The organism is Pseudomonas sp. GW821-FHT09E12, assembly GCF_059416085.1.
In genome coordinates, this window is the sequence record NZ_JBWKOM010000001.1 from 115,344 (window position 1) to 332,122 (window position 216,779).

Annotated in this window: 239 protein-coding genes, 3 tRNA genes and 5 pseudogenes (2 of these 247 cut by a window edge); 126 read left to right on the forward strand and 121 right to left on the reverse strand. The window is 62.5% G+C overall.

What is annotated here, in order from left to right; genetic code table 11:
* The 4 genes in view from argE to AC07PQ_RS00460 are tightly spaced (at most 10 nt apart) and all read right to left on the reverse strand, a layout consistent with a single transcriptional unit that may run on beyond the window.
* Nucleotides 1-763, reverse strand: partial view of an acetylornithine deacetylase gene (gene argE, locus AC07PQ_RS00445; protein ID WP_493184795.1) — the 5' portion only. Its footprint begins 398 nt before the window's first position; only the first 763 of its 1,161 coding nucleotides appear in the window; its start codon is at nt 761-763; the stop codon falls past the left edge of the window.
* Nucleotides 756-1,430, reverse strand: a complete 675-nt coding sequence (locus AC07PQ_RS00450) for a DUF1028 domain-containing protein (RefSeq protein WP_493184794.1) — start codon at nt 1,428-1,430, stop codon at nt 756-758. Before AC07PQ_RS00450 ends, argE begins: the two co-directional genes overlap by 8 nt.
* A gap of 10 nt (nt 1,431-1,440) precedes the next feature.
* A complete protein-coding gene (locus AC07PQ_RS00455) occupies nt 1,441-1,851 on the reverse strand; it encodes a RidA family protein (protein ID WP_007924833.1) in 411 nt (136 codons plus the stop codon).
* Complete coding sequence (locus AC07PQ_RS00460; RefSeq protein WP_007924835.1) at nt 1,851-3,167, reverse strand: flavin-containing monooxygenase; 1,317 nt, start codon at nt 3,165-3,167, stop codon at nt 1,851-1,853. The genes AC07PQ_RS00455 and AC07PQ_RS00460 overlap by 1 nt, the downstream gene beginning before the upstream one ends.
* A gap of 356 nt (nt 3,168-3,523) precedes the next feature.
* On the opposite strand from AC07PQ_RS00460, the pseudogene AC07PQ_RS00465 reads away from it, so the two are divergent.
* The 4 genes and pseudogenes from AC07PQ_RS00465 to AC07PQ_RS00480 all read left to right on the forward strand — a co-directional run.
* Nucleotides 3,524-3,703, forward strand: a pseudogene (locus tag AC07PQ_RS00465) (DUF2931 family protein); the annotation flags it as partial.
* Nucleotides 3,704-3,976: 273 nt separating this feature from the next.
* Nucleotides 3,977-5,233, forward strand: coding sequence for a multidrug efflux RND transporter periplasmic adaptor subunit MexE (gene mexE / locus AC07PQ_RS00470; protein ID WP_007924837.1), 1,257 nt, complete (start codon nt 3,977-3,979; stop codon nt 5,231-5,233).
* 15 nt (nt 5,234-5,248) lie between these two features.
* Entirely contained in the window at nt 5,249-8,428 is a 3,180-nt protein-coding gene (locus AC07PQ_RS00475; RefSeq protein WP_087090685.1) for an efflux RND transporter permease subunit, read from the forward strand.
* Nucleotides 8,425-9,846, forward strand: coding sequence for an efflux transporter outer membrane subunit (locus AC07PQ_RS00480; protein ID WP_493184793.1), 1,422 nt, complete (start codon nt 8,425-8,427; stop codon nt 9,844-9,846). The genes AC07PQ_RS00475 and AC07PQ_RS00480 overlap by 4 nt, the downstream gene beginning before the upstream one ends.
* A 148-nt stretch (nt 9,847-9,994) precedes the next feature.
* Here AC07PQ_RS00480 and AC07PQ_RS00485 read toward each other — a convergent pair whose 3' ends face one another.
* Genes AC07PQ_RS00485 through AC07PQ_RS00495 form a run of 3 tightly spaced genes read right to left on the reverse strand, consistent with a single transcriptional unit; the run spans nt 9,995 to nt 13,279 of the window.
* Nucleotides 9,995-10,942: an HlyD family secretion protein gene (locus AC07PQ_RS00485; RefSeq protein WP_493184792.1), complete on the reverse strand. Its 948-nt coding sequence runs from the start codon at nt 10,940-10,942 to the stop codon at nt 9,995-9,997.
* Nucleotides 10,939-11,142, reverse strand: coding sequence for a DUF1656 domain-containing protein (locus AC07PQ_RS00490; protein ID WP_007924845.1), 204 nt, complete (start codon nt 11,140-11,142; stop codon nt 10,939-10,941). The genes AC07PQ_RS00485 and AC07PQ_RS00490 overlap by 4 nt, the downstream gene beginning before the upstream one ends.
* Complete coding sequence (locus AC07PQ_RS00495) at nt 11,132-13,279, reverse strand: FUSC family protein (RefSeq protein ID WP_493184791.1); 2,148 nt, start codon at nt 13,277-13,279, stop codon at nt 11,132-11,134. Before AC07PQ_RS00495 ends, AC07PQ_RS00490 begins: the two co-directional genes overlap by 11 nt.
* 289 nt (nt 13,280-13,568) lie before the next feature.
* On the opposite strand from AC07PQ_RS00495, the gene AC07PQ_RS00500 reads away from it, so the two are divergent.
* The gene (locus AC07PQ_RS00500; protein WP_007924848.1) at nt 13,569-14,624 is read left to right on the forward strand and encodes a tetratricopeptide repeat protein; all 1,056 of its coding nucleotides are present in this window, start codon (nt 13,569-13,571) and stop codon (nt 14,622-14,624) included.
* Nucleotides 14,625-14,912: 288 nt separating this feature from the next.
* Here AC07PQ_RS00500 and AC07PQ_RS00505 read toward each other — a convergent pair whose 3' ends face one another.
* From AC07PQ_RS00505 to AC07PQ_RS00525, 5 genes are all read right to left on the reverse strand, one after another.
* Nucleotides 14,913-15,290, reverse strand: a complete 378-nt coding sequence (locus AC07PQ_RS00505) for a response regulator (RefSeq protein ID WP_007924849.1) — start codon at nt 15,288-15,290, stop codon at nt 14,913-14,915.
* A gap of 78 nt (nt 15,291-15,368) precedes the next feature.
* The gene (locus tag AC07PQ_RS00510) at nt 15,369-16,550 is read right to left on the reverse strand and encodes a hybrid sensor histidine kinase/response regulator (protein ID WP_274303351.1); all 1,182 of its coding nucleotides are present in this window, start codon (nt 16,548-16,550) and stop codon (nt 15,369-15,371) included.
* Complete coding sequence (locus tag AC07PQ_RS00515) at nt 16,544-17,149, reverse strand: chemotaxis protein CheB (RefSeq protein ID WP_053261430.1); 606 nt, start codon at nt 17,147-17,149, stop codon at nt 16,544-16,546. Before AC07PQ_RS00515 ends, AC07PQ_RS00510 begins: the two co-directional genes overlap by 7 nt.
* Nucleotides 17,146-17,961 carry a CheR family methyltransferase gene (locus tag AC07PQ_RS00520; protein WP_007924856.1) on the reverse strand — a complete coding sequence of 272 codons (816 nt, stop codon included), beginning with the start codon at nt 17,959-17,961 and terminating at the stop codon, nt 17,146-17,148. Before AC07PQ_RS00520 ends, AC07PQ_RS00515 begins: the two co-directional genes overlap by 4 nt.
* Nucleotides 17,961-21,428: a response regulator gene (locus tag AC07PQ_RS00525; RefSeq protein ID WP_493184790.1), complete on the reverse strand. Its 3,468-nt coding sequence runs from the start codon at nt 21,426-21,428 to the stop codon at nt 17,961-17,963. Before AC07PQ_RS00525 ends, AC07PQ_RS00520 begins: the two co-directional genes overlap by 1 nt.
* 264 nt (nt 21,429-21,692) lie before the next feature.
* Between AC07PQ_RS00525 and AC07PQ_RS00530 the strand changes: the two genes are divergently transcribed.
* The 8 genes from AC07PQ_RS00530 (at nt 21,693) to AC07PQ_RS00565 (ending at nt 30,563) form a co-directional block, all read left to right on the forward strand.
* A complete protein-coding gene (locus AC07PQ_RS00530) occupies nt 21,693-22,052 on the forward strand; it encodes a response regulator (protein ID WP_493184789.1) in 360 nt (119 codons plus the stop codon).
* A 129-nt stretch (nt 22,053-22,181) separates the two neighbouring features.
* Nucleotides 22,182-23,474, forward strand: coding sequence for a glycosyltransferase (locus AC07PQ_RS00535; protein ID WP_493184788.1), 1,293 nt, complete (start codon nt 22,182-22,184; stop codon nt 23,472-23,474).
* Nucleotides 23,475-23,685: 211 nt separating this feature from the next.
* Nucleotides 23,686-24,591 carry an AraC family transcriptional regulator gene (locus tag AC07PQ_RS00540; protein WP_037036290.1) on the forward strand — a complete coding sequence of 302 codons (906 nt, stop codon included), beginning with the start codon at nt 23,686-23,688 and terminating at the stop codon, nt 24,589-24,591.
* A gap of 257 nt (nt 24,592-24,848) precedes the next feature.
* Complete coding sequence (efeU, locus tag AC07PQ_RS00545) at nt 24,849-25,691, forward strand: iron uptake transporter permease EfeU (RefSeq protein ID WP_493184787.1); 843 nt, start codon at nt 24,849-24,851, stop codon at nt 25,689-25,691.
* A 9-nt stretch (nt 25,692-25,700) separates the two neighbouring features.
* Nucleotides 25,701-26,900 (forward strand): iron uptake system protein EfeO, encoded by a 1,200-nt coding sequence (gene efeO, locus AC07PQ_RS00550; RefSeq protein ID WP_493184786.1) that lies wholly within the window; start codon nt 25,701-25,703, stop codon nt 26,898-26,900.
* Between the two features lie 18 nt (nt 26,901-26,918).
* Complete coding sequence (gene efeB, locus AC07PQ_RS00555) at nt 26,919-28,241, forward strand: iron uptake transporter deferrochelatase/peroxidase subunit (RefSeq protein WP_493184785.1); 1,323 nt, start codon at nt 26,919-26,921, stop codon at nt 28,239-28,241.
* 30 nt (nt 28,242-28,271) lie between these two features.
* On the forward strand, nt 28,272-29,096 hold the full coding sequence (gene efeO, locus AC07PQ_RS00560) for an iron uptake system protein EfeO (protein WP_493184784.1): 825 nt from the start codon (nt 28,272-28,274) through the stop codon (nt 29,094-29,096).
* A 267-nt stretch (nt 29,097-29,363) separates the two neighbouring features.
* Entirely contained in the window at nt 29,364-30,563 is a 1,200-nt protein-coding gene (locus tag AC07PQ_RS00565; RefSeq protein ID WP_053261438.1) for an MFS transporter, read from the forward strand.
* A 234-nt stretch (nt 30,564-30,797) separates the two neighbouring features.
* Here the strand turns inward: AC07PQ_RS00565 and pssA are convergent, their stop codons facing one another.
* The gene (pssA, locus tag AC07PQ_RS00570) at nt 30,798-32,141 is read right to left on the reverse strand and encodes a CDP-diacylglycerol--serine O-phosphatidyltransferase (protein ID WP_493184783.1); all 1,344 of its coding nucleotides are present in this window, start codon (nt 32,139-32,141) and stop codon (nt 30,798-30,800) included.
* 206 nt (nt 32,142-32,347) lie between these two features.
* On the opposite strand from pssA, the gene AC07PQ_RS00575 reads away from it, so the two are divergent.
* Both AC07PQ_RS00575 and AC07PQ_RS00580 read left to right on the forward strand, forming a co-directional pair.
* Complete coding sequence (locus AC07PQ_RS00575) at nt 32,348-32,926, forward strand: TetR/AcrR family transcriptional regulator (RefSeq protein ID WP_007932924.1); 579 nt, start codon at nt 32,348-32,350, stop codon at nt 32,924-32,926.
* Nucleotides 32,927-32,980: 54 nt separating this feature from the next.
* Nucleotides 32,981-33,460 (forward strand): nuclear transport factor 2 family protein, encoded by a 480-nt coding sequence (locus AC07PQ_RS00580; protein ID WP_053261441.1) that lies wholly within the window; start codon nt 32,981-32,983, stop codon nt 33,458-33,460.
* 110 nt (nt 33,461-33,570) lie between these two features.
* Here the strand turns inward: AC07PQ_RS00580 and sfnG are convergent, their stop codons facing one another.
* On the reverse strand, nt 33,571-34,665 hold the full coding sequence (gene sfnG / locus AC07PQ_RS00585) for a dimethylsulfone monooxygenase SfnG (RefSeq protein ID WP_493184782.1): 1,095 nt from the start codon (nt 34,663-34,665) through the stop codon (nt 33,571-33,573).
* Nucleotides 34,666-35,030: 365 nt separating this feature from the next.
* On the opposite strand from sfnG, the gene AC07PQ_RS00590 reads away from it, so the two are divergent.
* Both AC07PQ_RS00590 and AC07PQ_RS00595 read left to right on the forward strand, forming a co-directional pair.
* Entirely contained in the window at nt 35,031-36,269 is a 1,239-nt protein-coding gene (locus AC07PQ_RS00590; RefSeq protein ID WP_493184781.1) for an acyl-CoA dehydrogenase family protein, read from the forward strand.
* A 138-nt stretch (nt 36,270-36,407) separates the two neighbouring features.
* Nucleotides 36,408-37,187: a TSUP family transporter gene (locus AC07PQ_RS00595; RefSeq protein ID WP_493184780.1), complete on the forward strand. Its 780-nt coding sequence runs from the start codon at nt 36,408-36,410 to the stop codon at nt 37,185-37,187.
* Between the two features lie 85 nt (nt 37,188-37,272).
* Here AC07PQ_RS00595 and nudC read toward each other — a convergent pair whose 3' ends face one another.
* The 3 genes from nudC to AC07PQ_RS00610 all read right to left on the reverse strand — a co-directional run bounded on the left by nudC (nt 37,273) and on the right by AC07PQ_RS00610 (nt 39,854).
* Nucleotides 37,273-38,103 (reverse strand): NAD(+) diphosphatase, encoded by an 831-nt coding sequence (nudC, locus tag AC07PQ_RS00600; RefSeq protein ID WP_009049279.1) that lies wholly within the window; start codon nt 38,101-38,103, stop codon nt 37,273-37,275.
* Between the two features lie 6 nt (nt 38,104-38,109).
* A complete protein-coding gene (locus tag AC07PQ_RS00605; RefSeq protein WP_007926535.1) occupies nt 38,110-38,922 on the reverse strand; it encodes a crotonase/enoyl-CoA hydratase family protein in 813 nt (270 codons plus the stop codon).
* A gap of 149 nt (nt 38,923-39,071) precedes the next feature.
* A complete protein-coding gene (locus tag AC07PQ_RS00610) occupies nt 39,072-39,854 on the reverse strand; it encodes a class I SAM-dependent methyltransferase (RefSeq protein WP_007926533.1) in 783 nt (260 codons plus the stop codon).
* Nucleotides 39,855-39,999: 145 nt separating this feature from the next.
* On the opposite strand from AC07PQ_RS00610, the gene AC07PQ_RS00615 reads away from it, so the two are divergent.
* Both AC07PQ_RS00615 and pncA read left to right on the forward strand, forming a co-directional pair.
* On the forward strand, nt 40,000-40,260 hold the full coding sequence (locus AC07PQ_RS00615; RefSeq protein WP_493184779.1) for a hypothetical protein: 261 nt from the start codon (nt 40,000-40,002) through the stop codon (nt 40,258-40,260).
* 78 nt (nt 40,261-40,338) lie between these two features.
* Nucleotides 40,339-41,001: a bifunctional nicotinamidase/pyrazinamidase gene (gene pncA, locus AC07PQ_RS00620; RefSeq protein WP_053261447.1), complete on the forward strand. Its 663-nt coding sequence runs from the start codon at nt 40,339-40,341 to the stop codon at nt 40,999-41,001.
* Nucleotides 41,002-41,066: 65 nt separating this feature from the next.
* Here the strand turns inward: pncA and AC07PQ_RS00625 are convergent, their stop codons facing one another.
* On the reverse strand, nt 41,067-42,368 hold the full coding sequence (locus AC07PQ_RS00625) for an ATP-binding protein (RefSeq protein WP_007926529.1): 1,302 nt from the start codon (nt 42,366-42,368) through the stop codon (nt 41,067-41,069).
* A 4-nt stretch (nt 42,369-42,372) separates the two neighbouring features.
* Complete coding sequence (locus tag AC07PQ_RS00630) at nt 42,373-43,074, reverse strand: response regulator (RefSeq protein WP_007926528.1); 702 nt, start codon at nt 43,072-43,074, stop codon at nt 42,373-42,375.
* A gap of 216 nt (nt 43,075-43,290) precedes the next feature.
* Between AC07PQ_RS00630 and AC07PQ_RS00635 the strand changes: the two genes are divergently transcribed.
* The 13 genes from AC07PQ_RS00635 (at nt 43,291) to AC07PQ_RS00695 (ending at nt 57,909) form a co-directional block, all read left to right on the forward strand.
* Nucleotides 43,291-44,448: an efflux RND transporter periplasmic adaptor subunit gene (locus AC07PQ_RS00635; RefSeq protein WP_037034818.1), complete on the forward strand. Its 1,158-nt coding sequence runs from the start codon at nt 43,291-43,293 to the stop codon at nt 44,446-44,448.
* A 12-nt stretch (nt 44,449-44,460) separates the two neighbouring features.
* The gene (locus tag AC07PQ_RS00640) at nt 44,461-47,589 is read left to right on the forward strand and encodes a multidrug efflux RND transporter permease subunit (protein ID WP_493184778.1); all 3,129 of its coding nucleotides are present in this window, start codon (nt 44,461-44,463) and stop codon (nt 47,587-47,589) included.
* A 243-nt stretch (nt 47,590-47,832) separates the two neighbouring features.
* Complete coding sequence (locus AC07PQ_RS00645) at nt 47,833-48,474, forward strand: DUF1345 domain-containing protein (protein ID WP_007923170.1); 642 nt, start codon at nt 47,833-47,835, stop codon at nt 48,472-48,474.
* 75 nt (nt 48,475-48,549) lie between these two features.
* Complete coding sequence (locus AC07PQ_RS00650) at nt 48,550-49,389, forward strand: AraC family ligand binding domain-containing protein (RefSeq protein ID WP_493184777.1); 840 nt, start codon at nt 48,550-48,552, stop codon at nt 49,387-49,389.
* A 52-nt stretch (nt 49,390-49,441) separates the two neighbouring features.
* Nucleotides 49,442-50,065: a LysE family translocator gene (locus AC07PQ_RS00655; protein WP_493184776.1), complete on the forward strand. Its 624-nt coding sequence runs from the start codon at nt 49,442-49,444 to the stop codon at nt 50,063-50,065.
* A 142-nt stretch (nt 50,066-50,207) separates the two neighbouring features.
* A complete protein-coding gene (locus AC07PQ_RS00660; RefSeq protein WP_493184775.1) occupies nt 50,208-51,152 on the forward strand; it encodes a choline ABC transporter substrate-binding protein in 945 nt (314 codons plus the stop codon).
* A gap of 70 nt (nt 51,153-51,222) precedes the next feature.
* Nucleotides 51,223-52,149 carry an alpha/beta hydrolase gene (locus AC07PQ_RS00665; RefSeq protein ID WP_493184774.1) on the forward strand — a complete coding sequence of 309 codons (927 nt, stop codon included), beginning with the start codon at nt 51,223-51,225 and terminating at the stop codon, nt 52,147-52,149.
* Nucleotides 52,150-52,245: 96 nt separating this feature from the next.
* The gene (locus tag AC07PQ_RS00670; protein ID WP_157173163.1) at nt 52,246-52,440 is read left to right on the forward strand and encodes a hypothetical protein; all 195 of its coding nucleotides are present in this window, start codon (nt 52,246-52,248) and stop codon (nt 52,438-52,440) included.
* 28 nt (nt 52,441-52,468) lie between these two features.
* Nucleotides 52,469-53,515: a LacI family DNA-binding transcriptional regulator gene (locus AC07PQ_RS00675; protein ID WP_493184773.1), complete on the forward strand. Its 1,047-nt coding sequence runs from the start codon at nt 52,469-52,471 to the stop codon at nt 53,513-53,515.
* Between the two features lie 225 nt (nt 53,516-53,740).
* Entirely contained in the window at nt 53,741-54,523 is a 783-nt protein-coding gene (locus AC07PQ_RS00680) for a sugar phosphate isomerase/epimerase family protein (protein WP_493184772.1), read from the forward strand.
* Nucleotides 54,516-55,502 (forward strand): sugar kinase, encoded by a 987-nt coding sequence (locus AC07PQ_RS00685; RefSeq protein WP_493184771.1) that lies wholly within the window; start codon nt 54,516-54,518, stop codon nt 55,500-55,502. The genes AC07PQ_RS00680 and AC07PQ_RS00685 overlap by 8 nt, the downstream gene beginning before the upstream one ends.
* 99 nt (nt 55,503-55,601) lie before the next feature.
* Nucleotides 55,602-56,897 (forward strand): MFS transporter, encoded by a 1,296-nt coding sequence (locus AC07PQ_RS00690; protein WP_493184770.1) that lies wholly within the window; start codon nt 55,602-55,604, stop codon nt 56,895-56,897.
* A 19-nt stretch (nt 56,898-56,916) separates the two neighbouring features.
* The gene (locus tag AC07PQ_RS00695) at nt 56,917-57,909 is read left to right on the forward strand and encodes a 2-hydroxyacid dehydrogenase (protein WP_007927457.1); all 993 of its coding nucleotides are present in this window, start codon (nt 56,917-56,919) and stop codon (nt 57,907-57,909) included.
* A 204-nt stretch (nt 57,910-58,113) separates the two neighbouring features.
* Here the strand turns inward: AC07PQ_RS00695 and AC07PQ_RS00700 are convergent, their stop codons facing one another.
* The 3 genes and pseudogenes from AC07PQ_RS00700 to AC07PQ_RS00710 all read right to left on the reverse strand — a co-directional run.
* Complete coding sequence (locus AC07PQ_RS00700; RefSeq protein ID WP_493184769.1) at nt 58,114-59,310, reverse strand: pyridoxal phosphate-dependent aminotransferase; 1,197 nt, start codon at nt 59,308-59,310, stop codon at nt 58,114-58,116.
* A gap of 37 nt (nt 59,311-59,347) precedes the next feature.
* Nucleotides 59,348-60,211, reverse strand: a complete 864-nt coding sequence (locus AC07PQ_RS00705) for a methyl-accepting chemotaxis protein (RefSeq protein ID WP_493184872.1) — start codon at nt 60,209-60,211, stop codon at nt 59,348-59,350.
* Nucleotides 60,206-61,012: pseudogene (locus tag AC07PQ_RS00710) on the reverse strand (MCP four helix bundle domain-containing protein); the annotation flags it as partial. The gene AC07PQ_RS00705 and the pseudogene AC07PQ_RS00710, both read right to left, overlap by 6 nt.
* 327 nt (nt 61,013-61,339) lie before the next feature.
* Here AC07PQ_RS00710 and hpaB point away from each other — a divergent pair.
* The 6 genes from hpaB to AC07PQ_RS00740 all read left to right on the forward strand — a co-directional run bounded on the left by hpaB (nt 61,340) and on the right by AC07PQ_RS00740 (nt 68,240).
* Complete coding sequence (gene hpaB / locus AC07PQ_RS00715; RefSeq protein WP_493184768.1) at nt 61,340-62,902, forward strand: 4-hydroxyphenylacetate 3-monooxygenase, oxygenase component; 1,563 nt, start codon at nt 61,340-61,342, stop codon at nt 62,900-62,902.
* Nucleotides 62,903-62,977: 75 nt separating this feature from the next.
* Nucleotides 62,978-63,490, forward strand: a complete 513-nt coding sequence (hpaC, locus tag AC07PQ_RS00720; protein WP_007930913.1) for a 4-hydroxyphenylacetate 3-monooxygenase, reductase component — start codon at nt 62,978-62,980, stop codon at nt 63,488-63,490.
* 301 nt (nt 63,491-63,791) lie between these two features.
* Nucleotides 63,792-64,769, forward strand: a complete 978-nt coding sequence (locus AC07PQ_RS00725; RefSeq protein ID WP_493184767.1) for a helix-turn-helix transcriptional regulator — start codon at nt 63,792-63,794, stop codon at nt 64,767-64,769.
* A 136-nt stretch (nt 64,770-64,905) separates the two neighbouring features.
* Nucleotides 64,906-65,781, forward strand: coding sequence for a transporter (locus AC07PQ_RS00730; protein ID WP_493184766.1), 876 nt, complete (start codon nt 64,906-64,908; stop codon nt 65,779-65,781).
* A gap of 36 nt (nt 65,782-65,817) precedes the next feature.
* Nucleotides 65,818-66,981, forward strand: a complete 1,164-nt coding sequence (locus AC07PQ_RS00735) for an MFS transporter (protein ID WP_493184871.1) — start codon at nt 65,818-65,820, stop codon at nt 66,979-66,981.
* Nucleotides 66,982-67,121: 140 nt separating this feature from the next.
* The gene (locus AC07PQ_RS00740; RefSeq protein WP_493184765.1) at nt 67,122-68,240 is read left to right on the forward strand and encodes a class II histone deacetylase; all 1,119 of its coding nucleotides are present in this window, start codon (nt 67,122-67,124) and stop codon (nt 68,238-68,240) included.
* 98 nt (nt 68,241-68,338) lie between these two features.
* Here AC07PQ_RS00740 and AC07PQ_RS00745 read toward each other — a convergent pair whose 3' ends face one another.
* A complete protein-coding gene (locus AC07PQ_RS00745) occupies nt 68,339-69,301 on the reverse strand; it encodes a helix-turn-helix domain-containing protein (protein WP_493184764.1) in 963 nt (320 codons plus the stop codon).
* Nucleotides 69,302-69,587: 286 nt separating this feature from the next.
* On the opposite strand from AC07PQ_RS00745, the gene AC07PQ_RS00750 reads away from it, so the two are divergent.
* The 6 genes from AC07PQ_RS00750 to AC07PQ_RS00775 all read left to right on the forward strand — a co-directional run bounded on the left by AC07PQ_RS00750 (nt 69,588) and on the right by AC07PQ_RS00775 (nt 76,900).
* Nucleotides 69,588-70,121 carry a 2,4'-dihydroxyacetophenone dioxygenase family protein gene (locus AC07PQ_RS00750; RefSeq protein WP_087090604.1) on the forward strand — a complete coding sequence of 178 codons (534 nt, stop codon included), beginning with the start codon at nt 69,588-69,590 and terminating at the stop codon, nt 70,119-70,121.
* 38 nt (nt 70,122-70,159) lie between these two features.
* Nucleotides 70,160-71,425, forward strand: a complete 1,266-nt coding sequence (locus AC07PQ_RS00755) for an MFS transporter (protein WP_274303419.1) — start codon at nt 70,160-70,162, stop codon at nt 71,423-71,425.
* The gene (locus AC07PQ_RS00760) at nt 71,422-72,486 is read left to right on the forward strand and encodes a 2,3-butanediol dehydrogenase (protein WP_007927287.1); all 1,065 of its coding nucleotides are present in this window, start codon (nt 71,422-71,424) and stop codon (nt 72,484-72,486) included. Before AC07PQ_RS00755 ends, AC07PQ_RS00760 begins: the two co-directional genes overlap by 4 nt.
* A 151-nt stretch (nt 72,487-72,637) precedes the next feature.
* Nucleotides 72,638-73,939, forward strand: a complete 1,302-nt coding sequence (locus AC07PQ_RS00765; protein WP_493184763.1) for a carbohydrate porin — start codon at nt 72,638-72,640, stop codon at nt 73,937-73,939.
* 32 nt (nt 73,940-73,971) lie between these two features.
* Entirely contained in the window at nt 73,972-75,651 is a 1,680-nt protein-coding gene (locus tag AC07PQ_RS00770; protein WP_493184762.1) for a GMC family oxidoreductase, read from the forward strand.
* A gap of 274 nt (nt 75,652-75,925) precedes the next feature.
* Nucleotides 75,926-76,900: a bifunctional helix-turn-helix transcriptional regulator/GNAT family N-acetyltransferase gene (locus AC07PQ_RS00775; RefSeq protein ID WP_493184761.1), complete on the forward strand. Its 975-nt coding sequence runs from the start codon at nt 75,926-75,928 to the stop codon at nt 76,898-76,900.
* Between the two features lie 6 nt (nt 76,901-76,906).
* On the opposite strand, the gene AC07PQ_RS00780 is transcribed toward AC07PQ_RS00775, so the two are convergent.
* On the reverse strand, nt 76,907-78,001 hold the full coding sequence (locus tag AC07PQ_RS00780; RefSeq protein ID WP_493184760.1) for a DUF1176 domain-containing protein: 1,095 nt from the start codon (nt 77,999-78,001) through the stop codon (nt 76,907-76,909).
* A gap of 70 nt (nt 78,002-78,071) precedes the next feature.
* Entirely contained in the window at nt 78,072-78,983 is a 912-nt protein-coding gene (gene hpaA / locus AC07PQ_RS00785; RefSeq protein ID WP_150051694.1) for a 4-hydroxyphenylacetate catabolism regulatory protein HpaA, read from the reverse strand.
* A 236-nt stretch (nt 78,984-79,219) separates the two neighbouring features.
* Here hpaA and AC07PQ_RS00790 point away from each other — a divergent pair, with 236 nt between their 5' ends.
* From AC07PQ_RS00790 to hpaI, 8 genes are all read left to right on the forward strand, one after another.
* Nucleotides 79,220-79,906, forward strand: coding sequence for a fumarylacetoacetate hydrolase family protein (locus tag AC07PQ_RS00790; protein ID WP_007923539.1), 687 nt, complete (start codon nt 79,220-79,222; stop codon nt 79,904-79,906).
* Between the two features lie 9 nt (nt 79,907-79,915).
* The gene (locus tag AC07PQ_RS00795; RefSeq protein ID WP_007923540.1) at nt 79,916-80,716 is read left to right on the forward strand and encodes a fumarylacetoacetate hydrolase family protein; all 801 of its coding nucleotides are present in this window, start codon (nt 79,916-79,918) and stop codon (nt 80,714-80,716) included.
* The gene (hpaE, locus tag AC07PQ_RS00800) at nt 80,717-82,177 is read left to right on the forward strand and encodes a 5-carboxymethyl-2-hydroxymuconate semialdehyde dehydrogenase (RefSeq protein WP_493184759.1); all 1,461 of its coding nucleotides are present in this window, start codon (nt 80,717-80,719) and stop codon (nt 82,175-82,177) included.
* Nucleotides 82,178-82,317: 140 nt separating this feature from the next.
* Nucleotides 82,318-83,175, forward strand: coding sequence for a 3,4-dihydroxyphenylacetate 2,3-dioxygenase (hpaD, locus tag AC07PQ_RS00805; RefSeq protein ID WP_007923544.1), 858 nt, complete (start codon nt 82,318-82,320; stop codon nt 83,173-83,175).
* Nucleotides 83,176-83,251: 76 nt separating this feature from the next.
* Entirely contained in the window at nt 83,252-83,641 is a 390-nt protein-coding gene (locus AC07PQ_RS00810; RefSeq protein ID WP_087090587.1) for a 5-carboxymethyl-2-hydroxymuconate Delta-isomerase, read from the forward strand.
* 145 nt (nt 83,642-83,786) lie between these two features.
* Entirely contained in the window at nt 83,787-85,094 is a 1,308-nt protein-coding gene (locus AC07PQ_RS00815) for an MFS transporter (protein WP_493184758.1), read from the forward strand.
* Between the two features lie 2 nt (nt 85,095-85,096).
* Nucleotides 85,097-85,900 carry a 2-oxo-hept-4-ene-1,7-dioate hydratase gene (hpaH, locus tag AC07PQ_RS00820; RefSeq protein ID WP_007930762.1) on the forward strand — a complete coding sequence of 268 codons (804 nt, stop codon included), beginning with the start codon at nt 85,097-85,099 and terminating at the stop codon, nt 85,898-85,900.
* Nucleotides 85,901-85,911: 11 nt separating this feature from the next.
* Nucleotides 85,912-86,712, forward strand: a complete 801-nt coding sequence (gene hpaI, locus AC07PQ_RS00825) for a 4-hydroxy-2-oxoheptanedioate aldolase (protein WP_493184757.1) — start codon at nt 85,912-85,914, stop codon at nt 86,710-86,712.
* Nucleotides 86,713-86,902: 190 nt separating this feature from the next.
* Here hpaI and AC07PQ_RS00830 read toward each other — a convergent pair whose 3' ends face one another.
* The gene (locus AC07PQ_RS00830) at nt 86,903-88,045 is read right to left on the reverse strand and encodes a glycerate kinase (protein ID WP_493184756.1); all 1,143 of its coding nucleotides are present in this window, start codon (nt 88,043-88,045) and stop codon (nt 86,903-86,905) included.
* 271 nt (nt 88,046-88,316) lie between these two features.
* On the reverse strand, nt 88,317-89,444 hold the full coding sequence (locus AC07PQ_RS00835; protein ID WP_493184755.1) for a sugar diacid recognition domain-containing protein: 1,128 nt from the start codon (nt 89,442-89,444) through the stop codon (nt 88,317-88,319).
* 181 nt (nt 89,445-89,625) lie between these two features.
* On the opposite strand from AC07PQ_RS00835, the gene AC07PQ_RS00840 reads away from it, so the two are divergent.
* Nucleotides 89,626-90,936, forward strand: coding sequence for an MFS transporter (locus AC07PQ_RS00840; RefSeq protein WP_493184754.1), 1,311 nt, complete (start codon nt 89,626-89,628; stop codon nt 90,934-90,936).
* Nucleotides 90,937-91,151: 215 nt separating this feature from the next.
* The gene (locus AC07PQ_RS00845; protein WP_493184753.1) at nt 91,152-93,053 is read left to right on the forward strand and encodes an acyl-CoA synthetase; all 1,902 of its coding nucleotides are present in this window, start codon (nt 91,152-91,154) and stop codon (nt 93,051-93,053) included.
* Between the two features lie 253 nt (nt 93,054-93,306).
* Here AC07PQ_RS00845 and AC07PQ_RS00850 read toward each other — a convergent pair whose 3' ends face one another.
* Entirely contained in the window at nt 93,307-93,717 is a 411-nt protein-coding gene (locus AC07PQ_RS00850; protein WP_493184752.1) for a VOC family protein, read from the reverse strand.
* 161 nt (nt 93,718-93,878) lie between these two features.
* Between AC07PQ_RS00850 and AC07PQ_RS00855 the strand changes: the two genes are divergently transcribed.
* From AC07PQ_RS00855 to rarD, 3 genes are all read left to right on the forward strand, one after another.
* A complete protein-coding gene (locus AC07PQ_RS00855; protein WP_493184751.1) occupies nt 93,879-94,778 on the forward strand; it encodes a LysR family transcriptional regulator in 900 nt (299 codons plus the stop codon).
* A 103-nt stretch (nt 94,779-94,881) separates the two neighbouring features.
* Complete coding sequence (locus AC07PQ_RS00860) at nt 94,882-95,889, forward strand: aldo/keto reductase (protein WP_493184750.1); 1,008 nt, start codon at nt 94,882-94,884, stop codon at nt 95,887-95,889.
* Nucleotides 95,890-96,075: 186 nt separating this feature from the next.
* Entirely contained in the window at nt 96,076-96,957 is an 882-nt protein-coding gene (gene rarD, locus AC07PQ_RS00865) for an EamA family transporter RarD (RefSeq protein WP_009044210.1), read from the forward strand.
* Between the two features lie 113 nt (nt 96,958-97,070).
* Here the strand turns inward: rarD and hpaR are convergent, their stop codons facing one another.
* From hpaR to AC07PQ_RS00880, 3 genes are all read right to left on the reverse strand, one after another.
* On the reverse strand, nt 97,071-97,493 hold the full coding sequence (gene hpaR / locus AC07PQ_RS00870; protein ID WP_007921772.1) for a homoprotocatechuate degradation operon regulator HpaR: 423 nt from the start codon (nt 97,491-97,493) through the stop codon (nt 97,071-97,073).
* Nucleotides 97,494-97,637: 144 nt separating this feature from the next.
* Complete coding sequence (gene hppD / locus AC07PQ_RS00875) at nt 97,638-98,714, reverse strand: 4-hydroxyphenylpyruvate dioxygenase (RefSeq protein ID WP_007921770.1); 1,077 nt, start codon at nt 98,712-98,714, stop codon at nt 97,638-97,640.
* A 266-nt stretch (nt 98,715-98,980) separates the two neighbouring features.
* A complete protein-coding gene (locus AC07PQ_RS00880) occupies nt 98,981-99,928 on the reverse strand; it encodes a DMT family transporter (RefSeq protein ID WP_007921768.1) in 948 nt (315 codons plus the stop codon).
* Nucleotides 99,929-100,007: 79 nt separating this feature from the next.
* Between AC07PQ_RS00880 and AC07PQ_RS00885 the strand changes: the two genes are divergently transcribed.
* From AC07PQ_RS00885 to AC07PQ_RS00895, 3 genes are all read left to right on the forward strand, one after another.
* Nucleotides 100,008-100,883: a LysR family transcriptional regulator gene (locus AC07PQ_RS00885; protein WP_007921766.1), complete on the forward strand. Its 876-nt coding sequence runs from the start codon at nt 100,008-100,010 to the stop codon at nt 100,881-100,883.
* Between the two features lie 120 nt (nt 100,884-101,003).
* Entirely contained in the window at nt 101,004-102,542 is a 1,539-nt protein-coding gene (locus tag AC07PQ_RS00890) for an EAL domain-containing protein (RefSeq protein ID WP_007921763.1), read from the forward strand.
* 245 nt (nt 102,543-102,787) lie between these two features.
* Entirely contained in the window at nt 102,788-103,153 is a 366-nt protein-coding gene (locus AC07PQ_RS00895; protein ID WP_007921761.1) for a histone-like nucleoid-structuring protein, MvaT/MvaU family, read from the forward strand.
* A 227-nt stretch (nt 103,154-103,380) separates the two neighbouring features.
* On the opposite strand, the gene AC07PQ_RS00900 is transcribed toward AC07PQ_RS00895, so the two are convergent.
* Complete coding sequence (locus AC07PQ_RS00900) at nt 103,381-103,908, reverse strand: DUF4946 domain-containing protein (protein WP_087091159.1); 528 nt, start codon at nt 103,906-103,908, stop codon at nt 103,381-103,383.
* Nucleotides 103,909-104,103: 195 nt separating this feature from the next.
* Here AC07PQ_RS00900 and gloA point away from each other — a divergent pair, with 195 nt between their 5' ends.
* Entirely contained in the window at nt 104,104-104,625 is a 522-nt protein-coding gene (gene gloA, locus AC07PQ_RS00905) for a lactoylglutathione lyase (protein ID WP_007921757.1), read from the forward strand.
* 161 nt (nt 104,626-104,786) lie between these two features.
* On the opposite strand, the gene ahpF is transcribed toward gloA, so the two are convergent.
* The 3 genes from ahpF to AC07PQ_RS00920 form a co-directional block, all read right to left on the reverse strand.
* The gene (gene ahpF / locus AC07PQ_RS00910) at nt 104,787-106,352 is read right to left on the reverse strand and encodes an alkyl hydroperoxide reductase subunit F (protein ID WP_007921755.1); all 1,566 of its coding nucleotides are present in this window, start codon (nt 106,350-106,352) and stop codon (nt 104,787-104,789) included.
* A 123-nt stretch (nt 106,353-106,475) separates the two neighbouring features.
* Nucleotides 106,476-107,039, reverse strand: coding sequence for an alkyl hydroperoxide reductase subunit C (ahpC, locus tag AC07PQ_RS00915; RefSeq protein ID WP_007921754.1), 564 nt, complete (start codon nt 107,037-107,039; stop codon nt 106,476-106,478).
* A 151-nt stretch (nt 107,040-107,190) separates the two neighbouring features.
* Nucleotides 107,191-108,129 carry a site-specific integrase gene (locus AC07PQ_RS00920; RefSeq protein WP_493184749.1) on the reverse strand — a complete coding sequence of 313 codons (939 nt, stop codon included), beginning with the start codon at nt 108,127-108,129 and terminating at the stop codon, nt 107,191-107,193.
* Between the two features lie 178 nt (nt 108,130-108,307).
* On the opposite strand from AC07PQ_RS00920, the gene AC07PQ_RS00925 reads away from it, so the two are divergent.
* Complete coding sequence (locus AC07PQ_RS00925; protein WP_101338209.1) at nt 108,308-109,342, forward strand: DNA-binding protein; 1,035 nt, start codon at nt 108,308-108,310, stop codon at nt 109,340-109,342.
* Here the strand turns inward: AC07PQ_RS00925 and gorA are convergent.
* Nucleotides 109,339-110,697, reverse strand: a complete 1,359-nt coding sequence (gene gorA, locus AC07PQ_RS00930) for a glutathione-disulfide reductase (RefSeq protein WP_007921744.1) — start codon at nt 110,695-110,697, stop codon at nt 109,339-109,341. The genes AC07PQ_RS00925 and gorA overlap by 4 nt on opposite strands.
* Nucleotides 110,698-110,828: 131 nt before the next feature.
* Complete coding sequence (gene galU, locus AC07PQ_RS00935) at nt 110,829-111,668, reverse strand: UTP--glucose-1-phosphate uridylyltransferase GalU (protein WP_007921743.1); 840 nt, start codon at nt 111,666-111,668, stop codon at nt 110,829-110,831.
* A gap of 348 nt (nt 111,669-112,016) precedes the next feature.
* Here galU and AC07PQ_RS00940 point away from each other — a divergent pair, with 348 nt between their 5' ends.
* Together AC07PQ_RS00940 and AC07PQ_RS00945 are read left to right on the forward strand one after the other, a co-directional pair.
* On the forward strand, nt 112,017-112,205 hold the full coding sequence (locus AC07PQ_RS00940; protein ID WP_007921742.1) for a hypothetical protein: 189 nt from the start codon (nt 112,017-112,019) through the stop codon (nt 112,203-112,205).
* Nucleotides 112,206-112,360: 155 nt separating this feature from the next.
* The gene (locus AC07PQ_RS00945; protein WP_007921741.1) at nt 112,361-112,642 is read left to right on the forward strand and encodes a hypothetical protein; all 282 of its coding nucleotides are present in this window, start codon (nt 112,361-112,363) and stop codon (nt 112,640-112,642) included.
* A 12-nt stretch (nt 112,643-112,654) separates the two neighbouring features.
* Here the strand turns inward: AC07PQ_RS00945 and AC07PQ_RS00950 are convergent, their stop codons facing one another.
* The 4 genes from AC07PQ_RS00950 to AC07PQ_RS00965 all read right to left on the reverse strand — a co-directional run bounded on the left by AC07PQ_RS00950 (nt 112,655) and on the right by AC07PQ_RS00965 (nt 115,080).
* A complete protein-coding gene (locus tag AC07PQ_RS00950) occupies nt 112,655-112,885 on the reverse strand; it encodes a hypothetical protein (protein WP_007921740.1) in 231 nt (76 codons plus the stop codon).
* 68 nt (nt 112,886-112,953) lie between these two features.
* Entirely contained in the window at nt 112,954-113,877 is a 924-nt protein-coding gene (locus AC07PQ_RS00955) for a c-type cytochrome (protein ID WP_007921738.1), read from the reverse strand.
* The gene (locus AC07PQ_RS00960; RefSeq protein WP_007921737.1) at nt 113,874-114,545 is read right to left on the reverse strand and encodes a c-type cytochrome; all 672 of its coding nucleotides are present in this window, start codon (nt 114,543-114,545) and stop codon (nt 113,874-113,876) included. The genes AC07PQ_RS00955 and AC07PQ_RS00960 overlap by 4 nt, the downstream gene beginning before the upstream one ends.
* A gap of 184 nt (nt 114,546-114,729) precedes the next feature.
* A complete protein-coding gene (locus tag AC07PQ_RS00965) occupies nt 114,730-115,080 on the reverse strand; it encodes a hypothetical protein (protein ID WP_007921736.1) in 351 nt (116 codons plus the stop codon).
* A 176-nt stretch (nt 115,081-115,256) separates the two neighbouring features.
* On the opposite strand from AC07PQ_RS00965, the gene AC07PQ_RS00970 reads away from it, so the two are divergent.
* The 5 genes from AC07PQ_RS00970 (at nt 115,257) to ada (ending at nt 118,410) form a co-directional block, all read left to right on the forward strand.
* A complete protein-coding gene (locus tag AC07PQ_RS00970) occupies nt 115,257-115,559 on the forward strand; it encodes a DUF1883 domain-containing protein (protein WP_007921735.1) in 303 nt (100 codons plus the stop codon).
* 34 nt (nt 115,560-115,593) lie between these two features.
* Nucleotides 115,594-115,764: a hypothetical protein gene (locus AC07PQ_RS00975; protein WP_007921734.1), complete on the forward strand. Its 171-nt coding sequence runs from the start codon at nt 115,594-115,596 to the stop codon at nt 115,762-115,764.
* Nucleotides 115,765-115,874: 110 nt separating this feature from the next.
* Nucleotides 115,875-116,591: a 2OG-Fe(II) oxygenase gene (locus AC07PQ_RS00980; RefSeq protein WP_493184748.1), complete on the forward strand. Its 717-nt coding sequence runs from the start codon at nt 115,875-115,877 to the stop codon at nt 116,589-116,591.
* On the forward strand, nt 116,581-117,249 hold the full coding sequence (alkB, locus tag AC07PQ_RS00985) for a DNA oxidative demethylase AlkB (RefSeq protein WP_493184747.1): 669 nt from the start codon (nt 116,581-116,583) through the stop codon (nt 117,247-117,249). The genes AC07PQ_RS00980 and alkB overlap by 11 nt, the downstream gene beginning before the upstream one ends.
* A gap of 87 nt (nt 117,250-117,336) precedes the next feature.
* Nucleotides 117,337-118,410, forward strand: coding sequence for a bifunctional DNA-binding transcriptional regulator/O6-methylguanine-DNA methyltransferase Ada (ada, locus tag AC07PQ_RS00990; protein WP_493184746.1), 1,074 nt, complete (start codon nt 117,337-117,339; stop codon nt 118,408-118,410).
* On the opposite strand, the gene AC07PQ_RS00995 is transcribed toward ada, so the two are convergent.
* Together AC07PQ_RS00995 and acuI are read right to left on the reverse strand one after the other, a co-directional pair.
* Nucleotides 118,374-118,862: a GyrI-like domain-containing protein gene (locus AC07PQ_RS00995; RefSeq protein ID WP_493184745.1), complete on the reverse strand. Its 489-nt coding sequence runs from the start codon at nt 118,860-118,862 to the stop codon at nt 118,374-118,376. The two genes, ada and AC07PQ_RS00995, sit on opposite strands and share 37 nt — an antisense overlap.
* A 49-nt stretch (nt 118,863-118,911) precedes the next feature.
* The gene (gene acuI / locus AC07PQ_RS01000) at nt 118,912-119,883 is read right to left on the reverse strand and encodes an acrylyl-CoA reductase (NADPH) (protein WP_493184744.1); all 972 of its coding nucleotides are present in this window, start codon (nt 119,881-119,883) and stop codon (nt 118,912-118,914) included.
* 272 nt (nt 119,884-120,155) lie between these two features.
* Here acuI and AC07PQ_RS01005 point away from each other — a divergent pair, with 272 nt between their 5' ends.
* The 7 genes from AC07PQ_RS01005 (at nt 120,156) to AC07PQ_RS01035 (ending at nt 127,178) form a co-directional block, all read left to right on the forward strand.
* Nucleotides 120,156-121,220 (forward strand): NAD(P)H-dependent flavin oxidoreductase, encoded by a 1,065-nt coding sequence (locus tag AC07PQ_RS01005; RefSeq protein WP_493184743.1) that lies wholly within the window; start codon nt 120,156-120,158, stop codon nt 121,218-121,220.
* Nucleotides 121,221-121,414: 194 nt separating this feature from the next.
* Nucleotides 121,415-122,182, forward strand: a complete 768-nt coding sequence (gene modA, locus AC07PQ_RS01010) for a molybdate ABC transporter substrate-binding protein (RefSeq protein WP_009044231.1) — start codon at nt 121,415-121,417, stop codon at nt 122,180-122,182.
* Entirely contained in the window at nt 122,183-122,863 is a 681-nt protein-coding gene (gene modB / locus AC07PQ_RS01015) for a molybdate ABC transporter permease subunit (RefSeq protein ID WP_493184742.1), read from the forward strand. It abuts the gene before it with no gap.
* Between the two features lie 3 nt (nt 122,864-122,866).
* Nucleotides 122,867-123,955, forward strand: a complete 1,089-nt coding sequence (gene modC, locus AC07PQ_RS01020; RefSeq protein ID WP_101338219.1) for a molybdenum ABC transporter ATP-binding protein — start codon at nt 122,867-122,869, stop codon at nt 123,953-123,955.
* Between the two features lie 87 nt (nt 123,956-124,042).
* A complete protein-coding gene (locus AC07PQ_RS01025; protein ID WP_101338220.1) occupies nt 124,043-125,071 on the forward strand; it encodes a DNA topoisomerase IB in 1,029 nt (342 codons plus the stop codon).
* A gap of 186 nt (nt 125,072-125,257) precedes the next feature.
* A complete protein-coding gene (locus AC07PQ_RS01030; RefSeq protein WP_493184741.1) occupies nt 125,258-126,898 on the forward strand; it encodes an ABC-F family ATP-binding cassette domain-containing protein in 1,641 nt (546 codons plus the stop codon).
* 70 nt (nt 126,899-126,968) lie between these two features.
* Nucleotides 126,969-127,178 carry a hypothetical protein gene (locus tag AC07PQ_RS01035; RefSeq protein WP_007921709.1) on the forward strand — a complete coding sequence of 70 codons (210 nt, stop codon included), beginning with the start codon at nt 126,969-126,971 and terminating at the stop codon, nt 127,176-127,178.
* Between the two features lie 242 nt (nt 127,179-127,420).
* Here AC07PQ_RS01035 and AC07PQ_RS01040 read toward each other — a convergent pair whose 3' ends face one another.
* On the reverse strand, nt 127,421-127,741 hold the full coding sequence (locus AC07PQ_RS01040; RefSeq protein WP_007921708.1) for a YbjQ family protein: 321 nt from the start codon (nt 127,739-127,741) through the stop codon (nt 127,421-127,423).
* A gap of 210 nt (nt 127,742-127,951) precedes the next feature.
* Between AC07PQ_RS01040 and AC07PQ_RS01045 the strand changes: the two genes are divergently transcribed.
* On the forward strand, nt 127,952-128,278 hold the full coding sequence (locus tag AC07PQ_RS01045) for an isochorismate lyase (RefSeq protein ID WP_007921706.1): 327 nt from the start codon (nt 127,952-127,954) through the stop codon (nt 128,276-128,278).
* 63 nt (nt 128,279-128,341) lie between these two features.
* On the opposite strand, the gene AC07PQ_RS01050 is transcribed toward AC07PQ_RS01045, so the two are convergent.
* Both AC07PQ_RS01050 and AC07PQ_RS01055 read right to left on the reverse strand, forming a co-directional pair.
* Entirely contained in the window at nt 128,342-128,542 is a 201-nt protein-coding gene (locus AC07PQ_RS01050; RefSeq protein WP_007921704.1) for a hypothetical protein, read from the reverse strand.
* Nucleotides 128,543-128,656: 114 nt separating this feature from the next.
* Entirely contained in the window at nt 128,657-128,860 is a 204-nt protein-coding gene (locus AC07PQ_RS01055; protein WP_007921703.1) for a DUF6021 family protein, read from the reverse strand.
* 405 nt (nt 128,861-129,265) lie between these two features.
* Here AC07PQ_RS01055 and osmE point away from each other — a divergent pair, with 405 nt between their 5' ends.
* Nucleotides 129,266-129,625: an osmotically-inducible lipoprotein OsmE gene (osmE, locus tag AC07PQ_RS01060; RefSeq protein WP_493184740.1), complete on the forward strand. Its 360-nt coding sequence runs from the start codon at nt 129,266-129,268 to the stop codon at nt 129,623-129,625.
* A gap of 480 nt (nt 129,626-130,105) precedes the next feature.
* Here osmE and AC07PQ_RS01065 read toward each other — a convergent pair whose 3' ends face one another.
* Together AC07PQ_RS01065 and AC07PQ_RS01070 are read right to left on the reverse strand one after the other, a co-directional pair.
* Nucleotides 130,106-130,618: a fimbrial protein gene (locus AC07PQ_RS01065; RefSeq protein WP_493184739.1), complete on the reverse strand. Its 513-nt coding sequence runs from the start codon at nt 130,616-130,618 to the stop codon at nt 130,106-130,108.
* Nucleotides 130,619-131,033: 415 nt separating this feature from the next.
* Nucleotides 131,034-131,477 (reverse strand): anti-virulence regulator CigR family protein, encoded by a 444-nt coding sequence (locus AC07PQ_RS01070; RefSeq protein ID WP_007921700.1) that lies wholly within the window; start codon nt 131,475-131,477, stop codon nt 131,034-131,036.
* Nucleotides 131,478-131,592: 115 nt separating this feature from the next.
* Here AC07PQ_RS01070 and AC07PQ_RS01075 point away from each other — a divergent pair, with 115 nt between their 5' ends.
* A complete protein-coding gene (locus tag AC07PQ_RS01075; protein WP_007921699.1) occupies nt 131,593-132,054 on the forward strand; it encodes a hypothetical protein in 462 nt (153 codons plus the stop codon).
* Between the two features lie 487 nt (nt 132,055-132,541).
* Here AC07PQ_RS01075 and AC07PQ_RS01080 read toward each other — a convergent pair whose 3' ends face one another.
* Nucleotides 132,542-132,949, reverse strand: a complete 408-nt coding sequence (locus AC07PQ_RS01080) for a hypothetical protein (RefSeq protein WP_007921697.1) — start codon at nt 132,947-132,949, stop codon at nt 132,542-132,544.
* A 338-nt stretch (nt 132,950-133,287) separates the two neighbouring features.
* Here AC07PQ_RS01080 and AC07PQ_RS01085 point away from each other — a divergent pair, with 338 nt between their 5' ends.
* On the forward strand, nt 133,288-133,617 hold the full coding sequence (locus tag AC07PQ_RS01085; protein ID WP_007921696.1) for a hypothetical protein: 330 nt from the start codon (nt 133,288-133,290) through the stop codon (nt 133,615-133,617).
* A gap of 170 nt (nt 133,618-133,787) precedes the next feature.
* Nucleotides 133,788-134,216, forward strand: coding sequence for an N-acetyltransferase (locus tag AC07PQ_RS01090; RefSeq protein ID WP_037033824.1), 429 nt, complete (start codon nt 133,788-133,790; stop codon nt 134,214-134,216).
* 104 nt (nt 134,217-134,320) lie between these two features.
* On the opposite strand, the gene AC07PQ_RS01095 is transcribed toward AC07PQ_RS01090, so the two are convergent.
* On the reverse strand, nt 134,321-134,707 hold the full coding sequence (locus AC07PQ_RS01095; protein WP_007921694.1) for a YfeK family protein: 387 nt from the start codon (nt 134,705-134,707) through the stop codon (nt 134,321-134,323).
* 69 nt (nt 134,708-134,776) lie between these two features.
* Entirely contained in the window at nt 134,777-134,974 is a 198-nt protein-coding gene (locus AC07PQ_RS01100; RefSeq protein WP_177323776.1) for a hypothetical protein, read from the reverse strand.
* A gap of 324 nt (nt 134,975-135,298) precedes the next feature.
* On the opposite strand from AC07PQ_RS01100, the gene AC07PQ_RS01105 reads away from it, so the two are divergent.
* Complete coding sequence (locus AC07PQ_RS01105) at nt 135,299-135,691, forward strand: hypothetical protein (RefSeq protein ID WP_037033833.1); 393 nt, start codon at nt 135,299-135,301, stop codon at nt 135,689-135,691.
* Between the two features lie 51 nt (nt 135,692-135,742).
* Here the strand turns inward: AC07PQ_RS01105 and AC07PQ_RS01110 are convergent.
* The 4 genes and pseudogenes from AC07PQ_RS01110 to AC07PQ_RS01125 form a co-directional block, all read right to left on the reverse strand.
* Nucleotides 135,743-135,904 (reverse strand): annotated as a pseudogene (locus tag AC07PQ_RS01110) (DUF1993 family protein); the annotation flags it as partial.
* Nucleotides 135,905-136,083: 179 nt separating this feature from the next.
* Nucleotides 136,084-136,233, reverse strand: coding sequence for a hypothetical protein (locus AC07PQ_RS01115; RefSeq protein ID WP_007921689.1), 150 nt, complete (start codon nt 136,231-136,233; stop codon nt 136,084-136,086).
* A 187-nt stretch (nt 136,234-136,420) separates the two neighbouring features.
* Nucleotides 136,421-136,657, reverse strand: a complete 237-nt coding sequence (locus AC07PQ_RS01120) for a YceK/YidQ family lipoprotein (RefSeq protein ID WP_007921679.1) — start codon at nt 136,655-136,657, stop codon at nt 136,421-136,423.
* A 437-nt stretch (nt 136,658-137,094) separates the two neighbouring features.
* Nucleotides 137,095-137,388, reverse strand: coding sequence for a hypothetical protein (locus tag AC07PQ_RS01125; RefSeq protein WP_493184738.1), 294 nt, complete (start codon nt 137,386-137,388; stop codon nt 137,095-137,097).
* Nucleotides 137,389-137,516: 128 nt separating this feature from the next.
* Between AC07PQ_RS01125 and AC07PQ_RS01130 the strand changes: the two genes are divergently transcribed.
* Together AC07PQ_RS01130 and AC07PQ_RS01135 are read left to right on the forward strand one after the other, a co-directional pair.
* A complete protein-coding gene (locus AC07PQ_RS01130; protein ID WP_493184870.1) occupies nt 137,517-138,224 on the forward strand; it encodes an SOS response-associated peptidase in 708 nt (235 codons plus the stop codon).
* 189 nt (nt 138,225-138,413) lie between these two features.
* On the forward strand, nt 138,414-139,058 hold the full coding sequence (locus AC07PQ_RS01135; protein WP_493184737.1) for an EndoU domain-containing protein: 645 nt from the start codon (nt 138,414-138,416) through the stop codon (nt 139,056-139,058).
* Nucleotides 139,059-139,146: 88 nt separating this feature from the next.
* Here the strand turns inward: AC07PQ_RS01135 and AC07PQ_RS01140 are convergent, their stop codons facing one another.
* From AC07PQ_RS01140 to AC07PQ_RS01185, 10 genes are all read right to left on the reverse strand, one after another.
* A complete protein-coding gene (locus tag AC07PQ_RS01140; protein ID WP_493184736.1) occupies nt 139,147-139,668 on the reverse strand; it encodes a lysis system i-spanin subunit Rz in 522 nt (173 codons plus the stop codon).
* Nucleotides 139,665-140,198, reverse strand: a complete 534-nt coding sequence (locus AC07PQ_RS01145) for a glycoside hydrolase family 19 protein (RefSeq protein ID WP_493184735.1) — start codon at nt 140,196-140,198, stop codon at nt 139,665-139,667. The genes AC07PQ_RS01140 and AC07PQ_RS01145 overlap by 4 nt, the downstream gene beginning before the upstream one ends.
* Nucleotides 140,199-140,240: 42 nt before the next feature.
* On the reverse strand, nt 140,241-141,248 hold the full coding sequence (locus tag AC07PQ_RS01150; RefSeq protein ID WP_493184734.1) for a phage tail fiber protein: 1,008 nt from the start codon (nt 141,246-141,248) through the stop codon (nt 140,241-140,243).
* Between the two features lie 49 nt (nt 141,249-141,297).
* Complete coding sequence (locus tag AC07PQ_RS01155) at nt 141,298-142,023, reverse strand: hypothetical protein (RefSeq protein ID WP_493184733.1); 726 nt, start codon at nt 142,021-142,023, stop codon at nt 141,298-141,300.
* Between the two features lie 9 nt (nt 142,024-142,032).
* Nucleotides 142,033-142,290 carry a hypothetical protein gene (locus tag AC07PQ_RS01160; protein ID WP_493184732.1) on the reverse strand — a complete coding sequence of 86 codons (258 nt, stop codon included), beginning with the start codon at nt 142,288-142,290 and terminating at the stop codon, nt 142,033-142,035.
* A 38-nt stretch (nt 142,291-142,328) separates the two neighbouring features.
* Nucleotides 142,329-145,607 (reverse strand): TipJ family phage tail tip protein, encoded by a 3,279-nt coding sequence (locus AC07PQ_RS01165; RefSeq protein WP_493184731.1) that lies wholly within the window; start codon nt 145,605-145,607, stop codon nt 142,329-142,331.
* A gap of 57 nt (nt 145,608-145,664) precedes the next feature.
* A complete protein-coding gene (locus tag AC07PQ_RS01170; protein WP_493184730.1) occupies nt 145,665-146,255 on the reverse strand; it encodes a tail assembly protein in 591 nt (196 codons plus the stop codon).
* A 54-nt stretch (nt 146,256-146,309) separates the two neighbouring features.
* Entirely contained in the window at nt 146,310-146,654 is a 345-nt protein-coding gene (locus AC07PQ_RS01175) for a hypothetical protein (RefSeq protein ID WP_493184729.1), read from the reverse strand.
* 100 nt (nt 146,655-146,754) lie between these two features.
* Nucleotides 146,755-147,369: an AbiU2 domain-containing protein gene (locus AC07PQ_RS01180; protein ID WP_493184728.1), complete on the reverse strand. Its 615-nt coding sequence runs from the start codon at nt 147,367-147,369 to the stop codon at nt 146,755-146,757.
* Between the two features lie 190 nt (nt 147,370-147,559).
* Nucleotides 147,560-147,814 carry a hypothetical protein gene (locus tag AC07PQ_RS01185; RefSeq protein ID WP_493184727.1) on the reverse strand — a complete coding sequence of 85 codons (255 nt, stop codon included), beginning with the start codon at nt 147,812-147,814 and terminating at the stop codon, nt 147,560-147,562.
* Nucleotides 147,815-148,052: 238 nt separating this feature from the next.
* Between AC07PQ_RS01185 and AC07PQ_RS01190 the strand changes: the two genes are divergently transcribed.
* Nucleotides 148,053-148,298, forward strand: coding sequence for a hypothetical protein (locus AC07PQ_RS01190; protein WP_493184726.1), 246 nt, complete (start codon nt 148,053-148,055; stop codon nt 148,296-148,298).
* A 110-nt stretch (nt 148,299-148,408) separates the two neighbouring features.
* Here AC07PQ_RS01190 and AC07PQ_RS01195 read toward each other — a convergent pair whose 3' ends face one another.
* From AC07PQ_RS01195 to AC07PQ_RS01265, 15 genes are all read right to left on the reverse strand, one after another.
* A complete protein-coding gene (locus AC07PQ_RS01195; RefSeq protein ID WP_493184725.1) occupies nt 148,409-149,173 on the reverse strand; it encodes a C40 family peptidase in 765 nt (254 codons plus the stop codon).
* A gap of 2 nt (nt 149,174-149,175) precedes the next feature.
* On the reverse strand, nt 149,176-149,925 hold the full coding sequence (locus AC07PQ_RS01200) for a phage minor tail protein L (protein ID WP_493184724.1): 750 nt from the start codon (nt 149,923-149,925) through the stop codon (nt 149,176-149,178).
* A gap of 9 nt (nt 149,926-149,934) precedes the next feature.
* Nucleotides 149,935-150,273: a phage tail protein gene (locus tag AC07PQ_RS01205; protein WP_493184723.1), complete on the reverse strand. Its 339-nt coding sequence runs from the start codon at nt 150,271-150,273 to the stop codon at nt 149,935-149,937.
* Entirely contained in the window at nt 150,273-153,278 is a 3,006-nt protein-coding gene (locus tag AC07PQ_RS01210) for a phage tail tape measure protein (RefSeq protein ID WP_493184722.1), read from the reverse strand. The genes AC07PQ_RS01205 and AC07PQ_RS01210 overlap by 1 nt, the downstream gene beginning before the upstream one ends.
* Nucleotides 153,279-153,305: 27 nt before the next feature.
* Nucleotides 153,306-153,578: a DUF1799 domain-containing protein gene (locus AC07PQ_RS01215; RefSeq protein ID WP_493184721.1), complete on the reverse strand. Its 273-nt coding sequence runs from the start codon at nt 153,576-153,578 to the stop codon at nt 153,306-153,308.
* Nucleotides 153,579-153,625: 47 nt separating this feature from the next.
* The gene (locus AC07PQ_RS01220; protein ID WP_493184720.1) at nt 153,626-154,009 is read right to left on the reverse strand and encodes a phage tail assembly chaperone; all 384 of its coding nucleotides are present in this window, start codon (nt 154,007-154,009) and stop codon (nt 153,626-153,628) included.
* A gap of 9 nt (nt 154,010-154,018) precedes the next feature.
* On the reverse strand, nt 154,019-154,666 hold the full coding sequence (locus AC07PQ_RS01225; RefSeq protein ID WP_493184719.1) for a phage tail protein: 648 nt from the start codon (nt 154,664-154,666) through the stop codon (nt 154,019-154,021).
* Nucleotides 154,667-154,735: 69 nt separating this feature from the next.
* On the reverse strand, nt 154,736-155,152 hold the full coding sequence (locus AC07PQ_RS01230) for a phage tail terminator-like protein (protein WP_493184718.1): 417 nt from the start codon (nt 155,150-155,152) through the stop codon (nt 154,736-154,738).
* Complete coding sequence (locus tag AC07PQ_RS01235) at nt 155,149-155,745, reverse strand: hypothetical protein (RefSeq protein WP_274306247.1); 597 nt, start codon at nt 155,743-155,745, stop codon at nt 155,149-155,151. Before AC07PQ_RS01235 ends, AC07PQ_RS01230 begins: the two co-directional genes overlap by 4 nt.
* Nucleotides 155,742-156,110 (reverse strand): hypothetical protein, encoded by a 369-nt coding sequence (locus tag AC07PQ_RS01240; RefSeq protein WP_053260405.1) that lies wholly within the window; start codon nt 156,108-156,110, stop codon nt 155,742-155,744. The genes AC07PQ_RS01235 and AC07PQ_RS01240 overlap by 4 nt, the downstream gene beginning before the upstream one ends.
* Nucleotides 156,111-156,161: 51 nt before the next feature.
* On the reverse strand, nt 156,162-156,410 hold the full coding sequence (locus AC07PQ_RS01245; RefSeq protein ID WP_493184717.1) for a hypothetical protein: 249 nt from the start codon (nt 156,408-156,410) through the stop codon (nt 156,162-156,164).
* A 37-nt stretch (nt 156,411-156,447) separates the two neighbouring features.
* Nucleotides 156,448-156,951, reverse strand: a complete 504-nt coding sequence (locus AC07PQ_RS01250) for a DnaT-like ssDNA-binding protein (RefSeq protein WP_493184716.1) — start codon at nt 156,949-156,951, stop codon at nt 156,448-156,450.
* Between the two features lie 3 nt (nt 156,952-156,954).
* Complete coding sequence (locus AC07PQ_RS01255) at nt 156,955-157,263, reverse strand: hypothetical protein (RefSeq protein ID WP_493184715.1); 309 nt, start codon at nt 157,261-157,263, stop codon at nt 156,955-156,957.
* A gap of 51 nt (nt 157,264-157,314) precedes the next feature.
* Nucleotides 157,315-158,262 carry a major capsid protein gene (locus tag AC07PQ_RS01260; protein WP_493184714.1) on the reverse strand — a complete coding sequence of 316 codons (948 nt, stop codon included), beginning with the start codon at nt 158,260-158,262 and terminating at the stop codon, nt 157,315-157,317.
* Nucleotides 158,263-158,273: 11 nt separating this feature from the next.
* Nucleotides 158,274-159,002, reverse strand: a complete 729-nt coding sequence (locus tag AC07PQ_RS01265) for a hypothetical protein (protein WP_493184713.1) — start codon at nt 159,000-159,002, stop codon at nt 158,274-158,276.
* Between the two features lie 91 nt (nt 159,003-159,093).
* On the opposite strand from AC07PQ_RS01265, the gene AC07PQ_RS01270 reads away from it, so the two are divergent.
* Nucleotides 159,094-159,549, forward strand: coding sequence for a hypothetical protein (locus tag AC07PQ_RS01270; RefSeq protein ID WP_495072378.1), 456 nt, complete (start codon nt 159,094-159,096; stop codon nt 159,547-159,549).
* Here AC07PQ_RS01270 and AC07PQ_RS01275 read toward each other — a convergent pair.
* The 22 genes from AC07PQ_RS01275 to AC07PQ_RS01380 form a co-directional block, all read right to left on the reverse strand.
* Nucleotides 159,514-160,608, reverse strand: coding sequence for a minor capsid protein (locus AC07PQ_RS01275; RefSeq protein WP_493184711.1), 1,095 nt, complete (start codon nt 160,606-160,608; stop codon nt 159,514-159,516). The two genes, AC07PQ_RS01270 and AC07PQ_RS01275, sit on opposite strands and share 36 nt — an antisense overlap.
* Nucleotides 160,583-161,998 carry a DUF4055 domain-containing protein gene (locus tag AC07PQ_RS01280; RefSeq protein ID WP_493184710.1) on the reverse strand — a complete coding sequence of 472 codons (1,416 nt, stop codon included), beginning with the start codon at nt 161,996-161,998 and terminating at the stop codon, nt 160,583-160,585. Before AC07PQ_RS01280 ends, AC07PQ_RS01275 begins: the two co-directional genes overlap by 26 nt.
* Nucleotides 161,995-163,296, reverse strand: coding sequence for a terminase large subunit domain-containing protein (locus AC07PQ_RS01285; protein WP_493184709.1), 1,302 nt, complete (start codon nt 163,294-163,296; stop codon nt 161,995-161,997). The genes AC07PQ_RS01280 and AC07PQ_RS01285 overlap by 4 nt, the downstream gene beginning before the upstream one ends.
* On the reverse strand, nt 163,283-163,744 hold the full coding sequence (locus AC07PQ_RS01290) for a DUF2280 domain-containing protein (protein ID WP_053260398.1): 462 nt from the start codon (nt 163,742-163,744) through the stop codon (nt 163,283-163,285). The genes AC07PQ_RS01285 and AC07PQ_RS01290 overlap by 14 nt, the downstream gene beginning before the upstream one ends.
* 31 nt (nt 163,745-163,775) lie before the next feature.
* The gene (locus tag AC07PQ_RS01295; RefSeq protein WP_493184708.1) at nt 163,776-164,399 is read right to left on the reverse strand and encodes a putative metallopeptidase; all 624 of its coding nucleotides are present in this window, start codon (nt 164,397-164,399) and stop codon (nt 163,776-163,778) included.
* A 345-nt stretch (nt 164,400-164,744) separates the two neighbouring features.
* The gene (locus AC07PQ_RS01300; protein WP_493184707.1) at nt 164,745-164,978 is read right to left on the reverse strand and encodes a hypothetical protein; all 234 of its coding nucleotides are present in this window, start codon (nt 164,976-164,978) and stop codon (nt 164,745-164,747) included.
* 68 nt (nt 164,979-165,046) lie between these two features.
* Nucleotides 165,047-165,235: a hypothetical protein gene (locus tag AC07PQ_RS01305; protein ID WP_493184706.1), complete on the reverse strand. Its 189-nt coding sequence runs from the start codon at nt 165,233-165,235 to the stop codon at nt 165,047-165,049.
* Nucleotides 165,235-165,465 (reverse strand): Acb2/Tad1 domain-containing protein, encoded by a 231-nt coding sequence (locus tag AC07PQ_RS01310; RefSeq protein ID WP_004573849.1) that lies wholly within the window; start codon nt 165,463-165,465, stop codon nt 165,235-165,237. The genes AC07PQ_RS01305 and AC07PQ_RS01310 overlap by 1 nt, the downstream gene beginning before the upstream one ends.
* Before the next feature lie 59 nt (nt 165,466-165,524).
* Nucleotides 165,525-165,821: a hypothetical protein gene (locus tag AC07PQ_RS01315; RefSeq protein WP_493184705.1), complete on the reverse strand. Its 297-nt coding sequence runs from the start codon at nt 165,819-165,821 to the stop codon at nt 165,525-165,527.
* A 4-nt stretch (nt 165,822-165,825) separates the two neighbouring features.
* Nucleotides 165,826-166,158, reverse strand: coding sequence for a phage holin, lambda family (locus tag AC07PQ_RS01320; RefSeq protein ID WP_041983323.1), 333 nt, complete (start codon nt 166,156-166,158; stop codon nt 165,826-165,828).
* 106 nt (nt 166,159-166,264) lie between these two features.
* A tRNA-Ser gene (locus tag AC07PQ_RS01325) sits at nt 166,265-166,390 on the reverse strand.
* A 254-nt stretch (nt 166,391-166,644) separates the two neighbouring features.
* Nucleotides 166,645-167,187 carry a hypothetical protein gene (locus AC07PQ_RS01330; RefSeq protein WP_493184704.1) on the reverse strand — a complete coding sequence of 181 codons (543 nt, stop codon included), beginning with the start codon at nt 167,185-167,187 and terminating at the stop codon, nt 166,645-166,647.
* Nucleotides 167,188-167,330: 143 nt separating this feature from the next.
* Nucleotides 167,331-168,008, reverse strand: coding sequence for a bacteriophage antitermination protein Q (locus tag AC07PQ_RS01335; protein ID WP_493184703.1), 678 nt, complete (start codon nt 168,006-168,008; stop codon nt 167,331-167,333).
* A complete protein-coding gene (locus AC07PQ_RS01340) occupies nt 168,005-168,586 on the reverse strand; it encodes a recombination protein NinG (RefSeq protein ID WP_493184702.1) in 582 nt (193 codons plus the stop codon). The genes AC07PQ_RS01335 and AC07PQ_RS01340 overlap by 4 nt, the downstream gene beginning before the upstream one ends.
* Nucleotides 168,583-169,053, reverse strand: a complete 471-nt coding sequence (locus tag AC07PQ_RS01345) for a hypothetical protein (RefSeq protein WP_493184701.1) — start codon at nt 169,051-169,053, stop codon at nt 168,583-168,585. The genes AC07PQ_RS01340 and AC07PQ_RS01345 overlap by 4 nt, the downstream gene beginning before the upstream one ends.
* Nucleotides 169,046-169,225 carry a hypothetical protein gene (locus tag AC07PQ_RS01350; RefSeq protein ID WP_493184700.1) on the reverse strand — a complete coding sequence of 60 codons (180 nt, stop codon included), beginning with the start codon at nt 169,223-169,225 and terminating at the stop codon, nt 169,046-169,048. The genes AC07PQ_RS01345 and AC07PQ_RS01350 overlap by 8 nt, the downstream gene beginning before the upstream one ends.
* Entirely contained in the window at nt 169,222-169,815 is a 594-nt protein-coding gene (locus AC07PQ_RS01355) for a hypothetical protein (RefSeq protein ID WP_493184699.1), read from the reverse strand. The genes AC07PQ_RS01350 and AC07PQ_RS01355 overlap by 4 nt, the downstream gene beginning before the upstream one ends.
* Nucleotides 169,812-170,318, reverse strand: coding sequence for a hypothetical protein (locus tag AC07PQ_RS01360; RefSeq protein ID WP_493184698.1), 507 nt, complete (start codon nt 170,316-170,318; stop codon nt 169,812-169,814). The genes AC07PQ_RS01355 and AC07PQ_RS01360 overlap by 4 nt, the downstream gene beginning before the upstream one ends.
* A complete protein-coding gene (locus AC07PQ_RS01365) occupies nt 170,318-171,112 on the reverse strand; it encodes a hypothetical protein (protein WP_493184697.1) in 795 nt (264 codons plus the stop codon). Before AC07PQ_RS01365 ends, AC07PQ_RS01360 begins: the two co-directional genes overlap by 1 nt.
* Nucleotides 171,099-172,073, reverse strand: coding sequence for a phage replication protein (locus tag AC07PQ_RS01370; protein ID WP_493184696.1), 975 nt, complete (start codon nt 172,071-172,073; stop codon nt 171,099-171,101). Before AC07PQ_RS01370 ends, AC07PQ_RS01365 begins: the two co-directional genes overlap by 14 nt.
* 1 nt (nt 172,074) lies before the next feature.
* Nucleotides 172,075-172,497 (reverse strand): phage regulatory CII family protein, encoded by a 423-nt coding sequence (locus AC07PQ_RS01375; protein WP_493184695.1) that lies wholly within the window; start codon nt 172,495-172,497, stop codon nt 172,075-172,077.
* Between the two features lie 82 nt (nt 172,498-172,579).
* Entirely contained in the window at nt 172,580-172,795 is a 216-nt protein-coding gene (locus tag AC07PQ_RS01380) for a hypothetical protein (RefSeq protein ID WP_493184694.1), read from the reverse strand.
* Nucleotides 172,796-172,882: 87 nt separating this feature from the next.
* On the opposite strand from AC07PQ_RS01380, the gene AC07PQ_RS01385 reads away from it, so the two are divergent.
* The 9 genes from AC07PQ_RS01385 (at nt 172,883) to AC07PQ_RS01425 (ending at nt 178,580) form a co-directional block, all read left to right on the forward strand.
* Nucleotides 172,883-173,548, forward strand: a complete 666-nt coding sequence (locus tag AC07PQ_RS01385; RefSeq protein ID WP_493184693.1) for a LexA family protein — start codon at nt 172,883-172,885, stop codon at nt 173,546-173,548.
* Entirely contained in the window at nt 173,549-173,752 is a 204-nt protein-coding gene (locus tag AC07PQ_RS01390; RefSeq protein WP_493184692.1) for a hypothetical protein, read from the forward strand. It begins immediately after the preceding gene.
* Between the two features lie 336 nt (nt 173,753-174,088).
* Complete coding sequence (locus AC07PQ_RS01395) at nt 174,089-175,234, forward strand: ImmA/IrrE family metallo-endopeptidase (protein ID WP_493184691.1); 1,146 nt, start codon at nt 174,089-174,091, stop codon at nt 175,232-175,234.
* A complete protein-coding gene (locus tag AC07PQ_RS01400) occupies nt 175,221-175,697 on the forward strand; it encodes a DUF4411 family protein (protein WP_493184690.1) in 477 nt (158 codons plus the stop codon). Before AC07PQ_RS01395 ends, AC07PQ_RS01400 begins: the two co-directional genes overlap by 14 nt.
* 110 nt (nt 175,698-175,807) lie before the next feature.
* Entirely contained in the window at nt 175,808-176,410 is a 603-nt protein-coding gene (locus tag AC07PQ_RS01405; RefSeq protein WP_493184689.1) for a hypothetical protein, read from the forward strand.
* A gap of 167 nt (nt 176,411-176,577) precedes the next feature.
* Nucleotides 176,578-176,829, forward strand: coding sequence for a DUF1654 domain-containing protein (locus AC07PQ_RS01410; RefSeq protein WP_493184688.1), 252 nt, complete (start codon nt 176,578-176,580; stop codon nt 176,827-176,829).
* Nucleotides 176,830-177,245: 416 nt separating this feature from the next.
* Nucleotides 177,246-177,446, forward strand: a complete 201-nt coding sequence (locus tag AC07PQ_RS01415) for a hypothetical protein (RefSeq protein ID WP_493184687.1) — start codon at nt 177,246-177,248, stop codon at nt 177,444-177,446.
* A 61-nt stretch (nt 177,447-177,507) separates the two neighbouring features.
* Nucleotides 177,508-177,729 (forward strand): hypothetical protein, encoded by a 222-nt coding sequence (locus AC07PQ_RS01420; RefSeq protein ID WP_493184686.1) that lies wholly within the window; start codon nt 177,508-177,510, stop codon nt 177,727-177,729.
* Between the two features lie 68 nt (nt 177,730-177,797).
* Entirely contained in the window at nt 177,798-178,580 is a 783-nt protein-coding gene (locus AC07PQ_RS01425) for a hypothetical protein (protein ID WP_493184685.1), read from the forward strand.
* A gap of 286 nt (nt 178,581-178,866) precedes the next feature.
* Here AC07PQ_RS01425 and AC07PQ_RS01430 read toward each other — a convergent pair whose 3' ends face one another.
* Nucleotides 178,867-179,274, reverse strand: a complete 408-nt coding sequence (locus tag AC07PQ_RS01430; protein WP_493184684.1) for a hypothetical protein — start codon at nt 179,272-179,274, stop codon at nt 178,867-178,869.
* A gap of 382 nt (nt 179,275-179,656) precedes the next feature.
* Between AC07PQ_RS01430 and AC07PQ_RS01435 the strand changes: the two genes are divergently transcribed.
* The 9 genes from AC07PQ_RS01435 (at nt 179,657) to AC07PQ_RS01475 (ending at nt 184,522) form a co-directional block, all read left to right on the forward strand.
* Nucleotides 179,657-179,950 carry a hypothetical protein gene (locus AC07PQ_RS01435; RefSeq protein ID WP_493184683.1) on the forward strand — a complete coding sequence of 98 codons (294 nt, stop codon included), beginning with the start codon at nt 179,657-179,659 and terminating at the stop codon, nt 179,948-179,950.
* Nucleotides 179,951-179,971: 21 nt separating this feature from the next.
* Entirely contained in the window at nt 179,972-180,412 is a 441-nt protein-coding gene (locus tag AC07PQ_RS01440) for a hypothetical protein (protein WP_493184682.1), read from the forward strand.
* Nucleotides 180,409-180,600 (forward strand): hypothetical protein, encoded by a 192-nt coding sequence (locus tag AC07PQ_RS01445; protein WP_493184681.1) that lies wholly within the window; start codon nt 180,409-180,411, stop codon nt 180,598-180,600. Before AC07PQ_RS01440 ends, AC07PQ_RS01445 begins: the two co-directional genes overlap by 4 nt.
* Nucleotides 180,597-180,791, forward strand: coding sequence for a hypothetical protein (locus tag AC07PQ_RS01450; RefSeq protein ID WP_493184680.1), 195 nt, complete (start codon nt 180,597-180,599; stop codon nt 180,789-180,791). Before AC07PQ_RS01445 ends, AC07PQ_RS01450 begins: the two co-directional genes overlap by 4 nt.
* Before the next feature lie 156 nt (nt 180,792-180,947).
* On the forward strand, nt 180,948-182,018 hold the full coding sequence (locus AC07PQ_RS01455) for a hypothetical protein (protein WP_493184679.1): 1,071 nt from the start codon (nt 180,948-180,950) through the stop codon (nt 182,016-182,018).
* Nucleotides 182,019-182,028: 10 nt separating this feature from the next.
* On the forward strand, nt 182,029-182,790 hold the full coding sequence (locus tag AC07PQ_RS01460) for an ERF family protein (protein ID WP_493184678.1): 762 nt from the start codon (nt 182,029-182,031) through the stop codon (nt 182,788-182,790).
* On the forward strand, nt 182,787-183,554 hold the full coding sequence (locus AC07PQ_RS01465) for a lambda exonuclease family protein (RefSeq protein WP_493184677.1): 768 nt from the start codon (nt 182,787-182,789) through the stop codon (nt 183,552-183,554). Before AC07PQ_RS01460 ends, AC07PQ_RS01465 begins: the two co-directional genes overlap by 4 nt.
* Entirely contained in the window at nt 183,551-184,144 is a 594-nt protein-coding gene (locus tag AC07PQ_RS01470; protein ID WP_493184676.1) for a hypothetical protein, read from the forward strand. Before AC07PQ_RS01465 ends, AC07PQ_RS01470 begins: the two co-directional genes overlap by 4 nt.
* A 69-nt stretch (nt 184,145-184,213) precedes the next feature.
* Nucleotides 184,214-184,522 carry a hypothetical protein gene (locus AC07PQ_RS01475; RefSeq protein WP_493184675.1) on the forward strand — a complete coding sequence of 103 codons (309 nt, stop codon included), beginning with the start codon at nt 184,214-184,216 and terminating at the stop codon, nt 184,520-184,522.
* Between the two features lie 7 nt (nt 184,523-184,529).
* Here the strand turns inward: AC07PQ_RS01475 and AC07PQ_RS01480 are convergent, their stop codons facing one another.
* Nucleotides 184,530-184,766 carry a hypothetical protein gene (locus tag AC07PQ_RS01480; protein WP_493184674.1) on the reverse strand — a complete coding sequence of 79 codons (237 nt, stop codon included), beginning with the start codon at nt 184,764-184,766 and terminating at the stop codon, nt 184,530-184,532.
* Between the two features lie 85 nt (nt 184,767-184,851).
* Entirely contained in the window at nt 184,852-185,421 is a 570-nt protein-coding gene (locus AC07PQ_RS01485; RefSeq protein ID WP_493184673.1) for a hypothetical protein, read from the reverse strand.
* Nucleotides 185,422-185,524: 103 nt separating this feature from the next.
* On the opposite strand from AC07PQ_RS01485, the gene yejK reads away from it, so the two are divergent.
* Nucleotides 185,525-186,541, forward strand: a complete 1,017-nt coding sequence (yejK, locus tag AC07PQ_RS01490; RefSeq protein WP_493184672.1) for a nucleoid-associated protein YejK — start codon at nt 185,525-185,527, stop codon at nt 186,539-186,541.
* Here the strand turns inward: yejK and AC07PQ_RS01495 are convergent, their stop codons facing one another.
* Nucleotides 186,542-186,757, reverse strand: coding sequence for a hypothetical protein (locus tag AC07PQ_RS01495; RefSeq protein WP_493184671.1), 216 nt, complete (start codon nt 186,755-186,757; stop codon nt 186,542-186,544).
* Between the two features lie 83 nt (nt 186,758-186,840).
* Between AC07PQ_RS01495 and AC07PQ_RS01500 the strand changes: the two genes are divergently transcribed.
* On the forward strand, nt 186,841-188,250 hold the full coding sequence (locus tag AC07PQ_RS01500) for a DNA cytosine methyltransferase (protein WP_493184670.1): 1,410 nt from the start codon (nt 186,841-186,843) through the stop codon (nt 188,248-188,250).
* A 274-nt stretch (nt 188,251-188,524) separates the two neighbouring features.
* On the opposite strand, the gene AC07PQ_RS01505 is transcribed toward AC07PQ_RS01500, so the two are convergent.
* Together AC07PQ_RS01505 and AC07PQ_RS01510 are read right to left on the reverse strand one after the other, a co-directional pair.
* Nucleotides 188,525-188,758, reverse strand: a complete 234-nt coding sequence (locus AC07PQ_RS01505; protein WP_493184669.1) for a hypothetical protein — start codon at nt 188,756-188,758, stop codon at nt 188,525-188,527.
* A gap of 46 nt (nt 188,759-188,804) precedes the next feature.
* The gene (locus AC07PQ_RS01510) at nt 188,805-189,053 is read right to left on the reverse strand and encodes a hypothetical protein (RefSeq protein ID WP_493184668.1); all 249 of its coding nucleotides are present in this window, start codon (nt 189,051-189,053) and stop codon (nt 188,805-188,807) included.
* On the opposite strand from AC07PQ_RS01510, the gene AC07PQ_RS01515 reads away from it, so the two are divergent.
* The 7 genes from AC07PQ_RS01515 (at nt 189,052) to AC07PQ_RS01545 (ending at nt 193,586) form a co-directional block, all read left to right on the forward strand.
* Nucleotides 189,052-189,789: a hypothetical protein gene (locus AC07PQ_RS01515; protein WP_493184667.1), complete on the forward strand. Its 738-nt coding sequence runs from the start codon at nt 189,052-189,054 to the stop codon at nt 189,787-189,789. The genes AC07PQ_RS01510 and AC07PQ_RS01515 overlap by 2 nt on opposite strands.
* Nucleotides 189,790-189,840: 51 nt before the next feature.
* Nucleotides 189,841-190,269 (forward strand): hypothetical protein, encoded by a 429-nt coding sequence (locus AC07PQ_RS01520; RefSeq protein WP_493184666.1) that lies wholly within the window; start codon nt 189,841-189,843, stop codon nt 190,267-190,269.
* A gap of 61 nt (nt 190,270-190,330) precedes the next feature.
* Complete coding sequence (locus tag AC07PQ_RS01525; RefSeq protein ID WP_493184665.1) at nt 190,331-191,542, forward strand: DNA-methyltransferase; 1,212 nt, start codon at nt 190,331-190,333, stop codon at nt 191,540-191,542.
* Nucleotides 191,543-191,785: 243 nt separating this feature from the next.
* Complete coding sequence (locus AC07PQ_RS01530) at nt 191,786-192,037, forward strand: hypothetical protein (RefSeq protein ID WP_493184664.1); 252 nt, start codon at nt 191,786-191,788, stop codon at nt 192,035-192,037.
* 74 nt (nt 192,038-192,111) lie between these two features.
* The gene (locus tag AC07PQ_RS01535; RefSeq protein ID WP_493184663.1) at nt 192,112-192,315 is read left to right on the forward strand and encodes a hypothetical protein; all 204 of its coding nucleotides are present in this window, start codon (nt 192,112-192,114) and stop codon (nt 192,313-192,315) included.
* A gap of 38 nt (nt 192,316-192,353) precedes the next feature.
* Nucleotides 192,354-192,560: a DUF4224 domain-containing protein gene (locus AC07PQ_RS01540; protein ID WP_080768734.1), complete on the forward strand. Its 207-nt coding sequence runs from the start codon at nt 192,354-192,356 to the stop codon at nt 192,558-192,560.
* Entirely contained in the window at nt 192,561-193,586 is a 1,026-nt protein-coding gene (locus AC07PQ_RS01545) for a tyrosine-type recombinase/integrase (protein WP_493184662.1), read from the forward strand. It abuts the gene before it with no gap.
* Between the two features lie 80 nt (nt 193,587-193,666).
* On the opposite strand, the gene AC07PQ_RS01550 is transcribed toward AC07PQ_RS01545, so the two are convergent.
* Nucleotides 193,667-193,753: transfer RNA gene (locus tag AC07PQ_RS01550), tRNA-Leu, on the reverse strand.
* 1,130 nt (nt 193,754-194,883) lie between these two features.
* On the opposite strand from AC07PQ_RS01550, the gene AC07PQ_RS01555 reads away from it, so the two are divergent.
* The 4 genes from AC07PQ_RS01555 to AC07PQ_RS01570 all read left to right on the forward strand — a co-directional run bounded on the left by AC07PQ_RS01555 (nt 194,884) and on the right by AC07PQ_RS01570 (nt 200,250).
* Entirely contained in the window at nt 194,884-195,606 is a 723-nt protein-coding gene (locus AC07PQ_RS01555) for a fimbrial biogenesis chaperone (protein ID WP_493184661.1), read from the forward strand.
* Between the two features lie 203 nt (nt 195,607-195,809).
* Nucleotides 195,810-196,742 (forward strand): fimbrial protein, encoded by a 933-nt coding sequence (locus AC07PQ_RS01560; protein ID WP_493184868.1) that lies wholly within the window; start codon nt 195,810-195,812, stop codon nt 196,740-196,742.
* Between the two features lie 1,808 nt (nt 196,743-198,550).
* Nucleotides 198,551-199,204, forward strand: coding sequence for a hypothetical protein (locus AC07PQ_RS01565; RefSeq protein WP_493184660.1), 654 nt, complete (start codon nt 198,551-198,553; stop codon nt 199,202-199,204).
* A 494-nt stretch (nt 199,205-199,698) separates the two neighbouring features.
* A complete protein-coding gene (locus AC07PQ_RS01570) occupies nt 199,699-200,250 on the forward strand; it encodes a hypothetical protein (protein WP_493184659.1) in 552 nt (183 codons plus the stop codon).
* 364 nt (nt 200,251-200,614) lie between these two features.
* On the opposite strand, the gene AC07PQ_RS01575 is transcribed toward AC07PQ_RS01570, so the two are convergent.
* The 7 genes and pseudogenes from AC07PQ_RS01575 to AC07PQ_RS01605 all read right to left on the reverse strand — a co-directional run.
* The gene (locus AC07PQ_RS01575; RefSeq protein WP_493184867.1) at nt 200,615-201,409 is read right to left on the reverse strand and encodes a DNA adenine methylase; all 795 of its coding nucleotides are present in this window, start codon (nt 201,407-201,409) and stop codon (nt 200,615-200,617) included.
* 150 nt (nt 201,410-201,559) lie between these two features.
* Nucleotides 201,560-202,045, reverse strand: a complete 486-nt coding sequence (locus AC07PQ_RS01580; protein ID WP_493184866.1) for a lysis system spanin subunit — start codon at nt 202,043-202,045, stop codon at nt 201,560-201,562.
* A gap of 29 nt (nt 202,046-202,074) precedes the next feature.
* Complete coding sequence (locus tag AC07PQ_RS01585; RefSeq protein WP_493184658.1) at nt 202,075-202,626, reverse strand: glycoside hydrolase family 19 protein; 552 nt, start codon at nt 202,624-202,626, stop codon at nt 202,075-202,077.
* 23 nt (nt 202,627-202,649) lie between these two features.
* Nucleotides 202,650-203,702, reverse strand: a complete 1,053-nt coding sequence (locus AC07PQ_RS01590; RefSeq protein WP_493184657.1) for a phage late control D family protein — start codon at nt 203,700-203,702, stop codon at nt 202,650-202,652.
* 92 nt (nt 203,703-203,794) lie between these two features.
* On the reverse strand, nt 203,795-204,907 hold the full coding sequence (locus AC07PQ_RS01595; RefSeq protein ID WP_493184656.1) for a hypothetical protein: 1,113 nt from the start codon (nt 204,905-204,907) through the stop codon (nt 203,795-203,797).
* A gap of 131 nt (nt 204,908-205,038) precedes the next feature.
* Nucleotides 205,039-205,245: a tail protein X gene (locus tag AC07PQ_RS01600; RefSeq protein WP_493184655.1), complete on the reverse strand. Its 207-nt coding sequence runs from the start codon at nt 205,243-205,245 to the stop codon at nt 205,039-205,041.
* Nucleotides 205,220-205,642: pseudogene (locus AC07PQ_RS01605) on the reverse strand (phage tail protein); the annotation flags it as partial. The gene AC07PQ_RS01600 and the pseudogene AC07PQ_RS01605, both read right to left, overlap by 26 nt.
* A gap of 20 nt (nt 205,643-205,662) precedes the next feature.
* Between AC07PQ_RS01605 and AC07PQ_RS01610 the strand changes: the two are divergent.
* Nucleotides 205,663-206,103, forward strand: a pseudogene (locus tag AC07PQ_RS01610) (tyrosine-type recombinase/integrase); the annotation flags it as partial.
* Nucleotides 206,104-206,202: 99 nt separating this feature from the next.
* Here the strand turns inward: AC07PQ_RS01610 and AC07PQ_RS01615 are convergent.
* Nucleotides 206,203-206,276, reverse strand: a tRNA-Cys gene (locus AC07PQ_RS01615).
* Between the two features lie 496 nt (nt 206,277-206,772).
* On the opposite strand from AC07PQ_RS01615, the gene AC07PQ_RS01620 reads away from it, so the two are divergent.
* The gene (locus AC07PQ_RS01620) at nt 206,773-207,747 is read left to right on the forward strand and encodes a quinone oxidoreductase family protein (protein WP_493184654.1); all 975 of its coding nucleotides are present in this window, start codon (nt 206,773-206,775) and stop codon (nt 207,745-207,747) included.
* Nucleotides 207,748-207,805: 58 nt separating this feature from the next.
* A complete protein-coding gene (locus AC07PQ_RS01625) occupies nt 207,806-208,744 on the forward strand; it encodes a LysR family transcriptional regulator (protein ID WP_493184653.1) in 939 nt (312 codons plus the stop codon).
* Between the two features lie 6 nt (nt 208,745-208,750).
* Here the strand turns inward: AC07PQ_RS01625 and AC07PQ_RS01630 are convergent, their stop codons facing one another.
* Nucleotides 208,751-209,644 (reverse strand): LysR family transcriptional regulator, encoded by an 894-nt coding sequence (locus AC07PQ_RS01630; protein ID WP_277589017.1) that lies wholly within the window; start codon nt 209,642-209,644, stop codon nt 208,751-208,753.
* 85 nt (nt 209,645-209,729) lie between these two features.
* Here AC07PQ_RS01630 and AC07PQ_RS01635 point away from each other — a divergent pair, with 85 nt between their 5' ends.
* Nucleotides 209,730-210,506, forward strand: coding sequence for an NAD(P)H-dependent oxidoreductase (locus AC07PQ_RS01635; RefSeq protein WP_493184652.1), 777 nt, complete (start codon nt 209,730-209,732; stop codon nt 210,504-210,506).
* A 67-nt stretch (nt 210,507-210,573) separates the two neighbouring features.
* Here the strand turns inward: AC07PQ_RS01635 and AC07PQ_RS01640 are convergent, their stop codons facing one another.
* Both AC07PQ_RS01640 and AC07PQ_RS01645 read right to left on the reverse strand, forming a co-directional pair.
* A complete protein-coding gene (locus tag AC07PQ_RS01640) occupies nt 210,574-211,353 on the reverse strand; it encodes an SDR family oxidoreductase (RefSeq protein WP_493184651.1) in 780 nt (259 codons plus the stop codon).
* Between the two features lie 35 nt (nt 211,354-211,388).
* The gene (locus AC07PQ_RS01645) at nt 211,389-211,784 is read right to left on the reverse strand and encodes a GlcG/HbpS family heme-binding protein (protein ID WP_007923611.1); all 396 of its coding nucleotides are present in this window, start codon (nt 211,782-211,784) and stop codon (nt 211,389-211,391) included.
* A 94-nt stretch (nt 211,785-211,878) separates the two neighbouring features.
* Here AC07PQ_RS01645 and AC07PQ_RS01650 point away from each other — a divergent pair, with 94 nt between their 5' ends.
* Nucleotides 211,879-212,802, forward strand: a complete 924-nt coding sequence (locus tag AC07PQ_RS01650; protein ID WP_493184650.1) for a LysR family transcriptional regulator — start codon at nt 211,879-211,881, stop codon at nt 212,800-212,802.
* Between the two features lie 14 nt (nt 212,803-212,816).
* Here the strand turns inward: AC07PQ_RS01650 and AC07PQ_RS01655 are convergent, their stop codons facing one another.
* A complete protein-coding gene (locus AC07PQ_RS01655) occupies nt 212,817-213,377 on the reverse strand; it encodes a TetR/AcrR family transcriptional regulator (RefSeq protein ID WP_493184865.1) in 561 nt (186 codons plus the stop codon).
* A gap of 276 nt (nt 213,378-213,653) precedes the next feature.
* On the opposite strand from AC07PQ_RS01655, the gene AC07PQ_RS01660 reads away from it, so the two are divergent.
* The 4 genes in view from AC07PQ_RS01660 to AC07PQ_RS01675 are tightly spaced (at most 30 nt apart) and all read left to right on the forward strand, a layout consistent with a single transcriptional unit that may run on beyond the window.
* Nucleotides 213,654-214,682: a cupin domain-containing protein gene (locus tag AC07PQ_RS01660; RefSeq protein ID WP_062822967.1), complete on the forward strand. Its 1,029-nt coding sequence runs from the start codon at nt 213,654-213,656 to the stop codon at nt 214,680-214,682.
* A gap of 30 nt (nt 214,683-214,712) precedes the next feature.
* Entirely contained in the window at nt 214,713-215,663 is a 951-nt protein-coding gene (locus AC07PQ_RS01665) for a DMT family transporter (protein ID WP_493184649.1), read from the forward strand.
* Nucleotides 215,660-216,448 (forward strand): glutathione S-transferase family protein, encoded by a 789-nt coding sequence (locus AC07PQ_RS01670; protein ID WP_493184648.1) that lies wholly within the window; start codon nt 215,660-215,662, stop codon nt 216,446-216,448. The genes AC07PQ_RS01665 and AC07PQ_RS01670 overlap by 4 nt, the downstream gene beginning before the upstream one ends.
* On the forward strand, nt 216,438-216,779 hold the 5' portion of the coding sequence (locus AC07PQ_RS01675; protein WP_493184647.1) for an acyl-CoA thioesterase. The gene runs 102 nt beyond the window's last position; the window shows 342 of its 444 coding nt (coding positions 1-342); the start codon lies at nt 216,438-216,440; its stop codon lies off the right edge, out of view. Before AC07PQ_RS01670 ends, AC07PQ_RS01675 begins: the two co-directional genes overlap by 11 nt.

Genomic DNA, 216,779 nt, shown 5'->3' on the forward strand with positions numbered 1-216,779 from the left:
AGCGGCAGTCGGCCGGGACGATATTCAGCGCCGTGCCGCCCTGGATCACCCCGACCTGCACGGTGGAGAACGCCGGGTCGAAGCGAGCGTCGTGATGCTCCGGGGCCGCCAGGCGCCGGCCGATCTCCCCCAGCCGGCCGATCAGCCGCGCCGCCTGCTCGATGGCGTTGACCCCATAAGGCGCATAGGCCGAGTGGCACGGTGCGCCGTGCACATGGCAACGCATGGCCAGCTTGCCCTTGTGGCCGAGCACCGGTTTAAGCTCGGTGGGCTCGCCGATCAGGCACAGCGCCGGTTGCGGGATGCGCTGTGGCAGCACTTCCAGCAGGCTGCGCACGCCGAGGCAGCCGACTTCCTCGTCATAGGAGAACACCAGGTGCACCGGCCGGCGCAGCGGGCTTTCGAGAAACAGCGGCACCGCGGCCAGCACCGAGGCCAGGTAGCCTTTCATGTCGGCAGTGCCGCGCCCGTAGAGCTTGCCGTCACGCTCGGTCAGGCTGAAGGGTTCGAACGTCCAGGGCTGGCCGTCCACCGGCACCACGTCGGTGTGTCCGGACAGCACGATGCCGCCTTCCACCGCCGGACCGATGCTGGCCAGCAGGTTGGCCTTGGTCCGCTCGGCGTTGTAGATCAGCTCGCAGCTCACGCCCAGGCCGTGCAGGTAGTCGCGTACGAACTCGATCAAGGCCAGGTTCGAATCGCGGCTGACCGTGGCAAAGCCCACCAGCCTGGCCAGCAAGGCGCGGCTGCGCAGCTCATTCATCGCCCGGCACTCCGTAGCTCGGCGCCAGGGTCGGATTGAGGGCGCGGGTCAGGTAATCCTGCAACTGTGGCTCGTAGGCGCTCCAGAGCCTGTGCAGCTCGCCGATGGGGTTGGCCTCGGCCCAGTCCACCCGCAGGTCGACGATCGGCCAGACCAGCTCGCCGACCACCGACAGCGCCGCCGAATGCACCGCGCCCGCCTCGCCCCCGGCGTCCTGCCCGGCCTGCAACGCGCTGAGCAGCCGCGCCGCCAGGCAGCCTTCGCTGCTTTCGAAGGCCTCGACCATGCGCTCGATCACTGCGCTGTTGGCCAGCAGGTTGCCGGCCGCCACGCATTGCTCACCGACCACGGCATTGTTAATGCCCAGTGCGTGGTTGCCACTGAATACCGCCGTGCGCCCCCGGGCATCCACCACCGCCACCTGGCGGTACTGGCTGTAGCCGTTGCGGGTCAGCGCCTGGTCCAGGGCCTGCGCCGGCTCCAGGCCTTCGCCCAGGCCGTCGAGCACCTGGGGGCCGAGGGCCGGCAAGGTAATGTTCTGGCTCGACACCGCGCCCACGCCGCTGCGCAGCCAGGGGCAACGGGCGCCGACGGCGATGCTCGACGAGCTGATGGCAATGCCCAGCTGGCCGGTTTCGGCGCAGCGGCCGACGATGGAGAAAGTCATGGCGAACTCCTTATTCGGGGATGACCGCGATCACGTCGATTTCCATCAGCCACTGCGGCTGGCCCAGGGCGCTGACCACCAGTCCGGTGGAGATCGGGAACACGCCCTTGAGCCATTTGCCGACCTCCTGGTAGACCGGTTCGCGGTAACGCGGGTCGATCAGGTAGGTGGTGGTCTTGACGATATGACTGAGGTCGCTGCCAGCCTCTTCCAGCAGTTGCTTGACGTTGCGCATGGCCTGCTCGGCCTGGGCCCGCGGGTCGCCGAGGCCGACCAGCTGGCCATTGAAGTCGGTGCCGACCTGGCCGCGCACATACACGGTGTTGCCGGCGCGCACCGCCTGGCACAGGTCGTTGTCCAGGCTCTGGTTCGGGTAGGTGTCTTTGGTGTTGAACATCCGGATGCGGGTATGAGTAGGCATCAGCGGGCTCCCATGCGGCTGGCGGGTTGAGTGGCGGATTCGCGCTCGGCTTGGCGCTGCGCGGCATCGCGATAATCGAAGTAGATGCGCTGTTTGACGATGTGCTCGGCGATGTGCCGGGCGTCGTGCCACACGCCCCAGATAAACGCCGAGCCGCGCCGCGACAGCCACGGCAGGCCGACGAAATAGACCCCGGGCTCGCTGGACACGCCGCGCTGGTGGCGAGGCTTGCCGTTGTCCTTGAAGGCATCGACCTGCAGCCAGCTGTAGTCCACCGAATAACCGGTGGCCCAGATGATGGTGGCGACGTTGGCCTTGACCAGGTCGAGCTCGAGGATCGGCTGGGTCAGGCACGGCGGGTCCGGCAGCATCACCCGGGCTTCGGGCTCTTGCGGCAGGTCCAGGCCGTTGCGGGCGATGTAGGCATCGGCGGCGTCGAGCAGCGCCAGGTAGTTTTCGTCGCCGCGGGCAATGTTCTCGGCCAGGTTGGCCTCGAAGCTGACCACGCCGTTATCGAATGCCTTGGTCAGGCCGACCAGGGTCATGCCCTGGTGGGCCAGCCGGCGGAAGTCCACGGTATGCCCGCCACGGGCGCCGCTGACGGCGATGGTCACGTGCTCCTTGCCCGGCTGCATGGTCTCGGCATCCCACTCGCCGAGCACCCCCAGCCACCAGCAGAAATCACGGTTGCGGTAGGCCCGCGGCGGACGGTCATGGGCCCCGACCGAGAGATAGACCTGCTTGCCGGCGCGTTGCAGTTCATCGGCGATCTGCACCCCTGACGAACCGGCGCCCACTACCAGCACTGCGCCTTCGGGCAGCTGTTGCGGATTGCGGTAGGCCGCCGAGTGCATCTGCAGCACACGCTGATCCTGCGGGGCGATCGGCGGGATCACCGGGCACTGGAACGGACCGGTGGCCACCACCACTTGCCGGGCTTCGATCACCCCGTCGCCGGTGTCCACGGTGAAGCCCGGGCGGGCGGTGTTGCGCACCACCTTCCTGACTTCGACGCCAGTGCGGATCGGTGCGTTGAATTTACGGGCGTAGGTTTCGAAGTAGTCGGCGACCTGGTCCTTGCCGGCGAAGGCATCGGGGTCCAGGCCTTCGAATTCCAGGCCCGGAAAGCGGTCGTGCCAGGCCGGGCCGTTGGCCACCAGCGAATCCCAGCGCCCGCTGCGCCAGGCTTCGGCGATGCGGTTGCGCTCCAGCACCAGGTGCGGTACGCCCAGGCGGCTCAGGTGTTCGCTCATGGCCACGCCGGCTTGGCCGGCGCCCACTACAAGCGTGTCGATTATTGTTTTATGGGTTGTCATGTCTGCGCCCTGTTGAGTGATCCCACGTAGGCAGCCGTGGGCGGTGTAGGACGCATTCTGGGAGAAGGCGGGAAATGCCGAAATTATGATTTTTGTGGTTGCTAGAGAGTAAAAAACTGTCTGGCGATCTGGGGGGCTCTGCATCAGCCCTACAACCGAATCAGCCACTGCCCAGCCTCTTGCAGAATCCTCCTAAATCCCTGCCCCAGCATTCCCGGTACGGTTTCCAGCGACCCTTTCGCTTGAACCAGGACCCGTCATGGCCAGCAACGGACCCGGGCCGATGCCCAATCTTCTACGGCCCGCCAATCCCAACCAGAGCCCCGCCGAAGGCGCCGCCGAAACCGACCAACCGCATTGTCCAGGTCTGGGTAAGAGATGAATGTCATCACCCGATCAAAGTCACTCGCATCCAAGCCGAAGTTGAGCCTTTAGGGCCGAGCCAAGGCAAAACCAATGGCCGTTACGCCTACCCGATCAGTGAAGAGTCCAAACGCTATATAGAGAAGTACGGCATCCCCTATGGCAGTTGGTAATGAAAGCACTCACCTCCCTGCCGGGCAGACCGCAACAATCCTTGCGATAACGCCTTATGCCGTCACCGCCCTCGCCGCCCGACCCTTGCAATCGCGGAAACAATGAAATTCCATTTAAGCAATTGATAGCACCCTAACGAAAGGTGCATGCTAGAGGGCTTTCATCGCGCTTATATCATTCCGAATGATAGTTACCTTCGGCTCATTCGATTCGTGCGATACAACCCCTGCCGAGCATCATCCGCCCATCTCAAATACATTGGCGGATGATCCATGGAACAGTCACTCAAACACTTACGCTTCCCTCTCGCATTATTGGCTGTGCTGGTGATGAGCGCCTGTGGCAAGGCGCCGCAAACGGCCGCCAACATGCCCGCCGCCAAAGTCAGTGTGGCCAAGGTGCTGGAGCAACCGGTCAACGAATGGGACGAGTTCACCGGGCGCCTCGAGGCGCCGGAAACCGTAGAGATCCGCCCACGGGTTTCCGGCCAGATCGACCAGGTGGCCTTCACCGAAGGCGCCCTGGTGAAAAAAGGCGACCTGCTGTTCCAGATCGACCCACGGCCGTTCCAGGCCGAAGTGCGCCGCCTGGAAGCCCAGCTGCAACAAGCCCGGGCCACCGCCACCCGCAGTGCCAATGAAGCCCAGCGCGGCCAGCGCCTGCTGACCAGCAACGCGATCTCCGCCGAGCTGGCCGACACCCGCACCAGCGCCGCCCAGGAAGCCCGCGCCGGGGTCGACGCAATCCAGGCGCAACTGGACGTGGCCAAGCTCAACCTGAGTTTCACCCGGGTCAGCGCGCCCATCAGCGGTCGCGTCAGCCGCGCGCAAATCACCGCCGGCAACCTGGTGACCGCCGATGTCACCCCGCTGACCAGCGTGGTCTCCACCGACAAGGTCTACGCCTACTTCGACGCCGACGAGCGTGTGTACCTCAAGTACACCCAGCTCGCTCGCCAGGGCCAGCGTGGCCAGACCACCCCGGTCTACCTCGGCCTGTCCAATGAAGAAGGCCACCCGCACCTGGGCCAGATGAACTTCGTCGACAACCAGGTCAACCCGCAGACCGGCACCATCCGCGGTCGCGCGGTGTTCGACAACGCCGACGGCAGCTACACCCCGGGTCTCTATGCGCGCCTGAAACTGGTGGGCAGCGGCACCTACTCCGCCGTGCTGATCAACGACGAAGCGGTGGGGACCGACCTGGGCAAGAAGTTCGTGCTGGTGATGGACGCCGACAACAAGCCGGCGTACCGCGCCGTCGAGCTGGGGCCGAAGATCGAAGGCCTGCGCATCGTGCGCAACGGCCTGAACAAGGACGACACCATCATCGTCAAGGGTCTGCAGCGCGCCCGTCCGGGCGCACCGGTCAGCCCTGAAGTGGTGCCGATGGCCAGCAAGGAAACCCTCGCCGCCCTGGCGCAACAAAGAAAGGCCCTGGAAGCCAGCAACCTGCCTCAAGTCGCCCCCGCCAAGGGCGCGTCTGAAGCAGCTGCGAAACTGGCCAGCGCTGCGACTCCACGCGGTTAAGGGAAAAGACTCAAGATGAATTTCTCCCAATTCTTCATTTCACGGCCGATCTTCGCAGCGGTGCTGTCGCTGCTGATCCTGATCGCCGGCTCCATCTCGCTGTTCCAGCTGCCCATCAGCGAGTACCCGGAAGTGGTACCGCCGACCGTGGTGGTGCGCGCCAACTTCCCGGGCGCCAACCCGAAAGTCATCGGTGAAACCGTGGCCGCGCCCCTGGAGCAGGCCATCACCGGGGTCGAGAACATGCTCTACATGTCCTCGCAGTCCACCGCCGACGGCAAGATCACCCTGACCATCACCTTCGCCCTGGGCACCGACCTGGACAACGCCCAGGTGCAGGTGCAGAACCGCGTGACCCGCACCGAGCCCAAGCTGCCTGAAGAGGTGACGCGCATCGGCATCACCGTGGACAAGGCCTCGCCCGACCTGACCATGGTCGTGCACTTGACCTCGCCGGACAAACGCTACGACATGCTCTACCTGTCCAACTACGCCATCCTCAATATCAAGGATGAGCTGGCGCGCCTGGGCGGCGTCGGCGATGTGCAGCTGTTCGGCATGGGCGACTACTCGCTGCGGGTCTGGCTCGATCCGAACAAGACCGCTTCGCGCAACCTGACCGCCACCGACGTGGTCACCGCCATTCGCGAGCAGAACCGCCAGGTCGCCGCCGGTACCCTGGGCGCCCCGCCCGCGCCGAGCGCCACCAGCTTCCAGCTGTCGGTCAACACCCAGGGCCGCCTGGTGACCGAGGAAGAGTTCGAGAACATCATCATCCGCTCCGGCGACAACGGCGAGATCACCCGCCTGAAAGACATCGCCCGGGTCGAGCTGGGTTCCAACCAGTACGCCCTGCGTTCGCTGCTGAACAACCAGCCGGCGGTGGCGATCCCGATCTTCCAGCGCCCTGGCTCCAACGCCATCGAGATTTCCAACGAAGTGCGGGCCAAGATGGCCGAGCTGAAACAGAGCTTCCCGCAAGGCATGGACTTCAGCATCGTCTACGACCCGACCATCTTCGTGCGTGGCTCCATCGAGGCAGTGGTGCATACCCTGTTCGAAGCGCTGATCCTGGTGGTGCTGGTGGTGATCCTGTTCCTGCAGACCTGGCGCGCCTCGATCATCCCGCTGGTGGCGGTGCCGGTCTCGCTGATCGGTACCTTTGCCGTGATGCACCTGTTCGGCTTCTCGCTCAACGCCCTGTCTCTGTTCGGGCTGGTGCTGGCGATCGGTATCGTGGTGGACGACGCCATCGTGGTGGTGGAAAACGTCGAGCGTAATATCGGCCTCGGCCTGAATCCGGTGGAAGCCACCAAGCGCGCCATGCGCGAAGTGACCGGGCCGATCATCGCCACCGCCCTGGTGCTCTGCGCGGTGTTCGTGCCGGCAGCCTTCATCAGCGGCCTGACCGGACAGTTCTACAAGCAGTTCGCCCTGACCATCGCGATCTCCACGGTGATCTCGGCCTTCAACTCCCTGACCCTGTCGCCGGCCCTGGCCGCGGTATTGCTCAAGGATCACCACGCACCGAAGGACGGCTTCTCCAAGTTCCTCGACAGGTTGCTGGGTGGCTGGCTGTTCAAACCCTTCAACCGCTTCTTCGACCGCGCAAGTGGTGGCTACGTCGGCACCGTGCGCCGGGTGATCCGTGGCAGCGGCATCGCCCTGTTCCTCTACGCGGGCCTGATGGTGCTGACCTGGTTCGGCTTCGCCCATACGCCGATGGGCTTCGTCCCGGCCCAGGACAAGCAATACCTGGTGGCCTTCGCCCAACTGCCGGACGCCGCGAGCCTGGACCGCACCGAGGACGTGATCAAGCGCATGTCCGACATCGCCCTGAAGCAACCGGGCGTGGAAAGCGCGGTGGCCTTCCCCGGCCTGTCGATCAACGGTTTCACCAACAGCCCGAACAACGGCATCGTGTTCGTGACCCTCAAGCCCTTCGACGAGCGCAAGGACCCGAGCATGTCCGCCGGGGCCATCGCCGGCGCCCTGAACGGCAAGTATGCCGATATCCAGGAAGCCTACATGGCGATCTTCCCACCGCCGCCGGTACAGGGCCTGGGGACCATCGGCGGGTTCCGCCTGCAGGTCGAGGACCGCAGCGGCATGGGTTACGAAGAGCTGTATAAAGAAGTGCAGAACGTCATCGCCAAGAGTCGCAGCGTGCCGGAACTGGCCGGGCTGTTCACCAGCTATCAGGTCAACGTGCCCCAGGTCGATGCCGCTATCGACCGGGAAAAGGCCAAGACCCACGGCGTGGCCATCAGCGATATCTTCGACACCCTGCAGGTCTACCTGGGCTCGCTGTACGCCAACGACTTCAACCGTTTTGGCCGTACCTACCAGGTCAACGTCCAGGCTGAACAGCAGTTCCGTCTCGAAGCCGAGCAGATCGGCCAGTTGAAAGTACGCAACAACAAGGGCGAGATGATCCCGCTGGCGACCTTCATCAAGGTCAGCGATACCTCGGGGCCGGACCGCGTGATGCACTACAACGGCTTCGTCACCGCGGAAATCAACGGCGCGGCCGCACCGGGCTACAGCTCCGGCCAGGCGGAAGCGGCGATCGAGAAACTGCTCAAGGAAGAACTGCCCAACGGCATGACCTACGAATGGACCGAGCTGACCTACCAGCAGATCCTGGCCGGTAACACCGCGCTGTTCGTCTTCCCGCTCTGCGTGCTGCTGGCCTTCCTGGTACTGGCCGCGCAATACGAGAGCTGGAGCCTGCCGCTGGCGGTGATCCTGATCGTGCCCATGACCCTGCTGTCGGCCATCGCCGGGGTGATCCTGTCCGGTGGCGACAACAACATCTTCACCCAGATCGGTCTGATCGTACTGGTGGGCCTGGCGTGCAAGAACGCGATCCTGATCGTCGAATTCGCCAAGGACAAGCAGGAAGAAGGCCTCGACCCGCTGGCCGCGGTCCTGGAAGCCTGCCGCCTGCGTCTGCGGCCGATCCTGATGACCTCGTTCGCCTTCATCATGGGTGTGGTGCCCCTGGTGTTCTCCAGCGGCGCCGGTGCGGAAATGCGTCATGCCATGGGTGTCGCGGTGTTCTCCGGGATGCTCGGGGTGACCTTCTTCGGCCTGCTGCTGACCCCGGTGTTCTACGTCCTGATCCGCAACTATGTGGAGCGCAGCGAAGCCCGCAAAGCGACCCGAGCCCTGAAACTGGAGGCGCAACAATGAGCCTGAAAGTCTTCCTGCCGAGCTTGCTGGCACTGGCCCTGAGTGCCTGTGCCGTGGGCCCGGACTACCAGACCCCGACCACCGAGGCGGCCCACATCACGGCCGCCGCCGATGGCGCCGCGGGCCAGAAGAATTTCGACCGCGCGCGCTTCGAAGGCATCTGGTGGCAGCAGTTCGACGACCCGGTGCTCAACCAGTTGGTGACAAAGTCCCTGCAGGGCAACCGTGAATTGCGCGTGGCCTTCGCCCGTCTGCGGGCCGCCCGGGCGATCCGCGACGACGCCAGCAACGATGCGATGCCGACCATCACCAGCCGTGCCAGCAGCGACCTGGCCAAGGGTCAGATCCCCGGCCAGACCACCCGCCGGGTCAACAGCGAACGCTACGACCTGGGCCTGGACATGGCCTGGGAGCTGGACCTGTTCGGCCGCATCCAGCGCAACCTGGAAGCCAGCGAAGCCGACCAGCAGGCCGCCGAGGCCGACCTCTACCAGCTGCAAGTCACCATGATCGCCGAGCTGGTGGACGCCTACGGCCAGCTGCGCGGCGCCCAACTGCGGGAAAAGATCGCCCTGGCCAACCTGGACAACCAGCAGGAGTCGCGCAAGATCACCGAAAGCCTGCGTGACGCCGGCGTCGGCGACCAGCTCGACGTGGTTCGCGCCGACGCGCGCCTGGCCGCGGTAGAGGCCAGCGTGCCGCAACTGCAGGCCGAACAGGTGCGCCAGCGCAACCGTATCACCACCCTGCTGGGCGAGCGTCCGGACAAGCTCAGTGTCGATCTCAAGCCCGCGCAGTTGCCGGCGATTGCCAAGGCCCTGCCGATCGGCGACCCGGGCGAACTGCTGCAGCGGCGTCCCGACATCCTCAGCGCCGAACGCCAGCTGGCCGCCGCCACCGCGCGGATCGGCGTGGCCAAGGCCGACCTGTTCCCGCGGGTCAGCCTCAGCGGCTTCCTCGGCTTCACCGCCGGCCGTGGTTCGCAAATCGGCTCCTCGGCCGCCAATGCCTGGGCCCTGGGCCCGAGCATTACCTGGGCGGCCTTCGACCTGGGCAGCGTGCGCGCCCGCCTGCGGGGCGCCAATGCCGACGCCGACGGCGCCCTGGCGACCTACGAACAGCAAGTGCTGCTGGCCCTGGAAGAGTCGGAAAACGCTTTCAGCGACTACGGCAAGCGCCAGCAACGCCTGATCTCGCTGATTCGCCAGAGCGAGTCGAGCCGCGCCGCGGCCGACCTGGCAGAGATCCGCTACCGCGAAGGCACCGTCGACTTCCTGGTGCTGCTGGACGCCCAGCGCGAACGCCTGGCCGCCGAAGACTCCCAGGCCCAGGCCGAGGTCGACCTGTACCGTGGCATCGTCGCCATCTACAAGGCCCTGGGTGGCGGCTGGCAGCCTGAGACGGTGGCCAGCAAGTAAGGCTTCAACCGAGCTCCTTTGGTTGGCCGCAACCAACCAAATTTTTGCCCCGTGTTCTCATTCGGTCACGGGGCTTTTTTTCGCCCATAGAACAGCATCGCGAGCAAGCTCGCGATAGGCGCCCTCGCCGGCACCGCCATTTCCCGACCTACTCCAACACCGTCACCGTCGCCGTGGTGCCAGCGCGCAACCTGTCCTTGTCCGGGTAATCGGGGTCGATGGCGATCCGCACCGGCACCCGCTGCGCCAGCTTGACCCAGGTGTAGCTGGGGTTGATGTTGGCCAGCAGGCGGCTGCCCTGGGAGTTCTCGCGGTCGGTAATGGCGAAGGCGATGCTCTGCACCTTGCCGCCGAAGCTCTCGCCGCTCATCAGCTGGATGCGCACCGCGCTGCCCTCCTCGATCCGCGGCAGCTTGGTCTCCTCGAAGTAGCCGCTGACATAGAAGGAAGCGCTGTCCACCAGCGCCAGCAAGGCCGCGCCGGCAGCGGCATGGTCGCCCTGGCGGGTCTGCAGGTTGGTCACGTAGCCGCTGACGGGGGCTTCGACCCGGGTGCGCTGCAGGTCCAGTTCGGCCTGCTTCAGCGCGGCCTGGGCCAGGTGCACGTTGGCCTGGGCCAGGCCGAGGTTGGCCTGGTCGCGCAACAGGTCGGCCTGGGCCACCGCCACATCGGTATTGGACTTTTCCCACTCCTCGCCGGAAATCGCAAAGCCCTGCTTCAGGGTCCGCCGCCGGCGCTCTTCGCTTTGCCGCTGCTTGAGCTGCGCCGCGCTGGCGGCAATCGCCGCCTCGGACTGGCCGAGGGTGGCGACCGCCACTTCCACCGAGCGCTTGGCATGTTCCACGGCCAGGGCATATTGCGCCGGATCGATCTCCAGCAACAGCTGGCCTTTGTCCACGTGCTGGTTGTCCTGCACCCGCAGGCTGACAATGCGCCCGGCGACGTCCGCCGACAGGGTCACCACATCGGCCCGCACCCGCGCATCGCGGGTCCAGGGCGCGCGGGTGTAATGCTCCCAGGCGAACCAGCCCAGCACCAGCGCCAGCACTACCGCCACCAGGGTGATCGAACGGGCCAGGGTGTTTTTCAGATTCATAGGCTTCCCATCAACAGAATGACCGTGGCGCAGACGCAGGCATACAGCGCCCCTTCGAACAACGCTTCGTGCCAGACGAAACGCAATACACCGAGGCGCCGCAGCCCCCAGTCGAGCAGCAGGAAAATCGGCAAGGCCAGCAACAGGGCCTGGGCAATGGGCGGCAGGTAGACGCCGCCGAATTCGAAATCAATGGGCAAGGGCCGGCTCTCCTGTTTCCGTGGGTTGCAGCATGGGGCGGTAGCGCTCCAGGAAGGCGCCGACGATCAGCAGCGAAACGCGCATGCGGAACACCGACCACAGCTGTTCGCGGGCCTGGGGCCGGTCGTCGCCGTGCAGTTGGTCCAGGTGGTCGCCCAACTCCCGCAGCCGCGCCAGCAGTGGGTCCACATCCAGCCCCGGGCGCCCCGCCACATACCGCCCGACCCACCGCAGCAACTGCTGCAGGTCGGCGTTGGCCGCGCCGCTCAGCCAGGGGTTGTCCAGGCTCTGCTGCTTGAGCTGGTTCATCGCCACGCCCAGGGTCATGCAGGCCAGGCTGGTCTCGAAACGCTCGGCGCAAACCCGGTCGCCGGCGGCGGGCAACAGCCCGAGCATCTGGGTAAGGCGGTCGACCATGCGGCTCTCGAAGACAAACTGCTCCTCATCGCTGGCCGTGGTTTTCTGCAAGGCGTACACCTGCTCGCGGGTGTCGCGGAACAAGCGGCGAATGCGCAGCACCGGGTTGAACGGGAAAATGAACGCATAGACCAGCAACGACAGCACCCCGCCGCTGACATAGGCCCCGGCGAACTCGAACCACTGAGCGGCGTTGTTCTGCCAGGCGCCGATGTTCTGCGGGCCGATCATCAGCAGGCTCGACAGCCCCAGGCCCATGCCGATCCCGGCGGTCATCGGGCTGGCCAGGCCCACCGCGACCGTATACAGCAGCGGCACCAGCAACAGCGCCAGCCATTCGAAATCGCCGATCAAGGGCACCAGGGCGAAGACGTAGACCGCCGAGACCAGCAGCGCCAGGGCCTGGCCGCGCATATAGCTTTGCGCCGCCGCCAAGGGCCGTGGGAAGGTCGCCATCAGCGAACAGAGAATGCCCACCAGGACCATGCTCGAACGCGCACCGTCCCAGGCGGTTTCGATCCAGATCAGCCCGGCGACCAGCAGCGCGGTGAAGGCCCGCAGCGCATTCATCGCCGCCAGCGGCCAGTCCAGGTGCAGTGGGTTTGAGCGGCCCTGGCGGTACAGGCAACTGGCTTGGCGACCGTCCTGGATGGCATCGCTGAATTCGAGAATGTCTTCGAGCTGCTTGAGCATCCGCGCCTGTTCCCAGCGCAGGGCCCAGGCCAGGGAGCGCAGGGTGGCGGGCAAGGCATCGGCCTCGCGCTCGGCACGCCGCGCTTGTTCGTCGAAACGCTGCTGCAAGTGCGCGAACTGCTGCCGCGAGGCGGCGGGCAAGGCACGCCCGTGCTGCGCCAGTTCATCGAGAAACGCCAGCTCGTCGGCGCGCAGTTGCTGGATCGCCTCCGGCAGCTCGCCGACCCAGCGCGCCCGCAGCAGTTCGCGCTGGTGGCGCAGTACGGTGAGGCGCGAGGTCAGCAGCACCAGCTGGTTGCCCAGCAGTTGCACCAGGCCATCGGCGCTGCGCAAGCGCGGCGCGTCGAAATACAGGTGGCGGCGCAACCCTTCCAGGGCGCTGATCTCGCCCAGCAACTGCATCTGCCGCTTGTGGAAGTCGGCCTCGCTTTCGTCGGTGCGAATCGCCGCCGCGGCGTGGGTCGCCAGCAACTTGAGCACCTGGTCGATCTTGGCGAAGTAACCATGGGCCACGGCCTCGGGCCGCGCCGTCAGCAGGCTGACCACGCAGACGCAGGCCACCGCCAGCAGGGTTTCGGTGACCCGGGTAATGGCCAGCATCAGGGTGTTGCCTTGGTCGGGGATCGCCAGCATCGCCACCACCACCGCGGTGTAGCCACTGAGCACGAACGCCTGGGAGCTGGTGTAGCGCAGCAAGGTGCCGCCGGCGGTGCACAACGCCAGCCACAGGCCCAGGGTGACCAGGAACGGCAGCGGCGCCTGGGGGAAGATCGCCATGATCAGCACCGCCACCGCGGCCCCCAGGGTGGTGCCGACCACCTGGCCGAAACTGCGGGCCAGGGCCATGCCGGCCAGGGGCTGGCTGACAATGATCACCGCCATCAGCGACCACTTGGGCTGGTCGAGGTCGAAGATAAACGCCAAGTACAGGGTCAGCAGGCCGGCGGCGATGGTACGCAGGGCGAAGCGCAGCACCGCGCCCCCCGGCTGGATCACGACCTTGAAGTAATTGATCAGTGGCTGCATGAGTGGGTTCTGGACAAAGGGGCACCTGCGGCTAGCGTAGTCAGTCTGCGGCCGGGAAAGCTTATCGTCCCGGCCTTCCCGGCAGGAAGGCAATTTTTTCCGAACTGTCGATCCTTCGCGCCAATCGCTTGGTCAAGCAGAATGATTGGACCAACCGGCGCCGCTCTTCCAGCCTTGCCCGCCGCAAAAACCCGAGTCGTGCCCGCCGCCCCGCAAGCGGGTTTGACTCCGAGGGGAACCTGACCGAAGCTTGCGCCTTCGTAAAGCCGCCCCCGCCATGGATGCCTGCATGACCAAGCCCCGCCGCACCCTGTTGATCAGCCTCCTCGTCGTATTGGCCCTGGGCCTGGCGTGGCTGTTCCTGCGTACCACGCCACCGGCGGTGCCGGATGCGATCAGGCACGGTTACGGCAAGGCGCTGGAGCAGGCGCGCAACGGCCAGCCCGGCGCGGCGCGGGTGCTGTATCAGCAGCTGGGGCGTCCGGACCTGTCGGACAGCCGCCGCATCCGCCTGCTCGCCGAGCTGCACAACTACCCCAGCCCACAGGCGCTGAAACTGGCCGACGCCGGCCTGCACCACACCGAGCCCGAGGTCCGCGAGGCGGCCATTCAGGCGGTGCTCGGCCTGGTTCCGGCGCGCCAGCGCAGCCTGCTGATCGGCCCGCTGCTGGACGACGAAGTGCAAAGCGTGCGCTTCGCCGCCGTCACCGCCCTGCTCGGCCTGTCGCCGGATGAACAGGGCCTGTATTTCGGGCCGCTGCAGCAAGTGATCGATGAGTACACCCAGGTGCTCAAGGCCCAGCCGGAGAACGTCGAGGCACAATACCAGCTGGCGCGCCTGTACCTGCACAACGCCAACCTGGACCAGGCCCAGCAGACGCTGGAGCACGCCTTGAGCCTGCAACCGGACAACCTGCAAGCGGTGATCCTGCAACTGGAGGTGCTCGACCGCCAGGGCCGCAGCGAAGCCGCCCGCCAGTTGCTGGCCAAACAGCTGCAGGCGCAACAGGATTCCGCCTACCTGCAACACGCCCTGGGCATGTGGCTGCTGCACCACGACCAGAGCGAGTTCGCCCTGCTCGGCCTGTCCCGCGCCGTGGAACTGGAGCCGAACAACGCCGACTACCGCTATGACCTGGCCACCACCCTGCACAGCGAAGAAGAGCTGGAAGCGGCGCAGAAACAGCTCGAGGAAATCGTCCAGCGCCAACCCGCCAACCGCAAGGCGCGGGTGCTGCTGATCAAGTACTGGAAGGAAAGCGGCCAGTTGCAGAACGTGCAGATCCTCCTGGCCCAGCTGGAGCAACAGAACCCTGACGATCCGGCCTTGCAGCAAGGCCTGTAAAGGCTATTCCCCTGTAGCCGCTGCCGAGCCTGCAAGGCTGCGATCGACAACGCAGTTGTCGCAAAACCTGATTCTGCGGTGGACCAGGTGGAGTGCGCGGCCTGGATTTACGCCTGCTTTGCAGGCGAGCGCAGCCTCGCGGGCTCGGCAGCGGCTACAGGAGCGCGGCAGACTTCGCGTAGCCGCTGCCGCAGGCGCAAGTCCTGAACATGCATGTTGTCTGATACGCCGCGAGGCTCGATTGACGATCTTGCTGGCGGCTACATGCCCGCTGCCGGCCGCGGGAGGTTACGCCAGCAGGCGCTGGATCTGCTCTTGCAGGCTGTCGAGGTCGAAGGGCTTGGCCAGGATCGGCGCGCTTCTCGCGATGGGGCTGCCGGATTCGAGAATCTCGGTGGGATAGCCGCTGATGAAAATCACCTTGAGGTCGGGGCGCAGTTTCACCGCGGGCTCGGCGATCATCACCCCGGTAATCCCGCCCGGCAGCCGGTAGTCGGTGATCATCACATCCAGGTGCGGTTTGCTGGCGAGGATCTCGAATGCCTGCTCGCCGTTTTCCGCCTGCAACACCCGGTAGCCCAGGCCCGACAGATAGTCGGCGAGCAACATCAGAATCACCGGTTCATCTTCGACGATCAGTACGACGTCTTGTGCATCTTCACTCATGAGAAGCCTTTGTTCGGTCAATAGCTGCTGATACGACCATCCGGTCATCCAGAAGGTTGCGTGGGAGCCGGTGTTTTCCTACAGCGGCAGACAAACGCGAAACAGGGCACCTTCGCCGATCCTGCTGTCGACTTCGATGGTGCCGCCATGGGCGGTGACGATCTGCTCGGAAATGAACAACCCCAGCCCGAGCCCGGCCACCGCATGATTGACAGAGACGCGCTCGAACTGCTGGAAGATACGCGCCTGGTTTTCCTCGCTGATGCCAATCCCGTGATCGCGCACTTCGACCCGCGCCTGCCCGTCCGCGCTGTACACCCGTACTTCGATCGGGCTCTTGGCGCCATAACGCAAGGCATTGGTCAGCAGGTTGGAGATCACCTGTTCAATGCGGAACTCGTCCCACTGGCCGAGTACCGAGTCTTCGGCGCTCAGGGCAATCGACGACTCAGCGGCCTCGACCTGGGGCGCGAAATTCTCCAGCAGGCCGCGTACCAGCTGCACCAGGTCGACCCGGCTCGGGCGGATCGACAGCTTGCCGGTACGGATCCGCGAGATGTCCAGCATGTCCTCGATCAGGCGGATCAGGCTTTTGATCTGGCGCTCGTCGCGGTCGACCATGGCGTGCATCTTGTCCAGGGTGAAGGCGGCGGCGTTGTCGCGGGCCAGGTGCATCTTGCGCAGTTGGGTTTCCAGGATCAGGCCGTTCAGCGGCGTGCGCACCTCGTGGGCGACGATCGACATGAAATCGTCACGCATGCGCACCGCCTGCTCCAGCTCGTTCTGGGTCGCCTGCAACTGCTTGAGCAATGCCTCCTGCTCGCGCCGGCTCTGCTCCAGGGCTTCGACCTGCTGCTTCATGGCCTTGCTCTGCCGGTACAGGTCGACGAACACATTGACCTTGCTCTTCACCGCATGGGTATCCAGCGGCTTGTGTAAAAAGTCCACCGCGCCGCTTTCGTAGCCCTTGAAGGCATAGTCGAGCTCGCGCCCGGCGGCGCTGACGAACACGATGGGGATGTTCTTGGTCTTCTCGGTGCCGCGCATCAACTCGGCCAGCTCGAAACCGTTCATGCCGGGCATCTGCACATCGAGGATGGCCATGGCGAACTCATGCTGGAGCAACAGCGACAATGCCTCGTCTGCTGACAGCGCCTTGTACACCTGGCGGTCCTCGCGCTTGATCAGCGCCTCGAGGGCCAACAGGTTCTCTGGCAGATCGTCGACGATCAGCAGCTTGGCTTGGATATTACTTAACATGCGATTCGTTCCAGCTCGACAAGCAGACGGCTGATGCCGTGCAAAGGGAGAATGTAATCCGGTCGGTGCAGCGCGATGGCCGCCTCGGGCATGGTCGCCACCTGGGCCTCGGCCGGGTCCTGGACAATGCTCAGGCCGCCGCGCCGCTTGACCTGGGCCAGGCCATGGGCGCCGTCCTGGTTGGCCCCGGTCAGCAGCACCGCGGCCAGGCGCGGGCCATAGGCATCGGCGGCGGAGTCGAACAGGTAATCGATGGCGGGACGCGAATGATGCACGCGCTCCTCCTGGCTCAGGGACAGGCTGCGGTCCTGTTCCACCGACAAGTGATAACCGGGCACGGCGAAATACAGGGTGCCGCGCTCGATGGTCTGCTTGTCGCGGGCCTCTTTCACGGGCAGCGCCAGGCGCTGGGCGAACAGCTCGGCCAACTGGCTGCGATGCTCTTCGGGCAGGTGCAGCACCACCACTATCGGCAGGCTGAAGCCCTCGGGAAACGCCGTGAAGATTTTCAGCAACGCCTCGACGCCGCCGGCCGACGCGCCTATCACTATGGCCTCGACCCGCGGCAAGGCGGATTGCCCGTTGGCGTCATCGTTCATGATTTGCGGTAGACCCGTTCTTGTTTGACCAGCGGCTCGAAATGCTCGCCGTAGGTCGAGAAGTCCAGGGTTTCCTTGCTGCCCAGCACCAGGAACCCACGGTGGCAGAGCGACTCGTGGAACAGGCCGAAGGCCCGGTCCTGCAACTTCTTGTTGAAATAGATCAGCACGTTGCGACAGGAAATCAGCTGGGTTTCGGAAAACACGCTGTCGGTCGCCAGGCTGTGATCGGCGAAGGTCACGTTCTCACGCAAGGTCTTGTCGAAGATCGCGTAGTCGTAGGCCGCCGTGTAGTAGTCGGCAAAGGAGCGCAAACCGCCGGCCTGCTGGTAGTTCTGGGTATAGGCGCGGATGTTCTCCAGGGAAAAGATGCCCTGCTTGGCCTTCTCCAGGGAGCTGGGATTGATATCGGTGGCGTAGATGATGGTGCGCTCCAGCAACCCTTCCTCGCGCAACAGGATGGCCATGGAATAGACCTCTTCGCCGGTGCTGCAGCCGGCGATCCAGATCTTGATCGAGGGATAGGTCTTGAGCAGCGGCACCACTTCCTGGCGAATCGCCAGGAAGTGCGACGGGTCGCGAAACATCTCGCTGACCGGGATCGTCAGGAACTGCAGCAGCTGCATGAACGCGCCCGGATCGTGCAGCACCCGCTCCTGCAGGGCGGAAATGGTCTTGCATTCGAACTGGCGCAGCGCATGGTTGATCCGGCGCTTGATCGAGGCGCCGGAGTAATCGCGGAAGTCGTAGCTGTACTTGAGGTAGATAGCTTCGATCAACAGGCGCAGTTCAATCTCGGTATTGCGCTCCACTAGATTCTTTCCATCTTGGGTAACCAGACTCGAATGAGGGAAAACAGCCGGTCGAGGTCGATCGGCTTGGCCAGGTAATCGTTGGCCCCGGCCTGCAGGCAGCGCTCCTGATCGTCCTTCATGGCCTTGGCGGTCACCGCGATGATCGGCAGCTTGCGCCAGCGCGGCTGCTTGCGGATTTCCTGGGTGGCTTCGTAGCCGTCCATCTCGGGCATCATCACGTCCATCAGCACCAGGTCGATGTCCTCGACTTCGTTGAGCTTGGCGATCGCCTCATGGCCATTGCGGCCGATGACCACGATCGCGCCCTTCTGCTCCAGGGCGCTGGTGAGGGCGAAGATATTGCGCACGTCGTCGTCCACCAGCAGGACCTTGCGCCCCTCGAAGACCTTGTCGCGGCTGCGGGCGGCCTTGAGCATCTTCTGCCGCTCGTGGGACAGCTGCGACTCGACCTTGTGCAGGAACAGGGTCACTTCGTCCAGCAGGCGCTCGGGCGAGCGCGCGCCCTTGATGATGATCGAGCGCGAATACTTGCGCAGCTCCGCCTCTTCGTCGCGGGTCAGGTTGCGCCCGGTGTAGACGATCACCGGCGGGAACGAGCAGATGTCCTCGGTGGACATGCGCTTGAGCAGGTCGTTGCCGAGCATGTCCGGCAGCTTCAGGTCGATGACCATGCAGTCGTAGAGGTTGTCGCGCAGCAGCTCCAGGGCCTCCTGGGCCAGGCCGACAGCGGTGATCTCGATGTCGTCGTCGCCGATCAGCCGGGCGATGCTGTCGCGCTGCAGGTCGTCGTCCTCCACCAGCAGCACACGCTTGACCTTCTGGGTGAGCTTGGCTTCCAGGCGGGCGAACACGTCCTTGAGCTCTTGCCGGGTGGTGGGCTTGACCGCGTAGCCGATGGCGCCCATGTGCATGGCGGCCTCGACCCGGTCTTCCACGGAGATCACATGCACCGGGATATGCCGGGTGGCGGCATGCGCCTTGAGGCGCTGCAACACCGTCAGCCCGGAATGATCCGGCAGGCGCATGTCCAGCAGGATCGCGTCCGGCACGAACTGCTCGGCCAGGCTGTAGCCCTCGTCGGCGCCGTGGGCTACCAGGCACTGGTAACCCAGCTCGTGGGCCAGGTCATACAGAATGTGGGCAAAGTTCGGTTCGTCCTCCACCACCAGGATGCAGCGGGTGGCGAACGGTACCTTGTCGCGATCGTCGGCGAAACGCGCAATCTCCACCTCAGGCACCGGCGGTGCAGCCGGTTTGCTCGGCGCCGGCGCCACCCGCACGGCGGCGGGCCTGGTCGCCTCTTGCGGCTCTGGTGCGTGCTCGACGTATTGTTCCGGCAGCACCAGGGTGAAGACACTGCCCTGCCCCGGCTCGCTGGCGACCGTGATCGAACCGCCGAGCAATGCCGCCAGGTCGCGGGAAATCGACAACCCCAGGCCCGTGCCGCCATAACGGCGATTGGTGGTGCCATCGGCCTGGCGGAAGGCTTCGAAAATGCTTTCCTGCTGTTCCGGGGCGATGCCAATGCCCGAGTCGCGCACAGCAAAGGCAATGCCCGCCTCGGGCTCGCGCGACACGGTCAGGCTGACCTGGCCCTTCTCGGTGAACTTCACCGCGTTGGACAGCAGGTTCTTGAGAATCTGCTCGACCCGCTGGCAGTCGGTGAACAGCATCGAAGGCGCGCCAGGCTGCAACTCGACACGAAATTCCAGGCCCTTGTCCGCGGTCAGCGGCTGGAACAGCCCGCGCAGGCCTTCCACCAGGCGCGCGACGCTGGCGTTTTCCGGACGCACTTCGAGCTTGCCGGCTTCGACCTTGGAAATATCGAGAATGTCGTTGATCAGGTTGAGCAGATCGTTACCCGCCGAATAAATCGACTCGGCGAACTGCACCTGTTCGGCACTGAGGTTTTCCTCGGCGTTTTCCGCCAGCAGCTTGGCCAGGATCAGCGAGCTGTTCAGCGGCGTGCGCAGCTCGTGGGACATATTGGCGAGGAATTCGGACTTGTACTTGCTCGAACGCTGCAGCTCCTCGGCACGCTCCTGCAGCTGCACCTGGGCCTGGTTCAGCTCGCCGTTCTTGCGGTCCATGGCGTCGCGCTGCTCCGCCAGCTGCTCGTTGGTCTGCTCCAGTTCCACCTGCTGGGCCTCCAGGTGCACCTGGGACTCCTTGAGCACCCGCGACTGTTCCTCGAGCTCCTCGTTGGCGGTCTTCAGTTCTTCCTGTTGCACTTGCAGCTCTTCGTTGAGCTGCTGGGTTTCGGCCAGCACTTCCTGCAGGCGCTGGCGATAACGCGCGCCCTCGATGGCGGTGCCGATATTGCCGGCGATCAGTTCCAGCAGCTCGACATCACGCTCGCTGAGGGCGCGCAGGAAGCCCAGCTCGATCACCCCGTTGACCCGGTCGTCGTCGCTGGTCGGCACCACCAGCACGCTGCGAGGCACGCCTTCGCCCAGGCCGGAGCTGACCTTGAAGTAATCGGCGGGCACCTCGTCCAGGCGGATCAGCCGGTCCTGCTGGGCCGCCTGGCCGACCATGCCTTCACCGAGGAAAATCGACTGTTCGCGCTCTTCCTGCTCGCGGGAGAAGCCGTAGGCGGCCACGCGCTTGAGGCCGCCGTGCTCTTCACGCACGTACAGCGCCGCCACCACGCTGCCCAGGTATTGCGCGCAGAACTGCAGGAGGTTGCGCCCCAGCAGGTTCAGCGTCAGTTGCCCCAGCAACTGCTCGGCCAGTTCGGTCTGGCCACTGCGCAGCCAGGCCTGTTGCGCCAGGCTCCGGGCACTTTGCTGCTGGGCCTCGAGGTTGGCGCTGTAGCTCTTCGACAGGTTGAGCAGGTCGCGGCGCCCGATATAGGCCAGCAGGCCGCTGATCACCACCACGAACAGCAGGTACAGGACCACGCTGAGGATCGTGGTACGCGTGACATTCTCGTTGCGATCGACCCGCAGTTGCTGCTCCATCGCCACCGCTTCGTCGTACTCCTTGCGCATCTGGTCGGTCAGGCGCTTGCCCCGGCCGGACTGCACCGAGCGGCGATAATCGCCCTCCTGGCGGCGCATCTCGATCATGTTTTTCGCGTGCAGGCCCCACTCTTCCTGCAAGGCCTCCAGGCGCTTGAAGCGGTCCACCTGCTGTGGGTTATCCGCCACCAGCCCGCGCAGCTCGCGCAATTCGCTGAAGATCTGCGGCTTGGCCACTTCATACGGGTCGAGAAAATGCTCGTCGCCGGTGATCAGGAAGCCGCGCATGCCGGTTTCCAGGTCGACCGTCAGCTTGGCGGCCTGGTTGATGCCGTTGATCACCCGATCGCTGTGCTGGACCCACTGGATCGCCGAGAGCAGATAGCTGATCAGGGACACGAAGACCACCGCGCTGAGCACGCCCACGCCCAGGGGAAGCGCGATGTTGCGGCTTAGCAGCTTGCGAAAACTCTGTTCATCGACCGAAGACGAAGAGATCATTGAAAGGCCTTGGTAAAGGGTCAAAAACCATGGAGTTTGCCCCAAAGGAGGGCAGCGTATCTATGCTTGCGACAAGCTCGGTGGCAATTTTTCATCCTGCACTGCCCACCCTCGATCAGACAGGTTATTCTGGCACAACTTGTACAGGATTACTTTTTTGTACAGCCTTGGGAACTTGTCATTGCGCGTTATTTACTGATGCAAGAGACAAGCACTTTTTTCCGCTGCCGTCCTTTTTTTCCATTTATTTTCGAGAGCCTTGCCATGTCCCCCACCGATTCCACCATCCTGGTCGTCGAAGACGATGCCATCGTGCGCATGCTGATTGTCGATGTGCTGGAGGAGCTGGAATTCAAGGTGCTGGAAGCCGCGGGCAGCGAAGAGGCCCTGGCCCGGTTGCAGGACCGCGCGCTGCGGATCGACCTGATGATGACCGACGTCGGCCTGCCCGGCATGGACGGCAAGGAACTGGCGGCCAGCGCCCGCGCCTTGCGCCCGGAGTTGCCGGTACTGTTCGCCAGTGGCTACGCGGAAAACATCGAGGTGCCTGCCGGCATGGAGGTGATCGGCAAGCCCTTCTCCATCGACCAGTTGCGCGACAAGGTCCGCGCCATCCTCGGCTGAACCCTCGGTAACCCGCGCCGACCCGACGAGCACCTCGGCCATGGGCGCCAGGGCGGCCGCGCCAGCGCCCTGCTGTGGTTTAATGGCGCCCCCCACAGACACCCCCGCGCTTTTCAGGAATACCCACTCATGAGTCCGACCGCCGCCACCAAAGTCCTGGTCATTGGTTATGTCTGGCCCGAACCCCGCTCATCGGCGGCCAGCGGGCACCTGATGCAGATCCTCCAGGTCCTCCTCCGGCAAGGCTGGGACATCACCTTCAGCAGCCCGGCCAACCCCGGCGAGCACAAGGAAGACCTGAGCGCCCTGGGCATCCGCGAGTGCCCGATCGAACTGAATAACAGCAGTTTCGACCGCTTCATCGCCGAACTGGCGCCGGATATCGTGCTGTTCGACCAGTTCATGATGGAGGAACAGTTCGGCTGGCGCGTCGAACAACAGTGCCCCGGCGCGCTGCGCGTGCTCGAGACCTCCGACCTGCAGAGCCTGCGCCACGCCCGCCATCAGCGCCTCAAGGAGCGCCTCAAGGCCAGCGACGACAACGATGACTTCAGCGCCCTGTTCGCCCCCGCCGCCGCGCAGGAGTTCGCCGCCATGGCCGACACCGACCAGGCCCGGCGCGAGATCGCCGCGCTGTACCGCTGCGACCTGAGCCTGATGATCTCCGAGTTCGAGATCGAGTTGCTGGTCGGGCAATTCGGTTTGCCGCCGGCCTTGCTGCACTGGTGCCCGCTGATGCCCGAGCACATGCCGCACAGCTATGTGCCCTTCGCCGAACGGGCGCACTTCCTGAGCATCGGCAACTTCCGCCACGCGCCGAACTGGGACGCGGTGCTGTGGATGAAGAACGCCGTGTGGCCGCTGATCCGCCAGCAGCTGCCGGGCGCGCAGTTGCATCTCTATGGCGCCTACACCCCGCCCAAGGCCGCGGCCCTGCACAACCCGGCCCAGGGTTTCCAGGTGATGAACTGGGCCGAGGATGCCTTGCAAGTCATGTCCGCCGCGCGGATCTGCCTGGCGCCGCTGCGCTTCGGCGCGGGCATCAAGGGCAAGCTGCTGGACGCCATGCTTTGTGGCACGCCGAGCGTCACCACCCCGGTCGGCGCCGAAGCCATGCACGGTGACGCGCCCTGGCCGGGAGCGATTGCCGAGTCGGCCAGCGCCATCGCCGCGGCGGCGGTGCGCCTGTACCAGGACCAGGCGCTGTGGAGCGCGGCCCAGGAACAGGGGCGCCAACTGTTGCTTGCGCGCTATCGGCAACAGGTCCACGGCCCGGCCCTGATCGAGCGCCTGCAGTACTGCCGGGCGAACCTGGCGCAACTGCGCCGCGATAACTTCACCGGCGGCATGCTGCGTCACCATCACCACAAGAGCACCCAGTACATGGCGCAGTGGATCGAAGCGAAAAACCGCCTGGCCTGAGGCACGCCCGCCGATCCCCCGGACACCCGACCCTGTAGCCGCTGCCGCAGTCTGCGATCGACCCCGAAGGGGGCGCCGCTCTTGCGGGCCCTGAAGGTCCTGCGGACCTTGTCGCAGGCTGCGCCAGCGGCTACAGGTGTTACGGCCGGCACTGGTGCTGAGGGTTTGAAGGAGGCATGATCGGGCGCAACAACGATAAAAGCGCAGCGCCATGAGCCGATCAGCGAGAGTCACCGACCCTTCCTACGAATTGATGGACGACCATAACGGCCTGTCGATCATCTATCGCCAGCACGGCTTCCCCTGCCCCCTGGTGCGCTGGCACTTCCACAAGGAGTACGAGCTGCACCTGATCGTCGCCAGCTCCGGCAAGGTGTTCATCGGCGACTACATCGGCAACTTCTACCCCGAATCGCTGTTCCTCACCGGCCCCAACCTGCCCCACAACTGGATCAGCCAGGTGGCCGAGGACGAAGTGGTGGCCAAGCGCGACATGCTGGTGAACTTCACCGACGAGCTGTTCGAAAGCGGCTATCAGGTGTTCGCCGAACTCAAGAGCCTGACGCCGCTGCTGGAGCGCGCGCAGTACGGCATCGAGTTTCGTTGCAAACGCACCATCGCCCAGGCCATGGAGCTGATGCAGCGCATCGCCGACTCCAGCGGCATCACCCGCCTCGGGCACTTTTTCATCCTGCTGGAACTGCTGGCCGCCTGTGACGATTACCAGTTGCTGTCCGGCGCCACCAACGTGCAACTGGCCGACGAGCACAACGTCGACCGCACCAACCGCGCGGTGGACTACATCTTCGCCCACTACGCCCGCGAACTGCCGCTGGAGGAAGTCGCCGACTACCTGGGCATGAAACCCACCTACTTCTCCCGGGTGTTCAAGCAGGCCACCGGCCGCTGCTTCGTCGAGTTCGTCAACCGCCTGCGCATCAGCAAATCCTGCGAATTGCTGGCCGACGGCGACAAGCCAGTGACCGACGTGTGCTTCGAGTCCGGCTTCAACAACATCTCCAATTTCAACCGGCGCTTCCAGCAACTCAAGGGCATGACCCCTTCCCACTACCGACGCCTGGCCGTGCAGCGCCTGACCGAACAGAACCTGGCCTGACCCCACAAACACCGCCGCCCCCTTCGTAGGAGCGAGGCTTGCCCGCGATGCAGGCACTGTGGTGTGTCAGGCATTGTGCGGCGTGGCTATCGCGGGCAAGTCGGATCGCCGCCCGCTCGCTCCTACAGACACAAACACGCGCCCCGCGAAACGCGCTCCGTTCAGCTGACGTTCAGCAAATAGCAACCATAGTCATTTGCGAATACGTATCAACATGTTACAACTTAGCTCCCTATCTATCTCCCCGCCGGTGCTGAATGCTCGTTCCATTTCTGATCATGCTGCGCGAAGGGATCGAAGCCGCGCTCATCGTTGGCATCATCGCCAGTTACCTGCAACAGACCGGGCGCGGCCAGTGGATGCCGGCCGTGTGGATCGGCGTGTTTCTCGCCGCGGCCCTGGCGCTGCTGGTGGGGGGCGGCCTGGAGCTGATGAGCGCCGAGTTTCCGCAAAAGCAGCAGGAACTCTTCGAAGGCATCGTCGGCCTGGTGGCTGTGGGCATCCTCAGCTCCATGGTGTTCTGGATGCGCAAGGTCGCGCATTCGCTCAAGCATTCCCTGCAAGCCTCGCTGGACCAGGCGCTGACCGGCTCCCGGCACCAGGTCACGGCGCTGATCGCCATGGTGTTCTTCGCCGTGGCCCGCGAAGGCCTGGAAACCGTGTTCTTCCTCCTCGCGGTGTTCCAGCAGAGCCAAGGCCCCGCCGCGCCCATCGGCGCCCTGCTCGGCCTGGTACTGGCAATCATTGTCGGCTGGCTGATCTACAGCGGCAGCATGCGCCTGAACCTCAGCGCGTTCTTCCGCTGGACCGGCCTGTTCATCCTGGTGGTGGCCGCCGGCATCCTCGCCAACTCGGTGCAGGCCCTGCATGAAGCCGGGGTCTGGAACCACCTGCAGACGGTGCTGTTCGACTTCAGCGCCAGCCTGCCGATGGACGGCCCGCTGGGCTCGGTGCTGGCCGGCATGTTCGGTTACCAGGACGCGCCGACCGTCAGCACCCTGGGCGCCTATCTGATCTACGTGCTGGTGACCCTGGTGCTGTTCTTCATGCCTGGCGCGGCACCCGCCGCCAGCCCATCGTCTTCCGTTTCCAGCCAGTAAGGCCTTTCCATGACCCAGCAAGCCTCCCCACAGCCCCCGACACCGAGCGTCCTGCGCTGGGCACTCGCCGGCTCCGTGATGGTGATGATCGCCGCCGGCGGGCTGTTCTATTACGCCTCGCAGCTGGCCGCCAGCAAGCGCCAGGCGCACCAGGACGAAATCACCGTGACCATCCACCCCCGCAGCTGCGAGCCGAACGCCCTGAGCGTGCCGGCCGGGCCAGCGAGCTTTCGTATCGTCAACCGCTCGGACCGCGCCGTGGAATGGGAAATCCTCGACGGCGTGCTGGTGGTCGAAGAACGGGAAAACATTGCGCCGGGCCTGAGCCAGGTGATCAACGCCAGGCTGCAGCCCGGCGACTACGCCATCACCTGCGGCCTGCTGAGCAACCCGCGCGGCACCCTGCATGTGACCCCGACGGCCGAGTCCGACGCCCAGGCCAAGGCCCGACCGTCGATGGTCGCTTTTATCGGTCCGCTGTCGGAGTTCCGGGTCTACCTGAGCCACCAGAGCAGCGCCCTGATCAAGGCCGTGAGCGAGCTGGAGCACGCCATCCAGGCCGGCGACCTGGCCCAGGCCCGGGCCTTGTACCTGCCGGCGCGCGCGGCCTACCAGCGTCTTGCTCCGGCCGCCCAGCGCCTGGGCGAGCTGGACAACAGCATCAACGCCCGCGCCGACTATTTCGAAAAACGCGAGCAGGACCCCGCCTTCGTCGGCTTCCACCGCCTCGAATACGCGCTGTTCCAGCAACGCGACCTGAGCGGCCTGGCGCCGATCGCCCAGCGCCTGCTCAGCGATGTCACCACGCTCAAGCAACAACTGCTGGCCCAGTCGCTGCCACCGGAGCAACTGGTCAGCCTGGTCGCGCGCACCCAGCGCAGCATCGCCGAGGTGCGCGCCGGCAGCGGCGAGGAAGAACGCTACAGCCACAGCGACCTCAACGGCTTTGCCGCCAACCTGGAGACCACGCGCAAGGTCGTCGACCTGCTGCGACCCTTGCTGGCCAAGCCCGCCACCCCGCTGCTGGCGCAGATCGACAGCGCCCTCGGCGCCCTCGACAGCCAGTACGGCGCCTTGCGCAGCGCCGAGGGCTATGCCTCCTACGACAGTGTCGGCGCCGATCAGCGCAAGCGGATCGCCGACCAGGCCAAGGCTCTGGCCGATGCACTCGATGGAATCGATCCCGTCCTTGGCCTCTCCGGCCTGTAAGCAGAAGACCTCCGCCCGATGAACGATTCAGACGCTTCCAATCCAGATTTCTCCGCCCAACGCCGTCGCGTGCTGCTGGGCATGGGCGCCGCCGGTGTGGCTCTGGCCGGCAGCAGCCTGAGCTGCCCGGCGCTAGCAGCCCAGACCGGGAAAGCCGCCGCCCAGGTCACGCAAGCACCGAGCAGCGACCAGACCCAGGACCGCCATGACTTCCATGGCCAGCACCAAAGCGGCATCGTCACCCCGCGCCCGGCGGCCGGCATGCTGGTGGCGTTCGACGTGCTGGCCAGCGACCGCGAAGACCTGGAGCGACTGCTGCGCACCCTCGACCAGCGCATCAAGTTCCTGATGACCGGCGGCCCGGTGCCCCAGGTCGATCCGAAACTGCCGCCGCTGGACTCGGGCATCCTCGGCCCGGTGGTGACCCCGGACAACCTGACCATCACCGTCTCGGTGGGCGCCTCGCTGTTCGACGAGCGCTTCGGCCTGGCCGCGGCCAAACCCAAGCGCCTGATACGCATGGTCGGCTTCCCCAACGATGCGCTGGAACCCGACTGCTGCCACGGCGACCTGAGCCTGCAGTTCTGCGCCAACACCACCGACACCAATATCCACGCCCTGCGCGACATCGTAAAAAACCTGCCGGACCTGCTGCTGGTGCGCTGGAAGCAGGAAGGCAGCGTGCCGCCCCAGGCCCCGGCGCGTCCTGGCGAGCCGGCGCAGAGCGCACGCAACTTCCTGGGTTTTCGCGACGGCTCGGCCAACCCCGACTCCAACGACCGCAAGGCCATGGAACGGATCGTCTGGGTCCAGCCCGGCAGCGACGAACCGGCCTGGGCCGCCCATGGCAGCTATCAGGCGGTACGCATCATCCGCAACTTCGTCGAACGCTGGGACCGCACGCCCTTGCAGGAACAGCAAAGCATCATCGGCCGGGTCAAGGCCTCGGGCGCGCCCATGGACGGCCAGCAGGAACATCAGGTGCCGGACTACCGCAAGGACCCGCACGGCCAGCTGACCAAGCTCGACGCCCACATCCGCCTGGCCAACCCGCGCACCGCCGAGACCCAGCGCAACCTGATCCTGCGCCGGCCGTTCAACTACTCCAATGGGGTGAACAAGAACGGCCAACTGGACATGGGCCTGCTGTTCATCTGCTACCAGGCCGACCTGGAGCAAGGCTTCATCGCGGTGCAGACCCGCCTCAACGGCGAGCCCCTGGAGGAATACCTCAAGCCGGTGGGCGGCGGTTATTTCTTCAGCCTGCCCGGTGTCAGCGGCGAGCAGGACTTCCTCGGCCGCACGCTGCTCGAGGCCACCCAAGCGAAAACCCGTGCCTGACCACCCTCCATCCCCCCACGGAAACGTCCCATGAAAAAGTCGCCCCTCGCTGTGTTGCTGACCCTTGGCCTGCTGCATGTTCCGCTGTCGGCGGTTGCCGCCACCTCGCCGCTGGAGCTGGTGGGGCCGATTTCCGACTACAAGATCTACGTCACCGAGCAGCTCGACGAGCTGGCCAGCCACACCCAGGCCTTCACCGACGCGGTGAAGAAAGGTGATTTGGCTACGGCTAAAAAACTCTACGCACCGACCCGGGTGTACTACGAGTCGATCGAGCCGATCGCCGAACTGTTCAGCGACCTCGACGCGGCCATCGACTCGCGGGTCGACGACCACGAACAAGGCGTCGAGGCCGAGGACTTCACCGGCTTCCACCGCATCGAGTATTCGCTGTTCGCCCAGCACTCCACCCAGGGCCTGGATGCCCTGGCCGACCGCCTGAGCAAGGACGTCAAGGACCTGCAGGCCCGCGTCGCCGGCCTGACCTTCCCACCGGAAAAAGTCGTCGGCGGCGCCGCCGCCCTGCTGGAGGAAGTGGCCGCGACCAAGGTCTCCGGCGAGGAAGACCGCTACAGCCACACCGACCTCTACGACTTCCAGGGCAACATCGACGGGGCGAAGAAAATCGTCGACCTGTTCCGTGCGCAGATCGAGCAGCAGGACCCGGCCTTCGTCGCCAAGGTCGACAAGAACTTCGCCACGGTGAACAAGATCCTGGCCAAGTACAAAACCACCGACGGCGGCTTCGAGACCTACGACAAGGTCAAGGACAACGACCGCAAGGCGCTGGTGGGCCCGGTCAATACCCTGGCCGAAGACCTCTCGACCCTGCGCGGCAAGCTGGGGCTGGACTGATCTCCGGGTACCCGGCCCGATCTTGCGTAGGAGCGAAGCTTGCTCGCGATAAGTTCGCCAGGACAACACGGTGAAATTTGACGACCGCCGCTGCGCGGCTATCGCGAGCAAGCTTCGCTCCTACAGGCAAGCGTCCGGCCGGCGTGCCGATGACTCGCCCCGTCACCCGCCCTGCTGGGCTACCATCACCTGCGCCAATAACCCTGGGCGCGGGCGCGTTTTGTCTATAACGTCCCGCGCACTCCCGACTTTCATGGAAGACCCTGCATGTCCACTGCCACGGCCCAACCGCCGCAGACCGCCGCGCCGTTCAAACTGCTGCCGCTGATGCTCGCCTACATGGCCTGCACCATGTCGATGATGGCCTTCGTCTCGCTGATCGGTCCGATCGTGCGCGTGCTCGGCCTGGCCACCTGGCAGGCCGGCGCGGCGGTGACCGTCTCCGGGGTGATCTGGATGCTCCTGGCACGCCCCTGGGGCCAGGCCAGCGACCGCTTCGGGCGCCGTCGGGTGCTGCTGCTCGGCACGGCCGGCTTCACCCTCGCCTATTGGGCGCTGTGCCTGTTCATCGATGTCTCGCTGCACCTGCTGCCGGGCATGTGGCTGGCCTTTATCGGCCTGATGCTCGGGCGCGGCCTGATCGGGGTGTTCTACGCGGCCATTCCGGTGGGCGGCTTTGCCCTGATCGCCGACAACGTCGAACCCGAACATCGGGCCCGCGCCATGGCCACCCTGGGCGCCGCCAACGCCGTCGGCCTGGTGCTGGGGCCGGCCGTGGCCGCGCTGCTCGCCCGGGTCAGCCTGAGCCTGCCGCTGTATGCCATGGCCGTGCTGCCGCTGGCGGCGTTCCTGGTGCTGCTGTACAAGCTGCCGCGCCAGGAACTGCACCTCAAGCAGGCGCCGCGCTCGGTACGCCTGAGCGACCCACGGCTGCGCCGGCCGATGGCGGTGGCCTTCGTCGCCATGCTTTGCGTGTCCATCGCGCAGATCACCGTGAGCTTCTACGCCCTCGACCGCCTGGGCCTGGACAGCGCCGACGCCGCCCAGGCCGCCGGCATCGCCCTGGCCATGGTCGGCGTGGCGCTGATCTGCTCGCAACTGGTGGTGCGCAAACTCGAATGGCCGCCGCTGCGGATGATCCGCGCCGGCGCGCTGCTGGCCGCCAGCGGTTTTGCCGGCTGCATGCTGGTGGAAAGCGCCTGGGGACTGTGGCTGGGGTTCTTCGTCTCGGCGGCGGGCATGGGCGCGATCTTCCCGTCCTTCTCTGCCCTGGCGGCCAACGCCGTGGACGCCTCGGAACAAGGCGCCACCGCCGGTTCGATTGGCGCGGCCCAGGGGTTTGGCGTGGTGATCGGCCCGTTGGCCGGCTCGCTGATCTACGCCGTCGAACCGCGCCTGCCCTACCTGATTGCCACGCTGTTGCTGCTGTTGGTGGCGGTCTGGCCGGCGGCGAAAAGCCCCAGCTGATCCGGGCGCTGATACAGCTGTAGCCACTGCCGCAGGCTGCATACGTCCCGAAGAGGCGCGACGATCTCAAGATCGATGAAGGCCCTGCGGGCCTTATCGCAGCCTCGCGGGCTCGGCAGCGGCTACAGGATCGGGGCCTGGCTTCGTGTAGCCGCTGCCGCAGGCTGCGATAAGCCCCGCAGGGGCTTCAGGGCCAGCAAGAACGACCCCATCGTGGATCGTTCGCCGCGGACCTCAGAGGATGCGGTAGAGCAACCGCTCGATGCGCACCCGGCTGACCCGGCGCAGGAACTTGCCGACGGCCGCCGGGTAGTCCACCAGGGTTTCCAGGCGCTGGAAGTGCTCGATGCGCCGGGTGTGGCGGAAGATCGTTTCCAGCTCCTGGCGCCGCGGTTCCAGCAACTCGCCCTTGGGGTCGTCGAGCAGCAAGGCGTTTTCCAGGTCGAGGCGGAAGGCCCGCGGGTTGAGGTTGTTGCCGGTGAGCAAGGTGTAGCGCTGGTCCACCCACATGCCCTTGAGGTGGTAGGTGTTGTCGCCATCGCGCCACAGGTGCAGGTTCAGGCGGCCGCTGTCGATGGCCTTCTGATGCCTCTTGGCGAAGCGCCGCAGGCTGATCTCATAGAGGTACGGCAGCGCGGCGATGACCTTGAACGGCTCGCTCGGCGGAATGTAGAAGTCGTTGGCGGTCTTGTCGCCGACGATGATGTCGATCTTCACCCCGCGCGCCAGGGCGCGGTTGATTTCCCGGGTCACCGCCAGCGGCAGGTTGAAGTACGGCGTGCAGATCGTCAGTTGCTGCTGGGCGCTGGCGATCAGTTCGCAGATGACCCGGCTCAGCGGGTTGTTCTTGCCCACCCCGAGCAGCGGGCTGACCGACAACTGGTCCTTGAGCACCCCGCCGGCACTGGTGTCGTAGGCCGCGTGCTTGAGGCGGCTGCGCAGGTCGCCGATGTCGTTGCGCAGGCTGCGGGTGGTCGGCAGGTTCGGCAGGTCCAGGCGATGCACCGCCCGCGACGCCACCAGGCCATGCTGGACCAGGTGCTGCATGGAGTCGGCCAGCTCGCGGTTGTGCAACAGGTGATAGCGGTCGAAGCGGTATTTGTCGAACTTGTGCAGGTACACGTTGTTCAGGCTGGCGCCGCTGTAGATCACGCAATCGTCGATCACGAAACCCTTCAGGTGCAGCACGCCGAACAGTTCGCGGGTCTGCACCGGCACGCCGTACACCGGCACTACGCTTTCGTGGGTGCGGGTCATTTCCTGGTACCAGGCCGAGTTGCCCGGCTGCTTGCCGGCGCCGATCAGCCCGCGCTGGGCGCGCAGCCAGTCGACCACGACCACCACGTCCAGCTCCGGACGCGCGGCCTTGGCGGCGTGCAAGACATCGAGAATTTCCTGGCCGGCCTCGTCCTGTTGCAGGTAGAGCGCGACGATATAGATGCGCCGGGTGGCCTGGGCGATCTTCTCCAGCAGGCAACGGCGGAATTCGGCGGCGCCATTGAGGATGGACAGGTCATCGGCAGCCAGCGGGAAGCTGCGCAATTTTGGCAGCAGGGAACGTTTGAAAAGCGACGGCATAGGGCTCGCAGAAGGTCGAATCCAAAAGAGCGCAAGAGCTTACACCAAGGTGCCGGCCCGGGTCTTGCGGGGCGCTGTGAAGATTTGTCGCCTGCCCTCTGGCGCCTGCCGCGCAAGCGCGGGTGACGGGATGGGTCGCGACAATAAATTCATCGATCGAAAATAACTTGTTGACCAAGGAGAACGATCGTTCTACTGTACGCAACATGAACGAAATCACTAGCAACGACACACGCGATATCATTCTGGATGTCACCGAAAAGTTGATCTATAAAAGTGGCATCGCCGCCACGGGCATGGATCTTCTGGTGAAGACCGCCGGCGTCTCCAGAAAGAGCATCTACCGCTACTTCACCACCAAGGACGAACTGGTGGTGGCCGCCCTGCAACGCCGCGACCTGCGCTGGATGCACTGGTTTCGCAGCGAAGTGGACAAGGCCCCGACCGCGGCCGCGCGCCTGCTCAACCTGTTCACGGTGCTGGGCGGCTGGTTCGCCTCGGAGGACTTTCGCGGCTGCGCCTTCATCAATACCAGCGGCGAGACCGGCGACCCGCAGGACCCGGTACGGGTGGTGGCCAGGGCGCACAAACAGAAACTGTTCGACTACGTGTTCGAGCTCTGCAAGGAACACGCCTCGGAAAAACCCGGCACCGAAGATCCGGAGGAGCAAGCCAGACAGCTGCTGATCCTGATTGACGGGGCCATTACCGTTGCACTTGTGATGGGTGATCGCAGTGCCGCCGATAATGCGCAATGCATGGCGCGAAAGTTATTGGACCTGTAATCATTTAAAACAAGTTCGACACTGCTGAACCTCAACTTTCATTGGAGACTTTAAATGTCATCTAACGCTGAAGTTCGTCCGCCACTTCCCCCTTTCACCCGCGAATCGGCCATTGAAAAGGTCCGCCTGGCCGAAGACGGTTGGAACTCCCGCGACCCGCAGCGGGTGTCCCTGGCCTACACCCTGGACACCCAATGGCGTAACCGCGCCGAGTTCGCCCACAACCGTGAAGAAGCCAAGGGTTTTTTGACCCGCAAATGGGCCAAGGAACTGGACTATCGCCTGATCAAGGAACTCTGGGCCTTTACCGACAACCGCATCGCCGTGCGTTACGCCTACGAATGGCACGACGACTCGGGCAACTGGTTCCGCTCCTACGGCAACGAGAACTGGGAGTTCGACGAGCACGGCCTGATGGCCAACCGCTACGCCTGCATCAACGACATGCCGATCAAGGAAAGCGAGCGCAAGTTCCACTGGCCGCTGGGCCGGCGCCCGGATGACCATCCGGGGCTGTCCGACCTGGGCCTGTAACCTTCTTCTGTAGGAGCGGCCGGTCGACGCTTACGATTGCGCGCGATGCTGGCGACGCGGTGTGTCCGCTAAACCGCTATCGCGAGCAAGCTTCGCTCCTACAGTCCACCTCAAGCCGCGGCATCCTGCCGCTTCAGCGCCGCCTTGGCTTCCAGCTCGCGCACCAGTGGCAACACACGCTTGCCGAAGTACTCCACCTCTTCCTGGAAATGCAGGAACCCCGCCAGCACCAGGTCCACGCCTACTGCCTTCAAGGCGACGATGCGCTCGGCGATCTGCTGCGGCGTGCCGATCAGGTTGGTCTTGAACCCGTCGTTGTACTGCACCAGGTCCTCGAAGGTAGATTTGGCCCAGTTGCCCTCGCCTTCCGGCGAGGCCTTGCCCGCCTGCTTCGCCGCGTCGCCAAAGGCGTTCACCGCTTCCGGATCGGCCTGGTCGATGATCTCGGCCAGCACCGCGTGTGCTTCCTCCTCGGTGTCGCGGGCAATCACGAAGGCATTGACCCCGACCTTCACCGAATGCTTGTTCGCCGCGGCCTTGGCACGGATGTCGTCAACCTGGGCCTTGATGCCTTCCGGCGTGTTGCCGTTGGTGAAATACCAGTCGGAGACGCGTGCCGCCATGTCCCGCGCGGCGCGGGAACTGCCGCCCTGGAACACTTCCGGCTGACCCAGCGGCTTGGGCTTGAGGCTGTAGTTGTCGAAGCGATAGAAGTCGCCACGGAAGCTGAAGTTGTCCTGGCTCCAGATGCCCTTGAGGGAACGGATGAATTCTTCGGAACGCCGATAACGCTCGTCGTGCTCCAGCCAGTGTTCGCCGATGGCCTGGAATTCGCCCTTGAACCAGCCGCTGACGATATTCACCGCGATCCGACCATGGGTCAGCTGGTCGATGGTCGCCAGCTGCTTGGCCGCCAGCGCCGGTTGCCAGGGGCCGGGCAGGATCGCCGCGATCACCTTGAGCTTGTCGGTGGCGGCCAGCAGCGCATGGCTGAACGCCACGGACTCATGCTGGAACTCGGCGCCGTAGCCGGCGGTGAAGCGGATCTGGGTCAGGGCGTACTCGAACCCGGCGGCCTCGGCCAGCTGCGCCAGCTTGCGGTTGTAGTCGATGCCCCAGTGGGTGCGTTGTTCGATCTTGCTGACCACCAGCCCGCCGCTGACGTTCGGTACCCAGTAGGCAAATTTGACGGCTTGCTGACTCATTGGCGTGTCCTCGCGACTGAAGTGTCCGGGGAACAGAGCAGCAACCGTGCCAGCCGGAAAACTCCAGGGCCGCGCGTCCCTGTAGCCGCTGCCGCAGGCTGCGATCGGCTGCGCAGCAGACGCTGCCTGTGCCGACGCAGGAAGGCCCTTCGGGCCTTTTCGCAGCCTGCGGCAGCGGCTACAGGTAGACCGTCGAACCCTATGTGAACAGGTCGATTTGTTGATGCGCTGTTGGCTGGGCAACAGTTGCCGACCAGCCGCCCTGCGCCTGGCCCGCTGATTACAGCCGCCCGCCTCCCGGCACGGACCATGCAATCCCCTCCGCGCAAACCACGCTTTCACTGCCGACTCAAGGAGCTGTGCCCATGACCGAACACCAGGTGATCAATCCATTGTCCGTAGGCGTCGACTACGAAGCCCTGGCCGGGCGCTTCCGCCCGATCTTCAAGCGGATCGCCGCCGGCGCGGTGGAGCGCGAGCAATCGCGCAGCCTGCCGTACGAGGCGATCGGGTGGCTCAAGGAGGCCGGTTTTGGCGCGGTGCGGGTGCCGGTGGAATATGGTGGCGGCGGCGCCTCCCTGCCGCAGTTGTTCCAGTTGCTGATCGAACTGGCCGAGGCCGACTCCAACGTGCCGCAAGCCTTGCGCGGGCATTTCGCCTTTGCCGAGGACCGCCTCAACGCTGCCCCGGGGCCGGCACGGGACCTGTGGTTCAAGCGTTTCGTCGAGGGCGACATCGTCGGTTGCGCCTGGACCGAGATCGGTAGCGTGGCCATTGGCGAGGTGATCACCCAGGTCTCGCCGGCCGGCGACAAGTGGCGGCTCAACGGCGAGAAGTTCTACAGCACCGGGAGCATTTTCTCCGACTGGATCGATGTCTACGCCCGGCGCAGCGACACCGGTGGCGACGTGATCGCCGCGGTGCGCACCCGCCAGCCGGGCATCGTGCAGAGCGACGATTGGGACGGCTTCGGCCAGCGCACCACGGGCAGCGGCTCCTCGCGCTTTGTCGATGCCGAAGTGGAGGCCGAGAACCTTATCGACTTCGCCACCCGCTTCAAATACCAGACCGCGTTCTATCAGTTGGTGCTGCTGGCGACACTGGCGGGCGTCGGCCGCGCCGCGGTGCGCGATGTGGCCCACGAGGTGCGCGCGCGCAAACGCATCTACAGCCACGGCAACGCGCCCCGGGCCAGCGAGGATACCCAGGTGCAGCAGGTGGTCGGGGAAATCTCGGCCCTGGTGTACGCCGCCGAGGCCAGCGCGGTGCGCGCGGCGCAACCGGCGCAGCAGGCGTACCTGGCACGTTTTGCCGGGAATGACGAGGCAGAGCGGGCAGCCAATGTCGCCGCGGAAATCCAGTCGGCCACGGCCCAGGTGGTGGTCACCGAGCTGATCCAGCGCGCCACCAGCGAACTGTTCAATGCCCTGGGCGCTTCGGATATCCGCCAGGGCAAGGCCCTCGACCGTCACTGGCGCAACGCCCGTACCCTGTCGTCGCACAACCCGGTGATCTACAAGGCGCGCATCGTCGGCGATTGGCTGATCAATGGCAGCGAACCGCCGTTCGTGTGGCAGATCGGTAACGGGCCGCAGCGCCAATAGCAGCCTCACCGCCCTCAACGTAGGAGCGTCGACCGGCCGCTCCTACAGAATGGGGACGGTCGCGGTCGTGAAAGGTTATGGGTAAGATACCGACCTTTCGCGCAGCTCTTCTGCGCCCCGCCGAAATAAGTCGATCCCATGCCTTTCGAACTCAGCGTAGATTTGACCACCCTCGCCATTCTGGCCCTCGTCGCCTTCATTGCCGGCTTTATCGATGCCATTGCCGGCGGCGGCGGCCTGCTCACCACCCCGGCGCTGCTCACCGCCGGCCTGCCGCCGCACCTGGTGCTGGGCACCAACAAGCTGAGTTCGACCTTCGGCTCGGCCACCGCCAGCTTCACCTTCTACCGGCGCAAGCTGTTCCACCCGCGGCAATGGACCCACGCCCTCGTCGGCACCCTGGTGGGTGCGCTGAGCGGCGCGGTGGTGGCCCATTACCTGCCGGCCGAATGGCTGAACAAGATGCTGCCGGTGATCGTCTTCGCCTGTGGCGTGTACCTGCTGTTCGGCGGCACGCCGAAAGCGCCGCTGGACAGCGAAGCACCGATCAAGAAAAAGTGGCAATCGACCCAGGGCTTCAGCCTCGGTTTCTACGACGGCGTGGCCGGCCCCGGCACTGGCGCCTTCTGGACCGTCAGCAGCCTGCTGCTCTACCCCATCGACCTGGTCAAGGCCAGCGGCGTGGCGCGCAGCATGAACTTCGTCAGCAACGCGGCGGCGCTGTCGATCTTCATTTTCTCCGGTCAGGTGGATTGGGCCATCGGCCTGAGCATGGGCCTGTCGCTGATGGTCGGCGCCTTCTTCGGCGCCCGCACCGCCATCAGCGGCGGCGCGAAATTCATTCGCCCGGTGTTCATCACCGTGGTCCTGGGCCTGACCGTGCGCCTGGCCTGGCAGCACTGGTTCAGCGCCGTTTGACCCACTGAAACGACAGCGGGCGAACCCAATGGATTCGCCCGCGCTGTTTGTTTCCAGCTCCTTCCAGCTTGCTTCCAGCCGGGGCTCAACCCGGCAATACAGGCTCCGCCAAGCCCAGGCGCCGGGCCACATACAGATCGATCAGGTAACGGGCAATCGAGCGTGACGCCGGCAGCGGCGGCAACGCATGCACGTTGAACCACTGCGCATCCTCGATCTCGTCTTCCTGCGGCACGATCTCGCCGCCGGCGTACTCGGCATGAAAACCCAGCATCATCGAATGCGGGAACGGCCAGCACTGGCTGCCGATGTACTGGATATTCTTGACCTCGATCTGCACCTCTTCGCGCACCTCGCGCACCAGGCAGTCCTCGGCCGATTCGCCCGGCTCGGCGAACCCGGCCAGGGTGCTGTAGACCCCGGGGACGAAACGCGGCGACCGCGCCAGCAACACCTCGTCGCCGCGAGTGATCAGCACGATCATGCTCGGCGAAATCCGCGGGTAGCTGCGCAGGTCGCAGGGCTCGCAGTACATCGCCCGCTCGCGCATCACCTGGGTCATGGGCTGGCCGCAGTTGCCGCAGAAGCGGTGCTCGCGGGCCCAGGTGCCGATCTGCGCGGCATAGCCCAGGACCTTGTACAGGGTGTGATCGCCGTCGAGCATGAACGCCCGCAGGCCTTTCCAGTTGCAGCCCGGCACCTCGGAAACGCTCTTGAGCTCCAGCAGGTACACCGGCTCGCCATCCAGGTGGCCGATGCCGTGCTCGGCGAGGATCGGCAGGTCCTGGCGCTTGAGCCATTCGCGGGGGAACAGCGCGCCGTTGTCGTCGAACAGAAAGCCCTGCGGGCCGCGGGCCACGGCCCAGCCGCCGGGAAGGTCGATATCCAGTACTGCGGTGGTCCAGCGTGAAGTCATGTTCAATCAGTCCAGAAATTCAGGTTTCTGTTTGCTCATATGGGCGGCCATGGCCACGCGCAGGTCGGTGGATTGCAGCATGGCGGCGTTCCAGGTAGCGATGTATTCCAGGCCGTCGTCGATGCGATGGTCGCGCATGTAGCTGATCATTTCCTTGGTACCGCTGACGGCGATCGGCGACTTGCTGGCGATTTCCCGGGCAATGCCCATCACGCCGTCGAGCAGGCTTTCACTGTCGGCGTAGGTGCGATTGACCAGGCCGATGCTGCGTGCCTCCTCGGCGCCGAAGGTGCGCCCAGTGTAAGCCAGTTCGCGCAGCATGCCGTCACCGATGATACGCGGCAAACGTTGCAACGTGCCGACATCGGCGGCCATGCCGATATCGATTTCCTTGATCGAGAATTGCGCGTCCGCGGCGGCGTAGCGCATGTCGCAGGCGGCGATCAGGTCGATGGCGCCGCCCAGGCAGTAACCCTGGATCGCCGCCAGCACCGGCTTGCGGCAGTTGTCGACGGCATTGAAGGATGCCTGCAGCTGCAGGATCTTGCGCCGCAGCAGGCGCGCGTTGCGCCCGACGTCCTTGCCCAGTTCGTTGGCCACGCCGGCCAGCATCATCAGGTCGATGCCGGAAGAAAAGTGCTTGCCGGCGCCGCTCAGCACCACCACGCGGACCGCGTCGGTGTCGTCGATCCAGCGGAAGACCTCGATGATCTCGCTCCAGAACGCGGCGTTCATCGAGTTGATCTTTTCCGGCCGGTTGATCTGCACATGGGCGATGTTGTCAGCAAGTTCGACGCGAAAGGCTTGATATTCGGACATGGCAGCATTCCTTACCGGGCAAAAAAATGAGGCCCGAACTATAGCAAGGGCCTGTGCCGCGCAGTAAGGCAGCGCATCGGCCAAAACCGGGACTGGCCACACAACGGCCTATCTATTCTCTATGGGTTGCGGGCAGGAGGATTGGCGGATCACGGGATTTTGTGGGCCCAGAACGCCGCGGTTTCGTAAGGCACGCTGACCACGCATTTATCCCGCAGCTCCGGTTCTTCGGCGATCAAGGCGGCGATCTGCCGGTCGACCTCCGCCCTCTGCGCATCCGGCAAGGCCGCAATAAAGCTGGTGGAGCGCACCCGATCGAAAATCACGTTCTGCGGCGCGCCGCTGTGGCTGTTGCGAAAGTGCTGCTCCTGCAAGGGCGTGAAACTCGGATGGGGAAAGGCCTGGCGCCAAGCCCCGGTGTAATAGCGCGGCGTATCGCCTTGCAGGGCGTTGACGATCCGATCGAGGCGCTGCACCCACGGCACCCGCGCATCGCGCAGGTTCCACACCAGGCCCAGGCGGCCGCCCGGCTTGAGCACCCGGGCGATTTCGCTCAACGCCTCATGGCTGGCGAACCAGTGAAAGGCCTGGGCGCAGACCACGGCGTCCACCGATTCGTCGGCCAGCGCAATAGCAGTGGCGGTGCCGCTCAGGGCTTCGGCCTGGGGATAGCTGGCGGCGAGCCTGGCGCGCATCTGCGCCACCGGCTCCACGGCAATCACCCGCGCCCCGGTGGCCAGCAGGCGCCCGGTAAACTTGCCGGTGCCGGCGCCGAGATCGACCGCCACCTGGCCGGCCTGCAAGCCCAGGCTTGTGCGCAGCCACTGGTCCAGCGCCGGCGGGTAGTCCGGGCGGCCACGCACGTAGGTGTCGGCCGCGCCCTTGTAGCCGTCGGCGGCAGCATGATGGATCGCAGGTTGCGGGTCTTTCATCGGTCGGCTCCAGATCATTGGCCAGTGCTGCCCAGCATAGCCCCGCCCAGGCGACTGACGGCATGAAAAATCTGTCAGTTTGGGCAGCGCGGCCAGGGCGATGGACCTTTAATGGAGGGACCGCTATCCGCATGGAGACCGCGCGATGAACCTCCCTCCCCTCGCCTTCGGCGCCCCGCTATTGCTCGCCGGCGGCCTGCTGACGACCTTGCTGGCGGTCGCCGTCAACTGCCCGGACGGCCAGGTCTGGGACAGTAAGAACCAACGCTGCATCAGCCAGCGCACCACCCGGCTACCGGACGCCGACCGCACCGACCAGGCCAGTGGCCTGCTCCCCCATGACCGCTATGAAGAGGTCATCGCCGCTGGCGGCAAGACCCGAGGTCAGTCGATTCCCACGCCCTGACCGGCGGAACGGCGCCATGGAACGGGCACGCTATGCTCTGGGAGAATGGACTCATTGCTCAACCCAGGGAGCTTGCACATGCCTACTGCCAAAACCGCCAGCAGCCGTCGCTCACGCAAGGCGCTGCTGGTCATCGACGTACAGAACGACTTCATCCCCGGTGGCGCGCTGGCCGTGCCCGGAGGCGACCAGATCGTACCCTTGATCAATCGCCTGGGCAGCCACTTCAAGCAGGTGGTGATCGCCCAGGACTGGCACCCGGCCGGGCATATCTCGTTCGCCTCCAGCCACGACGGCCACGCGCCCAACGACATCATCCAATTGCCCTATGGTCCGCAGGTGCTCTGGCCGGACCATTGCGTGCAGGCCAGCCGTGGCGCCGAACTGCACCCCAAGCTCAACCTGCCCCACGCCCAGTTGATCCTGCGCAAGGGCTGCAATCCGGATATCGACAGTTACTCGGCCTTCGTCGAGGCGGACCGCAGCACCACGACCGGCCTGGCGGGCTACCTGAGCCAGCGCGGCATCGACACGGTGTATCTGGTGGGGCTGGCCCTGGACTACTGCGTGGCCTGGTCGGCGCTGGATGCGCGGGCGGCGGGGTTCAATACCTTCGTGATCGTCGATGCCTGCCGGGCCATCGACATGGACGGCTCGCTGGACAAGGCCACCCGGCAGATGCGCGCGGCGGGGGTGAACCTGATCAAGGCCAGCGAGCTGCAGCCGACCGCATTGTGCTGATGCAACACCTTCCCTAAACGCCAGTTTGCCGGGCATTCCCCGTCGCCGGGGGTGCCCGGCAAGGCTCAGGCCGGCATCGGCAGCCACAGGCGGAAACGCGCGCCGCCCAGCGGTGAAGCTTCGACGGTCAGGGTTCCGCCCTGGGCTTCCAGGGCCCGGCGGCTGATGGCCAGGCCGAGGCCGAAGCCGCCGGTGGCGCGATCGCGGCTGCGGTCCAGGCGGTAAAAGGGTTCGAACACCCGCTCGCGCTCGTCGTCGGGAATGCCAATGCCATCGTCGTCGACCCAGATTTCACAGCCGCGCTCGCTGACGTGCACCCCCACCTGGATACGCTTTTCGCAATAGCGCGTGGCGTTGCGCAGCAGGTTCTGGATCGCCCGGGCGGTCAGCCGCGGGTCGAGGCTGAAGCGCTCCAGGCTGCCGTGCAGCAGCACATCGATGACGATGTCCGGGGATTCCAGTTCGTCGTCGACGCTGCCGAGGATGCTATCGATGAACTCGTCCAGCGACACCTCGACCTGCTCCGGCAACTGCGCCGGGATCTGCAGACGGCTGTAGGACAGCAGCTCGAGCACCAGTTCGTCCAGCTCGCGAATATGCGCCACCAGCCCTTGCAGGCGCTCGCGGCTGGTGGCCGGCAGGTCGTCGGAGAGCGCCAGCGCCAGGCCGAAGTCGAGCCGGGTCAAGGGCGTGCGCAGCTCGTGGGACACCGCGTTGAGCAGGTCGCGTTGCTGGTTCAGCAGGTTCTCGATGTCGCCGGCCATGGTGTCGAAGACATTGGCCAGGCTGCCGATATTGGAGCTCGAGGGGATCTGCGTGCGCTCACTCAAATGACCCTTGCCGAAACGCTCGGCGGCGTGTTTCAGCCGCTCCAGGTCGCGCCAGTGCGGCCGCAGCCAGAGCAACAGGCAGGCGAGCATGGTCGCGCCGATCAGCACGTTGATGCTCCAGTACAGCAGGCTGACGTCGATCGGGTCCGGCGGCACCACCATCTGCACCGCCATCTGCTCGTCCAGCGGCGCCACCGCGAGGGTGCGCCAGCCCCAGTCGCCGACCCGCACCACGTTCTCGCCGCGTTGCAGGCGTTCGCGCTCGTACAGGGTGAAATCGGCATCGTCGTTGCGGGTCAGGACGATGTGCAGCGGCTGGAATTCCTGGTCCATTTCCGCGGCCAGGGCCGGCCACTGCTCTGAGGGCACGCCGCGAAACTGCTTGACGATCAGGGTCTGCAGGCCCCGGGAATAATCCAGGTTGTAAGTGACGAAACGCTCGTGGAAGACCTTCACCACCAGCTCCGGCACCAGGTAGATCGCCGCGCTGAACGAGACGATGGTCACCAGGTACAGGCGAATCAGGATTCTCAGCATCGACTCAGCATTCCCATTCGGAACGGCTGAACAGGTAACCCTTGCCCCACACGGTCTTGATCTTGCGCGCCTCGCCGGCATGGTCGTCGAACTTGCGCCGCAGCTTGGAAATTGCCACGTCCACCGAGCGGTCGGTGCCGTTGAACTCGATGCCCCGAAGGCGTTGCAGGATCTGGTCGCGGCTCAGCACCTCGCCGGCATGCCGGGCCAGCACCACCAGCAGGTTGTATTCGCCGCTGGACAGCTCCACCAGTTGGTCGCGCCAGCTCACGGTGCGCTCCGACAGGTCGATGCACAGGTTGCCCATGAGGATCCGGTCGCTGGCGGTCTGCGGCTCGCCGAGGCTGCTGCGGCGCAACAGGGTGCGCACTCGCGCCAGCAGCACCCGTGGCTCGCAAGGCTTTGTCACATAATCGTCGGCGCCCATTTCCAGACCCAGCACCTGATCATGGCTATCATCACGGGCGGTCAGCATCAGGATCGGCAGCGACGCCGAATCGGCCCGCAGCAGGCGGCAGACCTGCAGGCCGTCGAGGCCGGGCAGCATCAGGTCGAGAATCACCAGATCCGGCGGGTTGACCCGCGCCCGTTCGCGCACCTGGTCGCCGCGGCTGATGACATTGACCTGATAGCCGTTGCGCTCCAGGTAACTGGCGATCAGTTCGGAGAGCGCGGGGTCGTCTTCGACCAGAAGGATGTTGGGCATGGGGATTGAAGTCTTTGAGTGAAGAAAAACACAGCGACAACGTTCCTTAGAGTGTTCCCTGGGAAGCCGTCGCCCGATCAGCGAGGCACAAAGGATATACAACCTCGCGCCCGCCCGAGCATTCGTTTCACACTTTTTCACACAGCACCTACACAGCTTCACAGCGGTCCTGGCGGCATGCCCTTAGCATGCCGCAGTCATCATTGGGGTATCAGCATGTCGAAAAACCTGTTTGCGCCGTTCTGCCTGTTGTTGCTGGCAGCCGCGCTGAGCGCTTGCGACCAGGCCTCCACCGCCGAAGAACAGGCGCCGTTGGCCAAGGTCCGGATCGAAACCGTCGAGACTCGCCCGCTGTCGATCAGCAGCGAACTGAGCGGGCGCATCGCCGCGCCGCGTATTGCCGAGGTGCGCGCACGGGTGGCCGGGGTGGTGCTGCAACGGACCTTCCGCGAAGGCACCGACGTCAAGCAGGGCGACGTGCTGTTTCGCATCGATCCGGCGCCGTTCAAGGCCGACCTCGACAGCGCTCTGGCCAGCCTGCGCAAGGCCGAGGCCAACGCCTTCCAGGCCCGCTTGCAGGAGCAGCGCTATGCCCAGTTGATCGCAGACCAGGCCATCAGCGCCCAGGAATACGACAACGCCCGGGCCAATGCGCGCCAGACCGCCGCCGACGTAGCCGCCAACCAGGCCGCCGTGCAGCGCGCCCGGCTGAACCTGGGCTATGCCACCGTCACCGCGCCGATTTCCGGGCGCGTCGGCCGCGCCCTGGTCACCGAAGGCGCACTGGTGGGCCAGAACGAGACCACGCCGCTGGCGCTGATCCAGCAACTGGACCCGATCCACGCCGACCTCACCCAGTCGACCCGCGAGCTCAACGACCTGCGCCGGGCCTTCCGCGCCGGCCAGTTGCAGCAGGTCGGCCAGGACCAGGCCAAGGCCACGCTGATCCAGGACGACGGCAGCCTCTACCCGCTGCCGGGCAAGCTGCTGTTCGCCGACCTCAGCGTCGACCCGAGCACCGGCCAGATCATCCTGCGCAGCGAGTTCCCCAACCCGGACCTCGACCTGCTGCCCGGCAGCTTCATTCGCGTACGCCTGGAGCAGGCGGTGAACCGCCAGGGCATCAGCGTGCCGCAGCGGGCCATCCAGCGCGACAGCGCCGGCATCGCCCAGGTGCTGCTGGTGGATGCCGAGCAGCGGGTGGTGCAGCGTCCGGTGCAACTGGGCGCCGTGCAACAGGACCGCTGGATCGTCAGCGACGGCCTCAAGGCCGGCGACCGTATCGTCGTCGAGGGCCTGCAGCACGCCCGTCCGGGCGAAAAGGTGCAGATCGACGACAGCCCTCTTCCCCTTGCCCAGACCACTGGACAGTAGGTAGGAACCCTCATGCCGCAATTCTTTATCGACCGTCCGGTGTTCGCCTGGGTGGTCGCCCTGTTTATCCTGCTGGCCGGCGCCCTTTCCATCCCGCAGTTGCCGGTGGCGCAGTACCCCAACGTCGCCCCGCCGAGCATCGAGATCTACGCCGTGTACCCGGGCGCCTCGGCGCAGACCGTGGACGAAAGCGTGGTCAGCCTGATCGAGGAAGAGCTCAACGGCGCCGACCACCTGCTGTACTTCTCGTCCCAGAGCAGCCTGGGCAGCGCCACCATCACCGCCACCTTCCAGCCGGGCACCAACCCGGAAATGGCCCAGGTCGACGTGCAGAACCGCCTCAAGGTGGTCGAGCCGCGCCTGCCGCAAGCGGTGACCCAACAGGGCCTGCAGGTGGAAAAGGTCTCGGCCGGTTTCCTGCTGCTGATCACCCTCACCTCCAGCGACGGCAAGCTCGACGACACCGCGCTCAGCGACTACCTGGCGCGCAACGTGATGAACGAGATCCGCCGCCTGGACGGGGTCGGCAAGGCCCAGCTGTACGGCGCCGAGCGCGCCATGCGGGTGTGGATCGACCCGCAGAAGCTGATCGGCTTCAACCTGACCCCGGCCGACGTCAATGCGGCGATCGTCGCGCAGAACGCCCAGGTCTCGGCCGGCAGCATCGGCGACCTGCCGAGCCACTCGAACCAGGAAATCACCGCCACGGTATTGGTCAAGGGGCAGCTGTCGACGCCGCAAGAGTTCGCCGACATTGTCCTGCGGGCCAATCCGGACGGCTCCACCGTGCGCATCGGCGACGTCGCCCGGGTGGAAGTCGGCAGCCAGGAATACCAGTTCTCCACGCGCCTCAACGGCAAGCCTTCCACTGCCGTCGGCGTGCAGCTGTCGCCGGGGGCCAACGCCCTGAGCACCGCGACCCTGATCCGGGCGAAGATGGACGAGCTGTCGCGCTACTTCCCGGCCGGCGTGGAATACAAGATCCCCTACGACACCTCGCCCTTCGTCAAGGTCTCGATCACCAAGGTGGTCTACACCCTGGGCGAAGCCATGTTGCTGGTGTTCGCGGTGATGTTCCTGTTCCTGCAGAACATCCGCTATACGCTGATCCCGACCCTGGTGGTGCCCGTGGCACTGATGGGCACCTTCGCCACCATGCTGGCGCTGGGTTTCTCGATCAACGTGCTGACCATGTTCGGCATGGTCCTGGCCATCGGCATCCTGGTGGACGACGCCATTGTGGTGGTGGAGAACGTCGAACGGATCATGGCCAGCGAGGGCCTGTCGCCCAGGGAGGCGACGCGCAAGGCGATGCAACAGATCACCGGCGCCATCGTCGGCATCACCCTGGTGCTGGTGGCGGTGTTCCTGCCGATGGCCTTCATGCCGGGTTCGGTGGGCGTCATCTACCAGCAGTTCTCGCTGTCGATGGCCACCTCGATCCTGTTCTCGGCCTTCCTCGCCCTGACCCTGACCCCGGCCCTGTGCGCCACCCTGCTCAAGCCGATCGCCAAGGGCGAGCACCATGAAAAAGGCGGCTTCTTCGGCTGGTTCAACCGGCGCTTCGAAAACCTCAGCGACGGCTACCAGCGCTGGGTCGCCTATGCGCTGAAACGCTGCGGCCGCTACCTGCTGGTGTACGGCGTGCTGCTGGTGGGCCTGGGGCTGCTGTTCAGCCGCCTGCCCTCTTCGTTCCTGCCGGTGGAAGACCAGGGCTACACCATCACCGACATCCAGTTGCCACCGGGCGCGAGCAAGAACCGCACAATCCAGGTGGTGGAACAGATCGAGGCGCACAACGCCAGCGAGCCGGGGGTCGGCGACAGCACGGTGATTCTCGGCTTCAGCTTCTCCGGCAGCGGTCAGAACGCCGCACTGACCTTCACCACCCTCAAGGATTGGTCGCAGCGCGGCAGCGACGACTCGGCGCAATCCATCGCCGACCGGGCCAACGCTGCCTTCAGTGAAATCAAGGACGCGGTGTCCTACGCCGTGCTGCCGCCACCGGTGGACGGCCTGGGCACCTCCAGCGGCTTCGAGTTCCGCCTGCAGGACCGCGGCGGCCTCGGCCATGCCGCGCTGATGCAGGCCCGCACCGACTTGCTGGCCGCCGCGGAAAAGAGCCCGATCCTCGTCAACGTGCGCGAAAGTGCCCTGGCCGAGGCGCCGCAGGTGCACCTGGAGGTCGACCGCAAGCAGGCCAATGCCCTGGGCGTGTCCTTTGCCGACATCGGCAATGTGCTGTCCACCGCGGTCGGTTCCAGCTACATCAACGACTTCCCCAACCAGGGGCGGATGCAGCGGGTGGTGGTCCAGGCCGAGGGCGATCGACGCAGCCAGGTGGAAGACCTGCTGAAGATCAACGTGCGCAACAACCTCGGCAAGATGGTGCCGCTGTCGGCCTTTGCCCAGGCGCGCTGGACCCAGGGCCCGACCCAGTTGACCCGCTACAACGGCTACCCGGCCATCAGTATTTCCGGCGAGCCGAGCGCGGGCCACAGCACCGGCGAGGCCATGGCGGAAATCGAGCGCCTGGTCAGCCAGCTGCCCACCGGCCTGGGCCAGGAATGGACCGGCCTGTCGTTGCAGGAACGCCTGTCCGGCAGCCAGGCGCCGCTGTTGCTCGGGCTGTCGCTGCTGATCGTGTTCCTGTGCCTGGCGGCGCTGTACGAGAGCTGGTCGATTCCGACCTCGGTGCTGCTGGTAGTGCCCCTGGGTGTGCTCGGCGCGGTGCTCGCGGTGACCCTGCGCGGCATGCCCAACGACGTGTTCTTCAAGGTCGGGCTGATCACCATCATCGGCCTGTCGGCGAAAAACGCGATCTTGATCATCGAGTTCGCCAAGAGCCTGTACGACGAAGGCCACGACCTGGTGGACGCCACGGTGCAGGCCGCGCGCCTGCGCCTGCGACCGATCGTCATGACCTCGCTGGCGTTCATCCTCGGCGTGGTGCCCCTGGCCATTGCCAGCGGCGCCAGTTCGGCCAGCCAGCAGGCCATCGGCACCGGGGTGATCGGCGGCATGATCACCGCGACCCTGGCGGTGGTATTCGTGCCGGTGTTCTTCGTGGTGGTGATGAGGCTGGTCAGGCGCAACGGCAAACAAGCGGTGAGCGTCACGGCGCCAGGAGCGGCCGAATAGTCATGCGGCGACGGGTCTTCAGCGTACCGCGTGATTGTTGAAGACTCGTCAAGTGATCGCTGAAGGCTTATCAAGTCATCGTTGAAGGCTTATCGAGTGACCGTTGAAGGCTTATCAAGCCATCGTTGAAGACTCATCGCGAGCAAGCTTCGCTCCTACACAAGAGCCATGTAACCGCAGCGGCCCCGCCCCTGCGGCGACGGCATGCTAAGGTTTGCGGCAAATCCGCCACTGCGAGCCGCCATGTCCCTTCTTGTACGTACCCACCCTCGCCTGACCATCGGTGCCCTTATCGGCCTGGCCGCGGGCGTCCTGGTGCCGGCCGACACCCTGATCAGCAAGATTCTCATCGGCTGGAACGCCGGGGTCTGGAGCTACCTGGCGCTGATGTGCTGGCTCACCGCGCGCTCCAAGGCCGACGACGTGAAACGCATTGCCGAGGTCGAGGACGAAAACGCCGGGCTGGTGCTGCTCATGGTCTGCATCGCGGCCATCGCCAGCCTCGCCGCCATCACCCTCTCGCTGTCCGGCAGCAAGGACCTGGAAACCGGCCGGCGCCTGCTGCACTACGCCTTTACCGGCCTCACGGTGATCGGTTCCTGGCTGCTGATCGGGGTGATCTTCAGCGTGCACTACGCCCGCCTCTACTACACCTGGAACGGCAAGGACCCGGCGCTGCGTTTTCCCGAAGGCCTGACCACCCCCAATTACTGGGACTTCCTGTACTTCTCCTTCACCATCGGCGTGGCGGTGCAGACTTCCGACGTCGGCGTCGCCACCCGCGAGCTGCGCAAGATCGTCCTGGCCCAGTCGCTGATCGGCTTTCTGTTCAACACCGCGATCCTCGGGTTTTCCATCAACATCGCCGCCGGGCTGTTCGGTTGAAGCCGCACAAATCTTCTAGACCCGCCCTGGCCGGCGGGCGCTAACTGTCACGCTCGCCCTTGCCACGGACACTTCATGAACGCGCACAACTGGATCGATCTGGCCCAGGACGCCGACACCGGCATCGAAACCCTGCGCGCCCATTTCACCGGCCATGCCTACGACCCTCACTGGCATGACAGCTACCTGGTGGGCGTGACCGAAGAAGGCGTGCAGCAATTCCACTGCCGGCGCGAGCGTTTTCACAGCACCCCGGGCAAGGTGTTCCTGCTCGAGCCCGGGGAAATCCATGACGGCGATGCCCCTACCGAAAGCGGCTTCACCTACCGCATGCTGTACCTCGACCCGCACTGGCTGGAGCGTGAACTGAGCGCGCTGTTCGAAGAGGCGCCGGCCGACAGCCAACTGAGTTTCGCCACCACCCTGGCCAGCGACCAGCGCCTGGCCCTGGCCACCAGCAATGCCTTCCACAGCCTGCACCACGGCGAGCTGCGCATCGTCCGCCAGAGCGCCATGGACCAGTTGCTCGACCAGCTCACCGGCCACCTGCACTGGCGCAAGCGCTACCACGCAGACCCGCGCCTGCCCCTGGTGGCGCACCAGGCCCGCGACTACCTGCATGCCCACGCCCAGCAGGACATCAGCCTGGACGAGCTGGGCGCGGTCTGTGGCGTCGATCGCTTCCGCCTGACCCGCGCCTTCAAGGCCGCCTATGGCCTGCCGCCCCACGCCTACCTGGTGCAGTTGCGCCTGGCCAAGGCCCGACGCCTGCTGGCCCGCGGCGAACAGCCGGCCGAGGTGGCCATGGCCCTGGGGTTCGCCGACCAGAGCCATATGGGCCGCTGGTTTGTCCGCGCCTATGGCCTGACCCCGGCGGCCTACCGCAAGCGCTGCTCAAACCTTCCAGACGCCTGAACCCGCACCGGCGAAGATCGCCTCCCTCGATCTTCACTGGAGCCTGCCCACGATGTTCTCCTTCTTACCTTCCCTGCCCAGCCTGCTGCCCTTCCTGCTGTTCGCCTTCGTGGCCTCGATCACCCCGGGGCCGACCAATATCCTGGTGCTGAGCAACAGCGCCCGCTACGGGTTCAAGGCCGCGCTGCCGATCGTTGTCGGCGCCTGCGTGGCCGCCGCCGGCATCGTCATGCTGGTGGGCAGCGGCCTCGGCCGCACGCTGATGGAAGTGCCCGGCCTGCCGAGCGCCATGCGCTGGGCCGGGGTGATCTGGTTGAGCTACCTGGCCTGGCAGATCTTCCGTGCCCCGGCCGCGTCCCTCGACCCACAAGCGGACACCCACCACCGGCGCCTGGGCCTGCTCGGCGCCGCCAGCCTGCAACTGGTCAACCCGAAAACCTGGATGATGGCCCTGGCCGTGATCAGTGTGTTCGCCGGCAACGGCAGCGAACGCCAGGACCAGGTGTTGTACCTGTCGCTGGTGTTTTTCCTGGTGTCCCTGCCCTGCCTCGGCGCCTGGGCGCTGCTTGGTGCCGGCTCCGCCCGGCTGCTGCGTTCGCCGCTGGCCCTACAGCGTTTCAACCAGGGCATGGCGCTGTTGCTGCTGGTCTCGGCCTGGGCGAGCCTGTGGGCCTGAAGGGGTTGGCCGCCGTCGCCCCAGTGCAAAAGCCAGTCGCCTCAGGGCGCGTTCATAACGGCCAGGGTTACCTAAAGTGGTGGGCACGGCGCACTAAAGACGCCGCCTCTGACAATAACGACCTGCCGAACGAGACCCTCCGATGAAAACCCTGTTCAAGCCTTGTCTCCCGCTGCTCTGTGGCGCCCTGCTGCTCAGCGCCAATGCCTGGGCCAGCGAGCCCGCCTCCTGCAAGACCGTGCGCATGGGCGTGGTCAACTGGACCGACGTCATCGCCACCAGCGGCATGGCCGACGTGCTGCTGACCGGCCTCGGTTACGACAGCAAACAGACCAGCGCCGTGCAGCAGATCATCTTCGCCGGCATCCGCGACAAGCGCCTGGATATCTTCCTCGGCTACTGGCAACCGGCGATGGACAAGAACATCGCGCCGTTCCTCGAGGCCGGGCAGGTCAAGGTCCTGGACCAGCCGAGCCTGGCCGACGCCCAGGCCACCCTCGCCGTGCCGGACTATGTCGCCGCCGCGGGTCTGAAGACCTTCGCCGACATCGCCCGCTTCAAGGAGCCACTGGGCGGCAAGATTTATGGCATCGAGCCCGGCAGCGGCGCCAACACCACCCTCAAGACGATGATCGACAGCGACCGCTTCGGCCTCAAGGGCTTCAAGCTGGTGGAGTCCGGCGAGGCCGGCATGCTTGCGGCGGTGCAACGGGCGATCAACCGCAAGGAGTTCGTGGTCTTCGTCGGCTGGACCCCGCACCCGATGAACATCAACATGCGAATCGCCTACCTGACCGGCAGCGAAGACGTCTACGGCCCCAACGAAGGCGCGGCCAAGGTGTCCACCGTCACCGCGCCGGACTACGCCGAGCGCTGCCCCAACGTCCAGCGCCTGCTGCAGAACCTGACCTTTACCGCAGCCCAGGAAAGCCAGCTGATGGTGCCGATCATGGAACGCAAGACGCCCCAGGACGTGGCGCGGCAATGGCTGCGCGAGCACCCCGAAGACCTGCAACGCTGGCTGGCCGGGGTCAGCAGCTTCGAGGGCAAGGACGGCGTGGCGGCGGTGCAGGCCAGCCTGAAATAGTGGCGTCCTGCCGGTCTCATCGCGAGCCAGCTCGCGATGGCCCTCTTCCAGACAACGGACACCTCCAGCCATGCGCCACTACCCGCTCTCCCCCCAACTCGCCGCCTTCGTCGAGCGCACCCTGAGCTTCACCAGCCCCGATAACAGCTTCAAGGGCCTGCGCGACAGCTACAGCCGCATGTGCCGCGCCTTCACCCCGCCCCGTCCCGAGGGCCTGCGGGTCAGCGAATTGCAACTGGCCGGGGTGCCGGCGCGCGCCTATTACCCCGCCAGCCCGATGCCCGCGGACGGCTGGCCTTGCCTGTTGTACCTGCACGGTGGCGGCTGGGTGGTCGGCGACCTGGATTCCCACGACTTCATCACTGCCTACCTGGCGGCGCAGTTGCAGGTGCTGGTGATTGCCGTGGATTACCGCCTGGCGCCCGAACATCCGTTCCCCGCCGCCTTCGACGATTGCCTGGCGGCCTGGCGCGCCTTGCAGGCCGGCGCCAGCCCCTTTGCCCTGGATGCCCGGCGGCAGTTGGTGATCGGCGACAGCGCCGGCGGCAACCTCGCCGCGGCCTTGTGCCTGGCCCTGCGCGATGCCGGCGAACAGCTGCCCGCCGCCCAGGTGCTGCTGTACCCCGGCCTCGGTGGCGCCGCCGACCTGCCCTCGCGCAGCCAGTGCGCCGACGCGCCGCTGCTCGGCAGCAACGACCTGGACGCCTACCAGGCCCTGTACCTGCCCGGCCCGGAGCGGCATTCGCCTTATGCCCGGCCCTTGCTGGCCACGGACTTGCGCGGCCTGCCCGCCGCCTTTATCGCCCTGGCGCAGTTCGACCCGCTGCGCGACGACGGCGAGCTGTATCACCAGCGGCTGCTGGCCGCCGGCGGCCACAGCCAGTTGTACCCGGGCCTCGGCCTGGTGCACGGCTGCCTGCGCGCCCGGGGCCTGGCGCCGGAGGTGGATGCGCTGTATGGCGCCTTGCTCGACTACCTGCGGGGCTGCCTCGGATAGTCTTTCTTCAGCGAAACCGCGCGGCCCTTTTCGCGGGCAAGCCTCGCTCCTACGAAGAGCCCGTCACGCGCATGACTTCCCCCGTAGGAGCGAGGCTTGCCCGCGATCACCTGCAACGCAGGTGCCAGACACCTCCCTCTACCGAAGAAGACCGCCCGCGATCGACTGCATGACATTTTTTTCATGCCGCTGGCACTGATCGCGCTTGACGGCGAAAGCGCTTTGCTGTTTCCTGAAACCGGTTTCAGCGATGCGGCAGAACGTCGCACCTGGAGCGGATACACCCCATAACAAGAACGCCAAAGACAGGTCGCCGCCCGTGAACAGTTTTTCCGCCGCCCAGCGCAGCCGCGTCACCATGCTCGATGTCGCCGAACGCGCCGGGGTCTCCAAGGCCAGCGTGTCGCGCTTTATCGGCGAAGACCGCGCCCTGCTCTCCGATGCCATCGCCCTGCGCATCGAACAGGCAATAGCCGAGCTGGGCTACCGCCCGAACCAGATGGCCCGTGGCCTGAAACGCGGGCGCACACGTCTGATCGGCATGCTGGTGGCCGATATCCGCAACCCCTATTCGATTGCCGTGATGCATGGCGTGGAAACCGCCTGCCGCCAGCACGGCTACAGCCTGGTGGTGTGCAACACCGACCGCGACGACGAGCAGGAGCGCCAGCACCTGGCCAACCTGCGCTCGTACAACATCGAAGGCCTGATCGTGAACACCCTGGGCCATCATCTGGACGAACTGCGCGAACTGCATCGGGAAATGCCCATGGTCCTGGTGGACCGCAAGGTCGAGCAACTGCACAGCGACCTGGTTGGCCTGGACAACCCGCAAGCCGTGCGTAGTGCCATCGAACACCTGCAAGAGCGCGGCTACCGCGACCTGCTGCTGGTCAGCGAACCCCATGACGGCACCAGCTCGCGGATCGAGCGCAGCAACAGTTTCAAGGCGCAGATCGAGCAACGCCCGGCCTTGCAAGGCGCGGCGGTGGAAACCGGCGCCGCGCTGAACCAGCAGCTGCAACAGTTCCTCGCCGCCCCCGGCCCCGGTCCGAAAGCGCTGTTCTGCGCCAACGGCGTCGCCGCCCTGGCCGCGACCCGGGCCTTGCGCGAGCTGGGCTGCCCACTGTTCGACGAGATCGGCCTGATCGCCCTCGACGACCTCGACTGGTATCCGCTGGTGGGCAGCGGCATCACCGCCCTCGCCCAACCCACCGAACGCATCGGCGCCAGCGCCTTCGAGTGCCTGCTCAAGCGTTTGCGCGGCGATGTCGAGCCGCTGCGGGTGCTGGACTTCCCGGCCGAGCTGATCGTCCGTGGCTCCACCCGTCAACGAGGCGACTCGGGAGTCGTGGTGCCGGTGTAGCCGCTGCCGAGCCTGCGAGGCTGCGATCGGCAACGCAGTTGCCGCAAAACCTGCGTCCGCGATCGGCCTGGAAAACGCTTCGGCCGGGTTACGACGGCTACGCCGCCAATCGCAGCCTGCGGCAGCGGCTACAGGGAACGGCGCAGGCATGAAGATAGGGAAATGAGCTTCTTTTGTGGGGCTTTTTTTTGAGAAGAAATGAAACCGGTTTCAGAGGCCATGACCATGAATAAATCGCCTGTCTCCATCAGCCTGTCCAGCTACGGCGCCGACCGCGTCCGTGAGCAGGGCCAGGGCAGTTTCATCGAGGTGCTGGCCGCCGCCGGCGCGTCGCGCATCGAATGGCGCGAAGAGCTGCTGACCGTCGAAGACCCGTCCCAGTTGGCCCAGGCCACCCGCGAGCGGCAACTGGAAAGCGTGTTTTCTTCGCCGCTGGAACTCTGGGTGGCCGGGCGCTCCCGGGCCAACCCGCTGCTGGAACAGGCGCTGCAACGGGCCGAAGCCTTCGGCGCAAAAAGCCTCAAGGTGTCCCTGGGGTATTTCACCGAGCACAACGACCTGCCCCAGCTGGCCCTGCTGCTGGCGCAATCCCCGGTGCAGCTGCTGGTGGAAAACGACCAGACCCTGCACGGCGGGCGCATCGAACCCTTCCAGCGCTTCTTCGCCGAGGTCGAGCGCCACCGCCTGCCGGTGCAGATGACCTTCGACATCGGCAACTGGCAGTGGCAGGACCAGTCCGCCTCCGTCGCCGCGCGCCTGCTCGGCCGGCATGTCGGCTACGTGCACTGCAAGGCCGTGGCCCGGCGCGCCGACGGCAAGCTGGTGGCGATACCGCCGGGCATGGCCGACCTGCACCTGTGGGAACAATTGCTGCGGCACATGACTCAAGGTGTGACCCGGGCCGTGGAATACCCGCTGCAAGGCGAAGACCTGGTGCAGCTGACCCGCGAACACGTCGCCACCCTCGCCCGCCTCGGCCAGTCCCGCCTGGAGAACGCCCATGTCTGAGCTCGATATCCTGTCGTTCGGTGAAACCATGGCGATGTTCGTCGCCGAACAGAGCGGCGACCTGGCCCGGGTCGGCCACTTCCACAAACGCATCGCCGGCGCCGACAGCAACGTGGCCATCGGCCTGTCGCGCCTGGGTTTCAAGGTCGGCTGGCTGAGCCGGGTCGGCGCCGACTCCCTGGGGCGCTTTGTCGTCGACAGCCTGCAGGCCGAAGGCGTGGACTGCCGCTACGTCGCCACCGATCGGCAACACCCCACCGGTTTCCAGCTCAAGTCCCTGGAGGAGCACGGCGACGATCCGCGGGTGGAGTACTTCCGCCGCGGTTCGGCGGCCAGCCACCTGAGCGTCGCCGACATCGCCCCCCAGCTGCTGCGCGCCCGGCACCTGCACGCCACCGGCATTCCCCCGGCGCTCTCGACCTCGGCCCGTGACCTGTCCCACAGCCTGATGAGCAAGATGCGCGCGGCCGGCCGCAGCGTGTCCTTCGACCCGAACCTGCGGCCCGGCCTGTGGGGCAGCGAACAACTGATGATCGACGAAATCAACCGCCTGGCCGTGCTCGCCCATTGGGTGCTGCCGGGCTTGAGCGAAGGCCGCCTGCTGACCGGCTATGAAGACCCGGCCGATATCGCGGCGTTTTACCTGGACCAGGGCGTCGAAGTCGTGGCGATCAAGCTCGGTGCCCATGGCGCCTATTACCGCACCCAGCTGCACGAAGGTTTCATCGAGGCCGTACCGGTGACCCAGGTGGTCGACACCGTGGGTGCCGGCGACGGTTTCGCCGTCGGCCTGATCAGCGCCCTGCTGGAAAACCACAGCGTCGCCGAGGCCGTGCAGCGCGCCAACTGGATCGGCAGCCGCGCGGTGCAGAGCCGCGGCGACATGGAAGGCCTGCCGAGCCGCGATGAATTACCGACGGTCGCTGCGCGACCGATCGCGAGCAAGCTCGCTCCTACAGGGGCTGCGCAAGTTCTGTAGGAGCGAGCTTGCTCGCGATAAAACCGTGAAAACAACACCGCCTGATTGAACCAACGCGTTACCTGTTGCGACAAAAACAACAAGCTCAGGAGCACCCTTATGCAAACGCTGAAACTCGCCACCCGCCGCTGGTGGTACATCATGCCCATCGTGTTCATCACCTACAGCCTGGCGTACCTGGACCGCGCCAACTACGGGTTCGCCGCCGCCTCCGGGATGGCCGCCGACCTGATGATCACCCCGGGCCTGTCGTCCCTGCTCGGCGCCTTGTTCTTCCTCGGTTACTTTTTCTTCCAGGTACCGGGGGCGATCTACGCGCAAAAACACAGCGTCAAGAAGCTGATCTTCGTCAGCCTGATCCTCTGGGGCGGCCTGGCCACCCTCACCGGCGTGGTGTCCAACGCCTATTGGCTGATCGCCATCCGCTTCATGCTCGGGGTGGTCGAAGCCGCGGTGATGCCGGCGATGCTGGTCTACCTGTGCCATTGGTTCACCCGGGCCGAACGCTCGCGGGCCAACACCTTCCTGATCCTCGGCAACCCGGTGACCATGCTCTGGATGTCGGTGGTCTCAGGGTACCTGGTGGAGCATTTCAGCTGGCGCTGGATGTTCATCATCGAAGGCTTGCCGGCGGTGCTCTGGGCCTTTATCTGGTGGCGCCTGGCCGATGACCGCCCAAGCGCGGCGAAGTGGCTCAGCGACCAGGAAAAACACGACCTGGAAAGCGCCCTGACCGCCGAACAGGTGGGCATCAGGGCGGTGAAGAACTACGCCGAAGCCTTCCGCTCGCCCAAGGTGATCATCCTCGCCCTGCAGTTCTTCTGCTGGAGCATCGGCGTCTACGGCTTCGTGCTGTGGCTGCCGTCGATCCTCAAGCACGGCGCGCAGATGGACATGGTCGAGGCCGGCTGGCTGTCGGCGCTACCTTACCTGGCCGCGGTGATCGCCATGCTCGGGGTGTCCTGGGGCTCGGACCGGATCCAGAAGCGCAAGCGTTTCGTCTGGCCGCCGCTGCTGATCGCCTCCTTCGCCTTCTACGGCTCCTACCTGCTGGGCGCCGAGCACTTCTGGTGGTCCTACAGCCTGCTGGTGATCGCCGGCGCCTGCATGTACGCGCCTTACGGGCCGTTCTTCGCCATCGTCCCGGAGATCCTCCCGGCCAACGTCGCCGGCGGCGCCATGGCGCTGATCAACAGCATGGGCGCCCTGGGCTCGTTCGGCGGCTCCTACCTGGTGGGTTACCTGAACAGCGCCACCGGCTCGCCCGGCGCCTCCTACCTGCTGATGAGCGGCGCGCTGCTGCTGTCGGTGCTGCTGACCCTCTTTCTCAACCCGGGCGCCAGCGACCGCAGCCGCGCCGCGCTGCCGGTACGTCGCCGCCTGGCGCATTCCTGAATCGAACAAGGTGAACCCCATGAAAAAACAGGTCGTGCTGTACAAGAAACTCTCGCCGCCGCTGATGGCCCGCCTGCACGAGCAAGCCCAGGTGACCCTGATCGAGGACCTCGGCGCCCAGGGCCTGGCCAAACTGCGTAGCGCCCTGCCCGCCGCCCAGGGCCTGCTCGGCGCCAGCCTGCGCCTGGACGCCGAGCTGCTGGACCTGGCGCCACGCCTGGAAGCGGTGGCCAGCGTGTCGGTGGGCGTCGACAACTACGACATCGACTACCTGACCCGCCGCGACATCCTGCTCAGCAACACCCCGGATGTGCTCACCGAAACCACCGCCGACACTGGTTTCGCCCTGATCCTGGCCAGCGCCCGGCGCGTGGTGGAGCTGGCCAACCTGGTGCGCGCCGGCCAGTGGAACCGCAATATCGGCCCGCTGCATTTCGGCAGCGACGTGCACGGCAAGACCCTGGGCATCATTGGCATGGGGCGGATCGGCGAAGCCCTGGCCCAGCGTGGTCATTTCGGCTTCGGCATGCCGGTGATCTACCACAGCAACAGCCCGAAACCGGCGGTGGAACAGCGTTTCGGCGCCCGCTACTGCAGCCTGCCGGAACTGCTGCAACAGGCCGACTTCATCTGCCTGACCCTGCCGCTGACGGACCAGACCCTGGGCCTGATCGGCCGCGAAGAGTTCGCCCTGATGCGTCCGGAAAGCATCTTCATCAATATTTCCCGGGGCAAGGTGGTGGACGAACAGGCGCTGATCGAAGCCTTGCAGCAACGGCGGATTCGCGCGGCCGGGCTGGATGTGTTCGAGCGCGAACCCCTGGGCCACGACTCGCCGCTGTTGCAGTTGAACAATGTGGTGGCCACCCCGCACATCGGCTCGGCGACCTTCGAGACCCGCGAGGCCATGGCCCGCTGCGCGGTCGACAACCTGCTGGCGGCCCTGGCCGGCCAGCGCCCGGCCAACCTGGTCAACCCCCAGGCCTGGGAGCGCCGCAAGGCCGCGGTGTGACGCTGTAGCTGCCCGACCGTCCGATCCACCCTGTAGCCGCTGCCGCAGGCTGCGATAGGTCCGCAGGACCTCGGCGTCCTGAAGATCGCCACGACCGTTCCGGTCGATCGCAGCCTACGGCAGCGGCTACAGGGGCAGCGGCGTTTCGACGATCGCCACGACCGTTCTTCCGGTCGATCGCAGCCTGCGGCAGCGGCTACAGGCTCAGCGGCGTTTTGAGGTTCGGCCTTCGAGCAGGTCCTGGGTGCAACGCACGATCCGCTGGCAGGCGTCCGCCAGACGCTGTTGATCCACCACCAGGCCGATACGGATATGCCCCGCCGCGCTGGGGCCGAAGGCCTCGCCGGCGAGCACCGAGACGCCGTGCCCTTCCAGCAGCAGCTCGGCGAATTGCTGGGCGCCCAGGCCGGTTTCCCGCACATCAACCATGACGAACATGCCGCCATCGGGCTTGACCGGCTTCAACCCCGGGCATTGGCTCAGTTGCGCACACACCAGGTCGCGGCGCTGGCGATATTCCTCACGCATCTGTTCCAGTTCCGGCAGGTCGGCGTCCAGCGCCACCACCGCGGCGTTCTGCACGAAGTCCGGCAACCCGTACAACATGCACAGCGCCAGATGGCTCAGGTGCCCGGCCAGGGCCTGGGGCGCCACCACCCAGCCGACCCGCCAGCCGGTCATGGCATGGGACTTGGACAGGCTGTTGATGGTCGCCGTGCGTTCGGCCATGCCCGGCAGGCTGCCGGGGCTGATGTGTTCGCCGTCGAACAGCAGGTCGCTGTAGACCTCGTCGGAAATCAGCCACAGGTCATGCTCGACGCACAGTCGCGCCAGGGCCTGCCAGGTTTCCCGGGACAGGCTGGCGCCGGAGGGATTGTTCGGGCTGTTGAGCATCAGCGCGCGGGTCTTCGGCGTGATACGCGCGGCGACCACGGAGGGCTCGACACGAAAACCGTTCTCCGGGCGCACCGGAATCGGCAGCACCTTGGCCCCGCAGGCACCGAACACCCCTTCGTAGGTGACGTACATCGGCTCGGCCACCAGCACCTCGTCGCCGGGGTCGAGCAGGCACTGGGCCACGGAGAACACCGCGCATTGCGCCCCCGGCAACACCACCACATGCTCGGCGCCCACCGCCTGGCCGCTGCGGGTGGCATGGCGGTGGGCGATGCGGGTGCGCAGCGAACGATTGCCGCGCACCTCCGAATAGTGGGTGTCGCCCGCCAGCAGGCTATCGATGGCGGCCTGGACGATCGGCCGCGGGGTGTCGAAATCCGGGTCGCCGATGGTCAGCAGCAGCACATCGACGCCCTGCTCGCGCAGTTCCAGGGCGCGGTAGTGAATCTGCCAGGCCGCGGCACCTTCGCCGGCGATCCGTTGGGTCAAGGCTGAATAGCGCATCTCGCTCTCCTTGGGCACGCATTCCAACAACCCTAACTCAAATCACAAAGCGCGCCACCATCGCATTCAAATCCACCGCCAGGCGCGACAGCTCATGGCTGGCGGCGCTGGTCTGGTTGGCCCCGGCGGCCGACTGGGTGGCCAGGTCGCGGATGTTCACCAGGTTGCGATCGACCTCGCGGGACACCTGGGCCTGCTCTTCCGAAGCGCTGGCGATCACCAGGTTGCGCTCGTTGATCAGGTTGATCGATTCGGCGATCTGCTCCAGGGCCACGCCGGCGGCGCGGGCCATTTCCAGGGTGTTCTGGGTGCGCTGATTGCTTTGCTGCATCGACTGCACCGCCTCGCCCGTGCCGTTCTGGATGCCGGCGACCATCTTTTCGATTTCCTGGGTCGATTGCGCGGTGCGATGGGCCAGGGCCCGCACCTCGTCGGCCACCACCGCGAACCCGCGCCCGGCCTCGCCGGCGCGGGCCGCCTCGATGGCTGCGTTGAGGGCCAGCAGGTTGGTCTGCTCGGCGATGGCGCGGATCACGTCGAGCACCTTGCCGATGTCGCGGCCCTGGGTGGCCAGGCCTTCGATCATCACCGAAGTGCTCTGCACGTCCTGGGTCATGGTCTGGATCGCGTCGACGGTTTCCACCACCCGATCGCGGCCTTCGCGGGCGGCCTGGGTCGACTGGTGCGAGGCTTCGGAAGTCGACACCGCGTTGCGCGCCACCTCTTCCACGGCGGCGGTCATTTCATTGACCGCAGTGGCCGCCTGTTCGATTTCGTTGTTCTGCTGCTGCAAGCCACGGGAAGCTTCCTCGGTGACCGCGCTGAGTTCTTCCGAGGCCGAGGCCAGCTGGGTGGCCGAGCCGGAGATTTGCTCGATGGTCTTGCGCAGGTTGCCCTGCATCTCGTTCAGCGCCACCAACAGGCGGGCCGGCTCGTCCTTGCCGTCGACCTCGATGGCCTTGGTCAGGTTGCCCGAGGCGATGGTCTGCGCGGCCAGCAGCGCGCGGTTCAACGGGGTGACGATGCTGCGGGTCAGCAGCAGGGCCAGCACCACCGTGAGCAGGGCCGCGACCACCGCCACGGCGATGATGCCGGTGATGGCGCCGTGGTAATGCTCACCGGCCAGGTCAGACGCCTGGGTGGCCCCGGCCTTGTTGATCGCCACCAGTTTGTTCAGCTGTTCGCCCATCTGGTCGGTGCCGTCCTTGATCCGCGTATTGATCAGGGTGCGCAGCTCCTCGAGCTTGTTCTGTCGCGACAGCTCCAGCATGTCGTTCTGCGCTTGCAGGTACTTTTCCAGGGTGGCCGCGAAGGTCTTGTACAGGGCCACTTCCTCTTCCCCCGCCGGCAAGGCGGCGTAACTGGCCTGGGCCTGCTTGAGCTTGTCCACCAGCACGCCAATGCGCGTCTGCGCTTCCTGCAGGCCGGCCGGCTCGCGGTTGACCAGTACCCGGAACGAGAGAATCCGCAGGCGCAGCACGTTTTCGGTGACGTTACCGAGGAACCCTACGCTGGGCAGCTGGTTGCTTTCCATTTCCAGGGAGGCCTGTCGGATGATCGACATGCGGTTGACGGCAAACACACCCAGCGCGATGACCAGCAACGCGATGAACGCAAAACCGAGGAAAGCTCGAGGCGCGATATTCATATTACGTAGGGACATAGGATGACTCTCGGGATATTGAGGACTGCGAGCATCCATGCACTGAACCCTGTCGCCAGCGGCGGCTGGCGGCCTGACAGGTGGGCGCCACTGTTGTAGTTGGTTTGTGGGCCTAATAGCGATATCGGCCGGGCTTTAGTTTTTTTGCAGGCCCCGGCGAAAATATTTTTCGTCGCCGCGAAAGTGTTTCAACGATAAAACGGACGGCCTGCCGGATCGGTTCCGCGTCCATGACCTGCTCCATGACCAGCCCCATGAAAAGTGCAATTCATTCGCCGGAAAAGCCATTCAGTCGCCGCCCCGTCCTGCCCATCATGGGCCCCAGCTCGCAATGGCAATTCATAACAACAACGACTGGAGTGGATGATGAAACCCGAAGACTTCCGTGCCGAGACCAACCGCCCGCTGACCGGCACCGAATACCTGGCCAGCCTGCGCGATGATCGCGAAATCTACATTTATGGCGACCGGGTCAAGGATGTGACCCGCCACCCGGCGTTCCGCAACTCCGCCGCCTCCATGGCGCGCCTCTATGACGCCCTGCACGACCCCGAGACCAAGGACAAGCTGTGCTGGGCCACCGACACCGGCAACGGCGGCTACACCCACAAGTTCTTCCGCTCGGCGAAAAGCGCCGACGACCTGCGCCAGCAGCGCGACGCCATCGCCGAGTGGTCGCGCCTGACCTACGGCTGGATGGGCCGCAGCCCGGACTACAAGGCCGCCTTCGGCAGCGCCCTGGGCGCCAACCCGGAGTTCTATGGCAAGTTCGCGGACAACGCCCGCACCTGGTACAAGCGCATCCAGGAAGCCTGCCTGTACCTCAACCACGCCATCGTCAACCCGCCGATCGACCGCGACAAGCCGGTGGACCAGGTCAAGGACGTGTTCATCTCGGTGGACGAGGAAGTCGAAGGCGGGATCATCGTCAGCGGCGCCAAGGTGGTGGCCACCAACTCGGCACTGACCCACTACAACTTCGTCGGCCAGGGTTCGGCGCAGCTGTTAGGGGACAACACCGACTTCGCCCTGATGTTCATCGCACCGATGAACACCCGCGGCATGAAGCTGATCTGCCGCCCGTCCTATGAACTGCAGGCCGGCATGACCGGTTCGCCGTTCGACTACCCACTGTCCAGCCGCTTCGACGAGAACGACGCGATCCTGATCATGGACAAGGTGTTCATCCCCTGGGAAAACGTGCTGATCTACCGCGACTTCGAACGCTGCCGGCAGTGGTTCCCACAAGGCGGTTTCGGCCGGCTGTTCCCGATGCAGGGCTGCACCCGGCTGGCGGTCAAGCTCGACTTCATCACCGGGCTGCTGGTCAAGGCCTTGCAGTGCACCGGTTCCCTGGAGTTTCGCGGGGTGCAGGCGCAGGTTGGCGAGGTGGTGGCCTGGCGCAACCTGTTCTGGTCGCTGACTGACGCCATGCACGGCAACGCCAGCGAATGGCTCAATGGCGCCTTCCTGCCCAGCGCCCAGGCCTTGCAGGCCTACCGGGTCCTGGCGCCCCAGGCCTACACCGACATCAAGAAGATCATCGAACAGGTGGTGGCCAGCGGCCTGATCTACCTGCCGTCCGGCTCCCGCGACCTCAAGGACCCGATGCTCAACCAGTACCTGAGCACCTATTGCCGGGGTTCGGCGGGCATGGGCCACGAGGAGCGGATCAAGATCCTCAAGCTGCTGTGGGATGCCATCGGCACCGAGTTCGGCGGCCGCCACGAGCTGTACGAAATCAACTACGCCGGCAGCCAGGACGAAATCCGCATGCAGTGCCTGCGCCATGCCCAGGCCACCGGCTCGATGAAAGCCATGACCGACCTGGTGGACCAATGCCTGGGCGACTACGACCTCGACGGCTGGACGGTGCCGCACCTGACCAATCCGGACGACATCAACATGCTCGACCGCATCCGCCAGTAATCGCCGCCCGACCTGAATGACCCGCGGGGCGCCCCCCGATTGCCGGCACCCGCGGGTTCACCCGAGGAATCTGTCATGACTCAACTCGATCCCAAGCAACAGGCTTTTCGCGATGCCATGGCGCACATGACCGCGGCGGTCAACGTCATCACCAGCAACGGTCCGGCCGGACGCTGCGGCATCACCGCCACCGCGGTCTGCTCGGTCACCGACAGCCCGCCCAGCCTGATGGTCTGCGTCAACCGCAACAGTGCGCTGAACCCGGTGTTCAAGCGCAACGGCCAGCTCTGCGTCAACGTGCTCTGCGGCGAACACGAAGAGGTCGCCCGGCACTTCGCCGGCATGACCGGGGTGGAGATGGAGCAGCGCTTCAGCCTGCACCCCTGGCGCGACGGCCAGGGCGCCCTGCCGGTGCTCGACGGCGCCCTGGCCAGCCTGCAGGGACGCATCACCGAGGTGCAGGAGGTCGGCACCCATTCGGTGATGCTGGTGCAGCTGGATGAAATCTGCGTGCGCGAACACGGCGACTCGCTGGTGTATTTCAGCCGTGGTTTCCATCGTTTGCAGCGGGCAGTCCAGGCGGCGTGATCTACAGCTCTTCTGATCTTCTGTAGGAGCGGCCGGTCGACGCTCGATTGCTCGCGATAAATCTACAACGATAACGCGCGTTGTCAGGTCCATCGCCGCTGCGCGGCTATCGCGGGCAAGCCTCGCTCCTACAGAAGCCAATATCCCCGCCAGGCCTCCCCTTCATCCTGCATCTGTAGGATAGCGATCCCCCGCCAACCCGACGATACTCGTGCCCAGGCCCTGCCCACGTCCCTGGACGTTCCGGTCCCTACTGACTCCGTGACGAAAACAATAAGAACGTCGCACAGAGGAACACCCGATGAGCCGTCATGATCATGCTCACGCCAGCCTGCTGGAAGCCTTCAGCTCGCTGACCCTGGAGTTGCAGCGCCTGGCGCAGCACAAGGACATCGAACATTTCCATGGCCATGCGCTGAACCGCATCGGCCAGTTGCTGCCCTTCGACAGCGCCTGGTGGGGCCGCGCCGCGCTGATCGACGGCCTGCCGGAAGAACACAGCTCCTACCTCCATCACTTGCCCCCCAGCTACCTGCCGGACTGGCAGTCGATCAAGCATGTCGACGTCACCGTCGGCCGGGTCCATGCCCACCCGGGCCGGGCGGTGATCGTCGACATGCGCGACCCGGCCAACGGCCCCGGCCTGAACTGGCTGGGCACGACCTATGGCATCGGCGAGCTGCTGTGCGTGGTGTACATCGACCCGCAGACCCACCTCAGCGACCACCTGGCGCTGTACCGCGCCCCCGGCGCCAAACGCTTCGACGCCGACGACTGCCTGCTGCTGAACAACCTGATGCTGCACCTGGTGGCCGCGGTGTCGGCCAACCAGATCCGCACCCTGGTGGCCATGCGCGAAACCCTCACCAGCCCGCGCAACCTGGCGCTGGCGGTGTGCGACCAGCGCGGCACCCTGCACTGCGCCGAACGCGGCTTCGTCGACCTGCTGCTCGGCGAGTGGCCGGACTGGAGCGGCCCCTGCCTGCCCGTGCCCATGGCCGATGGCGGTTATGAAGGCCGGCACCTGCAGTTCGAGGCCTCGCCGGTGGGCGACCTGTTCCTGCTCGCCGCCCGCGGCCGCACGCTGCTGACCCAGCTGAGCCCACGGGAAAACGACGTGGCCCTGGGCTTCGGCGAAGGCAAGACCTACAAGGAAATCGCCCGCGAGCTGGGCCTGTCGCCGAACACCGTGCGCCATCACATCCGCGCCATCTACAACAAGCTCGGGGTCAGGGACAAGACCCGCATCGCCCATCTGCTGCATGCCCCACCCGACTGACGCTTACCTCCTTCGCTGACTGACTTTCGCGCTGTCGTTTTGACGGCCACGGGCCGCTTTTGCCCTTTTTCCAGCCACTGCCGCGTACCGGCGAGCACTTCGCCGCACAACAACTCAAAGAAGAGACGTTACGCCCATGACCAGAACGCTTGCGCACCACACCGCCCTGGCCGTCACCGGCGCCCTGCTGAGCCTGAACGTCAGCGCCGCCGACCTCAACGCCCGCGACTTCTTCGGCGCGCCCTCGGGCACCAGCCTGGGCGTGCTGTACCTGCCGGCGACCCGCGCCGACGACTTCCACGGTCCTGCCGACAGCACCGGCAAGGCCGAGCTGAAGGTCAACGCCCTGGCCTATCGCCAGGTATTTTTCACCGACATCTGCGGCACCCTGTGCACCCCGCAATTCATCGTGCCTTTCGCCGATATCGACGCGCGCCTGCCCGGCGCCAATCGCCACACCGGGGAAAGCGGCTTCGGCGACCCGCAGGTCGGCGGCACCCTGTTTTTCATCAACGACCCAGCCAGCCGAACCTACAGCGGCCTGCTGACCCTGATCACCCTGCCGGTGGGCGAATACCACGGCGACAACCCGGATGTCTCGCCGGGCGCCAACCGCTGGGGCGCGACCTTCGTTTACAACTACACCCAGGGCGTCGGCGAGAAGTGGGTGCTGGAAGCCAACCTCGAAGCCCAGCTCTACGCCAAGAACGACGATTACTTCGGCAGCGACCTGAAGCAGGACCCGCTGTACCGCCTGCAAGCCTTCGCCTCCTATGACTTCACCAGCAGTACCTATGGCGCCCTGCGGCTGATCCACGCCGACGGTGGCGAGCTGCGGATCAACGACCAGCGCATCGACGACACCCACAAGCGCTACACCCAGGTCGGCTTCGAGGTCGGCCACTGGCTGGACCAGCAGAACCAGCTGATGTTCGGCCTCTCGCAAAACGTCGCCACCCGTAACGGCTACCACGGCACCGACGCCTTGCTGCGCCTGGTCCACGTGTTCTGAAGCGTTTTTCCGGAGCTACCCACCATGACGACCCCCATGATCGACAAGAGCCAGGCGCTCACCGGCGAGCAGCCGCACACAGCCTCATCCCTGGCTTTGCTGGCGGCCATCGTGCTGTTCGCCGCCATCACCCCGACCATCCTCATGACCGCCCCGGCGGTGGCCGCGCAACTGGCCAGCCAATGGCAACTGAGCCCGTCGCAGATCGGCGACCTGTTCTCCACTGAACTGGGGGCCATGAGCCTGGCCACCCTGCCCGCCTTCTGGTGGCTCAAGCGCGTCGACTGGCGCCGCGCGGCGCTGCTGGCCGGGGCGCTGTTCATAGTCGCCAACCTGCTGTCGATCTGGGCCCAGGGTTATGGCGCGCTGCTGGCCCTGCGTTTCTGCAGTGCCCTGGCCGGCGGTTCGCTGATGATCATCTGCCTGTCCAGCGCCGCCTCCACCGCCAACCCCAGCCGGACCTACGGCCTGTGGGTCATGGGCCAACTGGTGGTCGGGGCAATCGGCCTGAGCATTCTGCCGCGGTTGTTCGAGCATTACGGCCTGGCGGCCTGCTACCTGCTGCTGGCGCTGCTGATGAGCCTGTGCCTGCCCCTGGCGCGCTACTTTCCCCAGGGCGCGCCGCCCCCGGAAAAAACCGCGGGGCAGGCAGCCGCCGCACCGAAGTGGAAGGCCCTGTGCGGCATTCTCGGCATCCTTGGCTTCTATATCAGCCTCAGCGGGGTCTGGACCTTTATCGGTTCGATCAGCGCCAAGGCCGGCATCTCCGCGCAAGCCAGCGGCGAGCTGCTGGCCGTCGCCACGGTCATGGGCATCGTCGGCGCCGGCTGCGCCTCGCTGATCGGCAATCGCCTGCCGCGCCTGCTGTTGCTGCTGTTCGGCTACAGCCTGATGGCCGGCTCGGTGCTGTTGCTGCTGGGCACGCCGCCCCTGGCGCGCTTCGCCCTCGCCGCCCTGGTCTTCAAGTTCACCTGGACCTTCATCCTGCCGCTGATCCTCGCCTGCCTGGCCGACCTCGACCGCTCCGGCAAGCTGATGAACGCCTCCAACCTGGTGATCGGCGGCGGCCTGGCCATCGGCCCCGCGCTGGCCGGGCGGTTGATCGAAAGCACCGGTGGCTTCCAGCCCCTGCTGATCGGCGGGGCCGGCCTGACCCTGCTGTCGCTGGCGCTGATCCTCGGCTGCCGGCGCAATCCCTGAATCCCCTGAACCCCTGTAGCCGCTGCCGAAGGCTGCGATAGGTCCGAAGGACCTCTGGCGCCCGGAAGATCGCAGCGACCGTTCCGGTCGATCGCAGCCTGCGGCAGCGGCTACAGATTCCCTCATAGATGGAGATGCCCATGACCCGTAAAACCGCGTTTTTCTTCGATGAACTCAGCCTCTGGCACAGCGCCGGGCTGCATGCGCTGACGCTGCCGGTGGGCGGCTGGGTGCAACCGCCCGCCGCGGCCGGGCACGCCGAATCGCCGGAAACCAAGCGCCGCCTGAAAAGCCTGCTGGACGTCTCCGGCCTGACCCGCCACCTGCAGGTGCGCAGCGCCACGGCCGCCACCGAGGAGGACCTGCTGCGGGTGCACAGCGCCGAGTACCTGCAACGCTTCAAGGCCCTGAGCGAGGCCGGTGGCGGCGAACTCGGCCCGCAAGCGCCGATCGGCCCGGGCAGCTACGAAATCGCCCGGCTCTCCGCCGGTCTGGCCATCGCCGCGGTGGACGCGGTGCTCGGCGGCGAAGCCGACAACGCCTACTCGCTGTCGCGTCCGCCGGGGCACCATTGCCTGGCCGACGGCGCCATGGGCTTCTGCTTCCTGGCCAATATCGCCATCGCCATCGAGGCGGCCAAGGCCAGGCGCGGCCTGGGCAAGGTCGCGGTGATCGACTGGGACGTGCACCACGGCAACGGCACCCAGTCGATCTTCGAGGAGCGCGGCGATGTGCTGACCCTTTCCCTGCATCAGGACGGCTGCTTCCCGCCCGGCTACAGCGGCGAACAGGACCGTGGCCGCGGCGCCGGGCTGGGGGCCAACCTCAATATCCCGCTGCTGCCCGGCAGCGGCCACGACGCCTACCTGCATGCCCTGCAACGCATCGTGATCCCGGCCCTGGAGCGCTTCGAGCCGGAGCTGATCATTGTTGCCTGCGGCTACGACGCCAACGCGGTCGACCCGCTGGCGCGGATGCTGCTGCACAGCGACTCGTTCCGCGCCATGACCCGCCAGGTGCGCGAAGCCGCCGAGCGCCTGTGCCAGGGCCGCCTGGTGCTGGTGCATGAGGGCGGTTACTCCGAAGCCTATGTGCCCTTCTGCGGGCTGGCGACGGTCGAGGAGCTGGCCGGCGTCAGGACCGCGGTGACCGACCCGATGCTGGAATTCGTGCAGCTGCAGCAGCCCAATCCCCGGTTCCAGGCCTTTCAGCGCCAGCTGATCGATGATCTGGCACAAACCTTCCTCAACGACCACTGACCTGTAGCCGCTGCCGCAGGCTGCGATCGACCGGAATGGGCGTAGCGATCTCCCGACCGCAGGAGGTCCTTCGGACCTATCGCAGCCTGCGGCAGCGGCTACAGGGTTTTGCGGACTTCGCTTGGGGTCTGGCCGTAATGGGCCTTGAACGCCCGGGCGAAGTGGGCCTGGCTGGTGAAGCCATGACGGTAGGCGATTTCGCCGATATCCAGGCCGCCTCCCCGTGGGCTGCTCAGCAGGTCATGGGCCTGTTGCAGGCGTTTTTCCAGGATAAAACGGCTGGGCTGGCTGTCTTCCAGGGCGAACAGGCGGCTCAGGTGCCGTGGGGAAATGCCGGTCTGCGCGGCCACCCGCTCGCAACTCAGGCCAGGATCGGCCAGCTGTTCGCTGATGCACTGCTTGGCCGCCAGCAGATAGGACGCGCTCAGGGCATTGATCCGCCGCTCTCCCGCCTGCCCGGCGATCAGGCTCCCCAACAGCTCCAGCGCCTGGTTCTGATAACTCTCGGCGTCCTCGCTCAGCGGCTGCTGGAAAAAGCCTCCGGTGCGTTCGCCCAGGGTGCGCAGCAACAGGCGCTGCACCCCACTTTGCCCGCCGATCTTCAGCGGACGGTCGAAACGCTTGAGGCAGCGCTCGGCGAACAGTGCCTGGGGAATGTCGTAAATGAACTGGCGCATCGGCCCGGAGAACCCGAACAGATAGGGTTTGTCGGTGCGGTAGACGATCAGCTCGCCCGGTTCGAGCAACTGGCAGGCGCCATCCTGATAGAAGAACGAGCCGCTGCCGGTGACGAAGGACACGAACACCGACTCCTTGGGCACCGCGCGGATCATCGAGTTGTCACGCTCGACCACGTGCTCGTTGCCCTCGATCCGCGCCAGGCGCATGCCCTCCAGCTGCAGGTTGTCCTGGCTGGCGGCAAAACCGCTCTCACAAAAGGAAGTGCATTTGAGGCCGACCAGGGTGGAGGCGTTGTAGTCCTCCCAGAAGGCCAGCCGCTGATCCAGGGCGATGCTCTGGGTGCAGGCATGCCGGGTTTCGAGCAAGGCGCATGGAGACATTTTTATTCTTCTCATGGCTAGGAAGCATTCCCGGTCGGCAAGGCAGTGACCGGATTCCGAGGCCGCGACAGGTGGCGCTCGCGGCGATTCATTAACATATGAAGCTTATACCCTGTCAACGTGAAACGCAGTGGGCACAAGTCGATTGCCAGGGTAAACGGCGTCCCTGAAGCCTGTAGGAAAAGTCTCGTCCGATCCAGTCAACAATCCCGTCCGATTGGATAAAACCCCGCCCGCGCGCCGCGCCTAAAGTCGCCTCGACTCCCACAACGAATAGAGGCCGACCATGCCCGAAGCCGCCCGCCGTGAATTCTGGAAAGACCTGCAACCGATCGCCAATTGCTTCAAGCCGGACGCCAAGCCCGAGGTCTACCTGGCCAATGCCGCCAGCGACGACCTGAAGCTGTATGTGCCCTTCACCGAAACCGTGTCCTCGCGGCCGCTGTGGATCTCGCCGAGCGAGAACCGCTGGTGCGACATCCTCATGGCCAGCAGCGCCGGCCTGGTGAACCGGCATTACCACCCCCACGAAGTGTTCGCCTACACCCTGTCCGGCAAGTGGGGTTACCTGGAGCACGACTGGACCGCCACCGCCGGCGACTTCGTCTACGAGACCCCGGGCGAAGGCCACACCCTGGTGGCCTACGAGCACGAGCAACCGATGCGCGCGTTTTTCATCGTCAAGGGCCCGCTGATCTGGCTCGACGAACAGGGCGAGCCGGACGGTTACTTCGACGTGCACTCCTACATCGCCCTGTGCCGCGCGCACTACGAAAAGATCGGCCTCGGCGCGGCCTATATCGACACGCTGTTTCGCTGAAGTCTCGACTTCACCTGTCCCTCCCGCGGAGAACGACCATGGCTTACAACAACAATAAAGCCGGTTACGAGAACATCCTGCTGGGCGTGCTGTTCCTGACGTTCGGCTTCGTCTTTTTCGATCGCCTGGCCCTGTCCTTCCTGTTCCCCTTCATGGCCGACGAGCTGCAACTGAGCAACAGCCACCTGGGCATGCTGTCGTCGATCCTGGCCCTGGCCTGGGCGGTGTCCGGCGCGCTGGTCGGGGCCTGGTCGGACCGGCGTGGCAAGCGCAAGCCGCTGCTGATCGTTGCGGTGATCCTGTTTTCCCTGTGCTCGGCGCTGTCGGGGCTGGTCACCGGTTTTCTCAGCCTGCTGCTGTTCCGCGGCATCATGGGCCTGGCCGAAGGGCCGATCCTGCCGCTCTCGCAATCGCTGATGGTGGAGGCCTCCTCGCCCCATCGCCGGGGCCTGAACATGGGCCTGCTGCAAGGCTCGGCGGCCGGGCTGCTGGGCGCGGTAATCGGCCCGCCGGTGCTGATCGCCCTGGCCGAGGCCTACGGCTGGCGCCATGCCTTTATCGTCTCGCTGATCCCCGGATTACTGATCGCCCTGCTGATCTGGCGCTATGTGCGCAACGACGCGCCGCCGGCACCGATCACGGACAACGCTCCTGCTGCTCCGGTCAACCGCCTGGCGCTGCTGAAAAGCCGCAACATCGTGCTCTGCACCCTGATCAGCTGCGTGTTCCTCACCTGGTTCGTGATCCTCATTTCCTTCACCCCGACCTTCCTGGTCAAGGTCCGCGGCTACAGCCCGGCGAGCATGGGCACGGTGATGAGTTGCCTGGGCGGCGCCTGGGTGCTGTGGGGCTTCGGCGTGGCGGCGATTTCCGACCGTTTCGGCCGTCGCCCGACCCTGGTGCTGTTCTCGCTGATCGCCGCCTGCTGCCCGATCGCCCTGCTCTACGCCAACAGCCCGCTGCTGATGGGCGTGCTGATGCTGCTGACCTATACGGGCCTGGGCTGCTTCACCCTGTTCATGGCGACCATCCCGGCGGAAACCGTGCCCCGTGAGGTCATGGCCACCGCCCTGGGCATGATCATGGGCATCGGCGAGCTGGTGGGCGGTTTTGTCTCGCCGACCATCGCCGGCTTTGCCGCCGACCGTTTCGGCCTGTCCATCGTCATGTGGATCTCCTGCGGCGGCGCCCTGCTGGCGGCGCTGCTGGCGCTGTTCCTCAAGGAAACCGCGCCGGCGGTCCTGGCGCGCGGCCGCCGCGCCGAACCTTCCCCCTCTCCTGTCCTGCAAGGAAACCAGCCATGAAAGCATTGCGTTGGCATGCCGCCCGCGACCTGCGCCTGAGCGATCTGCAACTGCCACAGCCCGGCCCGGGCGAGGTACTGGTCCAGGTGGCCTACTGCGGCATCTGCGGCAGTGACCTGCACGAATACGCCGACGGCCCGCACTCGATTCCGCAACAGGTGCCCCACCCGCTGTCCGGTTGCCGCGCGCCGCTGACCCTCGGCCACGAGTTCTGCGGCCAGGTCCTGGCGGTGGGCGCGGGCGTCGACCGGGTCCGGGTCGGCAGCCGGGTGGCGGTGGAGCCGGAGTATCGCTGCGGCGATTGCCAGTACTGCCGCGTCGGCCAGTACAACCTCTGCCAGTCCATGGGGTTCATCGGCCTGATGGGCGACGGCGGTTTCGCCGAACAGGTGCTGGTGCCGGCCTACATGCTGCACCCGCTGCCGGACTCGGTGAGCTTCAAGCAGGCCGCGGTGCTGGAGCCGGCGGCGGTGGCCTTTCACGCGCTGAACCAGAGCAGCCTGCTGGCCGGCGACAGCTGCGTGGTGTTCGGCCTCGGTCCTATAGGCCTGCTCTTGATCCTGCTGGCGCGCCTGCGCGGCGTGGAGCGGATCTTTGCCGTGGACATCAGCCCGGAACGTCGGCGGCTGGCCCGCGACTTCGGCGCCCAGGAAGTGCTCGATGGCCACGCCGCCGACCTGTCGCAACGCCTGCACGAACTGAGCGGTGGCGGCTTCGACACGGCCTTCGAGGCCGCCGGCAGCCAGCAGACCCTGAGCCTGGCCCTGCACTCGCTGCGCAAGGGCGGCGAGGTGGTGCTGGTGGGCCTGATGGGTGAGGTCAGCGTCGATGCCTTCCACCTGGTCAACCACGAACTGCGCCTGCTCGGCAGCGTGGGCTATCGCAACGCCTACCCGCCGCTGATCGAGCTGCTGGCCAGCGGCCGCCTGGACCTGACCCGCGCCGTGACCCGCTGCGTGACCCTGGACCAGGCCGTGGAGCACGGCTTCGAGGCACTGCTGCGGGACAAGAGCCAGATCAAGGTGCTGGTCAATCCCAACCCCGAACTGGCCAAGGCATGACCTGTAGCCGCTGCCGCAGGCTGCGATCGAGGACGCAGTCCTCGCCAGCGCAATCGGCAGCACCCTGGTAACCCGTTGGCGAACGCTGCGCGTCCGATCGCAGCCTTCGGCAGCGGCTACTCACAAAAACAACAAGAAACGAGTATCGACCATGAAAAGCACTCTCCTGCTGTGCCCGCTGCTGGCGGCGGTCCTGTTCACCCCGTTGTGCCAGGCCGAGGCTCCCGCGCCCAACCGCGAAGGCCCGCTGGCCGGGCTCGGCGAGCAACTGGCCGGCTACGGCATCCGACCCCATGTGCAGTTCTGGAGCCTGTCGATGAAGAATCTCGACACCGGTCCGCGGCAACACAGCTTCGGCAACAGCGGCGACCTGTTCGTCGGCGCCGACTTCGACCTCGATACCCTCGCCGGCCTTACAGGCGCGGCCGTTCATTTCGAAGAAACCTTCTTCATCCTCGACACCGCCACCGGCCAGCCGACCTCGCGCAACTGGCAAGGCGCCGCCGGCAGCTATTTCGCCGGCGCGCCGATCCACAACGACATCACCAGCAACCAGCTGAGCCTGCTGACCTACCAGCAGACCTGGCTCGACGGCCAGCTCGACATGAGCCTGGGGCGCACCAACGCGCGGCGCTACTTCTATATCTACAACTGCGAAACCGTGGTCACCTGCAACGACCCGATCATCGATTCGTCCACCGGCATCCTGCCGCCGCCCTACGGCAGCTGGGGCGGCTACCTGAAGTACCAGGCGACGCCGGGGTTCTATGTGCATGCCGGTGCCTTCGAATCGAACCCGGTGGACTACCTGAAAAAACGCAAGGGCCTGGACTTCAGCACCGACGACGCCAGCGGCACCAGCCTGTTGCTGGGCATCGGCAGCAAGCACGACGGCGCCTACAGCGCCCACTATGAACTCAATGGCTACTACAACACCGCCAACCAGCACGACCCGCTGACCGGCGCCAGCGAGCACGGCACCGGCGGCGCCTTCTTCAAGTTCCAGCAAGGCTTCTGGCGGGCCGACGGCGGCCAGCGCACCGCGCCCCAGGCGCTGCTGGCGTTCGGCTCGCTGTCCCTGGCGGCCGACGACAAGCAGCCCTTCAGCCATTTCGCCGAGATCGGCCTGACTTACCTGGCGCCCTTCGACCGCGCCCAGGACAAGCTCAACCTCAAGGCCAGCTACCTGCGCCTCAACGACCACCAACTGCGCTTCCAGCAACAGGCGCGGATCGCCAACGGCGGCGACCACCGCCTGGGCGAACGCAACGTGTACGCCATCGAGGCCAACGGCCACTTCGCCCTGACCCGGCACCTGGCGCTCGAACCCAGCGTGCAGTACCTGATCAACCCGGACAACTTCTACAACCCCGAGGCCCGCGAGCTCAGCGGCAACGGTTTTGTCGTCGGCCTGCAAGTCATGTACGACGTCGGCGCGGCGCTGGGGCTGTAAACCTGCTTTTCACTGCCAACGAGGTATCTCCCATGACTGACTCTGCCCCGCGTTCGTTCGACTACATCGTGGTCGGGGCCGGCTCGGCCGGTTGCGTGCTGGCCAACCGGCTGTCCGCCGACCCGCAGCTCAGCGTCTGCCTGATCGAAGCCGGCCCCAGCGACCGCAGCCTGTTTCCCGGCGCCTATGTGCGCACCCCGGCGGGCATCATCCGCCTGATCGCCAACCCGAAGTGGAACTGGATGCATCAGTTCAGCGCCCAGGCCGCCAGCGGCGAGCGCCCGATCCCCTGCCCCCGCGGCCGGCTCTGGGGCGGCTCCAGCGCGATCAACGGCATGATCTACATCCGCGGCCACCGCAGCGACTACGACCGCTGGGCGGCGGCCGGCAACCAGGGCTGGAGCTACGACGAACTGCTGCCGTACTTCCTGCGCTCGGAGCATTTCGAGCCCGGCGCCTCGCCCTGGCACGGCCAGGGCGGCGAACTCAACGTCGCCGCGCAACGCAGCCCGAGCCCTATCAATGAGGTGTTCTACCAGGCCGCCCAGGAACTGGGCTGGCGCTACAACCCGGACTTCAACGGCGAGGAACAGGAAGGCTACGGCCCCTTCCACGTCACCCAGATCAAAGGCGAGCGTTGCAGCGCTGCGCGGGCCTTCCTGTACCCGGCGCTGTCGCGGCCCAACCTCAGCGTACTGAGCTCGACCCTGACCCACCGCGTGTTGCTGGAGGGCAATCGCGCCTGCGGCGTCGAGGTCAGCCAGGATGGCGCGGTGTTCCGGCTGCAGGCCCGGCGCGAAGTGATCCTCAGCGCCGGGGCGATCAACTCGCCGCAACTGTTGTTGCTCTCCGGCATCGGCCCGGCCGAGGAACTGGCGCGCCATGGCATCGCCCAGCGCCATGAACTGCCGGGAGTCGGCCACAACCTGCAGGACCATCAGGACGTGGTGCTGATGTACCGCTGCGACAGCGAGCTGACCTACGGCGTGTCGGCCAAAGGCCTGCTGCCCCTGGCCCGTTCGCCCTGGCAGTACCTGAGCCGGCGCAGCGGCCCGCTGACCTCCAATACCGTGGAGTCCGGCGGTTTCCTGCGCCTGCATCCCGAGGACGCCGCCCCGGAGCTGGGCCTGATCGTCGCCCCGGCGCTGAAAAACCAGCCCCAGCGCCTGGTGCCGCTGGGCCATGGGGTCAGCCTGCACATCGCGGTGATGCACCCGAACAGCCGTGGCCAGGTCCGGCTCAATTGCGCCGATCCCCATGACAAGCCGATCATCGACAGCAACTTCCTCAGCCACCCGGAAGACCTGCGCAAGCTGGTGGCGGGCGTGCGCCTGGTGCGCCAGCTGGCGGCGAGCCAGGCCTTCTCCCGGCGCCTCAAGGGCGAGCTGGTGCCCGGCCCGCAGGTGGAAAGCCAGGAGCAGATCGAGCAGTGGATTCGCGACAGCCTGGGCACCGTGTTCCACCCGGTCGGCACCTGCAAGATGGGCCATGACGCCCAGGCGGTGGTCGACGACCAGTTGCGGGTCCACGGCGTGCAGGGCCTGCGGGTGGCCGACGCGTCGATCATGCCGAGCCTGACCACCGGCAACACCAACGCGGCGGCGATCATGATCGGCGAAAAGGCCGCGGACTTGCTGCTGGGTAAAGCGCCACCGAGCCTTCAGGTTCCCGCTCGCCTGGAACAACAGATACCCGCGCCTGTCATTGGCTGAAAAACGGCCAACCGCAGACGCGGGTGGGCCAAGGGCTAATGCCAATCGATCAAACGCCGGTGATCCATTGTAGGAGCGAGCTTGCTCGCGATGGTCGTTAACGATAACGCGTACTAATCGGATGAACGCGGCGCGCTCAGGTCCATCGCGAGCAAGCTCGCTCCTACAGTTTTGATCGGTATCTCCCAAAAGGAGTCCGCGTTTATAGGTGTATGGATTTTGCCGTACCCCAAGGCATATAGTTGCACCGAACAACTATATCGAGAGCCACGCCATGTCCTCGTCTTCGCCGCTGGTGGATCAGATCCGCAATGAATCGCGCAAACTGGTGCGAGAACTGGGCTTTATGGGCGCCACCCTGGCCGGCTCCGATCTGCCGCCCTCGGCGGTGCATGCGCTGATCGAACTCGACCTGCACGCCCCGCTCACCGCCGCCCAGTTGGGCAAGACCCTGAATTTGGAAAAGTCCTCGGTCAGCCGCCTGCTGGGCAAGCTCATCGAGCGCGGCGATATCCAGGAAAGCCCCAGCCCCACCGATGCCCGGGAAAAGCACCTGGGCCTGACCGCCAACGGGCGCAAACAGGTCGCCGCGCTCCATGCCTTCGGCAGCGCCCAGGTGCAACAGGCGCTGCGCCTGCTGGCACCCCGCGAGCAAAGCCAGGTGGTCGCCGGACTGCGCCGTTATGGCCAGGCGCTGCAGGCCTGCCGCCTGGGCCATGCGCAGATCGCCGCGGCCACCCCGACCGTGCTCCGTGGCTATCGGCCGGGCATGATCGGCCGCATCACCGAGTTGCATGCGCACTACTACTCACGCCTGGTGGGTTTCGGGCAGTTCTTTGAACAGCGCGTCGCGGCGGGCCTGGCGGAGTTCAGCGAGCGCCTGGACAACCCCGATAACGGCGTCTGGCTGGCGGTGCTGGACGAGCAGATCGTCGGCTCGATCGCCATCGACCTCGGCGACACCGCGGATCGCCCTCAGGCCGACAGAGTCGCCCATCTGCGCTGGTTTATCCTCGACGAGGCGACCCGTGGCACCGGCACCGGCCGCCTGCTGCTCAAGGCGGCGCTGGAGCATTGCGACCGGGTGCGGGCAACCTCCTGCTATCTGTGGACCTTCAGCGGCCTGGACGCCGCCCGGCACCTGTACGAAGCCTTCGGCTTCCAGCTGGTGGAGGAACAGCCGGCGGCGCAATGGGGCAAGACCGTGCTGGAGCAGAAGTTCGCGCGCCGCCATCCCGGCCTGGCCTGAAACGCCTCAGCGGTTGGCCGGCGGCGCGATATTCCACAGCCGCGGCCAGTCTTCGGAGGACAAGCCATTGCAGATCGGCATCTGCCGGTAATCGCTGAGCTGGAAGCTTTCACCGTCGAACAGCCAACGCCCGGTTTCACCGCAATCGCCGATGCCGCGCGCCAGATAGAAGGTGGTCAGCACCCCGGTCTTGGGGTCGTAGTGGGCGCCGCCCGAGCCGTCCGCGTTGTTCATGGGCAAGGCTTGTCGGCGCAACTCCTCGAGCTGCGGCGGGTTGCCGCGCGACCAGCTGCTGATCAGGTAGTCGCAGTTGTAGGCCGCGCAGTCGCTCAGCACCACCGTCAACGCCCGCTGCGCGGTCAGCGGATAGACCTCGACCTGGGGCTCGGCCACAAAGTCTTCATCGTCGTTGGGCGTGCCTGGCGCGGCGAATTTCACCGCGGCCGCCGAGATCCGCGTGCGTTGCGCCGCCGTCAGTTCCGGTGCCCCCGGATAAGCCCGCAGCTGAGCCGGCAGCGGCCGCGCCGGCACCTCGCTGGCCGGACGCTGACCTGGCCGCCACAACGCCGTCACGCCATCGACCCGGCCCTGTACCGAGTCCATCAGCAGCAGCGCCGCCGACAACCCGGACAATGGCACCCGGGCTTCGTCGTTCCCCTCCAGCTTCAGTTCCTCGGCATTGCGCAGGCGTTCCAGCCACTGGCGGGCCCGAGCCGGGTCGGCGATTTCATAGCGGGTGACCTGGATCTGCGCGCCCTTCTTCTCCGGCAACAGCACCAGGGCATCCAGCAGCTGCGGCTCCAGTGGTTGGCCGTCGAGGCGCAAGGCCATCAGCTCGGCGGGGTCGCCGCGCTGGTCCAGGCGTATTTCCAGCAGGCCGTCGGGGCCGGCGCGACGCTGGATATGCAGGGTCAGGCTGCTGTACTGCACACCGTGCTCACCGTTGGGCGCGCTCAGGGCGTGGCAACTGCGCAGGTTGTCGCAGCCGGTGATCCATTCCTTGGTCTGGCGCAGCAACGGCACCTTTTCCGCGGCGCTCTGCGCCAGCGCCTGGGCGGCGCTGGCGGTCAGCAAAAGAACCATCAGGGTGCGCTGCAACATGGGACTTTCCTTGTCGGGTAAAGCGCCGATTGTCCCACGCAGCGCGCTGGCGCTCCCAGCTTTTTTGCCCTCAGGACGAGGGTTTCGCCGCGCCCTGGCGCGCCCGGTATTCCCCCGGCGTCATCTTCGCGTAGCGCTGGAAGAACCGGCTGAAATACGCCGGGTCCTTGAACCCCAGCTGGTAGCAGATTTCGTTCACCGAACTGGCGGTGAACAGCAGCAGGCGCTTGGACTCCTGCATCAGGCGCTCGTACACCAGGCGTTTCGACGGCAGGTCGGCGATGCGCCGGCAGACATCGTTGAGACGCGCCTCAGTGACGCCAATCTGCCCGGCATAGCGCGACAGCGGCCAATGCTCCAGGTAGCGGGCTTCGATCAGTTCGTTGAAGCGATGGAAGATGTGCAGGTCTTCATGCCGCGCCGGGCGGGCCTTGAGGGAATTGGCCGAAAGCCTGAGCAGGCTGATCAGGATCAACCGGGTCAGGGCTTCCAGCGCCGGCGCATGCCCGGCGCCCTGCCCGGCGACTTCCTCCTGCAACTCATCGAACAGCAGCGCCAGGCGCCGCGCCTCGCCGGCGAACCCCGGGTCCAGGCGCGCCAGGGCCACGCAGGCCGGCGCCACCTGGGGGCCACTGGCCAGGCGGCTGTCGGCTTCGATCAGCTCCCACACCAGCTGCTGGCGCACGGTCAGTACGTGGCCTTCGCTGTCGGCCTCGGTGACGAAGGAATGGGCAATGGTCGGCGGCGTGAGGAAAAACATCGGCCCCGATTCCAGGTATTGCTGGTCGTCGAGGTAGACCCGCACCGCGCCGCTTTTCACGTAGTGCACCTGGAAAAACCGGTCGTGGCGGTGCACCGGCATGTTGCGGCCGAAGAAACCGGCCAGGTTGCTCAGCTTGTCGTAATGCACCTGCGAGTCGGCGTAGCGCTGGTCGTAGACCTGGCCGATGTTGATATTGGGGATCGGCTGGCGATCGCTCATGGTGGCGTGTCTCTTTTTTCGCTCGCGATGCTTTTTTATTTTCGCCCGCGGCGCTTTTATTTTTTCCTGCGGCAAGCGCCCACATCCTGCGTGATTCGCGGCCTGTTCACCAGCACGGGGCAGACAGTTGGTGATCGGCCCCTGGCCGGCGCTTGACGATCGTTAACATATTAAATATAACGTTAACACATTAACGAAATCACCTCGTCTTCCGCGATGCTCAGGAGAAAACCACAATGAGCCGTGCACTGCATGAAGTCGCCACCGGCACCCTGTTCGGCGTCGCGCTGAACTACCAGGGCCTGTTGCGCAGCCACCTGGAATCCTTCACCCAGCCGCCCTACCAGAAGCCACCGGTCAAGCCGGTGCTGTTCATCAAGACCCCCAATACGCGCAATGTCCACGGCGGCGCCGTGATCTATCCGCAAGGCGTCGAGCGCCTGCAACCCGGCCCGGCGCTGGGCGTGGTGATCGGCAAGAGCACCAGCCGGGTCAGCGTGGAAAACGCCCTGCAGCACGTGGCCGGCTACACCATCGTCAACGAGTTCAGCCTGCCGGAAGACAGCTACTACCGCCCCGCCGTCAAGGCCAAGTGCCGTGACGGTTTCTGTGCCTTCGGCCCGGAACTGGTGCCGGCGGCCCAGGTACGCGATCCCCATGAGCTGGAACTGAAGCTGTGGGTCAACGGTGAACTGCGGCAACGCAACAGCACCGCCAACCTGGTGCGCGGTATTCCCCAACTGATCGCCGAAATCAGCGAGTTCATGACCCTGCACGAGGGCGACGTGCTGATCACCGGCACCCCCGAAGGCCGCGTCGACGTCAAGCCCGGCGACCGCATCGAAGTGGAGATCAGCGGCCTGGGCCGTCTCGCCAATCACGTTGTCGCTGAAGAAATAGCCGCCGAAATTGCCGCCGAATAAGGAGCCGCCATGAAACACGCCCGCATCCGTTATCAAGGCCAGGTCCACGAGGTCGTGGTCAACGCGCCCAACAGCGTGAAACTGGCCGATGGCCGCGTGCTCGCCGAGGATCAGGTCGAGTGGCTGCCACCGGCCACCGGCAGCATGTTCGCCCTGGGCCTGAACTACGCCGACCACGCCGCCGAACTGGCCTTCAAGCCGCCAACCGAGCCGCTGGTATTCATCAAGTCCCCCGGCACCTACACCGGCCACAACCAGGTCACCTGGCGCCCGGACAACGTCGCCTACATGCACTACGAGTGCGAACTGGTGGCGGTGATCGGCAAGACCGCGCGCAACGTCAAACGCGAGGACGCCCTGGATTACCTGGCCGGCTACACGGTGTGCAACGACTACGCGATCCGCGACTACCTGGAAAACTACTACCGGCCCAACCTGCGGGTGAAGAACCGCGACGCCACCACCCCAGTCGGGCCGTGGATAGTCGACGTCGCCGACGTGCCCGAGCCGAACCGGCTGAAGCTGCGCACCTGGGTCAACGGTGAGTTGCGCCAGGAAGGCAGCACTTGCGACATGATCTTCGACATCCCCTACCTGATCGAATACCTGTCCAGCTTCATGACCCTGCAACCGGGCGACATGATCGCTACCGGCACCCCGGAAGGCCTGTCCGACGTGGTGCCCGGCGACGAAGTGGTGGTGGAAGTCGAAGGCGTCGGCCGGCTGGTCAACCGCATCGTCAGCGAGGCGGAGTTCTTCAGGATCAAGGCACAACACGACACGCAACTGGCGGCCAAGGAGCACGCATAAATGATCAAACACTGGATCAACGGCCGCGAGGTCGAAAGCCAAGACACCTTCGTCAACTACAACCCGGCCACCGGCGAGGCCATCGGTGAAGTGGCCAGCGGCGGCGCCGGGGAAATCGCCCAGGCGGTCGCGGCGGCCAAGGAAGCCTTTCCGAAATGGGCCAACACCCCGGCCAAGGAACGGGCGCGGCTGATGCGCAAGCTGGGCGAACTGATCGACCAGAACGTGCCGCACCTGGCGGAGCTGGAAACCCTCGACACCGGCCTGCCGATCCACCAGACCAAAAACGTGCTGATCCCGCGCGCCTCGCACAACTTCGACTTCTTCGCCGAGGTCTGCACCCGCATGGATGGCCACAGCTATCCGGTGGACGACCAGATGCTCAACTACACCCTGTACCAGCCGGTCGGCGTCTGCGCCCTGGTGTCGCCGTGGAACGTACCGTTCATGACCGCCACCTGGAAGACCGCGCCGTGCCTGGCGCTGGGCAACACGGCGGTGCTGAAGATGTCCGAGCTGTCGCCGCTGACCGCCAACGAACTGGGGCGCCTGGCGGTCGAAGCCGGCATTCCCAATGGAGTGCTGAACATCGTCCAGGGCTACGGCGCCACCGCCGGCGATGCCCTGGTGCGCCACCCGGACGTGCGGGCGATCTCCTTCACCGGCGGCACCGCCACCGGCAAGAAGATCATGCAGACCGCGGGGCTGAAAAAGTACTCCATGGAACTGGGCGGCAAGTCGCCGGTGCTGATCTTCGAAGACGCCGACCTGGAGCGCGCCCTGGATGCGGCGCTGTTCACCATCTTCTCGCTCAACGGCGAGCGCTGCACCGCCGGCAGCCGGATCTTCGTCCAGGAAAGCGTGTATGCGCAGTTCGTCGCCGAGTTCGCCGCCCGCGCCAAGCGCCTGATTGTCGGTGACCCGCAGGACCCGAAGACCCAGGTCGGCTCGATGATCACCCAGGCCCACTACGACAAGGTCACCGGCTATATCCGCATCGGCATCGAAGAAGGCGCCACCCTGCTCGCCGGTGGCCTGGAGCGCCCGGCCAACCTGCCGGCGCACCTGGGCCGTGGCCAGTTCATCCAGCCGACGGTGTTCGCCGACGTCGATAACAAGATGCGCATCGCCCAGGAAGAGATCTTCGGCCCGGTGGTCTGCCTGATCCCGTTCAAGGACGAGGCCGAGGCCCTGCGACTGGCCAACGACACCGAGTACGGCCTGGCCTCCTATATCTGGACCCAGGACATCGGCAAGGCCCATCGCCTGGCCCGTGGCATCGAGGCCGGCATGGTGTTCATCAACAGCCAGAACGTGCGCGACCTGCGCCAGCCGTTCGGTGGGGTCAAGGGCTCCGGCACCGGCCGCGAAGGCGGCGAGTACAGCTTCGAGGTGTTTGCCGAGATCAAGAACATCTGTATCTCCATGGGCAGCCACCACATCCCGCGCTGGGGCGTGTAAGGTTTTGAAATCCTGTAGCCGCTGCCGAAGGCTGCGCTCGTCTCGGAACGAGACGCCGCTCTTTGAAGTCCCTGCGGGACTTATCGCAGCCTGCGGCAGCGGCTACGGGCCGAACAATAAGATGTTTCAGGAGAAGCACCATGGGCGAAGTCGTCATGGCCGCCAAGGTCTGCCACGTTCCATCGATGTACCTGTCCGAACTGCCGGGCAAGCACCACGGCTGTCGTGAAGCGGCGATCGCCGGGCACAAGGAAATCGCCCGCCGCGCCCGTGAGCTGGGGGCCGACACCGCGGTGGTGTTCGACGTGCACTGGCTGGTCAACAGCGGTTACCACATCAACTGCGGCGAGCACTTCAAGGGCACCTACACCAGCAACGAACTGCCGCACTTCATCAAGAACATGGACTACGACTACCACGGCTGCCCGGAACTGGGCGAGCTGATTGCCGCCCAAGCCAATGCCGCCGATGTGCGCACCCTCGCCCACAACATCCCCAGCCTGGAGCTGGAATACGGCACCCTGGTGCCGATGCGCTACATGCACATGGACGTACCGCCGGAGCAGCATTTCAAGGTGATTTCCATCGCCGCCTGGTGTGCCTGGCACAAGCTCGAAGACAGCTTCACCTTCGGCGCCGCGGTGCGCCGGGCCATCGAGAAGAGCGACCGCAAGGTCCTGGTGCTGGCCTCAGGCTCCTTGTCGCACCGTTTCTCCGACGACCGCGAGGCCGAAGCCAACATCCACAACTGGACCCGCGAGTTCGACAAACAGATGGACCTGCGAGTGGTCGAGCTGTGGCAACAGGGGCGCTTCCGCGAGTTCTGCTCGATGCTCCCGGACTATGCCGAGCACTGCTTCGGCGAAGGCCGGATGCACGACACCGCCATGCTCCTGGGCCTGCTCGGCGGCCCCGAATACAACCGGCCGGCGGAAATCGTCACCGCGCCTTTCGGCAGCTCCGGCACCGGCCAGATCAACGCCATTTTCCCGCTCTAGGAGCCGCGCCAGCCTCGCCAACCCGGCCCTGAATTCCAGGGCTGGCCGCCGAAGGTTCACCCGCAAGGAGGATCACATGCCGCATTTCATCGCTGAATACACCGACAACATCGAGCAAGCCGCCGACCTGCCAGGGCTGTTCGAGAAGGTCCATGACTGCCTCGGGGCCAGCGGCGTGTTTCCGCTGGGTGGTATCCGCAGCCGCGGCGTGCGCCTGGACACCTGGCGCATGGCCGACGGCAAGCACGACTACGCCTTCGTCCATATGCGCCTGCAAGTCGGCGCCGGGCGCGACCTGGCGACAAGACGCAAGGTCGCCGAGGACCTGTTCGAGATCATCAAGGCGCACTTCGCCGAGCTCCAGGCCCAGCGCCTGCTGGCGCTGTCGTTCGAAATGAGCGAGCTGGATGCCGAGCTGAACTTCAAGCACAACAACGTGCATGAGTTTCTCAAGCGGCAAGCCTGACCTGTAGCCGCTGCCGCAGGCTGCGATAAGGCCGAAGGCCTTCAGCGAGCTTGAAGTCGCTGCGGCCATCCCGGCCGATCGCAGCCTTCGGCAGCGGCTACAGAGTCCGTGCCCTATCGACAAGAACAATAAAAGAGACCCGCCCATGTCCAGCTCGACCCTTGCCCTGCCCAGCGCGGTGGAGACCAACGACACCTATCGCCGGATCACCTGGCGGCTGATGCCCCTGCTGTTCACCTGCTACATCTTCGCCCACCTGGACCGCATCAACATCGGCTTCGCCAAGTTGCAGATGACCCAGGACCTGGGCTTCAGCGACAGCGTCTACGGCTTCGGCGCCGGCCTGTTCTTCATCGCCTATGCGCTGTTCGGCGTGCCCAGCAACCTGGCATTGGACCGGGTCGGGCCGCGCCGCTGGATCGCCACCCTGATGGTGGTCTGGGGCCTGCTGTCCAGCGCCATGCTGCTGGTGGACAGCGCCGCCGGCTTCTACCTGTTGCGCTTTCTGCTGGGGGTGGCCGAGGCCGGGTTTTTCCCCGGCATCCTGGTGCTGCTCAACCGCTGGTTCCCGGCCAGCCGCCGCGGCCAGGTGACCGCGCTGTTCGCCATTGCCGTGCCCATGGCCGGGGTGATCGGCGGGCCGCTGTCGGGCTGGATTCTCGAAAGTTTCCATGACCTGGGCGGGATGCGCGGCTGGCAATGGATGTTCCTGATCGAAGGCCTGCCGGTGGTCCTGCTCGGCCTGGTGGTGCTCAAGGCGCTGCCGGAAAGCATCGACAGCGTCGCTTGGCTGAGTGCCCCACAAAAGCAGCAACTGCACGCGGCCCTGAGCGAGGAAGAACAGCACAAGCCGATCACCCACTTCGCCGGCATCCTCCAGGACAAACATATCTGGCTGCTGGTGTGCATCTATTTCGCGGTGATGCTGGCGGTCAACACCATCGCCTTCTGGATGCCGACCCTGATCCACCACGCCGGCATCGCCCGCGACAGCCGCGTCGGCATGCTCAGCGCCCTGCCGTACCTGGCCGGCTGCCTGTTCATGATTGGTGTCGGCCGTTCCTCCGACCGCCTGCGCGAACGGCGCTGGCACCTCGGCGTGCCGCTGCTGATGTCCAGCCTCGGCCTGATCGTCGCAGGCGTCGCCCCGGACAACGCCTGGCTGGTGATGACCGGGCTGCTGGTGGCCGGCATGGGCGCCAGCGCCGCGCTGCCGATGTTCTGGCAACTGCCACCGGCCTTTCTCGCCAGCAACACCCAGGCCGCGGGGATCGCCCTGATCAGTTCCTTCGGCAGCATCGCCGCCTTTCTCGCGCCCTACCTGATCGGCGTGGTCCGCGACGCCACCCAGAGCGCCAGCCTCGCCCTGTATGCCCTGGCCCTGCTGATCGCCCTCGGCGCCTGGCTGGTATTGCGGGTGCCAGCCCTTATCGTCAATCCCCAGGAGAAATAACCATGCTCAGCCTTTCGGACATCCAGCAGGCCGCCGCCCGCCTCGACGCCGCCGAACGCAACCGGGAACAGATCGCCCAGCTGTCGCTGGAGTTTCCCGGCATCACCATCGAGGACGCCTACGCCATCCAGCGCAGTTGGGTGGAACACAAGATCCGCGCCGGGCGCAAGCTGGTCGGGCACAAGATCGGCCTGACCTCGCGGGCCATGCAGGTGTCGTCGAACATCACAGAACCGGACTTCGGCGCCCTGCTGGACGACATGCTGTTCGAGGAAGGCAGCGACATTGCGTTCCAGCGCTTTATCGTGCCGCGGGTCGAGGTGGAACTGGCGTTCATCCTCGGCAAGCCGCTCAAGGGCCCGAACTGCACGCTGTTCGATGTGCTCGACGCCACCGAATGGGTGATCCCGGCCCTGGAGATCATCGACGCGCGCATCCAGCAGGTCGATCCGCAAACCCAGGTCACGCGCAAGGTGTTCGACACCATCTCCGACAACGCCGCCAACGCCGGGGTAGTCATGGGCGGCCGCGCGGTGCGCCCCAACGATATCGACCTGCGCAAGGTGCCGGCGGTACTCTATCGCAACGGCGTGATCGAGGAGTCCGGGGTGTCCGCCGCGGTACTCAACCATCCGGCCAAGGGCGTGGCCTGGCTGGCCAACAAACTGGCGGCCTACGACGTCGGCCTGGAGGCCGGGCAGATCATCCTCGGCGGTTCCTTCACCCGCCCGGTGGCGGCCCGACCCGGCGATACCTTCCACGTCGACTACGATCAGCTCGGCAGCATCGCCTGCCGTTTTGTCTGAGGAGAACGCTCATGCAACTGCCGATCAATCATTTCAAGCAACGCCTGCGCCAGGACGCGCCGCAGATCGGCCTGTGGCTGGGCCTGGCCAATGCCTATTGCGCGGAGCTGGCGGCCAACGCCGGTTTCGACTGGCTGCTGCTGGACGGCGAACACGCGCCCAATGACCTCAACAGCCTGCTCGGCCAGTTGCAGGCCATCGCGCCCTACCCGGTGCAAGGCATCATTCGCCCGCCGGTGGGCGACACCGCGCTGATCAAGCAACTGCTGGACATCGGCGCCCAGACCCTGCTGATCCCCATGGTCGAAAGCATCGAGCAGGCCCGGCAACTGGTGCGCGCCATGCGTTATCCGCCCGCGGGTATTCGTGGCGTCGGCAGCGCCCTGGCCCGGGCCTCGCGCTGGAACAGCATTCCCGGTTACCTGGACCAGGCCGACGAGCAGATGTGCCTGCTGCTGCAGATCGAGAACCTCGAAGGCCTGGCCAACCTGGATGCCATCGCCGCCCTGGACGGGGTCGATGGCCTGTTTATCGGCCCGGCCGACCTCTCGGCGTCCATGGGCCATCGCGGCAACCCGGGGCATCCCGAGGTGGTCGCGGCGATCGAGGACGCCATCGCGCGCATCCGCAAAGCCGGCAAGGCGGCCGGGATCCTCAGCGCCGACCGGACATTGGCGCAGCGCTATATCGAGCTGGGGGCGAACTTCGTCGCCGTGGGAGTGGATACCACGGTGCTGATGAAGGGCTTGCAGGGCTTGCTGGGGCAGTACAAGGAGGTGGTGACGCCTACCTCGGGTGGCGGGGTCTACTAACCCCTGTAGCCGCTGCCGAGCCTGCGAGGCTGCGATCGGTCGCGTAGCGGCCGCAACGGGGCCAACGCGGTTATCCAGACCCAAAGCAATCACAGGTTTTGCGCCTGCTGCGCAGTCGATCGCAGCCTCGCAGGCTCGGCAGCGGCTACAGGTCTGCGCCTTGTAGGAGCGAGGCTTGCCCGCGATGGCCTCAGCCCTGGCGCGCCGCCAGGCGCCAGACCCGGGCGATGTCCGCAGCCCTGTCGCGCAACAGGCACGGGGCCTCGGCACAGGCCTGCTCCAGGGTCATGGGGCCGCTGGCCAGGGCAAAGGCCGCATCCACCCCGTGCTCATACATCTGCTCGTAGCCCTCGCCCAGGGTCCCGGCGATCACGATCACCGGCACCTGGTGCTGCTTGGCGATGCGCGCCACGCCAAAGGGGGTCTTGCCGCGCAGGGTCTGGGCGTCGAAGCGACCTTCGCCGGTAATCACCAGGTCCGCGCCCTGCACGGCCTCGGCCAGCCCCACCAGCTCGGCCACCACTTCCACCCCTGGACGAAACCGCGCGCCGAGGAACGCCTTGGCGGCGAACCCCAGGCCACCGGCGGCGCCGCTGCCCGGATCGTCGCGCACGTCCTTGCCCAGCACCCGCGCGGCCTGGTCGGCGAACTGGCCGAGGGCGCGGTCCAGTTGTTCGACCTGCTGCGGCGACGCGCCCTTCTGCGGGCCGAAAATTGCCGAAGCGCCGTGGGGGCCGCAGAGCGGGTTGTCGACGTCGGCGGCGATCTCGAAACGCACCTCGGCCAGGCGTGGATCGAGGTGGCTCAGGTCGACCCGCGCCACCCGCGCCAGGGCCAGGCCGCCCAGGGGCAAGGCCTGGCCATCGCGATCCAGCAGGCGCACGCCCAGCGCCTGCAAGGCACCGCTGCCGGCGTCGTTGGTGGCGCTGCCGCCGATGGCCAGGATCACCCGCCGCGCGCCGGCATCCAGGGCCGCGCGGATCAGTTCGCCGGTGCCGAGGGTGCTGCTGGTACAGGCATCGCGCTGGCCCGGCGGCACCAGTTGCAGGCCACTGGCCTCGGCCATTTCGATGATCGCGGTGTGGCTCTGCGACAGCCAGCCCCAGCGCGCCTCCACCGGCGCGCCCAGCGGTCCCTGAACCCGGGTGGTGCGCAACTGGCCCTCACAGGCATCGAGGATCGACTCCACGGTGCCTTCGCCGCCGTCCGCCATCGGGCACTGGATCAGCTGCGCGTCCGGCCACACCCGCGCCAGGCCGTCGGCGATGGCGCTGGCCACGCCAGAGGCACTCAGGCTGTCCTTGAAGGAGTCGGGGGCGATGATGATTTTCATGGGCTATCTCCGGTTCTTATGGCGCCCATGCTGCCAGTTGGCCGCGACCTTGACCCCGGTCCGCTGCACAAGTGTGGCGCGGCTTTATTGTTCATTTTCACAATAGCTGCATCGCACGCGTCTGTAGCCGCTGTCGAGCCCTGGCGAGGCTGCGCACGACCGCGCAGCGGTCGCAGAACCGCGCCACACCGATAGACAGACATACCGCGTCGCCGGGTTTACGGGGCGCTGCCCCGATCGCAGCCTACGGCAGCGGCTACAGGGCCTGGCATTACAACGGGGATGGCTCGGTCTGCGGCAACAGTTGCACCCCCAGGTACAGCGCCAGCATGCCGTCGAGCTTGAGCGGGTCGACGCCGCTGAGTTCGGCGATGCGTTCCATGCGGTAGCGCAGGCTGTTGCGGTGGATGCCCAGGGCGTCGGCGCAGGCCTGGCTCTGGCCGTCGTGGTCGCACCAGCTGCGCAGGGTCGCCAGCAGCTGGCCATTGGCATCCTTGGCGATGACCTTGCGCAAGGGGCTGAGCAACTCGTCCAGGGCATCGTCATTGCGGTGGCGCCAGAGCATCACCGGCAGGCGGAAACGATTGAGGGTCAGCAAGCGCGATTGGGGCAGCACATCACGGCCATAGGCGAGCAAGTCGCCGACCCGCCGGTAGCAACGGCGCAGCCCCGCCAGCCCGTCGGCCTGGCCGCCCACGGCAATGCGCAGGATGTTCCAGCCCAGGCTGTCGAGCTTTTCCAGCAGTCGCGGGTTATCGACACTCAGGGTCGCCGGCCGGCACCACAGCAACGAGGACTTGGCCGAGCTGACACACCAGCTGTCCGGGTAACGGGACATCAGCCAGGCACTCAGGGCCTCGACGGTCTGCGCCCCGCCCTCCTGGGGCTGGCCCAGTTCGAACAGATAAGGCGTACGCGGCAACTGCGGCTTGAGGCCCATCTGCTGCGCCTCGTCCACCAGCCGCGGCGAATCCCCACTGTCACTGAGCAACAGCGCCAGCAAGTCGTCGCAACGCTGGCGGCGCCATTGCTGTTCGGCCTGCTGGTGGCGCTGGCCCACCAGCATCTCGGCGGTCATGCGCACCAGCTCGGCATAGGTGCGCAGCAGTTCCGGCTCGCCGGTGATGCCCAGCACGCCGATCAGCCGCTGGTCGTGCAGCAGCGGCAGGTTGATCCCCGGCTGCACGCCCTTGAGGTGCTTGGCGGTCTGCGCGTCGATCTCCACCACCCGGCCGTTGGCCAGCACCAGTTGCGCGCCTTCGTGGCGGGTATTGATGCGCTCGGGCTCGCCGCTGCCAAGGATCAGGCCCTGGCTGTCCATGACGTTGACGTTGTAGGGCAGGATGGCCATCGTCCGGTCGACGATATCCTGCGCCAGGTCGTGATCCAGTTCGAACATAGCGGCGTGTTCCTAGGAAGGCGGGCTCGGGGCGATGGCGAAGGCTTGTTCACCGGCACAGGGGATGCCGGCAAAGCCTGTGCGCCGGCACAAAGACAGCGGCCCATGGGGTGACCGAGACTCTCGGGGCGATCAACGTTAACCTCGCATCGCAAAAAATCATAATAAAGAGAGACACGCCATGTCACAGAGCGCCGCTGCCACCCTGGCCACCGATGACGATAAAAACGCCGTCTACAAGCGCATCACCCTGCGCCTGATCCCCTTCATCTTCATCTGCTACCTGTTCAACTACCTGGACCGGGTGAACGTCGGCTTTGCCAAGCTGCAGATGCTCGATGCCCTGAAATTCAGCGAAACCGTCTACGGCCTGGGTGCCGGGATCTTCTTCATCGGCTACGTGCTGTGCGGCGTGCCGAGCAACCTGGCGCTGAACAAGTTCGGCCCGCGGCGCTGGATCGCGCTGATGATGATCGCCTGGGGCACGTTGTCGACCTGCCTGCTGTTCGTCACCACCCCGACCCAGTTCTACAGCCTGCGCCTGCTCACCGGCGCCGCCGAAGCCGGCTTCTTCCCCGGCGTGGTGCTGTACCTCTCGCAGTGGTTCCCGAGCTTTCGCCGCGGGCGCATCATGGCCCTGTTCATGTCGGCGATCCCGGTATCCGGCCTGCTCGGCAGCCCGTTCTCCGGCTGGATCCTCAACCACTTCGCCGCGGGCCAGGGCGGCATGGCCGGCTGGCAGTGGATGTTCCTGCTGCAGGGTATCCCCACGGTGATCCTCGGCGCCCTGGCGTACTTCCTGCTCAATGACAACTTCGCCCACGCCAAGTGGCTGAGCCCGCAGGAACGCGCGCTGCTGGAAGCCGACCAGGCCGAAGACGCCGCGAGCAAGCCACGCACCAGCGGCGACTCCCTGGCAGCGGTGTTCAAGAACCCGGCCATCTGGGCGTTCGGCCTGATCTACTTCTGCATCCAGAGTGGCGTGTACGCCATCAACTTCTGGCTGCCGTCGATCATCAAGAACCTCGGCTTCAGCGACAACCTGGTGATCGGCTGGCTCAGCGCCATTCCCTATCTGCTGGCGGCGCTGTTCATGCTGATGGTCGGGCGCTCGGCCGACCTGCGCCAGGAACGCCGCTGGCATTTGGTAGTACCGATGCTGATGGGCGCCATCGGCCTGGTGATCGCGGTCAACTTCGCCGCCAACCCGACCCTCGCCATCCTCGGCCTGACCCTCGCCACCATGGGCGCCCTCACCGGCCTGCCGATGTTCTGGCCGGTGCCGACCGCGCTGCTCAGCGCCGGCGCCGCCGCGGGGGGCCTGGCGCTGATCAACTCCATGGGCCAGATGGCCGGATTCCTCAGCCCCTACATCGTCGGCTGGGTCAAGGACAGCACCGGCTCCACCGACGCCGCGCTGTACCTGCTGGCCGGTGTCATCGTCGCGGGTAGCCTGCTGGCGCTGCGCATGACCCGCACGCTGAAACGCTGAGCCATACCTCCGAGCCTGCCACCGGGCCTGCCCTCTGGCGGGCCCGGCTTCCCGGGACAAGCCGCGGGTTTGTCACCGCCTCGCTACAAAAAGCAACAGCCGACCTCAGCGCCCCCGTGGTATATCGGACAGACGTCCGGCCGCGGCAGTTTTCCATTGGCTGGATCGATTGATGACTCCCTCGCAGACCTTACCGAAGGAAGACCCACACGATCATGACCGCGCCCATCTCCCTCGCCCGCCTCGGCGATATCCAAGCCCTCGAACAACAGCAGCCCCTGGCCCAGCGCAATCTTCCCGCCAGCACCTATGAACTGTTGCAACGCTCGGCCAGCCGTTTCGGCGAGCGCACCGCCCTGACCTTCCTGCCCCAGGGCAGCATTCAGGACCAGCCCTGGAACATCAGCTACGCCGAGTTGTTCGCCCAGGTCACCCGTACCGCCAACGCCCTGCACCGGCTGGGCATCCGCCCGGGCAAGGCGGTGTCGTTCCTGCTGCCCAACCTGCCGCAGACCCATTACGTGATCTGGGGCGGCGAGGCCGCCGGGATCGTCAACGCCATCAACCCGCTGCTAGAGCCTGCGCACATCGCCGAACTGGTCCGCGCCTCGCGCACCACGGTGCTGGTGACCCTGGCGCCCTTCCCCGGCACCGACCTCTGGCAAAAGGTCGCCAACCTGCGCGAGCGCCTGCCGGAGCTAGAGGCCATCGTCACCATCGACCTGGCCAACCTGCTGCCCGAGCCGCAACGCAGCGCGATCCAGAGCCAGCGCCCGGCGATGCCGGAAGGCGTGCTGGACTTCGACAGCCTGCTGGCCGCCTGCCCCGCCGACCACCTGGAAAGCGGCCGGGTGATCCAGCCGGACGACATCGCCTCGTACTTCCACACTGGCGGCACCACCGGCACACCAAAACTGGCGCCCCACAGCCACCTCAATGAAGTGGCGATGGCCGAGATCATCAGCCTGCACGGCGACTACGACAGCAACGATGTGCTGCTCTGCGGGCTGCCGCTGTTCCATGTCAATGGGGTGATGGTCACCGGCCTGTCCGCCTTCCACCGCGGCGCCCGGGTGCTGCTGGCCGGCCCCCAGGGCTACCGCAACCCGACCCTGATCAAGGATTTCTGGCAGTTGGTGGAGCGTTATCGGGTCAGCTGTTTCAGCGGCGTACCGACCATCTATGCCGCGTTGCTGCAAGTGCCCAATGACGGCATCGATGTCTCCAGCCTGCGTTTTGCCGTGTGTGGCGCCGCGCCCATGCCGGTGGAACTGATCCGTCAGTTCGAAGCGCGTTCGGGGCTGAAGATCATCGAGGGCTACGGCCTCACCGAAGGCACCTGCGCCACCAGTTGCAACCCCCAGGACGGCGAGCGCCGCCCCGGCTCCATCGGCCTGCGCCTGCCGTACTGCGAGGTCAAGATCGCCGTGCTCGACAGCGGCGGCCATTACCTGCGCGACGCCGCCACCGACGAACCCGGCAACGTCTGCCTACGCGGGCCGACAGTGTTCAAGGGTTATCTGCAGGCCGACAAGAACCAGGGCCTGTGGCTCGACGGCGGCTGGTTCAACACCGGTGACCTGGGGCGCATCGACCGGGACGGCTACATCTGGCTGACCGGACGCAGCAAGGACCTGATCATCCGCGGCGGCCACAACATCGACCCGCAGATGATCGAAGAAGCCCTGCACCGCCATCCGGCCGTGGCCATGGCCGCGGCGGTGGGCAAGCCGGATATCAAGGCCGGCGAGCTGCCGGTGGTGTACGTCCAGCTCAAGGCCGGCGCCAGCGCCGACCCGGCCGAATTGCTGGAGCACGCCGCGCGGCATATCCATGAACGGGCCGCGCTGCCCAAGGACGTCTGGCTGCTCGAGCAGATCCCCTTGACGGCCGTGGGCAAGACCTTCAAGCCGGCCCTGCGCCTGGACGCCATTCGCCGGGTGTTCGAAGACGAGGTGCGCCAGGTTGCCGAGGGCATCCGCGTCGAAGCCCTCAGCGACGAGCGCCACGGGCAACGGGTGGACATCCATGTGCCCGGCCTGGATGCCACCCGCCGTGCCGCCCTGGAGCAGCGTCTGAGCGGTTATGCGGTGCGCTACCAGTTGCATTCGGCCTGAATTGCCGGCGGCCCCGGCCATCGGGGTCGCCGCGCTTCAAGGCATTCACCTGTAGCCGCTGCCGCAGGCTGCGATCGGTTTGGGCGGCACTCCGTGCGAAGCAGCCGTGACCGGAGAGAAGCCGTTTTGCTGACAGACCGCGTCATGGTTGATGGCGAGTCCTGCGGCCTCGATCGCAGCCTGCGGCAGTGGCTACAGTTTCGGCTTCTGCGCTGACGGATGCTTGCGCCCCCCGTATTGGCGCGGCCATGTTTCAGGCCGGCGCGCCGCCATCCGCCGCATAGCGATACCCCGGATGCAGGTCGGGGCTCGCCGGTGCATCCAGTTCCAGCACCAGGCCACCCGGTATCTGCACGAAAATCTGCCAGGTGCCGTCCTGCGGTACTTGCGCCACCTGATGCGGCAGGCCGCTGGCCTGGACCCTCTGCAATACCTGAGCGGCATCCTCCTCGGTCCTGAAGGCGATATGGCTGAGCGCGGTCTCGGCGAAGGTCGGTTGTTCGATCACATGCACCAGCGCCTGCCCGTCCTGGTACAACCAGCGTCCGGGAAAGGGAAACGGCGGGCGCCGTCCAGCCTGCAGCCCGAGCAGGGCCTGGAATGCCTGCTGCAAGGCATCGCCCTCGGCGGTGTTGAAGGCCAGATGGTCGAAGTGCCAGGTCATGACACACCTCCGCCACCGATGACGGCGGTGCGATCCGGCAAGAACGTACTGAGCGTTTTCATGGGGTCACCCTGGTGCGATGGAAGTGACTGCATATTCTCAGCTTGATAATCGAGGAAAAATCCCGGTAAAACGCAAAGATCTTTAAAGGATTTTTAGCAATGAGCTCGATTCTCGACCTTGAAGTCTTCGTCCGTACCGCCGATTCCGGCAGCATTTCCGCCGCCGCCCGCAGCCTGGAATTGACCCCCGCCGCCGCCAGCATCGCCCTCAAGCGCCTGGAAACCCGCCTGGGCATGCGCTTGCTGGCGCGTTCGACCCGCAGCATGCGCCTTACCGAAGAAGGCCGGCGCTACCTGGACAGCGTGCGCGTGGCGCTGGCGGCCCTGGCGGAGGGCGAACAGGCGTTGAAGCAACAGAGCCAGGGCCTCAGCGGCGTGCTGCAACTGGCGGCGCCGTCGGACTTCGGGCGCAACCTGCTGCTGCCCTGGCTGGACGACTTCAAGCGCGAACACCCGCATATCCGCCTGCAACTGTTGCTCAACGACCGGCACAACGACCTGTTCCGCGAGACCGTCGACGTCGCCCTGCGCTTCGGCGTGCCCAGCGATTCCAGCCTGGTGGCCCTGCCGATCCTGCCCCGGCATCACCGGCTGGCTTGTGCCAGCCCCGATTACCTGGCGCGCCACGGTACCCCGCAGACACCCGCCGAACTGGGCGAGCACAGTGCCCTGATCTATCTGCGCAACGGTCGCCCCTACAACAGCTGGCATTTCAGCCGCGACGGCGAGGTGCAGGAGGTCCAGGTGCGCGGCGACTACCTCAGCGACGACGGCGAAGTGGCGCGGCGCTGGGCCCTGGCCGGCCATGGCATCGCTTACAAGGCCTGGCTGGATGTGGCCAGCGATATCCGCGCCGGGCGCCTGGTGCCCCTGCTCGGCGACTGGCAAGGCGAAAGCGTGCCGCTCAACCTGCTGTGCCCGCACCGTTTGCAGGTCTCGGAACGGGTGAAGGTGCTGCAACGCTTTTTGCAGGCCCGCTGCCAGCTGCTGGCCGGATAATTCAGATTGCCCCCTACGCCCGTTCTGGTATTTGATGGGCGTCCCATGACCGGTCGCTGGCCGTTGTCGCGCCGGCCTTACCTCACGCACAAGGATTTCGTACATGAGCTATCGCATCCTCGGCCATTCCGGGCTGCACGTGTCCCCCCTGACCCTCGGCACCATGATGTTCGGCGAACAGACCAGTACCGAGGACTCCCTGCGCATCATCGACAAGGCCTGGGACCAGGGCATCAATTTCATCGACACCGCCGACGTCTACACCAGCGGCCGCTCCGAAGAGATCGTCGGCGAAGCCATCGCCAGCCAGCGTGACCAATGGGTGCTGGCGACCAAGGTCGGCTTCGGCCCCGTCGATGGCGTGCCCAACCGCAGCGGCCTGAGCCGCAAGCACATGTTCAATGGCATCGACGCCAGCCTGACCCGCCTGGGCACCGATTACATCGACATCTACTACCTGCACCGCGAAGACCACAACACGCCGCTGGAAGTCACGGTGTCGGCCATCGGCGACCTGCTGCGCCAGGGCAAGATCCGCTACTGGGGCCTGTCCAACTACCGCGGCTGGCGCATCGCCGAGGTGATCCGCGTCGCCGACCGGCTCGGCGTCGACCGGCCGGTGATCAGCCAACCGCTGTACAACATCGTCAACCGCCAGGCCGAGACCGAACAGATCACCGCGGCCCAGGCCTACGGGCTCGGCGTGGTGCCCTACAGCCCGCTGGCCCGTGGCGTGCTCAGCGGCAAGTACGCGCCGGATGCCGCCCCCGACAGCAACAGCCGCGCCGGGCGCCAGGACAAACGCATCCTGGAAACCGAATGGCGCGTCGAGTCGCTGCGCATCGCCCAGCAGATCCAGCAGTACACCCAGGGCCGCGGGGTCGGTATGGTCGAGTTCGCCATCGCCTGGGTGCTGAACAATGCCGCGGTCAGCTCAGCAATCGTCGGCCCGCGCACCGAGGAACAGTGGGACACCTACACCAAGGCGCTGGACGTGAAGATCAGCGCCGAGGATGAAGCCTTCATCGACTCGCTGGTCACCCCGGGGCATGCCTCGACCCCGGGCTTCAACGACGTCAGCCACTTCGTCTCCGGACGCACGCCACGCTGACCTCCCCCACAGCGGTGGCCCCTTCCGCGGGCCACCTGCTGCCGCGCTGCCGGTCAGTGGCGGCAAACGGGATATTTTCCCGTAACTTGCGATAAATCCGAGTAAACGTCTCGCGCCAAACCCTCTATATTCCCCGCAGTTTTTCCCTCCATCCCATTTGCCTGGTTCAGGTCACACGAGGACAGCTTGTCTAAAGGTATTGCTCTATCGGTCTTGGCGTCGGTGCTGTTTGCCGTCATGTATTTCTACACCTCCTTGCTGGCCCCGCTGACCGGGGTGGAGATTTTCGGCTGGCGCATGCTGCTTACCGCCCCATGCATGACGGTATTCATGCTGGTGAGCGGCGAATGGCGGCATGTCGGCGCGATCCTCAAGAGACTGCTGGGCCAACCGCTTCTGCTGCTGGCGCTGCCGCTGTCCGCGGCGCTGCTCGGGGTGCAGCTGTGGCTGTTCATGTGGGCACCGTTGAATGGCTACAGCCTGGATGTGTCGCTGGGGTATTTTTTGTTGCCGCTGACCATGGTCCTGACCGGGCGCATCGTCTATGGCGAACAGCTGTCGCGGCTGCAAAAGATCGCCGCCGGCCTGGCGACCCTGGGGGTGCTCAACGAGCTATATCAGGTGGGCAGTTTTTCCTGGGCGACGCTCGTGGTGGCCATCGGTTATCCCGTCTATTTCGTGCTACGCAAACGCCTGGCCGCCGACAACCTGGGCGGCCTGTGGCTCGATATGGCCCTGCTGCTGCCGATCGCGCTGTGGTTCGTGCAAGGCGGCGAGCAGGGTTTTGCCGTGGTCGATCAACACCCCTGGCTGTACCTGCTGATTCCGTTGCTGGGGTTGATCAGTGCTTCGGCGCTGGTGGCCTATATCATCGCCAGCCGCCTGCTGCCCTTCAGCCTGTTCGGCTTGTTGAGCTATGTCGAACCGGTGTTGCTGCTGGCCGTGGCCCTGCTGCTGGGGGAAAGCATCAAGGCTGGGGAATGGCTGACCTACCTGCCGATCTGGCTGGCGGTGCTGGTGCTGGTGTACGAGGGGTTCAAGCACTTGATGCGTCAGCGCAGAAGCTGACGCGGCTGTTGCTGTTGTAGGAGCGAAGCTTACTCGCGATGAATGCGACCCGGATCACCTGTTGCTCCGAGTTGTCGGCATCGCGGGCAAGCCTCGCTCCTACGGAAGATGGGTCAGGGTTTGATCTGCTTCAGTTCGTTGAGCAGGGCCAGCAAGGCCTGCATCTTCTCCTCGCCGAACTGCTGCTGGATGCGCTGGTAGTTGATTTCCATGTCGCCGCTCATGGACTCGAAACAGGCCTCGCCCTTTTCCGTCAGGGTGATGAACAGCCGGCGCTGGTCCTCGGGGGATTTGCGCCGGCTGACGTATTCGTCGCGCTCCAGGCGGGTCAGCACGCCGGTCATGCTCGGCGGCAGGATGCAGGCCATTTTCGCCAGTTGATGACTTTCCAGTTCGCCGTTCTGGCGCAGGATGCGGATCACCCGCCACTGCTGCTCGGTCAGGTCGTGCTGGTTGAGGGATGGGCGAAAAAACGCCATGGCCGCTTCGCGGGCCTGGAGCAGGGTCAATGTCAGGGAAGGTCTTGGGTTGGTCATGTGCGGGTCGTTCACAGGGCTGGATGGCGACGCGGAGCGCCACAAAGGCCGAACATTAACACATTCACAATCGCCAACCGACAGGCAAGAAAAAGCCCGGTCGAGAATTCCCCGACCGGGCTCGATTGTCAGGCAGGATGCGACTTAGTCGGTGGACAGCACGCCACGACGGACCTGGTCGCGCTCGATCGATTCGAACAGTGCCTTGAAGTTGCCTTCGCCGAAACCATCGTCGCCTTTACGCTGGATGAATTCGAAGAACACCGGGCCCATCAGGGTTTCCGAGAAGATCTGCAGCAGCAGGCGCTTGTCGCCCTCTTCCGAGGAACCGTCCAGCAGGATGCCCCGCGACTGCAGCTCGTTCACCGGCTCGCCGTGGTTCGGCAGGCGGCCTTCGAGCATTTCGTAGTAGGTATCCGGTGGCGCGGTCATGAAGCGCATGCCGATCTTCTTCAACTGATCCCAGGTCTTGATCAGGTCGTCGGTGAGGAAGGCCACGTGCTGGATGCCCTCGCCGTTGAACTGCATCAGGAACTCTTCGATCTGCCCGGCGCCCTTGGACGACTCTTCGTTCAGCGGGATGCGGATCATGCCATCGGGCGCGGTCATGGCCTTGGAGGTCAGGCCGGTGTATTCGCCCTTGATGTCGAAGTAACGGATCTCGCGGAAGTTGAACAGCTTCTCGTAGAAGCCGGCCCAGTAAGCCATGCGCCCGCGGTACACGTTGTGGGTCAGGTGGTCGATGATCTTCAGGCCGGCGCCTTTTGGATGACGGTCGACGCCTTCCAGGAACACGAAGTCGATGTCATAGATCGAGCTGCCTTCGCCGAAGCGGTCGATCAGGTACAGCGGCGCGCCGCCGATGCCTTTGATCGCCGGCAGGTTCAGCTCCATCGGGCCGGTTTCGATGTGGATCGGCTGGGCACCGAGCTCCAGGGCACGCTTGTAGGCCTTTTGCGAATCCTTGACGCGGAACGCCATGCCGCACACCGACGGACCGTGCTCGGCGGCGAAGTACGAAGCGACGCTGTGAGGCTCGTTGTTGAGGATCAGGTTGATCGCGCCCTGGCGATACAGGTGCACGTCTTTGGAGCGGTGGGTCGCGACTTTGCTGAAACCCATGATCTCGAAGATCGGCTCGAGGGTATTGGGGGTAGGCGATGCGAATTCGATGAATTCAAAGCCCATCAGGCCCATCGGGTTTTCGAAGATATCTGCCATGGTTGGCGCCTCATCATGCTTTTAGAATCAATAGCTTGGAATTAACGGATCGTTAGTTGCTAGCAATGCTGAGGCAGGCAGGTGGCGCGCAAGAGATGCCCCGCACGCTGCGCGCGAGGAAGTCACCGTAAATCAGTTGAAACCCGAGAATCTTCATGTCGACCCTTGTCTTACCGGCTGGGGGGCGAGGCTTCTGCTGCCAGAAGACTTTATTATTGTATGCGTAACCAGATTCTACACAGCGTAAAACTATTTGTCCGCACTCTCTATAAAATCCGCTTTTTTTCCAGGCTCGCAAGGGGTTTGTTGCACTGGTAAATGCCCCACAGGATCAACCCGCCGCCCAGGCACATGGCCAGGCTCAGACGCTCGTCCAGCAGCAGCGCGCCAAGGATCACCGCGGTCAGCGGATTGAGCGCGATAAACACCCCCGAGCGGGTCGCGCCGATCTTGCGCAGGCCGTCGTAATACCAGATATACGCCAGGGCCGAGCCCAGCACGCCGAGGTACAGCAGGCTCAGGCCCTGCTCCAGGGTCAGGCTCGACAGCGCTTCGAACCGTACCTCGCCGCGCAGGGCCGCGGTGCTGCAGAGCATTGCCGTGCCCAGCAGGATCGAATAGGTCACGGTCTGCAAGGGGCCCAGGGTCTGGTTCAGGGTGCGCGAAAACAACGAATAGACGCCCCAGCCCAGCACGCAGCCGAAAATCAGCAGGTCCCCGCGCCAACTGCCCGGCCCGCTGGAGAAGGCCCCCGGGTCGCGGCTAAGGATCACCACCCCCGCTCCCCCCAGGCACAAGGCAATGCCGAACAGCTTGGCGCCACTCAAGCGCTCCTTGAACAGCGCCCAGGATGCCAGGGCGATCACCGCCGGATTGAGGGCGACGATCAACGAGGCACGCGAGGCATTGATCGACTGCAGGCCCTCGAAGAAACACAGGTTGTAGAAAAAGATCCCGAAAAAACCCAGCAGTGCCAGCTGGGCGAACTGCGCCAGGCTCGGGCGCACCATGGCAATCCGGGCGATCGCCATGAACAGTAGCAAGGCCAGGCTGGCCAGGAGAAAACGCAGGCTGGCGGCCAGCAAAGGCTCCAGGGTGCCGGCCAGCAGGCGCCCGGCGACGAAGGTGCCGCCCCAGATCATGGTGACCGCCGCCAGTTTGCAATACACCGGCCAATCGGAAGGCCCGGCACAGGTTTGATCGACAGTTTTCATAAGGCCCCGAGGCGCGGATAAAGGAAGGTTCGGGTATTCTTCGGCTAATGCCCGATCATCGTAAAATGAGCTTTTACTCATGACCCTGAGCCAACTGCAGATCTTCTCCCTGGTGGCCGAGCTCCGCGGTTTCACCAGCGCCGCCAGCCGGCTGGGCATCAGCCAATCCGCGGTGTCCCACGCGCTCAAGTCCCTGGAGCAGGAGTTGGGGGTCGAGCTGATCCGCCGACATCAGTCGCTGGTGGAGCTCACCGATATCGGCCAGCAATTGTTGCTGCGGGCCCGCGCCATCCTCGGCCTGGCCGCCACCATGGAACAGGAAGCCGCCGATGCCCGCGGCATGAAACGCGGCACCTTGCGCATCGGCTCGTTCGGCCCGACTTCGTCGATGAAACTGCTGCCGGCAATCCTCCAGCGTTACCGCCAGGCCCATCCCGGTATCGAGGTGCACATCGACGAGGGGCCCGACCGCCAGGTACTGCAATGGCTGGAGGAACGGCGCATTGATGTCGGTTTCGTGGTACTGCCCCAGGAACGCTTCGATTGCTTCGCCCTGGTGGAAGACCAGATGGTGGCGCTGATCCCCAGCCAGCATGGGCTGGCCAGCAAGGACTCGGTGAGTCTCGCCGAGCTGTGCGACGACCCGTTCATCCTCACCGAGGCCGGTTCCGCCGAACTGGTTTCCCGGCTGTTCCTCGCGGCCAGGCTCAGCCCCAACATCCGCTATCGCAGCTCGCAACTGCTCAGCACCCTGGAGACCGTGGCCCGCGGCGAGGCCCTGACCCTGGTCGCACAATTGTCGCTGCCCGAGGCCAGCGACCCGCGCTACCTGATCAAGCCGCTGTCACCTCCCGCCCGGCGCCAGGTAGGGCTGGCGGTGCTGGACCGGCGGCAATCGTCACCAGCGACCCTGGCCTTTATCGAGCAGGCACGGAGTCTGTATCGCGGTGACTGAGCGCAACCCGGAGGCGCCGTCTATCATGCCCATGGACCGGATGCCGCCGGACCTGCCGCCATACCGCCCAGCGGCTTTTGAGCGTTCTCTGGCCCCCACTTCGCCACAGGTTTTTCCTCCATGCCATTGACCGCCAAAGGCCCGTTGAAACGCTCCACCCGCAACCTGCGAACCCTGCTGATCGGCTTGCTGCCGGTGGTGCTGGGCGTGGCGATCCTTTATATGCAGGCCGAACGCGCGCTGACTCACAGCAGCCAGCAGACTGCCGAGGAAGCGATCCGCCAGTTCGACCTGATGCTCGATAACGCCGACCTCGCCGCCCGGGCACTGATGGCGCAAGTCGGCCAGCCCTGCGACGACTTCCGGCAACTGGCCCTGCGCGAACAGGTGACCCGCCGCCCGTTCGTGCGCTCGACCAATCTGGTGTGGCGCAATGACAATTACTGCAGCTCGCTGCTCGGCCCATCCTCGTTCCTACTGGACCCGGCGGACTATGTCGACGGCAAGTTGTGGTTGATGGACGGCAACCAGGTCACGCCCAACACCGCGCTGCTGGTCTATCGCCTGCAAGAGGGTGAACGCGCGGTCCTGGCCACCATCGACGGCTATCACCTGAGCAACGCCTTGCGCCTGATCAGCCGCTTTGCCGAACTGCAACTGCAAGTCGGCCCCTACTGGCTGGCCGACGATGGCCAGGTCCATGAATCCATCGCTCCGCCGCCTCCGGTCACCCCTTATCAGATGGCCTCTTCGCGCTACCCCTACAGCGTCAATGTGGGGTTCCCCGAAGGCGATATCTGGCTCTACATGAAGTCCCAGTACCCTGCCCTGTTCAGCCTGCTGATCTTCTTCGGGGTGCTGGCGGCGGCCCTTGGCCACTGGCTGCAAAAACGCTCGTCGTCGCCCAGCCATGAACTGCAGCGCGCCCTGGAAGCGGCGGAGTTCATTCCGTACTTCCAGCCCGTGGTGCGCGGCGACACGAAACAGTGGGCCGGCATCGAAGTGCTGATGCGCTGGAAACATCCCCGGGAAGGCCTGGTGCGTCCGGACCTGTTCATTCCCTTTGCCGAGCATTCCGGCCTGATCGTGCCCATGACCCGTTCGCTGATGCAGCAGACCGCCCTGCTGCTGGCGCCTCACGCCCATACCTTCATCGACGACTTTCATATCGGCATCAATATCACCGCCAGCCATTGCCAGGACCTGGAGTTGCTGGAGGATTGCCGGCAGTTTCTCGGCATGTTCCCGCCGGGCAAGGTGAAGCTGGTCCTGGAACTGACCGAACGCGAACTGATAGAACCGACCGCGATCACCCACAGCCTGTTCGAGGAACTGCACAAGTTGAGGGTAATGATCGCCATCGACGACTTCGGTACCGGCCATTCAAGCCTGGGTTACTTGCGCAAGTTCAATGTCGATTACCTGAAGATCGATCAGAGCTTCGTGGCCATGATTGGAGTCGACGCCCTGTCCCGGCACATACTCGACAGCATCATCGAACTCTCGGGCAAGCTCGAACTGGGGATAGTCGCCGAGGGCGTGGAAACAGTGGAACAACAGGACTATCTGGCCGCCCACGGCGTCGACTTCCTGCAGGGCTACTTATTCGGCAGGCCAATGCCCGGGGAAGAATTCCTACAAGCACTGGCGCGCCACTAAATAGCCATTTTTCATGAAGATTTATTGAACTCGGTAATTGTTTCGCGCACCAATTTGAATCAGAAGATGACAAATTGCGTGCATCAACAACGACGTGATTTACTTGCGCCAGATTAACTACTACAATTTTTCAAGCCTGTACAAGATTCACAGGTGGGCCATTATAATCGAGTCGTTCTAAGGCTCTTGGCTTATAGCTTTGTTTGCGGTTGGTATCAGCCAAATACACTATTGGAGTAAAGATATTGTCCAGACTCGCTGAATTTCGTGCAGCAGAAAAGGCCCTTCAAGAACAGCTCGCCCAGCTGGAATCCCTGAAGAACGACGCCGGACTCAAGAAAGAAATCGAGTTCGAAGAAAAGCTCCAGGGCCTGATGAAGACCTACGGCAAAAGCCTGCGCGACATTATCGCCATTCTCGATCCTAATCCGGGCAAATCCGCTCTGCCGCTCTCGGGCGCGCCGAAAACCCGTCGTGCACGCGTGGTCAAGGTTTACCAGAACCCGCACACCGGCGAGTTGATCGAAACCAAGGGCGGCAATCACCGTGGCCTTAAAGCCTGGAAAGAACAGTACGGCGCCGCCACTGTAGATTCCTGGCTGCGCGGTTAAGCAACCGATGTATATAAAAGACCCTGCCAATGCAGGGTCTTTACCTTTAAGCCAAGGCTCTTTGTTTCGAAATCGAATAAGTTGCGGCCCATAGATTGCCTGAGCGGCCATAAACACCCAGTCGGAACTGCACCTGCCTACCAATCCCCCTGCTTGATCCTACAACTTTGTACTTAGTTCAAAGGCGCGAACCACGCCGATCGACGTAGGACAATCGCCCCCCTCCACTAAAGTTTCAGGCTACTTCGCACCCCGCGGATTTCCTCTTGGCTTTCGGCATAAATCGCAGCCTGTCCGGCATAAGACAAAACATAGGCCTTATCGCCATCGACAGCCGCCACCAGTGTTTGCGACAACACATGACGGCCGTTTTCGGTAATGGTGCAAGTGGTTTCCAGCGCCACCAGACGACTCAATGTCGTGTCATGAATACGCGTGCATACACTTTGATAACCGCCGCGCCCGAAGTCCTTCTGCACCGACTTGCGCATTTCCAGCAAGACCGCCTGCAGATTGACCTGATGTCCGCTTTCAACTTGAGTCATGGTCAACTCCATGACCATCAGCGGCGTGCCGCCGGCATCGTTCTTCACCGCGCGCTGGCGGAATACCTTGGCCGGTTGTTCTTGCGCCTGTGGCAACTCTTCGATCTGCCAGCCGCTGGGCCAGGTGATCACCGGGTCCGCCGCCTCGGCCAGGGCCGGAACCAGAAGCCAGGGTGCAAGCAGACACAGGGTTTTGAACGATAAGCGCATGGTCATGAACACGTAAGGGACGAGCCTTGAAGTCTGAGGCTGGCACGAGTATCGAGCAACAGATTCGTAGCTTTGTGTTTGGTGCGCCTTGCCGCTCTTGCGTATCATTACCCGACCGCAAGGACGCCCGAAGCCCTGCAAGCCAAGGGGCTCATTAGCATGAGTGTTCTTGCCCACTTCTTTTCCGGAGGGCCCATGAGCCTGCACGAACTCAATACTTTCCCCGGCGTAACCGCCCAGCCTGACACCGCCACCGCCAACTTCGTGTTCAACCACACCATGCTGCGGGTCAAGGACATCACCAGGTCCCTGGACTTCTACACCCGGGTCCTGGGTTTCTCGCTGGTGGAAAAACGCGACTTCCCCGAAGCCGAATTCAGCCTGTACTTCCTCGCCCTGGTGGACAAGGCGCAGATCCCCGCCGACGCCGCGGCCCGTACCGAGTGGATGAAGTCGATCCCCGGCATCCTCGAGTTGACCCACAACCACGGCACCGAGAACGATGCGGACTTCGCCTATCACAACGGCAACACCGACCCGCGCGGCTTTGGCCATATCTGCATTTCGGTGCCGGATATCGTCGCCGCCTGCGAGCGCTTCGAAGCCCTGGGCTGCGATTTCCAGAAGCGCCTGAACGACGGCCGCATGAAGAGCCTGGCCTTTATCAAGGACCCGGACGGCTACTGGGTTGAAATCATCCAGCCGGCACCGCTGTAACTCGCGCTTCCTGCGGGAGCGGGACGCGCCCACGGTAGGCAGCGACTTGGCTGATCCAGCGCGTCATCCTTGATCGCGAGCAAGCTTCGCTCCTACAGAAGCCACCAACAAAAAACCCCATGAGCCAAGGCTCATGGGGTTTTGTTTTTTCCGCGGTCGGCTCAGGCCGGCGCGGAGGTGCGGATCAGGTGGTCGAAGGCGCTCAGCGAGGCCTTGGCGCCCTCGCCTACCGCGATCACGATCTGCTTGTACGGCACGGTGGTCACGTCACCGGCGGCAAACACGCCAGGCAGCGAAGTCTCGCCACGGGCATCGACAATGATCTCGCCACGGGGCGACAGCTCGACGGTGCCCTTGAGCCAGTCGGTGTTCGGCAGCAAACCGATCTGCACGAAGATGCCTTCCAGGTCGACGGTGTTGAACTCGCCCGAATCGCGGTCCTTGTACACCAGGCCGGTGACCTTCTGGCCGTCACCCTTGACTTCGCTGGTCAGCGCACTGGTGATCACGTTGACGTTCGCCAGGCTGTACAGCTTGCGTTGCAGCACGGCATCGGCGCGCAACTTGCTGTCGAACTCCAGCAGGGTCACGTGGCTGACGATACCCGCCAGGTCGATGGCCGCTTCGACGCCGGAGTTACCGCCACCGATCACCGCCACGCGCTTGCCCTTGAACAGCGGACCGTCGCAGTGCGGGCAGAAGCACACGCCCTTGGCCTTGTATTCCTGCTCGCCGGGCACACCCATTTCGCGCCAACGGGCACCGGTGGCCAGGATCAGCGACTTGGCCTTGAGGCTCGCGCCGCTTTCGAAACGCACTTCGTGCAGGCCGCCGACTTCCTTGGCCGGCACCAGCGCGCTGGCACGCTGCAGGTTCATGATGTCGACGTCGTACTGGCGAACGTGCTCTTCCAGGGCGCTGGCCAGTTTCGGCCCTTCGGTTTCCTGGACCGAGACGAAGTTCTCGATGGCCATGGTGTCCAACACCTGGCCGCCGAAACGCTCGGCCGCGACACCGGTACGGATGCCTTTGCGGGCCGCGTAGATCGCCGCCGACGCACCGGCCGGGCCACCGCCGACCACCAGGACGTCGAAGGCGTCCTTGGCACTGATTTTTTCCGCCTGTTTCTCGCTGGCCCCGGTGTCGAGCTTGCCGAGGATCTCTTCCAGGCCCATGCGGCCCTGGCCGAAGTTCACGCCATTGAGGTAGACACTGGGGACCGCCATGATCTTGCGATCGTTGACTTCGTCCTGGAACAACGCGCCGTCGATGGCGACGTGACGGATGTTTGGGTTCAGCACCGCCATCAGGTTCAGCGCCTGGACCACGTCCGGGCAGTTCTGGCAGGACAGCGAGAAGTAAGTCTCGAAGTTGAACTCGCCTTTGAGGGCGCGGATCTGTTCGATCACTTCGACACTGGCTTTCGAGGGGTGGCCGCCGACTTGCAGCAAGGCCAGCACCAGAGAAGTGAATTCGTGGCCCATGGGGATGCCGGCGAAACGCAGGCTGATGTCGCTTCCCGGGCGATTGATCGAGAACGATGGTTTACGAACATCGCTACCGTTGTCGAGCAAGGTAATCTGGCTGGAAAGACTGGCAACGTCTTTCAGCAATTCGAGCATTTCCTGGGATTTCGCACCGTCGTCGAGAGAGGCAACGATCTCGATCGGCTGGGTGACCCGTTCCAGGTATGACTTCAACTGGGCTTTAAGATTGGCGTCCAACATACGGGCGATTTCCTTTTATTCAGATCGAAAAAAAACGCCCGAGCGAATCTCGCCCGGGCGTTCTTGAGGGCGGTGCAGCTGACTTAGGTGCGGCGGTCCGCCCTGCTGTAGCGAGTCACAGGCTTAGATCTTGCCGACCAGGTCCAGGGAAGGAGCCAGGGTAGCCTCGCCTTCTTTCCACTTGGCTGGGCAGACTTCGCCTGGGTGGGCAGCGACGTATTGAGCGGCCTTGATCTTGCGCAGCAGCTCGGAAGCGTCACGACCGACACCGCCGTCGTTGATTTCAACGATCTTGATCTGGCCTTCAGGGTTGATCACGAAGGTGCCACGGTCAGCCAGACCGGCTTCTTCGATCAGCACGTCGAAGTTGCGCGAGATGGCCAGGGTCGGGTCGCCGATCATGGTGTAGCGGATCTTGCCGATGGCTGGCGAAGTGTTGTGCCAGGCAGCGTGAGCAAAGTGGGTATCGGTCGAAACGCTGTAGATTTCCACGCCCAGTTTCTGGAATTCGGCGTAGTTGTCTGCCAGGTCTTCCAGCTCGGTTGGGCAAACGAAGGTGAAGTCAGCCGGGTAGAAGAACACGACGGACCATTTGCCTTTCAGGGTGGCGTCCGACACTTCGATGAACTCGCCATTCTTGAAGGCGGTTGCTTTGAACGGTTTGACTTGGCTGTTGATGATAGGCATCGGTGATTCTCCATCAGTGGGTAAAAACTTGGGTTGAAAACTTGATGGGGAGAATCCTAACCAATGCTCCCAGCCAAGGCTCATTGGCAAAGCTGATGCTGCTGATTAGGTTTGGCTATTAGCGCGCAGTATTAATAGAAGAAATGCGTATTTACTCGCCGACCGGCTTTTCCTGGGTCAGGGCCATGCCGAGAAACGGGCTGGCCTCGACGTAACGCATGGCCGACTTGATGTCCTTCCAGCCGACATAGCTCATCAGCGACTTGAGGTCCCAGCCGCTGCGATGGGCCCAGGTGGCAAAACCGCGGCGCAGGGAGTGGCTGGTGTATTGCTCGGCGGCGACCCCGGCGCGCTCCAGCGCCTGGCGCAATAACGGAATCACACTGTTGGCGTGCAGGCCCTCCTCGCTCAGATGGCCCCAGCGGTCGATGCCACGAAACACCGGGCCACGCACCAGGGCGGCGACGCTGATCCACTCGATATAGGCCTGGACCGGGCACAGCCGACGCAACGCCGGGGTGTGCCAGGTCTTGCCGAGGTTGTCACGGTCGCTCTTGCTGCGGGGCAGATACAGGCTGATGCCGGAGCCCGCCACCGCCTGCACATGCTCGATCCGTAGCCGGCACAACTCGTCGCTGCGAAAGCCGCGCCAGAACCCCAGGAGAATCAGCGCGCTGTCACGCCGCGCCCGCAGCAACGCCGGCTGGTTGTCCTCGAGCCGGGCCTGGGTGGCTTCCTGCTCCAGCCAGGCGATTACCTGCTCCAGATGCTGCAACTGCAAAGGCTCGGCCTGTTTCTCCTGCGCCGGGTGCAGCGCACGAATGCCCTTGAACACCTGGCGCACCACCGGGGCCTTGGTCGGGTCGGCGAAACCCTGGCTGTTGTGCCACTGCGCCAAGGCCGAGAGCCGCAACTTCAGGGTGTTGATCGACAGCTCCCCCGCATACGCCGCCAGATAACGCGCCACGCTGTCGCTGGTCGCCGGCAGGAACCCGCCCCAGGTCACCTCGAAATGTTCGATGGCTGCCCGGTAACTGCGTCGGGTGTTGTCGCGGGTCGCGGCGTGCAGATAACGATCCAGATCACTCATGGCTTGCTCGACTCGTCTTGCGTACGGAAATGGCGGGGTGCAACAGGGCGCTCTGGTCATGACACGGGGTAATACCAGTATATCCCATGTCAATAATTCGAATATTTATCTTTGATTTTATTGTAAAATTACACTTTATACATACCACGTAAAAAAGTACGTAATCGTAGGAGATCCCATGGCTCGTGGCGGCGTTAACAAGGCGGTAGTGCAAATCGCCCGTTCGGCAATCCTCGCTCGCGGCGAACACCCCAGCATCGATGCGGTGCGCATCGAAATGGGCAATACCGGCTCGAAAACCACCATTCACCGCTACCTGAAGGAGCTGGAGCAAAGCGAAGCCCGCCGCGCCGCGCCACAGGAAGCCCTGGAAGAAGAACTGACGGAACTGATCCAGCGCATGGCCCAGCGCCTGCGCGAACAGGCTCAGGAGCCCGTGGCGCAGGCCCAGGCGCAAGTGGAGGAAATGAACCAGGAACTGGCGGCGCAGCAGGCCGCGTCCGAGCAGGCACAGGCCCAGTTGCGGCAGCAACTGCAGACCCAGGCTGCAGCCCTGGCCAGCGAAAGCACGCTGCTGCAGGAAACCCGCTCCATCCTGCAGAGCGAACAGACGCGCAATGCCGGACTGAACCAGGCCCTGGCCGACTTCGAATTGCGCCTGAAAGACAAGGATGAGCAGATTCGTTCACTGGAAGAAAAGCACCTGCACGCCCGGGACGCCCTCGAGCATTACCGCAGCGCGGTCAAGGAGCAGCGCGAGCAGGACCAGCGCCGCCATGAAGGCCAGCTGCAGCAAGCGCAACAGGAACTGCGCCAGGCCCAGCAAAGCGCATTGGTGCGCCAGGACGAGATCACCCAACTGCACCGCGACAACGAACGCCTGACCAGCGAGCAACGCGCCACCCAGAAAGAGTTGCGCCAGGCACAGGAGCAGGTACAGAAAACCGACAGCAAGCTTGGCCAGTTGCTGGAGCAATCCACTCGCCTGAACAGCGAACACACCCTCCTCCAGGAACGTCTGCGCGTCGCCTTGCTGGAAAGTCATGAGTTCAAGCAGAACCTGGAGCAGCAGTTGCAGGACAATCGACAACTGGAACTACGCGCCGCCAAGGCCGAGGCCAGCCTGGAGGCTCTGCAACTGGCTGCCGCCGCGAAGACCGAGGCGCAGCCAGAAACAGAAGAGCAGCGGCCGGAGCCGCCAGAGCAAGCTTAACCGGCGACCGGCGTGCGCATGGTGACGAACTCTTCGGCGGCCGTCGGGTGCACCCCGATGGTTTCGTCGAAGTCACGCTTGGTGGCGCCGGCCTTCAAGGCAATCGCCAGGCCCTGGACAATCTCGCCGGCGTCGGGGCCGACCATATGGCAGCCCAGCACCTTGTCGGTCTCGGCATCCACCACCAGCTTCATCAGCGTGCGCTCCTGGCACTCGGTCAGGGTCAGCTTCATCGGCCGGAAGCGGCTTTCGAAGATCTGCACCTTGTGCCCGGCTTCCCGCGCCTGCTCTTCGGTCAGACCAACGGTGCCGATATTCGGCAGGCTGAACACCGCGGTCGGGATCATGTTGTAGTCCACCGGGCGATACTGTTCCGGTTTGAACAAACGCCGCGCCACAGCCATGCCTTCGGCCAGGGCCACCGGCGTCAACTGCACGCGCCCGATCACATCGCCAATCGCCAGGATCGACGGCTCGGCGCTCTGGTACTGCTCATCGACCTCGATGAAGCCACGCTTGTCGAGCTTCACCCCGGTATTTTCCAGCCCCAGGTTGTCGAGCATCGGCCGCCGGCCGGTGGCGTAGAACACGCAATCGGTGGCCAGCTCGCGACCATCCTTGAGCGTGACCTTCAGGCTCCCGTCGGCCTGCTTTTCGATGCGCTCGATATCGGCATTGAACTGCAGGTCGAGCCCACGCTTGGTCAGCTCTTCCTGCAAGTGCTTGCGCACCGCACCATCGAAACCACGCAGGAACAGCTCGCCGCGATACAGCAACTTGGTATCCGCGCCCAGGCCATGGAAGATCCCGGCGAACTCCACCGCGATATAACCGCCGCCCACCACCAGGATGCGCTTGGGCAGTTCCTTGAGGAAAAACGCCTCGTTGGAGCTGATGGCGTGTTCGCGCCCCGGAATGTCCGGGATCTGCGGCCAGCCGCCGGTGGCGATCAGGATGTGCCTGGCTGTGTAGCGCTGGCCATTGACCTCCACCTGATGCGGGTCGATCAGCCTGGCGTGGCCTTCGTGCAGGGTCACGCCACTGTTGAGCAGCAGATTGCGATAGATGCCGTTCAGGCGATTGATCTCGCGATCCTTGTTGGCGATCAGCGTGGCCCAGTCGAAATCGGCCTCGCCCAAGGTCCAGCCGAAGCCTGCGGACTGCTCGAAGTCTTCGGCGAAGTGGGCGCCGTACACCAGCAGTTTTTTCGGCACGCAGCCAACGTTGACACAGGTACCGCCCAGATAGCGGCTTTCGGCGACCGCGACTTTCGCGCCAAAACCCGCGGCGAACCGCGCCGAACGCACACCGCCGGAACCGGCGCCAATTACATAAAGATCAAAATCGTAGGCCATTTCACTCTCCCAGGCAGGCTGACAGCATAACCGCAGATGCGTATCCGGTCAGCGCTAGAGGATTTACATAGGGGCATAAAACGAAAAAGCCACCCGAAGGTGGCTTTTCAGTACAAGGATCAAGCGGGCTATCAGTAAGCCTTGCCAGTCTTGTAGAAGTTCTCGAAGCAGAAGTTGGTCGCGTCGATGTAACCTTCGGCGCCACCGCAGTCGAAACGCTTGCCCTTGAACTTGTAGGCAATCACGCAGCCGTCCTGGGCCTGCTTCATCAGGGCGTCGGTGATCTGGATCTCGCCACCCTTGCCTGGCTCGGTTTCTTCGATCAGCTTGAAGATGTCCGGGGTCATGATGTAGCGACCGATGATCGCCAGGTTCGACGGCGCATCTTCCGGCTTCGGCTTCTCAACCATGTTGCGTACGCGGTACAGGTCATCGCCGATCAGGTCGCCGGCAATCACCCCGTACTTGCTGGTTTCTTGCGGGTCGACTTCCATGATCGCGACGATGGTGCAGCGGTACTGCTTGTACAGCTTGACCATCTGCTTCAGCACGCCGTCACCTTCGAGGTTGACGCACAGGTCGTCCGCCAGCACCACGGCGAACGGCTCGTCACCGATCAGCGGACGGCCGGTCAGGATCGCGTGACCCAGGCCTTTCATTTCGGTCTGGCGGGTGTAGGAGAACGAGCACTCGTCCAGCAGACGGCGGATACCGACCAGGTATTTTTCCTTGTCGGTGCCCTTGATCTGGTTTTCCAGCTCGTAGCTGATGTCGAAGTGGTCTTCCAGGGCGCGTTTGCCGCGACCGGTGACGATGGAGATTTCGTTCAGACCGGCATCCAGTGCTTCTTCAACGCCGTACTGGATCAGTGGCTTGTTCACCACCGGCAGCATTTCTTTAGGCATGGCTTTAGTCGCTGGCAGGAAGCGAGTACCGTAACCGGCTGCTGGGAACAAGCATTTCTTGATCATATGAGTCCTTAAAAGGGCTGTACGTACGAATTTCGGCGCAGTCTAATCAGGCCGCGTGCGCCTTACAATGGGTCGCAGTGGCTAACCGCTGCCATCTAAGAGAAATATTGCCGCGGATAGTTCCCCACATAGCTCCCCACCTTGTTCTGCACATAGCTGCGCGCTCCGCACATAGTTTCGAACAGGCTTGCAAACACGGCCTTGCAGCATCGTACAGATAGCCCGCGCCGTAAACCGCCATCTGGCTGCAAAGCCTGAATTTTCTGCGCCCCGCCCTTGCCCACCCTCTTACAGGAACTCGTTTACCGCTATCATGGCGCCCTTGAATCCCGCCAACGAGGCAGATAGATGTCGGCAACAAAAAGCGTAAACGGTTACCAGATCAAGCAGTTGAAAGACGGCCAGTGGTGGTTGGTCAGCGCCCAGGGCGAGAACGTCGCCGGACCTTTCGCCAGCGAAGCGATGGCGGTCGAAGTGGCATCGGTGTTCGAGGATTCCGCAGGCCATGCGTCGGCACGTCGCAGTCCCAAGTCCTGAGACCGCCTCCGCACTGAAGAGCCCTGCCCCGCGCAGGGCTTTTTCATGCCGATCTATACCGCAGTGGCGGTTCGCTATAGCATCTCGTCCCAGACGCTCGCCAAGGGTGTCCAGCCCTCCCCCGGGGCTCAAACTTCTCGACGACGACCACACCCATGCACAAACTTCTGGCACTGACCGCGGTACTGGCCCTGAGCGGATGCGCCACCGTTTCCGATACCTACCTGGAAAACGGCGAGCAAGGCCTGAGCATCGATTGCTCCGGCGAAGCCAGCTCCTGGGCCAGCTGCTATGAAAAGGCCGACGCCTCCTGTGCCGGGACCGGCTATCGGATCATTGGCACCGACGGCACGCCGTCGCTCAAGGAAAGCGACAAGACCCTGGGGGCGGACGTTGGCAACTACAAAAGCCGCAGCGTGGTGGTGGTCTGCAAATAGCAGGCACACGGCCTACATATGAATCTCGGCAAACTTGATGCCCAGGTTGCGAATGGTTTCGATCAGGTCGTCCAGTCGGTCGAATGACTCGACTTCATCGTTGTCATCCACCAGAAAATAGCTGCGCCCCGCGCTTTTCTTGAAGAATACGATCCATTCCCCGGAATTCGCCGGATTCTGAATCACATGGGTCGCAGAGATATGCCCCTCTGCATGCCTCTCCCGGACTGTTTCGCGCTTCATGCTTTCTCCCAAAAAACGATGCCGCCGAAACCTGGGTTTCGACGGCATCTTTGACAATGGCCGACAGTTTATCGGATGCCCTGGCCAATCAGCACGCCATCTACCGTCTGGCCATACAGATTGACCCCGTCGTTGGCGTGGAACTTGAGCCGGGTCTTCTCGATGGAGCCCTCCACCAGGCGTGGGTCCTGTGGTCGTTCATGGCGGTTGACGAACGCCGCCACGTCCCAGGCCTGCTGGTCGCTCAAGCTGCCGGCCTTGCCCAGGGGCATGTTGTATTTGATAAAGGACGCGGCCGTGTTGATCCGGTGCATGCCCGCGCCCCAGTTATAGGAGTCCTTGCCCCAGAGCGGCGGCATGACATAGTCCGCGCCGACCTTCTGGCCCTGGCCGTTATCGCCATGGCAAACCGCGCATTGCGCCCGGTATACCTGCTCGCCACGGGCCAGGTCGTAGCCCTGGGCCGGCTGCGGCACCTCGGGGTAACCCCGCCCGGGCAACTCGACAGCGATCGGCGCCTTGCTCGCCAGCCAGTAGGAATACACCGACAACGCAGTGATCTCGTAGCTGTCGGCGGCCGGCGGCGTGCCGTTCATGCTGAACTGGAAGCAGCCCTGCAAACGTTCGGCGTAGGTGTTCACCTTGTTGTTCTTCTTGCGGTACGCCGGGTACATCGGATAGGCGCCCCACAGCGGCGCGGAGTTGGCCAGCCGCCCCTGATCCAGGTGGCAGTTGCTGCAATTGAGCCCATTGCCGACGAACTTCGGCGCCAGGCGCTTGGTATCGACGAACAGCGCATAACCGTCGCGGACCATCTTGCCGTAGGCATTGTCCGGTAGCTCGCTCTCCGCCGGTGGCTGGAAATACCCGGGATGGGCAGCGTTCACCGCCGGCTCCCGCAACTGTGATTGGTCCTCCATGGCGACCGCGGCGCCATAAGCCTGGGCCGTCAGCAAGGCGAGGGAAAAGCCCAATAGAAGATCACGCTTCATGGCTTGGACTCCTGGTTATCGGCCTTGGCCAACTGACTGCCGACCTTGGCGAAATAATCGGCCACCGCCGTGATTTCCTCGGGGCTCAGGGCCTTGGCGATGTGTCCCATCAGGTCGTTCGGATCGTTGCGGCGCGTGCCGTCGCGCCAGGCATTCAATTGCCCGGCGAGGTACGCCGCGGGTTGCCCGGCCAACGGCGGAAAGGCGTCTCCCACGCCCACGCCACCCGGCCCATGACAGGTCACGCACTCCGGAACCTGCCGCTCCCAGGCGCCGCGCAAGGCCAGCCTCGCACCCACGCCTTCAGCCAGGGAACTGCGGTTGATCGGCGCTGGCGTCGCAGCCGGCATGGCCGCCAGGGTCTGGCTGACCGCGTCTATCTCGTCATCGCTCAGGGCCTTGGCCAGTGGCTGCATGACCGGGTTGCTGCGCGCACCGCTGCGAAAATCTTCCAGCTGCTTGCGCAGGTAACCCGCCGACAATCCCGCCAGGCGCGGAAACCCGGCGGCCGCCAGGCCCAGGCCATCGCCACCATGACAGGCCAGGCACGCCGTGGCACCGGGCTGCGCTCCACCCTGGGTAAAGACTTTCTGCCCATCCACGGCCTGGGCATTGGCGACAAAAAACAGCATCAGGCTGCTCAGCAGTATTCGATCCACGGGGATCATGGCGAACTCCATTTTTCTAGTTATATTCTTAGGCTTATTTTATATAAGCCTACAAAGAGTAGGCCAATAGACCTTTGGCTACAACGCGAAACCAGCCGGGCCTGCCTTGCCACCGGGCACAAAAAAACCCGCCCTCGCCACGGAAATCCGGGCCAGGGCGGGCTGTTGAAAAATCGCTTGGCTATTAGCCGGAAATGCAGTCCTCCGCCGCCTTGCGGATATCGCCCGGACGCATGGGCACATTGGACATGCTTTCATGCAGCTTGATGCTGCTACCGCCGGAACGCTCCTCGATATCGAATACCGCGCTCGGGCCCGACGAGACTTTCTGCGGAACGATAATGCGCATGCCGTCCTTATGCGGTTCGACCTGCAACTGGCCACGGCTGTCAGCCAGTTTGTCGCTGACGCACTTGGCGTACTCCTGCGGCTTTTTCCCTGAAATCACGTTCAGGGTGGGCAATGTCTGGTTAATATCCGAGACCGTCGCACAGCCACTGATCGCCAAGGCCAGAATCAACACACCCCACTTCATACATTTCCTCCAATAAAGACCGTCCGACCGCAGAAATGGCATTTTTCTCCGGATCAGTCAGATTTATCCTAAATAATCGGCAAATAACTGTTTTAAATTGTCAAAGCCGCCTGCCGCGGCCTGATAAACTGCGCCATCGTTTTGATTTTGTAGCAAAAGCCCTTCTGGAGGCGCCCATGAAATTTATCCACCAGCGCGAGCACCTCAACGAAGACGATATCGTCGTCATCGAATGCTCCCAGGTCTGCAACATCCGCCTGATGAACGACGCCAACTTCCGAAGCTTCAAGAACGGCGGACGTCACACCTATCATGGCGGTGCGTTCGACAAGTTCCCGGCCAAGATCACCGCGCCGAGCACCGGCTTCTGGAATATCACCATCGACACCGTCAACCGCCGGCCCATCAGCGTTACCCGCAAGCCGAACCTGACCCACTCGATCAAGATCATCCGCCGGTCCAGCTCGAAACTGCGCTGAACCCCGCCCCAGCCCGCGACCAACAGGTATCACCGTGGCCCAAACGACCAAGTACGTCATCAAATACAAACTCAACGGCGAGCGCCGTTTCGAGTTCGCCCAGCTGGAAAGCGGCACTCAGGAAGAAGCCAAGGCCGCGCTGGAAGCCCTGCATGGCCAGACCGACGACGTCATCAGCGATGTCAGCGTGAGCAAGGCGCTGTAAGTCCCTGCTCCTAGAACCTGTGACGAATTCGAGCGCAAGCAGCGGAGTGTGAGCGGCCCGCGCACTTCCCAGAATGGCGGGCCTCAGCCTCTACTCCGGGAACCGCCAGCATGTCCGCCCCCTCCCTCGAACAACGTCTCGCCTGCCTGGACTGGGCCTCGATCGAGCAGCAGCTCGACCAGGACGGCAGCGCGGTGATCGGCAACCTGCTCAGCGCCGAGCAATGTCATGAGCTCGGCAGTCTGTATCCCCACAGCGAGTTGTTTCGTTCGCGGGTGGTCATGGCCAGGCACGGTTTCGGCCGCGGCGAATACCAGTATTTCGCCTACCCCTTGCCGCAACGGGTCGCCGAATTGCGCGGCCAGTTCTATCCGCGCCTGGTGCCGCTGGCCAATCGCTGGAACCAGCTGATGAATATCCCCGTGCAATATCCGCCCCGGCATGAAGATTTTCTCCAGCGCTGCCACGCCGCCGGTCAGCAGCGGCCGACGCCCTTGTTGCTGCAATATGGCCCACAGGATTACAACTGCCTGCACCAGGACTTGTATGGCGACAACGTATTCCCCTTGCAGGTCGCGATCCTCCTGTCCCGTCCCGGGATCGATTTCACTGGCGGTGAATTCGTCATCACCGAACAGCGCCCGCGCATGCAGTCACGGCCGCAGGTCATCGGTCTGAAGCAGGGTGATGCGCTGATCTTCGCCGTGCATCATCGTCCGGTAGCCGGCGTGCGCGGCCATTACCGGGTGACGTTGCGCCATGGCGTCAGCCGCCTGCACAGCGGTCGCCGCCATACGCTAGGAGTGATCTTCCACGATGCCCAGTAATTTCACCGGCGAGCTGTTCGGCGAACCCGAGCCGCAACAGGCCCCGCGCACCGAACAGGTCGGCCCGCAGTCCTTTGTGCTTCGCGGCTTCGCCCTGCCCTGGGTCAAGCGCCTGCTGCCGGCCCTGCGCGGCGTGCTGCGCGCCGCGCCGTTCCGGCAGATGGTCACGCCGGGCGGTTTCACCATGTCGGTGGGCCTGAGCAGTTGCGGCCAGCTGGGCTGGACCACTGACCGCAGTGGCTACCGTTACACCGCCATCGATCCGCAGAGCGGCCAGCCCTGGCCGGCGATGCCCGAGGTGTTGCGCGAACTGGCCCGGGCCGCCGCGACCCAGGCCGGTTTTGCCGGGTTCGAACCGGACGCCTGCCTGATCAATCACTATGTGCCCGGCGCCCGCATGTCCCTGCACCAGGACAAGGACGAACGCGATTACGATGCACCGATCGTCTCCGTCTCCCTGGGCTTGCCGGCGGTGTTTCAGCTGGGTGGCGAGCGCCGCAGCGACCGCCCGTTGCGGGTGCCGCTGCTGCATGGCGATGTGGTGGTCTGGGGCGGTGTCGACCGTCTGCGTTATCACGGCGTGCTGCCACTCAAGGAAGGCACGCACCCGCTGCTGGGCCCACGGCGCATCAACCTGACTTTTCGCCGGGCCGGTTGATCCCGCGAGAATTCAAGCGCAAGACTCGGAGTGCCAGGCACCCTGCCCTTGGTTAATCTGAGCGACATCCGCCACCGAGTAGAGCCCATGACCATGGTCCAGCCCAAGCCCACCACCGCCAGCGATCCACGCTGGCTCGCCGTCCTGGCCCGTGATGCGAGCGCCGATGGCCAGTTCGTCTATGGGGTGAAAACCACCGGGGTCTACTGCCGCCCCAGCAGCCTGTCGCGCCTGCCACGGCCGGAGAATGTCGAATTCTTCGACACCGCGGAGCAAGCCGAAGCCGCCGGTTACCGGCCAAGCAAACGCAGCGCCAGCGACCAGACCCAGGTGGCCGCGCACCATGCCAGCCTGGTGGCCGCCGCGTGCCGGCAGATCGAGTCGGCCGAAACGCTGCCCAGCCTGAAACAGCTGGCCGAGCAAGCCGGCATGAGCAGCTTCCACTTTCACCGGGTGTTCAAGGCCGCCACCGGGCTGACCCCGAAAGGCTACGCCAGCGCCCACCGTTCGCGGCGGGTGCGGCGCCAACTGGAGCACGGCCACTCGGTGACCGACGCGCTGTACGACGCCGGCTTCAATTCCAACAGCCGCTTCTACGAAACCGCCGACCAGTTGCTCGGCATGAAACCCAGCGACTACCGCGCCGGCGGCCTGAACGCCGATATCCGCTTCGCCGTCGGCCAGTGCTCCCTGGGGGCGATTCTGGTCGCCCAGAGTAATCGTGGGGTCTGCGCGATCCTGCTGGGCGACGACCCCAATGCCCTGGTGCAGGATCTGCAGGACAAATTTCCACGGGCCAACCTGATCGGCGCCGACCAGGGTTTCGAGCAACTGGTGGCCAAGGTGGTGGGGTTCATCGAAGCACCGGCCATTGGCCTGGACCTGCCGCTGGACCTGCAAGGCACGGCGTTCCAAGAGCGGGTGTGGCTGGCCCTCAAGGAGATTCCGCCGGGCAGCACCGCCAGCTACGCCGAGATCGCCCAGCGTATCGGCGCGCCGAAGTCCTTTCGCGCCGTGGCCCAGGCCTGTGGGGCCAACAGCCTGGCGGTGGCGATCCCTTGCCACCGGGTGGTGCGCAGCGACGGTAACCTGTCCGGCTACCGCTGGGGCGTGGAGCGCAAGCGTCAGTTGCTCGAACGCGAGAACTCGTCCGAGGCCTGAATGCCGATGTACACCGACACCGATTCCGGCCCGGTGTACACCTCGAAGTCCGTGGCGAAGCGCCGGCGGACCTGCGGGTTGTCCTCGAAGTAAGCCCAGACCAGGCCCCAGGTCTGGATCACCACGTCCGGCATCGGCCCCTTGGCGGAGAACGCCAGGTACTCGCCGCCCTGCACCTGCACCAACGGATAACCGGCGTTGCCTTCGCCCACCGCTACGCCGGCGGTGACATCGAAGTGCCCCGAGGCATCGGACTCGTAGTTGGAGTACAGGCCGTAGATGAACGAGTCCGACTGCCGGTGACCGATGCTGTCGAACAAGCCTTCGACAAAAAACCGCTCCCACATCGGCCCGATCCGCGCGCTGTCCGCTTGTTGCTCGTCGGCATTGCAGGTGCGTACCTGCAAGCCCGAGACACAGAACGGCTGAACCTCTCGCAGTTTGACATCCATGCTGGGTACTCCTGTCTGGCGTTTATCTGGGTGATCGGCGCGCACGGTATCAGCGATTCACATCCACCACCACGCGCCCGCGCAGCTCGCCGGCCAACAGGCGCGACGCGGCGGCGATGGCTTCGCTGAGGCCGATCTCATGGCTGATCAACGGCAGCAGGGCCGGGTCCAGATCGCGGGTCAGGCGCTGCCAGGCCTCGATCCGCCGGGCCTTGGGCTGGGTCACGCTGTTGATCCCGGCCAGGGTCACGCCCCGCAGGATGAAGGGCGCCACCGACGCTGGGAAGTCCATGCCCTGGGCCAGCCCGCAGGCGGCCACGGTGCCGCTGGCGCAGGCATTGGCCAGGGTATGGCTGCCCACCGAGTCGATCACCGCCGCCCAACGCTCCTTGGCCAACGGCTTGCCCGGCGCGGACAGGCTGGCGCGGTCGATGACCTCGCTGGCGCCCAGGCGCTTGAGGTAGTCCTGCTCGGCAATGCGCCCGGTGGACGCCACCACCCGATAACCCAGCCGGGCCAACAGGGCTATGGCAAAGCTGCCGACCCCGCCATTGGCCCCGGTGACCAGCACCTCGCCCTGGCCCGGGGTCAGGCCATGGCGCTCCAGCGCCAGGATACTGAGCATCGCCGTGTACCCCGCCGTACCGATAGCCATGGTCTCGGCCGCGCTGAACGCCTGGGGCAAGGGAATCAGCCAGTCGCCGTCCAGCCGCGCCTTCTGCGCCAGGCCGCCCCAATGTCCTTCGCCCACGCCCCAACCGTTGAGCAGCACCGAGTCGCCGGGCTGATAGTCCGGGTGGCTGCTGGACTCGACAATGCCTGCCAGATCGATCCCCGGCACCATGGGAAACTTGCGCACCACCGGGCTGCTGCCGGTGATGGCCAGGCCGTCCTTGAAGTTCAGGGTGCTGTAGGCCACCCGCACCGTCACGTTGCCCTCGGGCAGCTGCTCTTCACCAATATCACGCAGCGCCGCGCGATAACCGGCGTCGTCTTTCTCGATCAAGATACCCTTGAACATCACTGCCTCCCACCAGGCCCATGGCCGGGCCGTGAACTTGAGTTTCAGGCTACAAAGTCGCCACCTTCCCAGCCCGGGCGCAAAAAATCCACGCTCTTTTCGTCGTAGGACACTCGCGCCCTGTCCTGTCTGTAGGAGCGAGGCTTGCCCGCGATAGCGTTATCGCTGGCAACCCGGGTAGCGGCCAAAGTCGACTGGCCTTGATCGCCTGTCACCTGATACAAACCCCGGGTTGCCGTCCTTCTTTTTTTGACGTCGGAGAATCATTCAACATGAGCCAATGGCCTGACACCCGTATTCTCGACCTGCTCGGCATCGAACTGCCGATCATCCAGGCGCCGATGGCCGGCGCGACCACTACCGCCATGGTGATCGCCGCCGCCCAGGCGGGAGGCCTGGGTTCCCTGCCCTGCGCCATGCTGACGGCCGAGCAGATCCGCCTGGATGTCCAGAGCATCCGCCAGGCGACCCGCGCGCCGCTGAACCTGAATTTCTTCTGCCACCAGAACCCGACACCCGACCCGGAACGGGAAACCCGCTGGAAAAATACCCTGGAACCCTACTACCGCGAGCTCGGCGTCGATTTCGATGCGCCGACCCCGGTCAGCAGCCGCGCGCCCTTCGACACCGTCAGTTGCGAACTGGTGGAAGAACTGCGCCCGGAAATCGTCAGCTTCCACTTCGGTCTGCCGGAGCCGGCCCTGCTCGCGCGGGTCAAGGCCACCGGGGCGAAGATCCTGTCGTCGGCCAGCACTGTCGATGAAGCCGTCTGGCTGGAACAGCACGGCTGCGATGCGATCATCGCCATGGGCTACGAGGCCGGCGGCCATCGGGCGATCTTCCTCAGCGAAGACCTCAACAGCCAGGTCGGCACCATGGCCCTGGTGCCGCAGATCGTCGATGCGGTGCGGGTGCCGGTGATCGCCGCCGGCGGGATCGGCGACGCCCGCGGCATAGTCGCGGCCTTTGCCCTCGGTGCCTCGGCGGTGCAACTGGGCACCGCCTACCTGTTCACCCCGGAAGCCAAGGTCAGTGCCGCCCACCACAAGGCCCTGCGTACCGCCAAGGAGAGCGAAACCGCCCTGACCAACCTGTTCACCGGGCGCCCGGCGCGGGGCATTCTCAACCGGGTGATGCGCGACATCGGCCCGATCAGCCCCCTGGCGCCGGCCTTCCCCCTCGCCGGTGGCGCGCTGATGCCGCTGCGCGCCAAGGACGACGCCGACTTCGCCAGCCTCTGGTCCGGCCAGGCATTGCGCCTCGGGGTCGAACTACCGACCGCGGAACTGACCCGCACCCTGGCCGCCCAGGCCCTGGCCAAGCTGACCGGCCGCTAAACCCGGCACGCCGCGACTGCGGTCGCGGCGTTTTGCGCAAAACCTCCATTTGCCCTCAAGGCCGCGCGACCTTTGCAGTTCCGTTCGCTGGCGATTCGCTATATATTTCCGTATACAGCGTTTCACCCACCCCCGGTGCCGTCCATTTCCAATACCGCCAACCGCTCAACGTCCCTTCGCCAATGGAGCTGTTCATGAACCGTCGTCTCTCAGGTTTTGCCCCGACCTGCCTTGCCGCCTTGCTCGCCGCCTGCGCTTTGGGCCCGGCCCAGGCCGCTGAAGTGCAGGTGGCGGTCGCCGCCAACTTCACCGCGCCAATCCAGGCCATCGCCGCCGACTTCGAGAAAGACACCGGGCACAAGCTGGTGGCCGCCTATGGCGCTACCGGGCAGTTCTATACCCAGATCAAGAACGGTGCGCCGTTCGAAGTGTTCCTCGCCGCCGACGACAGCACCCCGGAAAAACTCGACAGCGAAGGCGCCACCGTCAAAGGCTCGCGCTTCACCTACGCCATCGGCACCCTGGCGCTGTGGTCGGCCAAGGCTGGCTACGTCGACAGCCAGGGCCAGGTGCTCAAGGCCAACCAGTACCAGCACCTGTCCATCGCCAACCCGAAAGCCGCGCCTTACGGCCTGGCCGCCACCCAGGTATTGGCCAGGCTGGGCCTGACCGAGCAGGTCAAGGGCAAGCTCGTCGAAGGCCAGAACATCACCCAGGCCTATCAGTTCGTCTCCACCGGCAACGCCGAACTGGGCTTTGTCGCCTTGTCGCAGATCTACAAAGACGGCAAAGTCAGCAGCGGCTCGGCCTGGATAGTCCCGGCCGAGATGCACGACCCGATCAAACAAGACGCGGTGATCCTCGACAAGGGCAAGGACAACCCAGCGGCCAAGGCCCTGGTTGACTACCTCAAGGGACCGAAAGCCGCTGCCATCATCCAGTCCTACGGTTACCAACGCTAAATGCCGCTATCGAGTGCCGACTTTTCCGCCATCTGGCTGACCCTGCAACTGGCGTCGCTGACGACCCTGATCCTGCTGATCGTCGGTACGCCGATTGCGTTATGGCTGTCGCGCACGCGCTCGTGGCTGCGGGGGCCGATCGGCGCCATCGTCGCCCTGCCCCTGGTCCTGCCGCCGACGGTGATCGGCTTTTACCTGCTGCTCGCCCTCGGCCCCAACGGCTCCATCGGCCAGCTCACCCAGGCCCTCGGCCTGGGCACCCTGACCTTCAGTTTCAGCGGCCTGGTGATCGGCTCGGTGATCTATTCCATGCCCTTTGTCGTGCAGCCGCTGCAGAACGCCTTTACCGCGATCGGCAGCCGTCCGCTGGAAGTGGCGGCGACCTTGCGCGCCAATCCCTGGGACACCTTCTTCAGCGTGATCCTGCCGCTGGCCAGGCCCGGCTTCATCACCGCGGCCATTCTCGGGTTCGCCCACACCGTCGGCGAGTTCGGCGTGGTGCTGATGATCGGCGGCAATATTCCCGAGAAGACCCGGGTGGTCTCGGTGCAGATCTACGACCACGTCGAAGCCCTGGAATACGCCCAGGCCCACTGGCTGGCCGGTGCCATGCTGGTGTTCTCGTTCCTGGTGTTGCTGGCGCTGTACGCCAGCCGCAACCCCCGCGCTGGCTGGAGTTGAGTCGTGAGTGCATCGATCCATGTGCGCCTCAAGCGCACCTATAAAGATTTCAGCCTCGACCTCGACCTGCAGCTGCCAGGCCGTGGCGTCACCGCGCTGTACGGGCACTCCGGCTCCGGCAAGACCACCTGCCTGCGTTGCATCGCCGGCCTGGAACAGGCCGAACAGGGCCTGGTGCGGATCAACGACGAAGTCTGGCAGGACAGCCAGCGCCAACTGTTCGTGGCGCCGCACAAACGCTCCCTGGGTTATGTGTTCCAGGAAGCCAGCCTGTTCGCCCACCTGTCGGTGCAGGCCAACCTGGAGTTCGGCCTCAAACGCATCCCACGCGCGCAGCGTCGTGTGGACATGGCCCAGGCCAGCGAGTTGCTGGGCATCGGCCACCTGCTGCGGCGCCACCCGCACAACCTGTCCGGCGGCGAACGCCAGCGTGTCGGCATTGCCCGCGCGCTGCTCACCAGCCCGCGGCTGCTGCTGATGGACGAACCCTTGGCGGCCCTCGACAGCAAACGCAAAGGCGAGATCCTGCCGTACCTCGAACGCCTGCATGACGAGCTGGAAATCCCGGTGCTGTACGTCAGTCACTCGCAGGATGAAGTGGCGCGCCTGGCCGACCATATCGTCCTGCTGGAGAACGGCCGCGCCCTGGCCAGCGGGCCGATCGGCGAAACCCTGGCCCGTCTCGACCTACCCTTGGCCCTGGGCGACGACGCCGGGGTAGTGATCGAAGGCCAGGTCAGCCACTACGACGCCGGTTACCAGTTGCTCGCCCTGCAACTGCCCGGCAGCCAGCTGCGGGTGCGGGTCGCCCATGCGCCGATGGTCATCGGCAAGCACTTGCGCTTCAAGGTCCAGGCGCGGGACGTCAGCCTCAGCCTGCAAGCGGGCGAGCACAGCAGCATCCTCAACCGCCTGCCGGTGACGGTCAGCGGCGAAATCCCCGCCGACAACACCGCGCATGTCCTGGTGCGCCTGGATGTCGCCGGCAACCCGCTGCTGGCACGGATCACCCGCTATTCCCGCGACCAGCTGGAGCTGCACCCGGGCCAGCAACTCTGGGCCCAGATCAAGGCGGTGGCCGTGCTCGCCTGAGTCCCCGGCAAATGGGTTGGCACCCCTGTGCCGCGCCGCGGTCAATCGCCAGACAGGCCTGATCGATTGATTGCCAAGGATTCCGCCATGCCCGACAGCCCACTGCACCAAGACCTGCCAACGGACCTGCATTACGTCGACGACACGCAGCCGGGGATCAGCCGCAAGAAAGTGCGCGGCACGTTCGTCTATTTCGACCCGCAAGGCCAGCGTATCCGGGCGCCCGACGAGATCCAGCGGATCAACGCCCTGGCCGTGCCGCCGGCCTATACCCAGGTGTGGATCTGCGCCGACCCGCGCGGTCACCTGCAAGCCACCGGCCGCGACGCTCGCGGGCGCAAGCAGTACCGTTACCACCCGCGCTGGCGGGAAGTGCGCGACGCCGACAAGTACTCGCGCCTGCTGGAATTCGGCAGCGCCCTGCCGCGCCTGCGCCAGCGACTGGAGGCCCTGCTGGCCACGCCCGGCTTCAGCCGCGACAAGGTCATGGCCACGGTCATCAGCCTGCTCGACGCCACGCTGATTCGTGTCGGCAACAGCCAGTACGCCCGCGACAACCGCTCCTACGGCCTGACCACCCTGCGCAACCGGCACGTGGCAATCAAAGGCAGCTCGATCCTCTTCCAGTTCCGCGGCAAGAGCGGCATCGAACACCAGATCAGCGTCAAGGACCCGCGCCTGGCGCGGATCCTCAAGCGCTGCCTGGAGCTGCCCGGACAGAACCTGTTCCAGTACCTCGACGAGAACGGCGAGCGCCACAGCGTCAGCTCCTCCGACGTCAACGCCTACCTGCAGGAGCTGACCGGTGCCGATTTCACGGCCAAGGACTACCGCACCTGGGCCGGCAGCACCCTGGCCCTGGCGGTGCTGCGCGAGCTGCGCTGGGAACCCGAAGCCGATGCGAAAAAGCACATCGTCGAGATGGTCAAGGACGTCGCCCGGCAACTGGGCAATACCCCCGCCGTGTGCCGCAAGTGCTACATCCATCCAGCGCTGCTCGAGGGCTTCGTGCAGGGGCATCTGGCCGCCCTGCCGAGGCCGCGCAAACGCAAAGGGCTGCGGGCCGAGGAAGTCGGCCTGAGGATGTTTCTCGAGCGCCTGACGCAGCAGGCCTGAGGCTTTTCGCAATAGCCGCCCGGGTACCGCCGGGTTGTCATCCGGGACGCTGGCGCGTTAGGCTAGCCGCCCTTCCCCGTCACCGGACGATTGCCGACGTGAACAACTAAGCCTTCCAGAAATGTATTCGCGACAAGCCGCCTTGCAGCGCTTGTTGGCCTTTTTCGACATTTTCCGGAGGTGCTGATGACTCACGTCACACGGCTGCCTGCGCTGGTTTCCCTGAACCAGCTGACCTTCCAGTTCGCCCATGGCGAAACCCTGTTCGATTCGCTCGACCTGACATTCGATGCCTTGCCCACCGGCATAGTCGGGCGCAATGGCACCGGCAAGAGCGTGCTCGCGCGCCTGATCGCCGGCGAACTTTCACCGTCCTCGGGCAGCGTCACGCGCTTCGCCCGCGTGGCCTATGTGGCCCAGGAGCATCTGGCGCAGGAGGGCCAGAGCGTCGCCCAGGTCGCCGGTATCGCTGAGGCCCTGGCCGCCCTCGGGCGCCTCGCCGCGGGCCAGGCCTCGATGGCCGACCTGGCGCAGGCAGATGAGCGCTGGGACCTTGGCGAACGCCTGCGCCGCCTGCTGGACGAGGCCGGTCTCGGCACGGTGGGCCCCGACGATCCGGCCGCCAGTCTCAGCGGTGGGCAACGCGCGCGTATCGCGGTGATCGGCGCCCTGCTCAGCGATGCCCAACTGCTGATACTCGACGAACCGAGCAACCACCTCGACGAGCCCGGTCGCCAGTGGCTGCTGACGCAGCTTCAACAGTGGCGCGGCGGACTGCTGCTGATCAGCCATGACCGCCAGTTGTTGGCGCAGATGCAGCGCATCGTCGAACTCACGCCCCAGGGCGCGCGAATCTACGGCGGCAACTACGCGGCGTTCCGCGCCCAACGCGAAGCCGAGCACGGCGCAGCGCGGGCTGCCCTGGAACACGCCCGAACCGAACGCAGTCGCGAACAAAAGCGCCTGCAGCGCGAGCACGACACTATCCAGCGCCACGCCGCCGGCGCCCGACGTTATGCCGACACTGCCAACATAGCCAGCTTTGAACGGATGAAGATAAAGGGCGCCGCCCGGGACATCATGGGCCATGTACGCAACCGCCAGCAGGGCCACAAGGACAGTCTCGATCAGCAGGTCCGCGACGCCTACGCGCGGCTGGTACCGCGGACGCCAACCCTGGTGACGCTGCCCGGCACCGCGGTGCCCCAGGGACAACAGGTGTTCTGCCTGACCCAAGCACAACTGCCCTGGCTGCCGCCCGAGGCCGCTGCCAGCTACCTCGACCTGACCGTCACCGGGCCCGTGCGCATCGCAGTCAGCGGGCCCAACGGCTGCGGAAAGTCCACGCTGCTGAAGATGCTCGCCGGCGAGATCCAGCCCTTGAGCGGCCAATGCGAAGTGCGGGTGGCCAGCGCCTGCCTTGACCAGCGCCTGTCGCTGCTCGATCCCGAGCGTTCGATCCTCGACCACCTGGGAGCCCTCGACCGGCCACTGCAGGAAGGCCTGCTGCGCAGCCGCCTGGCCTTGCTGCAACTCGACGCCCAGCGCGTGACCCAGCCCTGTGGCCGGCTCAGCGGCGGCGAACGGCTCAAAGCCGCGCTGGCGATTGCCCTGTGGCGCGACACACCGGCCAAGCTGCTGCTTCTGGACGAGCCGACCAACCACCTGGACCTAGAATCGGTGGAAGCCTTCGAAAGCGCCCTGCGCGATTTCCCCGGCGCGATGCTGGTGGTGTCCCACGACCGCGAGTTCCTCGCCGCCATGGCGCCCAGCCACCGGCTGCAATGGACGCCAGCCGGCTGGAGACTGGACGAGGAAAACCAATGAACAGGCTTTTGCACGAATTTCAAAGTTGCTTCTATAGTTGCTCTGAGCAGCTATCAACCAGGGAAGCGCCATGGAAGACATTTTTGTCGTAAAGCGCTGCAACAAGATCATCATCCAGGGTCGACGCGCCGGGGAAGCCGCCCACGGCGCGCCGATCGCCGCCCACTGGTACCGCATCGCCGACACCCGCACCGATGGTTTCATCGGCGATGGCTACGACCTGCAAGAGGACGCCGTGCGCGAGTGCCGCCGGCTCAATGCCGCCAGCCGCCGCGCCTGAAACCATGGACAACCGGGAGCTGCGGCCACTCGCCAGCAATGATGAAATTTCTTTCACTGTGAACCCGCCAAGGCTTCGCTAAAGTGGCTCACGCTTATTGAAGACTCCCGACTGGCCCACCGCTCCCCGGTGGGTCTTTTTTATGGGCGATCGCCAAGGGCCGGGCAGCGGCCTGGCGGAGCATGCCAGGCATAAAAAAGCCCCGCACACGGGCGGGGCTGCGCGATGCGGGTAGCCGTCGCTTACTTGAGCCTGACAGCGGTGCCGGTGACAAACACCACCACCATGCCGCCACGGCCGCTGGGCATGCTGATCTCGTAGTCCAGGCCGAGCACCGCATCCGCGCGCAGATCGCGGGCGCGCTCCTTGATCTCGTCGGTCGCCTGCACCCGGGCTTCTTTCAGCGCCCGCTCCAGGGTCTGGGAACGCCCACCGAAAAAATCGCGCATCCCGGCGAAGACATCCCGCACGACGTTGATCCCCTGCACGGACTCGGCGCTTACGATATCCAGGTACTCGGCGATCTCTCGCCCCGCGATCGCGTGGGTGGTAGTGATAATCACGGCATTCTCCTTTGACCGGCGCGACCCTGCCCTGAACCCGGGCGGGGTCGCAAAAAAACGCGATGGTAACAGACCCTCCGCGGGTGGCCATGGAGAGCATGCCGGACGCGGTTGCCGCAGCGGCCTGCAAGGCGATGCCAAGGGCGAGCCTGTCCGTGATTAAATCCGCCAGCGGATAACCGCCGATCCTTTCCCACCTGGAGTATTCACATGGATGTCATTCAGTCGCGAGCCCCCGAACAATGCGCAGGCATGGAGGATATCCGCCGCGAGATCGATCGCCTCGACCAGGCTGTCATCAAGCTGCTGGGCGAACGTTTCCGGTACGTCTTGGCCGCGTCGAAATTCAAGACCTCGGAAACTGCCGTACGCGCCCCCGAGCGCTTTCGCGCCATGCTCCTGCAACGCCGGGAATGGGCCCAGGCCGAGGGTCTGAGCGCCGACGCCATCGAAAAGCTCTACAGCGACCTGGTGCAACACTTCATCGCAGAGGAGCTCAAGGGCTGGAAATCCGCCCAGGCCCAGTCGCCGGCCTGAGGGCAAAAGAAAACCCGACAGCCAGGGAACAAGCCAGGCTGCCGGGCAGGGTCGTGGATGGGGTTATCGGGTATTGGCCCCTCGCGCAGCCTTCTTGGCCTTCGCCTTGTAGGCCGGCAAGGCTGCCGCGTAGGCCAGGGCCTCCTCCCGGGTGCCAAAGGAGCCAAGACGGTCGCCCTTGGTGCAGACCCGCCAGGGGCCGCTGTTGACGCTGACCACGTCATAGCCGTTCATGTGCATCTTGTTCAGCATTGGAACGCTCATAATCGCCTCCCTTTCGGTAGAGATCGGCCGAGGTTGTCGCGAACACCTTACACCCGGTCCGCGCGGGTGGGGGTTCCATCCATCGCCACCGGGCGGGAACGCGCTGCCGGTCTTTCACTTGGGCTTCAGGTTTCCCAGAGGGTCATACGCCCGGGACTTGGGTTCTTTCTCCGGCCTGTTGTCCCTGGGCGCTTTCGCCGGACCTATGGGGTCCACCTGCGGATCGGCCAGATCCGGAGAGTCAGGGTCGAAGCCCAGTTCGTCCTTGCCGGAAGCGTGCTCGGATGAACGCGGGCCCGTTGGCCTGTTCGTACTCATGGATACCTCCCGACCACGATGGAATGTCTTTCAATGAGAGGGCCATTCTCATGCAGGGTGCAAAACAGCTGACGAATGGTAATCGATCAAACAGCGTTTTCTGCCGTGCTTATGGCGTTTTGACAGGTCTGCCAGAGCCGAATCATGAACTGCGTTATCAGCCCATACCCAGGCCTGCGTTTCGTCGCCCTGTCGTTGCTAGGGCCATAGCGCAAGCGCACACTGGCTGCAGCTGACGGATCAGCTCCCCCTCTGCAAAAAGCCCGCCCATGCGGGCTTTTTGTCTATCTGCCCTCCCCGCGTCCCGTCTTTCGCGAATACGACCCGCAGCCCTCGTCGCTCGGCTTTACTTCAACTGATGCACCCAGGTGTCTCTTCATGACACCTACCATCGGGAGCCCTGCCATGAACAAAACACTTATCGTCATGACCGCTCTGCTGTCAGCCGTCGCCGGCTGCACCAGCGACGCTCATGTCTACCGCAATCAGCCGCTGGTGGCGAAGGTCGAGACCGGCATGACCCAGGAACAAGTCCGGCAGATCGGCGGCGAACCTGTGTCCGTCACCCCTCGTACCGTGGAACTCGGCACCTGCTTCGACTATGTGTTGACCCAGGCCGGTCATAACCAGCCGTTCAATGTCAGCTTCGACGGCAACGGCAAAGTCGATCACAAAAGCTTCCTCACTTGCGCCGAATGGAGCCACGCCCAGCAGAAAGCCAGGGCTCCAGGCAGCGACACGGGAGACATGGGTGGCGGCTATTAAGCAGCGCTGGCCAGAATTGGCGGCGATTGCGGGTGGGCATGGCCAGATGAAATTTCTTTCACTGTGAGCCGAGCGCCAGGCGGGTAGATTCCACCCTGCTCATTCAACTATTGGCCCGCTCCCCGCGGGCTTTTTTTTTGCCTTGCAGGAGGCCCTTGAGGAAGGAGCCAAAGTGGCATCGAGTGGCGGGAAGGCCCGCCGAAGGCAAATTCCAGGCAAAAAAAAGCCCAAGTAGCTGATGGACACTTGGGGCTAAAAATGCATAAACCGTGGTAGGTGAACGCGGGGCTATCTTAACGCCCCGAAGAACATGTAACAATATATTTTGAGGTTATTTTTACCCTAAATATTTTCTAAGCCCTTAAATAACCACATGTTTTTTCTGGCAATGGCCGATTCGTCACCTTGTTGGCGCCAGCAAAAAAGCGCCACCGCCCTTCTTTTCGCATGACTACGCCTGCGTGAACCGCTTGCCCGCCATCAGGCATACAGGATCACGCACTCCGAAAACGAGGAAAACTCACCGGCTTCCACTGGCCCGTTGGCGCTGACCAACCTTGCCGCGAAGGACAGCCTGAAACCCGGTGCCACCGGGTATTCGGCACGCCCTTCATGGCCCAGAAGCACGACTTTTCCCTCGCTGTCCAGCAGTTGAACGCCCACATTGCGTGCGGAGCCGGCCTCTTCATAGTCATTCATCAAGATCACACCATCACTGGTGATGCCATCAAAGTAGGCCTGGACCTTGCTCGCCCCCTTGAGCCTGTCTTCGTTCAGCTCGACGCTGAAAAACTGCGGAAGGCTGCCACCCGCCTGAAGCACATCAAGGCCCGATGTACCCAGTTCGACCACCCGCTCCATGCCGCTGGAGCGCCGACGTGGAGCGCCGGGAACACCACTCGCCCCCACACCATTATCAGGATCGATCGTCCACGTGGGAGCGGTAACCCTGGCGCGAAAATCAAAGAACTTACCAACATTTTGAGTGGGCATTATTTATTCCTTTAATTGAATGCAAACATGCGATCGGTTCAGTCCGGAGCAGCCACCCAGGCCACTCTTCCTGCCTGTCGCCATGCACTTTTTCAATGGACGAAACGCAGCCGGCTCGATAGTCGGTACCCGTCAAAAAAGCGCACACGGCGAACGCTGAAACCTTAGAACGGAGCCAAATCGGCGTCCCTAGGACACTTCCGAAACGCTCCACTCAATTATCAGATCGCGCTGGAATGTTGCTGAAGAGGAGGCTCGGCAAAATCTCCGCCAAGGCGGTTATCCGTACTTGAGCCAACGAAAACAGGGGGCACTGGAATCGAACCAGCATCAGGATGTTGGGGGAGTGCCGGACGCCGCATGTCAGGCAAAAAGCCCGGTCTTGCACCGGGCTTGCTGGTGGGCCGGCCCGGAATCAGTCCAGGGCGTCGTGCAGGACTTCGTAGATGATGCCTGTCGCGATGGCGACCAGGATCAAATCAGTGCCGGCCTGTTGCCACTCATAGCCGTCATAGTGCGGTAGGCGGCCGAGCATCCGGCCATCGAGTTTTTTCGCGATGCCCGGCGGCAGTGGCTTGCCTCGGGCCAGGTTTTTCTGGATGCCCGGCGGCAGGGCCGGCCCGGGTGACCAGTAGTCACGACTGTCGCCAATGATCACGCGAACACCGCCGACATCGACTTGAGGGCCGTCATACCTCCCGCCCTGCTTGTAGTCCTGGGATTTGTTGCCTTTATTGCCATGTCCGCCCTGATTGCCATGGGGGTTGCCCTTGCCGTTCCCTGGGTCCGCATACAAGGCAGTCGAGCCGAATAAAAACGCGGCGCTTGCTAAAACAGCTACAACCGAACGAGTCGTCATCTCTGCAGTCCTCTGCATGAATCCAGCCGTGGTGCCATTCGTCATGACACCCGAACTATAGACAGCCGATTGCGTCTTAGTTCTTGCAAACCTCTCCCTATCTATGGAAGCAATCATGCTTTTAAAGAAAAAAAATCTCGTGACTGCCGTGACCTGTGTACTGATGCTGGCAGCGGCTCCTCTGCTCCCCATGACGTCCGCTTATGCCAAGGACGGTGGTGGCCATGGTGGGGGAAATGGTGGTGGCAACGGCGGGGGGCATGGCGGTGGTAACAGTGGTGGTCATGGTGGCCAGGCAGGTGGTCACTCGGGAGGGGTCAGCAGCAAGGGTCATAACGGCGGCCTGAAAAGCGACCCAGCCGGCAAATCGGTTCGCAATCTTGGAGAAAATGGCAACCATTACGGCAGCATTCGTAATGACAGCAACGGCCATGGCTCGACCACTTCCGGCGTGGCTCATTCCAAAGATACCCGCGGACTGTCAAAAGCCACTGCGATCTCGGACACCACGCCCGGGGACCACAACTCGAAAGGCCTGGGCAACGCCAGCGTCTCCTCGAGCAAGAATGATCGATAGACCCAGCCTCATGCTCTCCAGCTGAATCGGTTTCAATACCCTCGGTTGGTCAGCATCGCCCCGCATGAAAAGCCCGGCCCAGCGCCGGGCTTTTTCGTACCTGTCTCTGCCCGGCGGCGCCCTCTTCTGCCCTCATGGCTCGGGCACAGATGAAACTATCTTTAAGTAACCTTCATGAAGCGAAGCGTCTGAGTGCCTACCCTTGCGGGACCGACAAAGTGAACTACAGGAGTAACCCACGATGTTTTCCCATGAAGGTCTCGGTCTGATGTCCATCTTCATTGTCCTGCTGCTGTGCGTGCTGGCAATGTTCATTCATCCTGTGCACGCACTCTGGAACTGGGTTCAAAGGCGTAGACGCAGGTTGTCGGTAGAAAACGCGGGGCGTGAAGGCAAGCCCTATTCTTCGCGCTGAACAGGCACCCATCCAATGAGGCCCGGCCATGTCCGGGCTTCTGCTTTCTTGCTTCTACAGAACCGCTCTGACTCAGAGTCGCGCCCTTGGTTGGCGCCGGTCGATCGCAACCGCGATCGCCGCCAGCAGGATCGCCAGGGTGTAGGCAAAGAGCCCCAGGTTGATGCCCAGGATCAACTTCTCCGAGCCATCGGTGAGCACCATCGACCCACCGTAAGACTGCCGAAGCCCGTAAGCCAGCAAGAAGCCACCCGTGACGAACACCGTCAGCAGGCTGGACAGGCGAAGGTTGCTCTTCAACCACACCAGCCACAGGCTGAATGCACCGATCGTCGTATTGGTGAACAGCTGCCAGACCTCATGCAACCGTGCATGCGGCTCCCAGGCCGGGTTGAAAACATGAGTCTCATTGATCTCCAGCACCGGCACCACAACGGCGTAGAAGATAATCCCGATCGTCACAAACAGCTTTGCTATCACTGGGAACCTCCTTGTGAGCGCGGCAAAACGCCAGTGCTTCAGCGGCCTATAAGGACACGCAAACGAATAAAGATCACGTTCGATATGCGCCAAAAGTCAGGGGAAAATGACGGCCCGGGCACAGCCAATGGGTACCGCTCGTCCAGACCGTGGTGCCCTGTCCCGTTCCTCATCTACACCTTTAACCATGGACTTCCGGTCGTATTCATCCGACCTCTTCAGCGCCGCTCTTGGATATGGAGGATTGGGCAGCCGACATACGATTCGATGGCACACGAAGCGCCATGCGAAACCGCAGTACCTCAAGCTTCGGGCTTCATTTCTCAAGGAACGGAAAAATGATCACGAACTGCACGAACTGGCATGCCTGGCTGGACACCATGCCACCCAAACCGGACGAACTTCATGTCGTCGGAGACGTTGAAGTCGCCAACCCAGGGATCAAGGCCTTTCTGATGGTACGAGTCCCGCAGGGTATCAACCCGGCAATACTCCTGCTGGATCTGCACCTGTACCAAAGGCCAGGGCAATGGATTCAGACAATCACCTGCACGCAAGTCAGGTTCACCCGGGTGCTGCCGCCCAACGCCACGCTCTACACCGCAGTAGAAATCTTCCACAACGGCGAACGAATCGCGTACATCGACGAAATCCCACACATCTCCTGACTGATCCGTACTGCATCAGTGGAGCCTTGATATCCGACTGCGACCGCCTGATCCTCAATCAGTCGGTCGCCTCCCCCGCCGCACTCCTGCATCTTTTAATATGTCGGCTCTTGAACTGGCCAGCGCCTGCTTCTAGCCTGCAGCCCGTTATCAGGAAAAGCGCAAGAGAAATGATCAGAAAATTTGAACAGCAAGATATGGATGCCGTGCTGGACATCTGGCTGCAGGCCTCGCTGAAAGCCCACAATTTTATCGACGCCTCATTCTGGCAGTCGCAAGTCGACAACATGCGCAACCTGTACCTCCCGGCGTCAGAGACCTATGTCATCGAGCGACAATCCAAAGTGCGGGGTTTCTATTCGCTGCACGACGACCAGTTGGCCGCCCTCTTTGTTGCACCTGCATTCCAGGCCAAGGGGATTGGCAAGCAACTGCTCGCCCATGCCAGGGCACAGCGTCCCGTATTGAGCCTGGCGGTGTACAAGGACAATACGGCCAGCTGCGGCTTTTACCTGGCACAAGGCTTTGTCGTGACCCACGAGCAGACGGATGAACAAACGGGGCAGCAGGAATACCTTATGAGCAGCACCCCGCTCTGATCCATGTAGCCCGTCACGGTATATCCAGCCCTGGCTTTTTATTGCCCTCCAAAAAACCAAAAAGCCCAGCGTACGAGCTGGGCTTTGCCTGGCCAAAAACTGAATCAATGAGGCTGACGCTGCCTCTGCAACTCTGCCTTTAACCAGCTGCTTGCCGGCTGCGAGCCCGTAGCGCAGTGCACCTCATAAGCCTTGCCACTCATGCTGCTTTTAGTGGCCGCGAGATCGATAAAGTCCTCCGCGCTGCTCACCATGTTCTTGCCTTCGAGGTAATTCAGTTTTTTCTCCAGGTGCTGCCGTGCCTGGGGGGCTGGATACTCGGTGCCATTACGCACGAACTGGCACTGGCTGTGCTCGACAAAGTCCAGCAAGCCCTTTATCTCCTGGGCTGCCTGAGGCGTCGTTTGCGCCTGCGCGTTACTCGCCATTGCCAAGCCCCCCAAACCAGCCGCCATCAGCCATCGAGCCCACTCACCGGTAAAAATTCGCATCCTTCGTCCTTGTCTTGAAACTGAGCAATATTGTCGGATCTGGCCGAGTATCACCCGGCATCAGGTCGGTCAAACTTCGATAGGGAAAGTCGGCTGAACTTCCTGCTTCATATCCGCGTTTTCTGTCGCGGCCTCAAGTTTGGCCAGGAAGTCTGGATTCAATTTGGCTTCAAGCAGATTGACCTGCTCTACCGCCCTCTTTTGCTCAACCATCTTGGCAAGTTCTGCATAAGAAAGTCTGGGTGCCGCGTTTTGAATAGTTATCACTGAAGCGCTTCCTTGGTTCATCCGGCCAGCCCACCAGAGGCTTGGTGGCAAGTGTATCCCCTGTTCCGCGCCCGTCCCAACTCATCCGGCCAGCACTTGAGCATATCGGCACTCGATATCTTCTTTTTATCGATACCTGGCGCATCCGGATCTGGAAAGCCACGCCGCTCAAGCTGCCACGCATGACTGTCCATGCCCAGATCTGCCAGTGTTTTCGCCCTGCCATAGACCAATGGTGCCGCCAGTCGTCGTCGCAGCGTTGACGCTCTATTCCTTAAGGCGCGCAATGGCCCCCTAAAAATGATCGCCTTGGGGCCTTTCCAGATGGCAAAGATCATAGTGCTGGCCGGTGACTTCCCCCAGGGTGATGCGGAGTATCTGCGCGGAACCATCACGCTCAAGACCCCCAATAAACCTCTAGTAGGGAAAAGCTTTCTTGTCTCCGAATTCAAGGAACTCATCGTCGAAAATACCGATTCGAACAAGAACATAAAGAGTGCCATAGGCCTTGGAGTGGTGGGTGCCATGTTTCTTGGGCCGGTAGGAGCCGTCGCCGGCTATCTTCTGGCGGGCCACAATACCGAAGTGACATTTCTGGCCACCTTGAAGGATGGCCAGACACTGCTCGCTGCAACCGATAACGAGACCTACCAAGACATCTCGGCGCGCTTCAACAGAAAAAACCCTCCTGACAAACGCGATAAAACCGAGCCTTGACGCCCGGTTCAGCACTTTTCTTTTAGTCCGCCTGGGAAATCAGACAGTCGCTTACTGCCGCAAGTAGGCGAACATGTGCTGCACATAGTCGGCTTTACCGAGCGGCACGCCGTTATGTCGCAGGATGTTGTAGGCCGTGACGAGGTGAAAGTAGAACTGTGGTGTCACCCAGTTCACCGCGTACTCATTACCAGTCATGCAGACTGCTGCGTTTTGCCAGCCAGCAGAGGCGTCCCCTGCGCAACCGGAAAATATTGACCAATGGCCGGATGGAGAATTGAGAACCGCGCGATGAATGGGCAGGAATGGAAAAACAACAAGGCTGACCGGATTGAGCGGCCATTCACAGTCAGCCTTGTCGTTGGGACAGCTTCAACCCGGGAAACGGCGGATTACCATTGGCCCGAGAAGATGCAGGTCAGTGCTTCGATGCCGCTGAACTTCCACAGCGAGTCGTTACAGTCTCTGGCGAATGCGTGGGCGTTCGAGGCGGTGAGGGCCAGGACCACTGCGGAGGCGTAGACGATTTTCTTGAATGACATGGTGAATCTCCTTTTTCGTATCGGCACTTTCTTGTGAGAGCCACCCCGACGAGGATGGTCGTCCGCACTATATGCCCGGCCTCGGTAGCAGACGATTAGGGCTGGTGTGCTAATGGCGAATACGCATCACCCAAGGCCATCGGCAATTGCGCAGGGCTACCGCTTTGCAGACGAAAGCCAAAACAGATTAGTCATTGCAGCTGTACTGATACTCGAATGGAAAAAACACCGTATCGACCACCAAAGAAAACGGTGCATCGATCAGTAAAAAGGGAATCAGCTTTCCATGGGAGGTGCCTACCAACCACCAGTCCAGGCGCACGCCCTTGTAGGGGCAAGGGTGGTCGTAGTCCATGCGCATCGCCACCGCGGCGCAGCCGCTCAGGCAATTGACCAACACCAACAGAATCACTTTCCGAAACACCTAATGTCCTTATTACATCCATCTGCAGAGCTGCGTAGACGTCTCTGCAATACGCCAGTGACTTTTGCCCAATGGCAATGACAGAGAAATACATCCGCCAGCAGAAAGGCAAGAAAGCCTCTCCAACCGCGTAAATCGCAGACCGGATTTGAATTTGCGGGCCGGAAACGAACAAGGGTTTGCATCAGCTTTCGCCAGCAAACCCTTGAAATAGATGGTGCCCGAAGCCGGAATCGAACCGGCACGCCCTTACGAGCGGGGGATTTTAAGTCCCCGCTCGATTCCATACAAATCAATCACTTAGCTTATTTTTATTGCCGCAATCATGCAAGAATCAATGCCCTGAAGCCCAATAAAATCAATGGGGCAGTATTTTTTTGCGGCAAGAAAATCACCCCCTCCTCCGGCGTTCTGCCGACCGAACACAATCCCCTCCTTCATTCAACACGACACCACCACGACTGAGCATAAAAGGCGTCGCCGATCTGCTCGATACCATTCAGGTTCATTCCTCTCTGGGCCATCCCTGTGATTTTCACGTCATGAAGCCGCGGGAGAATGTCGGGCCCTGGGCCTGGATTGAAAATCCAAGCACTAATAGCCACCCGGCCAAGTTCCTCGTTCTGGCATTCGTAGATGTGAATGTCGCCACGGATCGGTGGCGTTCGCCTCAACTCTTCCTTGGTAAGCGCCACTCCCAAGAATCGGCGCGGGGTAATCAGGAAGTACATCGCAGAACCCATACTGTATAAAAACACAGCATATTACCCACAGCGCTCCGACCATCAATCGGGCGCTGACGAGTGGCCCTCCCGTTGGTCTACGTTGAATGAAGTGGACCATCACTTCGGAGGCGAGCATGTGCGGACGTATCGCGCAGTACCACGGCATTCACGACTTTGTGGCCGTGCTCAGCATGCCGGGCGCGCTGGTCAACAACGCCGGCGATCAACCTCTGGAGCGGTACAACGTGGCGCCGACGACAAATGTCGCCCTGCTCCACATAGAGAATGGCGCGCTACATGCCGACCTGATCAGGTGGTCCTGGAAGCCGCACTGGGCAACCAATCGAGCCGAGCCCAATGCCCGCGCCGAAAAGGTCGCGCACAATCCCTACTACCGCGCAGCCTGGCCAAATCGAGCGATCACGCCAATAGACGGATGGTTTGAGTGGCTTGTGGAAGAAGGCGGAAAACAGCCCTACTACATCCGTCGACGTGATGGCCTGCCCAGCCTGTGCGCCTCCATTGGCCATTGGCCGCATGCTGACGAGCCTCCTCGGGAACACGACGGCTTCATGATCATCACCGCAGACTCCGCCGGCGGCATGGTCGATATTCACGATCGGCGGCCGGTGGTCTTGTCCCCGGACCTGGCCAGGGAATGGCTTGACCTGGCCACGCTCAAGGAGCGAGCGGAGGAAATGATGGTGCGGCATGGAGAGCCGTCTGAGGCGTTCGAGTGGTTTAGGGTCAGCACTGCAGTAGGAAATGTACGCAACCATGGGCCGGAGCTGATAGTGCCGCTGGCCAAGGCCGTCGGCGACAACATGATGAACTGCGGATGATCACTAGCGAGCAACGACGCCGCCACCAACCAGAAATTCCGTTCGTCAGCTCTACATGAAATACCAAACTCTCACGCTTGAAAGTAGAGCGCTAGGATCTACAGTGAAATCGCAACATCGCCTTTTAGCACCCTGCATAGCCTCCGAACACAGAAAAAAATTAAACACTCCTTATCAAGGATGATAAAGATGAGCACAACCCAAAAATTACTTCTAATTTCCTTATCGACACTGGCACTTATCTCATGCAGTAATTTCACATCACCACCTACCACGGAGCTAGCAGCAGCCACATGCCTTCCCAATCAAAGAGCGCTACCATCTACAAATCCGCCAATAGATCAGGAACATATTTTTTGCGGAGAAGTGAAGTCCGGTAGCGCAAAAGGCTTTCATTCAGCAGCAAATGCCACATCCGTCAGTACAATTCTTGTCGAAACAACAACAGCTGCATCTAAAAGTTCAACTCCACCGCCTATTTCACCACCACCGCCCTTAACATTCAATCTCAACAACACTCAAAGATACACATTATACAACTTCATTATTAATTCAGGATCAAACTCTGCACTCAAATCAAAGTCAACAATGTTTCCAAACAGCTGCACAGCAAGCCAAGTACTAATGAGCATTGATTATGCCTATAATCATGAATATACTAAAGCAAACCCTATACCATCCTCGTATACATGCGACGCCAGCAAAGCTAATAGGTGCGGCCCCTCCTCACCCAATTCCGTAGACAACAAATACTGTCAGACCTATAGCAAACCGATTCCGCTGCAAACTTTCTTCGACGGCAAAACCATCACAACTGCGTATCCACTCCCCTAAAAGGCATGCCCCAACAATAGTTACAACCTGGCACGCCATTTATAGGAGAGTGATGGAACATGAATTGAGGTCATGCTTAAAATGTAGGTCAGTGCGTAACCTCTCTGACATACGCTTGACACGCGGCCAAGGCGATCAGTCCTTGATCGCCGTCACCGGTAATCCCGACAATTCGTTGAGCATGCGCCGGGTCAAGTCGGGCGCGTGCGGCTCCATGAACCACGCCGCCGGTGGCGGGGGTGGCAGGCACGTTGCTGCAACTGGCTGTATCCGCGGCGTCGACAAGGACTGACAGCCGCAGGTCAGCAGTAGCAAGGCGATCGCGCAGGCGAGCTTGGTCTTTCTGAGCATTGGTCAGCTCCTGGTGGTGGGATTGGTCGGCGGTCGCCAGGCGCTGCTCGAGCGCCAGGCGCTTATCCTGATCGGCGCGCTGCTGAGTTGCTGCCGCGCTGCTGATAGCGGCCAGATCATCCTGGTGAAGCCGCGCCTGCTCGGCCAGTTGCTTGCCGTAGCGCCAGTCCTGCACCTTCCAGGCCCCGCCAGCGCCGGCGGCGATCAGCAGACCAGCCAGCACCAGGCCGGCGGCCAGGCGCAATGCCGCGGGGCTCACTGCAACACCTCCCGCGCCCGGGCCCAGAGCCGCAAGCGATCCTCCAGCCCGTTCAAGCCGCCGTTGATGCGCCGGGTGATGGTGTTGAACTGGTCGCGGTCTGCCAGCTCGTTCAAGCCGTTCTTCTGCCAGAACCAGGCGGCCGACTCGGCGGCCCACTGCGGCTGTTCGAGCAGTTCGGGCCTAGCGATCAGGTCGAGGCCAAGGGCTTTGCCGCTCTCCCTGTAGTTGGCCCGGCCAGTGATCTGGATCAGGCCGCGCCCGCGGTATCTGAAGCCATCGCCGGTGACGGCGTTCCCCAGGTCTGCCCGGCCCTCGTACTTCGCCTGGGCAGCGGTCGGGCCCCAGATCTCACGCACATAGAGCAACTGACCCGACTCATGGCCGACCTGCGCGAGGAAGGCCGCCATGCGCTTGGGCGTGTTGATCTCCCGATAACTCATGGCCGCGTTGAGTGCAGAAACAAAAACGCCCGCTTGGCGGCGGGCGTTGGGGAGGATCTGCAGCAGCTGCTGCTCAGTGATAGGCATACGAATCTCCAGGCAAGAAAAAGCCCGTTCAGTGGCGGGCTGTTATTCGGTTTCGGCGAACTGTTGCGGGGGCGGCTCTGCGGCAGGCATCTCCAGCCGCACGTCGATCCAGCTGTTGAGCGGCACGTCCAGCGGAGCCCCGCGGCCGGGGATCATTTCGCCGTCTTCCGACAGGGTCCAGCGTTGCTTGAACAGCCGGACGACCACCGTGCCGTCGGGGTCCTGTTCGGTCTCAGTGATTCCGAGCGTGCCGCCGCCATCGGGGGAGCAAGGGTCTTGCGTGCGCCAGCCTTCCAGGGCCAGGCCCAGGCTGCCGGTTACACGGTACTCACCAACGCCCAAGCGCTCGACGCTCACGCCGCGGGCCTCACTGTTCGCCATGCCCCACTCGCCGGCCGGCTCGAAGGTCTGCTCATCGAGGTCGCGGCGCTGGCTATCGGCGACGTTGGCAATGCGCAGGATCGGCGATGCAGCAGAAAGCACGCCGCCCGAACCGCGGGTGGTATTGCCGGTGTGGTACAGCTCGATCCAGGGCGTTGCGGCACCGTCATAGATCGACTGGAACTTCACCGTTCCCGAATTGCCAGCAAGGCCATAGGGCCAGGCGATGGTCAGTCGATTGGCTGAATCCGAATGCCGGAAAATCTGCTTGTACCAGTAGCCAGTGCCACCGGTGGGCAGCCCTGGGGACGTTGGCGGGTACAGATTCGGATCAACGCCGTGGACCGCATTCGTGTACCAGCTTTGAACGACGCTAGTTTTTGTCCGCCCCACCGCATAAGCATCAGCAACGTTACCGGTCTCATAACCGATATTTGCCACCGCCGCATTACCGAGGCCGAGGCCTGAACGTGCAGCTGCCTGCGTTGTACCACCGGTACCGCCGTTAGCAACAGGGAGCGCGGCCGGCAAGGTCGATGGCGACCCGGCAGCGCCGAGAGCGTTATACAGCTCGGCGAAGTTATCGTTGGCCTTGGTATTGGCGCTGCGCGGTGTATCACCGCCGACGCCAGTAGGGATGACACCGAGATTGATGACCTGCTTGGACATTTATTCTCTCCAAAAAAAATCCCTCACGAAGAGGGACAAAGAAGTGTGATTACAGAGGTCGCATCGGCCTCGCCGCAAAAGTCGTTCGCCCGTTCTTCGCCGTGCCGCCTTCAGAGCTGACCATCGCCCCGATGTAACCGTTTAGGGTTGAGCGGATACCGGCATGAAAGCCACACGGCGTTTCAAGCGTCGAGTTGCCGTTGTAGATCTTCCCGCCGATCAGGGTCGAAGCTAGGAAGTAGTCCGCATAGTCGCCAGTCCACGGCATCTGGCAGCCAGACCAGTAGACTCCTCCGACCTGCTCGCCACGATTATCGAGTGACCAGCCCTCATTGACAGGAAACCCTCTCATCGAAAGCAGGTTGTCGGCCCCGACAAAAATCACCTCGCCGGCCGCGTTTTTCAGCCTGATGTCATACTCGCTGGGCGGGCCAACAGAACGGAACGTCGCCACCAGCCACTTACCGCTGCAATCCGAAACGTTGAATGGCGACATCAGCTGCAGCTGGAACGAGAAACCCGTCCAGCTCCCCGGGCTGCCGATGTTCATCAGCGTGTGATACATGCCCTGGTTGTTCGGATTCAAGAACACCATGGGCGGATCGGGCGTGGTGATCGGCGTTGGGTAAGTAATGGTTGCTGAAGTGATGGTCCGCGGGGCACCAGGCGGCTTGCCGATCACGTAGCTGCCACTGGCAGCGACCCCGAGAACCCTGTTCACGCTGTCGATCTGAAAGAAGTTCAGACCGTTGCGCGACCTGAATCCGTAGTCCATGCCTCCCCCTTATTGATAAGTCAGGATGAAAACGTTCAAGGCTATGCCGGCGCCACGGCGTACCCTGAGCTGGCCGGTAGACCAGAACACAGCAGGGAGCGCCGAGGAGCTGTTCGAAGTGTCTTGAAGCGTGACGCAAACGAACGAAGCCGCGGTGATCTCCGGCATATCGATGAAGCTGGTGAAGTCGCTGGTGATCGGCGGGACCGTGACCTTCTTGGTCACGATCGAGCGAATCCCCATGGTTGACGTGTTGAGCGTTTCCACGCCGGCGGCATTCCTTGTTCTGGCTCCATAAAACGCCATTACGAAAGCCTCCCCAGCCCTGCCCGCTCGATATGGTTCAGGTCATAAACGAAGATGCCATTGTTGTTCAGCAACGTAGACCCTTCCGCCGACTGGCCGCGAAGCGTCAACGTTCCTGCCGGTATGTTAATTTCCAGCAATGGCAAGCCTTCGCTGTTGAGTGCCGCTGACCTGAGCGTCATACCGAGTACCAGCTCCTTGATAAAGGCCTGGTTAATAAACGCCTGGTTGATGAAGACCTGGCCGTCCTGGACAACAAACGGCACAGCGAGAGCGTCACCGCCCATGCCATTCACCACGGCGAAGCGATCGGCACTCACCAGGAACTGGCTCTGCAGGCCGGCCGGGCCGTTCTCGATGCCAAGCCCAATACCTGCGGCGACATAGCGCCCCGCAGAATCGATCTGCATCTTCACCGACCACATCGTTGAGGCTTTGCCATCGAGCGCGACCTGGGCCTGACTGACCTCCTCGATCGCGGCGCTGTTCTGGCCCATCTCGACTTGGACGGCATCAACGCGCTTGCCGGTGGCCACGTCGCCCTCGATCACCGCCGACTGCACCGACCAGACACCAACAAAGCTTTCCGTAGAGCCGGCCAGGTCCTCGGTGGAGCCCGCCATCGGCGGGTTTACCTGGGCAAACACGCCGTCTACCTTCTCGCTGATCGCCGATACCTCGCCCGATACCACCTGGATGCGATTGTTGACCGACCCGGGCAAGTCAGCCGGGCCGTCGATCAGGTTGATTCGATCGCCCAGGTGTTGGCCGAGGGCGGACTCGCCGATCTGGCCGGAGAAATACTCCTCGTATTCGGTTTGTTCAGAACTGGCCTGGCCGTTGACGCCGACACCTGTCGGGTACCACGGCCCGACGTTGCCGGTGCGGTCGACAAGGCGCGCCCAGAAGAAGAACGAAGCCCCAGCCAGGATGCCCTGCATTTCGTGCCGGGCCTGCGGATAGGCGAAGTCGCCCAGCTTGATCGCGTCGGCCAACGACGTGGTCTTGCTGTACCAGATCTCGGTGCGCTGGGTGTCCTCTGCTCCCGCAGGGAAGCCCCAGTCCAGCCGGATGCCGTAGACCAGGCTTGTCGGAGTCAGGAACGACACCGACGGCGGCAGCCCCTCCTTGCCCTTGAGCTGGGTCAGGTTGGAGCTTTTCCAGATCGACGATATATCGAAGGCGCTCACCGCCCGTACCCGGGCAAGGTAGGCACCGGCATAGATCCCGGTCACGTCGACGCTGGTCGCGCCAGTGCGCTGTACCTTGACCCAGTTCCCGCTGTCCTTACGCCACTCCACGTCATAGGCCACAGCGCCGTTCACCGCAGGCCACGAAATGTTCATGGTGCTGACGGCGATGCCCTGGTCGACCGCGTAGTTTGAAGTCAGGGTCACGCTCGCCGGCGGCGGAACGACGGTGATCGGGATCACGCTGATCGGCCGCTCTTCCAGGCGGGCGCCGGTGTCGATGAAAGCGAACTTGCCGGGTTCGTACTGCAGGGCGCTGATCTCGAAGTCGCCCTCGGTGGTGCGTTTGGTGCTCAGCACCCGGTAAAGCGGGATTGCCAGGTCGTCGGCATCCAGGGCCCACTGCAACTGTGGCAGCGGTGGTTCGCTGTAGGCCGTGGTCACGGTGACAGCGCGCCCGGTGACGCTTTGCACGGTCCGGCCTTCGGTGCGCCCGCCCGGCAGGTTGATGATCAGGCGATCGCCGGCCTTGGCCTGAGTGTCGCGGTCGAGCGTCACCACGCGCCCGGCCACTGCCGAGATCCGGCCGCCAATTTGCCGGCCGGCCAGCAGCGAATCCGCCACAGGGATGATGTGCCCAGGCAGCGGAATCACCCCTTCCATGCCAGTCTTGAAGCTGATGGTCCGGTCCTGGTTGTTGCTCAGGATCGCCCACTTACCACGGCGCTGGGCCTCGGAAGCACGGGTGCAGCCAATGGCTGTCAGCTCGGTAGGCTTGTCGCCGAAGCGGCGCTGCAGCTCCAGATCGGCAAACGGAATGACGTCGGTGTCGTAGTTGTTCGCCGGGTTGTCGTAGCTGACCAGAGCCCGGGTGTACCGGGTCTTGGCCGAGGCACTGCCGTAGGAGAACTTCCCGTCGACGACGTTGGCCCGGGTGAAGACATAGTCGTAGTCCTGGGCGCGCGGCATGTCCGCTTGCATCACCAACTGGCCCTGGGCCCAGTAAGTCATCCCCCGATAGATGCCAGCGATATCGCGCAGCAGCGACCAGGCATCGGCCCTGCCCTGCAGGTTCATGTCACAGAGAAAGCGCGGCTCCTGACCGCCCAGGCCGTTCGGCACGTTCTGGTCGCAATACTGCGAGATCCGGTACAGCTCCCACTTGTCGACCATATACGGCTTGATGCGCTTGCCCAGGCCGAAGCGGTCCTCGGTGCAAACCCCGTAGGTAATCCAGGCCGGGTTGTTGGTCCAAGCCTGCTTCATGGTGCCGTCCCAGGTCCCGGTGTAGGTGCGGGCGATAGGGTCGTAGTTGCTCGGCACCTGCCACTTGCGCGCCTTGCACTTCACAGTGACGGCCGGGATGTTGGTGAACTGCTCGGCGTCAAACTCGATGTACAGCAGCGCGGTGTTCGGGTACCGCAGCTTCGCGTCGATCACCTCGGTCAGGCCGGCGATCAGCATGGTGTCGGCGACCTTGTTGCTGTTCCGGTTGGGCGTCAGCCGGCGCACACGAATCAACCAGCCACTGGTGGCCGGCGGCAGGTCTACACGACGGGACCGCTCGTAGCGGGTAGTGGTCTTGCCGTCCACCGCCTCGAGCAGCACCTGCTGATAGGCGCCGCCATCGGTGGCCACGTCGATCGCGTACTCGATGCGGTAGCCGCCGACATTCCCTTCTTCGTCCTGGGCCTGCAGGGCCGGCCAGGCGAAGCGCACACGCACGGCCGACAGCTGGGTGTTGGTGATCGAGCGCACCCATGGGGTGTCGCTGCGCAGTTCGATGTTCAGCGTGGTCTCGTTTTCGACCGAGGGGATGCCCGGGATATACGACTGATCCACAGAGCCAGAGCGCCAGTCCCACTTCACGTTCGGGAAATTGATGTTCCCACTCGCGTCCTTGATCGGCGTGTTGTCCAGGTAGATGTCGTAGTCGGTCGGGGCGCTGTCGAACTCCCCCTCACCCACGGCTATCAACATCTTGGCCAAGTTGGTCGAGCGCAGGCTGTCGTTGGCCTCGGTGGGCGACTTTGGCTTGCTGCTACCGCCCTTCTCGCCGCGGATCTCGATCTGTGCTGCTGCGCCCATGCATTCCTCCAGGCATAAAAAAACCGCCTCATGGGCGGCCTGTGTGCATTATTCTGGTTACGTTTTATCTTCGGCGTAGATCGATGCAGAAATGATCATCCCACCCCACCGGCGCTCACCGATGCAGATCGGGACAGGGTTGCCGCTGGCGGTGGTGTTCTTGGCGCTGCCGAAGGCGTATGAGGGTAGGTTTTCGGGGGATGCACTCTGCGATAAGCCGGCCTTTTGAGGGCTGAGCATCTGGATCACCCCGCCGGCGACGAGAGCGATGCCAGTAGGTGCCAAGGCCTGAAATCCAGGAATAAACGACGCGGCGATCAATACGGCGCCGATGATGGTTTGCAACAGCCCTGCGCGCTTACTGCCCGAGATCACAGGAACGATCCGAACCTCTTGCGCGCCGCCCAGGGCGAAATCCTTCTCGGCTACGTTTTTCTTGTTGCGAAAAATCGCAAAACGCAAGCCCCGCTTCTCAAGATCCTTGATTGCCGCTTCGAACCCTTCGAGCGTGCACTTCAATGCCTTGAGCGCCTCTCCTACTGATTTGCTCCCGAGCTCACGTCGGTGGACTCGACCAAATAATTTGATGAGAGGGCCCGAAAGCAGGATGGTCGTCATCGATTGGTCACCAGTGGTGATCGCTGACATCGTTTCCTCCAGGCGTAAAAAAGCCGCCCATAGGCGGCTTAAAAAGTGTTGGTTTTAGAGACAGCTTCTAACCGCTTTCTCCATATCGCTTCGCCCATAACCTGGGCCCCAAACCATACGCTGGTAAAGTTTTACTGAGCTGCCTTTTGAAGCCTTGCGGATGCTCAGAAGCTCATCGGTCATGTTGTTACTTGCGGCTATCAGCCGATACCCGTGCTCCGTCTCGGACATCGACACATCGCTGCGGGCATCCTGCCACTTAGGAAATACGCAAAGAGCGTAGCGTTTCGGGTCTTTCGTGGTGCTGACCGCAATACTTGGATCTTTTGACTCCAGATCGCCTGGCGACACACACCCCGCCAACAGCGCCACTGCTACCGCTCCTACGAAAAATCTCATGCAGGTCACTCCTGTGGAAATGCGGGCAATGTAGCACTGGGCGGCCAGAAACGAAAAAGCCCAGCGGGTTAGCTGGGCTTTGCTAGCTGGATTCAACTTATTATTTAGCAATCGTCTTGAGTTTGTGCACTAGCCAAGCAGCATCTCCACCAGCGCTGATGCTGTCGTAGAACATCGTCGTGTCGCAGTAGAAGACGTTTATCTCATTCATCACCGCAGTGATAGCTTGAAGCATCTCCTTGACTAAAGCTCTACTGACTCCGCCCAATGGCTGCGCCTCTCGATCATAGAAATACTGCTGATCCTGATGCGCTATGCGCTTATTTCGGTGATCCCTCGCATGCTCTGCCTTTATCAAGGCCTCGTCGCAGAGGTCTAATACACGGCCACATAGCGCGCCATCTGCAATCAAGTCGGGCAAACAGCGTATGGAAAGGTTTTTGTTTTTTCCAGTCTGCGCAGGGTCGGTCAGCTTTGACACTCCCAGAAGCACGCTGTCCCATAGCCCATCTTGCACAACCATGAAGAAAAGCCCAGCCGTTTTGTTCAACAGGTGAACGGTTTCCTCGCTCTCACCGAAAAGCTGAGTGTATTGCTCCCATACAAGATGCAACTCAAGCACTCGCTGATTGAGGTACCCAAACGCCTGACCGAGTGGCTCGCCCATAGTTTCGATATAGTGCGCCAGTATTTCTTCACTGCTTCTGGTAGTCACGAGGCCTCCAAGCCCGATGGTGTGACGAACACGATAACCCGAGCTTGTCCCCCCATCCAACCTGGAGGGAAAGCCGGTAACGCCCCTCTTCCCAGGCTCCTGCACCTGCCAGCCAAATCGTGCTGGTAGTTCTAAGGTGGGGAGAAACGAAAAGGCCCAGCGCGGGGCTGGGCTTTCTCTACAGGTCAGGTTAGTCCGGTACGCGCCTGAGCACGTGACCAATCATGTAATCACCCAAGTTCACTGCCCAGCTACTTTCTAATGCTGCTAAATAGCCTAAACGCTTCCCTGTCGGATCAAAGAGCGCGCCATCTCTGATTTGAAAAGCACCCTCCCCCGGTCTCTTCTCTTCACCTACGCCGTCGACGATATATCCGAGTGCACCACCAGGACCGCGACTCTCGTGCACGCTCCAGCGACCATTCTCATACGACTTGTTCGACATAAACCCTCCTTGCGATGTGCTGATCCATTTTGCGCAAAGCATGCCTCATTGGAGAGGTAGAGCCAATCATTAACGCGATGCCTGTCCACCATCCAACATGGATGAAAAGCCAGTAGCGCCCCTCTCCCGCTGGATAGTAGCCTCCTGCCCATACGCAACGGATTCCCCAGTCCCTTGCCTGCAAGCCCATGGACTGGGGTTGCGCCAATTTCGGCGCGGATAACGCAAGGAGTGTGAAATGAGTGACAAGAAAGTATTGAGTTCATTCGAGATGGGAACGCTCACCGCGATCACCCTAATTGGGACTGCACTTGCATCGCTAGACCTATCGAAGCGCAAGCTAATCAGTGATGCCGCACAGAACCTTATCGAAGGGCTGCCAGTTGACCGCGAGTACGCAGACGGCTCATCGGGCCATCAGTTGGCACTTCGGGCGCTAATAAAAGGGCTGCACCCAATTCAGTCACCGCAATCCGACGACTAATCCATTGCAGTAACTTCCCTGGCTCACAATGATCAGGGAAGTGGTCTTCTTCCATGCTGTTCGATTCTGTTTTTCCGTTACTCATGTGAGCCTCCTGCGGCGCTGACGCATCATGTGGTTGGTTGTGCATCTTTGTGTCTGAGGATCAGGCGCGTTCGATCGAGCCAGGGCCCGCCGAAAACGATGATTTCGCTTGGCCGGCCATACAGGTGGTGCAGCAGGAAAGGCCCGGGGCCGAACACCTCTGCGACCTCCCCAGGCAGTTCCGGGTCTGGGCCGAGGTAAATCCCCGCGTGGTTCGGGTGCGCCGTGCGCCCCACGGCCATGACAATCATGTCGCCGCGGCGCGGCTGGTCGACCCGCACAAATCCTGCCGCCTCATAGGCCTGCTCGTAGAGGCTCGGACCGGCCGGGTCTTCCCACCACCCACCTGCACGCTGGAAGGCTTCGAACTCCAGCCCCCACTCGCGCTTGTACCAGTCCGCGCAGACCTGCCAGCAGTCCCAGGCGCCGTGGACGAATGGTCGCTTGAGCAGCGGCGTGTTGCCCTCCGGCGTGATCGTCCTGAGATCCCCCTCGGGCCAGCTGAGTATGTGCCAGGGCAGCGCCGTGGCCTCGCACATGGCCAGGTCGCGCGGCGACGGCCGGCTGGTGGCGTCAGGGTGCGAATGCACGATGCCGATCACCTCGCCCTGGTCCTCGGCCGCGGCGTAGTCCTCTGGATCAAGCCGGAACTCCTCGTTCTGCTCGGTGGAGATGTTGCGGCACGGGAAGTACTGCTGCTTGCGCCCAATGGCCAGCAGCAGGCCGCAGCACTCTTTCGGGTACTCGGCTGCCGCGTGCGCCTGGATCGCGCTCAGGATGTGTTTGCGCATGGTCAGCTCCGGGCAATGATGGAAACGGCCGGAAAACCACCGAAAGGCAGCTCGTTGCCCTCCCCGAAACGCGGAATGCATCCCCGGCCCAGAGTGGCGTCGCACTCGTCCTTTTCCGGGTCGTCCGTGGGCAATCCGTCCTTGTCGACATAGCCGCCGGTGTAACCGCAGTTCGGCCCGCGGTACCCACCAGTGAGGCACCAGTGGCAAAGCGTGGTCGCCTGCCGGCCGATGGACTCCCCACCAACGTCGCCCGGGCTGGCCAGCTCCCAACTGACCGTTTCCCCGTCCTCGTTGGTCTTCTGGTCGATGTACCAGACCTCGATCGTTTCCTGGGTGGGGTCGGCCGTTGGGTTGCCGCTCGGGAAGTTCTGCGCATCCAGATAGCTGCCCAGCGTGTGCCGCATGGTCAGCTTGAACTCGAGCAGGTCGTCGAAAGCCAGGCACAGGGCTGTGATGCGACCGTTGACGTTGCCGACCGACAGCGTTGGTCGTACCGCGGTACCGTCGCCGTTTGCTTCGATGCCGTCGATCTGCATGGGCCAGGCGCCGTACTCGTTGCCCTGCCACCAGATCGCCTTGGCCGGCAGTTGGTCGGCGTTTGGCCCTGCTGCCCGCAGCTCTTCGGGCGAGTGCGGGATCGCATGCCCGTGGAAGCGCAATACGTCCGCCCCATAGTCCGATCCGTCCAATTCGAAGAGCAGTACTTCGCTACCAGGCTCAAGCGCCTGAATGTCACTGATCAGCGGCATGATTGCCCCTTATGGATGAAAGGCCCGGTTGAACGTGGCCGTGATCTTGAAGACCCCGCCCCCGACCGGGGTGGGAACGGGATTGACGCAGGTGAACAGGCCCAGCTCGCCGAGCGGGGTCGTCCAGAGAAAAGCTTTCGCACCGGCGTGCCGATCGTAGAAGGCCATGATCTCAAGCGCCCGGGCCTTCGAACCGGTGTAGGTGACCGGGTAGGAGTCTTCCTTGTTGTTCGGCCCGTCGCCGGCTGTTTGCTTGTAGCCGTCACCGAACTGCGCGGTTCGCACCCGATAGGTGATCTCGGGTGCGTCCCCGTTCTGCGTTGGCCAGGTGAACGTTTCAATCGCCATTACCCCCTCCCATTTATCACGCGCCAAATCGAACCACCTGGCTGCAGCCCTCTGGCGATTGCCGTTTCAGCCTCAACCTTTGCAGCCTGCTGAATGCCTTTGCCCAGCTGCGTCGTGTCCTCCTGGGTGGTTCCTTCACCCGCGCCCGATGTTTGCACCGAGACGGCTACCGGGAAGCTGTAGGTGTTGCCACCTCCACCTCCAGACATCGCTGCCAGAGCAGGCCCGCCGCCACCGCTCAGGGGTGTAACGCTGCCCCCATTAGCCCCGGTCATCAGGAATGACCGGCCGCCCTCGTTGTACAGCTCCGGTCCCAGTTCGTTGACCTCGTACAGAGAATTTGGCGCAACAGGACCACCAGCAGCTCGCTGCCCAGAAACCCAGCCCGAGAAATCACTACCCGTGTAGCCGGCCTGCGTCGAGCCAGGCGAGGTCGCCCCGGTACCGCTACCGGCGAAGTAACTCACTCCGACACCAACGAGGCTACTCAGCAGCGATGAGCTCGCCTGGCGCGTAGCAATCCGAGCCATATCCGCCAGCACCGACTTGGTGAAGTCGGAAAACGAGCCCTTTCCGGTCACCGCGAAGTTGACGGCCGCGTCCTCCATGGAGCTGTAGGCGTTGGTGAACAAGCTTTTCGTTTGGCCTGCAACGTCACGAGCCGACTCTAGGTAGTTCTGCCAGGCCGATGTAGCGCCGGCGCTCCAGCTACCCTGGGCAGCGGTCATCTCGTCGTAGTTGGAGATCGCCGTTTCCTGCAGGTCCCGTTGAGTCTTGTCCAGGGCCGCCAGCTTCTGGTTGTACTCGTCGAGGCTCATGCCACGGGAGCCATCGCCATACTGGTCGGCCAAGGTCAGACGCTGCTGGTTGATCCGGTCGTCGATGCCATTCTGCTGGTCGGTCAGCCCGCGCTGCCGGTCACCCTGCCCAAGGCCCGCGGCCGCACGCTGCCCCTGTCGGCGCAAAGTGTCGACTTGCTGCTGCAGGGCTCCGGTATAGGTGCTGACAGCCTGGGCCTGCTTCTTGAGCCTGCCCTCCTCGTTCGCGGCCAACACAGCCAGTTCCGAGTCGGCATCCTTCTGTGCCTTGACCATCGCTGCGCGGGCGTCGGCGATCTTCTGGTCCAGCTGGATGCGCTGGGCCGCCGAGGTGCCGGCCTTTCCCTTGGTCGCTTCGAGCGCCGAGATCTCCGCCTCGTAAGCTGCGGTGACCTCGTCGCGTTCGTTACCGATCATGGCCTGACGCTTGAGCAGGTAATCCGCCTGGGAGACCAGGCCGGCCTTCTGCGCAGCTTCCAGTTCCTTCTGGGCGTTCTTGTACTCGGACAGGATGCCGGTGAGGGCGTTTTTCGAGTTGTTGAAGCTGGTCAGGTCAACGGCGCCCGCGGGTGTTTTCGAGTCCTTGAACTTGTCGTTGATATTCGCGATGTTCTTGTCGACCACCGCCTGATTCAGGCGTGCATCGTTGGGGCTGACTTTGCGGATATCGTCGAGCTGCCGCTTGTACTCCTTCAGTGCGTCGGCGCGCTTCTGCTCGTTCGTCCAGGAGGACTTGGTCAGGGCATCGACCTTGCCCATTGCGGTGACAGCATCCTGCTGGGCTTTAGCCTGCTCACCTTCCCACTTGGCAATGTCCGCCGCCGCGGCCTTCTGATCCTCCAGCATATTGAGCTGGTTGCTGTAGAGTTCGACCATCTCCTTCTGGTTCTGGAACGCTCCAACATTTCCGGACTGAGCCTGCTCCAGGTTTCGCCGGGCCTGTTCGATATCAGCGTCGATATCGGGCCGCCCCAGGTTCTTCAGGTTGTCCGCTGCCCGCGCTACTGCGTTGTAGCCCTTCTCCCAGAAGCTGAGGTTTTCTAGGATCCGCGGCGTACGCTCGTTGATCGCGTCGGCGTATTGCTCGGTCGCCAGCTTTACCGCACCGGCATGATCGCCCTGCTCTTCAAGCGCAGCGATCTGCGAGTAAACCGAGGCGGTCAGGTAGTGGTACTGCTCGTTGAGCGCTGCCGAGGCCTTTACCGGCTCGTCTGCGATCTTCGCAAATTCAGCGACCGTATCCTTGACCGCCTTGCCGGTAGCTTCCTGCATCGACACGGCAGCCTGGGTGATACCCAGGAAGCTCTCACCCGCGATCTTGCCATTACCAGCCAACAGCGCCAGGACCTCAGCGGCCTGCCCGGTGGTGCCGACGGTTGCGCCGACCTGGCGTGCCATATCGCCAAGCTGCCCAGCGCTCACGCCGGCGAAGTTGCCGGTCCCAATCAGCGATTCGTTGTACTCATCCTGCTCTTTGGTGCCCTTGTAATAGCTGAATCCGAGAGCAGTAACTGCAGCAGTGACCAGTGCTATAGGCGCCAGAATAGCTAGAAGCCCCGTTGCCGACGCGCCAGCACCAGCGCCCAGCTGGGCCACGGCGCGAACACCGCTGCCCCAATCACCGGACGACAGCGCGTTACCGAGCTGCAGGACGTTTTCCTGAGCCTGGCGGGTGCCGAGGCGCAGTTTGTCGAAGCCGGAGGCAGTCTTCTCGAGCTTGGCGTAGTCCTTGTCGATCTTGCTCAACGCGGAGTTGTACTGCTCCTGGCTGATACGGCCAGCATCCAGGTGCTTGCCCAGGTCCTCGATCTGCTTGTCGAGCTTGGCCACCGCCGTCATGGTCGGGTTGATGGCCCCCAGCAGGCTGTTGAGAGCCTTCTGTTCGTCCAGGGTGGACTTGACCAACGCGGCCTGCTGCTTGTCGAGTTGCGCAGTGATCTTCGCAAACTCGGCCTCGCCATAGGCGCCGGTCTTGGTCAGCCTGGCCAGAGCATCACGTTGCTTGGCCAGTTCCTGGGTGGACTTGGCGCCAGATGACAGCGACTTCTCCAGCGCCTGCATCTCGTTCATCAGGCCGACGGCGGACTGCTCGGCCCGTGTGCCGGCCTTGGTCATTTTATCGAGGTCGGTTGCAGCCTGAGCAGCATCAGCGGAGTCGACGCGGATCCCCAGTTCAGCAATGTTCATCGACTCACCTTGAATAGTTGCCCGCGGTCACGGGCTGGTTTCTCTGGCCTCAGCCATTACGGCGAGGGCTTCAGCCTCCATGACACGAATGTCTTGGAAAATGGTGGATCTATCCTTGGCAGGGATCCCAGTGAGCCGCATGACACTGGGCAGCGCTCCGTAGTCCAGCCCAATAGCGCCGCCGGCACCTACGCGCCATTGAGTCCCCATTGACTCCATGACCAAGAAGGCCGGCCAGTTGTCTGGCCAGACCTCAATGGTTTCGTCGTAGTCCTCGGGGGAGAAGCCGAACATTGCCATCTGCTCGGCGGAACTGTTCGACTCATAGAGCGCACGCGCGGCGGCTTTTAGTTTCCCAGGCGGGCTTTCCCGAAGGCGTCGCTGTAAGCCTTCACAACGGCGTCAGAAACACCGACGCAGCTCTTCACCAACGCGGTGACGGACTCGTCGTTGAACTTGTCGCCAAACCCCCATCCAACCACCAGGTCCTTGATCTGTTCGACGCCTTGTTCCACCTCTGCCGCAGTAATCTCGGAGAGTGTCGGCTCGACACCCTTGAAGCGCTCGCCAATGGCCTCGGCTCGATCCTTCCAGGAGTCGAATAGCTCAGCCAAAGCGGTGCGATCACGATATTTGAACGTGAACGGAACCATCACCGGCTTATCGCCAACCTGGGGGATGGCGACATCGATGGTGAACGTAGGCTTTGGTGCGATAGAAAACTTTGCCATGAGGCCCCCTTACGAGTTGTAGCGAGTTGGGCGGGAGGCGAACGACAGCGTGATGGTCCGCGTCATGATGTTGTTGCGGCTGAGCGTTGGGGTCGCGGTGATCGACACGTAGGCGTAGTAGTAGATCGTTGCCCCGCTGGGCAGATTGGCGCGAACCAGGCGCGGCTCTTTGTCTTCGTCCGCCGCCTCGACGATGGCGACATACGCTTTCTCTGGATCGTCGGCCACAGGAAGAGTCATGCTGCTGGCAGATTTGGTGGTGGGCATTTGACGATCATCGTCGTCTTCCAGGAACCCGTAGGTCAGGAATTGTTGATCCCCGCCGTTAGCCGCCGGCTCGGTGATCTGAGCGATCTGCGTCCAACCAGAGGCGGAGCGGACCGTGCCCGCACCAGATCCGGTTGGATAGTTCTTTGTACTGGTGGTGTCCACGCCCTCTGCGGCAAAGTCGCCTACGTCGGAGTCGATCACCCGAGCCGGACGACCATTCAGCTTGGCCCAAGCCGAATCAATGACGATCACATCGCCATTGGCCAGGCCGTGCGCGGCGGCGGTTAAAACTGCGGGCTTTGCATTGGTGATCGCAGTAAATGCCTTCGGGGCGCTCATGGTGCCCGCAATTTCGAAAGTCGTTCCGTTGGGAATCCTGACGCTCATGGTTTTTCCTCTTTGCAGAAATGACAAAACCCGCTCGATGGCGGGTTCTGGGTTTGCCCAACGGGCGGATTAGTTCGTATCGGAGCGGTACTGAAACGATACCGGGACGGTGTATGTTGTGTCGGCCGGGATTCCTGGGCCTTGGTGCACTGGCGTCATGGTCACCGCTGTCAGCAAGTCTTTCGTGTTCCGTTCGTAAAGCGGAAACAAGGCTGCAATCTGATCGGCCAACGCGCCGGCGGCGCCGCGGTACTCTCCCGCCGGCATTACGATGCTGACTTGGAAAACGCCGGTGCATAGCAGGTGATCACCGCTGAGCGTGTTGCTTGTGGTGTTGGCAGGCAAGGTGAATGCTCGTAGATAGGTTTCTCCATCAGCAGGCTGGTAGACCTCATTCTCGACCACAACCTTCAGCGGCACAGGCAAAGCCTTCGCCCAGTCGATGACCCTGGCCTCGTAGATCGAGGCAATCACGTTGTGGCTCATACCTGATTATTCCTGATGGCTTCCTGCACGATCTGCTGGAAGCGAGCGACAGTGACGCGGACCATGCCCCCCGGGGCCTGGGTCGAATGTCCAAACTCGAGCGGGATAGCGTATGGCAAGTTGTTGATGAGGTAGGCAACCTGGCCGGCAGTGAAGTCGCTGACCGCCGAAACCAACGCTGCGATTGTCTCCTGCCCGCCCGGGTCAACCTCATCAAAAGTAACGTTCTCGACCACATCTATCGAGAGATGCCAGTTCGCCCGGAACCGGCCCCCGACGTAGCCCTCAGGCGCGACGATGTCCATGCCGTCGTTCAGCTTGCGTCCTGGCTTGAGTCGGCCGGCCTTCGTGAGGTTGGCCGGGTCATTGCGCAAGTCACTGTTGTGATCGTCCACGGCTTTGTTGTACTGCCGGGCCACAGCGTTCTGCGCCCAGATCTCCGGATTACCCACGGGTGACATGCGGATCAGGCTGCTGCCGACCTCGATGATGATCTCGCGCAGGCTGGCATCGATGGCTTCCGTGGCCTGGGCTGCGAACTCGGCAAGGCTGAGGGCGAAGCTGCCGGACTGGCCGGCCCCTGCCCGGCTCACGATCTCACCTGCAGCTCGTACAGAATGGGTGTACCGGCCGGGTTGATCTCTTTCAGCGGCGGGACAATTGACCAGGTGCGCCCCTGGACAACGACCTTGTTCAGCAGGCCTGGCGCCCACTCAAGCCCGCGGGCAGCGATCTTGAGCTTCTTGTCGCCGACCTTGATCAGGCTATTGGCCTGGAACTCCTGACCGCTGAAGTCGAGCAGGATGCCTTGGGCGGTTTGCTCGGTAACGGTATCAGGACCTGCCGTTCCAGTGCCCGGGTCGTACTCGCCGGGTTTAATGTCGCGGATGAGCACGGGCTGGCCGAACTCTGTGATCATCTCCAGAGCCATCACGGCCATTTCGTCGTAGAAGGCCATTAGGACTCCAGATGTGAAAAGCCCAGCGCGATGGCTGGGCCCTTGGTCTTTTTACTTGTCGACTCGAGCTACGATGTTGTAGCCGCTAGCCGCATAACCTTTTGAAGTGATCTTGGCGCCCTTGAAAAAACTCCGAAGGCGCTGATCGAACAACTTGTAGATCTCGGGGCCGACACTAACCTCTTCAGGCTCGGTGAGCGTGAATGAGTAGCTCACGGTATGCCTATCAGGCTCCCTCAAATGCCCCTTTTCAATCTCCTGCATAATTTCATCAACTATTTTCTGCACGATTGCGCTCATCGACCGACTCCATTCCGATAAACGCCGAACGCTACCACTATGCCCGAACTGCAAACAAGCCGCGTCGCTGCAGATAATCAGCAAATTGCGTTGCACTCGGCCGGTCCGGCGCCGCCGGCAACAGTCGGCCGCTGGCGTTCGGGATAGTCGCGTACTCGCGAGTTACCGCCCCTTCGACTCGCTCCAGAGTAATCGCGCCTTTGCGCTTCTCGATCGGGTCGATGTCGTCGGTGTGGATCTCGGCGGCCAGGGCCATCTGGCCGTACTGGATCCGCGCCGGCAGGTAGTTGTCAGGCTTGATCTCACAATCAAGCTCAACACCTCGCCGGGGCCAGGCCAATGCCTGGTCGCTATCCATCTTGCGGCCCTTCCAGGTCATGCCATCCATTGCCAGAGCCGCCCGGCGAAGCAACGCTTCCTGGGCAGGCACCTCAGCGGGGATGGTCACGCCGAACTTCACGGCGTACATGGCCAGGTCCTCGGCGGAGGCGTAGCTTTCGGCGTCAGGCTTACCGGTGCCGCCCTCGATGATGAGAGTCATGAATCAGCTCGCTGGGATGAGTTTCAGGATTTCGGCTTTCGGGGCCTTCGGATCGAACTCGATGCCTTGGGCGGCAAGCCAATCACGTAGGTCCGCCACGCCCATTTTGGCTGGGTCAGTTTCAACAGCGCCGTCAGGCTCGACAACATCCACCTCGATCTCAGCAGCCTTATACGCCTCGACTACAGCCGGCCAATCCCCCACAACGGTGACCTTGGTCACACCGGACTCAGGCTTGTCGAAGTACTGCGGGTTGCGATAGCGCTTATCCGGATCAAAGTCCGTGGTCTGCGCAGAGTAAGTCAGTTCCATGTGGATCTCCAAAGCGGCCCATCACAGGCCGCCAGCTGAAGTGGACGCCGATTAAGGCGCGGACAAGTCGATTAGGACGCCGGCAGTGACCTTGTCGCTGGTGGCGTACTTGGTCCAGTTGGCACCGGCACCGATCGCAGCCAGGTTCGGGTTCACACCACCGGTGGAGTCCTTCCAGCTGTAGCCCAGCAGATCCAGGTTGAAGGTGCCTTCGGCGCGGAAGCCCATCGCCAAGTTTTCCTGGGTGTTGATCGGGTACGAGCGGAAGCCCGGGGCCTGGGACTCGGTGATTTTGATCGCACCAGCCTGCAGGCCGAAGATGGTTTCCGCGGGGATGGTGTCCGACACCAGCACCGGCTTGCCCATGGTGCCTGGCTGGCCACCATAGATGACCACGCCGGCTTCTTCGTAGACCTTCTCGGTGATGGCCTGGTCGACCATGTCGAAGTAGGTCGCCGAGTCCATGGTCCACAGAGCAATACGGCCGAAGCGATCACCGAACTTGCGCATGCCCTTGGTCAGGGCCTTCTTGCCGTCGGTGGCAAAGCTTGCCTTGGCAACCATCGCCGGGTTCGCACCAATGGCAGCCTTGAGTGCTGCCATCGCGTACTGGATGTAGCCTTCCAGCACTGCATCGGCGTAGTCGACGCCAACCAGTTCGGAGAACTCTTCCGGCGAACGCGCGCGACGCTTGAAAGCCTCTTCTGTGGTTTCGTAAGGACCGTACTTGAACGGCACCTTCACGCCGACCATTTCGCCAGAGCCGATTTTCTGGCCGGCCACCGCGGCAGTCGAGTTGACATCACGGTGAGCGATAGAACCCCCGAGCTTGTAGAAAGCACGCTTGCGCAGGTCACCTTCGATCAGCTCGTTATCCAGCACCAGGGCGCCGTTGGAAGAAGCGTTGAACACATCGATCACGTCCTGGATGCGCTCCAGATAGGCGGTTTGGGCAAGGTCGTTGTAAACGATCATGTCCGAGTTGACGGTAGTCGCCATGGGTTACTCCATTATTTGGGCAATTTCAGGTAAGCGTCCTGGCCGTTCTTCGTGATGAACTCACGCTTGGCCACAGACGTCATTTCGGAGCGCTTCAATGCGGCATTACCGCCACCCCCGCCCGGGGCATTGGTCCCTGAAGCCCTTGGCCACAGATGAGGTGCGCTTTCGCGCAAGGATTCCGCCCATTCGAGCGGAGTCAGAGGGGTCTTGCCGTCTTTGCCGAGGATGGCCTGGCCTTCCTTGTCGACAGCGATCGCTTCGCCTTCTTCGTTGAGCGTGAACTGACCTTTGGCGCGCAGGATCAAGTCATCTGCGGCCTCGGGCAGCGCGCCGGCCTTGATGGCGGCGGAACGGATAGAGTCGCCCAGGACTTTGTCCCGGAACTTGCTGGCGAAGGATTCGGCCTTTTCAGCACGATCCTTCTCAGCCTTGAGCTGCTTGTCGAAATCACCACGCAGGCGCTCGGTGCGCTTGGTGACAACCTCGTCGATCTTGCCTTCGGTCAGGAGCTTGGTTTCTTCGTCCTGGCCGGCCTTGGCCAACAGGCCCTTCACGGCGTTGAGGTCCAAGCCTTCAAACTGGCTCTCGAACTGGCTGAGTTTGCCGGAGGCGTCCTTCAGCTTGCCCAGCAGTTCGGTGTTCTTGGTTTTCAGCCCAGAAACGGATGCTTCAACGGCAGTCGCGATAGCGGCCTTGATTGCCGGGTTTTCCAGGTCGATTTCGTTTTCTTCTGCCACGTTGATGCACCCCTTGGGTTTGGATTAGCCTGCCTGGCAGGCGTAAGTAATCACGTCCCTCGATTCAGGGACGTTCGAAATGGAGAGCGTTATGGCGCGGATGGACACAAGGCTGGAAAGCGAGGGAGCTGAATTTCTCGTCTTGGGGCAATTACTGATTCATAAAATTGCGGCCTACAAGACTTACACCAACATGCCGGGATACGACATTGTCGCCACCAACGCTGAGTACAATTCTTCCGCGAGGATTCAGGTAAAGAGTCGCTGGAGAACTGGTGCGACTGGCTTCCCTATCAAGAACTTCGAGTGCGAGTTTGTGGTAGCGGTATTCCTCAATCGCGGGTCTCCTGACGGAAAGAAGCAACCCATGCCGCCGCATTACTACGTTTTGCCAGTTGCAACCGTCCAGGCACTGCCTCGCTCCGAGGGTTGGAGTAAAGTCGATCTGAAACACTTACCCGAACTTGAACAATACAGAGAGGCATGGGGATTGATATCAGACGCCTTGATTTCAAGCCGTGCCAATTCCAGCCTTTTGGAACGCTAAAGGCTCCAGCCCCTTCATCTGCACCAGGGTCAGCGGCGTGAAGTTGCGATCGAGCTGCAACTCAGCGAAGCGCTCGATGCTCAGGCCGCCCTCGCGGAACAACTTGGCCCGCACCGGCCCGATAGCCACATCCTGAAACGACGCTGGCTGCTGCTGAAGCCAGTGGTAATAGTCGAGGCTGGCACTCACCTGCCCCGCTCCATCTGCGCCCACCGAGGCCCGGGTAGCGCCCTTGGCGAACATCTCACTGAGCTTGGTCAGCAGGACGAAGGTGGTTCGGCAGTTCGGGTGAAACGGCGGCCGGGGTCCGGAATCGACCGGGAACCGGCGCTTGTCCATCGAGCGGCATTGCTGGCTGGTCTTGCTGTCCAGTGTGGCGACCATCTCGACCTCGGTCACCACGTCCGCGTTGGCCTTACCCACCTCCATGCGCGCCTGGGACGACACATGCTGAATCGCCGTGTGCACGACCGTGCTGGCATTGCGGTTTGTGGTCGCCAGGATGCCGTCCTTGTAGCCCGACGCCTTGGTGCCGCGGATGTTGCGGATGATCTGGAAGTTCGTTTGCCCCTCGAAGAAGCCCTGCCGGATCGTGCCAGTCACCCGGTCACGCTCTGCACCGGCCCAACCCTTGATGAATGACTTCAGCAGCTTGCCGCCGCCGGTGCCACGCACGCTGAGCGGGTTTGTCAGCACCGCTGTACGGATCGCAGCGGCCGTAGGTGCCACCACATCCAGCGAGACACCAACCGGCGCCGACCTGGCTAAGCTCGTAGCCTCAAACTCGGCCTCGTAGTTGGCGATGTCGATTAGATCGAGGTTCAGCTGCGCGCTGTAGCGGTCGAAGATGCCCAGCAGCAGGCTATCGACCTCTTTCAGCAGCGCCTCCAACCGCTTGGTGTTGTACTCGGTCAGATCCGACTGAGTGAGGCGGTCGCGGATAGATCGGTCAATCTCCTTGAGGAAGGGAGCGAACTTGCCCACCTCCCCCGCCTTCAACTGCTCGAGGAAGACTGCGTGCCGGATCGTGGCATCAAGGATTGCCTGGTTTACCGCCATTTGGTGCGTCCTCGTCGTCCAGGCCCAGACCGTCGCCCTGCTCCTGCAGCTCGCCATCGATCTGCAGGTTCGTGCGTTCTGGCGCAATAAGCCCAAGCTTGCGTAGGTAGGCCCTCAGGTCGGCCTTCGCGAACCCGCCGTTCTGCCAGAGCCCAACAAGTGCAGTGATCATCTGCGGATCAGCCGTCAGCTCAACGAACTCCTGGTTCACCTGGTAGGCGACCTTCTTGTCGGCGACGCCCATATAGGCACAGCACCACATGATCGCCCGGGTGTAAGCCTCGCTGACGTTGGCCACACAACCGGCCAACACCGAAGTCGATGCCGATTGATCGCCGCGGGCTTCAGTTGCCGTCTTGGACGAAAGCGAAGCCACCACCATGCGAGCGCCCAGCTCGATCATCATCTGGTTCTTGTCGGCCATGGCCTCCTTGACCAGTGTGTTCGGCTGCGGCTGCGCGTAACCGAATGCGCCACCGACAGGCAGCATCATCGGCGCGCGGGAGCCAACATAGACGCCGTTCTTCTCCATCCAGTCGCGCCACTGCTCATCCAAGCCGGAGATCCACGGCTGGGCCTGACCACACCAGAAGACGCTGTCCTCGTAGTCGGCGCTGTTCCGGTAATGGCCCAGGTTAATCATCGCGATGTCGTAGAGCGGCGACTCGTCGATGCTCGGGTCGTTGTTCTGCGCGCCAACGAAGGTGAACGGGATTTCTTTCAGACGTCCAGTGATGCCCTCAGGCCTGAACTCCTCAACGACGGTCAGCGGGCCGCCTTTAGGGCCAGACCGACGCCAGACCCGACAGACAAAGCCCTCAGGCTCCAGTGCCAGCTCGCGATACTGCTCAATCACCTTGAAGCCGAAGCCGTCCTCCACCTCTGGTGCCTCCCGCAGCACCACCAGGGTCAGAACGCTGTGCCCATTCACCATGCCGGTGCGCCAGTTGATGATTTCCTCAGCGCAGTACGACAGGATCACCGAGTGGCCGCCAATGCCATCGTCCTGGTGATAGTCGACGTATAGGCCATGACGTCCAGCCTCAAGCACCTTCTCAAGCGTGCCCTGCGAGTGCTGGTAGATGCTCACGCCGGAGCCGTTGGCGTTGTCCTGCAGGTATTCCAGCTTCTTCGGTACCGTCAACGTCGGGTCTTTGTGGAAGGCCAGGCCGAGCAGCCCGTTACGAGTGTGCCCGGTAGCGTTCTTGAACACCGCGCGCTCGCGGTATGCCTTGTTGCGATCCTGGTTCTCAGGCGACTTGTCGTGTGCATTGATGTACGGCAGTCGGTCGACAACCCGGTGCTGGCCGGCGCATACGTCGCGCACTGTAGACCAGCGATCGAGCGCCTCGAGGTAGTCCGCCCGCTTGAAGGAGACGTCGTTGCTCATCGGGCGTATCCCATTTTGATAGCGGTGACCGGTTTGATGATCGGGTACTCGCGGTGAATGAAGTAACCACCGCCATCGTTGGCGTGGTCGTTGCCTTGTGTCTTGTCTGGCTCGCCATTGGGTGCCCAGATCTGCTGCTCCAGGCCGTCGGCGTAGGTTGGGCAGGTGAACGGGTTGACCAGATAGCGCCGTTCGCCCTGGGCGTTGCAGAACATGGCGTTCATAGCGTTGATACGATCCTTCACCGGTGGGTTCGCCGCGGGCGCGATGACGGAGAAACCGGCCTGCTTGAGCATCGCGATGTCCGTCATGCTGGCGTTGACCGACTTGCGCGAGTCGCCGGAGGCGTCCGGGTAGATCCGGATCTCGCAGGTCTTCTCGAAGTCGTTGCCGTTGTGGCGCCAGTAGCGCTCTTTAATGCGGCGGATCATGTCCGGCGTGTCGTAGCCATCCATGAGCTCATCCACTGCCCTGGGCAAACCCTGCTCGCGCTTGACGTGGGTGATCGCCGCCATCTTGCCGACGTTGAAGTCCATGCCAATGAACAGCGGCTCACCCGGCTGAACAGTGTCGAAGCACTGATTCAACTTGCGGTCGTAAGCGTGGTAGATCGAGCCAGAGGTCAGGTTGACGAACTGGCCATTCAGGTAAGCCCTGATCAACTGCTCGGGATACGACTCCATCAGCGATGGGATGTAGTCGTCCGGCAGGTTCAACTCATTGTCGAACGTGCTGGCCTGGACCAGGCCGTACATGCCCTTGAGCGCCGGCTTGTCGCGCAGCTGCTTCACGAACTGCTGGAACACGAACTTGAAGCCTTCCGGCGTCGTGGTGACGTCTACCCCGTTCTTCAGCCCGGGCAGGTTGTAACGCATCCGCGCGATGATCTTGCGCCAGGCCTGCTGCGCCTTGATCGACGTCAGCACGTCCAACTCATCCACCAGGGCGTGGCCGATCTTGAAGCCGACGATGGTCTGCGGCTTCTCCATCGACCGGCAAATCACAGTGCCGCGGTACTGCCGGCCGCTGTAGATGTGAACCTCATGGTTCGCCTGGTTGATCTTGGTCTTCAGCCCCCAGTCATAGGCCACCTCATCCATGGTTGGATAGAAGATGTCCCGGATCTGCGGGTAGGTCGGAGCGAAGTACCCAGCGTTGACGCCGGGCCACTCCATGAAATGCTTGCTCAGTGCAGAGCATCCAACCCAGGTCTTCCCCGAGCCGAAGCCAGCAACGAATGCACGAAACTTGTGGGGCAACAGAAGGAACTGCGACTGCGGAACGTTAAGGCTCGGCATTCGGCTTCCTCGCATCCACTACGTCGACCTGGATCCGGGTCGGGATCACCGGCTCGTCGTCAGGCTCGTCTTTCCGTTGGCGATTCACGTAGACGTCGCCGCACTCCTTGGCAGCCTGTTCCAGGATCTGCATAGCCAAGACGATGTTCTTCATCCCCTCGGCGCGCTCCACAAAGCGATTCATGGCGCGCAGTCGGTACGCACGGTTGGCGATCGGGATTTCTGCCGTGTCCTCACGAAAGCGCTTACGGGTGTCGTGGAACAGGGTCTGCCATTTGATCGCGAGCCCCTTACCCGCGGCCTTGGTTGGGTCGTGTGTCTCCACCTGCTGGCGGGTAACCACCACCCCAAATTCGTTCTTGACGGAGTCGACCACCTGAGAAGGTGTGTCAAAACACGCCAGAGCCTGAACGATGAAGCTCTTCACCTCATTTTTCAGGGTTGCCATAGGGTCTCATCCGTCTAGAGCCTGTCTAGAATCAGGCCGACTTGAGCAGACAGGTTCCGCAGGCCCTCGATATGTTCAATTTCCCCACCTCAGCAGGATTGTTTGCAGCGTCCACCAGCGCCTGGACGTCAGGGCTTGCACCGTAGCGGCGGACCACGCCGACAAACTCCTCGACGTCGTGGCCACGCATCTCGATCTTGGGTGCGCCTTCCTTGGTGAAGGCTGGCTGGCCGTATTTGTCTTTGGCGTGGGCCAGGTGGTAAAGCTCGTGCTCCACTAGGGCGCAGAACTCTTCATCGCTGCATTGGGCGCAGTAGTCAGCGGCCAAGGTGATGATGAAAGCCGGCACCTCGCCGAACCAATCACGCATCTGCTGTTCCATCCGCGCCTTCTGCCAACCGCCGGCGCGGAACGCCACTTGCTCGGCCTGGCCCAGGACTGTACGGCCCTGCTTCTCGAAGTGTGACGATGCCCACATGACTTGGATGTCTGCATCCAGTAGGTGAGCGTGATCTTCGTTGTGGATGCTGCCGGTGTCGGCAAGGATCTCCGCCTGGAGCCATTCCCACACTTCGGGAGCTGGAGTCAGGCGGATACCGAAGTCGGATAGCTCCGACAGCTCGAGCAGTGACGATGGAGGGTATGGCCTGTCCATGGGTCACCTTGAGCTTGATATAGTCTTTGGATGCCAGTATGTGTAGCAGTCAACCCAACCAAGGAAGTCGGACCATGCAGGAGACCTATATTGTTCAGCGTAAGCCAAGGGCCAACGCAGTAGTTCAAGGCAACCGACCAGGTGAGCCATTAGACCCGCTCCCACTTGGCCGAATTTGTTTTCGGGTTGTGGATACGCGAACAGGGGATTACATCGGGGGACCATATGACGATGAAGGGACCGCAGACGAAGAGTGCCAGCGCCTAAATCATATGCATGGTCGGTGAGCATGCAGCCTGCCATGCGGCAACCAATTCCGGTGGCCGCATGAACGGACGACTAATCTTAGCTGTGGCCATCATGCACAGTGATCCTCATCCCCGTAGCCACAACCTCATACTCAGTTTCTGAAATCTTGTTTGCAGCGCCCCCATACTGCATTTCGAAACGCTTCAGGCCTTCATGTCGGACTATACCGTTAAGCGTTCGCTCGACGATCTCATCCTGATAGACATTGATCACATAGTCCAAATTGTCCGTACCAACAGCGACGATGTTTCCAACATATTTCTCTGCCATGTCCGTGCTCCTTGAGTGAAATTTCAAGGTAGCTGGTGCTGACCATTCCATCCAGGGTATCGAGCAATTCAACTAACCATGATGTTGGTCTGCACCTGAGCATGCCCGTGCAGGAGAGATACGACCAAACCTTGAGGCAGGCCGGCAGCCTTGGCAGCGTCGACAGCCTTGGCGATCGCGCTATCCAGCTCGGTCAGCGCCTTGGTGATGTCCTGGCTCAGTGGGAGCGCGTGGCGCAGGCGCGTTACGTCGCCCATCAGCTGAATGGATCAGCGGGTTTGGCGATCGAGCGCACGAACCACATGAAGCCCTGCTGCAGGTTGGTTTTGGCCAGGGCCAGCAGGCGCGGATCAACGCCTTCAATCTGACCAATCTGCTTGAACAGCTCGCCGGCGTCAGCCTCCAGAGCCTTGATCGAGTTCATGCCGTCGATTTCAGACTGGGTCAGGTCGCGGTAGCCGGTGATTTTCTTGTGCTGGTTATCCATGCTGCTCTCCTCGTCGCGTGTCGCGACACTATTTGCTGATTCGCGAAACGTGTCGCGACCTACGCTGCAAGCTGCAGCTGCTTGTTGAACAGCTCGCGGATCTCGCCAAGCCTGGCCATTAACAGCGGCTCCCCCTTCAGGTGGATCAGATGGGCCAGCTGGTGGACGATTCCCTCATCCGAAAGGACAACGCTCGACGGCAGCTCCTTGAACCAACACACGAACACCGCGAAGTGCAGCGCCGCGGGCAGTTCCTTCAGGAAGCGCTTGTCGGTCATGCCGGCGAATCGGGCGTGTTCCTCGCGTAGGTCCTGGTAACTCGCGGAGTAGTGGTTTCCGCCGATGATGTAGTCCATGGGACTACTCTGCCTTTCGACTCGGCAGCTTGAAGTCAGCGAACCGATCAGCCAGTTCAGCGATCTTCTTCACACCGAGGAAGCCGATGAACACGCCAGCCGGAGTGGCGAAGCTCTGCGGCAACCCGAAATACTCGAGCAGCGGTATCAGCCCAATGGTGATCAGGGTGCAGAGACAAGCCTCAAGCAGTGCCTGGCGCCGAGTCCCGCCGCCGTAGATGATGCGTAGCGCACCCACTACGAACGACAGCGCCCCGGCATAGATCGTCGGCGCGTGCTGGCTCAGCCACGCAAGGACGAGCAGCCAGGTATCTGGTTTATCGGGCATGTTCGGCATCTCGATTTCCTCCCGGTCGGGAGTTGATGGATTAAAAAAGGGCCTGCGTTGGCCTGGGCATTGCCCAAAACAAAAAGCCCCGGCGAATGCCGAGGCCCTGAATAGGTGCGGATGGACAGGGTTCGAACCTGCGGCGCCCTTGGTATCGGTCCATGGCGACCACCTCAAGCAACTAGCCATGAAGCCGGCATTACCCAGCAATTCAACCTTTGGCCACTCAGTCACCATCCGCATGGTGTGAGGGTCTTTCCCCTCCTGTCCGCCGAAGGCTATCACAGCGTCGACGCCCCTATGCATCGATCTCGCTGATCCAGTCTCACGCCACCCCGCAGCATTGTGAGGTCAGGGTGCACGGGCTGCCAGTGTTGATTCCGTACGTCGCACTATCCGGCTATCGACGTCCAGGTGTTCCCGAGGGCTGTCCTGGCTACAGGTGAATTCGAGGCAATAAAAAACCCCGATTGAGGTCGGGGCTTCAGGCCTTCATTAAGCATTTTCGGCAGGAAAGTGCCTTCTTAAAAATTCTGTAAATGTTTCATTTTCGGAATCAAAATCCCGCATCCGAATCACAGTAGCTCCGCGCTCTAGCGCTTGATCCATAAGCCTGCCATTTCCAAGGCGAGCCTCGTCAGTGAGCACCGCGAAAACAATGGCATGAGAAAGCAAGAGGCGATCAGTATGATTTCTAGGAAGTCCAGTAGGTCGCTCTGGGCCGAGCTCTGATTTTGTTTCTGCGAGATACTCCACTTGTGAAAGATCAGCGAGAAACCCTTGACCAAATCCGTATGCACTGGGGTCCTCGGCAAATCCAAAGTATCCAGTTTCTGCAACGCTTTCGCCCCTGGCAATTCTCGAAATCCAGCGCTTCTTTTCTTCCTTTTCTTGGGTATCGGGTATCGCGTCGATCTCTATCAACACTTCTCCGGTCACATAAAACTGGAACTCATCCCCGTTTATATGCCCCGGATCGATACCGAGCTCAAAAAGCCTATCGAAAGCACAGTTATCGATAAATATTGCTCTTGGCATACCCAGCTCCGTGAATTTGGCAGCCTTCAATGTTACCAGAACGAAAAACCCGGCTCTTGGCCGGGTTCGGATATTCGTGTGCGTTTCGCGTTACTTGTGCACTATGGGAAAAGTACGCGCAAAACCCCACCATGTCAATACCTTTATGCTGCTTCTTGATCTTTTTCCGAGTGAATCACCTGCCATATAGGCTGCTGGGCTTGCATATCCACTTCCTCGATAACTTTTTTCAGTGAATCCCACAAAGCAATCCAGTCCCTGTTCCAGTGCTTTGGCTCGATCGACACACCGAAAAAGGCATTCATCTCAGCCGCCACCCGCGCCGGCCCCCACTCCGCCGCGCCATGCACCTCCCCCTTATACGACTGCAGGGCCAGGGTGACCAGGTACTGCGCCTTTACGCGCTTGGCCGAGGTCAGATCGGGCAACGCCGCCTTGGCGGTGATCAGCAGCACAGCATTCAGCAGATGCCGCATGTTCATCGCAGGGTGATACAGGTAATGTCCGAACTGCTGCACCTGGAACGGCAGAGTGTCGATCGCGCGCAGCACCTTGCCGATCATGGCCAGGTGCGCGGCGCGGGCGGTGGACCGGCCGACTGGCGTGCGGCGCGTCTCGCTGATGCTGATCCTCTCGCGCACGACCTGGATGCGCTCTTCCTTGTCATCACCCAGCGCAGCGAATACAGCTTCATGCCGGCGCATGCGGGCGCCCTTCTTCACCGGCGCCGATTCTGCTCGATCAATGGCCGCAGCGCTGATCGACGCGTTCGATTCGTGCTGAGCCTCGGTCCATACCTGCCTTGCGTTGATCAGTTTCATGCTGATTCCCTCTTCAGATCTTTGATCAGTTCTCGATACTTGGCCTTCAGTGCCTTGAGCTCGTCGATGGTGTACTTGCGGGCCGAATGAGGGCCTTCAAGCCACTCGACCTTCTCAGCGCCGATCCGCCGCACCAGCTCAATGCGGTAATTCACGATGTCGCCGGACTTGTGGTTGTTGCATGGCGCGCATTGCTTCCAGACATTGAGCGGCTCAAAACGAAGCTCTGGGTTCGCTCCTACGGTGCGGTAGTGCCCGGCGTGGTATTGGCCTTCGTGATGGCGCCCGCAGCTCACGCAGGGCAATGCGGCGTCACGCAGGCGGACCCACTCGTTGAAAGCCTGCTGAGCCTCCCGGGCGTGATCGCCGCGAGTCTTCACTCGCTCCTTCGCTGCGCGGATCTCCTTGCGGCCTACCTCGGCAAGCGACTTGCGCGCCCTTTCCTGGTTGCGCGGGGCGTCGACGATCGCGCATGCCGGGCTGCATACGGCTTGTCCCAGGCGCTGCGGCACGAATGAGGCCCTGCACGTATCGACGCGGCATTTCTTCGGCTTGGGCGGTTTCCGCTCAATCGTCATGCGGCCTCCTGGCTCAGCAGGTCACTGAAAACCACGCCATGGCCGGTGAAGTACGCAGCCATGCGATCGGTGTACTGGATGCCCTGGCCGCGATTGAACAGGCTGGTCACCGGGAAACCATCCGGGCCAAACAGCTTGCAGCCGCCCATCATGCTCAGCTTCGTCTCGTAGGGAAGATGGCGCATGACCCGGTACCACTCAGCCTGAAACCCGGCATCCTCGTTCAGCAGGATCTGTACGCCGAAGTGCAGCTTGCAGTACCGGCGCGCGTCTCCTGCATCGCCGATCTGGGTCATTTCGGAAATGCGCTTGTACATGGCGAACCACAGGGCGTTCTGGTCGAGCGTGCGATCCTTCCCAGGGCGCAGGGAGACGACCACGAACTTCTTCTCCCGGTACATGGTGGTCAGGCAGGTGATGGCTTCGGAGAGCTTGGCCTGGCAGTTGACGGAGATTTTGTCAGTCATGCTTGGCCACCATCTTCCAGAGCATCACCAGCGGATAAAGCACTGGAAAAGTCAGAGGAAGCGAAAGAACCAACAGGTGACTGGCGAACTCAACGCCGCATTCGGCCGCGGCGTTAAGGTTCGACCAGAACCCAGTAAAAGACCGCTTGTACAGCTTCCAGAACTCCTTCATGGCTGCTCTCCCTTGCCCATGGCGGCGTCGATGATCAAATCCAGCTCGGGCTTAGCAGAGCCCCACTCGCTGACTGGGTATTGCTCAGCGTCGATCTCTACGCGGCCACGGATCGGCGCTGGCCCGGCGGCGTAGAAGTTGAGGTCGCAAGCATTCGCGCAAATCCACTGATACCGCTCTGCGTCCTTGCGCAGCTCCTCGTTCTCGGCCTTGAGCTGGCCGGCACCACGCTGCACAGTCTCCATCTGGCTGCGCAGCGAGCCGTTCTCCGCGTTGACGTGGCTGAACTGGGTGGCGATGTGCTCTTCTAGCGATACCTGGTCACGCTGCCAGTCGATATCGTCGTGGTAGTAGCCGAAGCGCTCGCAGAGACTGCGGTGGAAGTTTTTGAAGCTGGCCTTGAGTTGGTCAATTTCGGCACGAGCTGCCTGAATGGCCCGAAAGTTTGGGTTTTCGTCCCGCCGCTCGATTTCGGCGATCAGCTCGAGTGCGACTGTAGGAGTGCACACCATGTTCCAGAGGTCTTCCTTATCGGGAAAACTGCTATTCACGTCCTCAGCCAGCCGCTTCAGTTCGGTGTAGTCGCTCATTGCGCGATCCCCTTCAGCAAGGCCTGCAGCTGCTTCAACTTACCCAGGGCCTCGGCATTACTCTCCTGATCAGCCGCCACAGAAAGAGCCACTTCTTCGATGCGAGCCGCCATGGCCTTCATGCGCTGGCCAAACTCTTCAGCAAGCACGAACACTTCACCGGAGAGCGCAGCAAGTGAGTCCAGCACGCCGACTTCGGCTTTCTTGATGGAAACTACGGTTTGGGCTGCGGTCTTCGGCATGGCTTGTTCTTTCCTTGGTTTTTGGGTAGCGGTGGTGCGCTGGAAGTGACCATTGACTGGCTCGCGGATCAGGCCGTGTTCTTTCAGTGCGCCAAGGCAGGCGCGAACTGCCGGGAATTCAGCGCTGCTGGTTTTCGAGGCTTGCAGGGCCCGATGGATTTCGAGCGCGGCCCAGTGCTGCTGGATCGGGACGACTTGGAAGACCTTGCGGGCCAGTGCCGTCTGGCCGGCGAGCATCTGTTGTTGCCTGGTTTCGTTCATCAAAGGCTCTCCTTGCGTTGTGCCGCCGCAATAGCCTTGCGGGCTTTGCGTTTGCGCAAATACGTGTCGACACGATCAGCCTGGGCCTTCTTCAACCGCTGACGGTCATTGCGTGCTTTTGCCGCATCCACGATCTGGCGGACTTCAGCGAGCCTTTCGCGAAGATGTGGCGACGGATTCGCTTGGGATCCGGTGAGCAGCCCAGCAATGGCCTGGCCGTCGGCGGTGATTGGGGTGATGCGAAGATCTGCCAAGTACTGAGTGGCGGACTGCTGAGTAATCAGTTGCATCCGGACCGCTGACTCTATGGCGATGACCCGGCGCCCTGGGTCGAATCCAAGGGAGACGCTCCAGGTAGTTGGAATGGCTTCTGCCCGAGCCGTTGCCACCAGGCGGTCGTAGGCGCTGTTGAACGCCATGCGTGCGCCCACCTTGTCACCAAGCCGCAGGATCGGAGCAGCAGCGGTCATGGCCTGCTGGATCTCGGCCGTCATCACTACGGTTTCGATCTCGTCACTAGCGAGCAGCGCGATCGACCAGGCTTCATCTTTTCCTGGGCGGCCATCCATGAGTTGCACGCGCGACAGGATGTCCGCCATGGCGAGCTTGCCCTTCACTTCGAAGCGGCACGCCTTCAGTGCAGCCTTGACGACGGGTACCGGGTACGCACACAGGTCTTCAGCCATCATCGCCGCAGTTCCAGGGTTCATCTCCTGCCCCATGGCCTCAGCAGTGGCGCAGATCGCGGACGCCAGCCCGGCTACCTGCTGATCGTTCATTTCAGAGGTATTCATTGCGATCACCTGCTTGGCGCTTGGCCAGAACCATCTGGGCTGCCTGCTCCGCCGCGGAGAGGTTCGCCTCGGTACGCTCCATCTGGCGGGCAGTTGCCCCGTTGATGCGCTGGCCGGTAATCCACTGGGTGTGGTAGCTCTCGGCGTTGGCCAGCAGCTCGTTGAGGCTGTGGCACTTGCGGAGAATGGAAGCGTCACTGGTTTTCAGGTAATGGGCCGCCACATGGTGAGCAACATCGGCACCGAGACGATCCACAAGCTGGGCCATCTGCTTGCCGACCTTGCCATTCCACACCGGCCAGGCGCCGTAGCGCTTGCGGTAGGCCATGGCGTAGTTCGCCCAGACCTTGAAGGTCTTGCATGACTGGTCCTTTGGGCCTGGCATGTCGGCAGGGATTTCCACCCGAGGTACTTCGAGGCGATCCAGAACCACCAAGCCGCTGGACGGAGCCGGCTTGCCCGGACCGTCCTGCAAGTCCTGACTTGTCCCCTGATTGGTATCCTGATGATTGGTATCCTGATTTGTCGGATTTTTTTCCGACCCTGGCTCGGATTTTCTTCCGACCTTGCTCGGAGATTTTTCCGAGGTAGATCGGATTTTTTTCCGACCTTGGTTCTCTGGTGGGGTCGGATATTTTTCCGACCCATCAAGCTTCTGGTTCCACTCGACGGCCTTCTCGGTCAGCCGGAAAAGCGTGATGTTGGAAGTGCTGGAAAGTTCGATTAAACCGGCCTCGTCCAGGGCCTTCAGCATGCGATAGGCAGTGTCCGGCTTGTCAGTGAGAAGCGGCAGCTCCTCGACGATCTTGGCCTTGCTCAGCGCGAAGAAGATCCCATCGTCGGTCTTAACCGGCTTGGTCCAGCTCGGGCAGCCGTAGATGAAGGCGAACAGCAGGGCCTGCTGAGAATTCAGCCCCCACTCGAGCGCCTTCACCTGGTTGATCGTGATGGTGAATTGCATTTCAAGCGGCCTTTACCGACGCATCCATCACGTCGAGGCTGTGGCGAACATGGTTGATCTCTTGGCGGATCTGGGATTTCTCAAAAGTGCTGACGTGGTTGTCGCCCAGGGCTTCGTGGACCGCGATTGTCAGGTCTGCCACTTCCTTACCGACATTGATTAGGGATTTGGTCAGGGCTTGAGGCTCGGGCGCCTTCCGCGCCACCAGATCAAAACCAAACTCATTGGCCAGGGCCGCGAGCGGACGCATATCGCCGGTGTGCAGCAAAATCCCGAACAAGTGCTCAACCGTCAGGTGGTGAGCGTCGTTGTCCGGGTTGGCGCGCTGCAACAGACTGACGTGGGGAACGCCCATCTTCGCCGCCAGGGCCTTGGCCTCGTTGTCCAGCACAGCGCTCTGGCAGGACCGCAGAAAATCTTCCATTCGTAAAACCTCACTTTTGTTTCCGTGGCGCCCTGCCTTGGTGGTGGGCGATCATTTGTTCATCGAATCAGCGAGAGCCTGATCAGGCGGCCATTTCGGCCCAAGGAAACGACGGACATAGGGATTCTTTTTTGAAAGCACCTTCGGTCAACGCCTCCGCTCGCTTGGCAATAACTGGAGACATGCCGTGCTTCCCCCGAACCCATCCGGAAACGGTGCTTTGATCAACCTTGAGCTTTTCGGCGGTTGCCTCCTGCGTACCGAAGTAGTCAACGAGGCCCTTGTAAATTTCGGTCATGATGCCCCTCCATACGGGAATACCCATATATTAGATTATGGGAATGCCGATTTGCAAGAATATGGGAGCGCCCGTAATACTCCCGCAATGGAATTCAAAGACCGTTTAAAAGCCGCACGCCGGCACGCGAAGCTCAACCAGGCTGAACTGGCCGCCAAGGCGGGCATCACACAAACATCGATTTCTGACCTCGAGCGCGGGAAGTCGAAAGCTACTGCGCATGTTGTAAAGATTGCTGACGCTTGCGGTGTGAGTGCCAAGTGGCTGTCAGATGAGATCGGCCCTATGACATCAACGGCGGGGAGCGGACCGGCCGAGTCCAATGTCTCGATGGCCGTCCAGCCATCACGGTCCTTCCGATACCCTGTCATCAGCTGGGTCGCCGCCGGCGCCTGGGCAGAGGCTGTGGAGCCCTACCCGGCCGGAATTTCAGACACCTACGAGTTTTCCGAATACGACTCGAAAGGCCCGGCGTTCTGGCTGAAGGTCAAAGGCGATTCGATGACTGCGCCGGCCGGACAGAGCATCACGGAGGGTACGTTGATCCTGGTCGATACCGAAGTCGAGGTGGCCCCCGGCAAGCTGGTAATTGCCAAGCTCCCAGACAGCAATGAAGCAACATTCAAGAAATTGGTGAGCGATGGGGGGCGGCTGTTCTTGAAGCCGCTAAATTCTGGCTACCCAATCGAGCCGGTCGACGAGAATTGCCGGATTGTGGGCGTCGTGGTGCAGGCTCTGCAGAAGTTCTACTAGATGCCAAAGAAGCAGCCGGTGGATACCAAGGCAGCGACTGCTGCTGATATCGAACGATCCATCCAGGCCCTCAACAAAATGGCTGAGCGGCTTTGGGGTGATGGACGAGAGGCTGAGGCCAAGGCCCTCCTCGATGCCCTGGACGCGCTGAATCGGGCGCTCGATCGGATCAGGATTGGAGAAAGTCGCAGGGTTCTTCATTGAAACGTGCACGCCCCAGCTGAAGGCTGGGCGTATTAACAGCGAGGCTGATGGGTGATGGGGCTGCTCGACTTTTTATCCGACCTTCTCGGCGGTCTCGCTAATCTCCAGCCTTACGAAAAGCCTCGCAGGGTCTTCACGCGAGGCTTTGTTGCATTCTGCGTGATGGTGGCTGTTCTTGAGCTGATAGCGCTAAACCAGTTCTATGCAGCGCGTGGATGAGGTGAAGGCGAGAAGGATTGCGCGGGAGGATGGATGAGGAAAATTCGACTAGAACAAGGTCGATGCGTAGACTAAACGTCAAACTGAGAGAGGGCTGACCTGCGGGTTGAGGGGCACATGGAGCGAATAAATTTCAATCAAGGCAGGATCGCCTGGTGCTGCGAAGATAGCAAGATCACGCTTTCAATTCTTGCTCTCGAAACGGGCATTTCGGAGAGCACTCTCGAAAAAGCTATGTCTGAGGGGCGCGGTCTAACCTTCAATCAGCTCAAAAAAGTTGCAGAGTACTTTGGTCGTGGCATTCTTTTTTTTATGGAAGAAGGCCCTGCTGACTCAGTAAAAGTCCACACTGCAGCATTTAGAAGCATTGCAAACCAAAAGCCAACTATCTCGACAAAACTGCGGGCTCTTATTGAGCGTGCCGAACGTCAAAGAGATATCTATCTTGGCCTGCGCGAAGAAATAGGGCTTGACGATGATTTGGAATTTGTACCGCCAAAGCTATCAACCCATGCGCGCGAAGCAGCAAAAACCGCAAGAGCCTGGCTCGGACTATCAACCGAAAATACATTTGATCAATATCGTGCGGCGGTAGAGCGGAAAGGGATCTTGGTATTCCGAAGCAATGGATACAATGGTCAATGGCAGATAGCTAAAGACAATCCCGTTCTAGGTTTTTCTCTTTACGATCAGAAGTGCCCTCTGATTTTTGTAAAGAAACAGTATTTTGAAGCGCTGCAGACATTTACCATCATGCACGAGCTTGGTCACATACTTCTGCACAGAACGAGCTCAATTGACGATGATGCCGATCTTCATCATAGTAGTGGCTCGGAGCGTGAGGCAAATGAGTTTGCAGGACTAATACTTGTTCCTGACAGTTTCCTGGAAACAATTAGCATTCATGACAAACCAAATAACGCTGATGAGTACGATGAATGGCTGTCCCCATACAGAAAGCGATGGGGAGTAAGCGGTGAGGTTATTCTCCGAAGATTGCTTGACGCAGGCCGACTTAGCGGAGAAGAGTATGGAGCCTATCGCGCGTGGAGAAGCAAGCTAAAGATTCCCGAGCTTGATGGCGGAGGTAATAGAGGTTATCGACACCGCGAACCCAAACATATATTCGGGGATGGCTTTGTTCGCGTCGTATTAGACTCTCTTACTGCAAAAAATATTACGCTATCCAAAGCAAGCAGCTACCTTGATGGAATCAAGGTAAAGGATATACACGATCTTAAGGGATATTATGTGGGCGCTTGATGCTTCATCAATTATCTATGCCTGGGATAACTATCCTAAAGATCAATTCCCAAAACTATGGAGCTGGCTTGAAAGTTTGGCATTCATTGGAGAAATCTCCATTTCATCCGTAGCCCATCAAGAGGTTACTCATAAAATCCCAGAGTGCGGAAATTGGTTAGATACAGTTGAGATATCAATACTCCACCCAAATACCAAAATACTGCTCTGCGCAACTCGCTTAAAAGAAATGCTAGAAATCCAAGGAGACAAGTACGGCGCTGGCGTAGGTGAGAACGATTTAATTATTATAGCAACGGCTGAGTCAAATGGGATAAATTTGGTATCAAACGAAAAGGTTCAGTTTGACCTTCCAAAGACACTTTCCAAATATAAAATTCCAGCTGTATGCAAGAAAAAGATTCCTCCGACAACGTGTATTGATTTCTTAGAATTCATTAAGCAATCCAAAGAAACATTCTAATCAAGCCCGGCCCAGCGCCGGGCTTTTTGTTTCCGCCCTCCCCGCCTGACCCCGTAGCCCGCCATTGGCGGGCTTTCTGTTGGGTGATGGCGCGGGGCCAGAATGGTAGAATGATCACCTTTTGGGGAGGGATACCTATGCGAGGGTTTGGAATTCTTGCGATCGTGCTCGGGGTTATCGTCATGCTCAGCGCGATGGTCATGGACGTTTCTGTTCCGGCCGGTATGGGTCGGGTGAATAACTTGGGGCTAATGGCTGACCGCCAGAATTACACCATCATCGGCGGCGTACTTCTGATTGCCGGGCTGCTGATGGCGATGCTTGGCCGTCGCAACCAAGGCGCTCCTGTAGCAACGCTCGACTCGGGCACCAGGCCTTGCCCTATGTGTGCTGAGACAATCAAGAACGCCGCCATCAAGTGCAAGCACTGCGGTGCCGATATTGATGCAGCCAAGGAGCCACGCCTGAAGAATGGCTGGGTTGCTTCAGTTCCATGCAGAGATATCGAAGAGCAAGATCGTGTGAGAGATGCAATATCTGCTCTTGATCTGCCTGTAGTCCAAATGATCGGCCTGGCTATCGGTGCTGGCCCCTTCGAAACAAAAGATGAAGCCAAACAGGCTCTGGCCGTTTTACGCAATGAGCCAAGGCTTTTCAGTGAGGTCGTATATCGGGACTCGGTGAGCGGCAAGTACCCGCCGATCTCTGACTAGAAACAGGAATCCATCCGAGGCCCGCTAAGTGCGGGCTTTTTTGTGTCCGCCGGAGAGGTATTCATTCGAGGTCCCTACTCATTCAAACGATTAGCTTCACTTCCCTATTGCCAATTTATGGCAGCATAAATACTGTATATATATACAGTATTAACAAGGAGCGAGCCGTGAACCAAGCACCATCCCAAAAACCAAAACAAAGAAACTCCTATGAGCTGGTAGGTCGACGCATACAGGGAATAATCGCCTCCCCTGGTGTGCAGAAGATTCAAATGGTTGTCGTCTCAAGGCGTGACGACGAGAGCCAGGAAGCATGGCAGCAGGTGATCCAGGATATCGGCGATACCGTCGGCATTCGCGTAGAGCATTTACATGATGGGGCCGTCAGGATCGGCTGGCGAGAATATTGCGACGCATAAATGAGCCCGCCTTTGAGCGGGCTTTTTATCGCCTCCTATAAAAAATATGGGAATACCCATTGACCATGAATATGGGATTACCTATATTTGTATCCAGGCCAGCGACACAGGCCCAGCAGCGAAAGCCGCGCCGCTCTTTAACAACACGAAATCTTCGCGGATCGATCCCCGGAAACGGGCACAGCGCGAAACACAAACTTCGATCCCCATGCAGGCTCTGGAACCTGCCGGACTCCACTCATTGGAGGACGCCAAACCATGCAAGCCAGCCGGCGAAGAACACCGAACACGAAATGTGTGACGCCGGCCAGGTGGGGAAACCGCGGCGCCGCGCATGGGGCGGATAGCAACACGGAATTTTTCACTGATGCACCTGGGCGACCGGGTGCATTGGGAAAACAACCGGAGAAAACGAAATGCCAACGAAGCGCGGAAGCGAAATTGAAGTGGGTGACGTTATCTATGTCGGCATCGGCAGTCGCACAGGCCGAGTGATTGAGTTCAAAGCCCACCCCCGGCTTGCAGAGCTGAACCCTGGCTACACCGGTCGCGTAGCGGTTACTGATCGCGGCTCGATCACGATAATTGATCAGTTGCCAACCAGGATGCCGGCGTGACGGACCTTTTCACTTCTGCCACCGCATCGGTGGCAGCGGGAAACAACCGGAGGGATTCACGATGTTCAACATGGCAACCATGGCGGCTGACGAATGCCGCGAAGACAAAGCAGATCGCGCCTACTACAGCTGGCTTTCCAAGGTGGAAAAGCTGACCGGCCAGACCATCGAGCTTGGCTCGCAGGAAGAGAGCGACTTTGGAGACTTTCACCGGGAAGGCCTCACCCCGACAGAGGCTGTGACCGAGATGCTCGCCCAGCAGGAGCTGGAGCGCGCAGCTTGACGATTTCACTGGCTGGCCTTGGCGACAGGGCCAGACGGGAAATCAACCGATCAAGCACGGAGCATCAAATGAGCAAACAAACCCTTCAAGCGCTGCTTGCCGAGCGCGTCACTGCATACGCCCAGTCCGACCGTCCGCGCGAATTGATCGACGAGGGCATCGAAGAGATGTTCAAGTCCGTCGTCAAGGATGCATTCCGCTCCTATGGCGACTTCTCTGGCCAGATCAAACAGGCCGTAAAGGACGCCCTTCCGGCGAACGTCTCCGATATGTTCGAGCTTCAGCGGTACAACGCCCTGATCGCCAACGCCCTGCGTCAGCGCTGGGAAGCGGCGGCCATGGGGTCGGTAATCCTCGAGCACGCCGACAAGTCAATTACGGAAGTGCTTTCTGCCGATGGCCTGCTGACCGGCGAGGTTTCACTGAAAGCCCTGCTCGACGAGTTTATCGGCGATCACAGGGATCAGGCCGCCGAAGAGCGCTGGAGTAGTCCTGACATACGATTCGAAGAAAGCATCAGCGGGTCGACCGAGTTCCTCTACATCGCTTTCGACCCTGAGCCAGAAGACAGTAGCGAGCGGCAGATCTATGGTTCCAGCGGGCGTAGCAAATATAACCTGAAGCACTCGCTTCACATCCATATCAAGGGCGACCGCGAAACCGGCGACAGGTTCCGCCCGAAAGAGCAGTACGGCGAAGTGATGAGTGCCAAGCTCGACGACAAAAAGATTACGCTCAACATGAACATCAGGACGAAGTGGGAGCGCATGCTCGCGTCCTTGTACTTCGGCAATGCGATTCTTGTTATCGACTGCGACCCCGACGACTTCAGCTACGGTCTCGACGACTGACCCCTTTCCCGGAAGAGGTCGCTCTCTCCGCTTAAGCCAAACCTGATTTTCGCGAAAGCCAACAACGCGGCCTGGATTCGTTCGGCCTGAATTTGGCTCCGGCCTCGATAGACCAACGCTCTTTAGCTCCACCACACCAAAGATTCAAGGTAGCGAGCCGAACGCCTTCAAGTCTGGTACAGGGGATGCCTCACCCCGTGGCCAGCAGCGTAGATGGCCCTAGATCAAAGAGTGCTGACGGATGGGATGCCATTGCATGGACTACATCGCGGTCAGTGAGAAGGAATCACCTAACACCAGCATCCCTTCTGGATCTGGCCAGACGCCGTATCTCAGTGCCAGCGTGATGCTTTCGAGTAACCTTCGAGTGCCTAAAGAACACAATGGACCCCGCAGTCAGCGCAATCAGCACCATCCGCAGGGCCAGCGCTACGGCCTCCATCCCGGTCTTGGTTCGACTGAACCCCATCGACATCAGGATGAGCACCATAAGCAAAAAGCCCAACTCAAGCGAAACCAGAATGATCGAGGCGCGCATCAAGCGGTTCTTACGGATAGCCCTCGTTGCCGCCCTGGTGAGCGCCCTGGTAATCCCAGTCGCTGAAAGCATCTTCATCACCAGCACCACCGGGAAGCTCGTGATGCGATCAATCGACTTCTTCGCCTTCGCGGCAATGGCTTTCAGTTTTTCCAACGCATATCTCCTCAACCGGCGCCTGAACAAGAACGACGAATTGTAGGCTTCAGCTCAACCTGCGCGGAGGGCACGACCCTGAAATAGATGAACGAATTACCTTGCGGGTCGCAGTAAGCCTGAAGGCTGCGACCGACGCCGGGCAGGCAGCGGCCAGTTAGGCCATTCGATGTCACCGCGCATCGGCCGGGTTTCCGGTGGGCCACCATCGCGCACGAAGAAAACTTGACGCTTCAAACCCAGGCCGTCGCCAGTCGCGGGCCTGGGCTCCCTTCCTGCTTCTCCCCCGAACCCAACAGAAAGCACTCCACGGCGCCCACCGGCAAACAGCTGTGCGCGAGTGCTTTCGATTGGATTTGAACCACGAACACTGGAGGTCGCCATGCTCGAACAGATCGACAAACTCATCGATGACCTGGGCAAGGCGAGCCACCTTGCCTACCTGAAACGCGAGCGAGTGCGGATTCAAGCGGACGCCCGGCCCAAGTGTGGCAATTGCTACTTCTGGATGAAGTCCCGCGAGTGCCCGGCTGAGAAGAACGTGAACGGTATGAGCCGCGGACCATCGTGCAACGGCGTCGCCTGCCAGAAGTTTCAGGCGTGCCCACGCAAACAAGAGACGTTCGCCAAGCTCCTTTCAGACAACGAAGCCGAAATTACCGCGGTTACCGCTTAACTCGCCATGCAGGAGGCGACCATGAACGCAGCACTGAAGATTTGCCAGGAGCGCTTCGACGCTTTGTTGCCTGCTGAGGCACCCGACAACAGCGAAGCCGAGCGCGAATGGCTGGAGCATGCGGCGGAACAGTTGGTGTGCGGCGCTGACGTGTCGTGGAAGCGGCGCTACAGCAAGCCAGTCACCGTCACGGCTGATCAGTTCGCCACCTACCTCCAGGGCCACCTGAATCAGCGGCAGATCGACGACCTGGACGAGCGTGATTCGTTCGCTCGCCTGGTTCTTGCCGCGGTCGTTGGGAGCCAGAGCGAATCCTACAGCCATGCCGGCGATTTACTCGGTTCAGAAAGGCCTGTTCAGGCCCTGGAACAGATCGCCATGGCCCTGCTCAGGCCCTACGCCGCCGACGCGGTGGCGGCTGAGCAGGAAGAGCGGGAAGACGATGTGGATGGCGATCTATGAGCCCTCACATCCTCATCGACCAGGCCCTCGACGGGGTCGCCGATCCAAATAGCCAGTCGGACATCGACGTCCTGGTGCAGGCGCTTATCACTCGCCTGTTCACCGATGGCGCAATCACCACTGACGAGTTCAACCACTACTGCAAGCGCCTGATGGAAGCCTGTCAGCGGCGCAAGGAGGCAATGTGAGTACTGCACCAGTTAAGTCCCTGATCGATGAACAGTTCGACGAAATCGAAGCGAAGCTGGTCATGCTGGGCTTCGGCCTTCCCTTCAACGAAGTGATCGGCCTGCCGCGAGAGCGTGCCGTGGCCAGCCTGCCCCAGCGCCTGGCGCCGACGATGAAGGGCGGCCGGATCGCGGTGAGGGTTCGGCCATGAGTAGTCGCCAGGTTGCCCGCCGCGCGGCCTACTGGCGCGGATCTGCAATCACCCTTCTCTTCTGCACCTTCCTGATGCTGCTGGGCGCCCTCGCCGATCGCATCACTTCCTAAACCACCTCTTCAAGCGCTGCGAGATTCGCGGCAAGGAACTCCCGTGTCCGCACAAACCGAACTGGCCGTAGTGCCGCCTCAAGAAACTGCCCTCACCGTCTACAGCACGCCGAACGGCCTTGAACCATGGCTGCAACAGATCCGCAGCAAGATCGATGGCTTCACTCCGGACATCAGCACTCGAAAGGGTCGTGAAGCAATCGCATCAATGGCCTATGCCGTAGCCCGCTCCAAAACAGCCCTGGATGACGTCGGCAAGAAGCTGGTCGCCGACCTGAAGGAAGTGCCGAAGAAGATCGACGCCGAGCGCAAGCGCGTCCGGGACACCCTGGAAGCATGGCAGGAAGAAGTCCGCCGGCCGCTGAATGAATGGGAAGAGGCTGAGGCTGCCAAGAAACGAGAGATCGAAGCCTGGGTTGGCGAACTGCGCTTGGACCCGCAGATCATCAGTGCCGCCGACTCCGAGTACCTTCGAATCAGCATCGGAGCCTTTGAAAACATAGTGATCGACGGTGAGTGGCTGGGCGATCACGAAGCCGAGGCACTTCGATTAAAGGCAGACACTTTGGCAGCCCTGCGTTCCGCCCTCGAAAAGCGCGAACAGTACGAAGCAGAACAGGCCGAGCTTGCCCGCCTGCGCGCCGAGGCTGAAGCCCGCGAGCAGAAGGATCGTGAGGAGCGCATCGCCCGGGAAGCCGCCGAGCGCGCCCGTATCGAAGCCGAGCAGAAAGCCCAGGCCGAGCGTGAAGCCACTTTGCGCCGCGAGCAGGAAGCCAAAGCCGCCGCCGAGCGCCGTGAACTGGAACTGAAGCTGCAGGCCGAGCAAGCCGAACGCGCAGCGGCCCAGGCGAAAGCGGATCAGGCTGCCGCCGAACAGCGCGCTGAGCAAGCTGCCGAACAGGCGCGCATTGAAGAACGCCGCCGGGCAGACGCCGCTGCCGCCGAGATCGTGCGACAGCAGCAGGCCAGGGAAGCCGACAAGGCCCACAAATCCAGGGTTATGGGCACCGCGAAAGAGGCGCTGATGTCGATGAACATCACCGAGGAATTGGCCAAGGCCATTGTGCTCAAGATCGCCCGCGGCGAAGTCCCGAACATCACCATCAACTTCTGAGGTAGCCGCCATGAGCAGCACCATTATCGTGCCGGAGCAGCGCCGCCAGTCAGTGGCTGCGCAAGGCCCCGTCGACAACAGCATCATGGCGGTGATCAGCCGGGCGGCCGCCGATCCAACCTGCGACATCGAGAAGATGGAGCGCCTCCTGGCCATGCATGAGCGTATGCAGGCCAAGACAGCGGAGGCGGCCTTTAACGCCGGCATGGCGCAGATGCAGTGCGAGATCCCTACAGTGTTCGAAGCCGCGGTGAACCTGCACACCGGCAACGCTTACGCCACGCTCGACGACATCACGCGCATTATCAAACCGATCATGCAGCGACACGGCTTCGCGATCACCTTCAAGGTGGAGAACCAAGAGAAGTCGATCAGCGTCACCGGCATCCTGATGCACCGCGACGGCCACCGTGAGCAGACCACCATGACCTTGCCGGCCGACATCGGCAAAGGCAGGAATGAGGTTCAGGCGGTCGGCTCCTCCACCACCTACGGCAAGCGCTACGTCATGTGCGCCCTGCTCAACATCACGACCAGCGAGGTTCGGGACGATGACGCTCAGTCGGCGGATGGCTCCGATACCGCCGAAATGCGCGCCCAGGCGGTGACCGAGATCCTTGCCCAGGTCGAAGCGGCCGCATCCCCCGATGAGCTCAAGGATGTCTGGCAGGCATCGCTGAAGGTTCTGCAGGCCAGCGGCGACAAGGCCGGTTACGACACGGTAAAGATCGCCGTGACCAAGCGGAAGACATTACTGGAGGCCAATTCATGATTATCGTCAATTGCACCCAGGGCTCGCCCGAGTGGCTGAAGGCCCGCGCTGGAGTTATCACCGCCAGCATGTTCAGCACCGCCCGCTCGAAGGTGAACGGGCTCACCACGCAGCAGCGCACATACGTCGACGCCATCCTGGCCGGTCACAGTGAAGCCAAGGCGCGTGACCTGGCGGCCTACAAAGCTCCGCCGAAGGCCGAAGTTGTGCAAAGGGCGCTGGATGGCGAAAAGGTGGGCGAGCCATCGAATGCCGCCCTCACCTACGCCTTCGAGCTTGCCGTCGAGCGCATCGGCGGCGCCCCGCTCGACGGGGGCTTCGAGACTTGGCAAATGCGTCGAGGACACGAGATGGAGCCCGACGCCCGGATGGAGCACGAGCTTCAGACAGGCCTGATCGTTACTCAGGTCGGCCTGGTCAAGACCGACGACGGCGTGTTCGGCGCCAGCGCGGACGGCTTCATCGGCGAAGACGGCGGTAGCGAGTACAAGTGCTTCCTGGCCCCGGACAAGCTGCGCGCATTCCATATCGATAACGACGCCAGCGAAGTCATCGACCAGGTGCAGGGCTGCATGTGGATCACCGGCCGCAAGTGGTGGCATATCGGGATGTACTGCCCCCTCCTTAAGCCGGTCGGGCGCCAACTCTGGCTGCAAGAGTTCAAGCGGGATGACGACTACATCGAAAAGCTCGAGGAAGACCTGTGGGAGTTCAAGCTGCTGGTCGATCAGTACGAGGCAAAGCTGAGGAGTAAGGCGGCATGATCAGCAATCACTTGAGCCTGGTCGAAGCTCTTCGGCCAGCATCCAACGAACTGGCCGCCCAGGTCGAGCAGTTCCTGGCGGCCGGCGGGAAGATCGAAGAGGCCGAGCCTATCGGTTACAAGCCCAAGCCGATCACCTACCGCAACCAAATGCCGCCAGCGCCGAAGCCGTTCGTACGGAGACGGGTTGAGCCTGAGCCTAAGCCGCTCACCCCGGCGGACATTCGTCACCAGAAGCGCATGGCCCTCGTCGAGAAGATCAGAGGCATGGCGCCCACGCACACCCAGTCTGAGATTGTGGAAGTCTTGGGGATCGGCCGTCGCCAGCTCTACAACATCGCTCAGGACTACTGCCTAACGTTCAAACGCCCAGTCCGCGGCGGCGCGAACGACGCCCATCGAACTGAGCAAATGAAGTCCAGGGACGCGAAGCTCGCCGAGCGTATCAAGGCGTTCAAGGAACTGGGCATCACTCGGCGCCAGGTGTGCGGGAAACTTGGTATCGCAAACAAGACCCTCGAGCGAATCCTCGCCGAACACGGGATCGACTATCCAAAAGCACAGCGCGGCTGCACTTCATGCGTCGCATAGCCCGCATCCAGCAACGCAAACGACAGACCTGGCTGGCACTGCCGGCCAGCGGAATTAAAGAGGTAGGCCATGGCCAAGAGCAACGCGCAATTGCAGAAGGACAAACGCGCCAAGGAGAAGGCGCTGCTCGAGCGGATCGGCGCCGAGAAACGTTCGCTGATTGTTTCGAAAGCTCTCGATGACGCCCTGCTGATCCTCGGCGAGCGCCACGGCTTCGAGGAATGGCAGGAAACGATCTCTACGATGGTGATCAACTTGTCTGCAGCGCCCGCAGAAGAATCCGCCCGCTACGCCACCATGTCGCGACCTGAAATTGTCGTTACTGAAAAGTGGTCGCGACAGCTTGATAAGTTCGCAGAGACCGGATTTGAGGCGTAGCTCGAGCCTAACTCCTCTTGCGCTGATTCTCTTCTTCGATGGTTTTCTCTGCGATCTGAAGCCCTCGCTTGTAAGCCTCTTCCTTGCTTGGGAGGCCATATGCGTGCGCTACAGCACCTCCTGGAAACTTGACCGACACACGGTATTCGCTCTTTTCGGGATTATCCGTAGGCGACGAGAGGACATAGATGTCGGCTTTAGTGCCGTCATGATGGGTATACGCGCCATCTGGCATATCACTCATTTTGCCTCCTATAACCGGCCCCATGCCGGTCACCCGTAATACCCCAACCCAAACCAAATTGCCACCACGATTAGGGGAGCGGTGACTAGTCCCGCATACCGGCGGTAAACCTCATTTGACTTGATGACATTTTTCTAAAAGGATGAGCTCCTAAGCCTGCTTCTTTGTGAAGCTCATAAATCATTGCCCTGCAAGCATCGAAGCAGGCCCGCACGTTGGTCGTCGTCAGACTGGTTTGCCAACCGACTGGAAACTGCTGTTCATGAGGCCAAATCATATCTTCAGTTTCCACTGAAAAGCTGTACGTTTCGGTCCTACCATGAGCCATTTCATTTCGGAACTTTATCGCCGCGGCGACCTCAGGATAGGACTCATCGATACTGGAAGCTTGTAGACCGACCTTTCCCCTAAGAAGTTTGTATTTAGTCCAGACGGGTGTTCTGTCCGTTTTTTCGTTCCATTTTTCAAACCCACTCAGGCTGCCTAGATGATTGAGGTACGCCTCAATCATGAAGCCAGAAAGTATTAAGGAGTTCAGCAGGTTGTAAGAACGACCCTCTTCCTCATTTTCTGCGGAAGTTAAGGCGGCTCTAGCTCCTACGTGAAGAAAAGTGAAGGTGAAAAGTTTCGTTTCTCCGATGATATTTCCAGACATTTTAGATCCTCAGTGCCGGTCTCCCGTAATACCCCAACCTAAACCAAATTGCCACCATGCCGCATCCGGCCACGGAGGGCGGCGCCTACCCGAGGTAATCGCAATGCCTGTTTTTCACAGCGTCATCCACAAGATCGACAAAAAGCCAGATGGCAGCCCTGCCGTTCTGTTTCTCGGCGGCGCCGAGCAGGTCGAGAGCCAGGCTCGCGACGATCTGATGTGCCAGTTCAGCGAAAGCTACAACGCCACCTCCAGCAAGGGCTGGGGCTGCTTCCACGCCGAATCGGGCGCATATCCGCTGAGTAGATGGCTCGACAAGTACCTGGCCGGCGGTAGCGGCTTTCTGGACTTCAGCACTACCGCCGTCGAGCACCTGACAAAGCTGATGGAAGAGTCGAACCTGACAACCGGCGGGCACGCGCTCTTCTGCCACTACCAGCAAGGTATGACAGAATACTTGGTCATTGCCCTGGTGCAGGAGACGGATGCGGTGACCATGACCGAAGAGCTGAGCCTGATGACGGTCAAGCGCCTGGATCTGGATCACATCCGCCTGGCGGCTCGCATTAACCTGAGCGAGTGGAAGGACAACCCGAAATCGCGCCAGTACATCTCGTACATCAAGGGGAGGCAGGGCCGCAAAATCAGCGAGTACTTCCGCGACTTCATCGGGTGCCAGGAAGGAATCGACGCCCCGGGCGAAACGCGGACTCTGCTCAAGGCCTTCAATGACTTCGTTGAAAGCGAGGATCTTGCCGAAGAATCCGCTCGAGAGAAAACACAGGCACTGGTGAGCTACTCAATGGCCCAGGCCAAGCTGGGCGAGCCGATTACGCTTGACGAACTGTCGGAGCTGATCGACGAAGACCAGCCGAAAAGCTTCTACGACTTCATTAAGGCGAAGGACTATGGGCTGTCCGACACGCTGCCGCCGGACAAAAAGACCCTCAACAAATTCCGGCGCTTCACTGGTCGGGCCGAGGGTCTGTCGATAAGTTTCGAGCAACATCTGCTCGGTTCCAAGATCGAGTTCGACGAGGCCGGTGGCACGCTGACTTTGCGCGGACTTCCTACTCAGCTCACCGAGCAGCTCAAGCGTGCCTCCAGCTCTCTGGGATGATCAGAGCTTTTTAAACGTCAGCGTGGTGTTCTGTGGGGGATAGATTGACATGCTGTCACGAACTTCGTAGCTAGCAATCACTTCTCCCGCTTCGTTTATCTCATCGTAGTAATCGATGTCGGTATCTCGGCCTTTGCGCTGCTCTGACTTTGAGCTGGTGTGCTTGAGTTCGTGACCTTCAGGTATCCCAATCAACTTGCGATGCTCTTCGCTCATTTCAGCTCCCTAATCCGGCCCCATGCCGGGCCATCAACCAATAGCCCACAAACTCGAATCACGCCAGCCGGCGAGGATCAACCATGCCCATTACCTATGGAAGCGTCTGCAGCGGCATTGAAGCTGCGACCCAGGCCTGGCACCCGCTAGGAATGCGTGCCGCCTGGTTCGCTGAGATTGAGCCGTTCCCGTGCGCGGTGCTGGCCCACCACTACCCCGATACGCCAAACCTCGGCGACATGACCCGTTTGGCTGCCCTGGTGCTGGCCGGCAAGATCGCCGCGCCGGATATCCTCGTCGGCGGCACACCCTGCCAGGCCTTCAGCGTGGCCGGTATGCGCGAAGGCCTAACCGATCCCCGCGGCGCCCTCACCATCAAATACGTGGAGCTTGCAGATGCAGTTGACTATGTTCGAGCAAGTCAGCGAAAGCCGCCCTGCATCATTGTCTGGGAGAACGTCCCCGGCGTCCTCAGTGACAAGGGGAACGCCTTCGGATGCTTTCTTGGCGCGCTTGCTGGGGAAGACTGCGAGCTGCAGCCTCCAGGGAAAAAGTGGCAGGACGCTGGTTGTGTGTATGGACCCAAAAGAACAATCGCGTGGCGGGTCCTGGACGCCCAATATTTCGGCCTGGCCCAACGACGCCGTCGTGTGTTCGTTGTCGCAAGTGCTCGAGACGGGTTCGATCCCACCGAGGTTCTTTTTGAGCGCGAAGGCATGCGCCGGGATACTGCGCCGCGCCGAGGCGAGGGGCAAGACGTTACCGGAACAGCTCCTTTCGGCCCTGCGCTCCAGTGCGGATGCGGATACGTCTTCGGGGAATCCCTAGGCGTCTACGGCTGCCCGAACTGCGAGGGCGACGAGGGCCCGGCGATCGGGATGTTCGGCGGGATACCGGCATTCGGCGGTCACAGCCTGGGCGGCTCGATCGAGCGCGCAGCAACACTCACCGCGAAAGACAGTCGGCTGGACATGGAGAGCGAGACATTTTTCGTCGTGCCGCCGATTGACGCGAGCTACGGCCGGCTCCACGGGTGCAGTCACCAAGATGCAAATCACGGCCATAGCCATCTGGTGGTGCACGGAACACAAGACCCTGACATCCGAGTAGACCAGGCGCACACGCTGGGCAGGAACAATGGGGCCGAGAATGCACTGCTTGATGTCCGCCCTATATCCGTGACGCTTCGAGGGCGCGATGGCGGCGGAACCGCCGAACTCGGCGGCGATGTGCAGAACTGCCTCAGGGCTTCGGCCGGCGGCGGCGACAAGGCCTATGCGTTGGTTGATTCGGCTGTGCGGCGCCTCACTCCCGTCGAGTGCGAGCGCCTTCAGGGCATGGCCGACAACTACACGCTGATCCCGTGGCGCGGCAAGCCTGCCAGCGAATGTCCTGATGGACCGCGCTATAAGGCGATCGGCAACAGCAAGGCAGTCACCGTGGTTCGCTGGATCGGGATGCGGATTCTGCGACAGATCGACGGCCTAGGTTGATCAGTCCCACAGATTGTTTTGCGCATCAATAAGCGGTTGCGATGTTCCATGCTCCCTCTGACTTCGGAGCCAGTCCCTGCTCCTGGGTACGTTGAAAACTCGAACGTTGTTACGCATCAATTGAAGCGCAGTTCCAGAGATGCGATACCAGCCGCAGCCCGCACAATCCACCAGCCGGCCTTGTTGAATATCAGGGACATCCGTCGCTGGCTCATCACAAACAAAGCATCGCATATCTCACCCCCATTGATTGATCGCTGAACTGTAGCTGATCTCAGTTTTGAAGCTCCTCCACCAACTTCGCCCCAAGCTCTCGGCCGGCGACCTGGGCCAGGCCTCGGTCGGGGAATGTGCGATCACCAGCGACAACTGGCACCACCACTTCCCCGCCACGCTTCACCTCGACGTTGATCCGCCAGGTCTCTCGGCCTTCCTCGTCTTTCTCGCACTCCATGTAGTTCCAGAGCTGAAATCCTTCCAGCTCGTCATAGATATCGTGCTTTGTCATGGGCCTACCCGATTTGAGGAAGGCGCCATCGTACAACGCCTTGGAGTCAGGAGAGCCATAAATGCCAAGGCAACGCATTCAACCAGGCCGACACCGATAGAAAAAGCTCAATCAGGAGATTCCCAGCGACCTGAAGCAGCAGATCTTCAAATACTCGACTCATCAAACTCACCACACTGATTCCGATGCCGTGTGATTCCGGCGAAGGCTCATTTTCGCCCAAACGAAATGAACAGGGGGTGGAAAACGCAATTTGTTCAAACGACCGTTCGTCGACATCGGAGATGTTACCCATGCCCACAGAAAACAAGTCGACCGAGCCCAGGCTCAGCTTCAACACGCCAGACGCCGGTCGCGGCTATATCGCCAAGCTGTTCGAGACCACGCTCAGGCGCCATGACTACCGCCAGTACATCCGTGATCGCCTTGCTGGTGACTTCGCTTGCACGCTTGCGGAGCACTTCGAAGAGCGCGCAGCGCGCGAGCAGGCCCTACAGCAGCGCCTCACGGCGCAGGATCAGCGGGCGGACGAGCTGCAAGCCGAACTGGACGCGCTGAAAGCCGCACAGGGCATAGCAGTGAGTCAGGTCAGGTCGCACGGGTCCTGCTGCTGGGAAGACATTAGCGGCGAGTCGCTGGAGCTTGTTCGTGCGCAGCCGGAAGAGTACGAGGTGCGCACGCTCTACGCGGCCCCGCCACAGGGAGAGCCGGTGGCCTGGGAGCTTGAAGTCGAGGGCTACAAGACGACCTTGATCGACAACTATCAGCGAGCATTGTCCGAACAGGAGCACTTTCTGGGGCGTGGTCGAAATGCCGTGATCCACAACCTGTACCGAGAGCGGCCCGCGCCGGTAGCGGTGGCGTTGCCTGAGCCTACCGAAGACTGGCGCATGAACCCCTGCAAGCAAGGTCACCACGATGTAGGCGCCGCCGGCGGTGTAGCGCACTGCTACCAGTGTGACGAAAAGATCGTCGCCGCTACCACGCAAGAGGCCTTCGAGCTCTGGAACGCGGCACACCCCGGCCTGTAACCCTCCCCTTTCAACTCTCTCAACTCGGCCGCAAGGCTGAAAGGACAAGTCATGCCTATCGAAAAGATATCGTTCGTCAACGGCGCGCCGGCGAAGTGCGGGTGCCAAATGGATTTCAGCTCCGGCGGTGGCGAGTGTTCGGACGTGCTCCACGTGATGCCCTGCGCTTTGCACAGCCCCAAACCCTTCGGGCCGGTGGACGTTAAGCGCGACGAGGATGGCTGGTGGCATCACCCGGGCATACCGGACTTCGGCGGTGGCGAAGATCCAGCGCCCTACAAGGCCTGGGTGGCACAGCTGGGCCTTGAGCTGAAGACCTGGGACATGGACGCCGATCTGGCGAGCCACCCGTATTTTGACGGCGGCTGTCACTGCAATGGCTGGGATCCGCAATCACCAGGCCCCGAGTGGTTCCTGATGGGGATCTTCGATACCGAGGAAGGCCCGCATGTGCAGTGGGCTCGGCGGGTGGCGCCATGATCCTACTCAGCATCCCCGCACTGCTGTTCCTGGGCCAGCACATCTACCGAGGGCCGAAGCGATGAGCGAATACCAACTCTACAAAGGTGACTGCCTTGAGCAGTTGCTGCAGATGCCAGACAACAGCGTTGACAGCATCGTAACCGACCCGCCCTACGGCCTTTCATTCATGGGAAAAAAATGGGACCACGACGTTCCGGCGGTCGAGGTATGGGCTGAGTGCCTGCGCGTTCTCAAGCCGGGCGGTCACCTGCTGGCCTTCGCCGGTACCCGCACTCAGCACCGTATGGCTGTGCGGATCGAGGACGCCGGCTTCGAGATCCGCGACATGATCGCCTGGGTTTATGGCTCGGGGTTCCCGAAATCGCACAACCTCGACGGCGAGCATGAAGGCTGGGGCACGGCGCTGAAGCCTGCATTGGAACCCATCACCGTGGCGCGCAAGCCATTCCCGGGCACTGTCGCGGAAAACGTGCAAGCTCATGGCACCGGGGCGCTGAACATCGATAGCTGCCGCGTGAACACAAATAACGACACCGCCAGAATCAGCAACGGCGCAATCAGGGGCGGTAAGTTCGCAGCCGGCGGATCTGCCCCTGGCCCGATCGCCGGCGGGCACGACGCCGGCAGATGGCCCGCAAACCTGATCCATGACGGCAGTCGTGAGGTGCTAGCGGCATTCCCTGATGCCCCAGGCCAACTGGCTGCTGTAAGCACCAGCGACACACAGCGAGCCGGTCAAAACTGCTACGGCAATATGAAGCGGGGCCGCGGCAAAGAGGCCAGTGCAAATAGCGATAATTCTGGCGTCGTCGGCTTTCAGATGAAACCCGGAACCCGGCGACTGGATTCTGGCAGCGCCGCCCGCTTCTTCTACTGCGCCAAGACCAGTCGCGCCGATCGCCATGAAGGTCTGGCCAATCCCGGCCCGCAGTTCACCAGCGGCACCACCCTGCGCAAAGTCGAGAACGTCGGTACCACCGGAAACAACCACCCAACGGTGAAGCCGACAGACCTCATGGCCTACCTGCTGCGCCTGGTCACACCGCTAGGCGGTACCGTGCTTGACCCGTACATGGGCAGCGGCAGCACTGGGAAGGCGGCAATGCGCGAGGGCTTCCGCTTCATCGGCATCGAGCGAGACCAAGACGAGCACGGAAACTGTCTCGGGTATATGGCGATCGCCCGTGCACGAATCGAGCATGAGCGAAACAAACCGAAGCAGTTGAACTTGGAGGAGTTCGCCACAGCCCGTGTTGCAGTCGACGGATAGCCAGGACAACGGACTGGGCGAACGCTGAAACCATAGCCAGGCGCAACGCCGGCGACCATCAGACCTTTCCGGAAACCCTGCATCAACAATCTGAACTGGCGCCCGTACCGGCCAGCACTCTCGCCCCTTTACGAAGGCGCTGAACCGGCCGGGCGGCGCCACTCTACAAACTGTCGTAACAACTGTCCCGAACACAATTCTGAATAAACCTGAAGTCCCGTCATTGGCGGGCAAGGAGCCCCTATGCCTCAAGAGACCAAGACCCGCTCACTGCTGGAGCGCCTCACTGCTCGGGTAGAGAAGCGCCGAGGCGGCGACATGTCTGTGCTGGACACTGACGCCTCTCTGCACCTGCAGTCGGTCGAGGAAATCAGCAGGCTTACCGCCGAGAATTCCCGCCTTCGCAAGCACATAGAGGGCTATCGCCAGGTCAAGGACGTCCCGCTCCTGAAGAACTACGCGCCCTATCGCGACATGGACAAGCCAATCCAATAACCACCTTCTGCCGCCACGCACTGCGCCCCCCCCATCAATCACACCGGCCGGAGACGACCGGCGAGGAATCCCCCATGCCTGCAAAAAAACTCTTCGAGATCCTGGTCGGCATGCTGACCTACCTGCTGATCACCCTGCTCTGGTTCTTCTACGCCATCCCGGGCATGTGGGAGAACGGGACTGAAGCCGCAATCATTGTCGCGGCCACTGGCTCGATGCTGTGGCTGATCGCTACCGCCAGCGGCATCGTTTACATCATCCAGCGGGCCAGGCCCTGAACTCATTCTCTGCCGCCGCGGGCGGCATGGGGAGAATTATGACAATTGAATTTTTATCACATGAGGATGTGTGTCAACTGACCGGAGCAAGGACAAAGGCCGGTCAGATCGCAGTTCTCGTTCGAAATGGGATTCGCCACACGATCAAACGCAGCGGATGGCCATGCGTCATCTCAGCAGCGCTAATCGGCGGCCCGGTAGATCCGAAAGAAAAGCTAACCTGGAAGCCACGCAAGGCGGGATAAATGGGACGTAGACCGACAAAGCCCGGGAGCATTTCTCGGCTCAGGGAAAGGAAGCGCGGCAAGCTGGTGTATTTCACCTACGACCTTGGCGGAAAGCCGCGCAAAGAGATCTACCTGGGGAAGGATTACGGCGTTGCCATCATGGAGTACGCACGCCTTGAGCGTGACCGTACCGCGACAGAAGCTGCCGCGAGGGTCATCACCTTCCGCTATGTTGCGGAGAAATACCTAGTGGAGGTCGTTCCTACAAAGGGCTCGAATACCCAGAAGGACAACCTCAGGGAAATGAAAAACCTGCTGGCCTTCTTCGACGACCCGCCCGGACCACTGGACAAAGTCGAGCCAATACATATCAGGCAGTATTTGACCTGGAGATCCTCGGCGCCAGTCCGCGCGAATCGCGAAAAGGCTCTCTTCAGCGCCATCTGGAACTATGCACGCGACAAAGGTTACACCGCCCTGGCAAACCCTTGCTCCGGAATCAAGGGGAACAAAGAGACCGGCCGCGACACATATGTCGAGGATGAACTGCTGAAGCGCGTGTATGACAAGGCAGATGTAGGTCTTCAGGACGCTTTGGATCTGTTCTATCTGACCGGCCAGCGTATCGCCGACACCCTAAAAATGGACGAGCGCGACATCCGCGAAGGACGTTTAGCTGTTCAGCAAGGGAAGACAAAGGCAAAACGACGTATCGAGATCACTGGAGAGTTGAAGGTGGTTCTTGATCGAATCGTGGCAAGAAAGGCTTCCCACAAGGTCCGCTCGACGCGGCTGATCGTTTTGGAGGATGGCACGCCGATGACGACGGCAATGTTGCGGAGAAGATTTGATTTGGCCAGAGAAGCCGCTGGCGTGGCCAAGCCGGAATTTCAGATGAGGGATCTACGAGCTAAGGCCGGTACGGACAAGGAGGAGTCGAGCGATATCGTCCAGGCCCGGGACCAGCTTGGGCACACAACCGTCGTCATGACCGAGCATTACATCCGAAATAGGAGGGGCAAGAAGGTGTCGCCGACCAAGTGAATTGCGGCAACAATCTAGGATTGCGGCAATTCACTGCTTGAGTGCTCACAGCCAAAACAGCCGCAAACCCTTGATATAGATGGTGCCCGAAGCCGGAATCGAACCGGCACGCCCTTACGAGCGGGGGATTTTAAGTCCCATGCGTCTACCAGTTTCGCCATTCGGGCGGTAGCGCGGTGTTGCAGTCTGAAAGGCTTGAGCCGTTTCAGCGCCTTGCGGCAAGGGGGTGAAATATATACATCCCCTCCCTTTGAAGCAAGTTCGTTGGCGTCAAATTCAAGACTGAATATCGAGCCGGCCAATAAACAAAAAGCTCCGTAAATCATAGATCTACAGAGCTGTTTCTATCGGTGGGGGCTACGGTCGGAATCGAACCGGCGCAGAAGGAAGCTGCATGCCACTGATAAAACCAGAGATGCCAGCAGGCTATCACACCAAAAAAATCATAACCATATGATTTTAAAAGAATTATCAATTACGAGACAGGCAAAGGCAGATTTTGCCCAACCGGCGCAGGGATCCTGGGATGGCTGAACTCATGGGCCAGCGGAGCCGAAGACACAGGCCATAGGCCAAACCGCGAAGGAGCGATCAGCGAAGCCTAAGGACAGAGAAAGAGCTGCATCACTCTTCCGGATTTTTTCAGCGAGGGATTATTCAAAGGCACCACAACATCACCCGGCACAATGCCGGATCTGAATTGGCGCCCACCCTGACCAGCTGTTGGCCGTTCAGCAATCCATCGTAAACACACCTGGCCGGGCAAGCGCGACCACTCTATCCAGAGCGGCCGCGCATGTCTCGAAGACAATTCTGAAGAAACCTGAACGGCGTGAGGAAACCTGGACGTAGCCGGCAGAAGCACGCGTGCGAGTACCTCGGTTGAGCGGTGATCGGACAGGCTAGCGTATCGACGCAAGCGTTCGAGGCGGGGCTGGCTTGCTGCTTATCCAACTCGGCGAACAGGGCACAGAACTCCCTTACCCGCCAAGCCAATATCTTGAACGGGCTGCGATAGCGAGCCGGTGGATGGGACGCCATCAATATAGCGAGTAGGTCGCGCTATACCTGCCAAAAGTCGCGGAATACTCCCGATTGTGCACTTCTATCCCAGGACCCCAGGGGTCACCAGCGTTTTAAGAATCGACTGATACCTGGGAAAGTCCAGTGCCACTAGTATCCCCCAGGCATTTATAAAGGCATGCGACGAAAGCCCCACAATCAGTCGTACTGACTTATGAACACGCCATAAGGAAGAAGCGCACCGATGTCTCTTTCAGCACTTTCGAGAAATCCCATGAAAAAGTCCCTTGCCATGAGTGTGGCGTTTGCCGGACTTCTGTCGTTGTTTGCCCTGCCCTCCCATGCCGGTATCTCATTGAATGAAACTCGAGTGGTATTGGCCGGACCGAAGAAAGAAACTTCCATGCTGGTGCTGAACGATGAATCGACGCCCATCATGATCCAGTCCTGGATCGAGCCCTTCAGCACAAGCTCCGATCAGGACGTCCCCTTTGCCCTCACCCCTCCCCTGAAACGCCTGAGCGGGAACGCCCGACAGCAGTTGCGTGTCCTGTATCAGGGCCTGGGGCTACCGACGGACAGGGAGTCGGTGTTCTGGTTGAGCGTGCAGGAAATCCCCCAGAAGTCGAAGGATGAAAACACCCTACAGATTGCCGTGCGCCAGCGCATCAAGTTGTTTTACCGGCCCGCCGGCTTGCCCGGCGACGTTGACCAGGCCCCCTCCAGGCTGCAATGGCGCAGGGTGTCCAAGGAGGGCAAACCGGGCCTGGAAATCAGGAATGACTCTGCGTTTCACATTTCTTTCGGCACGGTAAACGTCAAGAGCGGTTCGAACAGTTATTCGGTTCCCGCGACCATGCTGCCCCCCTATTCAAGCCAATCATTCGCGATCGAGGGGGCATCTTCCCTGGCGCCAGGCGGAGCAACAAAGATCGAGTTCGAAAGCATCAACGACGATGGCGTAGCGGTACAGCACTCAGGCGACCTATCCAGTTGAGCCAGGTTAAAGGTCAGAACTCTTTGTTTGTCGCTGAACCCAGCGTCTTGTTATCGGCTGAATATCACTTCTTAGTGAAATACACACTTCGCCAACAATCTTCGCCCAAACAAAGAAAATCATTTCCGAACGCATGGAACCAGGGTGTGCAAGAGCAATTCACCCACGAACCCTATTCAAGGCCGATCAGAGAGAAACAGGCAATGAAGACCACAGCAGAAAGAATTTTCAGCGCAATATTTATCGTGCCGCAACTGTGCGTAATAGCATTCACAGCCCTCGCCGTGTCACCGGCCGCGAAGGCAGCAGATGTAACAGCATTCGGGCTGGATCTCTCGATCCCGAAAAACACGGCCAGCGGCACCATACTGGCTCGACATTACATCACTCCGCAGCAGACATGCGGCCAATCGAAGTGCACAGTCACAAAAGTTAACGCCTACCCAAGTGGCGGCGCAACAGGCTCAACCTCACCAATAATGACCACAAACGTCTCAGGCATATCGACTCGTTTGTTGATCAATGGAACAGCCTACGGAAGTTCATATCCAGAGGTCGCGTTCACCCAGCCAATCGAAGTACAGTTGCTCAGCGATGGTCGCCAAAATCTAGGCGGCTCCCTGGCAGGCGCCCATGCTTCACCGTACTACTATTCCCTCAACACTCAAGAAGCTGGCACCAGACTTGCTATCTATCTGAGAGGCACTATCACCCCGATCGACGGCACCTGCTCGGTGCCGAACCAAACGGTAAAGCTACCCAAGACCTTGCTGAACCGCCTGGACCGCATCGGCTCGACAGCCGGCACCCAGAGCTTCCAGATACAGATCAACAACTGCCCCAAGGGCTATAACCGGATTGGCTATACCCTTGATCCGGTTGGCGGCGTGATTGCGAACTCGCCTGGGGTATTGCCGCTTACTGGCGGTTCGACCGCCAGCGGCATAAAGATCCGGGTTGAAAACGCCCAGGGCGCTCCGGCAACCATGGGGAACTCGATAACGGTCGATGGATACAACAAAACGGCAGGTGGCTCGTTTGCCATTCCGATGCAGGCGTCCTACATCAGGACTGATGCGACGGCTACACCCGGAACGGTAAACGGAGCAATGACCGTGTTTCTGGATTATCGGTAACCCTTCCCGCTCGTTATCCTGCTTGCCTCCTTCGAACCAACGGCAGGAGGCTTCGCCAGTCGAGCCCATCGCCTCCACACAGCGGACGATGCCCCCCTGCAAGAGCCGGCTGGAAAAAAATGGCGCCCAGCCCACCCATCTCGCAGCCAAAGTCCTGCGCACGAACGAAGGCTCCCATGAAGGCTGGTTCGCCGATCAGAGACACCCGATCCAGCGGCTCCGTCGCGTCTACCGCCTGGCCCCAACGATGGAACGCCTACTTTCCTCCAGCCAATAAAAAAGCCCGTAGATCATTGATCTACGGGCTTTTCAGTTTGGAGGCCGAGGTCGGAATCGAACCGGCGTAGGCGGATTTGCAATCCAGATAAAATATCAATAATTTCAATAGCTTAATGATAAATCCGTTCCGCAAGCACCATTTTCTAGAAAGGCTGGAGCCCACAGCCTATGCGGGCCCTGATTTTGATTGCGGAACTGGTTTACAGGTCCTCCTAGCGATTCAGAACCCAATGACAGTCGCCGCTCTACAGGTTTCTAGCTCAACCCCGCCCCAAGAGTCCGACCAGCTCAGCCTCCTTCATCCGACAAACGGTAATCGCCGCACTGCGCCTATTTTTTGTAGTGAACATGCTATCGAGGTCCGCCCTAGAGCTCTTACGTATATAGAAATTATAAGAATACTTGCAAAACAGAAAATTCTGCACCGCATTTTCACTTAAGAACTGAGCCTATAAAAAAAAATATCATTAATACATTGTAAGGTCTCGGAAGACACCGAACCCACCACAAAACTAGAGAAGGGATTCATTATGAATGCGATTGTTGCCTTAGTACACACAAACCAAGCCGATCTAACTGATCAGTCCCATTCCAAATGCGTTTACAACCAAGATGCTAATGCCAAGAGTCTATCAACGAGCGTTCTAATTTATCACAGCGATGAAAGTAAAGTACTCTGGAAAACAACCCTTAGTTCGAGCACGCCAACCGTCACGCTCCCAGCAGACGTAGAGTCTGGTGATGCAATATTGATGTCCGGCGCAAAACTCGAGTTAAATCAAAATCAAGACAAGACATTCTTTCAAATCAAATTTACCGGAACTATCACTGGAGACACTCCATCCCCAGCGTCATTTAACCAAAAGGTCCTTTCCACATTCTCCGTAACTGGCTAAGTTGTAATCTATAGCCTCAAAGAAACCAGTGAACGGGCAGTCCCCGGTTTCTTTGAGGCGAAAGATAGACCAACACTATTTAGCTACGCGTGAACGAGCTCCTTGAAACATAGGACATCGTTTCCCCCTTACAATAAGGGATAGGCAAACGACTATGTTAAAGATAAAACCATCGAAGTACTCGGCGTAACAAGCTAGTTGGCTCGCTGGGGATAGGGATTCGAACCCGACCGAATGACTCGACAGGTCGCAATAGACCTGTATTCGCTGGGTCAAAAGGAAGCGCCGACGGGCTGTCGCGGCCTATTTCGGCCCCGCGTTTGCCCTAAATTTGCCCTAAGCCTCACGACCAACCATAGCGATGTATGTCACATGTACGGAACCTTTTGTCGTGCGGCACATGTTCGTGATACTGGTCATTGAGGAAGGAGCCCATGACACGCAGTTTCGTGAGATACGGCGCCTTTCTCCCCCATTCCGCATTTTGTCCTGAAGCTACCTCCACACGCCGTTGTGAATCTCCGTTTGCTGTCTATGCTGCTAGCTGGATAGCCTTGTTATCCATGTCATATTTTCGTTGGATAGTCATTACCGTCCTCGCAATACCCCCTCAGAAAAATAAGGACTTTCAGCATGTACGCACGCATTGATCCGAGCCGCTGGAAAATTACTGAGACTGTTGCGGTTGAACGTCGTGATCAACTTCTAAACGCCCCGGACTTTCAGATCATCGTAGATCGCTTAGTTGAAAAAACCGATAAAATTTTGGTGGTACGAGAACAGTGTTGCGAATTCCACGACTATTTTAGGGTTGTAGCCACTCTTCACTGCACTCAGTCGCGTTTGGTGGACTTTTTCCATAACGCAAACACCGGATATCGTGCTCAATATCTAGAGAGCCCATCCCTAGGGGATGCGGCAAACGCCTACTGCTCGCAACAATTCGCCAGCTTGGTTGAGGCTAAGGTTAGAAAAAAGCTTCCCGGGCACTGGAGTTTAGATTGGGCATCGGAATCAATCCACAGCAAGTGCGCGAAATCATGGATATACCAGGGCCTGTGGATCCGGAACGCACGCGAAGATTGTGAGGACCTGAAGGTCGATGCGTGGTCACCTAAATATGGTACTGATAAAGATAAACGAAAAAAAGCGCGTTATGGTCGGCAACTGCCCGGAGAAGAAAACCGTATTGTTCTTAAAGGCGGGTGGATCTCGATAGACTTGAAGTGCCTCGGTTCACTGAAGTCTGAAAGAGCAAATGATATCCATCGTTACGGATTCACATGATCGTGACATAACCCAGATGTGCGCTCGCCGCGCTTTGTGCACAAGGCAGAGGCCGCGGCCTGGGCTTGCAGGAAGGGTCTGCGGGCTCGGCGGGCCGGGCTGGATGTTGACGCATCCACCCGGCTCGCCTCTTTTACTTGGTGACCTCGCGAACGTAGGCCTGACAGGCCTTCAACGCAATTTGAACCCCTTCCTTATTATCCGTAGGCCGCTTTAGGCCAGCAAATACGCGTTAAGCGGCTTTGGGCAGTTTCCTATAAAGGCCTTTAACGGCCCACGTCTTTCCCTAAATTTGCCCTAAACATTCCGACACTTTTCAGTTGCGTAATAGCATCGGATTTGACCAATTTATCTTTTATACACCGTGAGCTTTTCCGGTGACATGTAGCCATCCTCTTATTCGACTCTCTGCTTCCTCAGCTTCTTGCGAAAAGCTACGCCTGTGCTACACCTAACATTCATTCAAGGAAGTTATTCAATCAAAGGATTACCCAATGACAATCTACAGAGTTTATGTCCGAGGACACGGTGGCGAAAAGGCGCAGAAGTTGCCTCCATCAAAGGATCTTCCGATCAGCATGATCACTCTGGGTCAGTTTGGCAGCACCATGTCCGATGAAGTCGCGGATGACTATATCTATCGTCATCGCGGCATTGATGACATCAAGGCTCAGATCAGAAACGAGGTCGTCATCTACTGGACCAAAGTGCAGCGCGACGACTGGTATGACAATCATCACCTGAACTACTCGCGGCCCGACCTAGGCATCGATACCTATGAAACCCTGACCCAGAACCTCGTGCTATATGGAGACAGTAAAATCGGCGATTGCGGCGTTTGTTACTGGAACGAGCCGAAAGCGGAGTTGACGTGGATTGTCAAACTGCACCATGAAGAAAAGATTCTCCTATCGGAGATCCTTGCGAAGTTGCAAGGCTTGCTCCACGGGGAGCAAGACTCCATCGAACTGTTCTGGACGGCCTGCCTGGATGCTAAGTACTGGAGCGGCAACACCAAGAAGGTCTCTTTCAACCCTACCAGGTAGGCGGTGGGCAATGGCTGAATAGAAAACTCAAAGCATTGATGAAAGCATATCCGCCGATTCATTTCAAAGTAAGAAACAAAGGCCCCGGCTACGCCGAGGCCTTTGCTTCAGAGTGCTTGTAGTCGTTCGGCCTCTTGAAACCCCACCCACTTCCCTTCCGAGTTCATCCCCCGTTAGGTCAGCTCACGCCAAGCTAATTCGTTTAGGTCAACCTCCCCACGCACTACTGCGGCGAGAATACTGGCGGGGATTGTCTGAAGGTACATGTCGGCGGTTTCCATGGGGTACTCACTTTGTTTGCGTAGCCACAGTAACGCTCTGTTGAAAGCGTATAGCAAGCTGATCAGGTCCCCCGGAAGCAGCATCAGAACAGCCCTCCTAACGCAGCCGGCTCCCAGTTCATGATCACCAGTTCGCCAGTGACCTCGGCCTTACCTTGCCGCTGGTTCGTGTTGGTGTAGCGGATATCCAGGGTCTCGAAGTGGAAGCCGTCGAAGGCCCGCCGGATGTCCGGGTGGTCATTGATGCTGACCATCACCCTGCCCTTGCAGCACCGCATGAAGTCGGCCATGCGCTTGTACTCCTCGAACGGGAAGTCGAGCCCGTAGCCGGCGGTCTGCCAGTATGGTGGGTCCATGTAGAAGAACGTGTGCGCTCGATCGTAGCGCTCGGCGCAGTCGAGCCAGGACAAGTTCTCGACGTAGGTACCGGCGAGGCGCTGCCAGGCCGTCGAGAGGTTCTCCTCGATGCGCAATAGGTTGATGGCCGGACCCGTGGTGGCGGTACCGAATGTCTGGCCAGTGACCTTGCCACCGAAGGCGTGCTGCTGCAGGTAGAAGAACCGTGCGGCGCGCTGGATATCGGTCAGAGTCTCGGGGCGAGTCATCTTCTGCCACTCGAAGATCTGGCGGGAGCTGAGCGCCCACTTGAACTGGCGGACGAACTCTTCCAGATGGTTCTGCACCACGCGGTAGAGCGTGACCAGGTCACCGTTCAGGTCGTTGAGCACCTCCACCGGGGCTGGCTGGGGGCACATGAAGTACAACGCAGCACCGCCGGCGAAGACTTCGACATAACATTCATGAGGGGGAAAGAGGGGAATCAAGCGGTCGGCTAGGCGGCGTTTGCCACCCATCCAGGGGATGATAGGAGTAGATATTAAGAGCAAGACCTTTACTGTATATATAAACAGGCTCTAGGCTCGCCGCGCTTTGTGCACGGAGCAGGAGCCTTGGCTGGACTTGCAGGGGCAATCTGCAGGGACGGCGGCCGGGGTGGATGTTGACGCATCCAGACCGGCCGCTCCTTTTCACTTCTGTGTAGATACTTTTCTGGCGTACGCCTGACAGGCTGCCAGGGCGATCAGTCCTTGATCGCCGTCGCTGGTGATTCCGATAATTCGTTGAGCATGCGCTGGGTCAAGTCGGGCGCGTGCGGCTCCATGAACCACGCCGCTGGCGGTGGTGGTGGCCGGCACTGCACATCCGCTGCCGGAATCGGTAGCCTCGAGGAGGACTGACAGGCGCAGATCAGCAGTGGCAAGACGGTCACGCAGGCGACCTTGATCACGTTGTGCATCGCTTAAAACTCGGTAATGGGTTTGATCACTGGCCTGCAGCTGCTGCTCCAGGGCCAGGCGTTTGTCTTGTTCTTCACGCTGCCGAGCAGCTGCGGCCAGATTCAGCTGATTGAAGCTTTCCGCCTGCAGCCGGGCTTGTTGCTCCAGCTGCTTGCCGTAGCGCCAGTCCTGCAGGATCCAGCCACCCCGGCCCCCCAAGGCCAAGCCCAACAACATCAAGCCAGCAAGCCGCAGGTCCAGCGCCTTCACATCAGCACCTGCTCGGCGCGCTTGTAGATCGCCAGACGATCGTCCAACCCGTTGAGTCCGCCGTTGATCCGTCGGGTGATTGCCTCGAACGCCGACGACCCCTTGTCGGCCAGCGAGTTGAGGCCGGCCAGGTGCCAGAACCAACCGGCCGAGTCGGCAGCGTGCTCCGGACGCTCGAGGAGCTCCGGATGGTTGAGCAGATCGAGGCCCAGCGCTTCGCCGCAACGCTGGTAGTTGGCACGACCGGTCACTTGGATCAGGCCACGGCCGCGGTACTTTTGGCCGTCGCCGTCAGCTTCGAGCGTGTTGCCCAGCCGCGCAGCGAGCTTGCCGGTGTCGTACTTGGCCAGGTACTGATCGCCGCCCAGCTCGCGGACGTAGCGTAGCTGGCCGGACTCATGGCCGACCTGAGCCAGGAACGCACGCTTACGCAGCGGGGTGACGATGCCCCACTTCACCATCGACGCGTTCAGTACAGGAAGAAAAACGCCGGCTTGGGTGCCGGCGTTGGGGAGGATCTGCTGCAGCTGCTTGAGGGTGACAGTCATCTTGGATCTCCAGTTATGGCCACTCAGGCCGGTTTCACATCGACCACCTTCAGTGGCTTGTCGGATTTCTTTTTCTTGCCCTTGGCCTTTGCCTTGCCCTTCTTGCCGCCGTTGCACTCCACCGCGGTCGACCAGCCGGAGGCATCGAAGGTCTGCTCGACGCTGTCGACCAGGTACTGGCCATCCAGCCCCTGCTTGAAACCCTGGGCGTTGATCAAGCGCTCGGCGAACAGGTCGGTGCGCCCGGGCATCTGCAAGCGCACGCTGGCAGTGGTGCGGTTGAACGCCGCGAGCTTCGCCTTGGCCGCCTGCTCGGCTGCGGATTTGTTCGGGTAGATGTGTCGATCGGTGTGCACGCCCGGCAGCCCGGACGGAGCGTCATCGTTACCCAGCTCGACCACCACCAACTTCCCGGTCTTTTTGTCCTGGTGCTGGGTCTTCACGGCCTTCTGTGCGCTGCGGTCCCCGAGACGGAACTGCCACCGGCTCACGTCCGCAGGCGTGATAGTGACCACGCCAAAGGCCTTGCCGCTGGCCCCCTGGCTGGCTTCACGGGGCAGGACCAGCAGCTTGCCGTCCGCGACTTTCGCGGTGCAGTCGTATTGCTTGGCCAGGCGGGTGATGAAGTTGAAGTCCGACTCGTTACGCTGGTCGACGCGGTCGACCTTGGTCTGCACGGGGCAGGCCGGTGCCCAGCCATTGCGAGCCGCAATGTCGCGGACGATCTGCGACAGCGGCACGCCCTCCCAGTTGCCGCTGCGCGTGGTCTTGCCGCTGCCACGCATGTCGCTGGCCTTGCCCCGGATGACCATCGTGCGTGGCGGCGCGGAGACTTCGATCTCATCGACGGTGTACCGCCCGAGGCGGGCCAGCGCCTGCCCCGCATAGCCCAGGTAGACCTCGATCCGCGCCCCTCGGGCGGGTAAGGCAACCGCTGCATCACGGTCATCGATCCGCAGCTCGAACTCGTCGGAGTCCATCCCAGGCTTGTCGGTCGTTCTCAGCAGCAACAACCGGTCATTGATCAGCGCCGTGATGTCCGCGCCATCAGCGACGATGCGAAAGGTAGGTTGCATAAGCACTCCGGAATAAAAAACCCCGCATTGAGCGGGGTTGGTATGAAAAGGATGAACTCGGACCGACTTCCCGGATTTTGTACATTAACCAGTCAGGCTGGCGTAGTCGGTTCTCGCTTAACCGTCTTGTCGGAGACATCAAGCTTCTTGATGATTTCCATAATTATTTCATGGGTGTTAATTGGATATGAATCGCCGCCGACCTTCGAAAAGTCTTTACCACCAAATATTCTAGAAGCAATGGCGGATTTGATCTTGTGACGCTCCTCTTCAGGTAAAGAGGCAAGAAACGGCGAGACAGCTTTCATATCGAGCGAGGTCTGAAGATGTTGATATTGTTGCTCGCGATGCTTAGCTGACTCCCTAGCCAAATATGCGGCGGGTACCGAAAGTAGAAACACCAAGCTGACCCTGCTTAGAAACTTATCCCAATCGAAAGAGTTTCCAATTGTAGAGAGCACGGCACTGAACAAGACCGCTACGATCAAGAACATGCATACGAGTGCAGCATATCTCAACCAGTCCGCCATCTTCTTTTCTTCCGCAGCGCTTTTGTCATAGTCGCCCGCAATAGCGCGACCCGCAACGTGTCCAAGGATTTCGTTTATTTCCGATTTTTTCTCTTCAATAAGCACCAAGCTATCAGTATATACTCCGACAATTTTTTCGATTTCCTGGTGCGCGTCAGCTTCTAGCTGTTTGATTCTCACTTCAAGCTCAGCGATTCTTACTTCATCTTCGCCAAGCTGTCTCTTAATTCGTTCACCCTGCTGACTATATTCAATCAACTGAGCATTGAGCTTGGAAACCGTACCATTCTTTGAGCGAAGTTTTAGGTCACTATCAAGCAACCCTTCGTCACTGGGGGATTGCTCAACAGAAAATAACTCATCGCTCGCTACTCGCAGTTCATGACAGAGCGATTCCAGTGCAGCCGCAGCATCTACTATTTCCGGCGTTGACTTGTGCTGTAAAATTAACGCAAGAAACATCGCCTCACTTGATATTTTCTTTGAAGAAGTCTTAGTTAATTTATGCACACCAGTAGCTAGGGAATTCCCAAACCTATGCAAATGCCCATTGAGACTTTCACGTAAAGCGCGGATATCAACAGTAATATCTGAAGTCTTCATCATATCAAAGATCTTCAATATGGAACCTTCGACTTGCTCTACGATTCTTCTAATATCTTCAATTTTTTCCATGTTCATCCGTTAACTACCCCGACTGTAAAATCCCAAGCCATCCCAAGATATCAAAAAGCCACTAAGCTTTGGAGTCTCAAGCTAAAAGCTGCACAAAATAACAAAACGCCATCTATAGGCCCTTGTACCGTTCAATCCCACAGCTCGATGGTTTCGATCGATGGTGTAGCAAGGTCAGGCAGCACGATCACTACCCCGGTGCGGTAGGGCTGCGGCTCATCAGCCAGCCCTGGATTCTCCTGCAGCACCAACTCGACAGTGCCATTAAGGTGCCCGTAGTGCTGGTAGCACAGGGTGTCGAGCAGATCCCCCTCAGACGTTCTGCATGTCGTTGCCATACTTCACGAACTCCAGTGAGAAACCCTGTTTGCGTGGGATGCCGCCAGCCAACAGCCCGCCCTGCTCTTCATCGATACTCAGCAGACACCAGGTGCCGAGCACGTCGCCATAGCCCGTAACCAGGCTGACTGGCTGCAGTCGGCGAACGATGGTGCGAAGGGTGTCCAGCTGCTTGATCCCCCCCTTGAAGCCGGGATAGATCACTCCCTTCAGCGTGATCTTGTCCTCGCCCTGCCCCACCGCCTGCTGCGCGATATCCCGCGTCAGGCGCTCCTGGCCGGCCCAGCGCGCTGCCGTCTGTCGTCGCAGCTCGTCGAACGCGGCGGTGTCCAGGTTGAAGTAATACGGCTGCTGCTTGGCATCGAGCGGCTGCAGGATCAGCAAGTGCGGAAAGGGAGCGCCCTGCCGACGTACTCAAGGCCGCCAAAACGGACTTGAGCGATGGTTTCCTCCGTGTCGGCCAGGGCAAGACGGAGAAGCGCTTGCGCATTCTCCTTGAGGACGCCGGCAAGCAATCTGATCTGGCGGCGTTTCTTGAGAACCTGCTGGAACGTCGAGCAATGAACGGAATCCGGACGTCGATCCTGATCACCAACGCCTCAGGCCTGCGGATGAGCCAGCAAATGCTACGCAACCGCTGGGACGAGGCCAGGGAGAAAGCAGCCATCAAGGCCACGGCAGAGGGCGATACCGCGCTCGCGGCCAGCATCCGTCAATTTCAGTTCAGGGATATCCGGCCAAAGGCAGCCAGCGAGATCGCTCTGGAGCATGCCAGCAAGCTGCTTGGACATACCTCCGAAGAGATCACCAAAAGGGTTTATCGCCGTGTCGGGGAAGTCGTCAAACCGACAAAATAGAGGGGGGGTTGCGGAACACTTGCCAAAAGATGCGGAACACATTGTAAATTTCAACCAATAAAAAACCCCGTAGATCATTGATCTACGGGGTTTTCAGTTTGGAGGCCGAGGTCGGAATCGAACCGGCGTAGGCGGATTTGCAATCCGCTGCATAACCATTTTGCTACTCGGCCAAACTTTCGATGCTTTGCAACCGCATCAAAGGCATACAACTCGAAGCTGGAAACCTGAACTTGATCCAGCCTCCAACCCTTTGAATTCTAAGGGGTTTTTCTCGTTCCTGAATCAGGAATGGACGCAATTCTGGACTTGTTCACCGGGCATGTCAAGAACAGGAATAAAATAATTCAATGCGTTGCGCCTGCATGGTCATCACTGGCGCAAGCCGCTTGCTTGCATCATTTGGCTTTGCGGCGAGGCTTCGACAGGCTTACCCCACCCGCGCCCCCACCTTACCGGCCGAAAGAGTCCACCCGCGCTATCAGGGCCCGCGATAAGCGGCGAACGATGGTCCAACTGCCCTGGCCCGCGTAGCGAGGCTCTCAATTGACTGCTGCACTGCATGCAGCAGTCAAATGCAAACAGGCCGGATTGTTGATCATGGAGCGTATCCCTATCCTCGTTTCCTACACCCAGCTTCCTACCGCAAAGCTTCCAAGGAGATCGAGCATGGTCACCCGCGTACAGCTTCACCAAGTCGGCGCCCCTCAGGTCCTGCAGTTCGAGCAGGTGCAAGCCCAGGCGCCCGGTGCCGGCGAGGTCTGGCTGGAGCAGACGGCCATCGGCGTCAATCCACTGGACCTCAGCCAGCGCAGCGGCGCGGTGCCGGTTGCCCTGCCCTGCGGGCTCGGCCTGGAAGGCGCGGGGCTGGTCAAGGCGATCGGCCCTGGCGTCACCCAGGTCCAGGTGGGCGACCGCGTCGCCTATGCCACCGGGTCCCTCGGCGCGTATGCCAGCGCCCGCCTGTACCCGGCTGAGCGCCTGGTCAAGCTGCCGCCGGCGCTGGCCTCGGACGCCGCCGCGGCGCTGCTGTTCAAGGGCATCACCGCCCAGTACCTGCTCAAGACCACCTACCCCGTCGGCCCTGGTACGCGGGTGTTGATCTATGGCGCCGCCGGGGCCCTGGGCCAGTTGATGGTGCCTTGGGCCAAGCACCTGGGGGCCACGGTCATCGGCGTCGTCTCCAAGGCGCAAAGCGTCGACCGGGCCCGAGCCGCCGGTTGCGACGAGGTGCTGGTGTTCGACGCCGCGACCCTCGCCCGACAGGTCGTCGAGGTCACTCAAGGGCACAAGGTCGATGTGGTGTACGACCCGATCGGCCGGGTGTCCTTCGAAGCCTCCCTCGACAGCCTGCGTCCCCGCGGCCTGCTGGTGTCCTTCGGCGCGGCGTCGGGCGCTCCCGAGGCGGTGCAGGTCGGCACGCTCAACGCCAAGGGCTCGCTGTTTCTCACCCGCCCGTCCCTCGCTGCCCACACCGCCAGCGCCAGCGAATACCAGATGCGCGCCGCCGATGTGCTGGACGCCTTCGCCGCGGGTATCATCCAGCCGCGGATCTGGCAGCGTTATCCCTTGGCCGACGTGGCCCAGGCCCACGCCGACCTGCACGACGGACGCGCGCAAGGCGCCATCGTGCTGATACCTTGAGGCCGATCCTTTCCGTTCCTTCCGGCCATTTGGCCGCACAACGAGGCAGCCCAGGCACATGGATCCGTTCGACAGCCGACAGGCCGATGAACTCGCCACCTTGATGGCGCTCTTCGAACACGGCTCTTTCGCCGCCGCCGGGCGGGCCTTGCAGCGCCACCCTTCGGTGCTGTCCAAGCGCCTGGCGGCACTGGAAAGCCGCCTGGGCATTCGCCTGGTGCAGCGCACCACCCGGCAATTGCGCTTTACCGACGAAGGCGTGCGGTTAGTGGAGCGCTTGCGGCAGGCGGCGGGCCTGATCAGCGCAGCCGAACACGAAGCCTCCCAGGGCGCCGCGCAGATCCGCGGGCGCCTGCGCCTGGCCTTGCCGGCCGCCATGGGCCGGCGCTGGCTCAGCCCGATCCTTGCAGAATTCGCCCTGGCCCATCCCGGGGTGACGCTGGAGACCGAATATTCGGACCGTTTCGTCGACATCGTCGGCGAAGGTTTCGACGCGGCGATCCGCATCGGCGAACTGGCCGACAGCCAGCTGGTGGCGCGTAAACTCTGTGCGCACCGGCGCATCCTCTGCGCGTCGCCCGACTACCTGCAACGCCATGGCGAACCGCAGGTGCCCGCCGAACTTGCCAGCCACAACTGCCTGGGCTTTACCGGCCTGCGTTCCTGGCCCGACTGGCGGCTGACCCGCCAGGGCCGGCTGGAAACCGTGCGTATCCACGGCACCTTGCAGAGCAACGACAACGAAGCACTGCTCGCCGCGGCCCGGGCCGGCGTCGGCATTCTTGCCGGCGGCGACTGGCTGATGAACCAGGACCTCGCCTCGGGGCATCTGGTCCGGGTGCTGCCGCAGTGGCAGCTGGACAGCGACTCGGGGATCTTCCTGCTGCGCCCGTCGGCGCGCTTCAGCAGCGCCACCACCCAGGCCTTCAAGCAGTGGATCGAGGCGCGCTTTGCCCAGGGCGCGCCCTGGGAAACGCCGGCCAGGGACGAGCCGTAGCACCGTTCACAGTGAAGCGACGATGAACTCCCGCAGCCATTGATGGGCCGGGTCGCGGTGGCAGCGCTCGTGCCAGAGCATGGCCATGTCATAACCCGGGACTTCCAGCGGCGGCTCGACCACCTTCAACGCCGGGTTGTCGCGCACCAGGCGCGACGGCAGCATCGCCACCAGGTCGGTGCTCGCCAGCGCCGAGAGGACAAACAAGAAGTGCGGCACTGATAGCACCACCCGGCGCGTCAGGCCCACCTCGCCCAGCGCGCTGTCGGTGACACCCTGGAAACCGCCGCCATCGGGCGACACCACCACGTGTTCCAGCTTGGCGAACTGCGCCAGGCTTGGGCGTCGTTGCAGGCGTGGATGGCCCGCGCGGCCCGCCAGCACGTAACGCTCGCTGAACAGCACGCGGCGGCGCAGCCCCGGCGGCGAGTCCTCGCTGGTGTGCAGGGCCAGGTCGATGATGCCCTGCTCGGCCTGCTGGACCAGACGCCCCGGCTCCAGTTCGAGCACCGCCAGCCGGGTTCCGGGGGCCGCCGCGCGCAAGCCGGCCAGCGCCGGCAGGATCACCGTCGACTCGCCGTAGTCGGACGCCGATACGCTCCAGGTATTGGCCGCCGCGCCCGGGTCGAACGGGCTGGCCGGCGACACCGCCAGCTCCAATGCTTCCAGCGCCCGGCGCAACGGCTCGCGCAATGCGTCGGCCCTGGCAGTGGGCCGCATACCCCGCGGCCCTGGCAGCAACAACGGGTCGCCGAAAATCTCCCGCAGCTTGGCCAAATGCACGCTGACCGAGGGTTGCGACAAGTTCAGGCGTTGCGCCGCGCGGGTCACGTTATGCTCGGCGAGCAGCACATCCAGGGTCAGCAGCAGGTTGATGTCCAAGCGCCTTAAATTATTCACGACAATACCTGGGATATTGGATATTCATTTCCAATATACCTGGCAGCGACCGATCCTGCTGTCTCCCGACATTGGAGACCCTGTGATGAATGTACTGCTGGTGTATGCCCACCCCGAACCCCGCTCCTTGAACGGCTCGCTCAAGGACTTCACGATCAAGCGCCTGCAGGCCGCCGGCCACGCGGTCCAGGTTTCGGACCTGTATGCGATGGACTGGAAGGCGCCGCTGGATGCCGACGACAGCCTGGGCCGTGCGGACAACAGCCGCTTCGATCCGTCCCTGGACTCCAAGCGCGCCTTCGAAGAAGGCCGGCAGTCGGCGGACATCGCCCGCGAGCAGGAAAAACTGCTCTGGGCCGACACCGTGCTGCTGCAATTTCCCCTGTGGTGGTTCTCCATGCCGGCGATTCTCAAGGGCTGGGTGGAACGGGTCTACGCCTATGGTTTTGCCTATGGCGTGGGCGAGCATTCGGATGAGCGCTGGGGCGACCGCTACGGCGAAGGCACCCTGACGGGCAAGCGGGCGATGCTGATCGTCAGCGCCGGCGGCTGGGAATCCCACTATGGCCCGCGGGGCATCAACGGGCCGATGGACGACCTGCTGTTCCCGATCCACCACGGCATCCTCTATTACCCGGGCTTCGACGTGCTGCCGCCCTTCGTGATCTACCGCACCGGGCGCATCGACGCGGCGCGTTTCGCCACGATCTGCGACCAGCTCGGGCAGCGCCTCGACCAGCTGCAACAGACCGCACCCATCGCCTTCCGCCCACAGAACGCCGGCGCCTACCGGATCCCGGAGCTCACCTTGCAGCCGGAGATCGCCACCGGCCAGCAAGGCTTCGCCGCCCACCTGATATAGGCCGTGCGCTCACTGCTCGGCCAGGCGCGTACCGGCTGGCTGCCGAGACGCAAGCGTCGGCATTCACCTACGACTGCTGGCGCGTCCAGGCGTCCTGCTGGTCCTGCTTGACGATGTCGACGAAGTGCGCCGGCAGCAGGTTCCTGAAAGCCCCACCATCCGCCTCCACCACCTCGACCATCTTCGCCACCATTTCCTCGGGATCGTATTGCTCGAACGGGAACTTCAGCCCGGAGTGATCGGTGAAGTGTTTCTGCGGGTCGTACCAGCTTTTCCAGGTTTCCATCATCCGGTCGTTGAAGCCGGTGGAATACGGCCCGGGGTTGAGTGTCGCGACCTGGATGCCGAACTCCGCCAGCTCCATGTGCAGGGCCTCGGCGATGGACTCCAGGGCATGCTTGGAGGCGCAATAGGCGCCGGTGAAGGGCCCGGTGAGCAGGCCGGCGATCGACGACACGAAGACGATCTTGCCCTTGCGCCGCTCGACCATCTGCCGCACGAAGCCCTGGGTCAGCTCCAGGTTGGCGAACACGTTGGTCTCGAACTGGGAACGCAGGATATCCACCGGGATTTCCGCGATGGCGCCGGTCTCGGCGTCGCCGGCGTTGTTCAGCAGCACGTCGATGTCCCACTGCCAGGCATGGGCCCGGTCGCGGGCCGAGGTGATGTCGAGCTTCTCCACCCGCAGCTTGAGGTCCAGGCTGGCGGCGAGTTCGCGCAGTTCGGTGACCTGCGGGGTGATCTGCACCCCGGCGATCACTTCATGGCCGTTGGCGGCCAGGCGCAGCGCCACCTCACGGCCAAAGCCCGAACCGGCGCCGGTGACCAGAATGCGTTTTTTGCTCATCTTGGGTTCTCCAGGAGAATGTCGGGGGCCAGGGCTCAGAGGCAAGCCCGGGCGATGATGTCGTCTTCAACCGCGGTGCCGCCGGAGACGCCGATGGCGCCCAGGCAGCGCCCCGCCTGATCGACCACGGGCAGGCCGCCGGCAAAGCTGGTCAAGCCGCCGTTGCTCTGCTCGATCGACCACAACGACTGCCCCGGCCCGGACAAGGCGCCGAGTTCGGCGCTGGCGGTCCGGAACAGCGCCGAAGTCCGGGCCTTGCGCTGGGCCAGGTCGATCGCCCCCGGCACGGCGTCGTCCATGCGCACGAACGCCAGCAGGTTGCTGCCCGAATCGACGATGGCGATGCACACCGACAGCTGCATCTGCAGGGCTTTGGCGATGCCTTTGTCGAGCATCTGCCGGGCGGGTTTGAGGGTGACGGGCCAGTGCATGGCGGGACTCCTTTGCGGTTGAAAAGAGTCTATGAAGCTCGTAGCTTTAAGAGAATCCACATTCTCCCTACAAGACTATTAAGTATTCCTAACAATGAGCCGACGCGATCCACTGGCCGGTCTGCACCTCTTCATGGCGGTGGTCGAGACCGGCAACTTCACCCGCGCCGCCGCCGTGCTGGGCGTGACCCCGGCGGCCGTGAGCCTGGCCATCAACCAACTGGAAAGCGAACTGCAGACCAAGCTGTTCCATCGCACCACCCGCGGCGTCAGCCTGACGGAAAGCGGCCAGCGTTTTCACCAAGGCAGTGAAGCCGGCTACCGCAGCCTGCTGCAGGCCAGGGAGGAGCTGGGGGAAACCCAGGGCGAGCCCTCAGGGCATCTGCGCATCAGTGCCTTGCACATGGCCAAGCACCTGATCGTCGCCCCGCTGCTCGAGGACTTCTTCCAGCGCTACCCCAGGGTCACCCTGGAAATACGCTACGAAGATCAGTTGGTGGACATCGTCAAGGAACAGCTCGACGCCGGCATCCGCCTGGCCGACGCCCTGCACCCGGGCATGCACGCGGTGCAGATCACCCCGCCGCTGCAATGCGCCCTGGTGGCCAGCCCGCAGTACCTGGCGCGCCACCCGGCGCCGCGCAGCATCGACGAGCTGCACCAACATTGCTGTGTGCGCTTTCGTTTTCCCAGCAGCGGGCAGATGCACAAATGGCACCTGCACGACGGCCAGCACGAGGTGAAGCTGGATGTGCCCGGGCGCTTCATCAGCACCGACACTCAGGCGGTGATCGAGGCCGCCCGCGCCGGGGTGGGCATTGCCCATGTGTTCATTCGCGAACGGATCGCCGCCGACCTCGCCAGCGGCCAACTGGTGGAAGTCCTGCCCGGCACCTGCCAGCCGCTGCCGGCCATGTGGCTGTACTACGCCAACCGCCGGCACGTCCCGCCCAAGCTGCGTGCCCTGATCGAGGTGCTGCGGGACTGGAAGCAGTCCCTCGGGCGCGACAACCGCTAAAGCGGCGCAGAGGCTCAGGCCCGCGCCTGGACGCTCGGCACCAGCATGCGCACCAGGGAGTCGGCCGTGCTGCGCAAACGCTCCGGCTCCTGGTAGATGCGCTCCATCACCGCCAGCCCGCGGGTGAAGGTGACCATGACCTGCGCCGCTTCATCCGGCGCCAGGACCAGGTCGTCCCGGATCCGCTCGGCCGACAGCGCAGTGCTGATGGTCAGTTGCAGGGCGTCCAGCAGCTCGCGCAAGCGTTGCTGGATGCGCGGGCCGATCACATCGGCTTCGGTGGCCGTCTTGGTGGTCAGGCAGCCTTTGGCCGGCGTGCCGCTGGTCATGTTGCTGATCGCCACTTCGAAAAACCGCCGTAGCGCGGTCTCGGCATCCGCGGCCTCGAGGGCCTTGGCGGCGTTGCCCAGAAAGCGCGTGGCGTAGGCTTCGAACGCCAGCAGGAACAACGCTTCCTTGCCGCCGTAGGCATGGTACAGCGAGCCACGCTGGACCTCGGCCGCCTCGGCCAGGTCGGCCATGGAGGTGGACTGCCAGCCCTTGCGCCAGAACACTTCAAGGACCGCCGACAACACTTTTTCTTCGTCAAACTGCCTGACACCCGCCATAAAAATCACTGCTCACATAATTGTTGACAACGTTGTCAAAGATACCAACACTGCGATCTTTGACAGCCCTGTCAATCATAGCCGATAGGCGCTGTCCGGTAAGCATGCTTGATGTACTGGTCCACGACTTTCGTTCCGCGCCACGGAAGGAAGTCGGCTTCACCTGCGCAGTCACTCCCGGTAACAGCGGTCGTGGGCGCGAGCGGTTTTCTCTTTTTACGTCAGGAAAAAGGAGTCTACGAAATGGTTTCGAACAGTCGTATCCAGTATGGCTACATCAATGTCATCGAGCCCTCCGAGCACAAGGGCGAGCTCACCCGCGACAAGGTCGAGCGCTTCACCGAGGGGTTCAGCAAACCGGCCCTGCTGCGCAAACTCGCGCCCATCGGCGAGGAGTTCGCGCAACGGGCATTCTTCGATCAGGTCGGCTCGGGGAAAAACCTGCAATGGCGGGTCAAGTCCGGCGACCAGCCGGTGTCGATGCGCGACGAGAACGGCGCCTCGGACTACAACTACGTCACCGGTCGCGTCGGTACCGGGCAGGAATTCCTCGACGACATCTTCACCCACAACCTCGACGTCTACTCGCACCTGGGCACCATTTCCTCGAGCTACAACGACCCCTATGAGTGGGGCAAGGACGCCTTCAACCTGGTCAAGCAGCACGTCTTCAGCAAACCCTGGTTCAACATCGACGCCTGGAAAGTCACCGGCCACATGTTCCTCGGCTACAGCACCCAGGAATACGGCGAGCCGGCCCGCGGCGCGGTGGGCAGCGACTGGCACATTTTCCCGACCCTGAATATTTTCGTGATGATCGCCGGCACCAAGAAGTGGAGCACCCGCCCGCCCCAGTTGGGCGACCAGTTCCGCGACTACGACCTGATGTTCGAAACCAGCAGCGGCCGCGAAGCGCCAGGCGGCGACTACGAGGCCGACACCGTCTACGTCGAGCCGGGCGACGTGCTGATCAACCCGCCCTTCGAATGGCACAAGGTGCTCAATGCCCGCGGCCTGAGCATCGGTGCAGCGTTCCGGGTGATCGACATCGACTACCTGGACAAGCTGGAGAACCGCCGCAACCTGGACCTCTCCAAGGTCGCCCATGACAACGGCCACTTCGCCGAGACCGAGGAGCTGGCGCACTTCCTCACCAGCGTCAACTACGCCTCGCGCCACATCAACCGGGCGCAGATGCTGCTCAACGACATCGAGTACGCCTACCTGCGCAAGCGCGGCAACGCCGGCTCGGTGAAGATCGGCCACCGCTAGCCCCCGGGACGCCGCAGCGAGGACCCGCTCATGACGCTTACCGTCAGTCCCGAACAGCGCTGGGCCGGCATTCTGTGCGGCCTCGCCGCGGCCTTGATCTGGGGCGCGTTCCCGGTGGTCACCCGGCTGGGGCTGACCCGCACGCCGCTGGATGCCTACGACATCACCTGCATCCGCTACAGCGTCTCCGGGCTGATCCTGCTGCCGTACCTGCTCCGCCATGGCCGCCGGGGCCTGAGCTGGACAAGCATTGGCCTGATGGTCATCGGCATCGGCGCGCCGTACATGCTGGTGGTGGCCCAGGGGCTGGCCCTGGCCCCGGTGGAGCTGTTCGCGGTGGTGACTCCCGGCAGCATGATCCTGTTGTCGATCCTGATCAGCGCGCGGCTGTTCGGCACCCGCCTCGGCGCCCGGGCGAACGCCGGCACCGCACTGATCATCGGCGGCGTGCTGCTGGCCGGCTGGCACAGTTTCGCCGGGGCCCAGGCCTCGCCCTACGCCTACCTGATGTTCCTGCTCGGCGGCCTGCTGTGGGCGATCTACACCCTGGTGTCGAAATGGTCCGGCAGCGCCGCGCTGCACGCCACGGCGATCGTCTCGGTGTGCTCGATGGTCCTGTACCTGCCGGTCTACCTGGCCAGCCGCGGGCTGCGGATCCTCCAGGCGCCGCTCTGGGATATCGGCATCCAGGTGGTCTACCAGGGCCTGCTGGTGTCGACAGTGGCGTTGTTCTTCTACAGCCGCTCGGTCCAGTTGCTCGGCGCTTCGCTCGGTTCCACCTTCGCCGCGCTGGTGCCGGGCACGGCCATGGTGCTGGCCGCCCTGCTGCTCGGCGAGCGCGCGGACAGCAGCGCCATCGCCGGCTTGCTGGTGGTGACTGCCGGCATGCTCCTGACCCTGCTGCCGCAACGCCCGCGCCCGCGCCCGCTGCCGGGCGCCATCGGCCAGCCGACACCCCGGCCACCAGGACCCACGCCATGAACGACCTGCATGAGCGGACAGCGGCCACTGTCCACAATCAAGGAAAATCCGGTATGAGCAGCGCATCCCTGACCCTCTACGAACTGGCCGGCGCCGACCCGGACCTGCGCTTCAGCCCGCACTGTTGGAAGACCCGCATGGCCCTGGCCCACAAGGGGCTGCAAAGCCAGCGCATCGCCTGGCGTTTCAGCGACAAGGCGCGTATCGCCTTCTCCCGGCAAGGCGCGGTTCCGGTGCTGGTGGATGGCGACCAGAGCATCAGCGACTCCTGGCGCATCGCCCTGCACCTGGAACAGCGTTACCCCGAGCGCCCGTCCCTGTTCGGCGGCCGCGAGGCCCTCGCACTGTCGACTTTCGTCAACCGCTGGGCCGACAGCATGCTGCTGCCCGCCGTGGCCCGGGTGATCCTGCTGGATGTCTACGCACAACTGGCCACCGAGGACCGGGCCTATTTCCGCAGCTCCCGCGAAGCGCACTTCGGCACCTCGCTGGAACAGCTGGTGGCCCCCCGGGCCCAGCATCTGGAACAGCTGCGCCAGGTCCTGACCCCGCTTCGCCAGACCCTCAAGGGCCAGCCCTTCCTGGCCGGCGAAGCCCCGGCCTACGCCGACTATTGTGTGTTCGGCATGTTCATGTGGGCGCGCTGCACCAGCCGTGAGGAACTGCTGGCCCACAACGACGCCCTGCATGCCTGGCGCGAACGCCTGCTGGACGCCTTTGGCGGGCTGGCGCGCGCGGCCACCCTGGCCACCCCCCTCGAGACTGGAGCACGCCATGTCCAATGATCCCGCCCTGCACGACTTCGCCGTCCGTTCCTCGGACAAGATCCGCTACGCCGATACCGACCGTCAGGGCCATGTGAACAACGCGGTGTTCGCCACCTTCCTGGAAACCGGGCGGGTGGAGATCATCTACGACCCGCATGCGCCGCTCGCCGAGCCCGGCAGCGAATTTGTCATCGCGCGCCTGGAGCTCGACCTGCGCGCCGAACTGCGCTGGCCCGGCACGGTGCAGATCGGCACCCGGGTCGCGACCCTCGGCAAAAGCTCGATGACCCTGGAACAGGCGCTGTTCCAGGACGGTCGCTGCGCGGCCCTGGCCAGCACCGTGATCGTG

Excerpts from the sequence above, each read along its gene's own strand:
- AC07PQ_RS00450 (WP_493184794.1), bottom strand. The coding sequence starts at position 1,430 with ATGACTTTCTCCATCGTCGGCCGCTGCGCCGAAACCGGCCAGCTGGGC.
- AC07PQ_RS00455 (WP_007924833.1), bottom strand. The coding sequence starts at position 1,851 with ATGCCTACTCATACCCGCATCCGGATGTTCAACACCAAAGACACCTAC.
- AC07PQ_RS00460 (WP_007924835.1), bottom strand. The coding sequence starts at position 3,167 with ATGACAACCCATAAAACAATAATCGACACGCTTGTAGTGGGCGCCGGC.
- mexE (WP_007924837.1), top strand. The coding sequence starts at position 3,977 with ATGGAACAGTCACTCAAACACTTACGCTTCCCTCTCGCATTATTGGCT.
- AC07PQ_RS00475 (WP_087090685.1), top strand. The coding sequence starts at position 5,249 with ATGAATTTCTCCCAATTCTTCATTTCACGGCCGATCTTCGCAGCGGTG.
- AC07PQ_RS00480 (WP_493184793.1), top strand. The coding sequence starts at position 8,425 with ATGAGCCTGAAAGTCTTCCTGCCGAGCTTGCTGGCACTGGCCCTGAGT.
- AC07PQ_RS00485 (WP_493184792.1), bottom strand. The coding sequence starts at position 10,942 with ATGAATCTGAAAAACACCCTGGCCCGTTCGATCACCCTGGTGGCGGTA.
- AC07PQ_RS00495 (WP_493184791.1), bottom strand. The coding sequence starts at position 13,279 with ATGCAGCCACTGATCAATTACTTCAAGGTCGTGATCCAGCCGGGGGGC.
- AC07PQ_RS00500 (WP_007924848.1), top strand. The coding sequence starts at position 13,569 with ATGACCAAGCCCCGCCGCACCCTGTTGATCAGCCTCCTCGTCGTATTG.
- AC07PQ_RS00505 (WP_007924849.1), bottom strand. The coding sequence starts at position 15,290 with ATGAGTGAAGATGCACAAGACGTCGTACTGATCGTCGAAGATGAACCG.
- AC07PQ_RS00510 (WP_274303351.1), bottom strand. The coding sequence starts at position 16,550 with ATGTTAAGTAATATCCAAGCCAAGCTGCTGATCGTCGACGATCTGCCA.
- AC07PQ_RS00515 (WP_053261430.1), bottom strand. The coding sequence starts at position 17,149 with ATGAACGATGACGCCAACGGGCAATCCGCCTTGCCGCGGGTCGAGGCC.
- AC07PQ_RS00525 (WP_493184790.1), bottom strand. The coding sequence starts at position 21,428 with ATGATCTCTTCGTCTTCGGTCGATGAACAGAGTTTTCGCAAGCTGCTA.
- AC07PQ_RS00530 (WP_493184789.1), top strand. The coding sequence starts at position 21,693 with ATGTCCCCCACCGATTCCACCATCCTGGTCGTCGAAGACGATGCCATC.
- AC07PQ_RS00535 (WP_493184788.1), top strand. The coding sequence starts at position 22,182 with ATGAGTCCGACCGCCGCCACCAAAGTCCTGGTCATTGGTTATGTCTGG.
- AC07PQ_RS00540 (WP_037036290.1), top strand. The coding sequence starts at position 23,686 with ATGAGCCGATCAGCGAGAGTCACCGACCCTTCCTACGAATTGATGGAC.
- efeU (WP_493184787.1), top strand. The coding sequence starts at position 24,849 with ATGCTCGTTCCATTTCTGATCATGCTGCGCGAAGGGATCGAAGCCGCG.
- efeO (WP_493184786.1), top strand. The coding sequence starts at position 25,701 with ATGACCCAGCAAGCCTCCCCACAGCCCCCGACACCGAGCGTCCTGCGC.
- efeB (WP_493184785.1), top strand. The coding sequence starts at position 26,919 with ATGAACGATTCAGACGCTTCCAATCCAGATTTCTCCGCCCAACGCCGT.
- efeO (WP_493184784.1), top strand. The coding sequence starts at position 28,272 with ATGAAAAAGTCGCCCCTCGCTGTGTTGCTGACCCTTGGCCTGCTGCAT.
- AC07PQ_RS00565 (WP_053261438.1), top strand. The coding sequence starts at position 29,364 with ATGTCCACTGCCACGGCCCAACCGCCGCAGACCGCCGCGCCGTTCAAA.
- pssA (WP_493184783.1), bottom strand. The coding sequence starts at position 32,141 with ATGCCGTCGCTTTTCAAACGTTCCCTGCTGCCAAAATTGCGCAGCTTC.
- AC07PQ_RS00575 (WP_007932924.1), top strand. The coding sequence starts at position 32,348 with ATGAACGAAATCACTAGCAACGACACACGCGATATCATTCTGGATGTC.
- AC07PQ_RS00580 (WP_053261441.1), top strand. The coding sequence starts at position 32,981 with ATGTCATCTAACGCTGAAGTTCGTCCGCCACTTCCCCCTTTCACCCGC.
- sfnG (WP_493184782.1), bottom strand. The coding sequence starts at position 34,665 with ATGAGTCAGCAAGCCGTCAAATTTGCCTACTGGGTACCGAACGTCAGC.
- AC07PQ_RS00590 (WP_493184781.1), top strand. The coding sequence starts at position 35,031 with ATGACCGAACACCAGGTGATCAATCCATTGTCCGTAGGCGTCGACTAC.
- AC07PQ_RS00595 (WP_493184780.1), top strand. The coding sequence starts at position 36,408 with ATGCCTTTCGAACTCAGCGTAGATTTGACCACCCTCGCCATTCTGGCC.
- nudC (WP_009049279.1), bottom strand. The coding sequence starts at position 38,103 with ATGACTTCACGCTGGACCACCGCAGTACTGGATATCGACCTTCCCGGC.
- AC07PQ_RS00605 (WP_007926535.1), bottom strand. The coding sequence starts at position 38,922 with ATGTCCGAATATCAAGCCTTTCGCGTCGAACTTGCTGACAACATCGCC.
- AC07PQ_RS00610 (WP_007926533.1), bottom strand. The coding sequence starts at position 39,854 with ATGAAAGACCCGCAACCTGCGATCCATCATGCTGCCGCCGACGGCTAC.
- AC07PQ_RS00615 (WP_493184779.1), top strand. The coding sequence starts at position 40,000 with ATGAACCTCCCTCCCCTCGCCTTCGGCGCCCCGCTATTGCTCGCCGGC.
- pncA (WP_053261447.1), top strand. The coding sequence starts at position 40,339 with ATGCCTACTGCCAAAACCGCCAGCAGCCGTCGCTCACGCAAGGCGCTG.
- AC07PQ_RS00625 (WP_007926529.1), bottom strand. The coding sequence starts at position 42,368 with ATGCTGAGAATCCTGATTCGCCTGTACCTGGTGACCATCGTCTCGTTC.
- AC07PQ_RS00630 (WP_007926528.1), bottom strand. The coding sequence starts at position 43,074 with ATGCCCAACATCCTTCTGGTCGAAGACGACCCCGCGCTCTCCGAACTG.
- AC07PQ_RS00635 (WP_037034818.1), top strand. The coding sequence starts at position 43,291 with ATGTCGAAAAACCTGTTTGCGCCGTTCTGCCTGTTGTTGCTGGCAGCC.
- AC07PQ_RS00640 (WP_493184778.1), top strand. The coding sequence starts at position 44,461 with ATGCCGCAATTCTTTATCGACCGTCCGGTGTTCGCCTGGGTGGTCGCC.
- AC07PQ_RS00645 (WP_007923170.1), top strand. The coding sequence starts at position 47,833 with ATGTCCCTTCTTGTACGTACCCACCCTCGCCTGACCATCGGTGCCCTT.
- AC07PQ_RS00650 (WP_493184777.1), top strand. The coding sequence starts at position 48,550 with ATGAACGCGCACAACTGGATCGATCTGGCCCAGGACGCCGACACCGGC.
- AC07PQ_RS00655 (WP_493184776.1), top strand. The coding sequence starts at position 49,442 with ATGTTCTCCTTCTTACCTTCCCTGCCCAGCCTGCTGCCCTTCCTGCTG.
- AC07PQ_RS00660 (WP_493184775.1), top strand. The coding sequence starts at position 50,208 with ATGAAAACCCTGTTCAAGCCTTGTCTCCCGCTGCTCTGTGGCGCCCTG.
- AC07PQ_RS00665 (WP_493184774.1), top strand. The coding sequence starts at position 51,223 with ATGCGCCACTACCCGCTCTCCCCCCAACTCGCCGCCTTCGTCGAGCGC.
- AC07PQ_RS00680 (WP_493184772.1), top strand. The coding sequence starts at position 53,741 with ATGAATAAATCGCCTGTCTCCATCAGCCTGTCCAGCTACGGCGCCGAC.
- AC07PQ_RS00685 (WP_493184771.1), top strand. The coding sequence starts at position 54,516 with ATGTCTGAGCTCGATATCCTGTCGTTCGGTGAAACCATGGCGATGTTC.
- AC07PQ_RS00690 (WP_493184770.1), top strand. The coding sequence starts at position 55,602 with ATGCAAACGCTGAAACTCGCCACCCGCCGCTGGTGGTACATCATGCCC.
- AC07PQ_RS00695 (WP_007927457.1), top strand. The coding sequence starts at position 56,917 with ATGAAAAAACAGGTCGTGCTGTACAAGAAACTCTCGCCGCCGCTGATG.
- AC07PQ_RS00700 (WP_493184769.1), bottom strand. The coding sequence starts at position 59,310 with ATGCGCTATTCAGCCTTGACCCAACGGATCGCCGGCGAAGGTGCCGCG.
- AC07PQ_RS00705 (WP_493184872.1), bottom strand. The coding sequence starts at position 60,211 with ATGCAGGGCAACCTGCGCAAGACCATCGAGCAAATCTCCGGCTCGGCC.
- hpaB (WP_493184768.1), top strand. The coding sequence starts at position 61,340 with ATGAAACCCGAAGACTTCCGTGCCGAGACCAACCGCCCGCTGACCGGC.
- hpaC (WP_007930913.1), top strand. The coding sequence starts at position 62,978 with ATGACTCAACTCGATCCCAAGCAACAGGCTTTTCGCGATGCCATGGCG.
- AC07PQ_RS00725 (WP_493184767.1), top strand. The coding sequence starts at position 63,792 with ATGAGCCGTCATGATCATGCTCACGCCAGCCTGCTGGAAGCCTTCAGC.
- AC07PQ_RS00730 (WP_493184766.1), top strand. The coding sequence starts at position 64,906 with ATGACCAGAACGCTTGCGCACCACACCGCCCTGGCCGTCACCGGCGCC.
- AC07PQ_RS00735 (WP_493184871.1), top strand. The coding sequence starts at position 65,818 with ATGATCGACAAGAGCCAGGCGCTCACCGGCGAGCAGCCGCACACAGCC.
- AC07PQ_RS00740 (WP_493184765.1), top strand. The coding sequence starts at position 67,122 with ATGACCCGTAAAACCGCGTTTTTCTTCGATGAACTCAGCCTCTGGCAC.
- AC07PQ_RS00745 (WP_493184764.1), bottom strand. The coding sequence starts at position 69,301 with ATGTCTCCATGCGCCTTGCTCGAAACCCGGCATGCCTGCACCCAGAGC.
- AC07PQ_RS00750 (WP_087090604.1), top strand. The coding sequence starts at position 69,588 with ATGCCCGAAGCCGCCCGCCGTGAATTCTGGAAAGACCTGCAACCGATC.
- AC07PQ_RS00755 (WP_274303419.1), top strand. The coding sequence starts at position 70,160 with ATGGCTTACAACAACAATAAAGCCGGTTACGAGAACATCCTGCTGGGC.
- AC07PQ_RS00760 (WP_007927287.1), top strand. The coding sequence starts at position 71,422 with ATGAAAGCATTGCGTTGGCATGCCGCCCGCGACCTGCGCCTGAGCGAT.
- AC07PQ_RS00765 (WP_493184763.1), top strand. The coding sequence starts at position 72,638 with ATGAAAAGCACTCTCCTGCTGTGCCCGCTGCTGGCGGCGGTCCTGTTC.
- AC07PQ_RS00770 (WP_493184762.1), top strand. The coding sequence starts at position 73,972 with ATGACTGACTCTGCCCCGCGTTCGTTCGACTACATCGTGGTCGGGGCC.
- AC07PQ_RS00775 (WP_493184761.1), top strand. The coding sequence starts at position 75,926 with ATGTCCTCGTCTTCGCCGCTGGTGGATCAGATCCGCAATGAATCGCGC.
- AC07PQ_RS00780 (WP_493184760.1), bottom strand. The coding sequence starts at position 78,001 with ATGTTGCAGCGCACCCTGATGGTTCTTTTGCTGACCGCCAGCGCCGCC.
- hpaA (WP_150051694.1), bottom strand. The coding sequence starts at position 78,983 with ATGAGCGATCGCCAGCCGATCCCCAATATCAACATCGGCCAGGTCTAC.
- AC07PQ_RS00790 (WP_007923539.1), top strand. The coding sequence starts at position 79,220 with ATGAGCCGTGCACTGCATGAAGTCGCCACCGGCACCCTGTTCGGCGTC.
- AC07PQ_RS00795 (WP_007923540.1), top strand. The coding sequence starts at position 79,916 with ATGAAACACGCCCGCATCCGTTATCAAGGCCAGGTCCACGAGGTCGTG.
- hpaE (WP_493184759.1), top strand. The coding sequence starts at position 80,717 with ATGATCAAACACTGGATCAACGGCCGCGAGGTCGAAAGCCAAGACACC.
- hpaD (WP_007923544.1), top strand. The coding sequence starts at position 82,318 with ATGGGCGAAGTCGTCATGGCCGCCAAGGTCTGCCACGTTCCATCGATG.
- AC07PQ_RS00810 (WP_087090587.1), top strand. The coding sequence starts at position 83,252 with ATGCCGCATTTCATCGCTGAATACACCGACAACATCGAGCAAGCCGCC.
- AC07PQ_RS00815 (WP_493184758.1), top strand. The coding sequence starts at position 83,787 with ATGTCCAGCTCGACCCTTGCCCTGCCCAGCGCGGTGGAGACCAACGAC.
- hpaH (WP_007930762.1), top strand. The coding sequence starts at position 85,097 with ATGCTCAGCCTTTCGGACATCCAGCAGGCCGCCGCCCGCCTCGACGCC.
- hpaI (WP_493184757.1), top strand. The coding sequence starts at position 85,912 with ATGCAACTGCCGATCAATCATTTCAAGCAACGCCTGCGCCAGGACGCG.
- AC07PQ_RS00830 (WP_493184756.1), bottom strand. The coding sequence starts at position 88,045 with ATGAAAATCATCATCGCCCCCGACTCCTTCAAGGACAGCCTGAGTGCC.
- AC07PQ_RS00835 (WP_493184755.1), bottom strand. The coding sequence starts at position 89,444 with ATGTTCGAACTGGATCACGACCTGGCGCAGGATATCGTCGACCGGACG.
- AC07PQ_RS00840 (WP_493184754.1), top strand. The coding sequence starts at position 89,626 with ATGTCACAGAGCGCCGCTGCCACCCTGGCCACCGATGACGATAAAAAC.
- AC07PQ_RS00845 (WP_493184753.1), top strand. The coding sequence starts at position 91,152 with ATGACCGCGCCCATCTCCCTCGCCCGCCTCGGCGATATCCAAGCCCTC.
- AC07PQ_RS00850 (WP_493184752.1), bottom strand. The coding sequence starts at position 93,717 with ATGACCTGGCACTTCGACCATCTGGCCTTCAACACCGCCGAGGGCGAT.
- AC07PQ_RS00855 (WP_493184751.1), top strand. The coding sequence starts at position 93,879 with ATGAGCTCGATTCTCGACCTTGAAGTCTTCGTCCGTACCGCCGATTCC.
- AC07PQ_RS00860 (WP_493184750.1), top strand. The coding sequence starts at position 94,882 with ATGAGCTATCGCATCCTCGGCCATTCCGGGCTGCACGTGTCCCCCCTG.
- hpaR (WP_007921772.1), bottom strand. The coding sequence starts at position 97,493 with ATGACCAACCCAAGACCTTCCCTGACATTGACCCTGCTCCAGGCCCGC.
- hppD (WP_007921770.1), bottom strand. The coding sequence starts at position 98,714 with ATGGCAGATATCTTCGAAAACCCGATGGGCCTGATGGGCTTTGAATTC.
- AC07PQ_RS00880 (WP_007921768.1), bottom strand. The coding sequence starts at position 99,928 with ATGAAAACTGTCGATCAAACCTGTGCCGGGCCTTCCGATTGGCCGGTG.
- AC07PQ_RS00885 (WP_007921766.1), top strand. The coding sequence starts at position 100,008 with ATGACCCTGAGCCAACTGCAGATCTTCTCCCTGGTGGCCGAGCTCCGC.
- AC07PQ_RS00890 (WP_007921763.1), top strand. The coding sequence starts at position 101,004 with ATGCCATTGACCGCCAAAGGCCCGTTGAAACGCTCCACCCGCAACCTG.
- AC07PQ_RS00900 (WP_087091159.1), bottom strand. The coding sequence starts at position 103,908 with ATGCGCTTATCGTTCAAAACCCTGTGTCTGCTTGCACCCTGGCTTCTG.
- gloA (WP_007921757.1), top strand. The coding sequence starts at position 104,104 with ATGAGCCTGCACGAACTCAATACTTTCCCCGGCGTAACCGCCCAGCCT.
- ahpF (WP_007921755.1), bottom strand. The coding sequence starts at position 106,352 with ATGTTGGACGCCAATCTTAAAGCCCAGTTGAAGTCATACCTGGAACGG.
- ahpC (WP_007921754.1), bottom strand. The coding sequence starts at position 107,039 with ATGCCTATCATCAACAGCCAAGTCAAACCGTTCAAAGCAACCGCCTTC.
- AC07PQ_RS00920 (WP_493184749.1), bottom strand. The coding sequence starts at position 108,129 with ATGAGTGATCTGGATCGTTATCTGCACGCCGCGACCCGCGACAACACC.
- AC07PQ_RS00925 (WP_101338209.1), top strand. The coding sequence starts at position 108,308 with ATGGCTCGTGGCGGCGTTAACAAGGCGGTAGTGCAAATCGCCCGTTCG.
- gorA (WP_007921744.1), bottom strand. The coding sequence starts at position 110,697 with ATGGCCTACGATTTTGATCTTTATGTAATTGGCGCCGGTTCCGGCGGT.
- galU (WP_007921743.1), bottom strand. The coding sequence starts at position 111,668 with ATGATCAAGAAATGCTTGTTCCCAGCAGCCGGTTACGGTACTCGCTTC.
- AC07PQ_RS00940 (WP_007921742.1), top strand. The coding sequence starts at position 112,017 with ATGTCGGCAACAAAAAGCGTAAACGGTTACCAGATCAAGCAGTTGAAA.
- AC07PQ_RS00945 (WP_007921741.1), top strand. The coding sequence starts at position 112,361 with ATGCACAAACTTCTGGCACTGACCGCGGTACTGGCCCTGAGCGGATGC.
- AC07PQ_RS00950 (WP_007921740.1), bottom strand. The coding sequence starts at position 112,885 with ATGAAGCGCGAAACAGTCCGGGAGAGGCATGCAGAGGGGCATATCTCT.
- AC07PQ_RS00955 (WP_007921738.1), bottom strand. The coding sequence starts at position 113,877 with ATGAAGCGTGATCTTCTATTGGGCTTTTCCCTCGCCTTGCTGACGGCC.
- AC07PQ_RS00960 (WP_007921737.1), bottom strand. The coding sequence starts at position 114,545 with ATGATCCCCGTGGATCGAATACTGCTGAGCAGCCTGATGCTGTTTTTT.
- AC07PQ_RS00965 (WP_007921736.1), bottom strand. The coding sequence starts at position 115,080 with ATGAAGTGGGGTGTGTTGATTCTGGCCTTGGCGATCAGTGGCTGTGCG.
- AC07PQ_RS00970 (WP_007921735.1), top strand. The coding sequence starts at position 115,257 with ATGAAATTTATCCACCAGCGCGAGCACCTCAACGAAGACGATATCGTC.
- AC07PQ_RS00980 (WP_493184748.1), top strand. The coding sequence starts at position 115,875 with ATGTCCGCCCCCTCCCTCGAACAACGTCTCGCCTGCCTGGACTGGGCC.
- alkB (WP_493184747.1), top strand. The coding sequence starts at position 116,581 with ATGCCCAGTAATTTCACCGGCGAGCTGTTCGGCGAACCCGAGCCGCAA.
- ada (WP_493184746.1), top strand. The coding sequence starts at position 117,337 with ATGACCATGGTCCAGCCCAAGCCCACCACCGCCAGCGATCCACGCTGG.
- AC07PQ_RS00995 (WP_493184745.1), bottom strand. The coding sequence starts at position 118,862 with ATGGATGTCAAACTGCGAGAGGTTCAGCCGTTCTGTGTCTCGGGCTTG.
- acuI (WP_493184744.1), bottom strand. The coding sequence starts at position 119,883 with ATGTTCAAGGGTATCTTGATCGAGAAAGACGACGCCGGTTATCGCGCG.
- AC07PQ_RS01005 (WP_493184743.1), top strand. The coding sequence starts at position 120,156 with ATGAGCCAATGGCCTGACACCCGTATTCTCGACCTGCTCGGCATCGAA.
- modA (WP_009044231.1), top strand. The coding sequence starts at position 121,415 with ATGAACCGTCGTCTCTCAGGTTTTGCCCCGACCTGCCTTGCCGCCTTG.
- modB (WP_493184742.1), top strand. The coding sequence starts at position 122,183 with ATGCCGCTATCGAGTGCCGACTTTTCCGCCATCTGGCTGACCCTGCAA.
- AC07PQ_RS01025 (WP_101338220.1), top strand. The coding sequence starts at position 124,043 with ATGCCCGACAGCCCACTGCACCAAGACCTGCCAACGGACCTGCATTAC.
- AC07PQ_RS01030 (WP_493184741.1), top strand. The coding sequence starts at position 125,258 with ATGACTCACGTCACACGGCTGCCTGCGCTGGTTTCCCTGAACCAGCTG.
- AC07PQ_RS01035 (WP_007921709.1), top strand. The coding sequence starts at position 126,969 with ATGGAAGACATTTTTGTCGTAAAGCGCTGCAACAAGATCATCATCCAG.
- AC07PQ_RS01045 (WP_007921706.1), top strand. The coding sequence starts at position 127,952 with ATGGATGTCATTCAGTCGCGAGCCCCCGAACAATGCGCAGGCATGGAG.
- AC07PQ_RS01050 (WP_007921704.1), bottom strand. The coding sequence starts at position 128,542 with ATGAGCGTTCCAATGCTGAACAAGATGCACATGAACGGCTATGACGTG.
- AC07PQ_RS01055 (WP_007921703.1), bottom strand. The coding sequence starts at position 128,860 with ATGAGTACGAACAGGCCAACGGGCCCGCGTTCATCCGAGCACGCTTCC.
- osmE (WP_493184740.1), top strand. The coding sequence starts at position 129,266 with ATGAACAAAACACTTATCGTCATGACCGCTCTGCTGTCAGCCGTCGCC.
- AC07PQ_RS01065 (WP_493184739.1), bottom strand. The coding sequence starts at position 130,618 with ATGCCCACTCAAAATGTTGGTAAGTTCTTTGATTTTCGCGCCAGGGTT.
- AC07PQ_RS01070 (WP_007921700.1), bottom strand. The coding sequence starts at position 131,477 with ATGACGACTCGTTCGGTTGTAGCTGTTTTAGCAAGCGCCGCGTTTTTA.
- AC07PQ_RS01075 (WP_007921699.1), top strand. The coding sequence starts at position 131,593 with ATGCTTTTAAAGAAAAAAAATCTCGTGACTGCCGTGACCTGTGTACTG.
- AC07PQ_RS01085 (WP_007921696.1), top strand. The coding sequence starts at position 133,288 with ATGATCACGAACTGCACGAACTGGCATGCCTGGCTGGACACCATGCCA.
- AC07PQ_RS01090 (WP_037033824.1), top strand. The coding sequence starts at position 133,788 with ATGATCAGAAAATTTGAACAGCAAGATATGGATGCCGTGCTGGACATC.
- AC07PQ_RS01095 (WP_007921694.1), bottom strand. The coding sequence starts at position 134,707 with ATGCGAATTTTTACCGGTGAGTGGGCTCGATGGCTGATGGCGGCTGGT.
- AC07PQ_RS01105 (WP_037033833.1), top strand. The coding sequence starts at position 135,299 with ATGGCAAAGATCATAGTGCTGGCCGGTGACTTCCCCCAGGGTGATGCG.
- AC07PQ_RS01115 (WP_007921689.1), bottom strand. The coding sequence starts at position 136,233 with ATGTCATTCAAGAAAATCGTCTACGCCTCCGCAGTGGTCCTGGCCCTC.
- AC07PQ_RS01125 (WP_493184738.1), bottom strand. The coding sequence starts at position 137,388 with ATGTACTTCCTGATTACCCCGCGCCGATTCTTGGGAGTGGCGCTTACC.
- AC07PQ_RS01130 (WP_493184870.1), top strand. The coding sequence starts at position 137,517 with ATGTGCGGACGTATCGCGCAGTACCACGGCATTCACGACTTTGTGGCC.
- AC07PQ_RS01135 (WP_493184737.1), top strand. The coding sequence starts at position 138,414 with ATGAGCACAACCCAAAAATTACTTCTAATTTCCTTATCGACACTGGCA.
- AC07PQ_RS01145 (WP_493184735.1), bottom strand. The coding sequence starts at position 140,198 with ATGCCTATCACTGAGCAGCAGCTGCTGCAGATCCTCCCCAACGCCCGC.
- AC07PQ_RS01150 (WP_493184734.1), bottom strand. The coding sequence starts at position 141,248 with ATGTCCAAGCAGGTCATCAATCTCGGTGTCATCCCTACTGGCGTCGGC.
- AC07PQ_RS01155 (WP_493184733.1), bottom strand. The coding sequence starts at position 142,023 with ATGGACTACGGATTCAGGTCGCGCAACGGTCTGAACTTCTTTCAGATC.
- AC07PQ_RS01165 (WP_493184731.1), bottom strand. The coding sequence starts at position 145,607 with ATGGGCGCAGCAGCACAGATCGAGATCCGCGGCGAGAAGGGCGGTAGC.
- AC07PQ_RS01170 (WP_493184730.1), bottom strand. The coding sequence starts at position 146,255 with ATGTCAGCGATCACCACTGGTGACCAATCGATGACGACCATCCTGCTT.
- AC07PQ_RS01175 (WP_493184729.1), bottom strand. The coding sequence starts at position 146,654 with ATGAGATTTTTCGTAGGAGCGGTAGCAGTGGCGCTGTTGGCGGGGTGT.
- AC07PQ_RS01185 (WP_493184727.1), bottom strand. The coding sequence starts at position 147,814 with ATGTCGAACAAGTCGTATGAGAATGGTCGCTGGAGCGTGCACGAGAGT.
- AC07PQ_RS01190 (WP_493184726.1), top strand. The coding sequence starts at position 148,053 with ATGAGTGACAAGAAAGTATTGAGTTCATTCGAGATGGGAACGCTCACC.
- AC07PQ_RS01195 (WP_493184725.1), bottom strand. The coding sequence starts at position 149,173 with ATGCGCAAACACATCCTGAGCGCGATCCAGGCGCACGCGGCAGCCGAG.
- AC07PQ_RS01200 (WP_493184724.1), bottom strand. The coding sequence starts at position 149,925 with ATGCCGCTGATCAGTGACATTCAGGCGCTTGAGCCTGGTAGCGAAGTA.
- AC07PQ_RS01205 (WP_493184723.1), bottom strand. The coding sequence starts at position 150,273 with ATGGCGATTGAAACGTTCACCTGGCCAACGCAGAACGGGGACGCACCC.
- AC07PQ_RS01210 (WP_493184722.1), bottom strand. The coding sequence starts at position 153,278 with ATGAACATTGCTGAACTGGGGATCCGCGTCGACTCCGCTGATGCTGCT.
- AC07PQ_RS01215 (WP_493184721.1), bottom strand. The coding sequence starts at position 153,578 with ATGGCAATGTTCGGCTTCTCCCCCGAGGACTACGACGAAACCATTGAG.
- AC07PQ_RS01220 (WP_493184720.1), bottom strand. The coding sequence starts at position 154,009 with ATGGCAAAGTTTTCTATCGCACCAAAGCCTACGTTCACCATCGATGTC.
- AC07PQ_RS01225 (WP_493184719.1), bottom strand. The coding sequence starts at position 154,666 with ATGAGCGTCAGGATTCCCAACGGAACGACTTTCGAAATTGCGGGCACC.
- AC07PQ_RS01230 (WP_493184718.1), bottom strand. The coding sequence starts at position 155,152 with ATGAGCCACAACGTGATTGCCTCGATCTACGAGGCCAGGGTCATCGAC.
- AC07PQ_RS01240 (WP_053260405.1), bottom strand. The coding sequence starts at position 156,110 with ATGGCCTTCTACGACGAAATGGCCGTGATGGCTCTGGAGATGATCACA.
- AC07PQ_RS01245 (WP_493184717.1), bottom strand. The coding sequence starts at position 156,410 with ATGAGCGCAATCGTGCAGAAAATAGTTGATGAAATTATGCAGGAGATT.
- AC07PQ_RS01250 (WP_493184716.1), bottom strand. The coding sequence starts at position 156,951 with ATGACTCTCATCATCGAGGGCGGCACCGGTAAGCCTGACGCCGAAAGC.
- AC07PQ_RS01255 (WP_493184715.1), bottom strand. The coding sequence starts at position 157,263 with ATGGAACTGACTTACTCTGCGCAGACCACGGACTTTGATCCGGATAAG.
- AC07PQ_RS01260 (WP_493184714.1), bottom strand. The coding sequence starts at position 158,262 with ATGGCGACTACCGTCAACTCGGACATGATCGTTTACAACGACCTTGCC.
- AC07PQ_RS01270 (WP_495072378.1), top strand. The coding sequence starts at position 159,094 with ATGGCGCGGATGGACACAAGGCTGGAAAGCGAGGGAGCTGAATTTCTC.
- AC07PQ_RS01275 (WP_493184711.1), bottom strand. The coding sequence starts at position 160,608 with ATGGCGGTAAACCAGGCAATCCTTGATGCCACGATCCGGCACGCAGTC.
- AC07PQ_RS01280 (WP_493184710.1), bottom strand. The coding sequence starts at position 161,998 with ATGAGCAACGACGTCTCCTTCAAGCGGGCGGACTACCTCGAGGCGCTC.
- AC07PQ_RS01285 (WP_493184709.1), bottom strand. The coding sequence starts at position 163,296 with ATGCCGAGCCTTAACGTTCCGCAGTCGCAGTTCCTTCTGTTGCCCCAC.
- AC07PQ_RS01290 (WP_053260398.1), bottom strand. The coding sequence starts at position 163,744 with ATGGCAACCCTGAAAAATGAGGTGAAGAGCTTCATCGTTCAGGCTCTG.
- AC07PQ_RS01295 (WP_493184708.1), bottom strand. The coding sequence starts at position 164,399 with ATGGACAGGCCATACCCTCCATCGTCACTGCTCGAGCTGTCGGAGCTA.
- AC07PQ_RS01300 (WP_493184707.1), bottom strand. The coding sequence starts at position 164,978 with ATGGCAGAGAAATATGTTGGAAACATCGTCGCTGTTGGTACGGACAAT.
- AC07PQ_RS01305 (WP_493184706.1), bottom strand. The coding sequence starts at position 165,235 with ATGGGCGACGTAACGCGCCTGCGCCACGCGCTCCCACTGAGCCAGGAC.
- AC07PQ_RS01310 (WP_004573849.1), bottom strand. The coding sequence starts at position 165,465 with ATGGATAACCAGCACAAGAAAATCACCGGCTACCGCGACCTGACCCAG.
- AC07PQ_RS01315 (WP_493184705.1), bottom strand. The coding sequence starts at position 165,821 with ATGGACTACATCATCGGCGGAAACCACTACTCCGCGAGTTACCAGGAC.
- AC07PQ_RS01320 (WP_041983323.1), bottom strand. The coding sequence starts at position 166,158 with ATGCCGAACATGCCCGATAAACCAGATACCTGGCTGCTCGTCCTTGCG.
- AC07PQ_RS01330 (WP_493184704.1), bottom strand. The coding sequence starts at position 167,187 with ATGCCAAGAGCAATATTTATCGATAACTGTGCTTTCGATAGGCTTTTT.
- AC07PQ_RS01335 (WP_493184703.1), bottom strand. The coding sequence starts at position 168,008 with ATGAAACTGATCAACGCAAGGCAGGTATGGACCGAGGCTCAGCACGAA.
- AC07PQ_RS01340 (WP_493184702.1), bottom strand. The coding sequence starts at position 168,586 with ATGACGATTGAGCGGAAACCGCCCAAGCCGAAGAAATGCCGCGTCGAT.
- AC07PQ_RS01345 (WP_493184701.1), bottom strand. The coding sequence starts at position 169,053 with ATGACTGACAAAATCTCCGTCAACTGCCAGGCCAAGCTCTCCGAAGCC.
- AC07PQ_RS01350 (WP_493184700.1), bottom strand. The coding sequence starts at position 169,225 with ATGAAGGAGTTCTGGAAGCTGTACAAGCGGTCTTTTACTGGGTTCTGG.
- AC07PQ_RS01355 (WP_493184699.1), bottom strand. The coding sequence starts at position 169,815 with ATGAGCGACTACACCGAACTGAAGCGGCTGGCTGAGGACGTGAATAGC.
- AC07PQ_RS01360 (WP_493184698.1), bottom strand. The coding sequence starts at position 170,318 with ATGAACGAAACCAGGCAACAACAGATGCTCGCCGGCCAGACGGCACTG.
- AC07PQ_RS01365 (WP_493184697.1), bottom strand. The coding sequence starts at position 171,112 with ATGAATACCTCTGAAATGAACGATCAGCAGGTAGCCGGGCTGGCGTCC.
- AC07PQ_RS01370 (WP_493184696.1), bottom strand. The coding sequence starts at position 172,073 with ATGCAATTCACCATCACGATCAACCAGGTGAAGGCGCTCGAGTGGGGG.
- AC07PQ_RS01375 (WP_493184695.1), bottom strand. The coding sequence starts at position 172,497 with ATGGAAGATTTTCTGCGGTCCTGCCAGAGCGCTGTGCTGGACAACGAG.
- AC07PQ_RS01380 (WP_493184694.1), bottom strand. The coding sequence starts at position 172,795 with ATGACCGAAATTTACAAGGGCCTCGTTGACTACTTCGGTACGCAGGAG.
- AC07PQ_RS01385 (WP_493184693.1), top strand. The coding sequence starts at position 172,883 with ATGGAATTCAAAGACCGTTTAAAAGCCGCACGCCGGCACGCGAAGCTC.
- AC07PQ_RS01390 (WP_493184692.1), top strand. The coding sequence starts at position 173,549 with ATGCCAAAGAAGCAGCCGGTGGATACCAAGGCAGCGACTGCTGCTGAT.
- AC07PQ_RS01395 (WP_493184691.1), top strand. The coding sequence starts at position 174,089 with ATGGAGCGAATAAATTTCAATCAAGGCAGGATCGCCTGGTGCTGCGAA.
- AC07PQ_RS01400 (WP_493184690.1), top strand. The coding sequence starts at position 175,221 with ATGTGGGCGCTTGATGCTTCATCAATTATCTATGCCTGGGATAACTAT.
- AC07PQ_RS01405 (WP_493184689.1), top strand. The coding sequence starts at position 175,808 with ATGATCACCTTTTGGGGAGGGATACCTATGCGAGGGTTTGGAATTCTT.
- AC07PQ_RS01415 (WP_493184687.1), top strand. The coding sequence starts at position 177,246 with ATGCCAACGAAGCGCGGAAGCGAAATTGAAGTGGGTGACGTTATCTAT.
- AC07PQ_RS01420 (WP_493184686.1), top strand. The coding sequence starts at position 177,508 with ATGTTCAACATGGCAACCATGGCGGCTGACGAATGCCGCGAAGACAAA.
- AC07PQ_RS01425 (WP_493184685.1), top strand. The coding sequence starts at position 177,798 with ATGAGCAAACAAACCCTTCAAGCGCTGCTTGCCGAGCGCGTCACTGCA.
- AC07PQ_RS01435 (WP_493184683.1), top strand. The coding sequence starts at position 179,657 with ATGCTCGAACAGATCGACAAACTCATCGATGACCTGGGCAAGGCGAGC.
- AC07PQ_RS01440 (WP_493184682.1), top strand. The coding sequence starts at position 179,972 with ATGAACGCAGCACTGAAGATTTGCCAGGAGCGCTTCGACGCTTTGTTG.
- AC07PQ_RS01445 (WP_493184681.1), top strand. The coding sequence starts at position 180,409 with ATGAGCCCTCACATCCTCATCGACCAGGCCCTCGACGGGGTCGCCGAT.
- AC07PQ_RS01460 (WP_493184678.1), top strand. The coding sequence starts at position 182,029 with ATGAGCAGCACCATTATCGTGCCGGAGCAGCGCCGCCAGTCAGTGGCT.
- AC07PQ_RS01465 (WP_493184677.1), top strand. The coding sequence starts at position 182,787 with ATGATTATCGTCAATTGCACCCAGGGCTCGCCCGAGTGGCTGAAGGCC.
- AC07PQ_RS01470 (WP_493184676.1), top strand. The coding sequence starts at position 183,551 with ATGATCAGCAATCACTTGAGCCTGGTCGAAGCTCTTCGGCCAGCATCC.
- AC07PQ_RS01475 (WP_493184675.1), top strand. The coding sequence starts at position 184,214 with ATGGCCAAGAGCAACGCGCAATTGCAGAAGGACAAACGCGCCAAGGAG.
- AC07PQ_RS01480 (WP_493184674.1), bottom strand. The coding sequence starts at position 184,766 with ATGAGTGATATGCCAGATGGCGCGTATACCCATCATGACGGCACTAAA.
- AC07PQ_RS01485 (WP_493184673.1), bottom strand. The coding sequence starts at position 185,421 with ATGTCTGGAAATATCATCGGAGAAACGAAACTTTTCACCTTCACTTTT.
- yejK (WP_493184672.1), top strand. The coding sequence starts at position 185,525 with ATGCCTGTTTTTCACAGCGTCATCCACAAGATCGACAAAAAGCCAGAT.
- AC07PQ_RS01495 (WP_493184671.1), bottom strand. The coding sequence starts at position 186,757 with ATGAGCGAAGAGCATCGCAAGTTGATTGGGATACCTGAAGGTCACGAA.
- AC07PQ_RS01500 (WP_493184670.1), top strand. The coding sequence starts at position 186,841 with ATGCCCATTACCTATGGAAGCGTCTGCAGCGGCATTGAAGCTGCGACC.
- AC07PQ_RS01505 (WP_493184669.1), bottom strand. The coding sequence starts at position 188,758 with ATGACAAAGCACGATATCTATGACGAGCTGGAAGGATTTCAGCTCTGG.
- AC07PQ_RS01515 (WP_493184667.1), top strand. The coding sequence starts at position 189,052 with ATGCCCACAGAAAACAAGTCGACCGAGCCCAGGCTCAGCTTCAACACG.
- AC07PQ_RS01510 (WP_493184668.1), bottom strand. The coding sequence starts at position 189,053 with ATGGGTAACATCTCCGATGTCGACGAACGGTCGTTTGAACAAATTGCG.
- AC07PQ_RS01520 (WP_493184666.1), top strand. The coding sequence starts at position 189,841 with ATGCCTATCGAAAAGATATCGTTCGTCAACGGCGCGCCGGCGAAGTGC.
- AC07PQ_RS01525 (WP_493184665.1), top strand. The coding sequence starts at position 190,331 with ATGAGCGAATACCAACTCTACAAAGGTGACTGCCTTGAGCAGTTGCTG.
- AC07PQ_RS01530 (WP_493184664.1), top strand. The coding sequence starts at position 191,786 with ATGCCTCAAGAGACCAAGACCCGCTCACTGCTGGAGCGCCTCACTGCT.
- AC07PQ_RS01535 (WP_493184663.1), top strand. The coding sequence starts at position 192,112 with ATGCCTGCAAAAAAACTCTTCGAGATCCTGGTCGGCATGCTGACCTAC.
- AC07PQ_RS01540 (WP_080768734.1), top strand. The coding sequence starts at position 192,354 with ATGACAATTGAATTTTTATCACATGAGGATGTGTGTCAACTGACCGGA.
- AC07PQ_RS01545 (WP_493184662.1), top strand. The coding sequence starts at position 192,561 with ATGGGACGTAGACCGACAAAGCCCGGGAGCATTTCTCGGCTCAGGGAA.
- AC07PQ_RS01555 (WP_493184661.1), top strand. The coding sequence starts at position 194,884 with ATGAAAAAGTCCCTTGCCATGAGTGTGGCGTTTGCCGGACTTCTGTCG.
- AC07PQ_RS01560 (WP_493184868.1), top strand. The coding sequence starts at position 195,810 with ATGAAGACCACAGCAGAAAGAATTTTCAGCGCAATATTTATCGTGCCG.
- AC07PQ_RS01565 (WP_493184660.1), top strand. The coding sequence starts at position 198,551 with ATGTACGCACGCATTGATCCGAGCCGCTGGAAAATTACTGAGACTGTT.
- AC07PQ_RS01570 (WP_493184659.1), top strand. The coding sequence starts at position 199,699 with ATGACAATCTACAGAGTTTATGTCCGAGGACACGGTGGCGAAAAGGCG.
- AC07PQ_RS01580 (WP_493184866.1), bottom strand. The coding sequence starts at position 202,045 with ATGTTGTTGGGCTTGGCCTTGGGGGGCCGGGGTGGCTGGATCCTGCAG.
- AC07PQ_RS01585 (WP_493184658.1), bottom strand. The coding sequence starts at position 202,626 with ATGACTGTCACCCTCAAGCAGCTGCAGCAGATCCTCCCCAACGCCGGC.
- AC07PQ_RS01590 (WP_493184657.1), bottom strand. The coding sequence starts at position 203,702 with ATGCAACCTACCTTTCGCATCGTCGCTGATGGCGCGGACATCACGGCG.
- AC07PQ_RS01595 (WP_493184656.1), bottom strand. The coding sequence starts at position 204,907 with ATGGAAAAAATTGAAGATATTAGAAGAATCGTAGAGCAAGTCGAAGGT.
- AC07PQ_RS01600 (WP_493184655.1), bottom strand. The coding sequence starts at position 205,245 with ATGGCAACGACATGCAGAACGTCTGAGGGGGATCTGCTCGACACCCTG.
- AC07PQ_RS01620 (WP_493184654.1), top strand. The coding sequence starts at position 206,773 with ATGGTCACCCGCGTACAGCTTCACCAAGTCGGCGCCCCTCAGGTCCTG.
- AC07PQ_RS01625 (WP_493184653.1), top strand. The coding sequence starts at position 207,806 with ATGGATCCGTTCGACAGCCGACAGGCCGATGAACTCGCCACCTTGATG.
- AC07PQ_RS01635 (WP_493184652.1), top strand. The coding sequence starts at position 209,730 with ATGAATGTACTGCTGGTGTATGCCCACCCCGAACCCCGCTCCTTGAAC.
- AC07PQ_RS01640 (WP_493184651.1), bottom strand. The coding sequence starts at position 211,353 with ATGAGCAAAAAACGCATTCTGGTCACCGGCGCCGGTTCGGGCTTTGGC.
- AC07PQ_RS01645 (WP_007923611.1), bottom strand. The coding sequence starts at position 211,784 with ATGCACTGGCCCGTCACCCTCAAACCCGCCCGGCAGATGCTCGACAAA.
- AC07PQ_RS01650 (WP_493184650.1), top strand. The coding sequence starts at position 211,879 with ATGAGCCGACGCGATCCACTGGCCGGTCTGCACCTCTTCATGGCGGTG.
- AC07PQ_RS01660 (WP_062822967.1), top strand. The coding sequence starts at position 213,654 with ATGGTTTCGAACAGTCGTATCCAGTATGGCTACATCAATGTCATCGAG.
- AC07PQ_RS01665 (WP_493184649.1), top strand. The coding sequence starts at position 214,713 with ATGACGCTTACCGTCAGTCCCGAACAGCGCTGGGCCGGCATTCTGTGC.
- AC07PQ_RS01670 (WP_493184648.1), top strand. The coding sequence starts at position 215,660 with ATGAACGACCTGCATGAGCGGACAGCGGCCACTGTCCACAATCAAGGA.